This is a genomic window from Pseudomonas hydrolytica, from assembly GCF_021495345.1.
GTDB lineage: Bacteria > Pseudomonadota > Gammaproteobacteria > Pseudomonadales > Pseudomonadaceae > Aquipseudomonas > Aquipseudomonas hydrolytica.
The window spans coordinates 3,947,075-4,172,507 of record NZ_CP099397.1 but is presented as its reverse complement, the minus strand read 5'-3'; the positions used below and the strand labels follow the sequence as shown (position 1 = coordinate 4,172,507).

Annotated in this window: 199 protein-coding genes, 1 tRNA gene and 3 pseudogenes (2 of these 203 cut by a window edge); 122 read left to right on the top strand and 81 right to left on the bottom strand. The window is 64.1% G+C overall.

The features are described 5' to 3' along the window. Positions 1-537, top strand: partial view of a Bcr/CflA family efflux MFS transporter gene (locus L1F06_RS19535; protein ID WP_129481770.1) — the 3' end only. 663 nt of this gene lie to the left of the window's left edge; 537 of the gene's 1,200 nt are visible here — the last part of the coding sequence; its start codon lies beyond the left edge, outside the window; it ends in the stop codon at positions 535-537. After that, the gene (gene lpdA, locus L1F06_RS19530; RefSeq protein ID WP_129481769.1) at positions 534-1,934 is read left to right on the top strand and encodes a dihydrolipoyl dehydrogenase; all 1,401 of its coding nucleotides are present in this window, start codon (positions 534-536) and stop codon (positions 1,932-1,934) included. Before L1F06_RS19535 ends, lpdA begins: the two co-directional genes overlap by 4 nt. Positions 1,935-2,184: 250 nt before the next feature. Here lpdA and L1F06_RS19525 read toward each other — a convergent pair whose 3' ends face one another. The 6 genes from L1F06_RS19525 to putA form a co-directional block, all read right to left on the bottom strand. Then, the gene (locus L1F06_RS19525) at positions 2,185-2,550 is read right to left on the bottom strand and encodes a DUF5064 family protein (protein WP_003246306.1); all 366 of its coding nucleotides are present in this window, start codon (positions 2,548-2,550) and stop codon (positions 2,185-2,187) included. Positions 2,551-2,598: 48 nt separating this feature from the next. Further along, positions 2,599-3,525 (bottom strand): carbamate kinase, encoded by a 927-nt coding sequence (gene arcC / locus L1F06_RS19520; RefSeq protein ID WP_129481768.1) that lies wholly within the window; start codon positions 3,523-3,525, stop codon positions 2,599-2,601. A gap of 146 nt (positions 3,526-3,671) precedes the next feature. Beyond that, entirely contained in the window at positions 3,672-4,682 is a 1,011-nt protein-coding gene (locus tag L1F06_RS19515; protein WP_003246303.1) for an ornithine carbamoyltransferase, read from the bottom strand. A 66-nt stretch (positions 4,683-4,748) separates the two neighbouring features. Next, positions 4,749-5,999 (bottom strand): arginine deiminase, encoded by a 1,251-nt coding sequence (gene arcA / locus L1F06_RS19510; protein ID WP_012017788.1) that lies wholly within the window; start codon positions 5,997-5,999, stop codon positions 4,749-4,751. 16 nt (positions 6,000-6,015) lie between these two features. Continuing rightward, positions 6,016-7,443: an arginine-ornithine antiporter gene (gene arcD / locus L1F06_RS19505; protein WP_003246300.1), complete on the bottom strand. Its 1,428-nt coding sequence runs from the start codon at positions 7,441-7,443 to the stop codon at positions 6,016-6,018. 455 nt (positions 7,444-7,898) lie between these two features. Continuing rightward, positions 7,899-11,834, bottom strand: a complete 3,936-nt coding sequence (putA, locus tag L1F06_RS19500; protein ID WP_129481767.1) for a trifunctional transcriptional regulator/proline dehydrogenase/L-glutamate gamma-semialdehyde dehydrogenase — start codon at positions 11,832-11,834, stop codon at positions 7,899-7,901. Between the two features lie 458 nt (positions 11,835-12,292). Here putA and L1F06_RS19495 point away from each other — a divergent pair, with 458 nt between their 5' ends. Continuing rightward, complete coding sequence (locus L1F06_RS19495) at positions 12,293-12,619, top strand: lipocalin-like domain-containing protein (RefSeq protein ID WP_252576687.1); 327 nt, start codon at positions 12,293-12,295, stop codon at positions 12,617-12,619. Positions 12,620-12,646: 27 nt separating this feature from the next. On the opposite strand, the gene L1F06_RS19490 is transcribed toward L1F06_RS19495, so the two are convergent. From L1F06_RS19490 to L1F06_RS19470, 5 genes are all read right to left on the bottom strand, one after another. Beyond that, a complete protein-coding gene (locus tag L1F06_RS19490; RefSeq protein ID WP_036987329.1) occupies positions 12,647-12,874 on the bottom strand; it encodes a DUF2790 domain-containing protein in 228 nt (75 codons plus the stop codon). An 87-nt stretch (positions 12,875-12,961) separates the two neighbouring features. Continuing rightward, complete coding sequence (locus L1F06_RS19485; protein WP_129481766.1) at positions 12,962-13,144, bottom strand: hypothetical protein; 183 nt, start codon at positions 13,142-13,144, stop codon at positions 12,962-12,964. 89 nt (positions 13,145-13,233) lie between these two features. Next, positions 13,234-14,190, bottom strand: a complete 957-nt coding sequence (locus tag L1F06_RS19480; protein ID WP_129481765.1) for a LysR family transcriptional regulator — start codon at positions 14,188-14,190, stop codon at positions 13,234-13,236. 193 nt (positions 14,191-14,383) lie between these two features. Continuing rightward, positions 14,384-14,986, bottom strand: a complete 603-nt coding sequence (locus L1F06_RS19475) for a LysE/ArgO family amino acid transporter (protein ID WP_129481764.1) — start codon at positions 14,984-14,986, stop codon at positions 14,384-14,386. After that, a complete protein-coding gene (locus L1F06_RS19470; protein ID WP_129481763.1) occupies positions 14,986-15,399 on the bottom strand; it encodes an ACT domain-containing protein in 414 nt (137 codons plus the stop codon). Before L1F06_RS19470 ends, L1F06_RS19475 begins: the two co-directional genes overlap by 1 nt. A 95-nt stretch (positions 15,400-15,494) precedes the next feature. Between L1F06_RS19470 and L1F06_RS19465 the strand changes: the two genes are divergently transcribed. Continuing rightward, positions 15,495-16,388 (top strand): LysR family transcriptional regulator ArgP, encoded by an 894-nt coding sequence (locus L1F06_RS19465; RefSeq protein WP_129481762.1) that lies wholly within the window; start codon positions 15,495-15,497, stop codon positions 16,386-16,388. A gap of 242 nt (positions 16,389-16,630) precedes the next feature. Beyond that, entirely contained in the window at positions 16,631-17,629 is a 999-nt protein-coding gene (locus tag L1F06_RS19460) for an NAD-dependent epimerase/dehydratase family protein (RefSeq protein ID WP_129481761.1), read from the top strand. Here L1F06_RS19460 and L1F06_RS19455 read toward each other — a convergent pair. After that, positions 17,620-17,907, bottom strand: coding sequence for a hypothetical protein (locus tag L1F06_RS19455; protein WP_129481760.1), 288 nt, complete (start codon positions 17,905-17,907; stop codon positions 17,620-17,622). The genes L1F06_RS19460 and L1F06_RS19455 overlap by 10 nt on opposite strands. A gap of 348 nt (positions 17,908-18,255) precedes the next feature. On the opposite strand from L1F06_RS19455, the gene L1F06_RS19450 reads away from it, so the two are divergent. Beyond that, positions 18,256-19,104 (top strand): ATPase, encoded by an 849-nt coding sequence (locus tag L1F06_RS19450; protein WP_129481759.1) that lies wholly within the window; start codon positions 18,256-18,258, stop codon positions 19,102-19,104. Between the two features lie 190 nt (positions 19,105-19,294). Here the strand turns inward: L1F06_RS19450 and L1F06_RS19445 are convergent, their stop codons facing one another. Then, positions 19,295-20,344, bottom strand: coding sequence for an alkene reductase (locus L1F06_RS19445; protein WP_012017797.1), 1,050 nt, complete (start codon positions 20,342-20,344; stop codon positions 19,295-19,297). Positions 20,345-20,372: 28 nt separating this feature from the next. After that, on the bottom strand, positions 20,373-20,669 hold the full coding sequence (locus tag L1F06_RS19440; protein WP_177491034.1) for an ArsR/SmtB family transcription factor: 297 nt from the start codon (positions 20,667-20,669) through the stop codon (positions 20,373-20,375). 126 nt (positions 20,670-20,795) lie between these two features. Between L1F06_RS19440 and L1F06_RS19435 the strand changes: the two genes are divergently transcribed. Next, positions 20,796-21,371 (top strand): acyl carrier protein phosphodiesterase, encoded by a 576-nt coding sequence (locus L1F06_RS19435; protein ID WP_003246279.1) that lies wholly within the window; start codon positions 20,796-20,798, stop codon positions 21,369-21,371. Between the two features lie 73 nt (positions 21,372-21,444). Here the strand turns inward: L1F06_RS19435 and L1F06_RS19430 are convergent, their stop codons facing one another. Then, complete coding sequence (locus L1F06_RS19430; RefSeq protein ID WP_129481758.1) at positions 21,445-24,159, bottom strand: cation-transporting P-type ATPase; 2,715 nt, start codon at positions 24,157-24,159, stop codon at positions 21,445-21,447. Positions 24,160-24,290: 131 nt separating this feature from the next. Between L1F06_RS19430 and L1F06_RS19425 the strand changes: the two genes are divergently transcribed. Then, positions 24,291-25,139 (top strand): universal stress protein, encoded by an 849-nt coding sequence (locus L1F06_RS19425; RefSeq protein ID WP_003246275.1) that lies wholly within the window; start codon positions 24,291-24,293, stop codon positions 25,137-25,139. Between the two features lie 29 nt (positions 25,140-25,168). On the opposite strand, the gene L1F06_RS19420 is transcribed toward L1F06_RS19425, so the two are convergent. The 8 genes from L1F06_RS19420 to L1F06_RS19385 form a co-directional block, all read right to left on the bottom strand. Continuing rightward, positions 25,169-26,998: an SLC13 family permease gene (locus tag L1F06_RS19420; RefSeq protein ID WP_129481757.1), complete on the bottom strand. Its 1,830-nt coding sequence runs from the start codon at positions 26,996-26,998 to the stop codon at positions 25,169-25,171. A 32-nt stretch (positions 26,999-27,030) separates the two neighbouring features. Next, positions 27,031-27,327, bottom strand: coding sequence for a winged helix-turn-helix domain-containing protein (locus L1F06_RS19415; protein ID WP_096825725.1), 297 nt, complete (start codon positions 27,325-27,327; stop codon positions 27,031-27,033). Between the two features lie 37 nt (positions 27,328-27,364). Next, positions 27,365-28,741: a sodium:proton antiporter NhaD gene (gene nhaD, locus L1F06_RS19410; protein WP_003246271.1), complete on the bottom strand. Its 1,377-nt coding sequence runs from the start codon at positions 28,739-28,741 to the stop codon at positions 27,365-27,367. Positions 28,742-28,997: 256 nt separating this feature from the next. Further along, positions 28,998-30,431 (bottom strand): Na+/H+ antiporter NhaC, encoded by a 1,434-nt coding sequence (gene nhaC / locus L1F06_RS19405; RefSeq protein ID WP_129481756.1) that lies wholly within the window; start codon positions 30,429-30,431, stop codon positions 28,998-29,000. A 103-nt stretch (positions 30,432-30,534) separates the two neighbouring features. Beyond that, positions 30,535-33,366, bottom strand: coding sequence for a valine--tRNA ligase (locus L1F06_RS19400; RefSeq protein WP_129481755.1), 2,832 nt, complete (start codon positions 33,364-33,366; stop codon positions 30,535-30,537). Between the two features lie 162 nt (positions 33,367-33,528). Beyond that, positions 33,529-33,972: a DNA polymerase III subunit chi gene (locus L1F06_RS19395; RefSeq protein ID WP_129481754.1), complete on the bottom strand. Its 444-nt coding sequence runs from the start codon at positions 33,970-33,972 to the stop codon at positions 33,529-33,531. 60 nt (positions 33,973-34,032) lie between these two features. Then, complete coding sequence (locus L1F06_RS19390) at positions 34,033-34,452, bottom strand: DNA polymerase III subunit chi (RefSeq protein ID WP_003246264.1); 420 nt, start codon at positions 34,450-34,452, stop codon at positions 34,033-34,035. Between the two features lie 111 nt (positions 34,453-34,563). After that, complete coding sequence (locus L1F06_RS19385) at positions 34,564-36,051, bottom strand: leucyl aminopeptidase (protein WP_129481753.1); 1,488 nt, start codon at positions 36,049-36,051, stop codon at positions 34,564-34,566. 142 nt (positions 36,052-36,193) lie between these two features. On the opposite strand from L1F06_RS19385, the gene lptF (L1F06_RS19380) reads away from it, so the two are divergent. Next, positions 36,194-37,312 (top strand): LPS export ABC transporter permease LptF, encoded by a 1,119-nt coding sequence (gene lptF / locus L1F06_RS19380; RefSeq protein WP_003246260.1) that lies wholly within the window; start codon positions 36,194-36,196, stop codon positions 37,310-37,312. Beyond that, a complete protein-coding gene (gene lptG / locus L1F06_RS19375) occupies positions 37,305-38,369 on the top strand; it encodes an LPS export ABC transporter permease LptG (protein WP_003246259.1) in 1,065 nt (354 codons plus the stop codon). Before lptF (L1F06_RS19380) ends, lptG begins: the two co-directional genes overlap by 8 nt. Positions 38,370-38,429: 60 nt before the next feature. Here lptG and L1F06_RS19370 read toward each other — a convergent pair whose 3' ends face one another. The 3 genes from L1F06_RS19370 to L1F06_RS19360 form a co-directional block, all read right to left on the bottom strand. Beyond that, complete coding sequence (locus L1F06_RS19370; RefSeq protein ID WP_129481752.1) at positions 38,430-38,927, bottom strand: RDD family protein; 498 nt, start codon at positions 38,925-38,927, stop codon at positions 38,430-38,432. Between the two features lie 104 nt (positions 38,928-39,031). After that, a complete protein-coding gene (locus tag L1F06_RS19365; RefSeq protein WP_003246255.1) occupies positions 39,032-39,244 on the bottom strand; it encodes a cold-shock protein in 213 nt (70 codons plus the stop codon). Between the two features lie 339 nt (positions 39,245-39,583). Next, positions 39,584-39,668 (bottom strand) — tRNA-Leu (locus L1F06_RS19360). 203 nt (positions 39,669-39,871) lie between these two features. Here L1F06_RS19360 and L1F06_RS19355 point away from each other — a divergent pair. The 7 genes from L1F06_RS19355 to L1F06_RS19325 all read left to right on the top strand — a co-directional run bounded on the left by L1F06_RS19355 (position 39,872) and on the right by L1F06_RS19325 (position 46,783). Then, complete coding sequence (locus tag L1F06_RS19355) at positions 39,872-40,612, top strand: substrate-binding periplasmic protein (protein ID WP_129481751.1); 741 nt, start codon at positions 39,872-39,874, stop codon at positions 40,610-40,612. A gap of 91 nt (positions 40,613-40,703) precedes the next feature. Continuing rightward, entirely contained in the window at positions 40,704-41,747 is a 1,044-nt protein-coding gene (gene queA, locus L1F06_RS19350) for a tRNA preQ1(34) S-adenosylmethionine ribosyltransferase-isomerase QueA (RefSeq protein WP_129481750.1), read from the top strand. 20 nt (positions 41,748-41,767) lie between these two features. Beyond that, on the top strand, positions 41,768-42,883 hold the full coding sequence (tgt, locus tag L1F06_RS19345) for a tRNA guanosine(34) transglycosylase Tgt (protein ID WP_003246246.1): 1,116 nt from the start codon (positions 41,768-41,770) through the stop codon (positions 42,881-42,883). Positions 42,884-42,924: 41 nt separating this feature from the next. Next, positions 42,925-43,254 (top strand): preprotein translocase subunit YajC, encoded by a 330-nt coding sequence (gene yajC / locus L1F06_RS19340; protein WP_003246244.1) that lies wholly within the window; start codon positions 42,925-42,927, stop codon positions 43,252-43,254. A 71-nt stretch (positions 43,255-43,325) separates the two neighbouring features. Further along, positions 43,326-45,194, top strand: a complete 1,869-nt coding sequence (gene secD / locus L1F06_RS19335) for a protein translocase subunit SecD (protein WP_012019512.1) — start codon at positions 43,326-43,328, stop codon at positions 45,192-45,194. 12 nt (positions 45,195-45,206) lie between these two features. After that, positions 45,207-46,121: a protein translocase subunit SecF gene (gene secF / locus L1F06_RS19330; RefSeq protein ID WP_177491032.1), complete on the top strand. Its 915-nt coding sequence runs from the start codon at positions 45,207-45,209 to the stop codon at positions 46,119-46,121. A gap of 119 nt (positions 46,122-46,240) precedes the next feature. Continuing rightward, on the top strand, positions 46,241-46,783 hold the full coding sequence (locus tag L1F06_RS19325; protein ID WP_003246239.1) for a glycine zipper 2TM domain-containing protein: 543 nt from the start codon (positions 46,241-46,243) through the stop codon (positions 46,781-46,783). 132 nt (positions 46,784-46,915) lie between these two features. Here the strand turns inward: L1F06_RS19325 and suhB are convergent, their stop codons facing one another. Beyond that, positions 46,916-47,731 (bottom strand): type III secretion system regulator SuhB, encoded by an 816-nt coding sequence (gene suhB / locus L1F06_RS19320; RefSeq protein WP_003246238.1) that lies wholly within the window; start codon positions 47,729-47,731, stop codon positions 46,916-46,918. Positions 47,732-47,867: 136 nt separating this feature from the next. On the opposite strand from suhB, the gene trmJ reads away from it, so the two are divergent. The 22 genes from trmJ (at position 47,868) to L1F06_RS19210 (ending at position 66,999) form a co-directional block, all read left to right on the top strand. Next, positions 47,868-48,656, top strand: a complete 789-nt coding sequence (trmJ, locus tag L1F06_RS19315) for a tRNA (cytosine(32)/uridine(32)-2'-O)-methyltransferase TrmJ (protein WP_129481749.1) — start codon at positions 47,868-47,870, stop codon at positions 48,654-48,656. Continuing rightward, entirely contained in the window at positions 48,649-49,434 is a 786-nt protein-coding gene (gene cysE, locus L1F06_RS19310) for a serine O-acetyltransferase (RefSeq protein WP_129481748.1), read from the top strand. Before trmJ ends, cysE begins: the two co-directional genes overlap by 8 nt. Positions 49,435-49,570: 136 nt before the next feature. Further along, on the top strand, positions 49,571-50,068 hold the full coding sequence (gene iscR / locus L1F06_RS19305) for a Fe-S cluster assembly transcriptional regulator IscR (protein WP_003246235.1): 498 nt from the start codon (positions 49,571-49,573) through the stop codon (positions 50,066-50,068). 30 nt (positions 50,069-50,098) lie between these two features. Then, a complete protein-coding gene (locus L1F06_RS19300; protein ID WP_003246234.1) occupies positions 50,099-51,313 on the top strand; it encodes an IscS subfamily cysteine desulfurase in 1,215 nt (404 codons plus the stop codon). A 43-nt stretch (positions 51,314-51,356) separates the two neighbouring features. Beyond that, a complete protein-coding gene (gene iscU / locus L1F06_RS19295; protein ID WP_003246233.1) occupies positions 51,357-51,743 on the top strand; it encodes a Fe-S cluster assembly scaffold IscU in 387 nt (128 codons plus the stop codon). 13 nt (positions 51,744-51,756) lie between these two features. Next, positions 51,757-52,080: an iron-sulfur cluster assembly protein IscA gene (gene iscA, locus L1F06_RS19290; protein WP_003246232.1), complete on the top strand. Its 324-nt coding sequence runs from the start codon at positions 51,757-51,759 to the stop codon at positions 52,078-52,080. 9 nt (positions 52,081-52,089) lie between these two features. After that, positions 52,090-52,611, top strand: a complete 522-nt coding sequence (hscB, locus tag L1F06_RS19285; RefSeq protein WP_129481747.1) for a co-chaperone HscB — start codon at positions 52,090-52,092, stop codon at positions 52,609-52,611. Between the two features lie 45 nt (positions 52,612-52,656). Then, positions 52,657-54,522: a Fe-S protein assembly chaperone HscA gene (gene hscA / locus L1F06_RS19280; protein WP_129481746.1), complete on the top strand. Its 1,866-nt coding sequence runs from the start codon at positions 52,657-52,659 to the stop codon at positions 54,520-54,522. A gap of 3 nt (positions 54,523-54,525) precedes the next feature. Further along, positions 54,526-54,867 carry an ISC system 2Fe-2S type ferredoxin gene (gene fdx, locus L1F06_RS19275; protein ID WP_012019505.1) on the top strand — a complete coding sequence of 114 codons (342 nt, stop codon included), beginning with the start codon at positions 54,526-54,528 and terminating at the stop codon, positions 54,865-54,867. Positions 54,868-54,883: 16 nt separating this feature from the next. After that, on the top strand, positions 54,884-55,081 hold the full coding sequence (iscX, locus tag L1F06_RS19270) for a Fe-S cluster assembly protein IscX (RefSeq protein WP_003246226.1): 198 nt from the start codon (positions 54,884-54,886) through the stop codon (positions 55,079-55,081). Positions 55,082-55,238: 157 nt separating this feature from the next. Next, entirely contained in the window at positions 55,239-55,670 is a 432-nt protein-coding gene (gene ndk / locus L1F06_RS19265; protein WP_003246225.1) for a nucleoside-diphosphate kinase, read from the top strand. Between the two features lie 26 nt (positions 55,671-55,696). Then, positions 55,697-56,845 carry a dual-specificity RNA methyltransferase RlmN gene (gene rlmN / locus L1F06_RS19260; RefSeq protein ID WP_129481745.1) on the top strand — a complete coding sequence of 383 codons (1,149 nt, stop codon included), beginning with the start codon at positions 55,697-55,699 and terminating at the stop codon, positions 56,843-56,845. Positions 56,846-56,858: 13 nt separating this feature from the next. Next, positions 56,859-57,620, top strand: a complete 762-nt coding sequence (pilW, locus tag L1F06_RS19255) for a type IV pilus biogenesis/stability protein PilW (protein WP_129481744.1) — start codon at positions 56,859-56,861, stop codon at positions 57,618-57,620. After that, entirely contained in the window at positions 57,617-58,606 is a 990-nt protein-coding gene (locus L1F06_RS19250; protein ID WP_129481743.1) for a RodZ domain-containing protein, read from the top strand. The genes pilW and L1F06_RS19250 overlap by 4 nt, the downstream gene beginning before the upstream one ends. A 3-nt stretch (positions 58,607-58,609) precedes the next feature. Next, positions 58,610-59,722 (top strand): flavodoxin-dependent (E)-4-hydroxy-3-methylbut-2-enyl-diphosphate synthase, encoded by a 1,113-nt coding sequence (gene ispG, locus L1F06_RS19245; RefSeq protein WP_003246221.1) that lies wholly within the window; start codon positions 58,610-58,612, stop codon positions 59,720-59,722. A gap of 23 nt (positions 59,723-59,745) precedes the next feature. Next, positions 59,746-61,032: a histidine--tRNA ligase gene (gene hisS, locus L1F06_RS19240; RefSeq protein ID WP_129481742.1), complete on the top strand. Its 1,287-nt coding sequence runs from the start codon at positions 59,746-59,748 to the stop codon at positions 61,030-61,032. 32 nt (positions 61,033-61,064) lie between these two features. Beyond that, a complete protein-coding gene (locus L1F06_RS19235) occupies positions 61,065-61,703 on the top strand; it encodes a tetratricopeptide repeat protein (protein WP_003246219.1) in 639 nt (212 codons plus the stop codon). Beyond that, on the top strand, positions 61,696-62,847 hold the full coding sequence (bamB, locus tag L1F06_RS19230) for an outer membrane protein assembly factor BamB (RefSeq protein WP_129481741.1): 1,152 nt from the start codon (positions 61,696-61,698) through the stop codon (positions 62,845-62,847). The genes L1F06_RS19235 and bamB overlap by 8 nt, the downstream gene beginning before the upstream one ends. A gap of 98 nt (positions 62,848-62,945) precedes the next feature. Next, positions 62,946-64,424 carry a ribosome biogenesis GTPase Der gene (gene der, locus L1F06_RS19225; RefSeq protein WP_012019500.1) on the top strand — a complete coding sequence of 493 codons (1,479 nt, stop codon included), beginning with the start codon at positions 62,946-62,948 and terminating at the stop codon, positions 64,422-64,424. A 138-nt stretch (positions 64,425-64,562) separates the two neighbouring features. Next, positions 64,563-65,711 carry a pyridoxal phosphate-dependent aminotransferase gene (locus L1F06_RS19220; protein ID WP_129481740.1) on the top strand — a complete coding sequence of 383 codons (1,149 nt, stop codon included), beginning with the start codon at positions 64,563-64,565 and terminating at the stop codon, positions 65,709-65,711. A gap of 32 nt (positions 65,712-65,743) precedes the next feature. Further along, the gene (locus tag L1F06_RS19215; RefSeq protein ID WP_129481739.1) at positions 65,744-66,526 is read left to right on the top strand and encodes an amidohydrolase; all 783 of its coding nucleotides are present in this window, start codon (positions 65,744-65,746) and stop codon (positions 66,524-66,526) included. Positions 66,527-66,543: 17 nt separating this feature from the next. Next, positions 66,544-66,999: a hypothetical protein gene (locus tag L1F06_RS19210; protein ID WP_129481825.1), complete on the top strand. Its 456-nt coding sequence runs from the start codon at positions 66,544-66,546 to the stop codon at positions 66,997-66,999. Between the two features lie 238 nt (positions 67,000-67,237). Here L1F06_RS19210 and leuA read toward each other — a convergent pair whose 3' ends face one another. The 4 genes from leuA to L1F06_RS19190 all read right to left on the bottom strand — a co-directional run bounded on the left by leuA (position 67,238) and on the right by L1F06_RS19190 (position 72,340). Further along, entirely contained in the window at positions 67,238-68,908 is a 1,671-nt protein-coding gene (gene leuA / locus L1F06_RS19205; protein ID WP_129481738.1) for a 2-isopropylmalate synthase, read from the bottom strand. 284 nt (positions 68,909-69,192) lie between these two features. Beyond that, complete coding sequence (locus L1F06_RS19200; RefSeq protein WP_129481737.1) at positions 69,193-70,035, bottom strand: peptidoglycan DD-metalloendopeptidase family protein; 843 nt, start codon at positions 70,033-70,035, stop codon at positions 69,193-69,195. 6 nt (positions 70,036-70,041) lie between these two features. Beyond that, positions 70,042-71,421, bottom strand: coding sequence for an exodeoxyribonuclease VII large subunit (gene xseA, locus L1F06_RS19195; RefSeq protein WP_129481736.1), 1,380 nt, complete (start codon positions 71,419-71,421; stop codon positions 70,042-70,044). 43 nt (positions 71,422-71,464) lie between these two features. Beyond that, positions 71,465-72,340, bottom strand: coding sequence for a LysR family transcriptional regulator (locus L1F06_RS19190; protein ID WP_435301307.1), 876 nt, complete (start codon positions 72,338-72,340; stop codon positions 71,465-71,467). 88 nt (positions 72,341-72,428) lie between these two features. On the opposite strand from L1F06_RS19190, the gene L1F06_RS19185 reads away from it, so the two are divergent. From L1F06_RS19185 to L1F06_RS19155, 7 genes are all read left to right on the top strand, one after another. Beyond that, positions 72,429-72,896, top strand: a complete 468-nt coding sequence (locus L1F06_RS19185; protein WP_129481734.1) for a multidrug/biocide efflux PACE transporter — start codon at positions 72,429-72,431, stop codon at positions 72,894-72,896. Positions 72,897-72,952: 56 nt separating this feature from the next. After that, positions 72,953-73,507, top strand: a complete 555-nt coding sequence (locus L1F06_RS19180) for a sugar ABC transporter ATPase (protein WP_129481733.1) — start codon at positions 72,953-72,955, stop codon at positions 73,505-73,507. Between the two features lie 210 nt (positions 73,508-73,717). Continuing rightward, the gene (gene guaB, locus L1F06_RS19175; protein ID WP_003246196.1) at positions 73,718-75,187 is read left to right on the top strand and encodes an IMP dehydrogenase; all 1,470 of its coding nucleotides are present in this window, start codon (positions 73,718-73,720) and stop codon (positions 75,185-75,187) included. A gap of 75 nt (positions 75,188-75,262) precedes the next feature. Continuing rightward, complete coding sequence (guaA, locus tag L1F06_RS19170) at positions 75,263-76,840, top strand: glutamine-hydrolyzing GMP synthase (RefSeq protein ID WP_003246195.1); 1,578 nt, start codon at positions 75,263-75,265, stop codon at positions 76,838-76,840. Between the two features lie 301 nt (positions 76,841-77,141). Beyond that, the gene (locus L1F06_RS19165; protein ID WP_129481732.1) at positions 77,142-78,398 is read left to right on the top strand and encodes a tyrosine-type recombinase/integrase; all 1,257 of its coding nucleotides are present in this window, start codon (positions 77,142-77,144) and stop codon (positions 78,396-78,398) included. Positions 78,399-78,458: 60 nt separating this feature from the next. Beyond that, the gene (locus L1F06_RS19160; RefSeq protein WP_129481731.1) at positions 78,459-78,734 is read left to right on the top strand and encodes a hypothetical protein; all 276 of its coding nucleotides are present in this window, start codon (positions 78,459-78,461) and stop codon (positions 78,732-78,734) included. A gap of 4 nt (positions 78,735-78,738) precedes the next feature. Continuing rightward, a complete protein-coding gene (locus L1F06_RS19155) occupies positions 78,739-79,263 on the top strand; it encodes a helix-turn-helix transcriptional regulator (RefSeq protein WP_129481730.1) in 525 nt (174 codons plus the stop codon). A 12-nt stretch (positions 79,264-79,275) separates the two neighbouring features. Here L1F06_RS19155 and L1F06_RS19150 read toward each other — a convergent pair whose 3' ends face one another. Further along, positions 79,276-79,659, bottom strand: coding sequence for a helix-turn-helix transcriptional regulator (locus L1F06_RS19150; protein WP_129481729.1), 384 nt, complete (start codon positions 79,657-79,659; stop codon positions 79,276-79,278). Positions 79,660-79,836: 177 nt separating this feature from the next. Between L1F06_RS19150 and L1F06_RS19145 the strand changes: the two are divergent. Further along, positions 79,837-80,213, top strand: a pseudogene (locus tag L1F06_RS19145) (IS3 family transposase); the annotation flags it as partial. Positions 80,214-80,323: 110 nt separating this feature from the next. On the opposite strand, the gene L1F06_RS19140 reads toward L1F06_RS19145, so the two are convergent. The 6 genes and pseudogenes from L1F06_RS19140 to L1F06_RS19115 form a co-directional block, all read right to left on the bottom strand. Continuing rightward, entirely contained in the window at positions 80,324-87,676 is a 7,353-nt protein-coding gene (locus L1F06_RS19140) for a CHC2 zinc finger domain-containing protein (protein WP_177491008.1), read from the bottom strand. 500 nt (positions 87,677-88,176) lie between these two features. Next, positions 88,177-89,309, bottom strand: a pseudogene (locus tag L1F06_RS19135) (Fic family protein). A 709-nt stretch (positions 89,310-90,018) separates the two neighbouring features. Continuing rightward, positions 90,019-90,162 carry a hypothetical protein gene (locus tag L1F06_RS19130; RefSeq protein WP_252576686.1) on the bottom strand — a complete coding sequence of 48 codons (144 nt, stop codon included), beginning with the start codon at positions 90,160-90,162 and terminating at the stop codon, positions 90,019-90,021. Positions 90,163-90,528: 366 nt separating this feature from the next. Next, positions 90,529-90,762 (bottom strand): hypothetical protein, encoded by a 234-nt coding sequence (locus L1F06_RS19125; RefSeq protein ID WP_122108648.1) that lies wholly within the window; start codon positions 90,760-90,762, stop codon positions 90,529-90,531. Continuing rightward, a pseudogene (gene parA, locus L1F06_RS19120) lies at positions 90,759-91,396 on the bottom strand (ParA family partition ATPase). The gene L1F06_RS19125 and the pseudogene parA overlap by 4 nt, the downstream one beginning before the upstream one ends. Positions 91,397-92,391: 995 nt before the next feature. Then, positions 92,392-92,904 (bottom strand): antirestriction protein ArdA, encoded by a 513-nt coding sequence (locus L1F06_RS19115; protein WP_129481727.1) that lies wholly within the window; start codon positions 92,902-92,904, stop codon positions 92,392-92,394. A gap of 578 nt (positions 92,905-93,482) precedes the next feature. Between L1F06_RS19115 and L1F06_RS19110 the strand changes: the two genes are divergently transcribed. The 3 genes from L1F06_RS19110 to L1F06_RS19100 all read left to right on the top strand — a co-directional run bounded on the left by L1F06_RS19110 (position 93,483) and on the right by L1F06_RS19100 (position 100,242). Beyond that, complete coding sequence (locus L1F06_RS19110) at positions 93,483-94,868, top strand: AAA family ATPase (RefSeq protein ID WP_129481726.1); 1,386 nt, start codon at positions 93,483-93,485, stop codon at positions 94,866-94,868. Position 94,869: 1 nt separating this feature from the next. Then, the gene (locus tag L1F06_RS19105) at positions 94,870-95,598 is read left to right on the top strand and encodes a hypothetical protein (RefSeq protein WP_129481725.1); all 729 of its coding nucleotides are present in this window, start codon (positions 94,870-94,872) and stop codon (positions 95,596-95,598) included. A gap of 81 nt (positions 95,599-95,679) precedes the next feature. Beyond that, positions 95,680-100,242, top strand: a complete 4,563-nt coding sequence (locus tag L1F06_RS19100) for a hypothetical protein (protein WP_129481724.1) — start codon at positions 95,680-95,682, stop codon at positions 100,240-100,242. A 165-nt stretch (positions 100,243-100,407) separates the two neighbouring features. Here the strand turns inward: L1F06_RS19100 and L1F06_RS19095 are convergent, their stop codons facing one another. Together L1F06_RS19095 and L1F06_RS19090 are read right to left on the bottom strand one after the other, a co-directional pair. Then, a complete protein-coding gene (locus tag L1F06_RS19095; protein WP_129481723.1) occupies positions 100,408-100,704 on the bottom strand; it encodes a LasR-specific antiactivator QslA in 297 nt (98 codons plus the stop codon). Continuing rightward, positions 100,701-100,970, bottom strand: a complete 270-nt coding sequence (locus tag L1F06_RS19090) for a hypothetical protein (RefSeq protein ID WP_129481722.1) — start codon at positions 100,968-100,970, stop codon at positions 100,701-100,703. The genes L1F06_RS19095 and L1F06_RS19090 overlap by 4 nt, the downstream gene beginning before the upstream one ends. Before the next feature lie 772 nt (positions 100,971-101,742). Between L1F06_RS19090 and L1F06_RS19085 the strand changes: the two genes are divergently transcribed. Beyond that, a complete protein-coding gene (locus L1F06_RS19085) occupies positions 101,743-102,369 on the top strand; it encodes a hypothetical protein (RefSeq protein WP_129481721.1) in 627 nt (208 codons plus the stop codon). Positions 102,370-102,430: 61 nt separating this feature from the next. On the opposite strand, the gene L1F06_RS19080 is transcribed toward L1F06_RS19085, so the two are convergent. Next, a complete protein-coding gene (locus L1F06_RS19080; protein WP_129481720.1) occupies positions 102,431-102,946 on the bottom strand; it encodes a hypothetical protein in 516 nt (171 codons plus the stop codon). Positions 102,947-102,948: 2 nt separating this feature from the next. After that, entirely contained in the window at positions 102,949-103,419 is a 471-nt protein-coding gene (locus L1F06_RS19075) for a hypothetical protein (RefSeq protein ID WP_129481719.1), read from the bottom strand. Positions 103,420-103,598: 179 nt separating this feature from the next. On the opposite strand from L1F06_RS19075, the gene L1F06_RS19070 reads away from it, so the two are divergent. Genes L1F06_RS19070 through L1F06_RS19060 form a run of 3 tightly spaced genes read left to right on the top strand, consistent with a single transcriptional unit; the run spans position 103,599 to position 105,987 of the window. Then, positions 103,599-104,969, top strand: coding sequence for a multicopper oxidase family protein (locus L1F06_RS19070; protein ID WP_129481824.1), 1,371 nt, complete (start codon positions 103,599-103,601; stop codon positions 104,967-104,969). 53 nt (positions 104,970-105,022) lie between these two features. Continuing rightward, positions 105,023-105,499, top strand: coding sequence for a tRNA adenosine(34) deaminase TadA (gene tadA, locus L1F06_RS19065; RefSeq protein WP_096825748.1), 477 nt, complete (start codon positions 105,023-105,025; stop codon positions 105,497-105,499). Positions 105,500-105,519: 20 nt separating this feature from the next. Beyond that, on the top strand, positions 105,520-105,987 hold the full coding sequence (locus tag L1F06_RS19060; protein WP_129481718.1) for a hypothetical protein: 468 nt from the start codon (positions 105,520-105,522) through the stop codon (positions 105,985-105,987). A 2-nt stretch (positions 105,988-105,989) separates the two neighbouring features. Here L1F06_RS19060 and mltF read toward each other — a convergent pair whose 3' ends face one another. Then, entirely contained in the window at positions 105,990-107,456 is a 1,467-nt protein-coding gene (gene mltF, locus L1F06_RS19055; RefSeq protein ID WP_012019469.1) for a membrane-bound lytic murein transglycosylase MltF, read from the bottom strand. Positions 107,457-107,621: 165 nt separating this feature from the next. Here mltF and purL point away from each other — a divergent pair, with 165 nt between their 5' ends. The 3 genes from purL (at position 107,622) to L1F06_RS19040 (ending at position 112,647) form a co-directional block, all read left to right on the top strand. Further along, positions 107,622-111,518: a phosphoribosylformylglycinamidine synthase gene (gene purL / locus L1F06_RS19050; protein WP_129481717.1), complete on the top strand. Its 3,897-nt coding sequence runs from the start codon at positions 107,622-107,624 to the stop codon at positions 111,516-111,518. Between the two features lie 386 nt (positions 111,519-111,904). Then, complete coding sequence (locus tag L1F06_RS19045; RefSeq protein WP_177491006.1) at positions 111,905-112,174, top strand: CDGSH iron-sulfur domain-containing protein; 270 nt, start codon at positions 111,905-111,907, stop codon at positions 112,172-112,174. 155 nt (positions 112,175-112,329) lie between these two features. After that, the gene (locus L1F06_RS19040) at positions 112,330-112,647 is read left to right on the top strand and encodes a YqfO family protein (protein WP_003246179.1); all 318 of its coding nucleotides are present in this window, start codon (positions 112,330-112,332) and stop codon (positions 112,645-112,647) included. A 46-nt stretch (positions 112,648-112,693) separates the two neighbouring features. On the opposite strand, the gene L1F06_RS19035 is transcribed toward L1F06_RS19040, so the two are convergent. Both L1F06_RS19035 and L1F06_RS19030 read right to left on the bottom strand, forming a co-directional pair. Next, positions 112,694-113,197 carry a L,D-transpeptidase family protein gene (locus tag L1F06_RS19035; RefSeq protein WP_129481716.1) on the bottom strand — a complete coding sequence of 168 codons (504 nt, stop codon included), beginning with the start codon at positions 113,195-113,197 and terminating at the stop codon, positions 112,694-112,696. A gap of 21 nt (positions 113,198-113,218) precedes the next feature. After that, on the bottom strand, positions 113,219-113,773 hold the full coding sequence (locus tag L1F06_RS19030; protein WP_003246176.1) for an NUDIX hydrolase: 555 nt from the start codon (positions 113,771-113,773) through the stop codon (positions 113,219-113,221). Between the two features lie 151 nt (positions 113,774-113,924). On the opposite strand from L1F06_RS19030, the gene L1F06_RS19025 reads away from it, so the two are divergent. The 5 genes from L1F06_RS19025 to L1F06_RS19005 are packed head-to-tail and all read left to right on the top strand — an operon-like array spanning position 113,925 to position 117,193. After that, a complete protein-coding gene (locus L1F06_RS19025; protein ID WP_003246173.1) occupies positions 113,925-114,530 on the top strand; it encodes a CoA pyrophosphatase in 606 nt (201 codons plus the stop codon). An 11-nt stretch (positions 114,531-114,541) separates the two neighbouring features. After that, complete coding sequence (locus L1F06_RS19020; protein ID WP_012019464.1) at positions 114,542-115,066, top strand: gamma carbonic anhydrase family protein; 525 nt, start codon at positions 114,542-114,544, stop codon at positions 115,064-115,066. Continuing rightward, positions 115,059-115,259 (top strand): DUF1289 domain-containing protein, encoded by a 201-nt coding sequence (locus L1F06_RS19015; protein WP_003246171.1) that lies wholly within the window; start codon positions 115,059-115,061, stop codon positions 115,257-115,259. The genes L1F06_RS19020 and L1F06_RS19015 overlap by 8 nt, the downstream gene beginning before the upstream one ends. A gap of 21 nt (positions 115,260-115,280) precedes the next feature. Next, positions 115,281-116,462 (top strand): formate-dependent phosphoribosylglycinamide formyltransferase, encoded by a 1,182-nt coding sequence (gene purT, locus L1F06_RS19010; RefSeq protein ID WP_129481715.1) that lies wholly within the window; start codon positions 115,281-115,283, stop codon positions 116,460-116,462. Beyond that, entirely contained in the window at positions 116,459-117,193 is a 735-nt protein-coding gene (locus tag L1F06_RS19005) for an SGNH/GDSL hydrolase family protein (protein ID WP_129481714.1), read from the top strand. Before purT ends, L1F06_RS19005 begins: the two co-directional genes overlap by 4 nt. On the opposite strand, the gene L1F06_RS19000 is transcribed toward L1F06_RS19005, so the two are convergent. Both L1F06_RS19000 and L1F06_RS18995 read right to left on the bottom strand, forming a co-directional pair. After that, positions 117,165-118,451 carry an HlyC/CorC family transporter gene (locus L1F06_RS19000; protein ID WP_003246165.1) on the bottom strand — a complete coding sequence of 429 codons (1,287 nt, stop codon included), beginning with the start codon at positions 118,449-118,451 and terminating at the stop codon, positions 117,165-117,167. The genes L1F06_RS19005 and L1F06_RS19000 overlap by 29 nt on opposite strands. A gap of 10 nt (positions 118,452-118,461) precedes the next feature. Beyond that, positions 118,462-119,262, bottom strand: coding sequence for a cytochrome C assembly family protein (locus L1F06_RS18995; protein ID WP_003246164.1), 801 nt, complete (start codon positions 119,260-119,262; stop codon positions 118,462-118,464). Positions 119,263-119,419: 157 nt separating this feature from the next. On the opposite strand from L1F06_RS18995, the gene ffh reads away from it, so the two are divergent. The 5 genes from ffh to rplS all read left to right on the top strand — a co-directional run bounded on the left by ffh (position 119,420) and on the right by rplS (position 122,878). After that, the gene (gene ffh, locus L1F06_RS18990) at positions 119,420-120,796 is read left to right on the top strand and encodes a signal recognition particle protein (RefSeq protein ID WP_129481713.1); all 1,377 of its coding nucleotides are present in this window, start codon (positions 119,420-119,422) and stop codon (positions 120,794-120,796) included. A 142-nt stretch (positions 120,797-120,938) separates the two neighbouring features. Next, positions 120,939-121,190 carry a 30S ribosomal protein S16 gene (rpsP, locus tag L1F06_RS18985; RefSeq protein ID WP_003246162.1) on the top strand — a complete coding sequence of 84 codons (252 nt, stop codon included), beginning with the start codon at positions 120,939-120,941 and terminating at the stop codon, positions 121,188-121,190. A gap of 9 nt (positions 121,191-121,199) precedes the next feature. Next, positions 121,200-121,736 carry a ribosome maturation factor RimM gene (gene rimM / locus L1F06_RS18980; RefSeq protein ID WP_012019460.1) on the top strand — a complete coding sequence of 179 codons (537 nt, stop codon included), beginning with the start codon at positions 121,200-121,202 and terminating at the stop codon, positions 121,734-121,736. A gap of 5 nt (positions 121,737-121,741) precedes the next feature. Next, on the top strand, positions 121,742-122,485 hold the full coding sequence (gene trmD, locus L1F06_RS18975; RefSeq protein WP_129481712.1) for a tRNA (guanosine(37)-N1)-methyltransferase TrmD: 744 nt from the start codon (positions 121,742-121,744) through the stop codon (positions 122,483-122,485). Positions 122,486-122,527: 42 nt separating this feature from the next. Then, the gene (gene rplS, locus L1F06_RS18970) at positions 122,528-122,878 is read left to right on the top strand and encodes a 50S ribosomal protein L19 (protein ID WP_003246155.1); all 351 of its coding nucleotides are present in this window, start codon (positions 122,528-122,530) and stop codon (positions 122,876-122,878) included. Between the two features lie 100 nt (positions 122,879-122,978). Here the strand turns inward: rplS and L1F06_RS18965 are convergent, their stop codons facing one another. Beyond that, on the bottom strand, positions 122,979-123,659 hold the full coding sequence (locus L1F06_RS18965; protein ID WP_003246152.1) for a cyclic di-GMP-binding domain-containing protein, MshE-related: 681 nt from the start codon (positions 123,657-123,659) through the stop codon (positions 122,979-122,981). A gap of 217 nt (positions 123,660-123,876) precedes the next feature. On the opposite strand from L1F06_RS18965, the gene xerD reads away from it, so the two are divergent. The 4 genes from xerD to thrC all read left to right on the top strand — a co-directional run bounded on the left by xerD (position 123,877) and on the right by thrC (position 128,609). Further along, on the top strand, positions 123,877-124,773 hold the full coding sequence (gene xerD / locus L1F06_RS18960) for a site-specific tyrosine recombinase XerD (protein ID WP_003246150.1): 897 nt from the start codon (positions 123,877-123,879) through the stop codon (positions 124,771-124,773). Between the two features lie 90 nt (positions 124,774-124,863). After that, on the top strand, positions 124,864-125,589 hold the full coding sequence (locus L1F06_RS18955; protein ID WP_003246148.1) for a thioredoxin fold domain-containing protein: 726 nt from the start codon (positions 124,864-124,866) through the stop codon (positions 125,587-125,589). A 248-nt stretch (positions 125,590-125,837) separates the two neighbouring features. Continuing rightward, the gene (locus L1F06_RS18950) at positions 125,838-127,142 is read left to right on the top strand and encodes a homoserine dehydrogenase (protein ID WP_012019456.1); all 1,305 of its coding nucleotides are present in this window, start codon (positions 125,838-125,840) and stop codon (positions 127,140-127,142) included. 57 nt (positions 127,143-127,199) lie between these two features. Further along, positions 127,200-128,609, top strand: coding sequence for a threonine synthase (gene thrC, locus L1F06_RS18945; protein WP_129481711.1), 1,410 nt, complete (start codon positions 127,200-127,202; stop codon positions 128,607-128,609). Between the two features lie 49 nt (positions 128,610-128,658). Here the strand turns inward: thrC and L1F06_RS18940 are convergent, their stop codons facing one another. Beyond that, positions 128,659-128,910 carry a hypothetical protein gene (locus L1F06_RS18940; protein WP_012019454.1) on the bottom strand — a complete coding sequence of 84 codons (252 nt, stop codon included), beginning with the start codon at positions 128,908-128,910 and terminating at the stop codon, positions 128,659-128,661. A 1-nt stretch (position 128,911) separates the two neighbouring features. Next, positions 128,912-130,111: a CaiB/BaiF CoA transferase family protein gene (locus L1F06_RS18935; protein WP_129481710.1), complete on the bottom strand. Its 1,200-nt coding sequence runs from the start codon at positions 130,109-130,111 to the stop codon at positions 128,912-128,914. Between the two features lie 335 nt (positions 130,112-130,446). Between L1F06_RS18935 and bacA the strand changes: the two genes are divergently transcribed. The 9 genes from bacA (at position 130,447) to L1F06_RS18890 (ending at position 144,594) form a co-directional block, all read left to right on the top strand. Next, positions 130,447-131,067 (top strand): biofilm formation regulator BacA, encoded by a 621-nt coding sequence (gene bacA, locus L1F06_RS18930; RefSeq protein WP_129481709.1) that lies wholly within the window; start codon positions 130,447-130,449, stop codon positions 131,065-131,067. A 13-nt stretch (positions 131,068-131,080) separates the two neighbouring features. After that, on the top strand, positions 131,081-131,776 hold the full coding sequence (locus L1F06_RS18925) for a PspA/IM30 family protein (protein ID WP_003246139.1): 696 nt from the start codon (positions 131,081-131,083) through the stop codon (positions 131,774-131,776). 60 nt (positions 131,777-131,836) lie between these two features. Next, complete coding sequence (locus tag L1F06_RS18920; protein WP_129481708.1) at positions 131,837-132,478, top strand: OB-fold-containig protein; 642 nt, start codon at positions 131,837-131,839, stop codon at positions 132,476-132,478. A gap of 91 nt (positions 132,479-132,569) precedes the next feature. Further along, on the top strand, positions 132,570-134,615 hold the full coding sequence (locus L1F06_RS18915) for a flotillin family protein (RefSeq protein ID WP_003246135.1): 2,046 nt from the start codon (positions 132,570-132,572) through the stop codon (positions 134,613-134,615). A 178-nt stretch (positions 134,616-134,793) separates the two neighbouring features. Continuing rightward, positions 134,794-140,028, top strand: coding sequence for a DNA repair ATPase (locus tag L1F06_RS18910; RefSeq protein ID WP_129481707.1), 5,235 nt, complete (start codon positions 134,794-134,796; stop codon positions 140,026-140,028). Beyond that, positions 140,025-140,573 carry a rhomboid family intramembrane serine protease gene (locus L1F06_RS18905; RefSeq protein ID WP_129481706.1) on the top strand — a complete coding sequence of 183 codons (549 nt, stop codon included), beginning with the start codon at positions 140,025-140,027 and terminating at the stop codon, positions 140,571-140,573. The genes L1F06_RS18910 and L1F06_RS18905 overlap by 4 nt, the downstream gene beginning before the upstream one ends. A 16-nt stretch (positions 140,574-140,589) precedes the next feature. Then, complete coding sequence (locus L1F06_RS18900) at positions 140,590-141,279, top strand: phospholipase D-like domain-containing protein (protein ID WP_129481705.1); 690 nt, start codon at positions 140,590-140,592, stop codon at positions 141,277-141,279. Further along, positions 141,279-143,990, top strand: a complete 2,712-nt coding sequence (locus L1F06_RS18895; protein ID WP_252576685.1) for a DEAD/DEAH box helicase — start codon at positions 141,279-141,281, stop codon at positions 143,988-143,990. The genes L1F06_RS18900 and L1F06_RS18895 overlap by 1 nt, the downstream gene beginning before the upstream one ends. Before the next feature lie 61 nt (positions 143,991-144,051). Further along, positions 144,052-144,594: a YaeQ family protein gene (locus L1F06_RS18890; RefSeq protein WP_024309193.1), complete on the top strand. Its 543-nt coding sequence runs from the start codon at positions 144,052-144,054 to the stop codon at positions 144,592-144,594. A gap of 21 nt (positions 144,595-144,615) precedes the next feature. Here the strand turns inward: L1F06_RS18890 and L1F06_RS18885 are convergent, their stop codons facing one another. The 4 genes from L1F06_RS18885 to L1F06_RS18870 form a co-directional block, all read right to left on the bottom strand. Beyond that, a complete protein-coding gene (locus tag L1F06_RS18885) occupies positions 144,616-145,842 on the bottom strand; it encodes an NRAMP family divalent metal transporter (protein ID WP_129481703.1) in 1,227 nt (408 codons plus the stop codon). A gap of 128 nt (positions 145,843-145,970) precedes the next feature. Further along, a complete protein-coding gene (locus L1F06_RS18880; RefSeq protein WP_129481702.1) occupies positions 145,971-146,885 on the bottom strand; it encodes a 5-oxoprolinase subunit C family protein in 915 nt (304 codons plus the stop codon). Continuing rightward, positions 146,882-147,586: a 5-oxoprolinase subunit PxpB gene (gene pxpB / locus L1F06_RS18875; protein WP_129481701.1), complete on the bottom strand. Its 705-nt coding sequence runs from the start codon at positions 147,584-147,586 to the stop codon at positions 146,882-146,884. Before pxpB ends, L1F06_RS18880 begins: the two co-directional genes overlap by 4 nt. After that, entirely contained in the window at positions 147,583-148,332 is a 750-nt protein-coding gene (locus tag L1F06_RS18870; protein WP_129481700.1) for a 5-oxoprolinase subunit PxpA, read from the bottom strand. Before L1F06_RS18870 ends, pxpB begins: the two co-directional genes overlap by 4 nt. Before the next feature lie 209 nt (positions 148,333-148,541). Between L1F06_RS18870 and L1F06_RS18865 the strand changes: the two genes are divergently transcribed. From L1F06_RS18865 to L1F06_RS18855, 3 genes are all read left to right on the top strand, one after another. After that, complete coding sequence (locus tag L1F06_RS18865) at positions 148,542-149,069, top strand: winged helix DNA-binding protein (protein ID WP_129481699.1); 528 nt, start codon at positions 148,542-148,544, stop codon at positions 149,067-149,069. A gap of 47 nt (positions 149,070-149,116) precedes the next feature. Next, positions 149,117-150,826: a single-stranded-DNA-specific exonuclease RecJ gene (gene recJ, locus L1F06_RS18860; RefSeq protein WP_129481698.1), complete on the top strand. Its 1,710-nt coding sequence runs from the start codon at positions 149,117-149,119 to the stop codon at positions 150,824-150,826. A 165-nt stretch (positions 150,827-150,991) separates the two neighbouring features. Then, complete coding sequence (locus L1F06_RS18855) at positions 150,992-151,717, top strand: tellurite resistance TerB family protein (RefSeq protein WP_129481697.1); 726 nt, start codon at positions 150,992-150,994, stop codon at positions 151,715-151,717. 8 nt (positions 151,718-151,725) lie between these two features. Here the strand turns inward: L1F06_RS18855 and L1F06_RS18850 are convergent, their stop codons facing one another. Further along, positions 151,726-153,501, bottom strand: a complete 1,776-nt coding sequence (locus L1F06_RS18850; RefSeq protein ID WP_129481696.1) for a SulP family inorganic anion transporter — start codon at positions 153,499-153,501, stop codon at positions 151,726-151,728. 182 nt (positions 153,502-153,683) lie between these two features. On the opposite strand from L1F06_RS18850, the gene L1F06_RS18845 reads away from it, so the two are divergent. The 10 genes from L1F06_RS18845 (at position 153,684) to L1F06_RS18800 (ending at position 164,028) form a co-directional block, all read left to right on the top strand. Further along, positions 153,684-155,345: a GMC family oxidoreductase gene (locus L1F06_RS18845; RefSeq protein WP_129481695.1), complete on the top strand. Its 1,662-nt coding sequence runs from the start codon at positions 153,684-153,686 to the stop codon at positions 155,343-155,345. A 77-nt stretch (positions 155,346-155,422) separates the two neighbouring features. Beyond that, positions 155,423-156,358 carry an autotransporter outer membrane beta-barrel domain-containing protein gene (locus L1F06_RS18840; RefSeq protein ID WP_129481694.1) on the top strand — a complete coding sequence of 312 codons (936 nt, stop codon included), beginning with the start codon at positions 155,423-155,425 and terminating at the stop codon, positions 156,356-156,358. Between the two features lie 178 nt (positions 156,359-156,536). Beyond that, positions 156,537-157,632, top strand: a protein-coding gene (gene prfB / locus L1F06_RS18835) for a peptide chain release factor 2 (protein ID WP_096827723.1) whose coding sequence is annotated in 2 segments (ribosomal slippage) — positions 156,537-156,608 and positions 156,610-157,632 — 1,095 coding nt in all. Because the reading frame shifts where the segments join, the coding sequence is not laid out codon by codon here. A 72-nt stretch (positions 157,633-157,704) separates the two neighbouring features. Then, positions 157,705-159,222 (top strand): lysine--tRNA ligase, encoded by a 1,518-nt coding sequence (gene lysS / locus L1F06_RS18830; protein WP_003246102.1) that lies wholly within the window; start codon positions 157,705-157,707, stop codon positions 159,220-159,222. Between the two features lie 169 nt (positions 159,223-159,391). Next, entirely contained in the window at positions 159,392-160,105 is a 714-nt protein-coding gene (locus L1F06_RS18825; protein ID WP_003246101.1) for a TetR/AcrR family transcriptional regulator, read from the top strand. Between the two features lie 43 nt (positions 160,106-160,148). After that, the gene (locus L1F06_RS18820; protein ID WP_003246099.1) at positions 160,149-160,700 is read left to right on the top strand and encodes a hypothetical protein; all 552 of its coding nucleotides are present in this window, start codon (positions 160,149-160,151) and stop codon (positions 160,698-160,700) included. Positions 160,701-160,708: 8 nt separating this feature from the next. Beyond that, positions 160,709-161,998, top strand: a complete 1,290-nt coding sequence (locus tag L1F06_RS18815; RefSeq protein WP_003246097.1) for a flavohemoglobin expression-modulating QEGLA motif protein — start codon at positions 160,709-160,711, stop codon at positions 161,996-161,998. 80 nt (positions 161,999-162,078) lie between these two features. Further along, positions 162,079-162,825 (top strand): TIGR00266 family protein, encoded by a 747-nt coding sequence (locus tag L1F06_RS18810; RefSeq protein ID WP_003246096.1) that lies wholly within the window; start codon positions 162,079-162,081, stop codon positions 162,823-162,825. Then, a complete protein-coding gene (locus L1F06_RS18805; RefSeq protein WP_129481693.1) occupies positions 162,815-163,708 on the top strand; it encodes an alpha/beta fold hydrolase in 894 nt (297 codons plus the stop codon). The genes L1F06_RS18810 and L1F06_RS18805 overlap by 11 nt, the downstream gene beginning before the upstream one ends. After that, positions 163,705-164,028, top strand: a complete 324-nt coding sequence (locus tag L1F06_RS18800; RefSeq protein ID WP_003246093.1) for a PA3694 family proteiin — start codon at positions 163,705-163,707, stop codon at positions 164,026-164,028. Before L1F06_RS18805 ends, L1F06_RS18800 begins: the two co-directional genes overlap by 4 nt. Positions 164,029-164,103: 75 nt before the next feature. Here L1F06_RS18800 and lptF (L1F06_RS18795) read toward each other — a convergent pair whose 3' ends face one another. The 3 genes from lptF (L1F06_RS18795) to L1F06_RS18785 form a co-directional block, all read right to left on the bottom strand. Beyond that, entirely contained in the window at positions 164,104-164,889 is a 786-nt protein-coding gene (lptF, locus tag L1F06_RS18795; RefSeq protein ID WP_003246091.1) for a lipotoxin F family OmpA-related lipoprotein LptF, read from the bottom strand. Positions 164,890-164,935: 46 nt separating this feature from the next. Continuing rightward, positions 164,936-165,349 carry a DUF4398 domain-containing protein gene (locus L1F06_RS18790; protein ID WP_003246089.1) on the bottom strand — a complete coding sequence of 138 codons (414 nt, stop codon included), beginning with the start codon at positions 165,347-165,349 and terminating at the stop codon, positions 164,936-164,938. 431 nt (positions 165,350-165,780) lie between these two features. Continuing rightward, complete coding sequence (locus L1F06_RS18785) at positions 165,781-166,125, bottom strand: hypothetical protein (RefSeq protein WP_003246087.1); 345 nt, start codon at positions 166,123-166,125, stop codon at positions 165,781-165,783. 170 nt (positions 166,126-166,295) lie between these two features. On the opposite strand from L1F06_RS18785, the gene ppc reads away from it, so the two are divergent. The 8 genes from ppc (at position 166,296) to L1F06_RS18745 (ending at position 174,688) form a co-directional block, all read left to right on the top strand. After that, the gene (gene ppc / locus L1F06_RS18780) at positions 166,296-168,932 is read left to right on the top strand and encodes a phosphoenolpyruvate carboxylase (protein ID WP_003246086.1); all 2,637 of its coding nucleotides are present in this window, start codon (positions 166,296-166,298) and stop codon (positions 168,930-168,932) included. 221 nt (positions 168,933-169,153) lie between these two features. Beyond that, positions 169,154-169,801, top strand: a complete 648-nt coding sequence (gene adk, locus L1F06_RS18775; RefSeq protein ID WP_003246084.1) for an adenylate kinase — start codon at positions 169,154-169,156, stop codon at positions 169,799-169,801. 179 nt (positions 169,802-169,980) lie between these two features. Next, positions 169,981-170,754 (top strand): 5'-nucleotidase, lipoprotein e(P4) family, encoded by a 774-nt coding sequence (locus L1F06_RS18770; RefSeq protein WP_129481692.1) that lies wholly within the window; start codon positions 169,981-169,983, stop codon positions 170,752-170,754. 115 nt (positions 170,755-170,869) lie between these two features. Beyond that, positions 170,870-171,553 carry a tRNA (adenosine(37)-N6)-threonylcarbamoyltransferase complex dimerization subunit type 1 TsaB gene (tsaB, locus tag L1F06_RS18765; RefSeq protein ID WP_096825790.1) on the top strand — a complete coding sequence of 228 codons (684 nt, stop codon included), beginning with the start codon at positions 170,870-170,872 and terminating at the stop codon, positions 171,551-171,553. A gap of 113 nt (positions 171,554-171,666) precedes the next feature. Beyond that, positions 171,667-172,011 carry a hypothetical protein gene (locus tag L1F06_RS18760; protein ID WP_003246079.1) on the top strand — a complete coding sequence of 115 codons (345 nt, stop codon included), beginning with the start codon at positions 171,667-171,669 and terminating at the stop codon, positions 172,009-172,011. Between the two features lie 54 nt (positions 172,012-172,065). Next, complete coding sequence (locus tag L1F06_RS18755) at positions 172,066-172,935, top strand: DUF72 domain-containing protein (protein ID WP_129481691.1); 870 nt, start codon at positions 172,066-172,068, stop codon at positions 172,933-172,935. Between the two features lie 12 nt (positions 172,936-172,947). Further along, positions 172,948-173,649: an extensin-like domain-containing protein gene (locus L1F06_RS18750; RefSeq protein WP_012019428.1), complete on the top strand. Its 702-nt coding sequence runs from the start codon at positions 172,948-172,950 to the stop codon at positions 173,647-173,649. 256 nt (positions 173,650-173,905) lie between these two features. Further along, positions 173,906-174,688, top strand: a complete 783-nt coding sequence (locus tag L1F06_RS18745; RefSeq protein WP_129481690.1) for a class I SAM-dependent methyltransferase — start codon at positions 173,906-173,908, stop codon at positions 174,686-174,688. Between the two features lie 61 nt (positions 174,689-174,749). Here the strand turns inward: L1F06_RS18745 and L1F06_RS18740 are convergent, their stop codons facing one another. Next, entirely contained in the window at positions 174,750-175,385 is a 636-nt protein-coding gene (locus L1F06_RS18740; protein WP_003246073.1) for a TetR/AcrR family transcriptional regulator, read from the bottom strand. Positions 175,386-175,476: 91 nt separating this feature from the next. On the opposite strand from L1F06_RS18740, the gene L1F06_RS18735 reads away from it, so the two are divergent. Beyond that, complete coding sequence (locus L1F06_RS18735; RefSeq protein WP_012019425.1) at positions 175,477-176,580, top strand: efflux RND transporter periplasmic adaptor subunit; 1,104 nt, start codon at positions 175,477-175,479, stop codon at positions 176,578-176,580. A gap of 6 nt (positions 176,581-176,586) precedes the next feature. Further along, entirely contained in the window at positions 176,587-179,661 is a 3,075-nt protein-coding gene (locus tag L1F06_RS18730) for an efflux RND transporter permease subunit (RefSeq protein ID WP_003246069.1), read from the top strand. A gap of 57 nt (positions 179,662-179,718) precedes the next feature. On the opposite strand, the gene bfr is transcribed toward L1F06_RS18730, so the two are convergent. The 3 genes from bfr to L1F06_RS18715 all read right to left on the bottom strand — a co-directional run bounded on the left by bfr (position 179,719) and on the right by L1F06_RS18715 (position 182,942). Then, positions 179,719-180,189: a bacterioferritin gene (gene bfr / locus L1F06_RS18725; RefSeq protein ID WP_003246067.1), complete on the bottom strand. Its 471-nt coding sequence runs from the start codon at positions 180,187-180,189 to the stop codon at positions 179,719-179,721. A 269-nt stretch (positions 180,190-180,458) separates the two neighbouring features. Continuing rightward, on the bottom strand, positions 180,459-181,988 hold the full coding sequence (gene glpD, locus L1F06_RS18720; protein WP_129481689.1) for a glycerol-3-phosphate dehydrogenase: 1,530 nt from the start codon (positions 181,986-181,988) through the stop codon (positions 180,459-180,461). 195 nt (positions 181,989-182,183) lie between these two features. Further along, on the bottom strand, positions 182,184-182,942 hold the full coding sequence (locus L1F06_RS18715; RefSeq protein WP_003246065.1) for a DeoR/GlpR family DNA-binding transcription regulator: 759 nt from the start codon (positions 182,940-182,942) through the stop codon (positions 182,184-182,186). Positions 182,943-183,036: 94 nt separating this feature from the next. On the opposite strand from L1F06_RS18715, the gene ybaK reads away from it, so the two are divergent. From ybaK to L1F06_RS18700, 3 genes are all read left to right on the top strand, one after another. Further along, a complete protein-coding gene (gene ybaK / locus L1F06_RS18710; RefSeq protein ID WP_129481688.1) occupies positions 183,037-183,507 on the top strand; it encodes a Cys-tRNA(Pro) deacylase in 471 nt (156 codons plus the stop codon). Positions 183,508-183,563: 56 nt separating this feature from the next. Then, positions 183,564-185,051, top strand: a complete 1,488-nt coding sequence (glpK, locus tag L1F06_RS18705) for a glycerol kinase GlpK (protein WP_129481687.1) — start codon at positions 183,564-183,566, stop codon at positions 185,049-185,051. A gap of 168 nt (positions 185,052-185,219) precedes the next feature. Then, positions 185,220-186,026, top strand: a complete 807-nt coding sequence (locus L1F06_RS18700) for a PhzF family phenazine biosynthesis protein (RefSeq protein ID WP_129481686.1) — start codon at positions 185,220-185,222, stop codon at positions 186,024-186,026. A 1-nt stretch (position 186,027) separates the two neighbouring features. Here L1F06_RS18700 and L1F06_RS18695 read toward each other — a convergent pair whose 3' ends face one another. Both L1F06_RS18695 and argF read right to left on the bottom strand, forming a co-directional pair. Next, a complete protein-coding gene (locus L1F06_RS18695) occupies positions 186,028-187,134 on the bottom strand; it encodes an ABC transporter ATP-binding protein (protein ID WP_129481685.1) in 1,107 nt (368 codons plus the stop codon). Beyond that, entirely contained in the window at positions 187,131-188,051 is a 921-nt protein-coding gene (gene argF / locus L1F06_RS18690; RefSeq protein ID WP_129481684.1) for an ornithine carbamoyltransferase, read from the bottom strand. The genes L1F06_RS18695 and argF overlap by 4 nt, the downstream gene beginning before the upstream one ends. Positions 188,052-188,386: 335 nt before the next feature. Here argF and L1F06_RS18685 point away from each other — a divergent pair, with 335 nt between their 5' ends. The 3 genes from L1F06_RS18685 to grxD all read left to right on the top strand — a co-directional run bounded on the left by L1F06_RS18685 (position 188,387) and on the right by grxD (position 191,523). Then, positions 188,387-188,818 carry a hypothetical protein gene (locus L1F06_RS18685; protein WP_003246059.1) on the top strand — a complete coding sequence of 144 codons (432 nt, stop codon included), beginning with the start codon at positions 188,387-188,389 and terminating at the stop codon, positions 188,816-188,818. 145 nt (positions 188,819-188,963) lie between these two features. Further along, positions 188,964-191,072: a molybdopterin oxidoreductase family protein gene (locus L1F06_RS18680; protein WP_129481683.1), complete on the top strand. Its 2,109-nt coding sequence runs from the start codon at positions 188,964-188,966 to the stop codon at positions 191,070-191,072. A 124-nt stretch (positions 191,073-191,196) separates the two neighbouring features. After that, a complete protein-coding gene (gene grxD / locus L1F06_RS18675) occupies positions 191,197-191,523 on the top strand; it encodes a Grx4 family monothiol glutaredoxin (protein WP_003246056.1) in 327 nt (108 codons plus the stop codon). Between the two features lie 111 nt (positions 191,524-191,634). On the opposite strand, the gene L1F06_RS18670 is transcribed toward grxD, so the two are convergent. Genes L1F06_RS18670 through L1F06_RS18660 form a run of 3 tightly spaced genes read right to left on the bottom strand, consistent with a single transcriptional unit; the run spans position 191,635 to position 194,736 of the window. Further along, on the bottom strand, positions 191,635-191,973 hold the full coding sequence (locus tag L1F06_RS18670; RefSeq protein ID WP_003246055.1) for a YdbL family probable chaperone protein: 339 nt from the start codon (positions 191,971-191,973) through the stop codon (positions 191,635-191,637). A gap of 11 nt (positions 191,974-191,984) precedes the next feature. Continuing rightward, a complete protein-coding gene (locus L1F06_RS18665; protein ID WP_003246054.1) occupies positions 191,985-192,176 on the bottom strand; it encodes a YnbE family lipoprotein in 192 nt (63 codons plus the stop codon). A gap of 4 nt (positions 192,177-192,180) precedes the next feature. Then, positions 192,181-194,736, bottom strand: a complete 2,556-nt coding sequence (locus L1F06_RS18660) for an intermembrane phospholipid transport YdbH family protein (RefSeq protein ID WP_129481682.1) — start codon at positions 194,734-194,736, stop codon at positions 192,181-192,183. A gap of 132 nt (positions 194,737-194,868) precedes the next feature. Between L1F06_RS18660 and L1F06_RS18655 the strand changes: the two genes are divergently transcribed. From L1F06_RS18655 to L1F06_RS18640, 4 genes are all read left to right on the top strand, one after another. Then, the gene (locus L1F06_RS18655) at positions 194,869-195,240 is read left to right on the top strand and encodes an XRE family transcriptional regulator (protein WP_096825801.1); all 372 of its coding nucleotides are present in this window, start codon (positions 194,869-194,871) and stop codon (positions 195,238-195,240) included. A gap of 235 nt (positions 195,241-195,475) precedes the next feature. Then, positions 195,476-196,228, top strand: coding sequence for an RES family NAD+ phosphorylase (locus tag L1F06_RS18650; RefSeq protein ID WP_129481681.1), 753 nt, complete (start codon positions 195,476-195,478; stop codon positions 196,226-196,228). Positions 196,229-196,653: 425 nt separating this feature from the next. Further along, a complete protein-coding gene (locus tag L1F06_RS18645) occupies positions 196,654-196,905 on the top strand; it encodes an SEL1-like repeat protein (RefSeq protein ID WP_003246046.1) in 252 nt (83 codons plus the stop codon). A gap of 53 nt (positions 196,906-196,958) precedes the next feature. Then, a complete protein-coding gene (locus L1F06_RS18640) occupies positions 196,959-198,434 on the top strand; it encodes a DNA recombination protein RmuC (RefSeq protein ID WP_129481680.1) in 1,476 nt (491 codons plus the stop codon). 50 nt (positions 198,435-198,484) lie between these two features. Here the strand turns inward: L1F06_RS18640 and L1F06_RS18635 are convergent, their stop codons facing one another. Continuing rightward, positions 198,485-199,423, bottom strand: a complete 939-nt coding sequence (locus tag L1F06_RS18635) for an alpha/beta fold hydrolase (RefSeq protein ID WP_129481679.1) — start codon at positions 199,421-199,423, stop codon at positions 198,485-198,487. Between the two features lie 294 nt (positions 199,424-199,717). On the opposite strand from L1F06_RS18635, the gene L1F06_RS18630 reads away from it, so the two are divergent. After that, positions 199,718-200,536 (top strand): MerR family transcriptional regulator, encoded by an 819-nt coding sequence (locus L1F06_RS18630; protein WP_012019411.1) that lies wholly within the window; start codon positions 199,718-199,720, stop codon positions 200,534-200,536. A 42-nt stretch (positions 200,537-200,578) separates the two neighbouring features. Here L1F06_RS18630 and L1F06_RS18625 read toward each other — a convergent pair whose 3' ends face one another. After that, positions 200,579-204,067, bottom strand: coding sequence for a hybrid sensor histidine kinase/response regulator (locus tag L1F06_RS18625; protein WP_129481678.1), 3,489 nt, complete (start codon positions 204,065-204,067; stop codon positions 200,579-200,581). Between the two features lie 200 nt (positions 204,068-204,267). On the opposite strand from L1F06_RS18625, the gene L1F06_RS18620 reads away from it, so the two are divergent. Both L1F06_RS18620 and L1F06_RS18615 read left to right on the top strand, forming a co-directional pair. Beyond that, entirely contained in the window at positions 204,268-204,837 is a 570-nt protein-coding gene (locus L1F06_RS18620) for a GNAT family N-acetyltransferase (protein ID WP_129481677.1), read from the top strand. 2 nt (positions 204,838-204,839) lie between these two features. After that, a complete protein-coding gene (locus L1F06_RS18615; RefSeq protein WP_003246035.1) occupies positions 204,840-205,679 on the top strand; it encodes a helix-turn-helix transcriptional regulator in 840 nt (279 codons plus the stop codon). A 75-nt stretch (positions 205,680-205,754) separates the two neighbouring features. Here the strand turns inward: L1F06_RS18615 and L1F06_RS18610 are convergent, their stop codons facing one another. Continuing rightward, positions 205,755-207,092, bottom strand: a complete 1,338-nt coding sequence (locus tag L1F06_RS18610) for an imelysin family protein (RefSeq protein ID WP_129481676.1) — start codon at positions 207,090-207,092, stop codon at positions 205,755-205,757. Between the two features lie 190 nt (positions 207,093-207,282). Between L1F06_RS18610 and L1F06_RS18605 the strand changes: the two genes are divergently transcribed. Together L1F06_RS18605 and L1F06_RS18600 are read left to right on the top strand one after the other, a co-directional pair. Beyond that, positions 207,283-207,855 (top strand): LemA family protein, encoded by a 573-nt coding sequence (locus tag L1F06_RS18605; protein ID WP_129481675.1) that lies wholly within the window; start codon positions 207,283-207,285, stop codon positions 207,853-207,855. A gap of 1 nt (position 207,856) precedes the next feature. After that, positions 207,857-208,762 carry a GIDE domain-containing protein gene (locus L1F06_RS18600; protein WP_129481674.1) on the top strand — a complete coding sequence of 302 codons (906 nt, stop codon included), beginning with the start codon at positions 207,857-207,859 and terminating at the stop codon, positions 208,760-208,762. A 161-nt stretch (positions 208,763-208,923) separates the two neighbouring features. Here the strand turns inward: L1F06_RS18600 and L1F06_RS18595 are convergent, their stop codons facing one another. From L1F06_RS18595 to L1F06_RS18555, 9 genes are all read right to left on the bottom strand, one after another. Next, positions 208,924-210,987 carry a putative bifunctional diguanylate cyclase/phosphodiesterase gene (locus L1F06_RS18595; RefSeq protein ID WP_003246027.1) on the bottom strand — a complete coding sequence of 688 codons (2,064 nt, stop codon included), beginning with the start codon at positions 210,985-210,987 and terminating at the stop codon, positions 208,924-208,926. A 284-nt stretch (positions 210,988-211,271) separates the two neighbouring features. Beyond that, positions 211,272-211,853: a superoxide dismutase [Fe] gene (gene sodB / locus L1F06_RS18590; RefSeq protein WP_003246024.1), complete on the bottom strand. Its 582-nt coding sequence runs from the start codon at positions 211,851-211,853 to the stop codon at positions 211,272-211,274. Between the two features lie 207 nt (positions 211,854-212,060). Next, positions 212,061-213,392, bottom strand: coding sequence for a DUF58 domain-containing protein (locus L1F06_RS18585; RefSeq protein WP_129481673.1), 1,332 nt, complete (start codon positions 213,390-213,392; stop codon positions 212,061-212,063). Continuing rightward, positions 213,389-214,429 (bottom strand): AAA family ATPase, encoded by a 1,041-nt coding sequence (locus L1F06_RS18580; RefSeq protein ID WP_003246021.1) that lies wholly within the window; start codon positions 214,427-214,429, stop codon positions 213,389-213,391. The genes L1F06_RS18585 and L1F06_RS18580 overlap by 4 nt, the downstream gene beginning before the upstream one ends. Continuing rightward, positions 214,429-215,610 carry a DUF4350 domain-containing protein gene (locus L1F06_RS18575; RefSeq protein WP_129481672.1) on the bottom strand — a complete coding sequence of 394 codons (1,182 nt, stop codon included), beginning with the start codon at positions 215,608-215,610 and terminating at the stop codon, positions 214,429-214,431. The genes L1F06_RS18580 and L1F06_RS18575 overlap by 1 nt, the downstream gene beginning before the upstream one ends. Continuing rightward, complete coding sequence (locus tag L1F06_RS18570; RefSeq protein WP_129481671.1) at positions 215,607-217,184, bottom strand: DUF4129 domain-containing protein; 1,578 nt, start codon at positions 217,182-217,184, stop codon at positions 215,607-215,609. Before L1F06_RS18570 ends, L1F06_RS18575 begins: the two co-directional genes overlap by 4 nt. Further along, the gene (locus L1F06_RS18565) at positions 217,171-218,157 is read right to left on the bottom strand and encodes a stage II sporulation protein M (RefSeq protein WP_129481670.1); all 987 of its coding nucleotides are present in this window, start codon (positions 218,155-218,157) and stop codon (positions 217,171-217,173) included. The genes L1F06_RS18570 and L1F06_RS18565 overlap by 14 nt, the downstream gene beginning before the upstream one ends. Beyond that, complete coding sequence (locus L1F06_RS18560; protein WP_036987295.1) at positions 218,154-218,879, bottom strand: RDD family protein; 726 nt, start codon at positions 218,877-218,879, stop codon at positions 218,154-218,156. The genes L1F06_RS18565 and L1F06_RS18560 overlap by 4 nt, the downstream gene beginning before the upstream one ends. An 87-nt stretch (positions 218,880-218,966) precedes the next feature. Then, positions 218,967-219,725: a DUF975 family protein gene (locus L1F06_RS18555; protein WP_012019398.1), complete on the bottom strand. Its 759-nt coding sequence runs from the start codon at positions 219,723-219,725 to the stop codon at positions 218,967-218,969. A 176-nt stretch (positions 219,726-219,901) separates the two neighbouring features. On the opposite strand from L1F06_RS18555, the gene sbcB reads away from it, so the two are divergent. Next, entirely contained in the window at positions 219,902-221,347 is a 1,446-nt protein-coding gene (gene sbcB, locus L1F06_RS18550; protein WP_129481669.1) for an exodeoxyribonuclease I, read from the top strand. Positions 221,348-221,657: 310 nt separating this feature from the next. Here sbcB and mvaT read toward each other — a convergent pair whose 3' ends face one another. Beyond that, complete coding sequence (gene mvaT / locus L1F06_RS18545; protein WP_003246009.1) at positions 221,658-222,032, bottom strand: histone-like nucleoid-structuring protein MvaT; 375 nt, start codon at positions 222,030-222,032, stop codon at positions 221,658-221,660. A gap of 289 nt (positions 222,033-222,321) precedes the next feature. Here mvaT and purU point away from each other — a divergent pair, with 289 nt between their 5' ends. Genes purU through L1F06_RS18530 form a run of 3 tightly spaced genes read left to right on the top strand, consistent with a single transcriptional unit; the run spans position 222,322 to position 223,840 of the window. Further along, on the top strand, positions 222,322-223,173 hold the full coding sequence (gene purU, locus L1F06_RS18540; protein ID WP_003246008.1) for a formyltetrahydrofolate deformylase: 852 nt from the start codon (positions 222,322-222,324) through the stop codon (positions 223,171-223,173). Between the two features lie 45 nt (positions 223,174-223,218). Next, positions 223,219-223,644, top strand: coding sequence for a CBS domain-containing protein (locus L1F06_RS18535; RefSeq protein ID WP_003246004.1), 426 nt, complete (start codon positions 223,219-223,221; stop codon positions 223,642-223,644). 16 nt (positions 223,645-223,660) lie between these two features. Further along, on the top strand, positions 223,661-223,840 hold the full coding sequence (locus tag L1F06_RS18530; protein ID WP_003246002.1) for a hypothetical protein: 180 nt from the start codon (positions 223,661-223,663) through the stop codon (positions 223,838-223,840). Between the two features lie 41 nt (positions 223,841-223,881). On the opposite strand, the gene L1F06_RS18525 is transcribed toward L1F06_RS18530, so the two are convergent. Continuing rightward, on the bottom strand, positions 223,882-225,433 hold the 3' portion of the coding sequence (locus tag L1F06_RS18525; protein WP_012019395.1) for a methyl-accepting chemotaxis protein. 326 nt of this gene lie beyond the right edge of the window; the window shows 1,552 of its 1,878 coding nt (coding positions 327-1,878); the start codon falls outside the window, past its right edge — the gene reads right to left on this strand; the stop codon is at positions 223,882-223,884.

Here is a 225,433-nt window from a genome sequence, read left to right as displayed (position 1 = left end):
ATGTTCGTCGTGGTGGCCGGCTCCTCGGCGGTCTATATCGGCCTGCTCGGCCTGACGGCTGCGCAGTACGGCATGACTTTCGCGGCCATCGTTTCCGGCCTGCTCGGCGGCGCCCTGTTCACCCTGCGCAACGTGCAGCGGCTGGGGCCACGGCGGGTGGTGGCCATCGGTGTGGCGCTGGTGCTGACCGGCGCCTTCCTGACCCTGGCGATCTATCTGCTGTTTGGCCTGTCGCTGCTCGGCCTGTCGCTGCCGCAGATGCTGGTCACCCTAGGCGGCGGCATGGTCCTGCCGGCGGCGGTGGCCGGCGCGGTGATCCCCAACCCGCAGCGCGCCGGATTGGCGGCCGGGCTGATGGGCTTTGCGCAGATGGCCGGGGCGACCCTTGGCGGTTTGCTGCTGACCTGGCTGCAGGACGGTTCGGCCTGGCCTATGGTTGCCTTGCATGCCCTGTTCGCCGCGCTGGCGTTTGCCGGCTTCCATCTGCTGCGTGCGCGCCCGATTCCAATCCCCGAAGCGAGGAGAGTCTCTTCATGAGCAGCTACGACGTGGTCATCATTGGTGCCGGCCCCGGCGGCTACAACGCCGCCATCCGCGCCGGTCAACTGGGCCTGAAGGTGGCCTGCGTGGAGGGCCGCGAGACCCTTGGCGGCACCTGCCTGAACGTCGGCTGCATGCCGTCCAAGGCCCTGCTGCATGCCTCCGAACTGTACGAGGCGGCGGCCGGCGGCGAGCTCAGCGCGCTGGGCGTGGAGGTCACACCGTCGCTGAATCTGGCGCAGATGATGAAGCAGAAGGCCGCCAGCGTCGAAGCGCTGACCAAGGGTGTGGAGTTCCTGTTTCGCAAGAACAAGGTGGAGTGGGTCAAGGGCTGGGCGCGCATCGACGGGCCGGGGCGGGTGCAGGTCAAGCTGCACGAGGGCGGCGAGCGCCTGCTGGAGACGCAGAACATCGTCATCGCCAGCGGCTCGGAGCCGACCCCGCTGCCGGGTGTGGAGATCGACAACGTACGCGTTCTCGATTCCACTGGCGCGCTGTCGCTGCCCGAGGTGCCCAGGCATCTGGTGGTGATCGGTGCCGGGGTGATCGGCCTGGAGTTGGGCTCGGTGTGGCGCCGTCTGGGCAGCCAGGTCACCGTGGTGGAATACCTCGAGCGCATCTGTCCCGGTCTGGACGGCGAGACCGCCAAGACCCTGCAGCGCACCCTGGGCAAGCAGGGCATGAGCTTCAAGCTGGGCACCAAGGTCACCGGCGCCAAGACCGGCAAGTCCAGTGTGACCCTGACGCTGGAGCCGGCCGCAGGTGGGGCGAGCGAGACACTGGAGGCTGATTACGTGCTGGTGGCCATCGGTCGGCGTCCCTACACCAAAGGGCTCGGGTTGGAGAGCGTCGGTCTGAGCACCGACAAGCGCGGTATGCTCGGCAACGACAAGCACCAGAGCGGCGTGCCCGACGTGTGGGTGATCGGCGACGTCACCTCCGGGCCGATGCTGGCGCACAAGGCCGAGGACGAGGCGGTGGCCTGCATCGAACGCATCGCCGGGCACGCCGCCGAGGTCAACTACGGGGTGATCCCCGGAGTGATCTACACCCGCCCGGAGGTGGCCAGCGTCGGCAAGGGCGAGGAGGAGCTGAAGGCCGAAGGCCGCGCCTACAAGGTGGGCAAGTTCCCCTTCACGGCCAACAGCCGGGCGAAGATCAACCACGAGACCGATGGCTTCGTGAAGATTCTCGCCGACGCCAATACCGACCAGATTCTCGGCGTGCACATGATCGGCCCGAGCGTCGGCGAGCTGATCGGCGAATACTGCGTGGCCATGGAGTTCTCCGCTTCGGCCGAGGACATCGCGCTGACCTGCCATCCGCACCCGACCCGCTCGGAGGCCGGACGTCAGGCGGCCATGGGTGTGCATGGCTGGACCATGCAGGCCTGAGAGGACCCGTAGGGTGCGCCGTGCGCACCGGCATCTCCAGCGGTGCTTTTGGTATGGCTATGTCCCTGTTAGCTGTTGCTAGGGTTCCAAGGAAGGCTCGTGAGCCTTGCAGGGTGGGCCGGGCGGCGATCCGCTCTAGCCCACGCCAACCACCGCTGGTGGGCTGAAGCCCACCCTACGGGCCTTTGCACCCACTCCCAACACTTAACGCAGACAGAGCCTTTGGTATCGGTGCGCGGTGCACCCCTTGTCAGAGCACGTGGTCGAGATTGACCGGCTCGCCCGGTCTGGCGTGCAGCTTGCTGCGAATGTCGGCGAACACCTTGTCGTATTCATCGTGGCCGCGCATCACCGGGCTGGCATTGGGCGGCAGGCCATGGCGGGCGGCGACGCGGCTGGCCACGCTGGCGAAGTTGAAGGCGACGTCGCGGTGCAGCTCGAACTCCTCGTCGAAATGCCGACCGCTCACCTCGCCGACCAGACGCATGTGCAGCATGGGGCCCTGGACCGGGTCCTGGCGAATCTCGTAGTAGAAGTCGACGGAGAAGGGCGGCGCCAGGCGCAGGCCCTCCGGGCGGTCGAGGTTGTCGCGATGCAGATGGCCTGGGGTGAACATCGTCGGTGCTCCTGCGAGAAAACGGCGGGGCCGCGGCCCCGCCCCTGATCAGCGGTAAATAATGCCCTCGGTGTCCAGACCGATGCGGGTACCGGAGCTGCCTTGCACGATGGCCTCGATGTTCTCCAGCGAGCCGATCACCGCGGTGCTGCCGGTATTGCGCGCGAACTCGCAGGCGGCCTGTACCTTCGGTCCCATGGAGCCGGCGGCGAAGCCGAGCTTGTCCATCTCGTCCGGGTGGGCGGCGGCGATGGATTTCTGCCCGGGCTTGCCCCACTCGACATAGGCGGCATCCACATCGGTGGCGATTACCAGCAGGTCGGCGTTGAGCTGTTCGGCCAGCAGCGCCGAGCACAGGTCCTTGTCGATCACCGCTTCGACGCCGCGCAGCTTCTTGCCGTCGTACATGGTGGGTATACCGCCGCCACCGGCGCAGATCACCACGCTGCCCTTCTCCAGCAGCCACTTGATCGGGCGGATCTCGAAGATGCGCTGCGGCCTGGGGCTGGCCACCACACGGCGGAACTTGTCGCCGTCCGGAGCGATGTTCCAGCCCTTCTCGGCGGCCAGGCGCTCGGCTTCCTCCTTGGCATAGACCGGGCCGATGGGTTTGGTCGGTTTCTTGAACGCCGGGTCGCCGCTGTCCACTTCGACCTGGGTGAGGATGGTGGCGAACGGCACTTCGAACGGCAGCAGGTTGCCCAGCTCCTGTTCGATCATGTAGCCGATCATGCCTTCGGTCTCGGCACCGAGCACGTCCAGTGGGTAGGGGTTGGCCGCGTCATAGGCGTTGCCCTGCAGGGCCAGCAGGCCGACCTGCGGGCCGTTGCCGTGGGCAATCACCAGTTCGTTGCCGGGCGCCACCTTGGCGATCTGCTCGCAGGCGATGCGCACGTTCTCTCGTTGATTTTCCGCGGTCATGGCTTCGCCGCGGCGTAACAGGGCGTTGCCGCCCAGGGCAATGACGAGTCGCATGGTGTTCTCCTTGTCGCTCGGATTGAATCCGGGGGCTGTGGTCTGGGGCTGGCGTCGCCGGCCAGACCCTCTCCCCCCAGCCCCTCTCCCATGAATGGGAGAGGGGAGACAAGCCCATCCCCGGATGACATCCGGGCTACGTGAACCTAGATATCCGCCAGGGTCGAGACGAGGATCGCCTTGATCGTGTGCATGCGGTTTTCCGCCTGCTCGAAGGCGATGTTGTAGGGCGACTCGAACACGTCCTCGGTGACCTCGATACCGTTCTTCAGGTGCGGATACTGTTCGGCGATCTGCTTGCCGACCTTGGTCTCGCTGTTGTGGAAGGCCGGCAGGCAGTGCATGAACTTGGCTCGCGGGTTGCCGGTGGCCTTCATGATGTCCATGTTGACCTGATAGGGCAGCAGCTCCTTGATGCGCTCACCCCAGGCCTCCACCGGCTCGCCCATGGATACCCAGACGTCGGTGTGGACGAAGTCGACGCCCTTGACCGCTTCCTTGGCGTCCTCGGTGAGGGTGATGCGCGCACCGCTTTCCTCGGCGAACTTCTTGCAGGCGGCGACATGCTCGTCGCTCGGCCACAGTGCCTTGGGCGCGGCGATGCGCACGTCCATGCCGAGCTTGGCACCGATCAGCAGCAGCGAGTTGCCCATGTTGTTGCGCGCGTCGCCCAGGTAGGCGTAGCTGATCTCGTGCAGCGGCTTGTCGCTGTGCTCGCGCATGGTCAGCACGTCGGCGAGCATCTGCGTCGGGTGGTATTCGTCGGTCAGGCCGTTGAACACCGGCACGCCGGCGTAGGTGGCCAGTTCCTCGACGATCTCCTGCTTGAAGCCGCGGTATTCGATGGCGTCGTACATGCGTCCGAGCACGCGGGCGGTGTCCTTCATCGATTCCTTGTGGCCGATCTGCGAGGAGCCCGGGTCGATGTAGGTGACGTTGGCGCCCTGGTCATAGGCGGCGACCTCGAAGGCGCAGCGGGTGCGGGTGGAGGTCTTCTCGAAGATCAGCGCGATGTTCTTGCGCTTGAGGTGCTGCTGCTCGGTGCCGGTGTACTTGGCGCGCTTGAGGTCGCGCGAGAGGTCGAGCAGGTAACGCAGCTCACGGGTGCTGTGGTGCATCAGGCTGAGCAGGTTACGGTTGTGCATGTTGAAAGCCATGGTTCTCTCTCCTTGTGGGCAGCTTGAAACGGGCCCGGCGGCGGATCACCGCCGGGGCTGGCTTGTTCAGTAATCGATCGGGTCGCGGATGATCGGGCAGGTCATGCAGTGGCCGCCGCCACGGCCACGGCCCAGTTCGCTGGCGCTGATGGTGATGACTTCCACACCGGCCTTGCGCAGCAGCGTATTGGTGTAGGTGTTGCGGTCGTAACCGACCACCACGCCCGGCTCCAGGCAGACCACGTTGTTGCCGTCGTCCCATTGCTCGCGTTCGGCCTCGTAGGCATCGCCGCCGGTTTCCACCACGCGCAGCTTCGGCAGGTTGAGCGATTCGGCGACCACGTCGAGGAAGGACTTGTCCTCACGGCGCACGTCGATGCCGCCGGGACGGCTCTCGTCCGGGCGCAGGCTGAAGGGCACGATGGAGTTGGCCACTTCGGGGAAGATGGTGACCAGGTCGCGGTCGCAGAAGCTGAACACGGTGTCCAGGTGCATCGCCGCGCGCGATTTGCCCAGCCCGGCCACCACCACCCGCTGCGCCGCGCCCTTGGCGAACAGGGCGCGCGCCACCTGGCCGATGGCCTGGTGCGAGGTGCGCTCGCCCATGCCGATCAGCACGGTGCCGTTGCCGATGGGCATCACGTCGCCGCCTTCCAGCGTCGCTGCGCCATGGTCCTGGTCCGGGTCGCCGTACCAGATTTCGAACTGCTCGCCGGCGAAGTCCGGGTGGAACTTGTAGATGGCCGAGGTGAGCAGGGTCTCCTGACGGCGCGCCGGCCAGTACATCGGGTTGAGGGTGACGCCGCCGTAGATCCAGCAGGTGGTGTCACGGGTGAACTGGGTGTTGGGCAGCGGCGGGAAGATGAAGCTGGATTCACCCAGGTAGGCATTGAACATCTTCGCCGCCTCGGAATCCTTGTGTTTGGCCAGGTCGGCACCGGACACGCCGCCGATCAGGAATTCGGCGATACGTCGTGGCTCCAGGCCCTCGATGAAGGAGCGCACCTCGCCCTGCAGGCCGAGTCCCACGCTGTTGGGGGTGATCTTGCGGTCGAGAATCCACTTCAGCGCTTGCGGGTCGCGCACGGTCTCTTCCAGCAGGTTGTGCATCTCCACCACCTCGATACCGCGCTCGCGCATCTTGGTCATGAAGTCGAAATGGTCGCGCTTGGCCTGGGACACCCAGATCACGTCGTCGAACAGCAGTTCGTCGCAGTTGTTCGGGGTCAGGCGCAGGTGAGCCAGGCCTGGCGAACAGACCATCACCTTGTGCAGTTTGCCGGCTTCGGAATGAACGCCTAGGGCTTTCTTGGACATGTCGAACTCCTTCTCGCTAGAGAGTCAGGAAACCGTCATACAGCCCGTAGGCGGCAATGGCGGCACCTATCAGCACGGCGAGGAAAATGAGCTTTTCGACGCCGGTGAAGATGGGCTGGCCCAGCTCGCGCTTGGCCTTGGCGAACAGGATCGCGCCGGGGGCGTAGAGCAGAGCGGACAGCAGCAGGTACTGGATGCCAGCGGCGTAAACCAGCCAGATGGCATAGAGGGTGGAAACCAGGGCGATCAGCAGATCCTTGCTGCGTTCGCTGGCGGCGCTCTCATAGGTCTCGCCGCGCACCGCCAGCAGCAGCGCATAGGCGCTGGACCAGAAGTAGGGCACCAGGATCATCGAGGTGGCCAGGTACAGCAGGCTCAGGTAGGTGGAGGCGTTGAACAGGGTGATGATCAGAAACAGCTGGATCAGCCCGTTGGACAGCCACAGTGCATTGGCCGGCACCTGATTGGCGTTCTCCTTGCGCAGGAACTCCGGCATGGTGTGGTCGCGGGCGCTGGCGAAGAGGATCTCGGCGCACAGCAGGGTCCAGGACAGCAGGGCCCCGGCCAGCGAGACGATCAGGCCGATGGCGATCAGTTGCGCGCCCCAGGGGCCGACCACCTGTTCCAGCACCCCGGCCATCGACGGGTTCTTCAGCCCGGCCAGCTCGGCCTGGGCCATGATGCCCTGGCTCAGCACGTTGACCAGCACCAGCAGCAGGAGCACGCCGACGAAACCGATCACCGTGGCCTTGCCGACGTCGCTGCGTTTCTCGGCGCGGGCAGAGAAGATGCTCGCACCCTCAATGCCGATGAACACCCAGACGGTGACCAGCATCATATTGCGCACCTGATCCATCACGCTGCCCAGCTCGGGGTTGCCGCGGCCCCAGAAGTCCGAGGTGAACACGTCCAGCTTGAAGGCGATGGCGGCGATCACGATGAACAGTGCCAGCGGCAGCATCTTCGCCACCGTGGTCACCGTGTTGATAAAGGCCGCCTCCTTGATTCCGCGCAGCACCAGAAAGTGCAGCAGCCAGAGCAGCACCGAGGCGCAGATCACCGCCGGCAGGGTGTTGCCCTCGCCGAACACGGGGAAGAAGTAACCCAGGGTGGAGAACAGCAGCACCATGTAGCTGACGTTGCCGATCCAGGCGCTGATCCAGTAGCCCCAGGCCGAGGAGAAACCCATGTAGTCGCCGAAGCCGGCCTTGGCGTAGGCGTAGACCCCGCCGTCGAGTTCGGGCTTGCGGTTGGCCAGGGTCTGGAACACGAAGGCCAGGGTCAGCATGCCCACCCCGGTGATCAACCAGCCGATCAGCGTGGCGCCGGCGCTGGCGCTGGCGGCGATGTTCTGCGGCAGGGAGAAGATACCGCCGCCGACCATGGAGCCGACGACCAGGGCGACCAGTGCAGCCAGGCGCAGTTTTTGTGACGAGTCGGACATCTCAATTACCTCCATGTCGGGAAGTGACGATGGTATTGAGCGCGTTTGGAGCGGCAGCAGTCATGACCTACATCAATAGGCTGCTAATTGTTGCGCAAACGCACATTCCTACTGGCAATTTGCAATCAATCAGGCGCACCCGAGAAGCCAGGGAGCGGCTCTATGCCGGGCCTTTCAGAAGCACCGGAGTGTTGAAACGCTAGTCAGCGTTCCGCTGCTCTGCAAGGAAAGCGAAGCGAAAATTTCGAAGGGCGGGGGAGGAGGGCCAAGCGGGGCGGTTGACCCCGCTCGGAGCGTCTGCCGGGTAGGCTGACGCAGGCCATGAGGCCGGGAGATGGAAACACGGCGCCGGGCGGGTAGCCCCTGCAGGCAGTCGCGCCGTGTGGGTGCAGCATGCCGTGGAAAGCTTTCAGCCAGCTTTCCACGGCGTTTCCGACCTGTGACGGTCGAAAGTCTCAGCCGATGGTCATCAGACTGGCGTTACCGCCGGCGGCTGCGGTGTTGACGCTCAGGGCGTGTTCGATCAGCAGGCGCTCCAGCGGGATGTCGGTTTCGCCCTTGTTCAGCCCGTGCACGCCGACGATGGCGCCCTTGCGCTGCGCCGCCTGCTCGCTGACCGCGCGCAGCTGGTCGGAATCGCCGTGGTGCAGGATGGCGTCCAGCTCCACGTCGATGCTGTTCCAGTCGGCCACCAGCTGGATGTGCTTCTGCACCTCTTTCGGCAGTTCGGCATGCAGTGCGCGCTGGCTCTCCAGCCAGATCGCCTTGCTGCCCACCGCCAGGGTGGCGGCCAGTTGGGCCAGCAGGTCGCTGCGCTCGTCGGCCAGGTTGAGCACGCGCTCGCGCGGCAGCAGGCTGTAGCTGTTGCGCTCGCCGGTCGGGCCGGTCAGGGTGTGGCTGCTGTAGCTCTGCGACAGCGTGCGGTACTGCTCGAACAGCGCGGCGATGCCTGGCTCCTGCTTGCTCGCCCAGTCGGCGAAGGCACTGCGCACCTTGTCCAGCTCGCTCGGCACCGGCAGGGCTTGCACCTCGGCCTGTTGCAGGTACTGGGCGACGGCTTCCTGCGGGCGGGTCGACAGCAGACGGTAGAGGTACAGCGGGCCACCGGCTTTCGGGCCGGTGCCGGACAGACCTTCACCACCAAACGGCTGCACGCCGACCACGGCGCCGACCATGTTGCGGTTGACGTACAGGTTGCCGACCTTGGCGGTGCCGACCACCTGGGCGATGGTTTCGTCGATGCGGGTGTGCACGCCGAGGGTCAGGCCGTAGCCGCTGTCGTTGATCTGCTGCAGCAGCTTGCCCAGATCGGCACGGGCGTAGCGCACCACGTGCAGTACCGGACCGAAGATCTCGCGCTTCATCTCGTCGAAGCTGTCCAGCTCGATCAAGGTCGGCACGACGAAGGTACCGCGTTTGATCTCCTCGCCGTTGACGCGCGCCAGTTGGGTGATCTTGCGGCCTTTTTCGCGCAGCTTGGCGATGTGGGTTTCGATGCCGGCCTTGGCCTCGGCGTCGATCACCGGGCCGATGTCGGTGTTCAGGCGCTCCGGGTTGCCGAGGCTGTATTCGGCCATGGCGCCCTTGAGCATGGTCAGCACGCGATCGGCCACGTCGTCCTGCACGCACAGCACGCGCAGGGCCGAGCAGCGCTGGCCGGCGCTGTCGAAGGCAGAGGCGACCACGTCCATCACCACCTGCTCGGTCAGCGCCGAGGAGTCGACGATCATGGCGTTGAGTCCGCCGGTCTCGGCGATCAGCGGGATGGTGCGGCCCTGAGCATCCAGACGACCGGCGATGTTGCGCGCCAGGATGCCGGCCACTTCGGTGGAGCCGGTGAACATCACCCCGCGCACGCGCTCGTCACCCACCAGGCGCGCGCCGACGGTTTCGCCACGGCCCGGCAGCAGCTGCACGGCGCCGGCCGGCACGCCGGCCTCGCGCAGGATGCGCACGGCCTGGGCGGCGATCAGCGGGGTCTGCTCGGCCGGCTTGGCCAGCACGGTGTTGCCGGCGGCCAGCGCGGCGCAGACCTGGCCGGTGAAGATCGCCAGTGGGAAGTTCCACGGGCTGATGCACACCACCGGGCCCAGCGGGCGGTGGCTGTCGTTGCCGAAGCTGCGAGCCTGGATCGCGTAATAGCGCAGGAAGTCCACCGCCTCGCGCACTTCGGCGATGGCGTTGGCGAAGGTCTTGCCGGACTCGCGCACCAAGAGGCCCATCAGCTGCTGCAGCTCGGCTTCCATCAGGTCGGCGGCGCGCTCCAGTACGGCGGCGCGCTCGGCCGGTAGGGTGGACTGCCAGATCTGCCCGCTGGCCAGGGCGCAGAGCAGGGCGCTGTCGACATCGGCAACGCTGGCTTCGCGCACGTGGCCGACCAGGTCGCGATGGTCGGCCGGGTTGCGCACCGGCTCCGGCTCGCCCGGGTTGGCGCCATCGCAACCGAGCATCGGCTCGGCCAGGTAGCTGTGGTTGACGGTGGACAGCAGCGCCGAGGACAGCGAGCCGAGGCGGTGTTCGTTGGCCAGATCCAGGCCCGAAGAATTGACTCGATCCTTGCCGTACAGGTCGCGCGGCAGCGCGATGCGCGGGTGCGGCAGACCGACGGCGCCTTCCTGCGCGGCCATCTGCTCGACCTGCTGCACCGGGTCGAGGACCAGATCCTTGAGCGAGATGCTGTGGTCGGCGATGCGGTTGACGAAGCTGGTGTTGGCGCCGTTTTCCAGCAGGCGGCGTACCAGGTAGGCCAGCAGGGTTTCGTGGCTGCCCACCGGCGCGTAGATGCGGCACGGACGGTTCAGCTTGCCGTCGGCGACCTTGCCCACCACCTGCTCGTACAGCGGCTCGCCCATGCCGTGCAGGCACTGGAACTCGTACTGGCCCGGGTAGTAGTTCTGCCCGGCCAGGTGGTAGATGGCCGACAGCGAATGGGCGTTGTGGGTGGCGAACTGCGGGTAGATGGCTTCCGGCGCGGCCAGGAGCTTGCGTGCGCAGGCGATGTAGGACACGTCGGTGTACGGCTTGCGGGTGTACACCGGGTAGCCTTCCAGGCCGTTCACCTGAGCCAGCTTGATCTCGCTGTCCCAGTAGGCGCCCTTGACCAGGCGGATCATCAGGCGATGACGGCTGCGCTTGGCCAGGTCGATGACGTAGTCGATCACGTACGGGCAGCGCTTCTGGTAGGCCTGGATGACGAAACCGATGCCGTTCCAGCCGGCCAGGGAGGGCTCGAAGCACAGGCGCTCGAGCAGATCCAGCGACAGCTCCAGGCGGTCGGCTTCCTCGGCGTCGACGTTGATGCCGATGTCGTACTGCTTGGCCAGCTGGGTCAGGCCCAGCAGGGTCGGGTACAGCTCGTCCATCACTCGCTCGTACTGGGCGCGGCTGTAGCGCGGGTGCAGGGCGGAGAGCTTGATCGAGATGCCCGGGCCTTCGTAGATGCCACGACCGTGCGAGGCCTTGCCGATGGCGTGGATGGCCTGCTCGTAGGAGGCCAGGTAGCGCTTGGCATCTTCCTCGGTCAGCGCGGCTTCACCGAGCATGTCATAGGAGTAGCGGAAGCCCTTGGCTTCCAGGTTGGCGGCATTGGCCAGGGCTTCGGCGATGGTCTCGCCGGTGACGAACTGCTCGCCCATCAGGCGCATGGCCATGTCCACGCCCTTGCGGATCACCGGCTCGCCGCTCTTGCCGATGATGCGGTTGAGCGCCGAGGTCATGCCGGCCTCGTTGTGGGTGGACACCAGCTTGCCGGTGATCAGCAGGCCCCAGCTCGCCGCGTTGACGAACATCGACGGGCTCTGGCCGAGGTGCTGGCTCCAGTTGCCGTTGGCGATCTTGTCGCGGATCAGCGCGTCGCGGGTGGCCTTGTCGGGGATGCGCAGCAGGGCTTCGGCCAGGCACATCAGCGCCACGCCTTCCTGCGACGACAGCGAGAACTCCTGCAGCAGGCCCTGCACCAGGCCCTGACGGCCGCTGGCGTTCTTCTGGTTGCGCAGCTTCTCGGCGATGCCCAGGGCCAGCTTCTGCGAGGCCTCGGCCTGCTGCGGGTTCAGGCGCGCCTGCTCCAGCAGCATCGGCACCACTTCGGTTTCCGGGCGACGGTAGGCGCTGGTGATGGCGGCGCGCAGTACCGACTGCGGGAGGATGCTCTCGGCGAAGTCGAGGAACACCTGCAGACCCTGCTCGGTCAGCGACTCCAGGGCTTCCTCACCGGCGGCAGCGGCCAGGCCGGCATGCTCGGCGGGCGTCAGGCCGCTCTCGACCTGCTCCAGATAATTGAAGATCGCCTGCTTGATCATCCAGTGCGGCGTACGGTCGATCTGCGCAGCGGCCTTCTTCAGGCGCTCGCGGGTGGCATCGTCGAGTTTTACGCCGAGGGTGGTGGTAGCCATGGGGAGTCCTACTTACTTGTTAGTTATGCACGGTAAAACTGCCTGAAGCAGTTTCTGACGTCGCCTGCGACGGCCCGAAGCGTTGTCGCCTGGCGGGCGGGCAACGAAAAGCTGCGGGAGATTAAACCTGCTTTGCTCTTGGGTGCAACCAGGTGCAACCTAATTGCAGCGACGGCCCGACGGACGTAAGGTCAATTCTCGGGAGCCGCCGCTGCAACAAGGCTGCAAGCAGATGTGCGAGGCGTGCAGCAGCTTGGTGCAACCAGGGGTGCTACCGGCGTGGCGCTCAGTGCGACTGCTGCCGGGCTAACGTCAGGATAGACCGCGGCAGAGAGAAGGCTGCCGGTCGCCCCGTCATGCGATTTCGCGAATGATGCCGATGAGAGCCTGCAGCGGCGCCGGGGCATGGCGCATGGTCTCGGCACAGCAGGAAGCGGACGGCAAGATCGGGCGGCCGTATGGCGGAAACCCGCAAGGCATGCTGGCCTGACATGCACTTCGTCGAGGGTTTGACCGATGGCGATATGCCGCGGTTTGAATCCGAAGCGTGCGGTAGTGGCAGCGACCAGGAGAGTCGCCGCGCCATGGCGTCGAGCGCCGGCTTCTTTGGCAGTTACAGCGTCGACGAGCAGGAGCGTTTTGCTGGTAACCGGTTGGAGGGCGCCACCTTTCCCAACTGGGTTGGTGGTGTGCGCACGACACAGGAGCTGCAGTTGAGGGTCGAGGGCGAGCGGATGTACGAGACCTTCACGCACCCGGATGGTAAGTTCATGCGGGCCAGGTAAATCCAGGGTGTATGGTGCTTGAGGTGGTCAGTAGCGGCAGTCTTCGCCGATGCGCTGGTAGATCAGCGTGTGCTGCTCGCCCTTGGAGTCCAGGTAGACCATGCGGGCTTCACCTGCTTCGCAGCCTTGCGGCAGGGTCTGGCTGATGACCTTGGCGATGTCCAGGTGCATGCCGTAGTGGTAGTGCTCGGGCGTTTCGGCGTGCGCCAGGGTAGTCGCGCAGGCGAGCGCCAGGAGGTAGGCGACAGGTTTCATGATGGCCTCGATACGGGAAAAAAGGGCCGGACTGGCGGCCCGAGAGACGCCGGCCAGGAGCACGTCCGGCGCCAGGTAAGCCTGGGTTTAGCCGTGCTGACCGGAGCCCTGCGAGCTTGCGGTTTGCGCTTGCTGGGTAGCTTCGGCGTGCGGCTGTTGCTGGTGGGCCTGCTGATGGGCGACGAAAGCGGCCGATTCTTCGGCGAAGCAGGCCTGGGCCGCCAGCAGGGCGGAGAGGGACAGGGCGGCGGCAGTGGCGAGTTTTTTCATGGAGCGATCCTCCTGGGATTCTTCGTGGGTTCGAAGTCATCCTAGGGAGACATCGGGGCGCGAAAAAGCGCTATACGGGTGAATCACTCTTACCTTTCGCGCAACAATCCGTCGGGTGTCGCCCAATATCGCTCATCGTCCAGCACCGCTTCGTCCCCCCGTAACAGTGGCGGCAGTTCGGCCTTGAGAAACTCCACCCAGGTGCGCGTCTTGGCATCGAGAAAGCGCCGCGACGGATACATCGCATAGATGTTCAGCGCACGCAGGCGGTGCTGCGGCAGGATGCGCAGCAGGCGTCCTTCACGCAGCGGCTGGCTGGCGACGAACGAGGGCAGCAGGCAGAAGCCCATGCCTGCCTGCGCCGCCTTGACCAGCGCTTCGGCGACATTGACCTGAAAGCACTCGGCCGGCAGGGCGTCGAGCTGTTCGTCACCGAAATCCCACTGACCGCGGTACAGCGGGTCGGTCAGGCGCAGGTAGCGATGCTGCTGCAGGTCGCTGGGCCGTTGCGGAACGCCATGTCCGGCCAGATAGCTGGGAGCGGCGCAAAGCACGCTGTACACCGGGCCGAGACGCTGTGCGACGAGTTGCGAATCCGGCAGGTCGCGGGCGAAGGCGATGGTCACGTCATGGCCATCTTCGAGCAGATCCGGCGTGCGCTGCGCCAGGGTGAGTTCCACCACCACCTGTGGATAACGCTCGGCGTAGCGGGCGATCAGCGGGGTGATGTGCTGCAGGCCGAGGCCGGTCATGGTGTGCACGCGCAGGCGTCCACTGGGCGTGCGGTGAGCACCGCGCGCCTCGGCATCGGCTTCCTCGACCTGGCCGAGAATCTGCCGGCAGCGCTCCAGATAGCGCTCGCCGGTTTCGGTCAGGGCCAGGCGCCGCGTGGTGCGCTGCAGCAGGCGTGCCTCGAGATGTTGCTCCAGATCGGCAATCAGCCGTGACACCTGTGCGGTAGACAGATCCAGCGCCTGGGCTGCGGCGGTGAAGCTGCCGCGCTCGACCACCTGAACGAACACGCGCATGCCATGCAGGGTATCCATTGTTGCTCCTGGCGTAAGGGCACCTCTAACAACTACCTGCGTTGCCATCGCGGCGTTAAAAACAGGCTCAAAATGCTCATTTACAACTCGTAAACTGCGCTTTTTCGCCTGTTTTTGCCTTGCGCTGGCTGCCTCGCTTACGTTGCTAGAGGCGCCCGTAATGGGCCAGACGCATTATGCTCGACTGAGAACATTACAGCGCACCCAGAATCAGCTGCGCCGCCACCGCGAACATCATCGCCGCCACGCCCAGATCGATCAGCCGCCAGGTCACCGGCCTGGCCAGCCAGGGCGCTAGCCATGCCGCGCCGAGCGCCAGGGCGCTGAACCAGAGAAAGGAAGCGCTGGCGGCGCCGGCGGCATAGGCGCCGGGTTCGGCTTGCTGGGCGCCCAGCGAGCCGATCAGCAGCACGGTATCCAGGTAGACGTGCGGGTTGAGCAGGGTCACTGCCAGCGCTGCGAGCATCACTGCGCGCAAGGAGCGCGGTTCGCTGCCGGCCGCCTGCAGCGATTGCGGGCGCGCAGCGCGCAGCAGCGCCTGGCTGCCATACCAGAGCAGAAACGCAGCGCCGCCCCAGCGGGCGATGGCCAGCAGTGTCGGGCTCTGCGTCAGCAGGGTAGCCAGGCCGAACACGCCGGCCGCCACCAGCACGGCGTCGCAGAGAATGCACAGCGCCGCTACCGGGATGTGATGTTCGCGGCGCAGGCTCTGCGCCAGGACGAAGGCGTTCTGCGCGCCGATGGCCATGATCAGGCCGATGGCGACCAGCAGGCCGTTGCTGTAGCTCTGCCACATCACACGGGCTCCGGCAAGGCGGCGGCCGACAGGGCGCGCAGGGTGGAGAGCGCTCGTTCGGCGCGCTCGATGGGCACGAAGATATGGTCGTGGTGGAAGCCGGCAACCACGTTGCAACTCACCCCAGCCTGCGCGAGGGCGGCGGAGAAGGAGGCGGTCAGGCCCACGGCCGCCAGCGACGAATGCACCTGCAGGGTGATCCACGCGGCGACGTAGTCGTAGCGCAAGCCATGGGCGTCGGCGACCTCGCGCGGCAGCACCAGGCTCAGGCCCTCGGCTTCGCGCAGGCTGGCGATGGGGTGCAGGGCGCTGCAGTCAAGGTCTGCGGCGACGCAGCAGAACACGTACTGCCCGGGGTTGAGCTGCGGCGTCATGCTTTGCAGCAAGCGTGAGAGATCGGTTTCGCCGGCCATCTTGAGCTCCAGAGGTGAGGTGGATGCTGGCGAGTCTGCGGCGCACGGGTGTATAAGAGAAACAAATAATGCTGATCGCTCATTAGGAAAATCGATTGTTCGATTACAAATTGCTAGCCGCCCTGGCGGCAGTGGTGGAGCAGGCCGGTTTCGAGCGTGCGGCGCAGGTGCTGGGCCTGTCGCAGTCGGCGGTGTCGCAGCGCATCAAGCTGCTCGAAGCGCGGGTCGGCCAGCCGGTGCTGGTGCGCGCGACGCCGCCGGCGCCCACCGAAATCGGTCGGCGTCTGCTCAACCATGTGCAGCAGGTGCGCCTGCTCGAACGCGATCTGCAGGGACAGGTGCCGGGGCTGGATGAACAGGCGCTGCCCGAGCGTCTGCGCATCGCCATCAACGCCGACAGCCTGGCCACCTGGTGGGCGCTGGCGACGGCGGAGTTCTGCGCGACCCGGCAGGTGCTGATGGCGCTGGTGGTGGAGGACCAGGAGGTCGGCCTCAAGCGCATGCGCGCCGGCGAGGTGGCTGGCTGCGTGTGCGCCGCCGAGCGCCCGGTAGCCGGCGCGCGCAGCGTCGCCCTGGGGGCGATGCGCTACCGCGCACTGGCCAGCCCAAGCTTCGTCGCCCGACATTTTGCTGCCGGGGTCACGGCCGAGGCGCTGGCGCGGGCGCCGGCCATCGTCTTCGGCCCGGACGATCAGTTGCAGCATCGCTACCTGGCCGGCCTGGGGGTGACCGGTGGCTTCGCCTATCACCTGTGTCCTTCCTCCGAAGGCTTCGTGCGCCTGACCGAAGGCGGCCTGGGCTGGGGCCTGGTGCCGGAACTGCAGGTGCGTGACGCACTGGCCAGCGGCAGGTTGGTGGAGCTGGTGCCCGAGCGCTTTATCGACGTGCCTTTGTACTGGCATCACTGGCGCAATGGCGGTGAACTGCTGGCCGGGCTTACCGAGCACCTGCGCCGCGCAGCCGGCGGCGCGCTGGTGCAGGCGCCGTAGGGTGCGCCGTGCGCACCAACTGCAGGGTGATGTGACGCAAGAAACTGGCTTGGATTGATTACAGGCGCTGGATGAAGAGGGGTGTCCCGCGATGGGCTGGTGCGCACGGCGCACCCTACGAGTTCATGCACCCGGGCGGCTGAGGCTTGCCGGGTCGTCGTTCTGGCCGCCGCCGACAGCGCGCAGCCGGGGTGGCGCTGCTAAAGTGCGGCAATTACAAGAATCCATGCAGGGGATGGCGGATGAAGATTCTGGTCACCGGCGCGAGCGGTTTCATCGGTGGGCGTTTCGCCCGTTTCGCCCTCGAGCAAGGCCTGGCGGTGCGGGTCAACGGGCGACGTGCCGAGGGTGTGCAGCACCTGATCAAACGCGGCGCCGAGTTCGTCCAGGGCGATCTGGCCGATCCCGAACTGGTCCAGGCCCTGTGCCAGGATGTCGAGATGGTGGTGCACTGCGCTGGCGCGGTGGGTGTCTGGGGCGACTACGCGCATTTCCATCAGGGCAACGTGACGGTGACCGAGAACGTCATCGACGCCTGTCTGAAGCAGAAGGTGCGGCGCCTGGTGCACCTGTCGTCACCGTCGATCTACTTCGACGGCCGTTCCCACGTCGATATCCGCGAAGGGCAGGTGCCCAAACGCTTCTCCAATCATTACGGCAAGACCAAGTACCTGGCCGAGCAGCAGGTGTTCGCCGCGCAGGAGTTCGGCCTGGAGGTCATCGCCCTGCGCCCGCGCTTCGTCACCGGCGCCGGCGATACCAGCATCTTCCCGCGGCTGATCGCCATGCAGCGCAAGGGGCGCCTGGCGATCATCGGCAACGGTCTGAACAAGGTCGACTTCACCAGCGTGCACAACCTCAACGATGCGCTGTTCAGCGCGTTGCTGGCCGCCGGCCCGGCGCTGGGGCAGGTGTACAACATCAGCAACGGCGCTCCGGTGCCGCTGTGGGATGTGGTCAACTACGTGCTGCGGCGGCTGCAGTTGCCGCCGGTGACTCGCCATGTGCCGTATCCGCTGGCCTACGCGGCGGCCTGTGTCAACGAAGGCGTATGCCGGCTGCTGCCCGGGCGCCCGGAACCGAGCCTGCTGCGCCTGAGCGTGGCGGTGATGGCCAAGGATTTCTCGCTGAACATCGACCGCGCCCGCGAATTTCTCGACTACGAGCCCAGGGCCAGCCTGTGGGACGCACTGGATGAGTTCTGCACCTGGTGGCAGGCGCAGATGGGGGCTCAGGCGTAGATGCGCTGACCGCGATAGATGCGCACCGAGCCGGTCTGCGGGGCTACCGGCAGTTCCACCGCGGCCAGCGGGGTGGCGGTCAGGCGTTGTGGCTGGTCGGACAGTTCCGCCAGGCGCCGGCCGACGCGGCGGGTTTCCTCGTCATTGGACTTGAGGCTGCCATCGAGCATGGCGCTGACGGCGTCGGGCTGGCTCAGGCGGATATCCACCGCCAGTTCCTCGCGCAGGCGACGGCGCAGCGTTTTCATGCAATCCAGGACTTCTTTGTTCAGTTCCATTGCCACTTCCCCCCTGTTGGTTGAAGAGTCACGGGTTCGGGCGTCCTCGCCCTCCGTAACCGAGCCAGCCTGTTCCCGGGCTGGTACACCTGTCGGTGCGATGCAGAACTTTCAGGCCGCCTGCTGGCTTGTGGGCGACGCGCGATGAGCTGTCCACGACAGGGTAAAAAGCAAAGTGCGTACCAGTTCAAATTTCGCGGAACTGGCGGGCTGCAGGCGGGTCGATGGCCCTGTCGCGCCCTTCGTCGGTGCGCGGCGCACCTGCTTGGCGCGGCGCTGATCGGCTGATGGCGAATCGGTATACTGCGCGGCACCTTCGCTTATTCCGTTTCAACCATAGGTTCAACCATGCGCAATGATGCCAACGACGAGCTCGACAACCTGCCCAGCCTGACCCCCGAGCGCCGCGAGGATTTCGCCGAGCCGCGTGACGAGCCGGCGCCGCGCAGCTCCAGAGCCGCCAGTGGCAAGGCACCGGCCGCCCGAGCGCCGAGCACCGGGCCGCTGTGGGCGCTGGTGGGTGCGCTTGCCATCGCGCTGGGCGGCCTGGGTTGGTGGAGCCTGCAGCAGATCGGCCTGATGGAGCAGCGCCTGGTGGCAACCCAGGAAAGCTTCGCGCGCATCAGCGAAGAGGCGGCCGGACGTATTCAGGATATTTCCGGCAAGGTGGTGGCCACCGAGTCCAGCGTCACCAGCGGCAGCGAGGCGCTCAAGCTGCAGGTCAAGCAACTGGAGACGCGCCTGGCCGAGCTGGGCAAGCAGCTGCAGCAGAGCAGCACGGCGCAGGCCGCGCTGGACAAGCGTGTCGAGCAGCTGGGCACCGAACTCAAGAACGGTCTGGGCGCCAGCGCCGACTTCGACAAGCGTCTGCAGGCGCTGGCCAGCGAGCAGGCCGCACTGAAATCCGCGCAGGCGGATGCCAAGGCGACCCAGGCCGAGCTGGGCAAGCTCGATGGGCGGATCAAGACCCTCAGCGGCGATATCGAAACGTTGAAGAAGCAGGGCAACCCGAGCCAGGCCATCCGCAATCTGGAGCAGGATCTGCTGGTGCTGCGCAGCGAGCTGGACAACCGCCCGGCGGCCAGCGCCGGCCCCAACACCGCCGAGTTCGATGCCTTCCGCGCGCAGATGACGCGCAACATCAACACCCTGCAGAGCCAGGTGGTGAATCTGCAGCAGCAGATCAACCAGCGCTGAGGCACCGCGTTAAATGCACAAGACCCGCAATGCGGGTCTTGTGCGTTCTGGCCTGGGCGTAGGGGCGCTGTGCGCACCAGCTGTCGCAACGAGCAACTTGTGCGTTCAGGCCTGGGTGTAGGGTGCGCCGTGCGCACCAACCTCGCGACGAGCAGTCTCGGTGCGCGCAGCGCACCCTACGTAAGGCGCGTTACAGGCGCGGATAGTCGATGTAGCCGACCGGGCCCGAGCCGTAGAAGGTTTCCGGGTGCGGCTCGTTCAGCGGCGCGTCCTGCTGCAGGCGCTCCGGCAGGTCCGGGTTGGCGATGAAGGGGATGCCGAAGGCCACGGCATCGGCATTGCCTTGCGCCAGCCAGGCGTTGGCCTGCTCCTTGGTGAAGCGCTCGTTGGCGATGAACACGCCGCCGAATTCCTTCTTCAGTTGCGGCGTCAGGCTGTCGTCGTCTTCCTTCTCGCGGGCGCAGATGAAGGCGATGCCGCGCTTGCCCAGCTCGCGAGCGACATAGGCGAAGGTTTCGGCGCGGTTGGCGTCGCCCATGTCATGGGCATCGGCACGTGGCGCCAGGTGCACGCCGACGCGACCGGCGCCCCAGACGTCGATGGCGGCATCGGTGACTTCCAGCAGCAGGCGCGCACGGTTCTCCAGGCTGCCGCCATAGCGGTCGGTGCGCTGGTTGGTGCTGCTCTGCAGGAATTGGTCGAGCAGGTAGCCGTTGGCGCCGTGGATTTCCACGCCGTCGAAACCGGCGGCCTTGGCGTTTTCCGCACCCTGGCGGTAGGCCTCGACGATGTCGGCGATTTCCTCGGTTTCCAGCGCGCGCGGGGTGACGAATTCCTTGATCGGACGCACCAGGCTGACGTGGCCGGCCGGCTTGATCGCGCTCGGTGCCACCGGCAGCTCGCCGTTCAGGTAGATGGGGTCGGAGATGCGCCCGACGTGCCACAGTTGCAGGACGATCTTGCCGCCGTTGGCGTGTACCGCCTGGGTGATGTTGCTCCAGCCGCGGATCTGCGCATCCGACCAGATGCCGGGGGTGTTCGGATAGCCCACGCCCATCGGCGTGACGGCGGTGGCCTCGCTGATGATCAGGCCGGCCGAGGCGCGCTGCACGTAGTACTCGGCCATCAGGGCGTTGGGCACGCGGCCTTCGTCGGCGCGGCAGCGGGTCAGTGGCGCCATGATGATGCGGTTGTTCAGGTGCAGATCGCCGATCTGAATGGGGTCGAACAGGTTGGGCATGGTGAAACCTCCGGTTGGAGCTGCGGGTTCAGAGTTGCTGGCCGAGATGCGCGACGAAGGCCTGGATCAGCTCCTCGTTGCGCTTGAAGAAGTGCCACTGGCCGACCTTGCGGCTGGTCACCAGACCGGCGCGCTGCAGGGTGGTCAGATGGGCGGAAACGGTGGATTGCGACAGCCCGGTGCGCAGGAAGATCTTGCCGGCACACACGCCGATCTCCAGCGGATGATCCTGTTCGGCGAAGTGGCGCTCGGGCTCCTTGAGCCAGTCGAGGATGTCGCGGCGCACTGGGTGGGCGAGGGCCTTGATGATGGCGTCGATGTCCATGGCGGTGTCGGTGTGTATCGTCATGGGGCGAACCTTATATCGGCTGCAGACGATATACAGATCGATTGCCGCGATAGTCCTTATCACTGGCTTCGATTGTGCGGGCCGTGGCGGTAAGCTCGGGGCATGAACTACCTCGCTCACCTGCACCTGGGCGGCGACGCCCCGCCGCAGCTGCTCGGCAGCCTCTATGGCGATTTCGTCAAGGGGCCTTTGGCCGGGCGCTGGCCGGCGGAGATCGAAGCGGCCATCCGCCTGCACCGGCGCATCGATGCCTTTACCGACAGCCACCCGCTGCAGGCGCGCGCCCGTGCCCGCTTTCCCGCCGCGCGGCGGCGCATGGCCGGCATGCTGCTGGATCTGTTCTTCGACCATTGCCTGGCGCGCGATTGGGCCGAGTACGCCGCGCAGCCGCTGGATCACTTCACCCGCGAGGTGTACCGGGTGCTGGCCGCCGAGGCCGAGCTGCCGGGACGCCTGGCGCTGATGGCGCCGCGCATGGCCGCGCAGGACTGGCTGGGCAGCTATCGCGAGTTCGCGGTACTGGAGCAGGTGATCGCCGGCATGCAGCGACGGCTGTCGCGGCCGCAGTTGCTCGACGGCAGCCTGGCCGAACTCGAGCGTCTATACGAGCCGCTGAGCGAGGATTTTCGCGCCTTCTACCCCGAACTGATGGCCTTCGCCCGCGGCGAGCGGGCGTAGAACGGTTGGTGCGCACGGCCTGGGCGGCCCCGCGACACCCTGCGCTCCGTAGGGTGCGCCGTGCGCACCGCGGTCACCCGCTCGGCTGCAGGCGCAAACGACGAATCACCCACTTCTCCAGCTCGGCGATGCAGAACACCGCCAGCCCGGCCAGCACCACGCGCGCCCACTGCGCCGCATCCAGCGCGGTGGAATTGAACAGCCGCTGCATCGGCGGCGCGTAGGTGTACAGCGCCTGCAGCAGCAGGCAGGCGGCGATCGCCAGCAGCACCGCGCGGCTGCCCAGCAGGCCGTCGAGGCTGAGCACCGAGGCGAAGATGCGTCGGCTGTTGATCAGGTAGAACACCTCGCACATCACCACCGCGTTCAGCGCCATGGTCCTTGCGCTGTCCAGCCCGGTGCCCTGCTGCAGTTCCCAGAGGAACAGGCCGATGCCGGCACCGGCCATCAGCAGCGACACCAGCAGCACGCGCCAGACGAACAAGCCCGACAGCAAGGGCTCGTCCGGCGCTCGCGGCGGACGGTCCATCAGCCCGGCCTCGGCCGGTTCGAAGGCCAGCGCCAGGCCCAGGGTCACCGAGGTGACCATGTTGATCCACAGCACCTGCGCCGGGGTCAGCGGCAGGGTCAGCTGGAACAGGATGGCGGCGATCACGATCAGCGCCTGGCCGCCGTTGGTGGGCAGGGCGAAGAGGATGAACTTCTTCAGGTTGTCGTAGATCGCCCGGCCCTCGCGCACGGCGCCGGCGATGGTGGCGAAGTTGTCGTCGGTCAGCACCACTTCGGCTGCCTCCTTGGCCGCTTCGGTGCCCTTGTCGCCCATGGCCACGCCAACGTCGGCGCGCTTGAGGGCCGGGGCGTCGTTGACGCCGTCGCCGGTCATCGCCACCACCTCGCCGCTGGCCTGCATGGCCTGCACCAGGCGCAGCTTGTGCTCGGGGCTGGCGCGGGCGAATACCTCGACGCCGGGCAGCACCTCGCGCAGACGGCGCTCGTCGAGCAGTTCCAGCTCCGCGCCGGTCAGCGCCGGCAGGCCGACACCGATACCCAGCTGGGCGCCGATGGCGCGCGCGGTTTCGGCGTGGTCGCCGGTGATCATCTTCACCCGGATGCCGGCGCGCTGGCATTCGGCGACGGCGGCGATGGCTTCCTCGCGCGGTGGGTCGATGATGCCGACCAGGGCCAGCAGGCACATGTCCTGTTCCACGTCGGCGAAGCTCAGGCTGCGCTGCTCGGCGCTTACCGTGCGGCTGGCGATGGCCAGCAGGCGCAGGCCGCGGGCCGCCAGATCGGTGGCCTGGCGCCGCCAGTAGTCGGCGTCCAGCGGTTGCACGCCACCGTCGGCATCGCGCTGGCCGCTGCACATCTCCAGCAGGCGCTCAGGCGCGCCCTTGAGGTAGATCACGCCATGGCCCTGGTGGTCATGGTGCAGGCTGGCCATGAAGCGGTGCTCGGACTCGAAGGGGATGGTGTCGCTACGCGGCAACTGCAGGTTCAGCGTCGGGGTGTCCAGCCCGGCCTTCAACGCCAGGGTGTGCAGGGCGCCCTCGGTGGGGTCGCCCTGCAGGCGCCAGGTTCCGGCGGCGTCCTGCTGCAGCTGGGCGTCGTTGCACAGGGTGGCGGCGCGGGCGATTTCCAGCAGCGCGGCATCCGGCTCGACCAGCGCGCCGTCGAGATGGAAGGCGCCCTCCGGGGCATAGCCGACGCCGCTGACGTCGAGCACCCGGCTAGCGCTGACCAGGCGCTGCACGGTCATTTCGTTGCGCGTCAGGGTGCCGGTCTTGTCCGAGCAGATCACCGTTACCGAGCCGAGGGTTTCCACCGCCGGCAGACGCCGCACGATGGCGTTGCGCCCGGCCATGCGCTGCACGCCGAGGGCGAGGATCACCGTCATCAGTGCCGGCAGGCCTTCGGGGATGGCGGCGGCGGTCAGCGCCACCACCATCATGAACATCTCGGCCGGGTCCTGGCCGTGCCAGAAGGTGCCGAGGGCGAAGGTGGCCATGGCGAAGATCAGGATGGCCAGCGCCAGCCAGCGGCTGAACTGCTCGATCTGCCGCAGCAGCGGCGTGGTCATTGCCTGCACCTGCTGCAGCATGGCGCCGATGCGGCCCAGCTCGGTATCCGCACCGGTGGCCACCACCACCCCGCTGGCCTGACCGCTGGCCACCAGGGTGCCGGAATAGGCCATGCAGCGCCGGTCGCCCAGCGCTGCGTCCGCCTGGCAATGGGCCAGGGACTTTTCCACCGGCAGCGATTCGCCGGTCAGCGCCGCTTCTTCCACCAGCAGGTTCTTCACGCTGATCAGGCGCAGGTCGGCCGGCACCTTGTCGCCGGAGGCGAGCAGGACGATGTCGCCGGGCACCAGCTGTTCGGCGTCGATCTCCCGGCGTTCGCCGCCGCGCAGCACCAGGGCGTGCGGCGACAGCAGGCTGCGGATGGCGTCGAGGGCATTCTCCGCCTTGCCTTCCTGGATGAAGCCGATCACCACGTTGATCAGCACCGCGGCGAGGATCACCCCGGTATCGACCCAGTGGCCGAGCAGGGCGGTGACCAGGGCGGCGGCCATCATCATGTACAGCAGCACGTTGTGGAACTGGTACAGCAAACGCAACAAAGGGCCGCGTCGCTTGGGCGGCGGCAGGCGATTGGGGCCATGGCGTTGCAGGCGCGCGCTGGCCTCTGCGTCGCTGAGACCGGTCTGGCTGCTCTGTTGGGCGTCCAACGCTTGTTGCGGAGTCAGTTGGTGCCAGGCGCTGTCAGAGTTTTCAGGGAGCCGAGTGTCCATTCGGGAGCCTCCATCGATGTTCCGCTAGGACCATAGACGGTTTCTTTACGCTCGGCCTGATCTGCATCAAGCACTGAGGGCTTTGCCAGGTGCTCAATGGAACGGGCCAAGAGCCTGTCGAGGAGAACGCAATGATCAAGATTCTGGTAGCCACCGATCTGTCCGAGCGCTCGGCTCACGCCGTGCAGCGTGCCGTGCAACTGATCCGCCGCCAGGGTGGCGGCGAGTGGTGTCTGCTGCACGTGATCGACGACGATGCGCCGGCCGAACACGTCGCCAGTCAGGTGCAGCAGGCCGAGACGCTGCTGCATGCGCAGGCCGAGCGCCTGGCCGAGCAGGCCGGCAGCCGTCCGCACGTGGTGGTGGGCAGTGGCGAGCCTGCGGCGATCATCGTCGAGAGCGCCCAGGGCATGGGCGCCGACCTGCTGGTGGTGGGCGCGCATCGCAAATCGGCGCTGCGCGACTTCTTCGTCGGCACCACCCTGGAGCGCGTGGTGCGCAGCAGCCATCTGCCGGTGCTGCGGGTCAACGGCCCGGTCACCCGCGAGTACCGTCATGCCCTGCTGGCGATGGATCTGTCGCGCACCTCGCAGCAGGCCTTGCGCCAGGCTCGCCAACTGGGTCTGCTGGCTGCCGATGACTTCCATGTGGTCGGTGCAGTGGAGCCGGTGGCGCCGGGCGCGATGATGGAAGCTGGACTGAGCGTCGAGGTGCTGCAGAATCAGCGCGAACTGCTGCGTCAGCAGCTGGTCGAGCGCCTGAGCGAGGACGGAGTGAGCCTGGCGAACGAGCGTCTGCAAGTGCATGTGGGCTCGCCCGAGGGAGTGATCGGCGAGGCGCTGCGCCAATCCGGTGCCGACCTGCTGGTGCTCGGCACCCATGCCCGCGAAGGGTTGTCGCGCTTCTTTCTGGGCAGCGTGGCCAGTCGTCTGCTGGCCACGGTCGACAGCGATGCGCTGGTAGTGCCGCCGGCCGCGTGATTCGCTGAGGGGCCGAGTGTTCGTCGACCTCAGAGCGGAAAGATCAGTGGCACCAGCAGCACGCTGACCAGCATCACCAGCAGGGTGAAGGGTACGCCGATGCGCACGAAGTCGCCGAAGCGGTATTGCCCGGGGCCGAGCACCAGGGTGTTCACCGGCGAGGAGATCGGCGTCATGAAGGCGGCCGACGCCGCCAGCGCCACGGTCATGGCGAAGGGCAGCGGCGAGGCGCCCAGCGCCTGCGCCGTGGCGATGGCCACCGGGGCCATCAGCACCGCGGTGGCAGTGTTGGAGATGAACAGGCCGATCACCGCGGTGAGGGCGAACAGGCTGGCGAGTATCAAGCGTGGCCCGGCATCGCCCAGGCCACTTACCAGCCCCTGCACGGCCAGCTCGACGCCGCCGGTTTGCTGCAGCGCCTGGGCGAAGGGCAGCATGCCGACGATGAGGATCAGCGTCGGCCAGTGGATGGCGCGGTAGGCACTGTCCAGGTCGATGCAGCGAAACGCGCCCAGCAGCAGGCAGGCGATCAGCGCGGCCTGCACGTTGGGCACCAGGCCGCTGACCATCAGCCCCACCATCACCGCCAGGCTGAGCAGCGCGTAGGGCGCCTTGCGCGCGGCTGGCGCCACCTCGGCCACCTCCGCCGGCAGGCTGAGCACCAGAAAATCGCGGCTCAGCCCCTGCAGGCGGTGGATGTCGCGCCAGGCACCGGCCACCAGCAGGGTGTCGGAGGCCTTGAGCTTTTCGTCCACCAGCACGCCTTCCAGCGCCTGGCCCTGGCGGCGCAGGCCGACCACGTTGAGCTTGTGCCGCGAGCGAATGCCCAGTTCCTGAATGGTCTTGCCGGGTAGTTGCGACTCCGGTGGCAGCGCCACCTCGGCCAGGCCCAGCTCATGGGTATGCAGGCTGAAGTACGAATGCGGCAGCGGCATGGGTTCCAGGCCCAGCGCCTGGTAGCTGCCGAGCAGGCCGATGGTGGGGCTGGCGATGTCCACCAGCAGCACGTCGCCCGGCTCCAGCAGGGTATTGCCGCTGGCCATCAGCAGCAGGGTACGCAGGCGCTGGCGGCGCTCGATGGCGATGACATTGATGCCGTGATCGCGACGCAGGGCCAGCTCGTTGAGCACCTGGTTGGCCAGGGGCGAGTCGGCACGCACCTGCAGGCGTCGCTCGCGTTCGCCCAGGCGGTAGCGCTCGGCCAGGTCGGCCAGGGTCAGGCGCGGTGGCTCGGCAGCGTCACCGGCGCCCTTGCGCACCAGCCAGCGCCGCGCCAGCAGCATGTAACCGATACCCAGCACCAGGATGGCCAGGCCGATGGGGGTGAAATCGAAAAAACCGAAGCCGTCCAGACCGGCGCGGCGCAGTTCGGCGTGCACCACCAGGTTCGGCGGGGTGGCCACCAGGGTGAGCATGCCGCTGATCAGCCCGGCAAAGGCCAGCGGCATCATCAGCCGCGCCGGGGCGATGCGCAGGCGCGCAGCCACGCCGAGCACCACGGGGATGAAAATCGCCACCACCCCGGTGGAGCTCATCACCGAACCCAGCCCGGCCACCGCCAGCATCAGCAGTATCAGCAGGCGCGTCTCGCTGCTGCCGGCCCTGGCCACCAGCCAGTCGCCCAGACGGTAGGCGATGCCGGTGCGCACCAGGCCGTCGCCGATGACGAACAGCGCGGCAATCAGGATGACGTTGGCGTCGCTGAAGCCGGCCAGGGTCTGTTGCAGGTCGAGCACACCGGTCAGCGGCAGGGCGACCAGCACCAGCAGAGCGACCACGTCCATGCGTGGCCTGCCGATGACGAAGAGGGTGACGGCGCCGGCCAGCAAGGCCAGCACCCAGAGCAGATCAGGATTCATCGCAATTCCCATGACATACGGGCGCGATTATTTCAGGGATAACCCAGCGTGGTCTTGATCTGCTGCAGGTGGGCGGCGATCCAGCGCTTGTCGATCGGCCCCCAGTCGTGGATCAGGTAGTGGCCGGCGTTGTTGCGCTCGCCCTCGCCCTGCTCGAACCGGCAGTCGATATCCAGTTCCTCCAGCGCGGCGAGGGTGTCCTGCGCGGTGCGTCGCGGCATGCCGGTGGCGGCCATCAACGCCGGGACGCTGGTGGCCTGGCCGCTGTCGATCAGCCAGGCCAGGTAGAGGCGGCGGTAGAAGCTGGTGCGGGTCTTGCTCGTGTGCATGGCGACTTCCTGTTCGGGGCCGAGCGCCGCACCGGGATCAGGCGGCGAACATCAGCATATAGGTGACGGCACCGGCCAGGTAACCGATGAAGGCCAGGCCGGTGATCTTCTTCAGGTACCAGATGAAGTTGATCTTCTCCATGCCCATGGCCGCCACGCCGGCCGCCGAGCCGATGATCAGGCAGCTGCCGCCGGTGCCGGCGCAGTAGGCGAGCATTTCCCAGAAGTTGCCGTTGACCACGAAGTTGCTCAGCCATGGCAGCTCGTCCGCCGCGGCAGCCGCCAGGGCTTCCGGGCTGACCAGCGGATACATCTTCATGGCGCCGGCGACCATCGGCACGTTGTCCACCACGGCCGACAGCAGGCCGATGGAAATGGCGATGCTGTAGACGTTGCCGAGGCCGTCCTTGAGGTAGGTGGCGACCTGGATCAGGTGGCCGGCGCTGGACAGGGCCGACACTGCCAGCAGGATGCCGAGGAAGAACAGCACGCTGGTGATGTCGATGCGGCGCAGTACACCGACCACCGACAGCGGGTCCTTGTCTTCGCTGTTCTTGCTGCGGTGAATGATTTCGGTGGTCACCCACAGTACGCTCAGGCCGAAGAGGATGCCCATGTACGGCGGCAGATGGGTGATGGTCTTGAAGATCGGCACGAAGATCAGCGCGCCTAGCCCTAAGCAGAACACCAGGTTGCGCTCGAACGGGGTGGTCGGGTCGCGGCGGCTTTCGGCGCTTTCCTTCAGGCGCGGCGGGATGACCTCGCCCTTGAGGCGGAAGCTCATGATGATCAGCGGCACCAGCAGGCAGATCAGGCTGGGCACGATCAGCTTGACGACGATACCGGTGGCGGTGATCTGGTTGCCGATCCACAGCATGGTGGTGGTCACGTCGCCGATGGGCGACCAGGCGCCGCCGGAGTTGGCGGCGATCACCACGATACCGGCGTAGAACCAGCGCTCGTGCTTGTCGGCGATCAGTTTGCGCAGCAGCGAGATCATCACGATGGTGGTGGCCAGGTTGTCCAGCGCGGCGGACAGGAAGAAGGTGATCAGGCCCACCAGCCACAGCAGGTGCACGCGCTTGGTGGTGCGGATGCGGTCGGTGATCACCTTGAAGCCTTCGTGGGCGTCGATCAGCTCGACGATGGTCATGGCGCCCATGAGGAAGAACAGGATCTCGGAGATCTCGCCCAGGTGATGGCGCAGCTCCTCGATCACATGATGGCTGTTGGTGCTGGCGCCGGCGGTACCCGTACCGAGCAGCGGCAGGATGCTGTCCGCACCCAGGACCAGAAGAGTCCAGGCCACCACGGCGGTGAGCAGCGCTGAGGCCGCCTTGTCGATCTTCAACGGGTGCTCCAGTGCAATGCACAGGTAGCCGAGGACAAAGACGAGTGCCATCAACGCATACATGATCAGGGTTCCGATTTTTATAAGAGTGGAAGCCCCCGGCGTAAGGCCTCCGGGGGAGGCCGCAGAAGATGCCTGAAAAGTTCGGCAATTGGGAGTGGGCAGCGCTGAAAACACTGCTTTGGAGAAGTCAAACGATACTTTTTGGCGAGATTCTGTAAGAGCCTGGGGCTCCAGCCCTCGTAGATGGCGGGAGCGCGGCAGTTTCTGCTGCATGGCCAACGGCGCTGCGCCCAGCGCGCCGTTAGCCACGGCTCGCTCAGACTTCCTGCGCCTGGCGCTTGGGCGGCAGCACGTAGGCCAGGACGATGGCCAGCACCGGCATGATCAGGTTGAAGAAGCAGTACGGCAGGTAGCTCAGGGTGGCCACGCCGAGGGTGGCGGCCATGTAGGCGCCGCAGGTGTTCCAGGGCACCAGCACCGAAGTCAGGGTGCCGCCGTCTTCCAGGGCGCGCGACAGGCTGGTCGGCGCCAGGCTGCGTTTCTCGTACTCGGCGCGGTACATGCGTCCCGGCAGCACCAGGGCGATGTACTGGTCGGCGGTGATGACATTGGTGCCGATGCTGGTGGTGATGGTGCTGGCAACCAGGCCGCTGTCGCTGCGCACCAGGCGCAACGCGCTCTGCAGCAGGCGTTGCAGCAGGCCCAGGCGCTCCAGCACGCCGCCGAAGCACATGGCGCAGATGATCAGCCACACGGTGGTGAGCATGCTGCCCATGCCGCCCTTGGACAGCAGACCGTCCAGCTCGGCATTGCCGCTGGCTGACTCGTAGCCGGCGAACAGCGCGCTCCACACCGTTTTCAGCGGCGCCAGGACGCCGGCCGCCGGATCGGCCAGGCGGCTCATCACCTCCGGCTGAAACACCAGGGCGAACACCGCGCCGAGCAGCGCGGCGAGAAACACCGCCGGAAAGGCCGCCCACTGGCGCATGGCAAGAAACAGCAGGAAGGCCACCGGCAGCAGCAGATGCCAGCCCAGGCGGAACTGCGCCTCCAGCGCCGCCAGCACCTCGGCGATACGCCCGGTGTCGTGGCTGGCGCCGGCCTGCTGGCCGAGCACGAAGAAGATCGCCAGGGCGATCAGCAGCGCCGGCGTGGTGGTACGCAGCATGTTGCGGATGTGCGCGAACAGATCGGCGCCGGCGGCGGCCGGGGCCAGGTTGGTGGTGTCCGACAGCGGCGACAGCTTGTCGCCGAAGTAGGCGCCGGAAATGATCGCCCCGGCGGTGATCGCTGGATCCAGCCCCAGGCCCGCGGCCACGCCCATCAGGCCGATGCCGAGGGTGCCGGCCACCGTCCAGGAGCTGCCGATGGACAGCGCGGTGAGCGCGCAGATCAGGCAGCTGGTGACGTAGAAGTACTCGGCGCTGATCAGCTTCAGGCCCAGCCAGATCATGGTCGGCACGGTGCCGGCGAGAATCCAGGTGCCGATCAGGGCGCCGACCGCCAGCAGGATCAGGTTGGCCTTCATCGCCATATGGATGCCGGCGAGTATGCCTTCCTCGATATCGGCCCAGCGCAGGCCGTTCTTCAGTCCGACCAGGCCGGCGACGAAGGCGGCGCTCATCAGCGCGATCTGGTTCGGTCCGCTGGAGGAGCCGTCGCCGAACAGGTAGACGGAAAGGCCGAGCAGCACGACGAGCACGCCAATGGGCAGCAGCGCGTCGAGTAGGGAAGGGGAGCGGGCAGTCATGGGGGTACCGGTCAATCGATGAAACGGAGGCCGAGTGGGGCCTCTGCAGAAAAAACAAAACCCGCGCCGGTTAGGGCGCGGGCCTGTGGGTATTGCGCTGGGATCAGAGCGCGGCGATCTTGCCGCGCTGTTCCACCAGCTTGCTCAGCGCCTGCTCGGCCTCGGCCAGCTTGGCGCGTTCCTTGTCCAGCACTTCGGCCGGCGCCTTGGCGACGAAGCCTTCATTGGCCAGCTTGCCGCCGACGCGCTGCACTTCGCCCTGCAGGCGAGCGACTTCCTTGTCCAGGCGCGCCAGCTCGGCGTCCTTGTCGATCAGCCCGGCCATCGGCACCAGCACCTGCATCTCGCCGACCAGGGCAGTGGCGGACATCGGCGCTTCCTCGCCTGCGCCCAGCACGCGGACCGACTCCAGCTTGGCCAGCTTGCTCAGCAGCGGCTCGAAGTCGGCCAGGCGGCGCAGGTCGGAGTCCGAGGCGTTGGCGACGATGATGTCGATACGCTTGGCCATGGAAATCTTCATCTCGCCACGGATCTGCCGTACGCCGAGCATCAGCTGCTTGACCCACTCGATATCGGCCTCGGCGGCGGCGTCGATGCGCTCCTCGGCTGCCACCGGCCAGGGCTGCAGCATCAGGGTGGCGCCGTCCTTGCCGGCCAGTGCCTTGATGCGCTGCCAGATCTCTTCGGTGATGAAGGGCATGAACGGATGGGCCAGGCGCAGGATTACTTCCAGTACGCGTACCAGGGTGCGACGGGTGCCGCGCTGGCGCTCGGCGCTGGCGGTTTCGTCCCACAGCACCGGCTTCACCAGCTCCAGGTACCAGGCGCAGTACTCGTCCCAGACGAATTCGTACAGGGCCTGGGTGGCCAGGTCGAAGCGGAAGGCGTCGAGGTGGCGGGTGACGTCCTGCTCGCAGCGCTGCAGGGCGGAAATGATCCAGCGGTCGACGGCGGACAGCTCCACCGGCTCGCCATTGACGCCGCAGTCCTTGCCTTCGGTGTTTTCCAGGACGAAGTTGGTGGCGTTCCACAGCTTGTTGCAGAAGTTGCGGTAGCCCTCGACGCGGCCCATGTCGAACTTCACGTCACGGCCGGTGGTGGCCAGCGAGCAGAAGGTGAAGCGCAGGGCGTCGGTGCCGTAGCTGGCGATGCCCTCGGGGAACTCGGCGCGGGTCTGCTTGGCGATCTTCTCGGCCAGCTTGGGCTGCATCATGCCGCTGGTGCGTTTTTCCAGCAGCTCGTCCAGGGTGATGCCGTCGACGATGTCCAGCGGGTCGAGCACGTTGCCCTTGGACTTGGACATCTTCTGGCCCTGGCCGTCGCGCACCAGGCCGTGCACGTACACGGTCTTGAACGGGATCTGCCCGGTCAGGTGGGTCGACAGCATGATCATCCGCGCGACCCAGAAGAAGATGATGTCGAAGCCGGTGACCAGCACGTCGGTGGGGTGGAAGGTCTTGAGGAAATCGGTCTGCTCGGGCCAGCCGAGGGTGGAGAAGGTCCACAGGCCGGAGCTGAACCAGGTGTCCAGCACGTCTTCGTCCTGGCGCAGGGCGACGCCTTCGAGGTTGTGCTTGGCGCGCACTTCCGCCTCGTCGCGGCCGACATAGACGTTGCCGGCCTCGTCGTACCAGGCCGGGATGCGGTGGCCCCACCACAGCTGACGGCTGATGCACCAGTCCTGGATATCACGCATCCAGCTGAAGTACATGTTCTCGTACTGCTTGGGCACGAACTGGATCTCGCCGCTCTCGACCACGGCGATGGCCTTCTCGGCCAGCGGCTTGGTGGAGACGTACCACTGGTCGGTCAGCCACGGCTCGATCACGGTGCCGGAGCGGTCGCCCTTCGGTACTTTCAGCGCGTGGTCTTCGATCTTCTCCAAGAGGCCCGCGGCTTCGAAGGCGGCGACGATGCGCTTGCGCGCCTCGAAGCGGTCCAGGCCGGCGTATTCGGCCGGCAGGCTGCCGTCAACGATGCTGTTGACGCTGCCGTCGAGGTTGAACACCTGGGCGCGCGCCAGCACGGCGGCGTCGGCGTCGAAGATGTTGATCAGCGGCAGGTTGTGGCGCTTACCCACTTCGTAGTCGTTGAAGTCGTGCGCCGGGGTGATCTTCACGCAGCCGGTGCCGAACTCGGGGTCGCAATAGTCGTCGGCGACGATCGGAATGCGGCGGCCCACCAGCGGCAGTTCGACGAAGCTGCCGATCAGCGCCTTGTAGCGCTCGTCTTCCGGATGCACGGCCACGGCGCTGTCGCCGAGCATGGTTTCCGGGCGGGTGGTGGCGACGATCAGGTAGTCCTTGCCGTCGGCGGTCTTCTTGCCGTCGGCCAGCGGGTAGCGCAGGTTCCACAGCGAGCCTTTCTCGTCGTGGTTTTCCACTTCCAGGTCGGAAATGGCGGTGTGGAACTTGGTGTCCCAGTTGACCAGGCGCTTGCCGCGGTAGATCAGGCCATCCTCGTGCAGGCGCACGAAGGCTTCCTTGACCGCTTCGGACAGACCGTCGTCCATGGTGAAGCGCTCGCGCGACCAGTCCACCGAGCTGCCCAGGCGGCGGATCTGCCGGGTGATGGTGCCGCCGGACTGGTTCTTCCACTCCCAGACCTTCTCCAGGAACTTCTCGCGGCCCAGGTCGTGACGGCCGATGCCCTGCGCGGCGAGCTGGCGCTCCACCACCATCTGGGTGGCGATACCGGCGTGGTCGGTGCCCGGCTGCCACAGGGTGTTGCGGCCCTGCATGCGGCGGAAACGGATCAGCGCATCCATGATCGCGTTGTTGAAGCCGTGCCCCATGTGCAGGCTGCCGGTGACGTTCGGCGGCGGGATCATGATGGTGTACGGCTCACCGCTACCTTGTGGGGCGAAGTAGTTGTTCTGCTCCCAGGTCTGGTACCAGTTGGATTCGATGGCGTGCGGCTGGTAGGTCTTGTCCATGCGCGGCGGGACCCTTGTGACGGCTGATCGGAAAAGCCGGCAAGTATACCGCGTCTACAGGGCAAGCCATAAGTCTCGCGCTGCTGGGCGGTTGAAACCGCCATCTTTGGCGTGGCGGATGCGGTCGTCGGGTGCGCCGTGCGCACCAGCTATTGCCAGCTGTCAGGGCTTGCGCGGCGGCAGCAGGCGCGGCAGGCGCGCTTCCAGGCGACGCTTGAGCTCGGCTTCGATCTGCGGCACGAAATCGTCGATGACGTCCTGCAGGATCAGCTGGGCGGCGGCGCGCAGCTCGGCATTGAGGTGTTGTAGTTCGCGGGCACTGTCATGCAGGCGCGGCTCCAGGCGTTCGCGCAGCGGGCCAGCTGCCGGCGAGGCGGCCGCAGCAGTCTGCGTGGCTGGCGCCGGTTTGGGCGTCGGCGTGACATGAAAGGGCGGCGGCGGGCCGGGCGGCGCGCTGACGATATCGGACAGTACCGGAATGCTGTCCGGGTCGAGCGAGTCGATCAGCAGCGGCGGTTCCTGGCTTTCGTCGCCCAGCAGTTCGCGAATCGACTCCAGGTCGTGCAGCAACTGAGCGGGTTTTTGTGGAGGTTTGGGGGTGTCCATGGCGGTCGGCACAGCGGGCGAAAGGGCAGGGTGGCCTGTGTTGTGAGCGTCGAGCGAAGGTTAAAGTTCGACGCGTTTGGGATCATACCCGCGCTGGCGATAGTTACGGAAATTCTCGCGACAGGCGCTCAGCAGTTCCGGCTGCTGGTTGACGATCTCGATGATGCGGGAGAAGCGTTCGACATGCGGAGACAGGCTGCTGCCAAGGTTAATCAGCACGCCTTGCTCGTGGCTCGGCACTTCGTCCACGCCCAGTACCACCGGTGCCAGCGGCGCGTCGCGGTGCAGGTCGTGGGGCACGAAGCGCTCGGCCTTGAAGCGCCACAGCAGTTCGTCGAGCTCGATGCACTGCGCCTCGTCGCTGCCCCGGACGAACACCGGCAGGCCGGCGCCCCAGGCCTTGAGCGCCAGTTGGCAGGCCGCGCGCAGGCGACCTTCGGCGTCGCTGGAGGAGAGAACGTAGAACTCGATTCTGGGCATCTAGGAGGCTTTTGACGTTGAAGGGCGGCTGTAGGAGCGAGCGCCAGGTTCGCGAGTGGCGCTCGCTCCTACGGGGACCGTCGCCCGGACTGCATCCGGGCTGGCGGTGCATCAGACCTTGGCGCGATCCAGCAGGTACTGGGTCAGCAGCGGCACGGGGCGACCGCTGCCGCCCTTGTCCTTGCCGCCACTGATCCACGCGGTGCCGGCAACGTCCAGGTGCGCCCAGTGGAAATTCTTGGCGAAACGCGACAGGAAGCAGCCGGCGGTAATGGTGCCGGCCTTCGGCCCGCCGATATTGGCGATGTCGGCGAAGGGGCTGTCCAGCTGCTCCTGGTACTCGTCGTACAGCGGCAGTTGCCAGGCACGGTCGTCGGCGGTTTCGCCGGCCTTGAGGATCTGCTTGATCAGTGCGTCGTTGTTGCCCATCAGGCCGGAGACGTTGCTGCCCAGGGCGACGATGCAGGCACCGGTGAGGGTGGCCACGTCGATCACCGCCTGCGGCTTGAAGCGCTCGGCGTAGGTCAGGGTATCGCACAGCACCAGGCGGCCTTCGGCGTCGGTGTTGAGGATTTCCACGGTCTGCCCGCTCATGGTGGTGACGATGTCGCCGGGGCGGGTGGCGCGACCGCTGGGCATGTTCTCGGCGCAGGCCAGCAGGCACACAAGGTTGATCGGCAGTTGCAGCTCGAGCACGGCCTTGAGGGTGCCGAACACGCTGGCGGCGCCGCACATGTCGTACTTCATCTCGTCCATGCCGGCAGCCGGCTTGATGCTGATGCCGCCGGTGTCGAAGGTGATGCCCTTGCCGACCAGAGCGAAGGGTTTTTCATCCTTCTTGCCGCCCTGGTAGTGCATGACGATCATCCGCGGCGGCTGCTCGCTGCCCTGGGCCACGGCGAGGAAGGCACCGGCGCCGAGCTCCTTGAGCTTCTTCTCGTCGAGGATGTCCACCTTGAGGTTCTTGTGCGCCTTGCCCAGGGCCTTGGCCTCTTCGGCCAGGTAGCTGGGATGGCAGAGATTCGGCGGCAGGTTGCCGAGATCCTTGGTGAAGGCCACGCCAGTGGCGATGGCGCGGGCATGCTGTAGAGCGCGCTCGGCATCGGCCAGCTCGGCCTTGTCGGCGACCAGGGTGATTTTCTTCAAGGCGCGTGGATCGGTCTTCTTGCTCTTGAACTGCTCGAACAGATAGTCGCCGTCGGCCAGGGTCTCCACGATCAGACGGGTCTTGCCGTAGGCGTCGCGGCCCTTGACCTTGAGTTCGCCGAGGGCCAGCAGGGCGTCGCTGCCGCCCAGGCCCTTGAGCACGCCGTGCACGCTGGCAACCAATTTGCGCAGTTGGCGGTCGGATAGATCGCCCTTGCCGCAGCCCACCAGCAGCACACGCTCGGCCTTGAGCCCCGGCAGGCTGTGCAGCAGCAGGGTCTGACCCGGCTTGCCGGCGATGTCGCCGCGCTTGAGCACGGCAGAGAGGGCACCATTGCTGGCCTGGTCGACGGCCTTGGCGGCTTCTCCCAGTTTGCGGCCTTCGCCGATGGCGACGACCAGGGTGGCGGTCTTCAGGGTTTCCGGGCGTGTGCTTTTGACGAGGAATTCCATATGAGCTGTCCCCAAGACAAAGAGTCGGGTTTGACGGATAATGGCCGCCATTTTTCGAGGGTCCACCCTGCGGTGGGCCGGCAAGTAGGTGCGGCTAGTTTGAGCGCTCGCGCCTGAGCCTGACAACCCTGGAGCGTCCGGTTTGATCGTCTTCCGTTATCTGTCCCGCGAAGTGCTGGTGACCCTCAGCGCGGTGAGCGCCGTGTTGCTGGTGATCATCATGAGCGGCCGTTTCATCAAATACCTGGCGCAGGCCGCGCAGGGCGCGCTGGATCCAGGCGTGCTGTTTCTGATCATGGGTTACCGGATTCCCGGCTTCCTGCAGTTGATTCTGCCGCTGGGGCTGTTCCTCGGTTTCCTGCTGGCCTACGGGCGTCTGTATCTGGACAGCGAGATGACCGTGCTGTCGGCCACCGGCGTCAGCCAGCAGCGTCTGACCGCCTACAGCATGGCGCCGGCGCTGGTCGTCGCCCTGCTGGTCGGCTGGCTCAGCCTGGGTCTGGCACCGCAGGGGGTGGCCAGCGTGGCGCGTATCCTCAACGAGCAGGATGCCCTGACCGAACTCGATACCCTGGTGCCGGGGCGCTTCCAGTCGATGAAAGATGGCTCGCGGGTGACCTATTCACAGGAGCTGTCGGCCGATCGCAGCGAGCTGCGCGGGGTGTTCATGTCGGAGAAGCGTTTCTCCAGCGACGGCAGTTCCGAGCGCGGCATCACCGTGCTGCTGGCCGAGAGTGGGCGTCAGGAGATTCAGGCTGACGGCAGCCGTTACCTGATTCTGGAAAACGGCTACCGCTACGACGGCGAGCCAGGCGAGGCCGATTACCGCGTCATCCAGTACGACACCTATGGCGTACTGCTGCCCAAGCCGGAGGTGGCCATCGAGGCCAGCGAGCGTGAAGCGATGCCGACTCGCGAGCTGTTCGGCAGCGATGACCCGCGCGTTCAGGCCGAGCTGCAGTGGCGTCTGTCGATTCCGCTGCTGGTGTTCGTGGTCACCCTGCTGGCCGTGCCGCTTTCCAAGGTCAATCCGCGTCAGGGGCGCTTCCTCAAGCTGCTGCCGGCGATCTTCCTTTATATGGCATACCTGGGCCTGTTGATCGCCGCCCGTGGCGCCTTGGACAAGGGGCGGCTGCCGCCCGCGCTGGGGTTGTGGTGGGTACATGGCATCTTCCTGGGGATCGGCCTGTTGTTGCTCTATTGGGAGCGTCTGAGTCTGTGGTGGGCCAGCCGCCGCGCTGCGGAGGTGGCCCATGGCTAAGCTCGATCGCTACATCGGTGCCCAGGTCTTCTTCGCCATCCTCACGGTGCTGGGCATCATCCTGGGCCTGGCCCTGCTGTTCGCCTTCATCGACGAGCTGAGCGACCTGAACAAGGGCGACTATGGCCTCGGCCAGGCGCTCTGGTACGTGCTGTTGACCGCACCGCGCCGCGCCTACGAGATGTTGCCGATGGCGGCACTGATCGGCTGCCTGATCGGTCTCGGCACCCTGGCCAGCAACAGCGAGCTGACCATCATGCGCGCCGCGGGCGTGTCCATCGGTCGTATCGTCTGGGCGGTGATGAAACCCATGCTGGTGCTGATGCTGGCCGGCATCCTGATCGGCGAGTACGTTGCGCCGCTGACCGAGAACCAGGCCCAGGCCGACCGGGCCCTGGCCCAGGGCGGTGGCGCGGCGCAGAGTTCCAAGCGTGGCATGTGGCACCGTCAGGGGCAGGAATACGTGCATATCAACGCCGTGCAGCCGGGTGGCCTGCTGCTCGGGGTAACGCGCTATCGTTTCGACGATGAGCGTCGTCTGCAGTCGGCCAGTTTCGCCCGTCGTGCCGAGCACAGGGGCGATCACTGGGTGCTGCGCAACGTGCAGACCACCTTCCTGCATGACGATCGCTCGGAAGTGGTCAATCAGCGTGAAGAGCGTTGGGATATCGAGCTTAGCCCGCAACTGCTCAGCACCGTGGTGATGGAGCCCGAGTCGCTGTCCATCACCGGTCTGTGGCAGTACATCCACTATCTGGCCGAGCAGGGGCTGAACAACGCCCGTTACTGGCTGGCGTTCTGGACCAAGGTGCTGCAGCCGCTGGTGACGGGGGCGCTGGTGCTGATGGCGATTTCCTTCATTTTCGGCCCGCTGCGTTCGGTGACACTGGGCCAGCGCGTGTTCACCGGCGTGCTGGTGGGCTTCATCTTCCGTATCGCCCAGGACCTGCTCGGGCCGTCGAGCCTGGTGTTCGGTTTCTCGCCGCTACTGGCCGTGCTGGTACCGGCGGGCATCTGTGCACTGGCCGGAGTCTGGTTGCTGCGCAGGGCGGGCTGAGTACACAGCGCGCATGAAAAAGCCGGTTCAGTGAACCGGCTTTTTTGCATCTGCCGCGCGTTACTTCTTGTGGATGTTCTTGGGTAGTTGCACCACGCGGCTGTCGGAATAGATGTCATGCCAGGTGCGGCCCTGTTTGTCCCACAGCAGCCAGAGAAAGCCCAGGCCGGCGAACAGCCAGGAGCCGATGGCGACCACGAAGCGCAGCAGGGCCTGCCACAGGTCGATGGCGCTGCCGTCGGTGTTCTGGATGCGCAGCCCCCAGGCCTGCATGCCCAAGGTCTGGCCGTTATGGGTCCAGAACTTGGCGAAGAAGGCGAACAGCGCCAGCAGCACCAGGCTGGCGAGCACCGGGTCATGGTCCAGCGCGCCGGCCTCGGACATGGCCAGCAGCGTGTCGCCACCGTGGAGCAGGCGCAGAAAACCTTGCTGGTAGATCAGGGTGACGACCATGATCAGGGCTACGCAAAGCAGGAAGTCGTAGAAGATCGCCGCCAGGCGACGAATCAGCCCGGCTGTGGGGAAGTCTCCCTGCGGGCGTAGCTGGTGCTTCGGCATGATGGGCTCGCTGTGACGAAAGGGCGCGTCATTCTAACCGCGACTTTTCTGCGAGCATAAAAAAACCCCTGATCGAGATCAGGGGTTCTTCAAAGCAGCGGCAATCAGCCCAGGATCTGAACCTGGTCGGCCTGCATGCCTTTTTGACCTTGCACAGCGATGAAGCTGACTTTCTGGCCTTCTTTCAGGCTCTTGAAGCCGTTACCTTCGATCGCGCGGAAGTGCACGAACAGATCCGGACCGCTCTCGGGAGTGATAAAACCAAAACCTTTCTCGTCGTTAAACCACTTGACGGTACCGTTCTGACGATTCGACATGTCTTTTTCCTTGAAACTAGAGTTGATGACAGCCTCCAAGTATAGAGGGCTGAGACTGGTTGCAAGGAGTAATAGAAGTCGAGCGGGATGTAGCGGATCTAGATGATCTGCTGCACCAGAGTCACGATTCACAGCGACCCATGCAAACAGTTCGATCACTCTACGCTAACTTTTACGCAATTGCCAACCCCCGCCGGAAAGGTCGCCGGCCAGGTTTTACGGGGCTTGCCGAGGCACGGAGAGCGTGCGCCAGTAATGTCGTTGCAACAATCGCCGGCGTTGTTCGCACAGATATGAAAAAGCCCGCAGGACCTAAGTCTTGCGGGCTCTTGAAACGGTTGGTGCCCCGGGGGAGACTCGAACTCCCACTCCTTTCGAAAACGGATTTTGAATCCGCCGCGTCTACCGATTCCGCCACCGGGGCACAATGGCGGCGCAGTATAGGGACGCACCCTGCGCCGGTCAATCGGCGTCGGTATCGAGCCCCTCGGCAACGGTGCCATGCGTGTTCAGGGGCTGATGGGGTGGCGGTTTTTCATGGCGGCCTTGCGACTAAGATTGCGCCTGTCATCGAGAGCGCCGAGTTGGACGGGGTGGTCTGGGATCTGTAGTCGAGCGGGAGGGCGTGTGCTCAGAGTCTTGTGCCGGGCGATCATCGCCGGTCTGCTGATTTCTCCTGCGGCCTTGGCGGGCACGCTCACCTATGCCGTTACCGATGAAAGCTGGGAGCCGTACTGGATAGTGCGCGACGGCCAGGTCAGCGGCATCCTGCATGACTTCATGCTCGCCCTCGACGAGCGCCTGCCGGAGGAGTTGCAGGCGAGCCACCCGCTGCCGCCGCTGCGTACCCAGAAACTGTTTCGCGAAGGGCAACTGCAGCTTGAGTGTTGCGTGAGCCAGAGCTGGCGTGCCGAGCCCGAGCAGGCGGATGTATCGGTGTGGTCGGTGCCGGTGCTCGAGGCCGATGAGATGCTGCTGTTCGCCCCTGGTGCGGCCTTCCCCTACCGGCAGGTCGAGGACCTGCGCGGGCGCTCGATTGCCACGGTGCGTGGCTATGGCTATTTCGGCAGCGAGTACTTCCAGCGCAACGATGGCGCCGATGCGTTCGCACTGATCTACCGCGTCGCCCAGCGGCACAGCGAGGCCGGCATCATCGACCGCCTGGAGTGGCGTTACCTGACGCACAGCAATGCCCAGCTGCGATCACCTCGCTGGCAGGTCGAGGAGGGGCCGGTAATCCATCGTGTCCAACTGCGAATTCGCCTGCATCGTGCTCATGCCGATCGGCTGCAGGCGTTGAATGCGGCCATCAGGGAAATCCAGGCGGACGGCACCCTGGCGCGAATCGTCGTGCGCTACGCGCCGTAGCGTTGGCCCCCGGGGACAGCCCACGTGGCCGGCCAAGGGGAAATCCGGTAAGCTTTGCCACCCTGCAGAAATACCCCCTCCGAATCGAATCATGCGTGTTGCCGATTTCCACTTCGATCTTCCCGAGTCGCTGATCGCCCGTCATCCCCTGGCCGAGCGCCGGGCCAGTCGCCTGTTGCAGCTGGATGGGTCGAGCGGGGCGCTGCGTCATGGCCAGTTCACCGATCTGCTGGAGCAACTGCGCCCCGGTGACCTGATGGTGTTCAACAACACCCGGGTGATTCCGGCGCGGCTGTTCGGCCAGAAGGCGTCCGGCGGCAAGCTGGAAGTGCTGGTGGAGCGCGTGCTCGATCAGCATCGGGTGCTGGCGCACGTGCGCTCCAGCAAGTCGCCCAAGCCCGGTTCGCAGATTCTCATCGATGGTGGTGGCGAAGCCGAAATGGTCGCCCGTCACGATGCCCTGTTCGAACTGCGTTTCGCCGAACCGGTGCTGCCGTTGCTGGAGCGGGTCGGGCATATGCCGCTGCCGCCTTATATAGACAGACCGGATGACGAGGCCGACCGCGAGCGTTATCAGACCGTCTACGCCGAGAAGGCGGGCGCGGTGGCGGCGCCCACCGCGGGGCTGCACTTCGATGACGAACTGCTGGCGGCGATCCGCGACAAGGGTGTGGAAACAGCGTTCGTGACGCTGCATGTTGGTGCCGGTACCTTCCAGCCGGTGCGGGTCGAGCGCATCGAAGATCACCACATGCACAGCGAGTGGCTGGAGGTCAGCCAGGAGGTCGTCGATGCCGTGGCGGCCTGCCGCGCCCGTGGCGGTCGTGTGGTGGCCGTCGGCACCACCAGCGTGCGCTCCCTGGAAACCGCGGCGCAGAGCGGTGAGTTGAAACCGTTCAGCGGCGATACCGACATCTTCATCTATCCGGGCCGGCCCTTCCATGTGGTCGACGCCCTGGTCACCAACTTCCACCTGCCCGAGTCGACCCTGCTGATGCTGGTGTCGGCCTTCGCCGGCTACGCCGAGACCATGGCCGCCTACCGCGCGGCGGTGGAGCAGGGCTATCGCTTCTTCAGTTACGGTGATGCCATGTTCATCACCCGCAACCCCGCCGCGCGCGGGCCCGAGGTTTGAGTATGTCGCGCACCTGTCGCATGTCCTTCGAGTTGCTGGCTACCGACGGCAAGGCCCGTCGCGGCCGCCTGACCTTCCCGCGTGGCGTGGTGGAAACGCCCGCCTTCATGCCGGTGGGCACCTACGGCACGGTCAAGGGCATGCTGCCGCGTGACGTTGAAGACATCGGCGCGCAGATCATCCTCGGCAACACCTTCCACCTGTGGCTGCGCCCGGGCATGGAGGTGATCAGGAAACATGGCGACCTGCATGATTTCATGCAGTGGCAGGGGCCGATCCTCACCGACTCCGGCGGTTTCCAGGTGTTCAGTCTGGGGGCGATGCGCAAGATCAAGGAAGAGGGCGTTTACTTCGCCTCGCCGGTCGATGGCGCCAAAGTCTTCATGGGCCCGGAAGAGTCGATGCAGGTGCAGCGCGACCTGGGCTCGGACATCGTGATGATCTTCGACGAATGCACGCCGTACCCGGCGGAGTTCGATGTGGCCAAGCGCTCCATGGAGCTGTCGCTGCGTTGGGCCAAGCGCTCCAAGACCGCCCATGGCGAGAGCACGGCGGCGTTGTTCGGCATCGTCCAGGGCGGCATGCACGAAGAGCTGCGCATGCGCTCGCTGGAGGGCTTGTGCGAGATCGGTTTCGACGGCCTGGCCATCGGTGGGCTGTCGGTCGGCGAGCCGAAGGAAGAAATGATCCGCGTGCTGGACTTCCTGCCGCCGCACATGCCGGCCGACAAACCGCGCTATCTGATGGGTGTGGGCAAGCCGGAAGACCTGGTCGAGGGCGTGCGCCGTGGCGTGGACATGTTCGATTGCGTGATGCCGACGCGTAACGCGCGCAACGGCCACCTGTTCGTCGATACCGGCGTGGTGAAGATCCGCAATGCCGTGCACAAGCACGACGATTCGCCGCTGGACCCGACCTGCGACTGTTACACCTGCAAACACTTCTCGCGCGCTTATCTGCATCATCTGGACAAGTGCGGCGAAATGCTCGGTAGCATGCTCAATACCATCCATAACTTGCGGCATTATCAGCGTGTTATGGCTGGTTTGCGCGAGGCTATCGGACAGGGTACATTGGCCGCCTTTGTCGAAACCTTCTATGCCAAGCGCGGCCTGCCCGTGCCGCCGCTGGACTGATTTCCCGAACGTTTGAAGATCCTTTCCATTAGGAGTGTTACATGAGCTTTTTCATTCCCGCCGCCTACGCTGACACTGCGGCTGCTGGCCCTGCCGGCAGCGGTTTCGAGTGGGTATTCCTGATCGGTTTCCTGGTCATTTTCTACCTGATGATCTGGCGTCCGCAGGCCAAGCGCGCCAAGGAACACAAGAACCTGCTCAGCAGCCTGCAGAAGGGTGATGAGGTGGTGACCAGCGGCGGCATCGCCGGCAAGGTCTCCAAGGTTGCCGACGACTTCGTGGTGATCGAGGTGTCCGACACCGTCGAGCTGAAGTTCCAGAAGCAGGCCATCGCCGCCACTCTGCCCAAGGGCACGCTGAAAGCCATCTGACTTCGGTTCTTTCTAGTTTTCATTCGACGGGGCGCTTTTAGCGCCCCGCGTCATAAGCGGGCGGCTCGTTCATGCTCAATAAATATCCCCTTTGGAAGTACCTGCTGATTCTCGCCGTATTGGCGATCGGCCTGGTCTACTCCATCCCTAATCTCTATCCGGATGATCCGGCCGTGCAGATCAGTGGTGCCAGTTCGGCGCTGAGCATCGAGCAGGGCGACGTCGAGCGCGCCAGCAAGGCGCTGCAGGACGCCGGCATCCAGGTCAAGGCTGCCAGCCTCGATGAGCGCGGCCGTGGCGGTCTGATCCGTCTGACCAAGCAGGATGACCAGTTGCCGGCCAAGGACATCGTCCGCCGCGTGCTGGGCGACGACTACGTGGTGGCGCTGAACCTGGCACAAACCACTCCCGACTGGCTGCGCAGCCTGGGCGCCAGCCCGATGAAGCTTGGCCTGGACCTGTCCGGTGGTGTGCACTTCCTGCTGGAAGTGGACATGGACAAGGCGCTGGATGTGCGGCGCAAGGTCTACGAAGGCGAGATCAAGAGCCTGCTGCGCAAGGAGCGCATCCGCTACCGCAGCATGCCGGAGCAGGGCGGCCGTATTCAGCTCGGCTTCGCCGACAGCGATACGCTGGAAAAAGCCCAGCGTCTGATCCGCAAGGACTACAACGATTTCGAGCTGACCACCGTCGAGCGCGGCGGCCAGCAGGTGCTGCAGCTGGCGCTGACTCAGGCGAAGATTGCCGAGATTCGCGAATACTCCATTCGCCAGAACCTCACCACCGTGCGTAACCGCGTCAACGAGCTGGGTGTGGCCGAGCCGCTGGTGCAGCGTCAGGGTGCCAACCGCATCGTGGTCGAGCTGCCGGGTGTGCAGGATACCGCCGAAGCCAAGCGTATCCTCGGCAAGACCGCCAACCTGGAGTTCCGCCTGCAGGCCGATCTCGACGCGCCGCGCGGTGCAACCGAGACCTTCGGTTTCCGCGAGGAGGGGCGTCCGCCGGTGCAGCTCGAGCGTGAGCTGATCATCACCGGTGACCAGGTCACCGATGCCCAGGCCAGCTTCGACGAGAACGGCCGCCCGCAGGTGAACATCCGCCTCGACGGCCATGGCGGCGATCTGATGAACCGCGCCACGCGCAACAACGTTGGCCGCAGCATGGCGGTGATCTTCATCGAACAGAAGCCGGTCACCCGCTACGTGCGTCAGACCGTCGACGGTGTCGAGCAGGAAGTCGCCGTCTCTTCGTTCGTCGAAGAGAAGAAGATCATCAGCCTGGCCACCATCCAGTCGGCGCTGGGCAGCCAGTTCCGCATCACCGGCCTGAACGGCCAGGGAGAGTCCTCGGAACTGGCGCTGCTGCTGCGTGCCGGTGGCCTGGCCGCGCCGATGTACTTCGCTGAAGAGCGCACCATCGGCCCGAGCCTGGGTGCCGAAAACATCGCCAAGGGTATCGAGTCCACCGAGTGGGCGATGATCTTCGTGGCGCTGTTCATCATCGCCATCTACCGCTTCTTCGGCGTGCTGGCGACCGTGGCGCTGGCCTTCAACCTGGTACTGTTGGTGGGGCTGATGTCGGCCATTGGCGCGACGCTGACGCTGCCCGGTATCGCCGGTATCGTGCTGACCCTGGGTATGGCGGTGGATGCCAACGTGCTGATCTTCTCGCGCATACGCGAGGAACTGGCCAACGGGCTGCACGTGCAGCGTGCCATCCATGAGGGTTTCGACCGCGCCTACTCGGCGATTCTCGACAGTAACCTGACCACCCTGCTGGTCGGCGGCATCCTGTTCGCCATGGGGACCGGCCCGGTCAAGGGCTTCGCGGTGACCATGTCGTTGGGCATCATCACGTCGATGTTCACCGCCATCATGTTCACCCGTGGTCTGGTCAACCTGATCTTCGGTGGCCGTAACTTCAAGAAGCTGTGGATCTGAGGTGCAGCCATGATCAAATCAACCATTCGTTTCATGGCGGTACGCAATATCGCCTTCGCCATGACCCTGGTGCTTACCGTGGTCGGCCTGGGGGCTCTGTTCTCCAAGGGGCTGAACTTCGGCCTGGACTTCACCGGCGGTACCCTGATCGAGCTGCAATACGAGCAGGCCGCGGATCTCGAGGTGATCAAGCGCGAGCTGGGTCAGGCCGGTTATACCGATGCCGTGGTGCAGAGCTTCGGCGCCAGCACCGATGTGCTGGTGCGTCTGGCCGGGGATGACCCGGATCTGGGTAGTCGGGTTGCCGAGGCGCTGCGCAAGGTCGACAGCACCACCCGTTTCGAGGTCAAGCGGGTCGAGTTCGTCGGTCCGCAGGTTGGCGAAGAGCTGCGCGACCAGGGCGGCATCGCCATGCTCCTGGCGCTGGGCGGCATCATGCTGTACCTGGCATTCCGCTTTCAGTGGAAGTTCGGTGTTGGCGCCATCGCATCCCTGGTGCATGACGTGATCATCACCCTGGGCGTGCTGGCGTTCTTCCGGGTTCCGTTCGATCTGACCGTGCTGGCTGCCATCCTGGCGATGATCGGCTACTCGCTGAACGACACCATCATCATCTACGACCGCATCCGCGAGAACTTCCGCGTGCTGCGCAAGGCGTCGCTGATCGAGAACATCGATATCTCCATCACTCAGACGCTGATGCGCACCATCGCCACCTCGTTGTCCACTGCGCTGGCACTGCTGGCGCTGCTGTTCTTCGGTGGTGACGTGCTGGCCGCCTTCGCCCTGACTCTGCTGGTCGGTGTGGTGGTGGGTACCTACTCGTCGGTTTATATCGGCGCCACGGTGCTGGTGTGGCTGAAGCTCAGCGTGGAGGACCTGATCCCGCCGGTGGCTGACGCCGAGGTCGACGACGGTCGTCCCTGATGCTGTGACGCAGTTCATGTAAGGCAGACCAAGCCGCGAAAAGTCGAACTTTTCGCGGCTTTTTGCTGTCCTAGGCAAGGAGAAGGGCGCGAGGCGCCGAGCCTAGGAGACAACAAATCATGAACAAGTCGATGCTGGTAGGTGCCGTGCTGGGCGCGGTGGGTGTTACGGCAGGTGGCGCGGTCGCTACTTACAGTCTGGTGGATCGTGGTCCGTCCTATGCCGAGGTGCTGGCGGTGACCCCGGTCAAGGAAACCATCAAGACCCCGCGTGAAGTGTGCAAGGACGTCACCGTGACGCGTCAGCGACCGGTGCAGGATCAGCACCAGATCGCCGGTACCGCCATTGGTGCCATTGCCGGTGGTCTGCTGGGTAACCAGGTCGGTGGCGGCAGCGGCAAGAAGATCGCCACGGTGGCCGGCGCGGTCGGTGGCGGCTATGCCGGCAACAAGATTCAGGAAGGCATGCAGCAGCGCGATACCTATACCACCACGGAAACCCGCTGCAATACCGTGACCGATACCAGCGAGAAGCTGGTGGGTTACGACGTGAAGTATCAGGTGGGCGAGAAGATCGGCACGGTGCGTATGGATCGTGATCCGGGCAGCCAGATTCCGCTGAACAAGCAGGGTGAGCTGGTGCTGGTGCAGCAGACTCAGTAAGAACTGCGCTCAATAAAAAACGCCCCTCGGGGCGTTTTTTTGTGGCCTGCCATCCTTGGCGGCCACCCTACGGGCCGTCGCTGCGCGACGTCAAAAATCGCTCTGGGCGATTTTTTATTGCTCGATGGAGGCTCAGCGCTTCATCGACGGTGCCAGGTGCGGCTGAATCGCAGTCAGCACGGCCTTGAAGCACTTGGTGTTGCCGGCGACGATCTGACCCTTCTCGAGAAATTCATGGCCGCCGCTGAAGTCGCTGACCAGGCCGCCTGCTTCCTGAATCAGCAGTGCGCCTGCGGCCATGTCCCACTCGGACAGGCCGAATTCCCAGAATGCATCGAAGCGGCCGGCCGCAACGTAAGCCAGGTCCAGGCTTGCAGCGCCTGCGCGGCGGATGCCGGCGGTCTGGCCAGTCAGGCTGCGGAACATGTTCAGGTAGTTGTCCAGGTGGTCGAGCTGGCCGTCGCGGAACGGGAAGCCGGTGCCGAGCAGGGCGCCTTCGAGGCTCTTGCGATTGCTCACGCGCAGGCGGCGACCGTTAAGGGCTGCACCGCGGCCGCGGCTGGCGGTGAACTCTTCCTGGCGCACCGGGTCGAGGACGATGGCGTGCTCGAGGCGGCCGCGATACTTGCAGGCAATGCTGATGGCGAAATGCGGTACGCCGCGGACGAAGTTGGTGGTGCCGTCCAGCGGGTCGATGATCCACTGATAATCGGCGCCATCGCCGCTACCTTCCAGCACGCCGCCTTCTTCACCCAGAAAGCTGTGGGTCGGGTAGGCCTTGCGGATGGCCTGGACGATCATCAGCTCGGCGGCCTTGTCGACCTCGGTGACGTAATCCTTGGCATCCTTCTCGTCGACCGAGATGACATCCAGGCGCTCGATGGAGCGAAAGATCATTTCACCGGCGCTGCGAGCGGCGCGCAGGGCGATATTCAGCATGGGCTGCATGGGAGGTTCACCTGGGGCGTTAAAGAAAGCCGGCCATGTTAGCAGAAAACCGTTCTTGATGAAGCGCCGTCTGTACCTCGCATGGCAATCACGCAAGGGCTTGGGTAAGATCGTTGCCCCCTAATCGTTTCTGAGAGTGGCTGCGTTGCTGGACAAAATTCGCGTCGTTCTGGTGGGTACCAGTCATCCGGGCAATATCGGCGGTGCCGCGCGGGCAATGAAAAACATGGGCCTGTCGCGTCTGGTGCTGGTGGCGCCCGAGGATTTCCCGAGTGGCGATGCCGTTGCGCGGGCCTCCGGTGCGACCGATGTGCTGGACGCCGCGCAGGTGGTCGACACGCTGGAGGAGGCGCTGGTCGGTTGCACCCTGGTGGTCGGCACCAGTGCGCGTGATCGACGCATTCCCTGGCCCTTGCTCGATCCGCGTGAGTGCGGTGTGACCAGTTGCGAGCAGGCGGCCGCTGGGGGTGAGGTGGCGTTGGTGTTCGGCCGCGAGTACGCCGGCCTGACCAACGAGGAGCTGCAGCGATGTCAATACCACGTGCATATTCCGTCCAATCCGGAGTTCAGTTCGCTGAACCTGGCTGCGGCGGTGCAGGTGCTGGCCTATGAAGTGCGCATGGCCTGGCTGACCGCTTCGAGTCTGCCGACCAAGGTGGAGAAGCTGGAAACCACGGCGATGCTCAATTCCCAGGCGGCGACCGCGGATGAGCTGGAGTCCTTCTACGGCCATCTGCGTCGCGTGCTGGTGATGATCGGTTTTCTCGATCCGCAGAAGCCACGGCACCTGATGACTCGCCTGCGTCGTCTTTACGGGCGCAGTGCGGTGAGCAAGTTGGAAATGAACATCCTGCGCGGCATCCTTACCGAGACGGAGAAGGCCGTGCGTGGAGAGCCTCACAAGCAGGGGAAGTCTGATGTTTGAACGCATGCGAGAAGATATCCAGAGCGTTTTTCACCGTGATCCGGCGGCGCGTAATGCCTTCGAGGTGGTGACCTGCTATCCGGGGTTGCATGCGGTCTGGCTGCACCGGTTGGCCCATGCGCTGTGGCGCTCGGGCTGGAAGTGGCCGGCGCGGGTAGTCTCCAATTTCGGTCGCTGGATGACCGGTATCGAGATCCATCCGGGGGCGAAGATCGGTCGGCGTTTCTTCATCGATCACGGAATGGGCATCGTCATTGGCGAGACCGCCGAGATCGGTAACGACGTGACGCTGTACCAGGGGGTGACCCTGGGCGGCACCAGCTGGAACAAGGGCAAGCGCCACCCGACTCTGGAAGACGGTGTGGTGGTCGGCGCCGGGGCCAAGGTGCTGGGGCCGTTCACCGTCGGCGCCGGGGCCAAGATCGGCTCCAATGCCGTGGTGACCAAGGAGGTGCCGGCCGGTGCCACCGCGGTGGGGATTCCCGGCAAGATCATCGTCAAGTCCGATGACGAGCAGGAAGCCAAGCGCCAGGCGATGGCCGAGAAGATCGGCTTCGATGCCTACGGCGTCGGTCAGGACATGCCGGACCCGGTGGCGCGTGCCATCGGCCAGTTGCTCGATCACCTGCACGCGGTCGACGGACGCCTGGAGGGGATGTGCAAGGCGCTGACGGCGCTTGGCAGCGACTACTGCGCCAAGGACCTGCCGACACTGCGTGACGAAGACTTCGCCGATGTCTGCAAGGACCAGCAGCAGGGCGACAAGCCCGCTGCCTGATGCAGGGGGAGGCGGTTCTTGCTATAGTGCCGCCTCTTTTTGCGGTCAATCCTGAGTAAATCAATAGGTCTTATAGTTGACTTAAATACTCGGGAATCGCATACTTCGCCGCAATTCAGTGATTCGTGGTAGAGCCATGCGACTGACCACCAAAGGCCGTTACGCCGTTACCGCCATGCTCGATCTGGCGCTGCACGCGCAGCACGGTCCCGTTTCCCTGGCCGATATTTCCGAGCGGCAGGGCATCTCCCTGTCCTATCTCGAGCAACTGTTCGCCAAGCTGCGCCGTGGCAACCTGGTTTCCAGCGTGCGCGGGCCCGGTGGCGGCTACCAGCTGTCGCGTGACATGCGCGGTATCCAGGTGGCTCAGGTGATCGATGCGGTCAACGAATCCGTGGATGCCACGCGTTGCCAGGGGCAGGGCGATTGCCACTCTGGCGACACCTGTCTGACCCATCACCTGTGGTGCGATCTCAGTCAGCAGATTCATGAGTTCCTCAGTGGCATCAGTCTGGCTGATCTGGTCGCGCGCCGTGAGGTTCAAGAGGTCGCGTTGCGCCAGGATCAGCGTCGCTGCTCCGGCAGAGGCACTATGCCGCATTTGGATAAGATTGAAGCGTCTGCCATCGAGTGAGCAGGGCGTTTGCCTGATAGGAGAAACCCAATGAAATTGCCCATTTACCTCGATTATTCCGCCACCACGCCGGTCGATCCGCGTGTCGCGCAGAAGATGAGCGAATGCCTGCTGGTCGACGGTAACTTCGGCAACCCGGCTTCGCGCTCGCACGTATTCGGCTGGAAGGCCGAGGAAGCGGTGGAAAACGCTCGTCGTCAGGTCGCCGAGCTGGTCAATGCCGACCCGCGCGAGATCGTCTGGACCAGCGGTGCCACCGAGTCCGACAACCTCGCCATCAAGGGCGTGGCGCATTTCTACGCCAGCAAGGGCAAACACATCATCACCTCGAAGATCGAGCACAAGGCGGTGCTGGACACCACTCGCCAGCTCGAACGCGAAGGTTTCGAAGTCACCTATCTCGAGCCGGGCGAAGATGGTCTGATCACGCCGGCCATGGTCGAAGCAGCGCTGCGTGACGACACCACGCTGGTGTCGGTCATGCACGTCAACAACGAGATCGGCACCATCAACGACATCGCCGCCATCGGCGAGCTGACCCGCTCGCGCGGTGTGCTGCTGCATGTCGATGCCGCGCAGTCCACCGGCAAGGTGGAAATCGATCTGGAAAAGATGAAGGTCGACCTGATGTCCTTCTCCGCGCACAAGACCTACGGCCCGAAAGGCGTGGGCGCATTGTACGTGCGCCGCAAGCCGCGTGTGCGCCTGGAAGCGCAGACCCACGGTGGCGGCCATGAGCGCGGCATGCGCTCCGGCACCCTGGCCACCCACCAGTGCGTGGGTATGGGCGAGGCCTTCCGTATCGCCAAGGAAGAGATGGCTGCGGAAAACCAGCGCATCACCGCCTTGCGCGACCGCTTCTACCGCCAGCTCGAAGGCATGGAAGAGCTGTACGTCAACGGCAGCCTGACTGCCCGCGTGCCGCACAACCTCAACCTGAGCTTCAACTATGTCGAGGGCGAGTCGCTGATCATGGCGCTCAAGGACCTCGCCGTATCGTCCGGTTCGGCCTGTACCTCGGCCTCCCTGGAGCCGTCCTACGTACTGCGCGCGCTGGGCCGCAACGACGAACTGGCGCATAGCTCGATTCGCTTCACCTTCGGTCGTTTCACCACCGAAGAAGAGGTCGACTACGCTGCTGCCAAGGTCCGCGAGGCCGTGGACAAGCTGCGTGAACTGTCGCCCCTGTGGGATATGTTCAAAGAAGGTGTCGACCTTTCCTCCGTGGAATGGGCAGCACACTGATAGCTGCCTGAAGAGCGGCACCTGATGAGAGAGGAAGTACAGCATGGCTTACAGTGACAAGGTCATCGACCACTACGAAAACCCGCGCAACGTCGGCAAGCTGAACGCCGAAGATCCGGATGTCGGCACCGGCATGGTCGGCGCGCCGGCCTGCGGTGACGTGATGCGCCTGCAGATCAAGGTCAACGAAAGCGGCGTGATCGAAGACGCCAAGTTCAAGACCTACGGCTGCGGTTCGGCTATCGCCTCCAGCTCCCTCGCCACCGAGTGGATGAAGGGCAAGACTCTGGATGAGGCCGAGAGCATCAAGAACACCCAGCTCGCCGAAGAACTGGCGCTGCCGCCGGTGAAGATCCACTGCTCCGTGCTCGCCGAGGACGCCATCAAGGCGGCCGTGCGCGATTACAAGCAGAAGAAAGGCTTGCTCTGATACGAGGTTTGCAATGGCCATCACCATGTCTGAAGCTGCTGCCCGCCATGTGCAGCGCTCCCTCGAGGGGCGCGGCAAGGGTGAGGGCATTCGTCTCGGTGTGCGTACTACCGGCTGCTCCGGCCTGGCCTACGTGCTCGAATTCGTCGATGAGCTGGCGGCCGAGGATCAGGTTTTCGAGAGCCACGGCGTCAAGGTGATCATCGATCCCAAGAGCCTGGTCTATCTCGACGGCACCGAACTGGACTTCGTCAAGGAAGGCCTCAACGAGGGCTTCAAGTTCAACAACCCCAACGTGCGCGGTGAATGCGGCTGCGGCGAAAGCTTCAACGTTTGAGGCGCCTGCGTGGGTAATCCTTGCCATTTCGCCCTGTTCGATCTGCAGCCGAGTTTTCGTCTCGACCTCGAGCAGTTGGCCGCACGCTATCGCGAGCTGGCGCGCCAGGTTCATCCGGATCGCTTCGCCGATGCCGGTGAGCGCGAGCAGCGTCTGGCGCTGGAGCGCTCGGCCTGTCTCAACGAGGCTTATCAGGTCCTGAAGACGCCGTCGCAGCGAGCGCGTTATCTGCTGGCCCTGCGTGGGCCCGAGCTGCCGCTGGAAGTGACGGTCCAGGATCCGGATTTTCTGCTGCAGCAGATGCAGCTGCGCGAGGAGCTGGAAGAACTGCAGGATGACGCCGATCTCGCCGGCGTCGCGGCCTTCAAGCTGCGCCTGAAAACCGCACAAGAGCAGCTCAATGACAGTTTCGCCGCGTGCTGGGACGACGATACCCGGCGCGAGGAGGCCGAGCGCCTGATGCGTCGCATGCAGTTCCTCGACAAGCTGTCCCATGAAGTGCGCCAGTTAGAAGAGCGCCTCGACGATTAACCTGTAGGTTGCTTCGGCAGCCTGCCTGATGATTTCAAGAAGACCATGGCCTTATTGCAGATCGCCGAGCCTGGGCAGAGCCCGCAACCGCACCAGCGTCGGCTGGCGGTGGGAATCGACCTGGGTACCACCAATTCGCTGGTGGCTGCTGTACGCAGCGGCCTGGCCGAACCCCTGGCCGATGGCGATGGCAAGGTCATCCTGCCGTCGGCCGTGCGCTATCACCCGCAGCACGTGGAAGTTGGCGAGTCGGCCAAGCTGGCGGCGGCCAGCGATCCGTTCAACACCGTGCTGTCGGTCAAGCGCCTGATGGGCCGTGGTATCGCCGACGTGCATCAGCTGGGCGAGCAACTGCCCTATCGCTTCGCCGCGGGCGAGTCGCATATGCCGTTCATCGAGACCGTGCAGGGGGCGAAGAGCCCGGTCGAGGTCTCGGCGGAAATTCTCAAGACGCTGCGTCTGCGTGCCGAGCAGACCCTGGGCGGCGAGCTGGTCGGGGCGGTGATTACCGTGCCGGCCTATTTCGATGACGCCCAGCGCCAGGCCACCAAGGATGCCGCACGGTTGGCCGGGCTCAATGTATTGCGCCTGCTCAACGAGCCAACCGCTGCCGCTGTGGCCTATGGCCTGGATCAGAAGGCCGAGGGTGTGGTCGCGATCTACGATCTGGGTGGCGGTACCTTCGATATCTCCATCCTGCGCCTGACCGGTGGCGTGTTCGAAGTGCTGGCCACCGGTGGCGACAGTGCGCTGGGTGGTGATGACTTCGATCATGCCATTGCCGACTGGATCATCCAGCAAGCCGGCATTTCCAGCGATCTCGATCCGTCGGCGCAGCGCAGCCTGTTGCAGGCCGCTTGTGCGGCCAAGGAAGGGCTGACGAATGCTGATCACGTCGAGCTGAGCCATGGCGACTGGCGCGGTACGCTGTCGCGCGAGCAGTTCGAGGCGCTGATCGAGCCCATGGTCGCACGCAGCCTCAAGGCCTGCCGGCGCGCGCTGCGCGATTCGGGCGTCGAGCTGGAAGAAGTCAGCGCCGTGGTCATGGTCGGTGGCTCCACTCGCGTGCCGCGCGTGCGCGAGGCGGTGGTCGAGCTGTTCGGTCGCACGCCGCTGACCAATATCGATCCCGATCAGGTGGTGGCCATCGGCGCTGCGATCCAGGCTGACACCCTGGCGGGCAATCAGCGTGGCGAGGGCGAAGAGCTGCTGTTGCTGGATGTGATCCCGCTGTCGCTCGGCCTGGAAACCATGGGCGGGCTGATGGAGAAGCTGATTCCGCGCAATACCACCATTCCGGTAGCGCGTGCGCAGGACTTCACCACCTACAAGGATGGCCAGACGGCCATGATGATTCACGTGCTGCAGGGCGAGCGCGAGCTGATCGCCGACTGCCGCTCCCTGGCACGTTTCGAATTGCGCGGCATCCCGCCGATGGTGGCTGGTGCGGCGAAGATTCGAGTGACCTTCCAGGTCGATGCCGACGGCCTGCTCAGCGTCGCCGCGCGCGAGTTGGGCTCGGGCGTGGAGGCGAGCATTCAGGTCAAGCCTTCCTATGGCCTGACCGATGGCGAGATCGCGCGCATGCTGCAGGACTCCTTCCAGAACGCCGGCGACGACAAGGCTGCACGGGCTCTGCGTGAGCAGCAGGTCGATGCCCAGCGCCTGATCGAGGCGGTCGAGGCGGCCCTGCAAGCCGATGGCGAGCGCCTGCTCGATGCCGAGGAGCGTGAGGTCATCGAATTGCAGGTGCAGGAGCTGCGCGACCTGCTCGCCAGCAATGACGGCCTGGCCATCGAGCGGCAGAGCAAACGCCTGTCGCAGGTGACCGATGCTTTTGCTGCCCGTCGTCTTGATTCGACGGTGAAGGCCGCGCTGGCTGGGCGCAATCTCAACGAGATCGAGGAATAATTGATGCCGCAGGTGATTTTTCTGCCTCACGAGCGATTCTGCCCGGAAGGCCTGGTGGTAGAGGCCGAACCCGGGATCTCGATCCTCGAGCTGGCGCACCAGCACCATATCGAGATGGAGAGTGCCTGTGGCGGCGTGTGCGCCTGCACCACCTGCCACTGCATCGTGCGCGAGGGCTTCGACTCGCTTAACGAGGCGGACGAGCTGGAAGAGGACTATCTGGACAAGGCGTGGGGCCTGGAGGCCCAATCGCGTCTGGCCTGTCAGGCGATCGTCGGTGAGGAAGACCTCACCATCGAAATTCCCAAGTATTCGCTGAATCACGCGGCAGAAGCGCCGCACTGAGCCTGGAAACCTCATCATGAGTTTGAAATGGGTTGATGTGCTGGAGATCGCCATCCAGTTGAGCGAGAGCAAGCCTGATGTCGATCCGCGCTACGTGAACTTCGTCGATCTGCATCGCTGGGTCGTGGAGCTGCCGGAATTCGCCGATGACCCGCAACGCGGCGGCGAAAAAGTGCTCGAGGCCATTCAGGCGGCCTGGATCGAAGAGTTGTAGATCAGCACTCGCTGCAAGCCTCTGGCTACAACAGTCAGGGCGGCTCGTAGCTTTTACTTGCAGCTATAGGCTTGCCGCCTGTGGCTGCCATCCCGGAACCCGCGTATAATTCGCGGGTTTAATTTTTCGCTTTAACCCTAAGTTTCTGGAGCTTCACATGGCTGTTCAACGTACTTTCTCCATCATCAAGCCGGACGCCGTTGCCAAGAACGTCATCGGTGAGATCACCACCCGTTTCGAAAAGGCCGGTCTGCGCGTCGTCGCGTCGAAGATGGTGCAACTGTCCGAGCGCGAAGCTGCCGGTTTCTACGCTGAGCACAGCGAGCGCGGTTTCTTCAAGGATCTGGTTGCCTTCATGACCTCCGGTCCGGTCATCGTCCAGGTTCTGGAAGGTGAAGATGCCGTTCTGAAAAACCGCGAGCTGATGGGCGCTACCAACCCGAAAGAAGCTGCTCCGGGCACCATCCGCGCCGATTTCGCCGTTTCCATCGACGAGAACGCCGTTCACGGTTCGGACTCCGAAGCATCCGCTGCGCGCGAGATCGCTTACTTCTTCTCCGCCACCGAGCTGTGCGCGCGCATTCGCTGATTGGCGAATGAAGCGAGGGTGAAGCCATGACCAATACCACCGGCAAGATCAACCTGCTGGGCCTGACCCAGCCGGAAATGGAACAGTTCTTCGAGTCCATCGGCGAGAAGCGCTTCCGTGCCGGCCAGGTAATGAAGTGGATTCACCACTTTGGCGTCGATGATTTCGCCGCCATGACCAATGTCGGCAAGGCCTTGCGCGAGAAGCTCGAGGCCTCTGCCGAGATTCGCGGCCCGGAAGTGGTCAGCGAGAATATTTCCGCCGATGGCACGCGCAAGTGGGTGGTGCGTGTGGCGTCGGGCAGCTGCGTGGAAACCGTGTACATCCCGCAGAAAGGCCGCGGCACCCTGTGCGTGTCGTCGCAGGCCGGTTGTGCCCTGGACTGCAGCTTTTGCTCCACCGGCAAACAGGGTTTCAACAGCGACCTGACCAGCGCCGAGATCATCGGCCAGGTGTGGATCGCCAACAAATCCTTCGGCACCGTGCCGGCGAAGATCGACCGCGCCATCACCAACGTGGTGATGATGGGCATGGGCGAGCCGCTGCTGAACTTCGACAACGTCGTCTCTGCCATGCAGATCATGATGGACGATCTGGGTTATGGCATTTCCAAGCGCAAGGTGACCCTGTCCACCTCCGGCGTGGTGCCGATGATCGACAAGCTGGCCGAAGTCATTGACGTGTCTCTGGCCCTGTCGCTGCACGCGCCCAACGACGAGCTGCGCAACCAGCTGGTGCCGATCAACAAGAAGTACCCGCTGGACATGCTGCTGGCGGCCTGCAAGCGCTACGTCGCCAAGCTTGGCGAGAAACGTGTGCTGACCATCGAGTACACCCTGCTCAAGGGGGTCAACGATCAGCCCGAGCATGCTGAGCAGATGATCGCACTTCTCGCCGATGTGCCTTGCAAGATCAACCTGATTCCGTTTAATCCCTTCCCCTTCTCGGGGTACGAGCGGCCGAGTAATAACGCCATTCGCCGCTTCCAGGACCTGTTGCACAAGGCCGGTCATAACGTCACGGTACGCACTACGCGGGGTGACGATATCGATGCGGCCTGCGGCCAGTTGGTCGGCCAGGTGATGGATCGTACCCGGCGTAGTGAGCGCTACATTGCCGTGCGCCAGCTGGGCAGCGAGGCACAAGAGCCACGCGCTGCCGCTAACCGAAATTGAAGAGAGGATGTCTATGAGTTCGCGCCCCGCGCTGTTGTTGCTAGTTGTCAGTCTGCTCGGCGGCTGTGTGACTACCGGTGACGTTGACCCCATGCGTACGACTAAAGGGCGCGACGAGGCGCGCGATGCCTATGTGAAACTCGGCATCGCCTATATCCAGCAGGGCGATACCCAGCGCGCCAAGGTGCCGCTGAAGAGTGCGCTGGAGCTGGACGCCTCCAACGCCGATGCGCATGCGGCCCTGGCCATGGCGTTCCAGCTGGAGATGGAGCCGAAGCTGGCCGATGAGCATTTTCGCAAGGCGCTGTCCCTGCGCCCCAAGGATGCGCGCCTGCTGAACAACTACGCCGGCTTCCTGTTCGAGCAGAAGCGCTACCAGGACGCCATGAACACCTACCTCAAGGCCGCCGAGGACAACCTTTATCCCGAGCGCTCGCGGGTGTTCGAGAACCTCGGGCTCACCGCCCTGCAGCTGAAGCAGCGTGAGCAGGCCAAGGAGTACTTCCAGCGCTCGCTGCGCCTGAGCAGCCGCCAGCCGCGGGCGTTGCTGGAGATGGCCATGCTGTCCTACGAGGACAAGGAGTACGTGCCGGCTCGTCGTTACTATGACAGCTACAGCGAAATCGCCCCGCAGAACGCGCGCAGCCTGCTGCTCGGCGCACGTCTGGCCGAGGTGTTCGAGGATCGTGACAGGGCTGCCAGCCTCGGGCTGCAGCTACGCCGTCTGTATCCGGCTTCTCAGGAATATCAGCAATACGTTTCGGGGCAAAAATGAAAGCGGCACATAGCGAAGCAGTGACTCAGCCAATGCCGAGCAATCCGGGCGAAAGTCTGCGTCAGGCCCGTGAGATCAAGGGCTGGAGCGTCGCCGAAGTGGCCATGCAGCTCAACCTCACCCCGCAGCGTCTGGCCCAGATCGAAGCAGGTGCTTTCGACAAGCTGCCGGGCACCACCTTCGCTCGTGGCTACATCCGTGCCTATGCCAAGTTGCTGGAGCTGGATCAGAACCGCCTGGTGCTGGAGTTCGATCAGTTCACCGGCACCGATGCCACCGGCAGCAACGTGCATAGCCTGGGGCGTATCGAGGAGCCCGTGCGCTATTCGCAGAGCATCCTGCGTCTGGTCAGTTTCCTGCTGTTGCTGGCGCTGATCGGCGCCGGTTTCCTGTGGTGGCAGGAACAGGGGCGGTCGGTGACCAGTCTGGCTGACCTGGGGCTCGAGCATGTGGAAGTGGAGGGTGCCGATGGCACCACTCAGGTGCATTCGCTGGCCGAGCCGGAAGACCAGGCCGTGGTCGCGGCCCAGGGTAACGAGTCGGCCAGTCCGCTGTTGCTGCCGATCGAGCCGGGCGAAGCGCCGGAAGCCGTAACCGAAACCCAGCAGCCTGCCGCAGAAGGCACCGCCGCTGCGCCGACTCCCGCGCCTTCCGCTGCGCCCGAAGCCACCCAGCCGGATACCGCTGCAGCACCGCAGGCGCCGGCCGCGCCGGAGCCCACTGCACCCGTCGCGGTCGCGCCAGGGCAGGGCGCCCTGAGCGTACAGTTCACCGCCGATTGCTGGACGCAGGTGACCGATGCCGATGGCAAGGTGCTGCTCAGCGCGCTCAAGCGCAGTGGCGAGCGCATCGAATTGACTGGCAAGGCGCCCATGGAATTGCGTCTGGGCTTCGCGCGCGGCGCTCAGGTCCGCTTCAACGGCGAAAACGTGGATGTCGCGCCGTACATGACCGGCGAAACCGCGCGCCTGAAACTGGGGTTGTAAAGCATGCATTGCGAATCGCCGATCAAGCGTCGCCTGTCGCGCAAGATCTGGGTTGGCTCGGTACCGGTAGGCGGCGATGCGCCGATTGCCGTACAGAGCATGACCAACACCGACACCAACGATGTGGCGGCCACCGTGGCGCAGATCCGTCGCCTGGAAGATGCCGGCGCCGACATCGTGCGCGTTTCCGTGCCGGACATGGATGCCGCCGAGGCCTTCGGCCGCATCAAGCAGCAGGTACGCGTACCGCTGGTGGCGGATATTCATTTCGACTACCAGATCGCCCTGCGCGTGGCCGAGCTGGGCGTCGACTGCCTGCGCATCAATCCCGGCAACATCGGCCGTGAGGACCGCGTCAAGGCGGTGGTCGAGGCCGCACGCGACAAGGGCATTCCGATCCGCATCGGGGTCAACGCCGGGTCCCTGGAAAAGGACCTGCAGAAGAAGTACGGCGAGCCGACTCCCGCGGCGCTGGTGGAATCCGCGCTGCGTCATGTCGAGCATCTCGATCGCCTGAACTTCCCGGACTTCAAGGTCAGTGTGAAGGCTTCCGACGTGTTCATGGCCGTCGAGGCCTATCGCCTGCTGGCCAAGCAGATCGAGCAACCGCTGCACCTGGGCATCACCGAGGCCGGTGGCCTGCGCTCCGGTACCGTGAAGTCCGCAGTCGGCCTGGGCATGCTGCTGGCCGAGGGGATTGGCGATACCATCCGCATCTCGCTGGCCGCCGACCCGGTGGAAGAGATCAAGGTCGGTTTCGACATTCTCAAATCCCTGCGCCTGCGTTCGCGTGGCATCAACTTCATCGCCTGCCCGAGCTGCTCGCGGCAGAACTTCGATGTGGTCAAGACCATGAACGAACTGGAGAGCCGCGTCGAGGATCTGCTGGTGCCGCTGGACGTGGCCGTGATCGGCTGCGTGGTCAACGGCCCCGGCGAAGCCAAGGAGGCGCATATCGGCCTCACCGGTGGTAGCCCGAACAACCTGGTCTACATCGATGGCAAACCGGCCTCGAAGCTGACCAACGAAAACCTGGTGGACGAGCTGGAGAAGCTCATCCGCGACAAGGCGGCCGAAAAAGCCGCCGCCGATGCCGCCGTGATCGTGCGCAGCTGATCGCTGCGCTTTAAGGATTCTTTGTGAGCAAGTCCCTACAAGCCATTCGTGGCATGAACGATATCCTGCCGGAGCAGACGCCTGCCTGGCGCTACCTGGAAAGCACCCTGGTCAGCCTGCTCGACGGCTACGGCTACAAGGAAATCCGCCTGCCCATCGTCGAATACACCGAGCTGTTCGCCCGGGGCATCGGCGAGGGCACCGACGTGGTCGACAAGGAGATGTACACCTTCCTCGACCGCAACGAAGAATCCCTGACCCTGCGCCCCGAAGGCACCGCCGGTTGCGTGCGCGCCGTGCTCGAGCATGGCCTGGCCGGCGGCGGCCAGGTGCAGAAGCTGTGGTACGCCGGCCCCATGTTCCGCTACGAGAAGCCGCAGAAGGGCCGTTATCGCCAGTTCCATCAGGTGGGTGTGGAAGCCTTCAACCTGCCGGGCCCGGACGTCGATGCCGAGCTGATCGTGCTGACCTGGCGTCTGTGGAAGAAACTCGGCCTGGCCGATGCGGTGACCCTGCAGCTCAACAGCCTGGGTTCCAGCGAGGCGCGCGCTGCCTATCGCGACGCCCTGGTGGCCTACCTGCAGGAGCGCTTCGACCAGCTCGACGAGGACAGCCAGCGCCGTCTGAGCACCAACCCGCTGCGCATTCTCGACAGCAAGAACGAGGCGACCCAGGCCGTGCTGGTCGGTGCGCCGACCCTGGGCGACTACCTCGACGAGGAGTCGCGTCTGCACTTCGAGGGCGTCAAGGCGCGCCTGGATGCGGCCGGCATTCGCTATCAGATCAACCACAAGCTGGTGCGCGGTCTGGATTACTACAACCGCACCGTGTTCGAGTGGGTCACCGACAAGCTCGGCGCCCAGGGCACGGTGTGCGCTGGCGGTCGCTACGACGGCCTGGTGGCGCAACTGGGTGGCAAGGCCACGCCGGGTGTCGGCTTCGCCATGGGTGTCGAGCGCCTGGTGCTGCTGCTGGAAACCCTGGACCTGTTGCCGGCAGAGCTCAATCGCCCTGCCGACGTATACGTCTGCGCCTTTGGCGAGGCGGCGGAGCTGGCGGCGCTGGCGCTGACCGAGCGTCTGCGCGACGAGTTGCCGGGGCTGCGTCTGCTGCTCAATAGCGGTGGCGGCAGCTTCAAGAGCCAGTTCAAGAAGGCCGACAAGAGCGGCGCGCGTTATGCGCTGATTCTGGGGGACGACGAATTGGCAGGGCGCGTGGTAGGTTGCAAGCCGCTGCGCGACGACAGTGAACAACAAAGCGTTGCCTGGGATGCTCTGGCCGAGCATCTGGCCGCCTGCCAGCAGGCCTGAGCAGGCTCTCGATTAGGAGTACGGGGTTAGACATGCAGACCGAAGACGAACAGATCGCGCAACTCAAGGACTGGTGGGATCGCAACGGCAAGCCTTTGCTGGCCGGCGGGGTATTGGCGCTGGTGGCCGTATTCGGCTGGCAGGGCTGGCAGAAGTACCAGGTCAACCAGGCACAAAGCGCTTCTCTGATCTATCAGCAACTGCTGGAGACCGCACTGAACCCGGCCGGCACGCCCGATGCGGCCAAGGTCGCCGAGCTGGCCGGTAAACTCAACAGCGAGTTCGGCGGTAGCCATTACGCCCAGTACGGCAGTCTGTTCGTCGCCAAGGTGGCGGTCGAGGCGGACAGGCTGGACGATGCCGCGGCTGCGCTGCAGCGCGTGCTGGACAAGCCTGCCGATGCCACGCTCGGCGAGCTGGCGCGTCAGCGCCTGGCCCGCGTATTGGCAGCTCAGGACAAGGCCGACGAGGCGCTGAAGCTGCTCGATGCCAAGGTCGAGAACGCCTTCCTCGCCAGCCGTGAAGAACTCAAGGGCGACCTGCTGGTGAAGCTGGGTCGCAGTGACGACGCGCACGCTGCCTATCAGAAGGCCAAGGATGCGCTGGCCGAAGACGCCGCTGTCGGCGGCCTGCAGATGAAGCTGGACGACCTGGCAAAAGGGGATGCGTGACGTGATGCGTTGGAAGAATGCCGCACTGCTGGCTCTGGCCGTTCTGGCCGTGGGTTGCAGCAGCAATAGCAAGAAGGAACTGCCGCCGGCCGAGCTGACCAAGTTCGACGCCGAAGTCGAACTGCGCACCGAGTGGAGCCGCTCCGTTGGTGACGGTCAGGGCGAAACCTTCAACATGCTGGTACCGGCTATCGACGGCGAAGTGATCTACGCTGCCGACGTCGAAGGCCTGGTCATGGCCATGGACCGCACCACCGGCAAGGTCATCTGGCGCAAGAAGCTGGACATCCCGGTTTCTGGCGCCATCGGCGTTGGCTACGGCCAGGTGCTGCTGGGCACGCTCAAGGGTGAGGTGATCGCCCTGGACTCCAGCGATGGCGAAGAGCAGTGGCGCTCGCGCGTGACCAGCGAAGTGCTGGCGGCGCCGGCCAGCAACGGCGATATCGTCGTGGTGCAGACCCAGGACGACCGCCTGATCGCCTTCGACGCCAGCACCGGCAGCCAGCGCTGGATCGTCGAGAACACCCCGGCCGTGCTGACCCTGCGTGGTACCGGCGCGCCGCTGGTGACCAACCGTCTGGTGGTCGCCGGCCTGTCCAGTGGCAAGGTGATTGCAGTCGACGCCCAGCGTGGCCTGCCGGTGTGGGAACAGCGCGTCGCCATTCCGCAAGGTCGTTCCGAGCTGGAGCGCGTGGTGGACATTGACGGCGGTCTGCTGCTGTCCGGCGGCACCGTCTACGCGGTGAGCTACCAGGGCCGTGTCGCGGCCATGGATCTGGAGTCCGGTCGCGTGCTGTGGCAGCGCGAGGCGTCCAGCTCGGTAGGCGTCGCTCAGGGCTTCGGCAACGTCTACGTCAGCCATGCCAGCGGCACCGTCGAAGGTATCGACGAGCGCAGCGCCTCGGCGCTGTGGAGCAATGATTCGATGGCGCGTCGCCAGCTCTCGGGGCCGGCGGTGTTCTCTAGCTATGTCGCCGTGGGTGACTTCGAGGGCTATCTGCACCTGCTGAGCCAGGTTGATGGTCGCTTCGTCGGCCGTACCCGCATCGACAGCGACGGCCTGCGCGCCCAGCCGCTGGTGGTGGGTGACTGGCTGTACGTCTACGGCAACAGCGGCAAGCTGGTGGCTCTGACCATCAAGTAAGCCGACTATGCTGCCTTAACCTGGCAGCACGCAGTATCCCGGCCGCTGCCCCTGCAGCGGCCTTTGCATTTTCTGAATTAACTCAAGTGGAGAGCCTGATGGTTCCCGTAATTGCCCTGGTGGGCCGGCCGAACGTCGGCAAGTCCACACTCTTCAACCGCCTGACCCGCAGCCGCGACGCTATCGTTGGCGATCTGTCCGGTCTGACCCGCGACCGCCAGTACGGTGAGGCGAAGTGGCAGGGGCGCACCTATATCGTGATCGACACCGGGGGTATTTCCGGGGACGAGGAAGGCATCGACGCGAAGATGGCCGAGCAGTCGCTGCAGGCCATCGAGGAAGCCGATGCCGTGCTGTTCCTGGTGGACGCGCGCGCCGGCATGACCGCCTCGGACCAGATGATCGGCGAGCATCTGCGTCGACGCAACAAGCGCAGCTTCCTGGTGGTGAACAAGGTCGACAACCTCGACGTCGACCTGGCTCGCGCCGAATTCAGCCCCATGGGCCTGGGCGAGCCGCTGGCGATTGCCGGTGCCCATGGCCGTGGCATCACCCAGATGCTCGAGGCCGTGCTCGGCATCTTCCCCAAGGATGCCGGCGAGCCGGAAGAGGGTGCCGAAGCAGAGGAGGAGGTGCAGGAAGGCCAGGAGGCCAAGCGCATCCCCGGGCCGAGCGAGAAGGACGGCATCAAGCTGGCCATCATCGGCCGCCCCAACGTCGGCAAGTCGACGCTGGTCAACCGTATGCTCGGCGAAGAGCGGGTCATCGTGTATGACCAGGCCGGCACCACGCGCGACAGCATCTACATCCCCTTCGAGCGCGACGACGAGAAATACACCCTGATCGACACCGCCGGTGTGCGCCGCCGCGGCAAGATCTTCGAGGCGGTGGAAAAGTTCTCCGTGGTCAAGACGCTGCAGGCCATTCAGGACTCCAACGTCGTGGTGTTCGTCATGGACGCCCGCGAAGGGGTGGTCGACCACGATCTCAACCTGCTCGGCTTCGTGCTGGAAAGCGGTCGCGCCCTGGTCATCGCCCTGAACAAGTGGGACGGCATGGATCAGGGCCAGAAGGACTACGTGAAGACCGAGCTGGAGCGCCGGCTGTTCTTCGTGGACTTCGCCGATATCCACTTCATCTCCGCGTTGCACGGCACCGGCGTCGGTCATCTGTACAAGTCGGTGCAGGCCGCCTTCCACTCGGCCGTCACTCGCTGGCCGACCAGCCGCCTGACGCAGATCCTCGAGGATGCCGTCAGCGACCACGCGCCGCCGCTGGTCAACGGTCGCCGCATCAAGCTGCGCTACGCCCACCTGGGTGGCGCCAACCCGCCGCTGATCGTGATCCACGGCAATCAGGTCGACGCCGTACCGCGCGCCTACACCCGTTACCTGGAAAACACCTTCCGCCGTGTGCTGAAACTGGTGGGTACGCCGATCCGCATCGAGTACAAGGGCGGCGAGAACCCCTACGAGGGCAACAAGAACAAGCTCACCGACCGCCAGGTGAACAAGAAGCGTCGCCTGATGAGCCACCACAAGAAGGCCGAGAAGAAGCGCAAGGACAAGCGCAAGTAAGCACCCACCGTGCACGTCGGACGGCGTTCGGCGTGCACGGCATAAGCTTCCAGCCTCTTTTCATAAGCGCTGCGGCTGCCGCCTGCGGCGTCCTTCGGCTATCCTCGCGGCTTGCCTTGTTCTTCTTAGGAAGTCGCGATGCTTGTCAGCAAACTGCCCAACGTCGGCACCACCATCTTCACGCGGATGTCCCAGCTCGCCCTTGAGGCTGGCGCGATCAACCTGTCCCAAGGCTTCCCCGATTTTGACGGCCCGCAGGCATTGCGCGAAGCCGTGGCGCGCCATGTGCTGGAAGGGCGCAACCAGTACAGCCCGATGACCGGTCTGCCGAGTCTGCGCCAGCAGGTGGCGGCGAAGATCGCCCGCAGTTATGGCGTGCAGCGTGATGCCGACAGCGAGATTACCATCACCCCCGGCGCCACCGAGGCGATCTTCTGCGCGGTGCAGGCGCTGATCCGCGCTGGCGATGAAGCCATCGTGCTCGACCCTTGCTACGACAGTTACGAGCCCTCGGTGGAGCTGGCCGGTGGGCGCTGCGTACACGTGCCGCTGGCCCTGCCGGATTTTGCCGTGGACTGGCAGCGCCTCGCCGATGCGATCACGCCGCATACCCGGCTGATCTTCCTCAACTCGCCGCACAACCCCAGTGGCGCGCTGCTGACGCGCGCCGATCTGAACAAGCTGGCCGAGCTGATTCGCGGTCGCGATATCCATGTGATCAGCGACGAGGTCTACGAGCACCTGATCTACGATGGCGCCCGCCATGCCAGCGTGCTGGCCCACGAGGAGCTGTATCGGCGCGCCTTCGTGGTCAGCTCCTTCGGCAAGACCTATCACGTCACCGGCTGGAAGACCGGCTACGTGGTGGCGCCGTCGGCATTGACTGCCGAGCTGCGCAAGATTCACCAGTACGTCAATTTCTGCGGAGTGACACCGCTGCAGCACGGCCTGGCCGATTTCATGGCGGCCTGCCCTGAGCACGTGGAGGAGCTGCCGGCCTTCTACCAGGCCAAGCGCGATCTGTTCTGCGACCTGCTGGCCGGCTCGCGTTTCACCTTCACCCGCGCGCCGGGCACCTACTTCCAGCTGGCCGACTATTCGGCGATCCGCCCGGACCTGGACGATGTGGCCATGGCCGAGTGGCTGACCCGCGAGCATGGCGTGGCGGCGATTCCAGTCTCGGTGTTCTATCAGTCAGCACCCAAAGACATGCGCCTGGTGCGTTTCTGCTTCGCCAAGCGCGAGGAGACCCTGCGCCAGGCTGCGGAAAAACTCTGCGCGGTGTGAGCTCGCTTCTACCGCTTCTGTGAGACCTTGACATGAGCGACAAACCCGACCTAGAACTGGCGCTGGTCCAGACCGGCCTGGCCTGGCACGATCCGGCCGCCAACCGCGAGCACTTCCAGGCCTTGCTGCAGCAGGCGCGTGGCGCCGATCTGGTGATCCTGCCGGAGATGTTTTCCACCGGCTTTTCCATGGACTCGGCCGAACTGGCCGAGCCCGAGAACGGCCCGACCACGCTCTGGTTGCGCGAGCAGGCGCAGGCTATCGGCGCGGTGATCTGCGGCAGCCTGATCATCCAGGCGGCCGATGGCAGCTACCGCAACCGCCTGCTCTGGGCGCGCCCGGATGGTTCGCTGGCGCATTACGACAAGCGCCATCTGTTTCGCATGGCCGGCGAGCACAAGCATTACAGCGCCGGTGATCAGCAGGTGGTGCTGGAGCTGAACGGCTGGCGCGTGCGCCCGCTGATCTGCTACGACCTGCGCTTCCCGGTGTGGAGTCGCGATGCCGGCGGGACCGATCTGCTCATTTATACCGCCAACTGGCCCGGCGCTCGCCGCCAGCACTGGAATCGACTGCTGCCGGCGCGGGCCATCGAGAACCTGTGCTATGTCGCGGCTGTGAACCGCATCGGCGAGGACGGCAAGGGCCACGGGTATACTGGCGATTCCCAGGTGCTGGATTTCCAAGGCGAGGCGCTGCTGGCGGCGGGTGATGGTGATGGTGTGTTCCGCGCCCGGCTGTCGAGCGAGGCACTGGCTGCCTACCGCGAGCGCTTCCCGGCGCACCTGGATGCCGATACCTTCACCTTGAGCTGATCAGGAGCTACATGAACATGGACGTACAGCAGAGCAATCCCTTCCAGCCTCCGCAGGCCGACCTGCAGCAGGCCACCGCCAATCAGTTGCCGCTCTACAGCGTCGCGGGTGTTGGCCTGGCGACCTTCATCGGCACGCCGCTGGCTGGCGCCTGGTTGCTGGCGCATAACCTGCAACTGCTCGGCAAGGCGGATCGCGTGGCGATGGTCTGGGGCATTTCCGTCTTCCTGCTGGTGGTTACCTTGGTCCTGGCTTTCGTCTTGCCGGAAGAGGTGCCCGCAATGCCGTTCGCCATCGCACAGTTGATGGCAATGATCATGTTTGCCAAGAGCCTCATGGAAGCTGATCTCAAGCAGCATGCCGAGGCCGGTGGTGCGTTTCTGTCCAAGTGGCGGGCAGCGGGCATCGGCCTGTTATTCACCATCGGCCTGGCCGCGCTGATGTTCGCGGTGCTAATGATTTTTGATATCTAAACGTCTTGAGTCCTGGATTTGATCGGGCGATGAAACGCGCCGGCATGAGTCTGAGGGAGATGCTTCGTAGGGTGCGCCGTGCGCACCAGGACCGACGATGCCTGATCCTCGGTGCGCACGGCGCACCCTACGCCACTGATGATTTCGATATTTGAGTGTCATGTTCCCGGATTACATCCGGGCTACGCATAGCAAAACGCCGGGCAATGCCCGGCGTTGTCGTTTTAGCCTCGGCGGATCAGGCCGCCTGCGACTCGGCCTGGCTCAGGGCGCGGTTCAGCGCGCTGAACAGGGCGCGGAAGCTGGCGGTGGTCAGGTTCTCGTCGATGCCGATGCCGTGCAGGGCGCGGCCGCCGTTGACGCGCAGCTCGATGTACGCCGCGGCCTTGGCGTTGGTGCCGGCGCCGATGGCGTGCTCGCTGTAGTCCATGATCTCGACGGCCACTGGCAGGCCGGCCACCAGGGCTTCCAGCGGACCCTTGCCGATACCGCGCCAGTGATGGCTTTCGCCAGCGCTGATCACTTCAACGTCCACTGCGCTGGTGCCGTTCTCTTCCTGCAGGCGATGGCCTTTCAGGGCGTAGGGAGCGCTGGCCTGCAGGTACTCGCTTTCCAGCAACTGATAGATCTGCGCGGCGGTCATTTCCAGGCCCAGGCGATCGGTCTCGCGCTGCACCACCTGGCTGAACTCGATCTGCATGCGCCGCGGCAGGCTGATGCCGTACTCCTGCTCGAGCAGGAAGGTGATACCGCCCTTGCCGGACTGGCTGTTGACGCGAATCACCGCCTCGTAGTCGCGGCCGATGTCGGCCGGGTCGATCGGCAGGTAGGGCACTTCCCATACGGCGTCATCTTTCTGCTGGGCGAAGCCCTTGCGGATGGCGTCCTGGTGCGAGCCGGAGAAGGCGGTGTGGACCAGGTCGCCGGCATAGGGATGGCGCGGGTGCACGGGAATCTGGTTGCAGTCCTCGACCACCTTGCGCACCGCGTCGATGTCGGAGAAGTCCAGCTGCGGATCGACGCCCTGGGTGTAGAGGTTCAATGCCAGGGTCACCAGGCAGACGTTGCCGGTGCGCTCGCCGTTGCCGAACAGGCAGCCCTCGACGCGATCAGCGCCGGCCATCACCGCCAGCTCAGAGGCGGCCACGCCGGTGCCGCGGTCGTTATGGGTGTGCACGCTGATCAGCACGCTGTCGCGGCGGTCGACGTGGCGGCCGAACCATTCGATCTGGTCGGCGTAGTTGTTCGGCGTGGCGCATTCGACGGTGGCCGGCAGGTTGAGGATCAGCTTGTTCGCCGGGGTCGGCTGGAACACCTCGATCACCGCGTTGCACACCTCGACGGCGAAATCGGTCTCGGTCGAGCTGAACACCTCGGGCGAGTACTCGAAGCCCCATCGGGTATCCGGCTGTGCGGCGGCCAGGCGCTTGATGGTCTTGCCGGCAGCCACGGCGATGGCCTTGACGCCGGCCTTGTCCTGGTTGAAGACGATCTTGCGGAAGCTCGGCGCGCAGGCGTTGTAGTAGTGGACGATGGCGCGCTTGGCGCCCTTGAGCGATTCGAAGGTGCGCTCGATGAGATCGTCACGAGCCTGGGTCAGCACCTGGATGGTCACGTCGTCGGGAATATGGCCGCCCTCGATCAGCTCGCGAACGAAGTCGAAGTCGGTCTGCGAGGCGGACGGGAAACCCACTTCGATTTCCTTGAGGCCCACCGCGACCAGGCACTTGAAGAAGCGCATCTTCTTCTCGGCGTCCATCGGCTCGATCAGCGACTGGTTGCCGTCGCGCAGGTCGGTGGACAGCCAGATCGGTGCACGGTCGATGACCCTGTCCGGCCAGGTACGGTCGGGCAGGGCGATGGGCGTGAACGGACGGTACTTCTGCGAAGGGTCTTTGAGCATGGTCATGGTGCGATCCTGTATGCGGCGGCCAGCGATGGGCCAGGAATGGTCGAGGCGTAGGAGCGAGGCGTGCGATTCAGCTACGCAGTCGCTGGCTGACCAGGCATAGGTTGGCGTGTTGCCGCAGGAGAATGAGGGTTTGGCTGACGTTCATGGCGTCAACCCTACTCAGTGCGGTCAAAGCTGACAAGCATCGGCTGAAAATTGAAATTAATCGTCTTCAGGAAAAATTTCTTGCGATTTCTTGCTGTCAGGTTGGGGTGATGCGCTATTGCATTGCGCTGCTGTTTTTACGGCTTGAAGGCGCCGATAAAGATCGCCGGGTCGACCCGCGCGTCGTTGAGGCTGACGTTCCAGTGCAGGTGCGGGCCGGTGGCGCGGCCGGTGGCACCGACCTTGCCCACGTGCCCGCCGCGGGCGATCTCGTCGCCGAGCTTCACGTCGATCTCCGACAGGTGGCAGAACATGCTGATCAGGCCCTGGCCATGGTCGAGGAACACCGTCTTGCCGTTGAAGAAGTAGTCGCCGATCAGGATCACCTTGCCGGCCGCCGGTGCCTTGATCGGCGTGCCGCGGTTGGCGGCGAAATCCAGGCCCGAGTGCGGGTTGCGTTCCTCGCCATTGAAGAAGCGGCGCAGGCCGAAGGGGCTGGACAGCGGCCCGTTGACCGGCCTGTCGAATAGCAGGTTGCTCGGCTGGCGCGCGCTGAACTGCTGGTAGGCGCGGGTCTGCTCGGCCAGCTCGCGCTCGATGCGCTTGAGGTTCTCGGCGTTGGGCGTGACCTGCTGCTGGTTCTTGATGGTGATGCGCTGCTCGGCGTAGTGCTTGGCGCCGACCTGAAAGCTCAGCTTCTGGCCGCCCTCGACCTCCACCTGCTGGGTACCGGGCTTGACGCTCAGGGGGATGCCGACGATGGCGATCCAGCGCTGGCCGTCCTCGCGCACGGTCAGCACCGGCTTGCCCTGATAGCGCACCTTGGGTGCCTGCGCCGGGTTGCCCAGATCGACCACCGCCACGCCCCCCGGCACCGGCTTGTTCAGCAGGCGGGTGATAAAGCCTTCGGCATGGGCGGGCAGGGCGAGAACCAAGGCCAGCAGGCCCACGAACAGGTTAGTACGGCTAGGGGTGTGCATGGGGATTCAGTCCAGCAGCGACAGCGTCGCCGGTTGTATGTGGTTGTCCTCGACGCGCACGTCCAGCTCGCCCTCGCTCAGGCGCGCCTTGAGGCGCTGGCCCGGTTGGGTCTGGGCGGCGTTGCGCACGGCCTGGCCGCGCTCGTCGAGGAGGATGCTATAGCCGCGGCCGAGCGTGGCCAGGGGGCTGACGATCTGCAATTGCGCCGCCAGTGCGCCCAGTTGCTGGCGCTGGCTGCGCAGCTGTCCCTGCATGGCACGCGGCAGGCGCGCGGCCAGGCCATCGAGGCGCTGGCGCAGCAGGGCCAGGTTGCGCCCCGGATGCTGCGCGGCGAGGCGGGCGTCGAGGCGCGCCAGGCGTTCGTACTGGTTCGCCAGCCGCTGGGCGAAGGCGCGGCGCAGGCGCATGTCCAGATCGTCCAGGCGCTGGGCCTGCTGGCGCAGGCGTTCGCCGGGGTGGCGCAGGCGCCGGCTGACGCCTTCCAGACGCAGGCGCTCGCGGGCCAGGCGGCCCTGCATGTGCAACACCAGGCGGCGCTGCATGTTGTGCAGGCGCTGCACCAGCTCGCTGCTGTCCGGGGCCAGCAGTTCGGCGGCAGCCGACGGCGTCGGCGCGCGCACGTCGGCGACGAAGTCGGCGATGGACACGTCCGTCTCGTGGCCCACGGCGCTGACGATGGGCGTGACGCAGGCCGCCACGGCGCGCGCCACGCTTTCCTCGTTGAAGCACCAGAGGTCTTCCAGCGAACCGCCGCCGCGGGCCAGGATCAATGCATCGAAACCCAGCGCATCGGCCCGTTGCAGGGCGCGCACGATCTGCGCGGTGGCCTCGCGACCCTGCACGGCGGTGGGGATCAGATTCAGTTCCACCTGCGGCGCGCGGCGGCGGAACACGCTGATGATGTCGCGAATCACCGCGCCGGTGGGCGAGGTGACGATGCCGATGCGCCTGGGATGGGCGGGTAGGGCGATCTTGCGTTCGGTAGAGAACAATCCTTCGGCGCCGAGTTTTTCCTTCAGCGCCTCGAACGCCAGGCGCAAAGCGCCGTCACCGGCAGGTTCGACCGCATCTAGAATCAGCTGGTAGTCGCCGCGCCCTTCGAACAGCGAGACCTTGCCGCGTACTTTCACCGCCAGTCCATCGCGCAGCGCCTGGCGCACGCGGGCGGCGTTCTGCCGGAACAGCGCGCAGCGCACCTGAGCCTGGCTGTCTTTCAGGGTGAAGTAGACATGGCCGGACGCGGGACGGGCGAGGTTGGAGATTTCCCCCTCGACCCAGATGCCGGAGAACACGTCCTCCAGCAGCAGGCGGGCGCGGTTGTTGAGCTGGCTGACGCTGAGCACCTCGCGGTCGAGGTTCAGGCGAGCAAAGGGATCGTTGATCATGGGGGCGCATGATAAGTCGAGAGGGGCGTCGGCGCGACCATCATCAAGCCTGTAGCAGGCGTTCCAGCAGCCAGGCCGCCACCGGGCCGAGTTCCCGCTGGCGCGACCACACGGCGTCCACCGTTACCCGTCGCGGCCAGCCACTGCAGCGCAGCTCCTGCAGGCCATCGAAGCCGTAGGCGTCGACCAGTTGCCGCGGCAGCTCGGCCCAGCCGAAGCCCAGGCGCGCCATCTCCAGCAGCATCAGGTAGTCCGGCGCGGCCCAGCAGCGTCCACCGCTGCCAGGCAGAACATCGGCGCTGGCGTCGTCGTTGGCGACGCTGCTCAGGCGCAGCAGGCGCCAGTGCGACAAGTCTTCCGGGCGCACCTGGGCCAGTTCGCTCAGCGGATGACCCTTGGCCGCGAACAGGCCGAATTCACTGCTCATGTGCAGGCGGGCATGGGCGATATGCGGCGGGTAGGCCGGCTGTGCGGCGATCAGACCGAGTTGCGCGCGGCCCTGACTGACCAGGTCGAGCACGTCGGCCTGCTCCGCGATCAGGCTCTCGAACTGCAGATCGGGGAAGCGCTGATCCAGCTCCTGCAGGCGCGCCTCGTACTGCTTCGGCTGATAGGTATCGGACAGCGCCAGGGTCAGACGCGGCTCCTGCCCCCTGGCCAGAGCCGCGGCATGCCGCGCCAGGCGGTCGCTGGCGGTCAGCACTTCCTCGGCATGTGCCAGCAGGCTGGCGCCAGCCTCGGTCAGTTGCAGCTTGCGTGGGCCGCGTTCGAACAGCGCCACGCCCAGGTCAATCTCCAGGCGGGCGACCGCTTCGCTGACGGTCGACTGACTCTTGCCCAGACGCCTGGCGGCGGCGCTCAGTGAGCCGCAGTTGGCCGCGTGGGCGAACGCCTGGAGGGATTCCGGTGAAATATTCATATCGGTTTTGCCGATGGCAGCTGCCTTTGGGATGGCTGATATTCCGATGATCATAGCGCTCGTTGTCACTTATCACGAGGTTCGCTCCATGACTCAGCCCCTGCCGCGCTCGCTGCGTGAGCGCATCGGTCACGCCCTGGCCTTCGAGACCATCGCCGTGCTCATCTGCGCGCCGGCCATGGCCTGGTTCATGGGCAAGCCGCTGTTGCACCTCGGCGTATTGACGCTGATGTTCTCCACCGTGGCGATGCTGTGGAACATGCTGTTCAACTACCTGTTCGACCGTGCCCAGGGACGGCTGGGCTTCGAGCGCGGCCTGTGGGCGCGGGTCAGCCATGCGCTGCTGTTCGAGGCGGGCTTGATTCTGGTGCTGGTGCCGCTGGCCGCCTGGTGGCTGTCGATCGGCCTGCTCGAGGCACTGCTGCTGGATATCGTGCTGATCCTGTTCTTCCTGCCCTACACCCTGGCGTTCAACTGGATCTATGACGTGCTGCGCGCGCGTTGGCTGGCGCGGCGCGAAGCGCAGATGGACGATGCGGTGTGCCGAGGGGCTTGATTTGCGGGCGCTAGCACCTAAGCTGCCGCTCTTTCTTTGTCAGCCCTCCGAGCACCATGACCGCGCAATTGATCCTCGTCCCGCAGATTTCCACGCTTCCCGCTCATGAAGAGAAGGCGAGGGCCATGCTGCGCTGGCTGGTCAAGCGGGAGATCGTCGAGGCGCTGCCCACCACCTGCGGCCAGGGCGGCAACGGCATGGCCTACGCCATCGGCCCGGGCGCCCGACGTATCGCCCAGCACCCCGAGTTGCTGCCCTATGGTCAGCCGCTCAATGGCCTGGAGATCATCACCCATCGCTGCATCTATGTGCCGACGCGGAATTTTCTCGAGGAGGCGGGCTGCCCCGAATGCCGCCGGGAGGTGGGCGTGCCGCTGTTCGACAGCCTGGAAGTGTGGTGGCCCGGGGAAACCGACAACTTCACCTGCCCCGAATGCGGGCATGAGGACGACATCAACGGCTTCCTGTTCCTGCAGCCCTGCGGCTTTTCCAACCTGGGCTTCATCTTCAACGGCTGGATGGATGCCGGCCTGCGTCCGGCGTTCGTCGAGGAGTTCGGCGAACGTCTGGGCTTTGCGCTGAGGCAGGTGCGGGTGGACGATCCGGCCTGAAGCGTAACCCCATGGCGGGTCTAAGAGGCTGCCGCCGCTACCGCGAAGGCCGCCAAGTGACGCCCTGACCTGCTCCCGGCGTTCACGGCCCGACAAGCATTTCCGACGCTGCGTCAGCGATGACGGCACGGAGACACACTTTGCATTGAGGGAAATGAGGTCGCTGGGTATAATGCCGCGCTTCTTATTTTCCCGCTCGGGAGCCCGCCCATGCTGCGCATCAGCCAAGAAGCACTCACTTTCGACGACGTCCTGCTCATCCCCGGTTACTCCGAGGTACTGCCCAAGGACGTCAGCCTGAAGACCCGCCTGACCCGCGGCATCGAACTGAACATCCCGCTGCTGTCCGCTGCCATGGACACCGTCACCGAAGCGCGTCTGGCCATCGCCATGGCTCAGGAAGGCGGCATCGGCATCATCCACAAGAACATGACCATCGAGCAGCAGGCTGCCGAGGTGCGCAAGGTCAAGAAGTTCGAGGCCGGCGTGGTCAAGGACCCGATCACCATCGAGGCCGACGCCACCGTGCGCGATCTGTTCGAGCTGACCCGGCAGAACAACATCTCCGGCGTACCGGTGCTCTCCAACGGAGATCTGGTGGGCATCGTCACTTCCCGCGACGTGCGTTTCGAGAACCGTCTGGACGCCTTGGTGCGTGACGTGATGACGCCGAAAGAGCGCCTGGTCACCGTCAAGGAAGGCGCCGACAAGGAAACCGTGCGCGCGCTGCTGCACAAGCACCGCATCGAGAAGGTGCTGATCGTCGATGACGCCTTCAACCTCAAGGGCATGATGACCGTCAAGGACATCGAGAAGGCCAAGGCCTACCCGCTGGCCAGCAAGGACGATCAGGGTCGCCTGCGCGTCGGTGCTGCCGTGGGTACCGGTGCCGATACCGGTGACCGCGTCGCCGCGCTGGTCAATGCCGGCGTCGACGTGATCATCGTGGACACCGCCCACGGCCACTCCAAGGGCGTGATCGACCGCGTGCGCTGGGTCAAGCAGAACTTCCCCGAGGTGCAGGTGATCGGCGGCAATATCGCCACGGGCGACGCGGCCAAGGCACTGGTCGAAGCCGGCGCCGATGGCGTCAAGGTCGGTATCGGCCCGGGCTCGATCTGCACCACCCGTATCGTTGCCGGCGTCGGCGTACCGCAGATCAGCGCCGTGGCCAATGTTGCCGCTGCTCTGGCGGGTACCGGTGTACCGCTGATCGCCGACGGTGGCATCCGCTTCTCCGGCGACCTGTCCAAGGCCATCGTCGCTGGCGCTTCCGCCGTGATGATCGGCTCCATGCTGGCCGGTACCGAAGAGGCGCCGGGCGAGGTCGAGCTGTTCCAGGGCCGTTCCTACAAGGCTTACCGCGGCATGGGCTCGCTGGGCGCCATGGCGCAGGCGCAGGGTTCCTCTGACCGTTACTTCCAGGACTCCTCGGCCGGCGCCGAGAAGCTGGTGCCGGAAGGCATCGAAGGTCGTGTGCCGTACAAGGGCGCGATGAGTGCCATCGTTCACCAGCTGATGGGCGGCCTGCGTGCCTCCATGGGCTACACCGGCTGCGCCACCATCGAAGAGATGCGCACCAAGCCGGAGTTCGTGCGCATCACCGGCGCCGGCATGGCTGAGTCGCACGTCCACGACGTGCAGATCACCAAGGAAGCCCCGAACTATCGCGTGGGCTAAGGTCCATTGCATTGAATCAACACGGGGCTGGTTTAACAGCCCCGTGTCATTTGTGAATACCTACGAGAGACGGCCATGGCCCACGACATTCACGCCCACCGCATCCTCATTCTGGACTTCGGTTCCCAGTACACCCAGCTGATCGCCCGCCGTGTGCGCGAGATCGGCGTCTATTGCGAACTGCACCCCTGGGACATGAGCGACGAGGACATCCGCGCCTTCGCTCCGCGCGGCATCATCCTCGCCGGCGGCCCGGAGTCGGTGCATGAAGCCAATAGCCCGCGCGCGCCGCAAGCGGTGTTCGACCTGAACGTGCCGGTGCTGGGCATCTGCTACGGCATGCAGACCATGGCCGAGCAGCTCGGTGGCAAGGTGGAAGGCTCCGACCTGCGCGAGTTCGGCTACGCCCGTGTCGACGTGGTCGGCAAGAGCCAGCTGCTGGCCGGTATCGAAGACCATGTCGACGCCGATGGCGTATTCGGCCTCGACGTGTGGATGAGCCACGGCGACAAGGTCACCCGCCTGCCGGAAGGCTTCCACATCCTCGCCAGCACCCCGAGCTGCCCGATCGCCGCCATGAGCGACGACACCCGCCACTACTACGGCGTGCAGTTCCACCCGGAAGTGACCCACACCAAGCAGGGCGGCCGCATTCTGTCCCGCTTCGTGCTGGAGATCAGCGGCTGCGAGGCCCTGTGGACCCCGGCCAACATCGTCGAAGACGCCGTGGCCGCCGTGCGTGCCCAGGTCGGCGACGCCAACGTGCTGCTCGGCCTGTCCGGCGGTGTCGACTCTTCCGTGGTCGCGGCGCTGCTGCACAAGGCCATCGGCGATCAGCTCACCTGCGTGTTCGTCGACAACGGCCTGCTGCGCCTGCACGAGGGCGACCAGGTGATGGCCATGTTCGCCGAGAACATGGGCGTGAAGGTGATCCGTGCCAATGCCGAGGAGCAGTTCCTCTCCAACCTGGCCGGTGAGTCCGACCCGGAGAAGAAGCGCAAGATCATCGGCCGTACCTTCATCGACGTGTTCGATGCCGAGGCCAGCAAGCTGGACAACATCCAGTTCCTCGCCCAGGGCACCATCTACCCGGACGTGATCGAGTCGGCCGGCGCCAAGAGCGGCAAGGCCCACGTGATCAAGAGCCACCACAACGTCGGTGGCCTGCCCGAGGAGATGAACCTCAAGCTGGTCGAGCCGCTGCGTGAACTGTTCAAGGACGAAGTGCGCAAGATCGGCCTGGAGCTGGGCCTGCCCTACGACATGGTCTACCGCCACCCGTTCCCGGGCCCGGGCCTGGGCGTGCGTATCCTCGGCGAAGTGAAGAAGGAATACGCCGACCTGCTGCGCCGTGCCGACCATATCTTCATCGAAGAGCTGCGCAAGGCCGACTGGTACCACAAGACCAGCCAGGCGTTCGTGGTGTTCCAGCCGGTGAAATCGGTCGGCGTGGTCGGTGATGGCCGCCGCTACGCCTGGGTCGTCGCCCTGCGCGCCGTGGAAACCGTGGACTTCATGACCGCACGCTGGGCGCACCTGCCCTACGAGCTGCTGGAAACCGTCAGCGGCCGCATCATCAACGAGATCGAAGGCATCTCCCGCGTCACCTACGACGTGTCGAGCAAGCCGCCCGCGACCATCGAGTGGGAGTGAAGTCGGGTCCTTCTGGGCTCATTGAGATGTATCGATAGCAAATTGCAACGTGTTGATTTAAAAGAAAATTCGTTGCAATGGTTATCGAGGCCTATCGCCCATTGGCAGAACGAATTGGCGGTAGCGGTGACGGTAGTAAACAGCGGTCGGATTGAGACCGTTCTATTTACTATCCGGTCAAAACCGGTCTTTGACGGTAAATCGCTCCTTGGGAAAGCTTGCCCCGTGCGGCTTTCCCGGCATCAACAGGTCTCCTGACCCTTGACGGTAAAAGCCGTCATGAACAGGAGTAAAAACCTCGATGCTTACTGATACCAAACTGCGCAATCTTAAGCCCAAGTCCAAGCTGTACAAGGCTTCCGACCGCGATGGTATGTACGTGACGGTATCGCCTACCGGTACCGTCACCTTTCGCTACGACTACCGTCTCAATGGGCGCCGAGAAACGCTGACCATAGGGCGCTATGGGCCAACTGGCATCTCCTTGGCCATGGCTCGCGAGAAACTGCTCGATGCCAAGCGCATGGTCGCCCTGGGCAAGTCCCCCTCCTTGGAGAAGCAGCGCGCTAAGCGGCGCCTCAATGCTGCCAAGAATTTCGGTGAAACGCTGACGAAGTGGTTGGCCGGCGCGCGTATGGCCGACAGCACGCGCGCGATGCGCAAAAGCATCATCGACCGCGACATCCTGCCGCTCTTCGAGAATCGGCTTCTTACCGAAATCACCCCTGACGATCTGCGAGCACTGTGTGCCAAGGTAAAGGCTCGTGGGGCGCCGGCAACCGCGGTCCATATTCGCGACATCGTGAAACAGGTATATGCGTTCGCGATCCTGCATGGCGAGAGAGTCGAGAATCCGGCTGACGACGTTAAGGCGTCTTCCATCGCTATTTTCGCGCCGAAGGACCGGGCGCTGAGCCCGACCGAAATTCGACTGGCCTTCCATCAACTGGAGACAATCGCCGCGTATCCCACGATCAAGCTGGCCTTGCGGCTGGTGCTGCTCACCTTGGTTCGCAAGAGCGAGCTGATCGAGGCGACCTGGGACGAGGTGGACTTCGAGAACGCCACCTGGACGATCTCCAAGGAGCGGATGAAGGGGCGTAACCCGCACGTTGTCTACCTGTCGCGCCAGGCCTTGGACATCTTCGTGGCCCTGCACACCTGTGCGGCTGGTTCCCGCTATGTGTTGCCCTCGCGCTATGACATCTACCGCTGCATGTCGCACGCCACCCTGAACCGCATCACCCAGCTCATCGCCTCCCGTGCGAAGGAAGCAGGCCTGCCCTTGGAGCCGTTCACCGTCCACGACCTGCGCAGGACTGGTTCCACGCTGCTCAACGAGGTGGGCTTCAACGGCGACTGGATCGAGAAATGCCTGGCTCACGAAGATGGTCGCTCCTCGCGCTCGGTCTACAACAAGGCCGAGTACGCGGAGCAGCGCCGGCACATGCTGCAGGAGTGGGCGGACATGATCGACGCTTGGATCGATGGCCGCACTCATATTCCCCGACTTCTGCCGGACAGCGTCGTGGTGCCGGTGTTGAGTGCCACGGTTTAAGGAAAGTGCAAGGTTGTCAGTTGACAACCTTGCCGGTCATGCGAATACTGGAGATCACAGATGACCCGTCCTTCTCACTCGAAGAAAGAGGTCGAAGAAGCACTCAGGCATGCCGAAGAGCAGGGCTGGCGCATAGAGCTGGGTGGTAGCCACGCTTGGGGACGAATCTTCTGTCCCTACAACGATGAAGAGTGTCGCTGCGGCGAGTTCTGCATCACCAGCGTGTGGAGCACACCGAAGAACCCAGGCAACCATGCGCGTGCCCTTCGGCGCGTCGTCGACAACTGCACCACGCACCGTAAGCAGCGGCAGACCGCTGGGGGCGCAGAGGAGTAGCGCTATGGAATACACCTTCACACTGAAATACCAACTGGCCGACGATGACCGTGATCCGGAGGCGTTGGTCGAGCGCCTTGGCGAGGCCGGCTGCGACGATGCGTTGATCGGCATTGGTCAGCCCGGTCGTCTGGCGCTGGAGTTCACCCGTGAAGCGGAGAACGCTGAAGCGGCTGTGCGCAGCGCACTGGCCGACGTGCGCAGTGCCATACCGTCGGCCAGGCTGATCGAGGTGGCACCGGATCTGGTCGGCCTCACCGATGTGGCGGAGATCGTCGGCGTGTCGCGCCAGAACATGCGCAAGCTCATGTTGGCTTATCCGAGCAGTTTCCCGGCGCCGGTGCATGAGGGCAGTGCTTCGATCTGGCACCTGGCGGATGTGCTGACTTGGCTGCAAGCCAAAGGCAGCTATTTGCTGCCTGGCGGTGTCTTGGACGTGGCTCAGGTGGCCCTGCAGGTCAATCTAGCCAAGGAAGAACGGCGGCTAACGCGCCCCGCCTCCAAGGAACTGCAAGCCCTTGTCGGATGAGGGCGGCAGACTTCATGCTTGGCTGGAGCCCGCCCGGACAGGGCGGGTTTTCCTTAGATAAACATCCGGCTTGCTGATATTGAGCCGAGGTGCTCGCTTGCGCTCCTCAATCCAGGCTTCCACCTCGGCCAGATCCCAGACCACGCAACGTGGTGTCAGGTTGAAGCGCCGGGGGAACTCGCCACGACGTTCCATTTCGTAGATCGTTGATTCAGCCAGAGGGACTATCTGTCTCAGCTCATGCTTGCGAATTGTGCGCCGGAAGGGCAGGGGGCTGCCCTTGGGGAACTGCGGAAGCGACTCGTAGGCTTCCGTGCCCGGCAGCGGTAGGGATTGATCAGAGGCGGTATCGAGGACCTCGGTTGTACGCGAAGAAGTATCCATCTCTATCTCCATGATTACGCTCCATGGGGAGATGGTGGGTTTCAATACCAGGTGAGCCAACTTGCTGTGGCGTAGTCTGGTGTAGGAACTGTTTCCGGCCCAGGCTGTGTTGAAGCTCCTGCACAGCTCTGCGTGTAATATGTAAAATCTAGGCACTGTATCGTCAGCGTACAATTTTGGTCGATGTAACACCGCCAGGATCGACAGATGTTGATTCGAGCGGTGGAGATGGCGATCTGGCAACGCCAGGGTGACTGGTGAGTGAGCATTTGGATCGCGGTAGCCAATTCACCAGTGCTGACTACCAGCGCTTTCTAAATCGCAACACGCTAGTCTGCAGCATGAGTGCCGTCGGGCATTGCGCCGACAACGCTGCCTGTGAAGGCTTCTTCGGTCAGCTCAAACGGGAGCGCGTTGCCCATCAGTCGTATCGAACTCGTGATGAAGCACGCGCGAATATCTTCGACTACATCGAGCGGTTTCATAACCCACGAATGCGTCGTAGAGTCGACCGGCAAGATTTGAAGTTTTCAGCCCTTTTCAAACTGTCCGTGGGAATGGGGTAGAACCCCAATGACGTCTGTATTTGGATCATCCCGACTCAATCTCTCCCTATGCTTTGAGCATAGGGAGAGGTCTATGAGTTGTTAGCTGCTCGTACTCATGGGAGCGCAGATTATAGCTCGGGCGTCATATTTCCCGGGTGACCGGCATCTTCGGAGGTCCAGGACGGGACAGTCACATTGGCCAACTCACCGCCTACCGTTAAATCTGTGATTAGGTAATCAAGCCATGCAGGCTCTAGACCCAAAGGGTATGACAATGGAGCTGGTTGTTGGTGACGGTCATTTTGCCATGCAATCAGACGCTCGCGTACGGCGTAATCATCAGAGAAAAGTCTTGAGAAATTCTCAAGATCCTCTACGTCTAGGAGCGGACTATTTCTTCGGGCGAACAATTTTCTGAGAGCAGCGAAGAATTGATCCGGATTGTTCTTGGTTCGCTGGCTGGCATAGCGCATGAGTTCATCAAGCCGGTCGCGAAAGTTGCTATCCACTGTCTCGCTCAATAATTGTGCTAGTCCATGGCTGTTTTTGTCTCGATCCAGCACTTCTACCACAGGTAGGTAAGCCACCATCGACATTGGTTCGGCTAGTAACTGTGGACGTGGTTTTCCGCTGACGACGTGAATAGGGTCTAGATCCACCACAACTAATGCTTGGTCTGCTGTCGAAAGCGCGTCGGACGCACGCCCCAAATAGATACCTTTATGCCAGCCATGGTAGGGGGTTAAAGCACCTACTTGTCCCACGTGTCTCGTCGCTTGCGAAACTGCATCAATACCAATGAAGCAACTCCCGCCTACAAATGCTTTATCCAAAACCGCATTGCAGAATACTGTTGCTGTGCCAGACGCTAGTACGCTTGCTTGACCAGCATGCCAGTAGTCATTAGTCCGAGACGTAGCAGCTGGAACCAGGAGCACGGAGCGTCTGGGGCGATCAAGCTGGGCAACGTCGAGTAATTCGCCTAAAGCCTTGAAGTCCTCCCAAACTATTTCGCTTGCTTTGTCGGGGCGCGTATTGGGGAAACGCTCCATTAGAGCCAAAACTTCGTTTTGGAGTGGTCGAATATTGGCGGGGCTGGTCATTAAAAACAGCTCCGAGCAAATTAGCTCCATGCAGTACTGCATTGCAGGAGATTTTTCATCAAGTGCGGTCAAGAGTGCCTTTAGGTCCACTGGTGTTTTTTTATCTAGGTTGGCCCATCCTTGATCCTTGAGGACTTCTTCAAGCATCCGCTCTTTGGAGTAGAGCGGTTTTAGTGGGTCCCACTGTGGTTGGAAGAATTCCTTTGCCGCGACTGCGCGATACTTTTTTCCTCTGGAAAATTCGAAAGTTTTTACTTCGTCCAGTCCAAGTTTTTGTGCCATGGCCTCTGATGGGTGCCACAGCAGAGTGAGTGGTTCCATTAGGTGTTTATCTGAGTTGTTTGGCTCGAATCTTCTATAAGTGCCAGCCAAGACCCAGAGATTCTTATGGTTGGCTAATGCCTTGTCCCTTAACCACTCCACCGTATCGGCTCGAACTGATACTTCTGGGAGAACGAGGAGCTCAACGCCTAGATCGGTACAAGCTTCCAGAGCTTTCTTTAGCAGGGCCCTTCGTCGATGCTCTGGCCAACTTTCAACAAGCCGCTGTTCCTTCCACTTGGACTCCTGGCCTTGTTTGGACGCCTCACTCAACTCTTTGAAATCACCGACACATTTCTCTTCGATTTCATCGTTTACCCAACGGGGCAGATCGAGCCCAGATAAGCCCGCCTCTGCAAGAGGGTGGGAGTAAGTATCAACTATCTTCCATTGAAAAAGCGCTACTCGCATTTGCGCGCATGACTTGGCCTTGCCACGCCTTTTCCAAGAGGCTCTCTGTGATTCCCGGAACTCGCGATCGAAATAGTTTGAGTCAGAATCGCTGGTCTCACTATCCCTAGAAATATTTTCGGCAGAATTGTTTTGAGCTGAGTCGAGTTTTCTATTTGGCTCCGGGTGGCCCACAATAGGATCTATCTGCGCTTCAGGAGCAGGTCGGGGGAAAGTTGTGTTCTCAGCCGTAGCTGTAGTAGCAGATGGTACATCAAGCTTTTCATCGACTTCGCCAGCAGGGGTAGCCATTCCGTACCAATCGCCCAGCTTTCGATCCAGGGTATGAACGGATAGAAGCTCATTATCTCCTTTCCTTCGCACTTCGCTCCATGCGCTCAGGTTGCGAGCACCGCTACGGACCCGTGCCACCCGGTCTGCAGCACCTATACCGGTATATTGCGGTTTGCTGAGCGACCACTCCTCACTGAGGGCATCTGTGAAATCATCAGTGTGAGGGTTGCGACGATATTGAGGCGCTGTGGCACCCACAACTTGGACGCCCAACAGATCGTCCAACTTGTTCACCGCAACAGGTAAGGCCTCGAGCAGCTCGGTCCAGCTCTCTGTCGATAGTGCAGGCAGGCCGTCATATGGCCATATGGCCTGCTCTCCTACAGTTGCAGGGTCGCTCTGCCAGGCCAAGAGCACCGAATAGACTTTTTGCAAAGGCACTAAGTCAAAAGCCTGCGGGCAGGTACCTTCTAGTACGCCTAATAGCGCCAACATCCAATGCCACGGGCTGGCGATTGTTAGGGCTGCCCAATCGCCGTCATTTAACCATTTGCGTATCGCGGTGTAGTCGGGTTGAGGATCATGGTGAACCGCATCAGGAGGATTCCAGCCCGCGGGAATTGGTAGCCTATCCGGCATGCGTCGCGCGCCTTTCTCTCGTGATAATCCCCACAACGAGGCGACGCATCCCCTCAATCCTACGGCTGAAGCGGACAGAGCTAGCGACGCTCTCAAAGCGTGCGCCGCTCCCTGGGCCTGCTCGGTGGGCGATGCGTTTTTGCAATCGATGGCAGAGGCTAGAGCTAGCATCAGAGCCAGGTCTGGACGCAAATCTGGCTCCTGTTTGCATAGGCGGAGGTCTTGCAAGGCCCATAAGGGCAGGCGATTTAGTACGCGTAATGGTATTTCGTGCAGCTGGCGGCGGATCCCCACTCCGAACTGCTGGAGCCTCAGTGCCATGGCACGAGTTTCGGCTTCCATTTCGAATAATTGTTTAGTCTGTTGGGCTGGTGACGCCTTCGAGTCAAATGAGAGAAGTAAGTCCAGAGCGCGCTTTATCGTGTTTGGTATGCCGTCTTGATCTTTGGACCATATCTGGGACTCTGAGAGATAGACGCCCTGTAGCTTCCTCAGTTGCTGTCGCAAAACGTAGTGCTCAACAGAGGTCCTAGTATCGCCGAGGGTCTCATCCCGCACACCAGTTTCGCCTGCCATATCTTCGGCTAACCCAAGTGCGTCTGCTACCGCCCAGCCAACGCGCCAGAAGTCTGCGCCGGTATGAGGCACATTGACCACACGCAGGCGTCCGTCTGAATCACCATGCCAAGCGCTAACACCAAGCTCATCGTGTGGCACAAGGTCCGCTAGCAAGTGCAGTTTCTTCCGTTCGTTTTGCTCAGTGCTTACAAATAGATGCTGCACTACCGGTACAGCAACATTCCCATCTGGACTCTCGCTTTGTCGTTGCAGTGCTAGGAGAGATATAAATAGATTCGCGGCGAGATGCGTTCTACGGGTACGGTTCATTTGACCGGCGTCGAATGTTCTCCACGGAACGGTTTCGCTAGTAGTGCTGCGAGTGAGCAGTTCATTTAGTTTTTTGTGTTCTAGCTCCTGAGTTTGCTGCATCGAAGCAGGTTTCCCTTCCTCAGCAAGCTCCACGCAAAAAAAACTCGCTTGGTTCTTTGGGGTACCTCTTGAGAATCGATATAACCAGTATTTTTCGGGATGCCCCGAGTAGCCCCAAAATGCGTCCTGAGCGCTGAGCGGCAGGCTGGGCAAAATAGTGATGGGGTCTGTTTCGCCGTTAATTGTCAGTAGGTGTCCAAAATGCCTGATAACTTCGTTTAGCCTAATGCTCTGTACGTTGCGAATAACCATGTCCAAGGCAAGATCTCGGGCCTTGTCTAAATCTCCTGACGTGTCTTGGCCTTGATCCGGCAGCAGTAGATTGCAAATTTGCTGGGCAACTGAACTCCCGCGTCCTACAGGTTGTCTCTTTGCCAAGGGGTTAATCGGATGGCTATTTGCGTGGGGTTCGCGAAGCTGCTCCGCAGCAAAACAAAGCCATTCGATTTGAGTCAGCTGGCGAGACTCTTGAGGGGGGGACGCAGGCGGCATTTCTTGCGGTCGTGCCAGCCTTCGAGCCTTCATCGTTACCAGTCGCGAGCGATGGCGCACGTGAATATGATTTACCACGTGCAATGGCAACTTATCGAAGAAGTTCGTAGTACCCACGACATTTGCCAGTACCACTAGAGTTGCGCGATTTTTTGGAACCTGACTCTGGGATTGATCGTTCTCCATCCATGGGTTCGGGGCAAGGAGTTTGTCCAGCCCTTCAACTGCATACAGCCAGTCATAGCCTCTGGCTTCAAATTCGGACGTCCAATCATGTTCTCCACAAACATAACGCCATAGATGCCAATATCGCTCCCATATTTTCGTTGGGGTGGCATCTCGATCGGTTAGTTCAGTTGCTACCTCCCACCAGATCCATCGCGCACAAAGCCCAAGATCAGTCGGCCTCAGATCAGGGGCCAATATTGCCTCCTTGATCTTTTCGTGAATTTTTGAGGGGTTATCCATCAAGCCCGGATGGCGAAGTAGGCGTAGAGCGCATTGGCGATCTGTTTGCGGAAAGTCGCCACCAAGGCCCCATCCATATTCGCCGTCCCCAACCAATGGGGGCTCCCAGGCGGGCAAAGATGCAGCGAACCCACGCCCCTCGTTCAGTTGCTGCATAACTTCTTCGGGTGTGCCGGATTCAATTGAGTCACCCTTCAGCAACAAGGTGATGTCGAGTTTGGACGCTGCTACCTGTAGTGTATGGCGCAGTTCGCTCAACAGTTCCTCGCTATCGGAGAGCAAGACAATGTCGTCGACGTAGCGGGCATAACCTAGGCGAGGCTGGACGCTCTGATTTGACTCTTGGCGAACATGTTTGCGCATGAGTCGGCGTGCTGCCAAGTCCACTGGAAACAGCGCGATCGTGCCGATGTATGCCGATATAACTGGCCCCTGGGGTATGCCAATCGATTCTTGGCTAAACTTGGTTTCGCCAGAGTCTGGATCTGGGTAGCTGTAGGTAAACAAGCTGTCGCACAGCCTATCTACCAAGTGTTCGGCAACTAACTCGGGGCTTTCCGTCTGCGGCCTAGCCAGCAGCGTATGAAAGAAATCTGTACCGTTTCCAATCAGGGCCTGTTTGACAGGGTTTAGTAGTGCATCTCGCACGACATAGCGTTGGATTGAGTCGTAATACCGCTTCGCATCTAAGCGTAAGACATGTACGCGATTGCCAATGGCGTTGCTCTGTTTGTGCAGCGACTCCATAAACGCACGCCAGCACTGTCCATAAGGCCTGAACATGCCTTGATCGGAAGGAGGGCGCCGACCTTCTAAGACATCCATGTCTACTTGGTAACCGAAGCTGAGAGCAGGCACCTCCCCCTCCAGAGCTACGAGTTCGTCTTCGTGTCCAGTGACCTCAACTTTTTGCTGGGAAGAGTACCAGCGTACCGCCGGGACGTACTCCGAAAACATCTTGCCTGCAGCGGTCAATTGATCGTGCCGCTGGGTTAATAGCTCGTTTAGCAGAACCTGTTGCAAATGCAGGTCGGCTGGATGAGGCATGACCTTTAGGCGTGGGTCATCCAGCATTTTGGTATCCGCGCTTAGCTTGCGCGGTAAATGCACTGCATCATAGAGACCTGCTGATTCCCAACGTTGCTGCCACAAGCGTTCGGTTACTAATTGGTCAAATAGCCTCGCGCTGACGTCTAGCGTAAGCCAGGCTTCTTCGTCGCAAGGCAACTCTCCGCGTCGTGCACCGTGATACGCGAGCACTCGTGCTTGGCGCAGGCGTTCTGCCTGACCGTTCAGGAATACTTCGGATGCCTTAAATCTCTCTCTCGCATTCCCTTGATCTAGCAAAAGGTCATGGAGATCTTGCCACCATGTTCCTGCATGTCCTTTTAAATGGGCATCAAGCCATGCTTCCAGCTGATGTAAGGACTGACGTCCGGCCAGTTGACGAATACTTCGCGCAACCCGGAACAAGGCACGTTCTTTCCGGGAAAAGGTCATCGCTGTCCAGCTTTCGCCTTGTAGCTCGGTCGCATCGGTGCATTCGAGTTCCGCCACCAGCAGCACTGCAACCGCAGGCAAGGTGTATTTATCCAATAGCTCTTTGGCAGATGCTCCTGATGTTTGCTTCTGGAGGCAGGTGTCTGGATCCTTACCCAAACTATTTACTGCATTTTGATCGAATCCCACCCAGCGTAATCTCGCTCCACGCCAGCCCAATAGGCGGCGCACCAACCGATCTGCCCCAGTAAGACCAGCTCGGTCATTGTCCATCATGATGACAACGTCGAATTCAGCTTGCGCCTGCCCTGTGGGAAGGTTCTCCGCTAGCTGTTTAAGCTGTTCAAACTGAGGGTCGCTGAGGGAGGTTCCCATGAGTGCAACCGCATGCAGTCCCAAAGACTGAAAGCGCAATGCGTCAAGGAACCCCTCAACTATGTAGAGAGTGGTGGCTTGACCAGCTTTGAGCTCCTTAGTTGTCGCTGGGAGTGCTTGATGTGCATTAAACAATTGGTCTGCCTTGCGCAAACCTGGACTAAGGAGGTATTTGGCGACACCTTCGGCTGGCACTGCTTCAAGGCTTCGACCTGCATACCCTTCAATTTTTGATGTGACTCCTTGACCGCTTCGAATGGGGATGAGGACTCTTCCATCGTGGAAGTAATCCCGAAACTGATCTGGGAGAGTCAACTTTAGTTGGCTTGAATTGGTGGGCTTACGCAGTCGTACCAGAAGGCCAAGTGACAGCAACCCATCCACTATTTCTAGACGGGGACCATGCGACATCGTGTCCAGCTCTGAAACCAATACCGATTGGGTGATGCATCGCAGGCCCTCTCGATAAAGGAACTCAGGATCAAAGGAGCGCTCAATACACCATGCTTTGAATCGCACCGAATCGTGATGCTTATTGAAGGCTTTCTGAGCAAATGCAAGCGCGTGCTCTGTCAAACTCTTCTCAGTGGCACGGCCAGTCACGTTCTGCCGCTTGCTCTGGATTCCGAACGTTTTCGCCAGCCATTGAACAGCCGGGAGGAATTCAGTGCCTTGTACTTGTTTTACAAGATCAATTGCAAAGCCATGCGCTCCACATGCAAAGCAGTGGAAGTGGGCTGGTCCTTGAGCATCCGCTGGGAATAGATTGAGCGAGGGCTTACTGTCTTGATGAAATGGACAAACAGTCTTTAAGGTCGCTCCCCGCTGCTCCAACACCATGCCGAGAGACCGGGCCACATCGTGTAATGGGGCCTTGTCTAAGACTTCGTTGATGTCATATACGTCCACGCAACCTCCGAGCTGTCGCAAGCATTTTCGCTAATTGTTCATAATCGCAGAGGATGGCAGTCCTCCTAGATGAAGAGTTTTTGCCCGCAGGCGGCCTAGCAAGATCTAGTTCCAACAACGCATTCAGAAGCATGAGGAGTGTAATGTGGATAGATTTTTTTCCTCCTTGCTCATTCCTCATCAAAGTAGTCGCTTTGCAGCTTAAGTAGGCGTGAAATCACACCTACCTCGTAATCCACCATCAGGTTGACCAGCCGACTGCCATCAACAGTTCAGCATCCTGATCCCCAGGCGACTTTCGCAGTCCGATCAGTAGCACTGCGGGGATGAACCCCTCAGACTTGGGCGACTAACGGGGTGTAGTCCATTTTTTCCCTGAGCCGAGCTGCTTGGTGGGCGCCCGTGTCACGGGCGAGCAGGTGTGCCGATATCCAGATGCCTGGCTCATCTGGATAATGGCTAATTGCTTTTAATGACTCAAGGGGATCGCGACCGTTGTCCTATGGCGCGATGACGCAACAAGGGCTGATGAGTCCGACTCGTTGATAACGGAGGATGCGCCCGCCACCGGGTAGTCGCTCGATACAACCCTTTTCCAGCAGGTCACTCAGGTGGCGGGTGGCGGTGGCTTTGGATACCTTCGCTACCGCCTGATATTGCGCCGCGCTGATACCATTCTCAAAACCCCGTTTGCCGCCATCGAGCAAGTGTTTAAGCACTTTGTCCTGCTCTGCTGATAGTGTTTGTCTGCTGTGTGCCTGCCAGACGCGCGCCTTGACTAGCGCGGTCGATACGAGCGAGGGGCTGCTCCAGGCTGTTGAGTAAGGTTGCGAGAAACCACTGCAGCCAGCTGGTGATATGCAGTCCGCCTTTCTGACTGGCTTCGAGAATGCGGTAGTAACCGGCGCGGTCATCGAGGATGCTCGCGGACATGTCGTAGAAGCGGATGGCTTGCTGCTCACCCTGGGCCAATGCCAGATCGGTGATGGCGCGCGTCAAGCGGCCGTTCCCATCACCGAATGGGTGCAGGGTGACGAACCGGAAATGAGCGATGCCGGCACGCAGAAAGGGATCAAGGCTAGCATCTTTGCGGCTGCTTTCGAGCTAGGCGATAAAGTCCGCCAATTGCGCTTCCAGTCCTGCGCGGGGAGGGGCTTCGAAATGTACGGTCGGTTGGTCGACTCGACCGGAAACGACCTGCATGGGCTCTTCGCCACGCAGTGCGCCGATGTATTCGGTCTAGCCAGCAGTTGGTCATCGCTGGGAATAGCCAGCAGTGCCAGGTAAATAGTCGCAGTTCGTCTAACCACTGTTGGTGCGCTCGGATGGCATCGAGCAGCAGTTCTGCCAGGTCTTCGAAGCGGGACGTGGGGCGGCCTTCTTAGTGCAGCCCCAGGCGTCGCGCGAGCTGACATTCAACTGCTCTCTCCCTCAATGGCCGAAGAGGTGACGATGTTCTGCAGCATGGCATCCGGGTTACTCTGCACCTCTGTGTCACTCTCCACAGCACCGATCATTATCAACACCGCCCCTGAGCCCGACTGCAAGCGCGCAGCAACGAGGCAAGTGCTTTGGCTTGCCAACTGAAGTGTGGCCAGTCGGGCAGCTGCCAGATCCAGAGCGGGTCCTTCATAAGGATTGTTCATCTATGAGCCGATTAGTGAGCCTATTCGGCTCATTTGGCGAGCCGATAATGCCGCTATTCAGCTCACTGTCTAATGCTCAAGCTGAGATTTCTGGCTTGATGAGCGCACTTGATCAGGGTTGCTGACTCAGCTAACGCGCCTGTATCAGTACTTCAGAAACCTCTTAGAGAGAGGTCACCCGTACCCCTTGGGGGATCGATAAAATGTGATGCAAGGAGATATAGCTCTCGGGCTACAAAATGGCTGAGCCAGAGCTTTTTTGTGGCTCAAGGGCCAGAGACTGCCGGACATGAATCGTATCTGCATCGGTTTCCGGCTGTAGGTTCGGTTATCGAGGTCTGTTCCAAGCTGATCGCAATGGGGAGGGCTAAGCACGCGCCAAGGCCTGCACTGGCGGGCGTTTGCGCTGTGCACGGCACGCCTATGCATAATTGAGTGCCGTTTCCACCCCCCGTGCAGACTGCTTTTCAGGCGAACGAAGTGCCGCCTCCTTTTATCTTGCCCTCCGCTTTTTCCGTGCCTTGTGCGCCTGAGCAGGGTAATCAGGCTGGGGGATACCAAGGATCTCGCAGTCGCTGGGCGGTAGCCGAGGGCAGACGTATCTGCAGCTCCGCGCTGCTTGAATGCGCAGGCTGAGCACACGCTATCGACATCTAGATCGACGTGTTAATGGACAGCTCATCGACATGAGCTCGATCACAAGAGCTGCGCCAGAACGATCATCGCGCCGACAGACAGCGGACCGAAGTTGAGATTGTCGAATGACTTCGGGTTGGTGCTGCTGAGTTGGAGTAGTTCATGGTCAATCAGGAGCCGGTAGATGTGCCAGGTTTGCGGCACGCGACCCTATCGATCACTGCGCAAGCGCCTGGCGACCAGGGCGCCATTGATGCGCACCGCACCTGACTATCTTGCATGCACACGTGTTGCGGCACCATCGACACCATGGTCTTCAACAGCGGTGCGTTCGTCAGCAGGTAGTCGTGTTGCGCAGCCATTGCATTGCCTCCGGTGGTAGGTGAACCACCATCAGATTGCTAGGAGCCGGTGCATTGGCCGGCGAAGTGCGATACAAGCCGGCAGACACGCTGTCGGACGTGTTGTAGACCAGCTGCGGTGGCTGCGTTGTGAGCGTTGCCCAACCCATGGCGAATATGCTGCCTGCGGGCAGTGTCAGCGGTCGCCATGCCTGGTGAGTCCCCAGCGTCATGACGTGGCCTGCTGCTTTAGCACCTCGCGCAGTATTTTCGCCATGGTCACGCCGGGGGCGAAGGCCGCCAGCTTGAGGCGCGTGCGCAGTGCTGGCGTCACGTCTAGAGTCAGCCGAGTGCTGTAGCGTTCGACCTTTCCGTTGTCGATGATAGCGCCCTGGCGTACCCAGACTTCGGCCCGTGGATCGGCCAGCGGATGTGCACCGAGACCGATGCGTTTGCCGCTCATGGCGACCACTTCAGCAGCTCGTCGACCAGGCTGCTGACCTCGCGCGCGGCGACGCTGTCCGGTGCCAGTTCGCACGCCAGGCGACCGGCTGCCACGCTCCCGGCGAAAGCGATGCGCTGGCATACGTCGGCCTGCAGCGCTGGCAGCGGCTGGTCGGCCAGGGCGCTGCGTGGTTCTCGGCCGATCACCTTAGTGCTGACGCGGCGGTTGATGGCAAATACCGCGCGCAGCGTGGGCCTGAACACCTGCGCTTCGCGGATCAGGTTGACCATCTCCGCGCTGGCCCACAGGTCGTAGGGGCTGGGTTGCACCGGGATCAATACGCGATCCGCTGCCAGCAACGCCGAGCGGGCGAGGGCGGCGATGAGCGGTGGCCCGTCGATGATCACGTGATCGGCACGACGAGCCAGCTCCGGGGCTTCCTGGTGCAGCGTCTCACGCGCCAGGCCGACGGCGCTGAACAGCCTGGGCAAGCCCTGCTGGCTGCGCCACTGCGTCCAGTCCAGTGCCGAGCACTGTGGGCCGGCATCGAGCAGGATGACGTTCTGTCCACGCGGGCCAGTTCGCCAGCGATATGGGTGGCGAGGGTGGTCTTGCCCACTCCTCCTCTCTGGTTGAGCTGGGCGACGATCATGGCCGGGTCTCCCTGGCCAAACCGCCCCGATCAGCACCTGTCCACACACAGGCGCTGCCCCAATAACAAGTTAGAGCTTTTAAGTTAGTTAAGTTAAGGGAGGCTGGAAGCCCCGCTAGCCGTGGCCTGCAGCGGAGTTCGTGCGCCTGATAGCACGAGGGTGATGCGCCTGATAGCACGTGCCCGGTTGCGCCTGATAGCACGACTGCATTCACAGCTTTTCCCGAAGTTATCCCCGTGCCGTCTACGGCACGCGCCGGAGATCCAGTCGCCTGGGGGGCAAGCGCTGCGATGTTTCAGCGGTTTCCTAGGCTGGGGTTGGCGCCGATCCCGGAGCTGGGTAAGGGCAGGTTCGAGATAACTGCGCTCAGGAGAGGCGTCACGATCTGCGGCGCATCGTCCTCGTGCTGGAGTTAGCGCCGATGATCGCCCTCCGGGCCTGTGCGAGTTTGCCGGAAACGGTCCAGGAGCGCGTTGAGGCGCTTCAGGTGACTTGGGAAGGGGCGCAGATGGGGTAACGCGGCTGGAGCGTTCTAAGGGCCTCTGGAGGCGTTTCTGGTCGCTGTCGTTGAGCGTGGCTCAAGGGTGAACAGGCGGGCCTAACTGGTAGACCTTGGCCTGTTCGTGTGCGAGCTCGCGTCTCGCAGTCTCGCCCAACGGGCGGCATATGGCGTGTGTGGCTGCAGTCTCCGAAGGTGCGGTTCTACGGCTTTCTGCAAAACCGGACAACCGCATCGGTGGGTTTCCGTAAATCCGTAAAAACGTAAATCCGCTTCCCCACAGATCCGTAGATCCGTGGATACGGATCGACGGATTTGGGCAAAACCGTAAGGCCGTAACGGTCTCAATCAACTGGCAACACAACGCGGTTGCTCCGGGCTGATCACCGTATGTTCGCACCCTCGCATCAGCCTTGCGGGTGGGGCGCGCGGGTGGCCGGCAGGACAGGGGCGCAAAAAACAGGGCACCGGGTCACCCCGGCGCCTTCTGCTGGTTTAGCGATTCCAGAACACATGCACCTGCTCGAAGCCGGTCTCCAGGGTGAACAGGTCGCCGCTGTACTCCATGTCGCGGGCCATGGCGCGGTAGTCGATGTACATGGCAAGGTGCTGCGGAATGCGGGTGGTTTCCTCGGTCAGCTCCTGGGCGTAGTCAGCCAGCGAGCTGTAGCAGCCACAGTAATCTTCCTCGGCTGCCTTGCGCGCCTGCTCCAGGTCGTTGAAATGGGCGAGCAGGGCGCCGCCGAACTCTGGGTACTCCTCGATGAAGCACGCAATCTCATGGGCGTTTTCGAGGCCCTCGTACTCGCCGAGGCGATAGCCGTTGAAGCCCTCGAAGTCATGGATGGCGTATTCCTCCGCCCCCTCGATCGGCGAGGCCGCCAGCATGGCGTCGACCTGTTCCTGGATGTCGTCCAGCTCCAGGGTGGCGTCGATCCAGACGCCATGCAGGTGACCGGCGTTGTAGGCGGCCAGGTCGGCAACGTAGATCCTGATTTCTTCGCTCATGGCTTTCGCTCCTTCGTCTTCAGGGTTCTGCGCTTGCGCTGCGCATGAACCCCTGCCGACTAGGGCGACTAAGGCGGTCGTGAAAAAATCAGGAAAAATCGCGGAGGATCCACCCAGCGCAGCGGCCGGGTGGAAACCGTCTATTTTTCTTGATTTTGAGGGGGCAAGAACCCCTGCTTTGGAAAGGGGGACCGTTACCATGGGTGGTGACAGCAACATGCTCGTCAGTTGGCAACTGGCCGGAGGCAGCCAAGAACAGGCACTTGACTCGTCTGCCGACCCTTATCGGCCCATTGCCCTAGTTCAGCGCACTGACCTATTTCAATGCTTTTCTACTTTCACATGGTGCAGCGGTGATGACCGAGACGACGCGACCACCTAGCATAAGCGCCTCTAACTCGCACCAGAATAACTGGCTAAAGAGGTCGCCGGGAAGATTCATCAGTGAGCTCGCTGAGTGCGGCTATAGGTTGATTCCGTTGAGAGCGTCTTAGTACTTGATATATCTCGCCAAAAAAATACAAAATCTCATGCCACCTACCCAGGTAGTATCTGGGGCAAGCTAAGAGAGCGCTGAAATGGAAATATTTGGTCTTTCAATCAATGGGCAAAAAATCGCCTTCCCAAGTAGCAATAAATATAGCGCCAATAAAGTTGACTTGTTAACTGGCCCCAATGGATCGGGGAAAACACGAGCTCTGAGTATTTTAGCTGAAGAGTTCAGCGGGAAGGTGTTTTCCTCGCAGCGCAGAGGGCAGGCTCCTAATGATATACACATATATCTAAAGGATAATGCTCCCCCCAGTAAAATTATCGCGCAAACGTACAGTCCATTTTCACGCTTCCCTCCATCGATCTCCGACGTCGCCAGGAGCTCTCTCACAAGCGTTTACGCCGAAGGAAATCGCCGCGGGAAGTATTACACCTGTCTTGGCTTATGGCGCACTCGTCGGCCCAATATAAATGATGTATCAAAGCGTGCGCTAGAGGAGTCAATCTTCAATCTCAGTGAATCACCTGAGTGCGCCGCATTGATCGCCAGGGTAATGCAAAACATAGGGTTTGAAGATAAATTTGTCCTTATTTACAAGCTGGAAAGACAAATAGATAGGCTGATTCTCGCCAATAGATCTGGAGGAGCAGGTGCCATTCTCAACGAGCTTGATTTCCTAACGCCCTACGGCACTTTCTCCCCTCTGCGAAGAGAACTCGATAGATCTGATCCAATACAGCTTTCCGAGCTTCTGGCAGTCGCTTTCAATGTTCTTGGTGATCTGCAAGTAGGAGATCGGCACTATCAGGCTGAATTTGGATCCCGCAGTAGGAAAAGCACCTATGACTACGCAATCATTCAAGCTCTATCTCTACTTCGTCAACTTGGTATGTTGAGATTGGTTTCATGCGACTTGACAAGCGTTAACGGTTATAGCTTTGACGTAGTTCAAGCAAGTTCAGGTCAGCAGCAAATGATTTGCTCCATCATGGAATTGGCGTCCTCTTTAGAAAATGACACGCTCGTCCTCATTGATGAACCGGAGCTTAGCCTTCACCCTCAGTGGCAACAGATGTATCTTGACAACTTGCATGCAGCTCTTGAGCCTTTCAGAGGCTGCCATGTTTTGGTTGCGACACACTCACCACTAGTTGTGCAGCGCGGTCTGCAGTCTGGTGTCGGTGTGATTCAGCTCGGAACGGATGATCACATTGTTCCAGCACCATCTACATCCGTAGAAGGAGCGCTCCTGAACGTATTCGATACTCCCGTATCCGACAGCGTATATCTAGCCAATCAGATATTTTCCGCAGTTACTAAAGCCGAGGAGGGTGGAGAAAGAGAAAAAATAAACTCTCGTCAAGAGCTACAGCGGTTAGCAAATATTTATTCCAATTCGCCAATAGATAGCAGTAAGACACTTCGCCTTATTCGCCAGGCCATAGACCTCCTTGAGTCGGAGGGAAGATAAAGTGCTTCATCCATTGAGTCGGCGAAAAGCGGAAGTTCTGACGGTATTAAATAGCGTCAGCCAAGAAGATCATTTAAAACTCAAGCAGCTTGGTGCTGCAGATAATAAGTTTTGGAGTACTGATGATGAGGCCCATGCGCCGTTAGTAGCTGCCTTCAGGACCGAGGTAAAAGATTACTACTGGGGGAGACAAGCACGTAGATGCTGCTATTGCAGCAAAGAGCTCGATGAAAGCAAAGCCGCCTACGATGCCGAACACATCATTCACAAAGATGAGTTCCCTCAGTTCATGTTTGAGTTAGCAAATCTGTCGGTGGCTTGCAGAACGTGCAATGGGGTGAAGAAAAATAAGCTAGTACTCGCGCTGAACGTGACGCTAGCGGAAGTGCCGAGACAGTCTAGCGACTATACAATTGTTCATCCTCACTTAGATGAGTGGAGTGATCACTTCAGGCACGACGAGATAAGCCGAATTGTTCCTGCCAACGAAAGCATGAAGGGCGCAAAAACGATAGAAGTATGCGGAATTCATTATCTAAACGCCGCCCGTCTAGCTGACTACTTCCTTCCGGCTGATCACAAAACTGTTCAGCAAGCACTTGAGGGGCTATTTCGGGTAAAAAGTCGCGGATGGAAAATCAAGTACCTAGAGGTTCTTAATGGGTTGGTAGATGAACACAACTTTCAACCGGCGAGGGAAATATTAGGCGCACTAAAGGACGAAGTTTAAGCGCTCTGGGCGTCCTTAGCAGGGCATGTCGTGCGGGATCTGAAGGTTTCAAAGGCTAGATTTAACTATGCCGAGGACGTGATGAGTGACTCACTAACAAATCTTAAGAGCACCCTTTGGGCTCTCAAAGCTGCAGGTGCCGATGGTTTTGAGGGGTTCCTTAGAGTTGTTCTTACTCGCTTGACGGGCATTCCTTTTCGGCTAGCTGTAAGTGGCTTGCAGGGGGGGATGGATGGTGACTCAGCGTTGCGAGGCGACGCCGTGAGTTTCGAGGCCAAGCGATACTCAGGGACGATTCCCCGCAATGAAGTACTGACAAAGATCGTAGATCTTGCTCGAAAAAGCGGTGCCGCTGATCGACTTTGGATTCTTGGTGCAACAGTTGAGGTAGGCGCACAATTGGTGACTGCCGTGGAAGAGGTCGGTGATCAAAACGCGATCTCGACCCTGATACTCGATTGGACTGCTGAACCCATACCACTTTTGGCTGTCGCTACCGCTGCCGCTGGTGAGTCTGCGATAGATTTTATGCTAACGCATTGCGTTCCCCAGCCTGACCGTCACGAGCTCGCTAAATCGATCAAAGAAATATCGGAGCACCCCGAGTTTGGCTGTCTGCTGCAGAAGCTCCGGTCGGACTTGAACGTTTCGACCCTGGCTACTGCGCGCTCAACTGAGGCGAACAAGGAGTGGAGAAGAAGCTCTTTCAGCTCCGGGCACACTGCCAGGGAGCGTTTGGGGCAGGCACTTGCAGTGACCGCCCAACCAACGCTTCTGCCATTGCGTGCAACCCAGCGGAATCAGGTGAAAGAGTATTTGCAATGCGGTCAGAGCGTCATTCTTTCTGGGGGAGAGGGGCATGGCAAATCGTGGCTTGCTGCGCAAATTTGCTGTGACCATGAGGGGCTAGCTATCTTTGCGAGCGCGGAGCAGTTTGAGGGCATTGCGCCCAATGAACTCGACAAGAGTCTCATTGAACTCTTGATCCAACAGACCGGTGGTATGTCTGATGAGGCAGTCCGCCGTAGATGGCGCCACCGGCTTGTTGCTTGGAAGAGCCAGCCCCCCTCATCTCCTGTGCTTGTCATTGTCGATGGCATAAACCAACGAGACAGATTGCGGTGGGATAGAATTCTCAACAGTTTACAGGAGCGGCTACAGGCTATTGGTGGACGCTTAATCGTCTCTGTACGGCCCCAGTTTTGGCATAAGATCGTTGCTCCCGGATTGGCCTTCCGACCTAAGTTAATTGATGTGCCGGTGTGGTCGCCGGATGAGCGCGACCAATTGCTAGGCCATTACGGCATCAGCCTTGATTGGCTTGATGAGGCTACGTTAGAAACTCTTCTCAACCCCCGCCTACTTGGGGTTGCGGTAGCGACCCTGCCTCATCATAGTTCTACTGCATGGAAAGGTCTCACTCCCGACAGGATTCTCATGGAGCACCTTCGGGCTTCGCAGCGAGAAAACTTCGAACCAGAGACGCTATCTGAGCTAACCAAGCGCCTCAGTAACCATGCCAAGGAAGTACTGGAGCGAGTCAGAGCATCACCAAGCGAGCCACCGCTGAGATTTGAGGTGGACTCGACTGCGGTAATCGAAACACGGTTCTTTAGAAGTCTTCCAGGTCCAGGTGACACATACGAGCTCCGCATGGAAGGGTTGACTCTCGCTCTCGGTTACACATTGATTGATCAGCTGTGGAAGGCACAGGGCTCTGGTTTAGCCCTTAGTGAGCGTATGACTCACCTAATTGATCCAATACATGCGATGGATCGAACCGTGGATGTCATGTTCGCTGCACTGATGGTCTGCGCCCTAGACCCGATTCGTTTCGATGAAGCCATATTCTCCGTACTCCTCGACGCATTTTCCCATCTCCAGAACGTTAGCGATCAACGCTTCGAGGAGTTTGTCGAGATCTCCAAAAACCAGCCAGCGGAGTTCTTTAAAACACTGGGCGTGATTACCCTCGAGCGAGGGCGGCGCCTGAACCAAGACTGGTTTACTCATGCCGCATTTGAGATTGCCAGCTCAGATGACGGCTGGCCAGTAACGGAGCTATTCATTCACCGCTGGATGCATTGCTATAACAAGGACGCTGTCGAGCAGACGAACCGTTACCCAAATCAAAATAATGATAAGGATTTGGAACGTCTCCAAAAGACACAGGGAGAAATTCAAAGCGTACTATTAACCTTGTCACCGTTCGAAAGTACCCTGTTAGAGAAGATGACTGAGGTTTCTGGTGAGGTGAATAATCTTTTCACCCTTGCGATTCATCTTCTTGCTGGACGACCGCTTGCTGGGTTTTCAAACAGCTTTATAGCGCTAGGCCTCGGTTTTGCTCTTGATAGAGATGTTGCATCCGCCCGCAAGGCTTTTCAACAGTTGACTATTTTTAATAGCGTAGATCGAGACGCAGCTAAGTCAGCGTACATCAAAGCAATTGAGCCGCTTCGAACGCCAGAAACCTCCAGGTCTGGTCAATGGACGGTTGTACGCATGCTCTATGCAACTGGAGATGAAGCAGCTGCAATAGAGGCCAGCACCATTGTAGAAAAACTACGTAAGGAGAGTCCCCACTGGATTTGGCCTGAGCTTGATGGGTGGCGTAAACTGCACGTAGCTAATCCTGGCGCTAACAAGCCAACAGATATGAATGCGGGCTTAGAGCTTTTTCGCGCTATTAGTCCCGAAAAGGTCATGCTGTCGATGGGGCAAAGCTCGGAAGACTACGATCTACGAGAGTTGCTCCCAGTGGTATGCCGGTTTGAGCCAAGAATTGCTACCGACAAAGCACGTGAAATTCTATCTGGGCTGCTCACTAGGGCTGCATTTCCACTTCGTCAATTGATCTTAAATGGCACCAGGTTTTCCCCTTTGATGACCCGCGACTTAGCACTTCGGGTAGTTTCAAGAGTGACCGAAGTTGGTGCTGACATTTTTGAAGAGCTCCCAGAGAGGGAGCGAGATTTTATGCGGATGTGCCTATTCTGCTATGCCGCACCCCAGCTCATATCATCAGAGCAACTTGATTGTATGACTGACCCTGCATTCGGGACAGACTACCTTCTCAAAATTATTCCCAGCCTAAAGCCGCAGCCGGCTGAAGCAATTTGCAATGTATTGCAGGCGGCGTTAGATACACATGATGATGCCGCTATTTACGGCACTCTGGCTGCAGCGCGCCACGGTAATACACCAATCACACCGAAACTAGAGTCTCTTTTACTTTGCTGCGAAAGATCAGAGTCATCAGTGATTCGGGCGCTTTCTTTTGAAATGACAATTGAGTACAACCTCAAGAAGCTTAGAGATTTCCATGCTCAAAGTGGTTGGTCCGCGCTTGAAGCCGACATTACGAAGTATGAGAGTTGGTTCGGTTCTGTCCTGCTTGTGGAAGCCGCCGCCAGAAAGGAGTTGCCTTATAATGCACTACTGAAGCGCATAAGCCCGGAAACGTGGTTCATTGCTGCCGAGCGGGTAGGTGATGAGATGCTTAAGCCCCTGGTTGAATCATTCTTAAATCGTCTACGAGGAGCAGTGAGGGCAGCCCAGAGCCTTGAACCTCCTGCTGTTGACTTTATTGTCTCGGTTGATTCTGGTATGTTTCCTTTACTTTCTATCGATGAAACAGAGCGTCTCAACAGTCGATTTCCACGTCAGAAAGAGCCTTCAGGGATGCTAGGGATTGAGAGCTTCGAAAAGGACCGAGCTCGGCTTCGTGCAATCGCCAATACTTTTTTGGAGAAGCTGAACAATACGGATGCTCAGCTCATTATCCAGAACTTGACCATTAACGACATAAATTTGCTAATCCGAGCAGATCCGACGGTCTTGTTTCGTATGCTCGATATCTTTGAGTGTGCGAGCGCCACTGAGCTTTCATGGCTAAGAGGCGTCGCGCTCATCGTTGCTAACATAGCTTCGACAATCGCCTCCGAAAGGGCTATCGCTCTTTTCCAGCGAGCTTTAGCTGTTCAGGGCGTTGTGGCCCATGACCGTGGAGACGATTTGACACTTGAGCATGAAGCGATCTGGTCAAGCGCACCGTCACAAAAAATAGAGTTGCTATGGCGTGATCGTCTTCTTCAATGTGGCAACGACAAGATTCTTGCCCAAGAGGTACTCGCAGCTGAGCGGTTTGGTGCTATGAATTTCATTAGGTCTTTTGTTGAACAGCATTCGCGTAGCGCATCGACGCTTGATCAGGCATACGCGATTACCGTTGCCGGGTTCTCTCTACAATCTGAGCAGCTACTTGGCGTTATCGAGAGCCATATGGGTGACAGCGGTATTACCGGCGAGGCTGCAAAAAAAGCAAAGGCAGCACACGAAGCAGATCAATGGGGACGAAAGTGGGTGAAAGATATGTGCGGTGCACATTCTCCCGAGGAGTTCTGGCGTTGTCTCATAATTGCTCAAACTTGCATGGATGCACGGACAACCACTGAACTGATACAGGGCACTAGGTGGGTGCCTTACGCGCCTCTTCTAAGAAGTGTTAGAAGTGAGGCCATTAAGGCGCAGGGCAAAAACAGAGAGAAGACTCTTCTGGGGCAAGAGACTCCGGAAGGGATTTTTATCACGGGATATGGAGATAAAAAGAAACTTTCTTTGGGCAAACACCTCATGATCTAACAGTGCGTGATATAGATTAAGTCTTCTTACGGCATTTGTTAAGGATGGACTGCTATTGGCCGTTCTCGGCCTGTATCTGGCCCCCGTACAGTGGGGCTCTCCCTGTAGTTTGCTGGCATATTATTGTTAGCGTAAGCCGGCAAGGCCGGCTTACGTACGTCTGCTTTACAGCTCCAGGGAAAGGGGGTTGGCCGACGGGCCACAGCATCTGTGTGAGCATATGCGCTGGTGGACGCGGCTGAGGAAGCCCACTTCGAAGGCTCTCCGTTCTATCGCGCATGGCAGTAAGTCGCGCTCGGCGATCATCACTGCCCAGAGCCATCCACTGCGGGCGTTGTCGAGCCAGGTCTGGGCCAGCTTCACACCCTGGTTGAACGCCTCCCTACAGTCGGCAGCCCAGATGATTTCTACACCTGGGTGGCCATCGTGAGGTGGCAGGCACGTCATGACGCCCTTGCTCATCTGGCACCTCCTCGTACTTCGGAGAGGGCTCGGCGATAGAGCACCACCATCTCATCGAGCAGATCCAAGGCTGAATATGCAGCGATCCGTACACGTAGATCTGCCGGCTGCAGCCCGTCAGGTTCAGCCAGTTGATCGAGCAGATTGCCGAGCATTACGCCGCGTAGTTCAGCCGCAGCTTCAGAGGCTAGGTGAGATCGTTCGGATTCATGCAGCGGGCTTCGCTGCAGTGGAAAAGGTACAACGCAGGATTCGAACTCAGCCATGGCACACCTCCAGATTAGAGGTGGACAGCAAGACCAGCAGCCCAAGGCGGAGCTCTCGGGTAAAAAGTGGGTAGCGCATTCCTTATGCTCCTTGGTTCGATTAAGGAGCCACTACCAACCGTTGTCACGCGGATTGGTGGTGGACCGCACGGGGGTGACAACCGGGAACCAAGGGAACCGGCCAGGCAAAAGCCTGCCCCGCACGGCCCACCATAGAAAAGCGTTAGCCCAGCACTTGCGTGCCTGCTAATCACCTTTGGCGTTGCCGCGCCCTTGCTCCACGAGTTGTCACGCTCGGTCGTGGGACTTACCACGACGGGCGCACTCTAGCCCGAGGGTTTCACGATGGCAACCTACTGTGGCGTAGTTGAGATTGAAGACGGGTAACGCCTCGGCCTCTGATTCGGCGACGGCATGTTCGGGCTCGTCTCGGTGGCAGGGTACGGATAATATGAGGGCTGATTGATGATGGTGTCGTAGAGCCGTCGCCCCGCAAATCGATCTGTCTCCCGCGCCAGTAAAAGCTCTGCGCGATTGACGGTAGAAGTGGCGGTAAGGCCCATTTCAATTTCAGCCAATCCCTTTAGCCAAGCGGGTTCGGGCGGCTTGTTGATGATCGAGTGGGAATGATGACCCTCCGAGCCTAGCTCGTGTGACGAAACCCCGGCCATGCTGCCGGGGTTTTGTTTTTCGGGGTATGTGGCGCGTTTTCTGTCGTCCGCCGAGCGCTTTGGCTAGGGTTAGGCTTTTACTTGGCAAAAAGGAAGCGCTCATGTCCGTCAACTCGCCATCTGCCTCGTGCTCGCGCACTTTCCTGGCCGCTCTGCTGCTGGCCGTGGCTCCCTGCAGCTTGGCTCAGGATGTAATTGAGCTTTTCGGCGAGCGCCCTTACACCGGTCGAGTCGACTTCAAGGTGGCACCTCCCTCCGGCAAACCGGACAGCCACTACGGGAAGGGAAGCGTATTGCTGGAGCGCAGTGCGCCGGGTAAGGCGAGTCTGCAGCTGCGGGGCAAGGTTCCGGACAGCACCACGCAGACCGAGCTCACTATTCCAGGTCTTTATGACGATGCAGGTTGGCGCAGCGAGCCGGGTGACGTGCAGGTGAGCATCAGTGCCGACGGGCGTGTCAGCGGTGGCGGTATCAGCGACGGACGTACCTTCCTCTTTTCCGGCACTTTCAGCCCGACTGAGGTACGACTGGAGGTGCGTGTCACGTCGGCGCGCGAGGAAGGCGGTGTGCCTGCCGGCACTACCCTGACTTTCGATTATCGGGTCAAGCGCGAATCCCTTGCGGCGCAAGGCGTTCAGGAGGCAGAGGGCGGTTGTCGTCTGGTCATGCGGCCCATTGCCAATTTCGGTGGCGGCATGACCATGGCTCAGGTACCTGAGTGCGATTGAACGGAGAACTCTGCCGGGGTGGATGGCGGGCCGCGAATACCTTGAGTAGCTCCGTGGACAGTCAGCTCTGCAGCAATGACAGCGTCACCAGGAGGGCGAACATGCTCAGGCTCAGAAAACCGATCAGCAGCATGCGTCTGTCTTCTCGAATCTGGCTGGTGAGTATCGCTTTGCGCTGCTGCCAGTCGCAGGCGATGGTGATCCAGCGATTTTCCAGCATCTGGCGCCAATCCTCATCGCTCAGCCAGCAGGCGACATGATGTGCGGGCAGATCCAGTGCGGGGAACAACTCCTCGCACGTCAGCGGGCCGAGGGATATCTGAAAGCGCTGACCATGTCGCTCGCAGTCCAACTCGAGGCGGACTTGCGGGCGGCTGTCCTGGAAGTGAATGTCTTCCAGGTCGGGTGTGAAAACTTCATAGGATGTGATTTGCGCCGTGCCTGGACGCAGCAAGGCTCTGCGGATTTTTTCCCAGAGCAGCTGCGCCAGCTTGTAAAAGGCCCAGGCGGCAAAGGCGAATAGCAGCAGGCTGATCAGCCACAGCAGGCCGCCGAGCAGGATGAAGAGCACGATCATGATCAGTACCCTGTAAGCAGCGTCGGTGCAGCTTCCCAGATGAGGTAGCTCATGAGCATCAGCGCCATTGCGGCGAAGGGCGATGCGGCGTTTGGGGATTCGGGAGTGGCATCGGCAGGGTTCGCTTTGGGAACGTAAAGCAGAAAGGTGCCGGCCTGTTCGTTGAGCTCGACATGTTCTTTGTCGGACACGAGATGCTCAACTTCGTAGGTGCGTTGTTCGTACTCGTAACGCAGGCGATAGACGTACTTGAGGCTTACCATCGTGGTTTTGCCAGCGCTGATACGTGCTTCTACGAGTTTTTGATCGATGATCGACGCTTTCACGATGTCGTGCGGCCGGCCAAGCCTGTAGCAGTCGGACCAGATCGCCTCGCCGAACGCGGCCATTAGCCCAATCCACATAAGCAGGATCAGTGGCGTGATCGCCACGATCATGATGCCCAAGGGGGCGTCGAAGAAGAAACTGTCCATGTCCTGATGAGTGCTTCCTGTTGATTCCTTGGCAATCTTACCCTGTTGAACCCCGCCGTTTATCGGCGCTATCTCGCAGTATCTGCCGCGGCAATTTGTCTTTGTCAGGGTGCTCGTCTGGCTATCCATGAAAATGAGAAGATACCGCAATTGAGTATGCTCACGAGTTGAGGATGAAGATGTCGTTTACCCGCAGGCAGGTGCTCGCCGGGCTGGCTGGCCTGGGTGTAGCCGGGTTGGGCGTCGGTGGTGTGCGTTATTGGCTGGGGCGTCCGGAGAATATTGCCACGCACGATTACGAGCTGATCGCCGCGCCGCTGGATCTGGAACTGGTGCCGGGGCAGAAGACGCCGGCCTGGGCCTATGGCGGCCAGGCGCCGGGGTTGGAGCTGCGTTGCCGTCAGGGCGAGCGACTGCGGGTGCGCTTCATCAACAAGCTGGACGTGCAGAGCACCATCCACTGGCACGGCATTCGTCTGCCGCTGGAGATGGACGGCGTGCCCTACGTCTCCCAGGCGCCGGTACTGCCGGGCGAATACTTCGACTACGACTTCATCTGCCATGACGCCGGCAGCTTCTGGTACCACCCGCATACCGCCAGCGCCGAGCAGCTGGGGCGTGGCCTGGTGGGGCCGCTGATCGTCGAGGAGCGCGAGCCGACCGGCTTCCGCCATGAGCGCACGCTGAGCCTGAAGACCTGGCATATCGATGAGCAGGGCGCCTTCAGCGAGTTTCTGGTGCCGCGCCAGGCGGCGCGCGAAGGTACGCGCGGACGGCTGAACACCATCAACGGCCAGCCCAATCCGACTCTCGAATTGCCAGCAGGGCAGGTGGTGCGCCTGCGCCTGATCAATGTCGACAACACCATCACCTACCGTCTCAACCTGCCGGGCGGCGAGGCGCGCATCTATGCCCTGGATGGCAATCCGGTGCAGCCGCGGCCGCTGGGCAAGGAGTACTGGCTGGGGCCGGGCATGCGCATCGATCTGGCGCTCAGGGTCCCGGCGCCTGGGCAGGAGTTGCCCCTGCGCAATGGTCCGCTGCGCCTCGCCACGTTTAGGAGCGTTGCCAGCGCGGAGGGCGCGGCTGACTGGCCGCCGCCGCTACCGGCCAATCCCGTCGCCGAGCCGGATCTGGCACGCGCCGAGACCCTGCGTTTCAACTTCGAGTGGGCGGCGACGCCGTCCGGCGATGTCGAGCGTGGTGGCAGCTACAGGTACTGGCAGATCAACGGCCAGGCCTGGGACATCAATGACAAGACCTGTGCAGATCGCCCCATCGCCACGCTGAAGAAGAACGGGCACTACATCTTCGTGCTGCGCAACATGGCGCAGTACCAGCACCCGATCCACCTGCACGGCATGACCTTCAAGGTGCTGGGTTCGGATCGGCGCAAGATCATTCCGTATTTCACCGACACCTACCTGCTGGGCAAGAACGAAACGGCGCGCATCGCCCTGGTCGCCGATAATCCCGGGGTGTGGATGTTCCATTGCCATGTGGTCGACCATATGGAGACGGGGCTGATGGCGGCCATCGAAGTGGTGTAGGGTGTGCGCCGTTTTCCGGCCCGCTTCGCCTGGCCGCCCTACGGATTGATGCCATGAAAAGACCGCAGATCATCGACCGCTCGCGTGACGAGCACTTCATGCGCCTGGCGCTGGCGCAGGCGCGCCTGGGCGCGGAGCAGGGCGAGGTGCCGGTCGGTGCGGTGCTGGTGCAGGACGGCGAGGTGGTGGGGCAGGGCTTCAATTGCCCGATTCTGCGTCACGATCCCAGTGCCCATGCCGAGATGGTGGCGATCCGCGCTGCGGCGCAGAGCGTGCAGAACTATCGGCTGCCCGGCAGCACGCTGTATGTCACCCTGGAACCCTGCAGCATGTGCGCCGGCCTCATCGTGCATGCGCGCATCGCCCGTGTGGTGTACGCCGCCAGCGAGCCGCGGGCCGGGGTGGCGATCAGTCAGGGGCAGTTCTTCGACCAGGGCTTTCTCAACCACCGGGTGCTGGTGGAGGGGGGGCTGCTGGCCGAGGAAAGCGGGGCGCTGCTCAAGGATTTCTTCAAGGCTCGGCGGGGCTGAGCGCCGCAAAGGAAAGGAACATGATGAAACGGATGATGGGCCTGCTGGCCATGGTCGCGGCGTCGGCGGTGGCGGATGAGGCGGATGTGTATCTCTTGGCCACCGTGCAGCTGGGTGGCTCCAACCTGGCGCAGAGCATTTTCCTGCATGAGCCGCAGATCACCACGCTGGAGGATTGCCAGGAAGCGGTGCGCGTGGGGCAGCGAGATCGCGATTGGCAGCGTTATCACCATATCTTCATGCGCGATCGCTTCCAGGGCTTTGCCGGCCACCTGGACTATCGCTGCGTATTCAGCACGCAGCGCTTCAGTGGCTGGAATGATCGTGCGCGCTACTCGCACCCCTATCTGATCGGGATCGACGAGAACGCCAAGCTCAAGGTCGAGCGCATGCCCAGTCAGGCGCAGTGCGCCTCGACCCTGGCCCGCTTGCCGGCGGCCAGGCGTGCGCAGAGTCGCTGCGCGGTGGGTAATCAGAACCTGCTGTAGGTTCAGAGCGGCGGGGTCTGTTCGTCCAGCGTGCGCTTGTCGATGCCGGGCAGGTGGATGCCGTTCTCGGCGACCTGGGTGCCTTCCAGCTGCGGCTGGGTCACCCAGGTGAGGATGTCGTAGTAGCGCCGTACGTTGCGCACGAAATGCACCGGTTCGCCGCCGCGGGCATAGCCGTAACGCGTCTTGCTGTACCACTGCTTCTGCGCCAGGCGTGGCAGGATCTTCTGCACATCCATCCACTTGTTGGGGTCCAGCCCCTCGGCTTCGGTCAGCTTGCGCGCATCTTCGAGGTGGCCGCCGCCGACGTTGTAGGCCGCCAGGGCGAACCAGGTGCGGTCCGGCTCTTGGATGCTTTCCGGCAATTGCTGGTGAATCTGCACGAAGTAGCGGGCGCCGCCGTCGATGCTCTGCTTGGGGTCCAGTCGATTGGAAACCCCCACCGATTGCGCGGTGCGCTGGGTCAGCATCATCAGGCCGCGTACGCCGGTCTTGGAGGTGGCGTTGGGTTGCCACAGCGATTCCTGATAGCCCATGGCGGCCAGCAGACGCCAGTCAATCTGATTGGCGTGGCCGGCCTGGCGGAACATCTTCTCGTAGCGCGGCAGGCGCTGCTGCAGGTGCTGGGCGAAGGTGTAGGCACCGACATAACCGAGTACGTCGACATGGCCGTAGTAACGCTCCTTCAGGCGTTGCAGGGTGCCGTTGGCCTGGGAGCGCTCGAGAAAGGCATCGATTTCCAGCAGCAGGCTGTCGTCTTCGCCGGGGGCCACCGCCCAGCGCATGGTGTTGGTGTCACCCAGGTCGAAGGCCACGCGCACGTTGGGGAAGTAGACCTGGTTCATCGCCAGTTCGTTGGAGTCCACCAGGGTCAGGTCGATCTGTCCTTCGTCGACCATGCGCAGCAGGTCGACCACCTCCACGGCATCGGAGACCTCGAACGTCAGCTCGGGCAGCTCCAGCTTCAGGGCTTCCAGCTGTTCGGCATGGCTGCTGCCGGCCAGCACCAGGATGCGCTTGCCGAGCAGATCCTCCGCCTTGGTCGGGCGCGTCTCGCCCTGGCGATAGATGATCTGCGGGGTGACTTCCAGATAGGGTACGGAGAAACGGGCCTGGCGCTGGCGCTGCGGTGTCTCGACCAGCCCGGCAGCGGCCAGCACCGGGCCGTCGACGTGGCCCAGGCTGGCAAACAGGCTGTCGAGGTTGTCGGCGGTTTCGATCTTCAGCTCCAGGCCGAGGTCGGTGGCGAAACGCTTGGCCAGTTCGTACTCGAAACCGGTGGCACCGTTGCGGTCCTGGAAGTAGGTGGCGGGGCTGTTACGAGTGACCACGCGCAGCTCACCCTCCGCCTTTACCTGCTCGAGTACGCTGGGCTTGGGTTCTTCGCCACAGCCAGCGAGCATCAGGAGGGTTCCAATCGCCAACAGCCCTGTGGCGCAACGCATGCGTATCGCAGGTCGTGCAAACATCGGCGCAGTATACGCAAAGCGCCAGCAGTGCCATATCTCGACAGCGCTTCGCTTCTCTGCTAGCGCTCGCCCATCTCGAAAGCACCCGGCACAGGTGCCGCAGACGCGGCTTTAGGCTAGAATGCACGGCCTCCTAGCATCTCCTTCCCAGAGGCTGTTCCGACGATGTTGATTCTGCGCGGCGCTCCCGCCCTTTCCGCTTTCCGCCATGGCAAATTGCTTGAGCAACTGACCAGCAAGGTGCCGGCCGTGACCGGGCTGTACGCCGAGTTCGCGCATTTCGCCGACGTCACCGGCGTGCTCAACGCCGATGAGGAACAAGTGCTGGCGCGGCTGCTCAAGTACGGCCCGAGCGTGCCGGTGCAGGAGCCCAGCGGCAAACTGTTTCTGACCATTCCGCGCTTCGGCACCATCTCGCCCTGGTCGAGCAAGGCCAGCGACATTGCCCGCAACTGCGGCCTGGGCAAGATCCAGCGTCTGGAGCGCGGCATCGCCTATTACGTCAGCGGCGAGCTGAGCGAAGCCGACAGCGCCGCCGTCGCCGCTCTGCTGCATGACCGCATGACTCAGCTGGTGCTGAGTGCCCTCGAGGATGCTGCCGCGCTGTTCAGCCACGCCGAGCCCAAGCCGCTGACCGCCGTGGACGTGCTCGGCGGTGGCCGCGCCGCGCTGGAGCAGGCCAACCAGGACTTGGGCCTGGCCCTGGCCGAGGACGAAATCGACTACCTGGTCAAGAGCTTCAATGACCTGGGGCGCAACCCGCACGACATCGAACTGATGATGTTTGCCCAGGCCAACTCCGAGCACTGCCGCCACAAGATCTTCAATGCCAGCTGGGACATCGATGGCGAAAGCCAGGACAAGTCGCTGTTCGGCATGATCAAGAACACCTACCAGATGCACAGCGAAGGCGTGCTGTCCGCCTACAAGGACAACGCCTCGGTCATCGAAGGCTTCACCGCCGGGCGTTTCTTCCCCAATCCGGAAACCCGCCAGTACGGCGCGGTGCAGGAGCCGGTGCATATCCTGATGAAGGTGGAGACGCACAACCACCCGACTGCCATCGCGCCGTTCCCGGGCGCCTCCACCGGCTCCGGCGGTGAGATTCGCGACGAAGGCGCCACCGGTCGTGGCGCCAAGCCCAAGGCCGGTCTGACCGGTTTCTCGGTTTCCAACCTGAATATCCCCGATTTCCTCCAGCCCTGGGAAAAGCCCTACGGCAAGCCCGAGCGCATCGTCAGCGCGCTGGACATCATGATCGAAGGCCCGCTGGGCGGCGCCGCGTTCAATAACGAGTTCGGTCGTCCGGCACTCAACGGCTACTTCCGTACCTTCGAGCAGGCGGTCAACAGCCCGCGTGGCGAAGAAGTGCGCGGCTACCACAAGCCGATCATGCTCGCCGGCGGCCTCGGCAACATCCGCGAAAACCATGTGCAGAAGGGCGAGATCTCGGTTGGCGCCAAGCTGATCGTGCTCGGCGGCCCGGCCATGCTCATCGGTCTGGGCGGCGGCGCTGCTTCCTCGATGGCCACCGGCGCCAGCTCGGCCGACCTGGACTTCGCCTCGGTGCAGCGCGAGAACCCGGAAATGGAACGTCGCTGCCAGGAGGTCATCGACCGCTGCTGGCAGCTGGGCGAAGCCAACCCGATCAAGTTCATCCACGACGTTGGCGCCGGCGGCATCTCCAACGCCCTGCCGGAGCTGATCAACGACGGCGGTCGTGGCGGTCGCTTCGAGCTGCGCAAGGTACCCAACGACGAGCCGGGCATGGCCCCGCACGAGATCTGGTGCAACGAGTCGCAGGAGCGTTACGTGCTGTCCGTCGATGCGGCCGACTTCGAGCGCTTCCAGGCCATCTGCGAACGCGAGCGTTGCCCCTTCGCCGTGGTCGGTGAGGCCACCGCCGAACCGCACCTGACCGTCACCGACAGTCACTTCAATAACACTCCGGTGGACATGCCGCTGGAGGTGCTGCTGGGCAAACCACCGCGCATGCATCGCAGCGTCAGCCGCGAAGCCGAGCAGGGCGATGACTTCAACGCCGCCAGCGTCGACATCGAAGAAGCGCTGGGCCGTGTGCTGCGTCACCCGGCCGTGGCCAGCAAGAGCTTTTTGATCACCATCGGCGACCGCACCATCACCGGTCTGGTGGCGCGCGACCAGATGGTCGGCCCCTGGCAGGTGCCGGTGGCCGACTGCGCCGTCACCGCCACCAGCTTCGACGTCTATACCGGCGAAGCCATGGCCATGGGCGAGCGCACGCCGCTGGCGCTGCTGGATGCGCCTGCGTCGGGCCGTATGGCCGTCGGTGAGACCATCACCAACCTGGCCGCGGCGCGTATCGGCAAGCTGTCCGACATCAAGTTGTCGGCCAACTGGATGGCTGCCGCCGGCCACCCGGGCGAAGACGCCCGCCTGTACGACACCGTCAAGGCCGTGGGTATGGAGCTGTGCCCGCAGCTTGGCATCACCATTCCGGTGGGCAAGGACTCCATGTCCATGAAGACCCGCTGGCAGGAAGAGGGCGTCGACAAGAGCGTGACCGCGCCGCTGTCGCTGGTGATCTCCGGCTTCGCTCCGGTGCAGGACATCCGCCAGACCCTGACCCCGCAACTGCGCATGGACAAGGGCGAGACCGATCTGATCCTGATCGACTTGGGCCGCGGCCAGAACCGCATGGGTGCTTCGATCCTGGCGCAGGTCTATGCGCAGATCGGCCAGCAGGTGCCGGACCTCGACGACGCCGAAGACCTCAAGGCCTTCTTCGCCGTGATCCAGGGCCTCAACGCCGACGGCCACCTGCTGGCCTACCACGACCGTTCCGATGGCGGCCTGCTGACCACCGTGCTGGAAATGGCCTTTGCCGGCCACTGCGGCCTATCGCTGAATCTCGATGCGCTGGCTGATAACGCTTCCGAGCTGCCGGCCGTGCTGTTCAACGAAGAGCTGGGCGCGGTGATCCAGGTGCGCCAGGATGCCACCCCGGAAGTGCTGGCGCAGTTCAGCGCCGCCGGTCTGGACGACTGCGTCGCCGTGATCGGCCAGGCGGTGAACAACAGCGAGGTCAGCATCAGCTTCAATGGCGAGCCGGTGTTCGCCGGCGAGCGCCGCCTGCTGCAGCGTCAGTGGGCCGAAACCAGCTACCGCATCCAGCGCCTGCGCGACAACGCCCAGGGCGCCGACCAGGAATTCGACCTGCTGCTGGAGGAGGACAACCCCGGTCTGTCGGTCAAGCTCGGCTTCGACGTCAACCAGGACATCGCCGCCCCCTACATCAAGAAGGGCGTGCGTCCGCAGGTGGCGATCCTGCGTGAGCAGGGCGTCAACGGTCAGGTGGAAATGGCTGCCGCGTTCGACCGCGCCGGTTTCGCCGCCATCGACGTGCATATGAGCGACATCCTGGCTGGCCGCGTCAGCCTGGAAGAATTCAAGGGCCTGGTGGCCTGCGGCGGCTTCTCCTACGGCGACGTGCTCGGCGCCGGTGAGGGCTGGGCCAAGTCGATTCTGTTCAACGCCCGTGCCCGCGACGGCTTCCAGGCCTTCTTCGAGCGCAAGGACAGCTTCGCCCTCGGTGTGTGCAACGGCTGCCAGATGATGAGCAACCTGCACGAGCTGATTCCGGGCACCGAGTTCTGGCCGCACTTCGTGCGCAACCGCTCCGAGCAGTTCGAAGCGCGCGTGGCCATGGTGCAGATCCAGGAGTCGGCGTCGATCTTCCTGCAGGGCATGGCCGGTTCGCGCCTGCCGATCGCCATCGCCCACGGCGAAGGCCATGCCGAGTTCGAAAGCGAGGAAGCGCTGCTGGAGGCCGATCTGTCCGGCACCGTGGCCCTGCGCTACGTGGACAACCACGGCAAGGTCACCGAAGCCTACCCGGCCAACCCCAACGGGTCGCCGCGCGGGATCACCGGCCTGACCAGCCGCGACGGCCGCGTGACCATCATGATGCCGCACCCGGAGCGGGTGTTCCGCGCCGTGCAGAACTCCTGGCGCCCGGACGAGTGGCAGGAAGACGGCGGCTGGATGCGCATGTTCCGCAACGCCCGCGTCTGGGTGGATTAACAACGGCCGCGTAGCGGCCTTCTGCTGACCCTCTCCCATTTATGAGGCGAAGAGGCGCGCTTTGGAAGCACTGCTTCCTGCGCCGATGAGCGCCTGATCGCGAAGCGATCAGGCCGGGGCGCGGAGCGGGGTGCCCGAAGGGCGGGAGAGGGCAAAAGCCGCGCTCCGATTCAGCTTGAGCTTGCAGATATAACACCGGAGATATCGGTAGGGCGGGAGAGGGCGTTATGGCCAATATCGAACCCTCTCCCCAGCCCTCTCCACTAGGCGTGCCCCCAATAAATGGGAGAGGGAGCCGATCGTGGAGTCCGTAGCCCGGAAACAATCCGGGGCAGTTTCCCTCACACCACTAACCCGGATTCCATCCAAGCTACATAGGCCCAGCCATGGCCGATGATCCTCTCCCCATCCTTCCCGAAGTCCGCCTGGTGAAACCCGGTGAGACCCATCGCCTATGCCGCTGCGGGCATTCGCCCGAGATGCCGAACTGCACACCCGACTGCCAGCAATCTCTGGGGCTGCGCCCCGAGCGCGAGCAGCGTCTGCTGCTATGCCGCTGCAGCCGTTCCGCGAACCTGCCCTACTGCGACGGTAGCCACAGCCCGCCGGCCCCCGGCCTGGCCGACAAATGGCGACGCTTTTTCTCTGGCCGCTGAGAACGCCACGCCTGTCGCCCGAGTCGAAAGCAGCGAATCCTTGAATGCTGCGTGCAGTTTTGTGCGGGCGATCTCAAGACAATCCCATGTCAAAGTGACATCATGTTGCCGTCATGGCTTGTCTGTTGTTCGGTTGCCCCGTTGCGGAGAACTTGATGTACAAACTGTGTTTCTATGTACCGGAAGCCCACCTGGAGCCGGTGAAAAAGGCGGTTTTCGCCGCAGGTGGTGGCCGCATCGGTCGTTATGACAACTGCTGCTGGCAGGTGCTCGGACAGGGCCAGTTCCGCGCTCTGGAAGGTAGCCAGCCGTTTATCGGCCAGGTCGACAGCATCGAGCAGGTTGCCGAATGGAAAGTGGAGATGGTCGTCGCCGACGAGTTGATCCACGACGCAGTCAAGGCCCTGAAGAAGAGCCACCCTTATGAAACGCCGGCTTTCGACGTCTGGCGTTTGTCCGATCTGCAGTTCTGAATCGATATGAAAAAGGCGCCCTCGGCGCCTTTTTCGATGCAGCGGCTCAAGGCCTGATTTCGATCAGCGTGCCATCCTTGACCAGGCTCCACACCTCGCGCATGTCGTCGTTCTTCATGGCGATACAGCCCTCGGTCCAGTCCAGGGTATGGAAGAACCACTCCGGGTATTCCTCGTCCAGCGGCGTGCCGTGGATCATGATCATGCTGCCCGGCGGTACGCCGGCTTCCTTGGCCCGAGCCAGATCGCGTGCGTTGGGGTAGGAGATGTGCAGAGACAGCTGGTACTTGTCGCTCGGCTTGCGCCAGTCGATCCAGTAGAAACCTTCCGGTGTGCGCAGGTCGCCCTCGCGTTGCTTGGCGCCGTTGGGTTGCTTGCCCAGGGAGATGCGGTACGACTTGATGGTCTCGCCGCGTCGTTGCAGATGCAGTTTGCGTTCCGACTTGAGGACCAGCACCTTGTCCACTGCATGGCTGCTGGTCACCGGCGTGGTGCTGGCCAGGACATCGAGGCTGAAGATCAGGCAGAGCAGGGGCAACAACCAGCGCATCGGGTACTTCTCGGCAAGGGGTCAACGGGGTCGGTAGTGAGCGCGCAGGGCTTGCAGCGGTTCGTTGCGTACCGGGAACAGGTTCTGCCGACGGTCGGCGAAGAAACATTCTAAGGTACGGCCTATGGTGGGGAAAGCCAGCTCCGACCAGGGGATTTCGCTCTCCGTGAACAGCCGCACCTCCAGGCTCTCTTCGCCCACGGCAAAATCGAGGTCGACCAGCTCGGCGCGAAACATCATGTACACCTGGCTGATATGCGGCAGATCGAACAGGGTATAGAGGCTGAGATCGCGTACCCGCGCGCAGGCCTCCTCCAGGGTTTCGCGGGCGGCGGCCTGCTCGACGGTTTCGCCGTTTTCCATGAAGCCGGCCGGCAGCGTCCAGTAACCCCGGCGCGGCTCGATGGCGCGACGACACAACAGCACCTGCTCGCCCCATACCGGCAGACAGCCGGCGACGATGCGCGGATTCTCGTAATGCACGGTGGCGCAGTGGCCGCACACGTGGCGCAGGCGGTTGTCCCCCGCCGGGATCATGCGGCTGACCGGATTGCCGCACTGGCTGCAGAATTTCATGCCCTGTCCTCTGTCGCTGCGTCTAATCTTGCAAGGCCGGCATTCTGGCCGGCAAGCCCGCCATCGAGGCCGGACCGTCCTGTCTTCGGGGTTGGGCGCCCAGGCGCTTTCATGCCATGATGCCCGGCAGAACAATATTCCGAGTATGCCCATGCTGGATGAGTTGCTCCATCGCGTGCGTGGCCATCGACCACGCCCTCTGGAGACCGAGCGCAGCTTTCCCGAGGCGGCGGTGCTGGTCCCCATCACCCGCAGTGACGAGCCTGAACTGGTGCTGACCCTGCGCGCCAGCGGTTTGTCGACGCATGGCGGCGAAGTCGCTTTCCCGGGCGGGCGCCGCGATCCCGAAGACCGCGACCTGATCCACACCGCATTGCGTGAGGCCGAGGAGGAAATCGGTCTGCCGCCAGGGCTGGTGGAGATGGTCGGACCGCTCAGCAGCCTGGTGTCGCGGCATGGCATCCACGTGACGCCCTATGTCGGGCTGGTGCCCGACTATGTGGAATACAAGGCCAATGACGCCGAGATCGCCGCGGTGTTTTCCGTGCCGCTGGAATTCTTTCGCAGCGACCCACGCGAGCTGACCCATCGCATCGACTACCTCGGGCGCAGCTGGTACGTGCCGTCCTACACCTATGGCGAGTTCCGCATCTGGGGGCTGACCGCGATCATGGTGGTGGAGCTGGTCAATCTACTCTATGACGATGCGCAGATTGCCCTGCACCAGCCGCCCGAACATTTCATTCACCTGCGTTGAGAGTCCGTGTCATGAAATACCGTCTGGGATCGTCCCGCGTCGAACTGCACGCCGACAGCTGGGTCGCGCCAAGCGCCGACCTGATCGGCAAGGTGCGCCTGGAGGCCGGTGCCAGCGTCTGGTTCGGCGCCGTGCTGCGTGGCGACAATGAGCTGATCCATATCGGTGAGAACAGCAACGTGCAGGACGGCAGCGTCATGCACACCGACATGGGCTTTCCGCTGACCCTGGGCAAGGGCGTCACCGTCGGTCACAAGGTGATGATGCATGGCTGCACGGTGGACGATTACAGCCTGATCGGCATCAATGCCGTGATCCTCAACGGCGCGAAGATCGGCAAGTACTGCATCATCGGCGCCAACAGCCTGATTCCCGAAGGCAAGGTGATTCCCGATGGCAGCCTGGTCATGGGCAGCCCCGGCAAGGTGGTGCGCGAACTGACCGAGCAGCAGAAGAAGATGCTCGAGGCCAGCGCCGCCCACTACGTTCATAATGCCCAGCGCTATGCCCGCGAACTGGTGCCTGACGATGAGTGATGTGGAAAAGCCGGTGCGTTCGCCCTGCGTCCACGTTTGTGCGCTGGACGAGCAGGACATCTGCATCGGGTGTCAGCGCACGGCCGACGAAATCACCCGCTGGGGCCGCATGGACAATGCCGAGCGCCGCGCGGTACTGCAGTTCTGCCTGGAGCGCGCCCGTGCTTGCGGCCATCTGCTGACGCCTTCCTGATTCTCTGTTCGAGGAAAACTCATGCCCCGTATTGGAACCCCTCTGTCGCCCTCGGCGACCCGTGTGCTGCTGTGCGGTTGCGGCGAGCTCGGCAAGGAAGTGGTGATCGAGCTGCAGCGCCTGGGCTGCGAGGTGATTGGCGTGGATCGCTATGCCAATGCGCCGGCCATGCAGGTGGCGCACCGCAGCCACGTCATCGACATGCTCGACGGCGCGGCGCTGCGCGCGGTGATTGAGCAGGAGCAGCCGCACTATATCGTCCCGGAGATCGAGGCCATCGCCACCGCGACCCTGGTGGAGCTGGAAGCCGAAGGCTTCAACGTGGTGCCGACCGCGCGCGCCGCGCAACTGACCATGAACCGCGAAGGCATTCGTCGCCTGGCGGCCGAGACGCTGGGCCTGCCCACTTCGCCATACCATTTCTCCGACACCTTCGAGGATTACGCCGCCGCGGTGAAGTCCGTCGGCTATCCCTGCGTGGTCAAGCCGATCATGAGCTCCTCCGGCAAGGGCCAGAGCGTGCTGAAGAGTGATGCCGATCTGCAGCGCGCCTGGGACTACGCCCAGGAAGGCGGCCGTGCCGGCAAGGGGCGGGTGATCGTCGAGGGCTTCATCGACTTCGACTACGAAATCACCCTGCTGACCGTGCGCCACGCTGGGGGCACCAGCTTCTGCGCGCCGATCGGCCACCGGCAGGAGAACGGCGACTATCAGGAGTCCTGGCAGCCGCAGCCGATGAGCGCAAAGGCTTTGGCCGAATCCGAGCGCGTGGCGCTGACGGTGACCGAGGCCCTGGGTGGGCGTGGCCTGTTCGGTGTCGAGCTGTTCGTCAGGGGCGATCAGGTATGGTTCAGCGAGGTCTCGCCGCGTCCGCACGACACCGGCCTGGTGACGCTGATTTCCCAGGAACTGTCCGAATTTGCCCTGCATGCGCGGGCCATTCTCGGCCTGCCGATTCCGCTGATCCGCCAGATGGGCCCGTCGGCTTCGGCAGTGATACTGGTCGAGGGCAATTCGCAGCAGACCAGCTTCGCCAACCTCGGCGCAGCACTGAGCGAGGCGGACACCGCGTTGCGTCTGTTCGGCAAGCCCGAGGTCAAGGGCCAGCGGCGCATGGGGGTGGCGCTGGCACGTGACGAATCCATCGAGGCGGCGCGGGCCAAGGCGCTGCGCAGCGCGCAAGCGGTGCGCGTGCAGCTGTGAGCCGGCACGCGCTGTGGTGGCTGGCGACTGTGCCACTGCTGCCATTGGCGCTGCCGCTGGCGGTGCATACCCGGCGTACTGCACTGCGTCTGCCAATCGCCCAGGGCGAGCCTGTCGGCGTTGCCGGAGCGGACTTGCCGGGTGAGCCGCTGCGCCTGCTGCTGATTGGCGAGTCGACCGTGGCCGGCGTTGGTGTGGAAAGTGTCGATCTGGCGCTGGCCAGCTGTCTGGCCGGCGCACTGGCCGAGCGCCTCCGGCGTCCGGTGCGCTGGCGCGCCTGTGGCGAGAACGGCATCACCGCGGCCCAGGCGCACGAGCGCCTGTTGCCACTGGGGCTGGCCGAGCCGGCCGATCTGGCGCTGCTGGTGTTTGGCGTCAACGACACCACTCACCTCACCACGAGCAGGCGCTGGGTGCAGTCGCTGGCCGGAATGGCAGAGGCACTGGAGGGGCAGGGCTGCCGTGTGGCGTTCAGCGCCGTGCCTCCGTTGCAGCACTTCAGCGCCTTGCCCTGGCTGTTGCGGCAGTTGATGGGGTGGCGAGCCAGCCTGCTGGATCGCGAACTGCAGGGCCTGGCGCAACGCCTGGGTGCGCTGCACTGCGTGCTGGATCTGCCGTTCGAGCCGGCTTATCTGGCCGAGGATGGTTACCACCCGTCGGCATTGGGCTATCGGCAGTGGGCCGATGGCCTGGCCGAACGCCTCATTCCGTCGCTGCAGCGTCCGGTTTGACCTTCTCCACCTGCCAGACACGCACGCTCTTCACGCGGTTTTCCGCAGCCTGGAGAATTTCCAGGCGGTAGGGGCCGATCTTCAGGCACACGCTGCTGTCGGGAATGCTTTCCAGCGCTTCGGTGATCAGGCCGTTGAGGGTCTTGGGGCCGTCGCTGGGCAGGTGCCAGCCGAGGATCTTGTTCACTTCGCGAATGTAGGCGGCGCCGTCGATGACCAGGGTGCCGTCTTCCTGCGGGTGGATATCGGGGCTGCGCAGGCTGTCCTGATTGCTGAAGTCGCCGACGATCTCTTCGAGGATGTCTTCCAGGGTGACGATGCCGATCACCTCGCCATATTCGTCGACGACGATGCCGATACGCCGCTTCTGCTTCTGGAAGTTGATCAGCTGGGTCGACAGCGGGGTGTTCTCCGGCACGAAGTAGGGCTCGTGGCAGGCGGCCAGCAGCGCTTCCTTGGTCAGCTGGTTGTGCGTCAGCAGGCGGGCGATCTGGCGCATGTGCACCACGCCCTCGATCTGGTTGATGTCGCCGCGAAACACCGGTAGGCGCGTGTGCGGGGTGCTGCGCAGCTGGCCGACGATGCTTTCCAGGTCGTCATCGAGGTCGATGCCGGCCACCTCGTTGCGCGGGATCATGATGTCGTCCACCGTGACCCGCTCCAGGTCGAGAATGCCCAGCAGCATGTTCTGGCGGTTCTTCGGCAGCTCCGAACCCGATTCACGCACCACGCTGCGCAGTTCCTCGGTGGACAGGCTGTCGCTGGTGCGCTGCGCGGGGTCGACGCCGATCAGGCGCAGCAGGCCATTGCTGATCGCGCCGGTAAGCCACACCACCGGATAGAGCAGGCGCTGCAGCAGGCTCAGTACGCGGCTGGCGGGGAAGGCCACCAGCTCCGGGCGCAGCGCCGCGAGGGTCTTGGGCGTGATCTCGCCGAAGATCAGCACGACGATGGTCAGGCCGGCGGTGGCGATGGCGATGCCGGCCTCGCCCCACAGGTCCACCGCCAGCACCGTGGCGATGGAGGCGGCAAGAATGTTGACCACGTTGTTGCCGACCAGAATGGTGCCCAGCAGGCGGTCCGGGCGGTCCAGCAGGCGGGTCACGCGCTTGGCGCCGCTGTGTCCTTCCTTGGCCAGATGCTTGAGCCGATAGCGGTTGAGGCTGAGCATGCCGGTCTCGGAGCTGGAGAAGAACGCCGAGCAGAGAATCAGGAAGATCAGCAGGCCGAGCAGGTAGCTCGAATGAAGGTCGTCCACGAGGGCTGCCTCAGATGTGCAGAATGAATTCGCGTACCAGCTTGCTGCCGAAGTAGGCCAGCATCAGCAGGCAGAACCCGGCCAGGGTCCAGCGAATGGCCTTGTGACCGCGCCAGCCGAGCTGGTGGCGACCCCACAGCAGCACGGCGAACACCACCCAGGCAAAGCAGGAGAGGATGGTCTTGTGCGCCAGGTGCTGGGCGAACAGATCATCGATGTACAGCGCGCCGGACAGCAGCGACAGCGACAGCAGCGCCCAGCCGGCGAAGAGGAAGCCGAACAGCAGGCTTTCCATGGTCTGCAGCGGTGGGAAGTTGCGAATCAGCCCGGACGGATGCTTGTGCTTGAGCTGATGGTCCTGCAGCAGCAACAGGATCGACTGGAACACGGCGATGGTGAGCATGCCGTAGGCCAGGATCGAGAACAGGATGTGGGCGAGGATGCCGGGGTGCTCGTTGATCGGGTTGATGGTGCCGCTGGGCATGAACTCGGCTGCCAGTACGGTCAGCGTGCCGAGTGGGAACAGCAGCAGCAGCAGGTTTTCCACCGGTATGCGCAGGCAGGCCAGAAGGATCAGCGCGATCACCGCGCCGGCGATCAGGCTGGCGGCGTTGAAGAAGTCCAGATAAAGGCCATGGGCACCGTACAGCTGGTAGAACAGGCTGACGCCGTGCAGGCAGAGCGCGGCCACGCCGAGCAGCGTGAGCAGACGTTTGTCGGGAATGCTGCGCTGAGTCAGGCGCAGACCCTGGTAAGCGGCGGCGCCGGCATAGAGGAGGGCGGCGGCGAGGCTGGGCAGCAAAGGGTGCATAAATCCGTGTAAGGCGAGCCCGAAAGGCGCTGAGTGTGGCACAGAAGGGCGTCTGCACGAAAGACTGCCGGCGGTGTCGGCCGCTCGGCGACTTCGCTATAATCCGCCGCCTGTCGCACACCCGGCGCGCCGGGTCGCCCCTATCGAAGGAACGCGCATGTTCGAAAATCTTACCGATCGCCTGTCCCAGACGCTGCGTAACGTCACGGGCAAGGCCAAGCTGACCGAAGACAACATCAAGGATACGCTGCGCGAAGTGCGCATGGCCCTGCTCGAGGCCGACGTGGCTCTGCCGGTGGTCAAGGACTTCGTCGGCAAGGTCAAGGAGCGTGCCGTTGGCACCGAGGTGTCCAAGAGCCTGACCCCGGGCCAGGCCTTCGTGAAGATCGTCCGCGCCGAGCTCGAAGAGCTGATGGGCGCCGCCAACGAAGACCTGTCGCTCAATGCGGCGCCGCCCGCCGTGGTGCTGATGGCCGGCCTGCAGGGGGCGGGCAAGACCACCACCGCCGGCAAGCTGGCCAAGTTCCTCAAGGAGCGCAAGAAGAAGTCGGTGCTGCTGGTGTCCGCCGACGTCTACCGCCCGGCGGCGATCAAGCAGCTGGAAACCCTGGCCGGCGACCTGGGCGTCAACTTCTTTCCCTCCGATGCCAGCCAGAAGCCGGTGGACATCGCCAACGCAGCGATCCGCGAAGCCAAGCTGAAGTTCATCGACGTGGTCATCCTCGATACCGCCGGTCGCCTGGCCGTGGATGCCGAGATGATGGCCGAGATCCAGGCCCTGCATGCGGCGGTCAAGCCGGTCGAGACGCTGTTCGTGGTCGACGCCATGACCGGTCAGGACGCCGCCAACACCGCCAAGGCGTTCAGCGACGCGCTGCCGCTGACCGGTGTGGTGCTGACCAAGGTCGACGGCGATGCCCGTGGCGGTGCTGCGCTGTCGGTGCGCCATATCACCGGCAAGCCGATCAAGTTCATCGGTATGGGCGAGAAGAGCGATGCGCTCGAGCCCTTCCATCCGGATCGTATCGCCTCGCGCATCCTCGGCATGGGCGATGTGCTCAGCCTGATCGAGCAGGCCGAGCAGACCCTCGATCGCGAAAAGGCCGAGAAACTCACCAAGAAGCTGAAGAAGGGCAAGGGCTTCGATCTCGAAGACTTCCGTGATCAGCTGCAGCAGATGAAGAACATGGGCGGTCTCGGCGGCCTGATGGACAAGCTGCCGTCCATCGGTGGCGTCAACCTGTCGCAGATGGGCAACGCCCAGGGCGCGGCCGAGAAGCAGTTCAAGCAGATGGAGGCGATCATCAACTCGATGACGCCGGCCGAGCGCCGCGACCCGGACATCATCAGCGGCTCGCGCAAGCGACGCATCGCCCTGGGCTCCGGCACTCAGGTGCAGGACATCGGCAGGCTGATCAAGCAGCACAAGCAGATGCAGAAGATGATGAAGAAATTCACCGCCAAGGGTGGCATGGCCAAGATGATGCGCGGCATGGGTGGCATGTTCCCCGGCGGCGGAATGCCGAAATTCTGAAGGCCTGCGCCCCGGTCGATGGCCGGGCGGAAAAAGAGATTTGCAAACCGCCGCATAATCCTTAAAATATGCGGCCTTTCGGGCCTAGGCCCATTTTTAATGTGTGCCTCAAGTTAGCACCGACTACAGGAACGATGTTCACATGGTAACCATCCGTCTTGCTCGTGGCGGCTCCAAAAAGCGCCCCTTCTACCACCTGACCGTGACCAACAGCCGCAACGCGCGCGACGGTCGTTTCGTTGAGCGTATCGGTTTCTTCAACCCGATCGCTGCCGGTGGCGAAGTGCGTCTGTCTGTTGACCAAGAGCGTGCGACCTACTGGCTGGGCCAGGGCGCTCAGCCGTCTGAGCGTGTTGCTCAGCTGCTCAAGGAAGCTGCCAAGGCTGCTGCCTAAGCATCTTTTATGAGTACGACGCCGGCCGTCGCCGAGGATTTGATCGTTCTCGGCAAGATTGTTTCGGTGCACGGCGTCAGGGGTGAAGTGAAGGTGTATTCCTTTACCGACCCCATCGATAACGTGCTCGACTACCGCCACTGGACGCTCAGGCGTGACGGTGAGGTAAAGAAAGTGGAACTGGCCAGCGGCCGCCTGCAAGGCAAGGTGCTGGTAGCCAAGTTGAAAGGTCTGGATGATCGCGAAATTGCGCGTACCTACGCCGGTTTCGAGATCTGCGTGCCGCGCAGCGAGCTGCCGGACCTGGAAGAGGGCGAGTTCTACTGGTACCAGTTGCAGGGCTTGAAGGTCATCGATCAGGCGGGGCAGTTGCTCGGTGTGGTCGACCATCTGTTCGAGACCGGTGCCAACGATGTGATGGTGGTCAAGGCTTGCGCAGGCAGCCTGGATGATCGCGAGCGTTTGCTGCCCTACACGGATCAGTGCGTGCTTTCGATCGATCTGGCAGCTGGCGAGATGCGGGTCGACTGGGATGCGGATTTCTAAGGCTCATGCGCGTAGAAGTCATCACCCTGTTCCCGGAAATGTTTGCCGCCATCGGCGAGTACGGCATCACCAGTCGTGCGGTCAAGCAGGAGCTGCTCAAGCTCAATTGCTGGAACCCGCGGGACTACACGACGGATCGTCACCACACGGTGGATGACCGCCCCTTTGGCGGTGGTCCGGGAATGGTGATGAAGATCAAGCCTCTCGAGGATGCCCTGGCCAGCGCCAGGCAGGCCGCGGGGGAGACGGCGAAGGTGATCTACCTGTCGCCGCAGGGACGCCGCCTGAATCAGGCTGCGGTCCGCGAGCTGGCGCAGGAGCATGCACTGATCCTGATCGCCGGTCGTTATGAAGGCATCGACGAGCGTTTCATCGAGACGCATGTCGATGAGGAATGGTCGATTGGCGACTACGTCCTGTCCGGCGGTGAGCTGCCGGCCATGGTGCTGATCGATGCGGTAACGCGCCTTTTGCCTGGTGCATTGGGTCATGCCGATTCGGCCGAGGAGGATTCCTTTACGGATGGCCTGCTCGACTGCCCGCACTACACCCGCCCGGAGGTGTATGCGGATAAACGTGTTCCCGAAGTGTTGCTTAGTGGCAACCACGAACACATCCGGCGCTGGCGTTTGCAGCAGTCCCTTGGTCGGACCTGGGAACGTCGCGCTGATCTTCTGGATAGCCGCTCGCTTTCTGGAGAAGAGAAGAAGCTGCTGGAGGAATACATCCGCCAGCGGGACGATAGTTAACGTATCGATGGCAGGCCGGGAGGCTTGTCTTAGGAGCGCAGCATGACCAACAAGATTATCCAGATGCTCGAAGCCGAGCAGATGAACAAAGAAATCCCGACTTTCGCCCCGGGCGACACCGTTGTCGTGCAAGTGAAAGTGAAGGAAGGCGACCGTCAGCGTCTGCAGGCCTTCGAAGGCGTCGTGATCGCCAAGCGTAACCGCGGCCTGAACAGCGCTTTCACCGTGCGCAAGATCTCCAGCGGTGTTGGCGTCGAGCGTACCTTCCAGACCTACTCGCCGCTGGTCGACAGCCTGAGCGTCAAGCGTCGCGGTGACGTACGCAAGGCCAAGCTGTACTACCTGCGCGACCTGTCCGGCAAAGCCGCGCGCATCAAGGAAAAGCTGTCCTAAGTTCGGACGCTTCTCGCAAAAAAAGCAGCCTACGGGCTGCTTTTTTTATGCCTGTGGCGTTCTTCTGCGGCGTCCCTTTCTTGGCGCGCCATGCCCGGGATCAGGGGCGCAGGCTGACTTTCAGGCTGGCCTGCGACAGATCGATGTTGTGCAGGCTCAGGCTGCCGAAGCTCTGGCCGGGCGGCGCGTCTTTGACGCGAATATTGTCGAAGCGCAGTTCGCCGATGGAGCTGGGCAGGTTGACGTTGAACGAGCCGTCGGCGTTCAGCGTAGAGCGCAGCTTGCCGGTGTCATAGCGCACGTCGCGCAGGCCGGTTTCGGCGTCCAGGTTGTCCAGTACCGGCATCACCAGCTTGGCTAGTTGCTTGACCGTACCCAGGCCGTCGCCATTTTCCGCGCGCAGCAGCAAGCCTTGCAAAGCGTCATCCAGGCCCTGGGCGCTGACCGAGCTCATTTCGCTGTCGCTGAGCGACTGCATGCCGCGTGGCGTCTCATTCCGGCTGACGCTGCTGGGCGGCTGCAGGCGCTGGATGTCGGCGCTGGCCATCTGGAATGGGCTCATCAGGGCGGCGACCAGAGTGGCGGCCAGGCGCAGGTTGCTCTGTTTCTTCAGCGCCCTGCTCAGTTGTTTCTCGGTCAGCAGGCCCTGCTCCAGCAGCACTTCGCCCAGGCGCTTGCGGCTGATCAGCTGGACTTTGATCGCGGCGTCCAGCTGTGCGGAGGTGATCAGGCCCTTGCTGATCAGGATCTGGCCGAGGCGTGAGTGGTTGTGCTGGGTCATGGCGGGGCTACCGATGAGTGATGGCAGGTTGAAATCATGGGCCTCTTCTCATGGGGTGTCACCCAACCAAGGATAGGCTTGCCTGGCCGTCCGTCGCATGAGTCGAGGTGGCAGTCGGCGGCCTGTTTCGATTGGTGGCAACAGTCGGCGATGGTGACTGGAGCCTCTGCCCGAGCCTGTGAAACACTAGCGCCCCTGCCGTATGTGAAGTGTCCGCATGTCCACTCTGTCCCATCCCATGATCGAGCGATTTCTCGAGACGCTCTGGCTCGAGAAGGGCCTGTCCGCTCATACCCGTGCCGCCTATCGCAGCGATCTGGAGCACTTCAACCATTGGCTCGATGGTCGCGGTCTGCAGCTGCAGTGCATCGGGCGTGATGCCATTCTCGATCACCTGGCCTGGCGCCTGGAGCAGGGCTATCAGGCGCGCTCCACGGCAAGGTTTCTCTCTGGCGTGCGCGGCTTCTATCGCTTTCTGCTGCGCGAAGGGGTTGTCGAAGAGGATCCCAGTCTGCAGGTGGAGCTGCCGCAGATCGGCAGGCCGCTGCCCAAATCGCTGTCCGAGGCGGATGTCGAGGCGCTACTGCAGGCTCCGGATCTGGACGATCCCATAGGCCTGCGCGATCGCGCCATGCTCGAGGTGCTCTATGCCTGCGGGCTGCGCGTCAGCGAACTGGTCGGCTTGACTCTGGAGCAGGTCAACCTGCGCCAGGGCGTCCTGCGTGTGTTTGGCAAGGGCAGCAAGGAGCGGCTGGTGCCGCTGGGCGAGGAGGCCATCGCCTGGATCGAGCGCTACAGTCGCGAGGCGCGGCCGCTGCTGCTGGGTGGCAAGCCGAGCGACGTCCTGTTTCCCAGCCTGCGTGGCGAGCAGATGACCCGGCAGACCTTCTGGCATCGGATCAAGCATCAGGCGAAAGTGGCCGGCATCAGCAAGTCCCTGTCGCCGCATACCCTGCGTCATGCCTTCGCTACCCATCTGCTCAACCATGGCGCCGACCTGCGCGTGGTGCAGATGCTGCTGGGCCACAGCGACCTGTCCACCACGCAGATCTACACCCATATCGCTCGGGCGAGGTTGCAGGAGCTGCATGCCAAGCACCATCCGCGCGGTTGACTGCGCCGTCCGGTCGCCTGCCGGCTGCCTGGCGGTCATCTGTGGTAGGCTGTGCCGATATTTGCCGTCCCTCGTTCGACAGGAGTGTTCATGTCCCTGACCCGTATTCCCGTTGCCCTGGCCCTGCTGCTGGGCAGCGGTATCACCCTGGCTGCCGATCCCGATCAGGCCATCCGCCAGAGCCTGACTTCGCTGGATGCCAGCCTGCCGATCGAGGCCATCGCCGAGAGCCCGATGCCGGGCATCTATCAGGTTCAGCTCAAGGGTGGGCGCCAGCTCTACACCAGCGCCGACGGCCAGTTCCTGATCCAGGGTTACCTGTTCCAGGTCAAGGATGGCCAGGCGGTCAATCTCACCGAGATCGAAGAGAGCCGTGCGGTGGCCAAGCAGATCAATTCCATTCCGGCCAAGGAGATGGTGGTGTTCGCGCCCAAGGCGCCGAAAACCCATATCACCGTCTTCACCGACACCGACTGCGGTTATTGCCAGAAGCTGCACAGCGAAGTGCCGGAGCTCAATCGCCTGGGCGTCGAGGTGCGTTATCTCGCCTTCCCGCGCCAGGGTCTGAACAGCCCGGCAGCCAAGGAACTGGTCAACGTCTGGTGCGCCAAGGATCAGCAGGACGCCATGAACCGCGCCAAGACTCGCCAGAGCGTAGCCGATGCGACCTGTGACAATCCGGTGGCCAAGCAGTACCAGCTGGGCCAGATGATCGGGGTCAACGGCACGCCGGCCATCGTGCTGGCCAACGGCAAGATGATTCCGGGTTATCAGCCGGCGCCGCAGCTGGCCAAAATTGCGCTGGAGTCGAACTAAGAACCTGCCCACGAGCTGCTGTGCGTCGGCTCTGCTGCGTTAAAAACAGGCTCGGAATGCTCATTTACAACTCGTAAACTGCGCTTCCTCGCCTGTTTTTGCCTTGCATAGCTCTAGCTCGCGAGCTCGTGATCAGGTTCTGTGAGCGGTGGATTGACTAACAAACAGCCGCTTCGTAAGGTGCGGCTCTTTATCCGCGGCCGGGGCATGCTCCGGCCGTTTCGTGCAGTGCTGATGGGGAATTGAGTGTGAAGCCGGTCAAAGTGGGCATCTGTGGATTGGGCACCGTCGGTGGCGGTACTTTGAATGTACTCAAGCGCAATGCCGAGGAGATTACTCGGCGCGCCGGTCGCGGCATCGAGATTGCCCAGATCGCCATTCGCTCGCCCAAGCCGCAGTACGACATTACCGGCATCGCCACGACCAATGACGTGTTCGCCGTCGCGAGCAATCCCGAGATCGATATCGTCATCGAGCTGATCGGTGGCTACACCCTGGCCCGCGATCTGGTGCTCAAGGCCATCGACAACGGCAAGCACGTGGTCACCGCCAACAAGGCGCTGATCGCCGTGCACGGCAACGAGATCTTCGCCAAGGCGCGCGAGAAGGGCGTGATCGTCGCCTTCGAGGCCGCCGTGGCCGGGGGTATCCCGGTGATCAAGGCGATCCGCGAAGGCCTTGCGGCTAATCGCATCAACTGGCTGGCCGGCATCATCAACGGCACCGGCAACTTCATCCTGACCGAAATGCGCGAGAAGGGGCGTGCCTTCGACGACGTGCTCAAGGAAGCGCAGGCGCTGGGCTATGCCGAGGCCGACCCGACCTTCGACGTCGAGGGCATCGACGCCGCGCACAAGCTGACCATCCTCGCCTCCATCGCCTTCGGCATCCCGCTGCAGTTCGACAAGGCCTACACCGAAGGCATCACCCGCCTGACCACGGCCGACGTCAACTACGCCGAGGCGCTGGGCTATCGCATCAAGCACCTGGGCGTGGCCCGGCGCACCGAGGCCGGGTTCGAACTGCGCGTGCACCCGACGCTGATCCCGGCCGACCGCCTGATCGCCAACGTCAACGGCGTGATGAACGCGGTGATGGTCAATGGCGATGCCGTCGGCAGCACCCTGTACTACGGTGCCGGCGCCGGCATGGAGCCGACTGCCTCGGCGGTGGTGGCCGACCTGGTTGACGTGGTGCGTGCGCTGACCACCGACCCGACCAACCGTGTGCCGCACCTGGCCTTCCAGCCGGATTCGCTGTCCGATCACCCGATCCTGCCCATCGAACAGTGCGAAAGCGCCTACTACCTGCGCATCCAGGCCAAGGACCACCCGGGCGTGCTGGCACAGGTGGCGAGCATCCTCTCCGAACGCGGCATCAACATCGAGTCGATCATGCAGAAGGAAGCCGAGGAGCAGGACGGCCTGGTGCCGATGATCCTGGTTACCCACCGGGTGGTCGAGGCGCGTATCCTCGATGCCATCTCCGCCATGGAAACGCTGGATGGCGTGGCTGCGCCCATCGTCCGTATCCGCGTGGAACAGCTCAATTAATCATGTGTCCGCCCGCAGGTCTTGGCCTGCGGGTGCAGCAGAACGAAGGTTTATCCCATGCGCTATATCAGTACCCGCGGCCAGGCGCCGGCCCTGAATTTCGAAGACGTGCTGCTGGCTGGTCTGGCCAGCGACGGCGGCCTCTACGTGCCGGAGAATCTGCCGCGTTTCACCGTCGAGGAAATCGCTTCCTGGGCCGGCCTGCCCTATCACGAGCTGGCCTTCCGGGTGATGCGCCCGTTCGTTGCCGGCTCCATCGCTGACGCCGACTTCAAGAAGATTCTCGAGGAAACCTACGGCGTGTTCGCCCACAACGCCGTGGCGCCGCTGCGTCAGCTCAACGGCAACGAGTGGGTGCTGGAGCTGTTCCACGGCCCGACCCTGGCGTTCAAGGACTTCGCCCTGCAGCTGCTCGGTCGTCTGCTCGACCATGTGCTGGCCAAGCGCGGCGAGCGCGTGGTGATCATGGGCGCCACCAGCGGCGACACCGGCTCGGCGGCCATCGAAGGCTGCAAGGCCTGCGACAACGTCGACATCTTCATCATGCACCCGCACAACCGCGTGTCCGAGGTGCAGCGCCGGCAGATGACCACCATCCTCGGCGACAACATCCACAACATCGCCATCGAAGGCAACTTCGACGACTGCCAGGAGATGGTCAAGGCCAGCTTCGCCGACCAGGGCTTCCTCAAGGGCACGCGTCTGGTGGCGGTCAACTCGATCAACTGGGCGCGGATCATGGCCCAGATCGTCTACTACTTCCACGCTGCACTGCAGCTCGGCGCGCCGGCTCGCTCCGTCGCCTTCTCGGTGCCGACCGGCAACTTCGGCGACATCTTCGCCGGGTACCTGGCGCGCAACATGGGCCTGCCGGTCAGCCAGCTGATCGTCGCCACCAACCGCAACGACATCCTGCACCGCTTCATGAGCGGCAATCAGTACGTCAAGGACACCCTGCACCCGACCCTGTCGCCGTCGATGGACATCATGGTCTCGTCCAACTTCGAGCGCCTGCTGTTCGACCTGCATGGCCGCAATGGCGCCGCCATTGCCAGCCTGATGGACAGCTTCAAGCAGGGCGGCGGTTTCAGTGTCGAGGAAGATCGCTGGACCGAGGCGCGCAAGCTGTTCGATTCGCTGGCGGTGAACGACGAGCAGACCTGCGAGACCATCACCGATGTGTATCAGGAGTGCGGCGAGCTGCTCGACCCGCACACTGCCATCGGCGTGCGCGCTGCGCGCGAATGCCGCCGCAGCCTGGCGACCCCCATGGTGGTGCTGGGTACGGCGCATCCGGTCAAGTTCCCCGAGGCGGTGGAGAAGGCTGGTATCGATGCGGCTCCGGCCTTGCCGGCGCACCTGGCCGATCTGTTCCAGCGCGAGGAGCGTTGCACGGTATTGGCCAACGACCTGCGCACCGTGCAGCAGTTCGTCGCCGCTCACGGCAATCGCGGCAAGCCGCTCTGAATTCCGGTCTGTGAATGCAAGCCGGCGCCCTTGTGGCGCCGGTTTCGTTTCAGCGGCTGAGGAACAAGGCGACCAGGACCATCAGGCCGATCAGGATCAGCCAGACCAGGAAATTGAGTTTGCTGGCGAGCAGAACCGCGGCGCCGCGTGGGCGAAGTGGCGGGTTGTCCTCGAGGTGCTGATCGATGCGTCGAGTCGCCTCCTCCTCGCTCAGCCTCTGATGCAGACAAAGCAGCTCGATGGCGGCCCGGCGCTGACCTTGCTGCAGCAGGCGGCGCACCTCCTGCGGTAACTCGTTCATGTCAGATCGCTCCCTGGTTGCGCAGCTCTTCAATCTGCTGGGCGTCATAGCCGAGGCTGCTCAATACCTCGGCGTTGTGTTCGCCCAGGGCCGGCCCCGTCCAGTGCACCGCGCCGGGGGTGTCGGAGAGCTTGGGCACTATGCCTGGCATCTTGAACGCCTTGCCGTCCGGAAGTTGCGCGGAAAGAAACATCTCGCGGGCGAGAAACTGCGGATCCTTGAGCATGTCTTCGGCCGAGTAGATGCGACTGGCCGGCACCTCGGCGCCTCTGAGTGTCGCTTCCACCTCGCTCAGGGGCAGGCTGGCGGTCCAGCGGTCGATCACCTCGTACAGTTCGCCGCGTCGTGCGTCGCGGCCATCGTTGCTGGCCAGATCAGGGTCGTTCGCCAGATCCTCGCGCCCGATGGCCAGCATGAAGCGCCTGAAGATGGCGTCGCCGTTGGCGCCGATCTGGATGTGCTTGTTGTCCGCGGTGGTGTGGATGGAGGAGGGGGTGATGCCCGGCATGATGTTGCCACTGCGCTCGCGGATAAAGCCGAACACGTCGAACTCCGGCACCATCGACTCCATCATGGCGAACACCGCCTCGTACAGCGCCACGTCCACCACCTGGCCGCTGCCGCCGTTGACTTCGCGTTGGCGCAGCGCCATCAGCGCGCCGATCACGCCCCATAGCGCGGCGATGGAGTCGCCGATGCTGATGCCGGTGCGCACTGGCGGGCGATCCTCGAAACCGGTGATGTAGCGCAGCCCGCCCATGGATTCGCCGACTGCGCCGAACCCCGGCTGATCCTTCATCGGGCCGCTCTGGCCGAAGCCGGACAGGCGCACCATCACCAGTCTGGGGTTCAGTGCGTGGAGGGCGTCCCAGCCCAGGCCAAGCTTTTCCAGCACGCCGGGGCGAAAGTTCTCGATCAGGATGTCGGCCTCCGCCAACAGCTTGCGCAGCACGTCGCGGCCGGCCTCGTGCTTGAGGTTGAGGGTGATCGAGCGCTTGTTGCGTGCCTGAACGAACCACCACAGCGAAGTGCCTTCGTACAGCTTGCGCCACTTGCGCAGCGGGTCGCCGCCATCGGGCGACTCGACCTTGATCACCTCGGCGCCGAACTCGGCGCAGATGCGCGCGGCGAACGGTCCTGCGATCAGGCTGCCGAGTTCGATCACTTTCAGGCCGGCAAGAGGTTGGCTGGGGGCGCTCATGGTGGCTCCTGTGGTTGCTCAGGTGCGCAAGCCTATTGCATTGCCGCCGGCGTGACCATGTGCGAGCTTGCTGGCCAATTGCCGCAAGTGCGAAGAGGTTGGCGCTTTTGCGCGTGCATCCTGATAGGGGCTGCGGTTTAATTCCCGCTGGCGAATGGAAGCGCTTGGCAAGTTCTCATGGATGTTTTCCCCTTCCTGATCTTTCCTTGAAGTCTCTCGTGTCGCCGGCCGTATCTGGTCGTTGACGGCGTCCGCCTGTCCGCTCGACGAGCGGTGCGAAAAGTATCACATGTGATGTATTGCGATATCACATGTGAAGGTCTAGGCTAGTTTCCATGGACAACAAATCATCAGCCCACTACCAGCGTCTTTACCGTCAGCGCCTGCGCGAGCAGGGTCTGGTCAAGAAGGAAGTCTGGATACTGCCCGAGCACGCGCCGCTGCTGGTCGCGTTCGAACGCAAACTGCGCCAGCCTCAGTCGACGCTGGCTTCGATGGAGAAGGAGGAAGGTATGAGCATGCCGCAGGTTTGGACCGCCCAGGCGCTGTATGACGCGCTGGCGGCGACGGAGCTGTTCCACAGCGGGCAGGCCGGCATCGAGCTGATCCAGGGCGCCGACGCCAGCTTGCACGTGACCATGCGCGAATACGGTGACCTGCCGCTATTCATCGCCGTGTTCGGCGAGCAGATCATCGTCGAGGCGCTGCTATGGCCCGCAACGGACGTCAAGGACGCCAACGCCTTCAACGAAGAAGTGCTGCGCACCCACAAGCTGTTCCCGCTGTCGTCCATCGGCCTGGAGAAGATGGTCGACGGGCGCGATTGTTACACCATGTTCGGCGCGCTCAGCTCATCCTCGACCCTGTCCGATGTGGTGTTCGAGATCGAGCTGCTGGCGGACAACGTGATCAAGGCCACCGAAGCCTACGAGGGCTTCCTCACGGCCAGTGCCTGAAAGGAGAAGTGCGATGAACGTCTGGAGCAAACTGCTGACGGCGCTGCGCGGCGGCGCCAATGAAGTGGGCGAGGCCGTGGTGGACAGCCAGGCCCTGCGCATTCTCGATCAGGAAATCCGCGACGCCGACACCGAGCTGCGTCGCTCCAAGGAAGCGCTGGCCGAGATCATGGCCAAGCACAAGCTGGCCAGCGACAAGGTGAGCAAGAGTGCGGCGAGCATCGCCGAATACGAGCAGTACGCACTCAAGGCGCTGGAAGCCGGCAACGAGACCTTAGCCAAGGAAGTGGCCGAGAAGATCGCCAACCTGGAGATCGAACTGGCCAGCGAGCGCGAGCAGGCCGAAGGTTTCGCCGCCAGCGTGGCGCAGCTGCGCAAGGCCGTGACCCAGGCCGAAGGCAACATCAAGCGCCTCAAGCAGCAGGTGGACACGGTCAAGGCCACCGAGAGCGTGCAGAAGGCGCAGATGGCCGTGGCTCAGCGTTACGGCGGCTCGCAAGCCAAGCTGCAGACCGCGGTCGAGTCGCTCGAGCGCATCAAACAGAAGCAGGCCGAGCGTGCTGCGAAGATGGAAGCCTCGGCCGAGCTGGCCGCTACCAGTGCGCCGGACGATTCGCTGGAAGCCAAGCTGCGCGCCGCCGGCATCAAGGCCGACAGCGCCAGTGCCGACAGCGTGCTGGCCAGGCTGAAGGACAAGGCCAAGTCCTGAGCGATGCGTAAACAACGGGGCGCTGGCGCCCCGTTTCCCTAACCCAGGGAAAAGGAAAAAATGGAACTCTTCCTGCAGACAGCGCTGTCATTTCCCACCGCCATCTACAGCTTCCTGCTGTGCGTGGCGGTCATCTATTGGCTGGTCGTCGCCGCCGGCTTGCTCGAGGTCGACCTGCTCGACGTCGAGGCCGATTCGGTAATGGATGGCGCCGGCCAGACCGAAGGCCTTGCCGGCCTGCTCTACAAACTCAAGCTCGACGGCGTGCCGGTCACTCTGGTGCTGACGCTGCTGTTCTTCTTTGGCTGGTTCATCTGCTACTTCATCGAGCTGTGGCTGCTGCGCCACCTGCCGCTGGGCATTTTGCGCTACCCGTTGGGGCTGGTGGTGATCGCCGGTGTCTTGGTCGTGGCCGCACCGCTGTGCGCGGCGATCTGTCGGCCGCTGCGTCCGCTGTTTCACAAGGTCGAGGCGATCAGCAGCAAATCCGTGCTGGGGCAGGTAGCGGTGGTGCGCAGCGGCCGAGTCACCGCCAGCCATGGCGAAGCGGTGCTGGAAGATGGCGGCGCCGGGCTGATCCTGCGCGTGCGTGCCGACGAGGCGCTGGGCTTCAAGCGCGGCGACCGTGTGGTGCTGCTCGAATACCTGGCGGCCGAACACGCCTACCGGGTGATTACAGAAGAAGAATTTCGAGGCGTATAGCCTCTGCCGACAATCCGTACGTCACAGATGGCCGGCAGGCTGGGGCATCGCCGAGCCGGTCTGGAACACTTAGCAAAGGAGTACAGCTGTAATGGAAAACGTCATTCCCTTCCTCGTCGGAGCAGGGCTGGTCGTCCTCTTCGTGATCGCCCTGATCGCACTGTTCAAGGCTTTCTATATCAAGGTTCCGCAGGGCACTGCGCTGATCGTCAACGACATGAGTTCGACGCCCAAGGTGCATTTCACCGGCTCCCTGGTGTATCCGGTCATCCACCTCAAGGAGTTCATGAAGATCTCCCTGATCACCCTGGAAGTCGACCGCCGCGGCAAGGACGGCCTGATCTGCCGTGACAACCTGCGCGCCGACATCACCGTGGCCTTCTACCTGCGCGTCAACGAGACCCAGGAAGACGTGCTCAAGGTGGCCAAGGCCATCGGCGTGGAGCGCGCCTCCGACCGCGGTGCGGTCAACGAGCTGTTCAACGCCAAGTTCTCCGAGGCGCTGAAGACCGTCGGCAAGCAGTTCGACTTCGTCCAGCTGTTCGAGAACCGTCAGGAATTTCGCGACCGCATCGTCGAGGTGATCGGCAACGACCTCAACGGCTATGTGCTGGAAGACGTGGCCATCGACTACCTGGAGCAGACCTCCAAGGTGTCGCTGGACCCGAGCAACATCCTCGACGCCGAGGGTATCCGCAAGATCACCGAGCTGACCGCCGCGCAGAACGTCATCACCAACGAACTGGAGCGCAACGAGGAGCTGGCGATCAAGAAGAAGAACGTCGAGACCCGCGAGGCGACCCTGGCCCTGGAGCGCCAGCAGGCCGATGCCGAGGCGCGGCAGAAGCGCGAGATCGAGACCATCCGTGCCCGCGAGGAAGCCGAGACCCTCAAGGTGCGCGAGGAAGAGCGGCTGAAGGCCGAGCAGGCGCGCATCCAGACCCAGCAGGAGCTGGACATCCGCGCCGAGAACCACCAGCGCGAGGTGGAGGTTGCGCAGCAGAACCGCCAGCGCGCCGTGGTCATCGAGGTGGAGAAGGTTACCCGGGCCAAGGACCTGGAAGTGGTCGCCCGCGAGCGCGAGGTCGAGCTGCAGCGCATCGAGAAGGAAAAGGCGCTGGAAGAAGAGCGCAAGAACATCGCCGGAGTGATCCGCGAGCGCGTGGCGGTGGAGAAAACCGTCGCCCAGGAAGAGGAGCGCATCAAGGAAGTGCGCGAGGTGTCCGAGGCCGAGCGCATGAAGCAGGTGGTAGTGCTCAACGCCCAGGCCGAAGCCGAGCAGGAGCTGGTGCGCCAGGTCAAGCAGGCCGAAGCCGACGAGGCGCGTTCCAAGCACAAGGCCGTGGAAATCAACACCCTGGCCCAGGCCGAACTGGAAGCGGCTGCCAAGAGCGCCGAGGCCAAGAAGAAGCTGGCCGAAGGGATCGAGGCCGAGCGTGCTGCACCGGGTCTGGCCGACGCCAAGGTGCGTGAAGTCACCGCCGCGGCGAAGGAGAAGGAAGGTCTGGCCGAGGCTCGCGTGCAGGCCGAGCGTCTGATCGCCGAAGCCAAGGGCGAGCAGGAGAAAGGCCTGGCCGAGGCGCGTATTCTCGAAGCCCAGGCCTCCGCCAAGGAGAAAGACGGCCTGGCCGAGGCTAAGGTGCTGGAAGAGAAACTCACCGCCCAGGCACGTGGCGAGGAGCAGCTGGGCTTGGCCAAGGCCAAGGCGACCAAGGAGCAGGGCTCGGCCGAAGCGTCGATCCTGCTGGAGCGCCTGAGCGCCGAAGCCGAAGGTCTGGGCAAGAAGTTCGGCGCGCTGGATTCGCTCAGCGACGCGGCCCGAGCTCACGAAGAGTTCCGCATGCAGCTGGAGAAGAGCTTCGAGGAAGCCATGGCCGCCATCGCCGCGAACAAGGACATCGCCAAGGACCAGGCCGAAGTGCTGGCCGCGGCCATGGCCAAGGCGAAGATCGAGATCGTCGGCGGCGAAGGCGACTTCTTCAACTCCTTCGCCAAGTCGCTGTCGGTGGGCAAGGCCATCGAAGGCGTGGTGGGCAAGAGCCCGGTGGTGCAGGACGTGATTTCCCGTCTGCTGGCTGGCAAGGCGGCCGCGCCTCAGGCGCCTGTCAGCACGGGTAATGGCGTGGGCGAGGCCTGACCTTGACTCCCCCGGTATTGCCGGGGGAGGCACGAACCATTCGAACCGCGCTCAATGCTTGTGTAGGAGCCAGCTTGCTGGCGATCGGAGGGTGAGGATCGCCAGCGAGCTGGCTCCTGCAGGCATATTGACCATGGGCTAATGACTGCCCTGATGCCGCCTATCCAGGAAGAACACGATGTCGGACGCACAAACACAGGACGTATTGGACAAGGCCGTTGCCGAAGGTGGCGCCTACGAGGTGCTGCACCGGCGCCTGCAGGAGCAGGGCCAGCGCCTGCGCGCTCTGACCGAGGCGCTCAATGGCCAGCGCCTGGCCGAATTCGGCAGCAGCGCGATGGAGGCCATCGGCCGGGTGCGCATCCGCACCGAGCACAACTGCATCGCCCGCGATATCGTCCAGGTCGGCGAGTGCCTGCTGTTCGGCTACAACGTGTTTATCGGCCTGAAGAAGGAAACCGGCGTCGCCGACGTGTTTTCCCTCTATCGCCTGGTGGAAACCCCCGAAGGCTATGACGCCGAACCGGTGCCGCTGGAGGGCAGTTTCCTGGCCCAGGCCAGTTTCGCCGCCGATTTCAACGAGCTCTACACCTACTACAAGAACACCCGTCTGCTGCAGCTGGCCATCCGCGATGGCAAGCTGCTGGCGAGTTTCCAGATCGGCGAGCGGGTCAGCGACATCCGCGTGTTCCGCTGGTCGATCTCGGTCGATGGGCGCGAAGTGCGCTATATCGACAACCGCGGCGAGCGCGATATCGCGCTGCCGGCGCCGTTCGATTTCGAATGGCAGAAAACCTCCCGCGAAATGGTGGTCATGGGCCGCCATCCGCATCTGAACATCCTCGACACGGTGTTCGTCGAAACCGTCGGCGGCGACCTGACCATCAAGGTCGAGAACAATACCCAGGACGGCCAGGGCATCTACCGCGAGCCGGTGGTGGACAAGACCCAGTCGCTGGACGACGCGCAGGTCGAGTACGCCCGCCTGGGCAGCCTGATCCTGCTCAAGATCCTGCCGTACCGCGAGGAGCAGTGGCGCTACCTGGTGTTCAACAGCCTGACCAACAAGGTCGAGCGCATCGACGCCATCGGCCTGGCCTGCGTGCAGCTGCCGGAAGACCACGGCATCATCTTCCCCGGCGGCTACTACCTGCAGAGCGGCGAGTACAAGACCTTCGAGCAGCCCATGGGCGGCATGCGCTTCAAGCGCTCGGTGCGCTCGCCCAACGGCGAGGACGTGCAGTACATCTTCTACCACCCGGAAGAAGGCCGTTCGGCGCTGTTCACCTACAACATGATCAACCGCCAGTTGCACAACCCGATCTTCGGCCACGGCTATGCGCGCCTGGAGGACGGGCGCATGGTGATCTTCGCCGCCGAGGGTAGCGAGCCGACGCGCATCCACCCCATGCAGATCTGGCAGACGCCGTTCGAGAGCGACGACTACGCTGCCCGCCAGCCGGCGCGCAGCGGCTTCTTCGGCCGTATCGGCAATGCCGAGCTGGTGCGCGGCGTGTCTGATCTGCTCAATCTCAGTCGCGAGATCGACAGCCGCGAAGTGTCGGTGACGCGCTACACCCAGCTGTGCCAGAACACCCGCCGTCTGTTCGACGTCTATCACTGGCTGGGCGATGCCCAGTGCGCCGAGCTGGCGCCGCTGCTGCGCGAGATCGCCGCCACGGGCGAGCTGGTGCTCGACGAGTTCGAGAAGGTCGAAAGCATCCGCCAGCAGTCGGCCCGTGCCATGGCCGAGGCCGAGACGCGGCAGAAGGGCCTGCTGTCGAGCCTGCTGGTGGACAGCTGGGACGAAGTGCGCCTGTTCGTCGACGCCCTCAATGCCATCACCGCCCAGCGCGGCCAGCTGCTGACCATCCGCGACTATCGTTACATCGACGTGGCGCGCATCGACGCCATGGAGACCGAGCTGCTCGAGGCGCAGGAACGTGTGGCGGCTGCCACCTCCGCCTTCCTCGCCAGCGACGCCGCGCTGCAGCCCTACGTGCAGCGCCTGGGCGAGCTGGACGGCCTGGCGCAGAAGGCCGAGACCGTCACCCAGTTGAACGAGCCGCTGGTCGAGATGCAGGACATGGCCGGCAACCTCGACATGCTCTCCAGCCTGATGGCCTCGCTGGCCATCGACGACGCCACCCAGCGCACCCGTATCGTCGAGTCGATCTCCGAGGTCTATGCCCGTCTCAACCAGGCCAAGGCCCGTGCCGAGCAGCGGCGCAAGGGCCTGGGCTCGGCCGAGACCGTGGCGCAATTCGGCGCCCAGTTCAAACTGTTCAGCCAGGGCATCACCAACGCCCTGGCGCTGGTCCAGGACCCGGAGAAGTGCGACGAGCAGCTGTCGCGCCTGCTGGTGCAGCTCGAAGAGCTGGAAAGCCAGTTCGGCGATCATGAAGCGTTTCTCGGCGACATCCTGAGCAAGCGCGAGGAGCTGCTGGAGACCTTCGAGGCGCACAAGCAGAGCCTGCTCGACGAGCGCCAGCGCCGCGCCCAGGGCCTGTTCGACGCCGCCCTGCGCATTCTCGAAAGCCTGGGGCGGCGCACCGCGCGGCTGAACCAGATGGAGGAACTCAACGCCTTCTTCGCCGCCGACCCGCTGATCCTCAAGCTGCGCGAGATGGCCGAGCGCCTGCGCGAGCTCAAGGACAGCGTCAAGGCCGACGACATCGAGGCGCGTTTGAAGGGCGCCCGTGATCAGGCGGTGCGTGCCCAGCGCGACAAGAGCGAGCTGTTCGAAGACGGCGGCAACGTCATCAAGCTCGGCCCGCGCCATCGCTTCAGCGTCAACACCCAGGAACTGGATCTGACCCTGCTGCCGCGCGGCGATCAGCTCTACCTGCACCTGACCGGCACGGATTTCCTCGAACCGCTGGCCAATGCCGAGCTGGAAAGCCTGCGCGACTACTGGCAGGTGTCGCTGGAGTCGGAGTCTGCGCAGCTCTACCGCGCCGAATACCTGGCCGGTGAAGTACTGGCGGCCGCCGAAGCCGGTCGCGACGAACTGAGCCTGGATGGCCTCAAGCAACTGCTGGCCGACCCCGAGGCGCTGACCCGGCGCATTCGCGATTTCGCCGCGCCGCGCTACAAGGAAGGTTACGAGAAGGGCATCCACGACCATGACGCGGCGCTGATCCTCGCCCGCCTGCTGCCCCTGCGCGAAAGTGCCGGCCTGCTTTACCACCGCCCGCAGGCACGTGGCTTCGCCTGCTTCTTCTGGGGCCAGGTGCACGCCCTGGATGCGGCAGCGCAGTGGCCGGAGCGCGCGCGTACCAGCCTGCATATCCAGCAGCTGTTCGGCCGTCGTGAAGGCCTGGAGCAGCTGCAGGCGGAAATCGCAGCGGCCATGGCCAGCTTCGCCGAGGCCCAGCAGCTGGCGCAGCAGGGCGACACCCTGAACGAGGCCGCCGAGTACCTGGTGCAGGAACTGGCCGCCGAGCGCATCGAATTCACCTTCAGCAAATACGCCCGCGAGCTGCTCGCAGCGCTGCAGACGCGTCTGGAAACGGCGCGGGTGTGGGATGGCTACCAGCAGACCCTGGCGCGCCTGCAGGATCGCCCCGCGGCGCAGTGGGCGCTGGTGGACAACTGGCTGCAGGGCCTGTGCAGCCAGGGCGAGCAGGTCGAACTGAGTGGCTACATCGCCGAGGCCGTGGCCCTGGCGCTGTTGCCCGAAGCGGTGAAGCACCGCGTCACCGAGGTCGACCTGCGCTTTGCCGTCGAGGGGCTGATGGGCGATCACCCGCGCATCGCCGAGCAGCGTCTGCAGCTGGCTCTGGACGACTACTTCGCTCGCCTGGGGCTGCATCGCCGGCACTTCCTGCCCAACCTGGCCCGCTACCAGGCGCTGCGCCAGGAAGTGATCAACCGCGAGCGCGAGGCGCTGCGCCTGGCCGAATTCAAGCCGCGGCCGCTGTCGTCCTTTGTGCGCAACAAGCTGATCAACGACGTCTACCTGGGCTTTATCGGCGACAACCTGGCCAAGCAGATGGGCACCGCCGGGGAGAACAAGCGTACCGACCTGATGGGCCTGTTGATGCTCATCTCGCCGCCCGGCTACGGCAAGACGACGTTGATGGAATATGTGGCGCATCGTCTGGGGCTGATCTTCATGAAGATCAACGGCCCGGCGCTGGGCCACGAGGTGCGCTCGGTGGACCCGGCGCAGGCCCCCGACGCCACCTCGCGCCAGGAGCTGGAAAAGCTCAACCTGGCGCTGGAGATGGGCAACAACGTGATGCTCTATGTCGACGACATCCAGCACACCCACCCCGAGTTCCTGCAGAAGTTCATCTCGCTCTGCGATGGAACGCGGCGCATCGAGGGCGTGTGGAAGGGCCGCACCAAGACCTACGACATGCGCGGCAAGAAGTTCTGCGTGATCATGTCCGGCAACCCCTATACCGAGTCCGGTGAGCTGTTCAAGATCCCCGACATGCTGGCCAACCGTGCCGACATCTACAACCTGGGCGACACCCTGGGCGGCATGCAGGAGGCTTTCGCCCTGTCCTATATCGAGAACAGCCTGACCTCCAACCCGGTGCTGGCGCCGCTGGCCACCCGCGACATGGCCGACGTCTACCGCTTCGTCGCCAAGGCCGAGGGCAAGCCGTTCTCGGCCAACGAACTGAGCCACACCTACAGCGCCGCGGAGATCAACGAGATCACCGCGACCCTGCAGCGCCTGATGCAGATTCGCGACGTGGTCGGGCGGGTCAACCAGCAGTACATCGTCAGCGCTGCGCAGGCCGACCAGTACCGCACCGAGCCGCCGTTCAAGCTGCAGGGCAGCTACCGCAACATGAACAAGATGGCGGAAAAGATCAGTTCGGTGATGAACGACGCCGAGCTGATGCAACTGATCGCCGACCATTACCAGGGCGAATCGCAACTGCTTACCAGCGGCGCCGAGGAAAACCTGCTCAAGCTCGCCGAGCTGCGCGGCAATATGACCGAAGAACAGCGTGCCCGCTGGGCGCAGATCAAGCGCGATTTCATGCGCAACAAGGCCATGGGCGGCAGCGACAGCGATGTCGGCGGTCGCGTGGTGGCCCAGCTCAACGACCTGGTGGAGAGCGTGCGCGGCCTGGCCGTGGGCAAGCCGGCCAGCGAGGCGCCGAGCGTACCCTGGGAGCAGTTGCTGGCCGGCCTGGACAATCTCGGCAGGCTGCGCCCGCAGGTGGAGGTGGTCGCACCGCCGCAGCCGGGTACGCAGAAACTGCTGGAAAGCCTGGCCGACAGTCTGGAAAACAGCTTCCTGCCGTTGATCAGGGCGATGGACAAGAAGATCGACATCGATCTGCGTACGCACAACCGCATGCTGGAAATTTCCACCCAGCTGCGCGATCTCAGCGCGCACCTGGGGCAACAGCAGCGTACTGACGTTGCGGACGATGAGGCGCCGTGAGACGAGGTCGGCTGGCGGAGCTGCAGCCGCTGGCGCTGATCGCCGGCGGCATGCTGCTGGTGCAGCTGGTCAATGGCATCTTCGCTGGTGCCCTCAACGTCTGGGGCCTGGTGCCCCGGCACGTCGAGGCGCTGCCCGGCATTCTCCTCGCGCCCTGGCTGCATGGCAGCTGGGCGCATCTGCTGAGCAATCTCAGTGGCCTGCTGGTGCTTGGCAGCCTGTTGCTGCTGCGCTCGCGCCGCGACTTCTGGTTCGCCAGCGCCTTCATCATCCTCGGCAGCGGGGCGCTGGTCTGGCTGTTCGGCCGCACCGGCCTCCATATCGGCGCCAGCGGCTGGCTGTTCGGCTTCTGGGGGCTGCTCCTGGCGCGCGCCTGGTTCGAGCGCAGCCTGCTCGACCTGCTGCTGGCCGCGCTGGTGTTCTTCCTCTACGGCGGCTGGTTCTTCGGCCTGCTGCCGAGCGCCGGCGTCTCCTTCGAGTACCATCTGGCTGGAGCTTTCTGCGGTGTTCTGTATGCCGCGCTAAGCCGTCGCCGCATTCAATGACGAAAAGGGATTTCATATGGACTTCAACCGCCTCGACCAGCAACTGCGCGACAGCCTGGCCGACCTGCGCCTGAGCAACGAGGAGCGCGACGAGCTGCGCCAGCTGGGCAGCGAGCTGAATCAGGATCAGGTGCGCTTTATGCGCAACCGCGCCTTCGGGCTTGCCCGCGAGCTGATGCGCGAGCCGGAGAACGTCGAGCCGGCGCTGAAGTGGCTGGAGCAGGTGATCAAGACCCTCGACAGCGTCGGCAGCGCGCCGCGCGTGGAGCATGCCAGCGCCCATTTCAGCCCGGGCGAGAGCTGTCGGCGCAAGATTCGCGAGCTGTGCCGCCAGGCGCGCAAGAGCGTGGATATCTGCGTCTACACCATCTCCGACGATCAGCTCAGCGAGGAAGTCCTCGCCTGCCATCAGCGCGGCATCGCCGTGCGGGTGATCACCGACAACGAAAAGCAGTTCGACGAGGGCAGCGATATCCAGTGGCTGCGCGACAAGGGCGTGCCGCTGCGCATCGACGCCGGGCCTTTCCACATGCACCACAAGTTCGCCCTGTTCGACGGCCGCCTGCTGCTCAACGGCAGCTTCAACTGGACGCGCAGCGCCACCACCAGCAACGAGGAAAACCTGCTGGTGATCGACCATACGCAGCTGGTGGCCGCCTATACGCGCGAGTTCGACAAGCTCTGGGCCCGCTACGCAGGTAACTGATGAATCACCCTCACGCTCGCCAGCTCCTCGGCTTCTATCGCAGCTGCTACCTGGCCGACAGTCGCGACCTGGATCTGGACAACCTCGGCAAGCTGCCCGCTAATCGCTGGGCCTGGCTCGACGGGCGCGAGGAGCTGGCCAGCGGTGCGCTGACGCTGCTGCCGCTGGCGACCGACCTGGGGCGGGTACTGGCCGAGGCGCAGAATCTGTACCAGCGCGAACTGCAACTGGTCTACGGCGTGCTGCCGATCTGTGGCCCGCTGCAGCTGGAAAGCGGTGGCGCGCAAACGGTCTGCGGGCCGTTGTTCTACTACGAGGCCAGCCTGCAACCGACGGCGGACGGGCAGAGCCAGTTGCTTGCCATCGATCTGCAGCGGGCACACGGCAACTGGCGCCTGCTGCGCCGTCTGTTCGACGAGAGTGGCGCAGGCAGTCTCGATGGCTTGCCGCTGCCGGAGGCCGCACTGGATGCCGTCACGTTGGGCCAGCTGCTGGCATGGGTGCAGCGCAACACCCAGGTTCGCGAAGTCGGCGAGGCGGCGGCCTTCCCGCTATTGGCCGAGGCCGAGGAGCTGGCCAGGGCACAGCGCCGCCGCAGCCTGTCGCTGATGCCCGGGGCCTGCGTGGCGCTGGTGCCGCGCGGCAGCGGCAGCCGGGGTATCGCCCATGAGCTGCAGCTGCTGCAGGACGCCGAGCGGCTGTCGCCCGCCTTGCTGCAATTGCTCGGCGAGAGGCCGGCCACGCAGAAGGCAGGCTCGACCAGTACGCCGCAGCGCCTGCCGGCGCAGCTCAGCGCGGCCCAGTGCCAGGCGCTGGCCAATGCCGCGCGCTATCCGCTGAGCCAGATTTCCGGGCCGCCCGGTACCGGCAAGAGCTACAGCCTGGCGGCCCTGGCCCTGGATCGCTACCTGCAGGGCGAGAGCGTGCTGCTGGTCAGCCGCAGCGCCCAGGCGGTGCGAGTGATCGCGCACAAGCTGCGCGAAGATTTCGGCCTGCGCGACGGCGTGCTCGAGGGCGATGGCCAGAGCCTGCGCCAGGTCCTGCGCGAACGCCTGGAGCGGTTGCTGCAGGGCGAATTCGAGTGGGTGTCGGAGCAGGCCGAAGAGCGCCAGCGCAGCGAGCTCCAGGTGCTGACCCAGGCCGAACGGCGGCTGTCGGTGGATTTTCGCCAACGCTGCGAGCAGGCCGTGCGCTGGAGTCGTGTGCTGCTGCGGGCCGAGCGCGGCAGCCTGGCCTTCTGGCAGCGCTGGCTGCAGGTGCCCTGGGTGCGCAAGCGTATCGGCACCAGCGTGCGCCCCTGGGCATTGCTGGACGAACTGCGCGATTGTCAGCGGCGCCGGCAGCAGCTCAGTCGCGAGCACCTCAACAGTCATCGCGCGCTGAACCTCAAGCGTCTGCTGGTCAGTGACCGTGCGCTGTTCGTGCGTTACAACCAGGCCATCCGCGCGCGCAATTCACAGCGCCAACTGGCCCTGTTCGAGGATATCGACCCGGCGCGCCTGCTGGCCGCCTTCCCAATCTGGGTGGTGACCCTTGACGAGCTGCACCGGCTGCTGCCGCTGCGCCCGGAGCTGTTCGACGTGATGGTGATGGACGAGGCGACCCAGTGCGACATCGCCTCGGCGCTGCCGGCCTTCCAGCGCTGCAAACGTGCCGTGGTCACCGGTGATGCGCGTCAGCTGCGGCATATCTCCTTCCTTTCCCGCGTGCGCGAGACGCAGCTGTTGCAACGTGCCGGCCTGCAGGCCGAAGAGCGCGAGGCCTGGAGCTACCGCGACAACAGCGTACTGGATCTGGTCGGCCTGCAACTGGCCAGCCAGGAGGCGGTGGTCTTTCTCGACGAGCATTTCCGCAGCCGTCCGGCGCTGATTCGCTTCAGCAACGAGCTGTTCTACGACCAGCGCCTGCGGGTGATGAAGGAGCGGCCCGGCGGTGAGGCCTGCGACAGCCTGCAGCTGCTGCGCCTCGAGGGCCAGCGTGGGCGCAACGGTGCCAACGAGGCGGAAGTGGAGCGGGTACTGGAACTGATCGCGGCGCATCTGGCCGAGTATCGCGGCAGCCCGCTCAAGCCCAGCATCGGCGTACTGTCGCCGTTTCGCGATCAGGTCGAGCGCATCCGCCTGCGCATCGGCGAAACCCTGCCGCTGGAGCAGCTGCGCGAGTTCCGTCTGCTGGTGGATACGCCTTACGGCTTCCAGGGCGAGGAGCGCGACCTGATGATTCTCAGCTTCGCCATCGATGGCGAGGCCAGCCAGGCTGCGGCCTATCTGAATCGCGCCGATCTGTTCAACGTCGCCATCACCCGCGCCCGCGAGCGCCAGGTGCTGCTGTTCAGCGGCGACGAACGCCAGTTGCCGGCCACGCACCTGCTACGCCGTTATCTGGAATACCTCGAGAAGCCCGGCGCCGTCTGGCAGCCCGGCGCCACCGATGCGGCGCGGCAGAGCCTGTGCCAAACGCTGCAGGAGCAGGGCGTCAGCGTATGGAACCACTATCCGCTGGCCGGCCAGGTGCTGGATCTGTTCTGCCGCCGCGGCGACAAATGCCTGGCCATCGACCTGATCGGTTTTCCGGGGGAGGGCGAGGGCTTTCTCGAGCTGGAGCGCTACCTGGTGCTGGCGCGCGCCGGCCTGGAAACCCTGCCGCTGAGCTACGGCCTGTGGCGCGAGGCGCCGGAGCAGGCGCTGCAGGCGGTGCTGCAACGTTTGTAACTGGGGTGGGCGGGTTTCGGGTTAGACTTGCCGCCTCCCCCGAACAGCCAAGAAGCCCGCCATGGCCCTGCCATCGACCACCTACAAGATCGAACTGAACCTCACCGACATGGACCGCAGCGTTTATGAAAACCTGCGTTTCACCGTCGCCCGTCATCCGTCGGAGACCGAGGAGCGTCTGGCGGCGCGGCTGATCGCCTATGCGCTGTTCTATCACGAGCAACTGGCGTTCGGCCGCGGCCTGTCGGATGTCGACGAGCCGGCGCTGTGGGAGAAGAGCCTGGACGATCGCGTGCTGCACTGGATCGAAGTGGGCCAGCCGGACAGCGAGCGCATCACCTGGTGCTCGCGGCGCACCGAGAAGTTCAGCCTGGTGGCCTACGGCAACCTGCGCGTCTGGCAGGGCAAGTGCCTGGACCCGGTGCGCAGCCTGAAGAACATCAACGTGGTCGCCCTCGGCCAGGAAGCGCTGGCCGACCTGGCCCTGGACCTGCCGCGCTCGCTGACCTGGAGCGTGATGATCAGCGACGGCGAGCTGTTCGTCACCGACGAGCGCGGCCAGCACGAGATTCCCCTGGAGTGGCTGGCCGGCGAGCGCGGCTGAGGCGGCTCGCCGGGGCGATTCTCAGGATTGCCAGAACTGCAGCAGCGCGTTGAACGACAGGCCCACGCCCACCGCCGTGGCGACGATGGCCAGTACGCCGAAGGCCAGCATCCAGTCCGGGTGGCGGTAGTCGTTGCCGACGATGCTCGGCTTCTTCGCGGCCCACAGGATGCAGCCCAGCGCCAGCGGTAGCACTAGGGCATTGAGCGCGCCCGCCACCACCAGCACCTTCACCGGCTGTCCGACCAGGCTGTAGATCAGCGTGGAGCAGGCGATGAAGGCGATCACCACGCGCTGATTGTGCGTGCGGATGCTCGGGTGCAGTGAATACATGAAGCTGACACTGGTATAGGCGGCGCCGATCACCGAGGACAGCGACGCCGCCAGCAGCACCACGCCGAACACCTTGTAGCCGACCGTTCCCATGGCGTGGGCGAACACCGATGCCGCCGGGTTGCTCGGGTCCAGCGTCAGGCCCTGGCTGACCACGCCTAGCGCGGCGAGGAACAGGCAGATGCGCACCACGCCGGTGGTCAGGATGCCGGTGACGGCGGCGCGGGTGACCACACCGACGTTCTCCACGCCGGTGATGCCGGCCTCGACCAGGCGATGACCGCCGGAGAAGGAGATGTAGCCGCCGACGGTACCGCCGACCAGGGTGACGATCGGCAGCAGCAGGATCAGCGGGTCGTCCGGCTGAATGCTGCGCAGCAGCACGTCCTGCAGTGGCGGATTGGACTGCAGCATGGCGTAGCCGATCATGCACAGCATCACCAGACCGAACAGCTGCATCAGCCCGTCCATGATCCGCTTGGCGTTGCGCAGCATGAAGATAGCGATGATCAGCACAGCGGCGATCAGCGAGCCGAGAATCGGCGGTATGCCGAAGATCACGTTCATGGCCAGGCCGGCGCCACCGATGTTGCCGATGTTGAAGGCGATGCCGCCGAGCACGATGAAGGCCGAGATCAGATGGCCGATACCCGGCAGCACGCGGTTGGCGACGTCCTGGCCGCGCAGGTTGGCGACGGTGATTACCCGCCAGATATTGAGCTGGGCGCCGATATCGATCAGCAGTGAGATGAGGATGGCGAAGGCGAAGCTGGCCAGGTACTTCTCGGTGAACAGCGATGTCTGGGTCAGAAAGGCCGGGCCGATGGACGAGGTGGCCATGATGAATATGGCGCCGCGAAGGACGTTGCGTTGGCTGCCCGGCGTATGGCCGGCAAGGGACTGGGTGGGTTGCATGAAATTACCTTCTCGCTGTTGTTCTTGATGTAGGGCAGGTAGGTGGAGCGCCCGCATCACGGGCGTGAGTGGTGTTTCTTGTCGTTGTTGTGCCGGCCCGTGGTCGGGCCGGATGTTTTCTCGGTGAATCAGGGCGTCTGCCACTGTGCGAGCAGTTCGCGTTGCCGGCGCTGCGCCGCTTCCAGGGCAACAGGGCGCAGCTGTACTCGGTCGCCTGGCAGGCACTGCGCCAGAAGCGCCACGGCCAGTGGGGTGAGCGCGCCGAGGCGCGGGTAGCCGCCGATGGTCTGACGATCGTTGAGCAGCACGATGGGCTGGCCATCGCTGGGTACCTGGATGGCGCCCAGCGGCACGCCTTCGGAGACCATCGACTGGCGTGCGCACTGCAGCACCGGGCCGCACAGACGAATGCCCATGCGGTCGGCGCGCTGGTCGACCCGCCACTCGCGGTTGAAGGCATCGAACAGGCTCTGCCCGCTGAAGTCGCCGATCTGCGCGCCCAGCACCACGGTCAGCTCGGTGTTGCCCCCTGTCTCCGGAATCGGCGCGGTGCGGCGGATGTGTGGCTCGGCCCGTTGCGCGTCCAGACGATCACCCACCGCCAGCGGGCGACCGTCGCCCTGCAGGCCGCCGAGCGCTTCGCGCGGCACCGTGGCGCAGCTGCCGAGTGTGGCCGGGGCACGAAAACCGCCAGGTGCCGCCAGATAGGCTCGCACCCCCCGACGCGGCTGGGCAAAGCGCAGGCGCTGCCCCTTGGCGATGGGGAAGCTGCAGCCCGGCGCCAGCGCCTGTCCGTCGAGGTTGGCGCCGAGGTCGGCCCCGGTCAGGGCGAGATAGCCGTCATGCTCGGCGAGCAGCTCGAAGTTGCCCAGAACGATTTCGATCACCGGCGCCGTCAGCGGGTTGCCCAGCAGCCAGTTGGCCCAGTAGTGCGAGCACCAGTCGGCGCTGCCGCCCTGGGTCACACCGAGGTGGCGTACGCCGAAGCGACCGCCGTCCTGCAGGCTGGCGAGGGCGCCGCTGCGTTCCACCAGAAGGCTCATGGCGTCACCTCGAAGGGCGTGTCGTCGCCACCCAGACGCACGAACTCGTCGCGCTCGATGGGCACGAAGCGCACCCGGTCGCCTGGCCGCAGCAGGCTGTAGCCATCCAGCTGGCGGTCGAAGAGTTGGCTGGGGCTGCGTCCGATGAGGTTCCAGCCGCCGGGGGAGACCAGCGGGTAGATGGCGGTCTGGCGGTCGGCGATGCCGAGGCTGCCGGCGGCGACGCGTTGCCGAGGCGTGCTCAGGCGCGGGCTGGCCAGGCACTCGTCGACCAGGCCCATGAAGGCGAAGCCGGGCGCGAAGCCGAGGGCGAAGACCTGATAGCTGCGTGCGCTGTGGCGCTCGATCACGCCGTCGCTGCCCAGCCCGCTGCGCTGGCCGAGCAGCGCCAGCTCGGGACCGACGCTGGGGTGATACCACACCGGTATCTGCAGCTCGCGGCCGCTGCTGTCGGTCTGCGGAGAAAGGTTGTCGAAGGCCTGGGCGATCAGCGCGCGGGCCTCGCGGTCGTCCAGCTGCTGCAGGTCATAGTGCAGCAGCAGGGTGGTGTAGGACGGCACCAGATCGACCAGCGCCGGGCCGAAGACGATTCGCAGGCGCTCGCTGGCTGCCAGCAGCCAGGGCATGTTGCTTTCCTCGATCTGCTCGAACAGGCGCAGGATCAGGCTGTCGATGCCCACCACCTCGATGCGCGGGGTCATGTCGGCAGGCTCTGCAGGGCGGCGCGGATACGCTGCACCGCCGCCACCGAGGCGGCGTTGTCGCCGTGTACGCAGAGGGTATCGGCGCGCAGGTAGAGGGCGCTGCCGTCGCTGGCGCTCAACGCCTCGCCGCGTGCCAGGGCCACTGCCTGGGCGACGATGGTTTCCGCGCCATGGTGCACCGCGCCGGGCAGGCTGCGCGCCAGCAGCATGCCATTGGCGTCGTAGGCGCGGTCGGCGAACACCTCGAACCACAGCTGCAGGCCCAACTCGTCCGCCATCGCCTGCGGCGCCCGATCGTCGCGGGTGGCCATCAGCATCAGCGGCAGGCCGCGGTCATAGGCGGCAACGGCGCGCATCACCGCACGCAGCTTGGCCGGCTCGCGCATCATGTCGTTGTACAGCGCGCCGTGCGGTTTGACGTAGCTGACCCGCGTGCCGTGGGCGCGGCAGATGCCGTCGAGCGCGCCGATCTGATAGAGCAGCATGGCTTCTATCTCGTCCGGGCTGCAGGCCATCGAGCGGCGGCCGAAACCGGCCAGGTCCGGGTAGGCGGGGTGGGCACCGATGCGCACGCCATGCTCGACCGCCAGCGCCACGGTGCGGCGCATGGTCAGCGGCTCCGAGGCGTGAAAGCCGCAGGCGATGTTGGCGCAGTCGATGAAGGGCATCACTTCGGCATCCAGACCCATGGTCCAGGCGCCATAGCTTTCGCCGATATCGCAGTTCAGGAGCAGGCGGCTCATCGGGATCCTCTGGTTGTTTTTGACGTGGCCCGAAGGTTCGGGTTGGGAATCTCGTTGGTATAACGATGATAAAATATCGATAAAACATCAATATGTTTTTGAAAAATTCCCCGAGCGGTCCTGGCCCGTGGTCCCTGTGCTTTGCTGTATGCTTGCCAGCCAACTTTCACCTGCGGCCCGCGCGGCCGTTCGCAGTCATGGATCGCACGATGGTTGATGCCAAATCCACCCGCTCTCCGCGTTCGCCTATCGTGGCGTCGGCCCACCTGGCCGAGCAGTCGCAGGAGCTCTCCGAACTCGAGTTCGCCATCATCATCTCCAGCAACGCCTTTCTGCGCTGGATGGAGCGCTGCATGCGCGCGGCCGGCGAAGTGGAGATGAACGCCCTCGACGTGATGGTCCTGCACAGCCTGACCAGCCGCGATCGCGCCAAGCGCCAGGCGGACATCTGCCTGCTGCTGAACATCGAAGACACCCATACCGTGACCTACGCGCTGAAGAAACTGGCCAAGCTGGCGCTGGTGGAGGGCGAGAAGCAGGGCAAGGAGATGTTCTACCGCACCACCGAAAAGGGCCGTGTCCTGTGCCAGGAGTACGCCGACATCCGCCGCGAATGCCTGATCGCCTCGTTCGAGAACCTCAACATCGACCCCGAGGAAATCCATCGCCTGGCCGGCATGCTCAGGGCCATGTCCGGCCTCTACGACCAGGCCGCCCGCGCCGCCACCTCGCTTTGACTCAAGCGCTGCGCGTCGGCTGACGCGCAGCGCCATACGGAATACCCATGCGCATCGATCTACGCCCCCTACCCGCAAGCCTGCCCGACCTGGGCAACCTGCCGCCGCTGCTCACCCGCCTCTACGCCGCCCGTGGCGTGCAGCGTGCCGAAGAATTGGACAAGGGCCTGGCGCGGTTGATCCCCTTTCAGCAGCTCAAGGGCATCGATGCGGCGGTCGAACTGCTGGTCGAGGCGCTGCAGCGGCGCCAGCGCCTCCTCATCGTCGGCGACTTCGATGCCGATGGCGCCACCGCCAGCTCGGTCGGCGTGCTCGGCCTGCGCCAGCTCGGCGCGGCGCATGTCGACTATCTGGTGCCGAACCGCTTCGAGTACGGCTATGGCCTGACGCCGGAAATCGTCGCCGTGGCGCTGCAGCGCCAGCCCGATCTGCTGCTGACCGTGGACAACGGCATCTCCAGCGTCGATGGCGTGGCCGCGGCCAAGGCCGCCGGGCTCAAGGTGCTGGTCACCGACCACCACCTGCCGGGCCCGGAACTGCCGGCGGCCGATGCCATCGTCAACCCCAACCAGCCGGGCTGCGACTTCCCGAGCAAGGCCATGGCCGGTGTCGGGGTGATGTTCTACGTGCTGCTGGCGCTGCGCGCGCGTCTGCGCGAGCTGGGCTGGTTCACCAGCCGCCAGGAGCCGAACCTGGGCGAGCTGCTCGATCTGGTGGCCCTCGGCAGCGTCGCCGACGTGGTGCCGCTGGATGCCAACAACCGCATCCTGGTGCACCAGGGCCTGGCGCGCATTCGTGCCGGGCGCGCGCGGCCCGGGCTGCGCGCGATACTCGAAGTGGCCGGGCGCGACCACCGGCGCATCACTTCCACCGATCTCGGTTTCATCCTCGGCCCGCGACTGAATGCGGCCGGGCGTCTGGACGACATGAGCCTGGGCATCGAATGTCTGCTCTGCGACGACGAAGCGCTGGCCCGCGACATGGCGGTGCAGCTCGATCAGCTCAACCAGGACCGCAAGGCCATCGAACAGGGCATGCAGCGCGAGGCGCTGGCCCAGCTCAAGGACCTGCCGCTGCAGGACATGCCGTTCGGCCTGTGCCTGTTCGAACCGGACTGGCACCAAGGGGTGATCGGCATCCTCGCCTCGCGCCTGAAGGAACGCTATCACCGCCCGGCCATCGCCTTTGCCGATGCCGGTGAGGGCATGCTCAAGGGCTCGGCACGCTCGGTGCCGGGGCTGCATATCCGCGATGCGCTGGACGTCGTGGCGGCCAGGCATCCGGGGCTGATCAGCAAGTTCGGCGGGCACGCCATGGCCGCCGGCCTGTCGCTGCCGCAGGAGCACTTCGGCGCCTTCGCGGCTGCCTTCGACGCCGAGGTGCGCCGCCAGCTGTGCGAGGACGATTTGACCGGCCGCCTGCTGTCCGACGGCCAGCTCGACGCCACCGAATTCCACCTGGAACTGGCTCGCGCCCTGCGCAACGCCGGGCCCTGGGGCCAGCATTTCCCCGAGCCGCTGTTCCATGGCGTGTTCCAGATCGTGGGCCAGCGCATCGTCGGCGAACGGCACCTGAAGCTGGTGCTCAAGACCGAATGCGGCAGCGTGCAGCTCGACGGCATCGCCTTCAACATCGACCGCGAGGTCTGGCCCAACCCGACGCTGCGCTGGGCCGAAGTGGCCTACAAGCTCGATCTCAACGAGTTTCGCGGCAACGAGAGCGTGCAACTGATGGTGGCGCATATCGCGCCGCGCTGAGCGCGTGCGATGAAATCCGGCGTTACCAATATGCCCGGCTGGCAGGGGGCGAACTCTGCTAGAAACTCTCGTCAGTTCAACCGATGTCGGTTGGCGGGCATCCGGAATTTCCCTGGGTTATCCAGGGTCGGATGCTGCGGTGCCCACTTCTCAGGAGAGTTCGCGATGAACACCAGCAATCTGCTCGATCAACTGCTCAAGGCCGGCCAGCAGGCCATGCAAAAGCCTGCCGGCAAGGCTGGCCAGGGGCAGCAGGCCGGCGGCCTCGGCGGGCTGCTGTCCGGTGGCGGCCTGGGCAGCCTGCTCTCCGGGGCCGGCGGCGGGGCGTTGGCGGCGGGCGCGGTGGGCCTGCTGCTGGGCAGCAAGAAGGCGCGCAAGATGGGCGGCAAGGCGCTGACCTATGGCGGCCTGGCTGCGCTCGGCGTGATGGCCTACAAGGCCTACGGCAACTGGCAGGCGCAGCAGGCCCTGCAGGGCGGCGCGCAGCCGGTGGAACCGCAGACCCTGGACCGTCTGCCGGCGCCGCAGGCCGAGCAGCACAGCCGCGCCATTCTCAAGGCACTGGTGGCGGCGGCCAAGGCCGATGGCCATGTCGATGATCGTGAGCGCCAGTTGATCGAGGAGGAGCTGGGCAAGCTGGCGCAGGACGCCGAGCTGCAAGCCTGGCTGCACGCCGAGCTGAACAAGCCATTGGACCCGGCCGACGTGGCGCGTGCCGCCAGCACGCCGGAAATGGCTGCGGAAATGTACCTGGCCAGCGTGCTGATGGTGGACGAGGAGCACTTCATGGAGCGCGCCTACCTCGAAGAGCTGGCGCGGCAGCTGCAGCTGGCGCCGGCGCTGAAGAGCGAGCTGGAGGCCCAGGTGCGTCTGGAGGCGGCGCGCGTCTGAGCCCGTCCTCAGTCGGCGTGCCAGCTCCGGCCTTGTGGTGGCGCCTCGCCGGACCAGTCGATGCCGTGGTCGGCCAGGTAGGCATCGACGGCGGCACCCACCGTGGGCTGGATGCGTTGCTCGCCGTGCTCGCGCAGCAGGCCGAAGCGGCGCAGCTTGTCCTTGACCGGGCCCTTGACCTCGGCGAAATGCAGCTCGATCCCAGCATCGGCCAGCATCTGCTCCAGCTCGGCGAGCATGTCGGCGGAGGTCACGTCGATGCTGGTCACCGGTTCGGCCGTCACCACCAGGCGGCGCACCGGCGTCGGTGACTGGGCGATGGCCTTGAGCACGCACTGCTGAAACTGTTCGGCATTGGCGAAGAACAGCGGTGCGTCCCAGCGAAACAGCACCAGGCCGGGCACCAGGCGGGCCTCGGGGTGACGCTCGATATCGTGGAAGCCGCGAATGCCGTCGACCTGGCCAAGCACCGCATAGTAGGGGCGCCAGCCGTCCCAGAGAAATTCGATCACCGCCAGCAGCACGGCGATGCCGATGCCGGGGATGGCGCCGAAGGTGGCCACGCCGGCGAAACAGGCCATCGACAGCCAGAACTCCCACTGCTGCACGCGGAAGATGCGCTTGAGGTCGGCGATCTCGAACAGGCCGATCACCGCGGCGATCACCACGGCTGCCAGGGCGCTGGCCGGCAGGTACTGCATCAGGTTCGGGGCGGCGATCAGCAGTCCGGCCACTGCCAGGGCACCGACCACGCCGGTCAGCTGCGTCTGCGCCCCGGCGGCCTCGGCCACCGGTGTACGCGAGGCGCTGCTGCTGACGGGAAAACCCTGAAAGAAGCCGCCAATCAGATTGGCTGCGCCCAGGCCGACCATTTCCTGGTTGGGGTCGACGTAGCGCCCGCTGCGCGCGGCATAGGTGCGCGACAGCACGCTGGTGTCGGCGAAGGCCACCAGCGCCGCCGCCACGCCGCCCAGCACCACGCTGGCCAGATCGACGCCGCTGAGCCAGGGCAGGGTGAAGCTCGGCAGGCCCTGAGGCAGCTCGCCCAGTGTCGCGACGCCGTGCTGGCTCAGGTCCAGCAGGTCCACCGCCAGGGTCGCGAGCGTGACCGCGATGAGGATGCCGGGCAGTCGCCGGAAGCGCCTGAGTGCGAGGATCAGCGCCAGGGTACCGCCACCGACGATGAAGCTGGGCCAGTTGACCAGGCCAGCCAGCAGGGCGTTGGCGATGGCCCAGATGTCCTGCACCGACCCCTGGCTGTCGATGGAAAAGCCGAACAGCTTGGGCGTCTGGCTGATCACCACGCTCAGGGCGATGCCGTTCATGTAGCCGTAGCGGATCGGCTTGGACAGCAGTTCGGTGATGAAGCCCAGGCGCAGCAGGCCCGCGACGATGCAGGTGAGCCCGGCCACCACCGCCATCATGCTGGCCAGGATCACTGCGCGCATCGGCTCGCCGCCCGACAGGGGCAGCACCACGGCGAGAATCACGGCGGTGAGCGCCGAGTCCGGGCCGAGCACCAGAATCCGGCTGGGGCCGAACAGGGCGTAGGCCAGCAGCGGCACCATGGTCGCGTACAGGCCGTAGATGCCCGGTACCCCCGAGGCTTCCGCGTAGGCGATGCCCACCGGCACCAGCATGGCGGTCAGCACCAGCCCGGCGGCGAGATCCTTGGGCAGCCAGGCCATCTGGTAGTGCCTGAGCACCAGCAGGCCGGGCAGCCAGCGCTGCCAGCCGCGAGGCTGTTCGACGACGGGGAGCGGCTTGGGTGGCGTGGACGGCATCGCAGCGGGCTCTGGGGGGACATCGCTAGTGTAACGACAAGGCCGAGCGGTTGGATCGCCCGCGCCGCAGCGATCATGCACGCATCATTCAGGGCCCTTATGTCCGACCAAAAGATCATTCTGCCTTCGCATGTCGCCGGCTAGTCTCTGAGTCTGGATACCCGAGCCTTGCGAGGACGCTCATGGCGCAGACGCCCCTGGACAGTTATGACTACCTGATCGTCGGAGCAGGCCCGGCCGGTTGCCTGTTGGCCAATCGCCTGTCTGCCGACCCCGGCGTCAGCGTACTGCTGATCGAGGCCGGTGGGCGCGACAACTACCCCTGGATCCATATTCCCGTCGGTTACCTCTATTGCATCGGCAACCCGCGTACCGACTGGTGCTACAACACCGAGGCCGACCCCGGCCTGCACGGGCGCGCGCTGAAGTACCCGCGCGGCAGGGTGCTCGGCGGCTGCTCGTCGATCAACGGCATGATCTACATGCGTGGCCAGGCGGCCGATTACGACGGTTGGGCGGCGGCCGGCAATCCCGGTTGGGCCTGGCGTGACGTGCTGCCGCTGTTCAAGCGATCGGAAAATCACTTTGCCGGCGCCAGCGACCTGCATGGCGGCGATGGCGAGTGGCGGGTCGAGCGCCAGCGCCTGTCCTGGGACATTCTCGAAGCCTTCCGTGAGGCGGCGGCGCAGAGCGGCATCGCCCGCATCGATGACTTCAATGGCGGCGACAACGAGGGCTGCAGCTACTTTCAGGTCAACCAGAAGCGCGGCGTGCGCTGGAACGCCTCCAAGGCCTTTCTCCGCGATATTCGCCAGCGTCCTAACCTGCGGGTGCTGACCGGCGCCGAAGCCGAGCGCCTGGAGCTGGAGGGCGGCCGCGCCAGTGCGCTGTGGCTGCGCTGGCAGGGGCGGGCGCTACGGGTGGCGGCGCGCCGCGAGATCGTTCTCTGCGCCGGGGCCATCGGCTCGCCGGCCTTGCTGCAGCGTTCCGGTATCGGCCCGCGGCCGCTGCTCGAACGCCTCGGCATCGGGGTGAAGCACGAGCTGCCAGGCGTCGGCGAGAACCTGCAGGATCACCTGCAATTGCGCCTGATCTACCGCGTCGAGGGGGTGAAGACGCTCAATCGCATCGTCGCCACGCCCTGGGGCAAGCTGGGCATGGGCCTGGAATACCTGCTCAAGCGCAGTGGGCCGCTGTCCATGGCGCCCAGTCAGTTGGGCGCCTTCGCCAAGTCCGACCCCGGCCAGGCGCGTGCCAACCTGCAGTATCACGTGCAGCCGCTGTCGCTGGAGCGCTTTGGCGAGCCCCTGCACGATTTCCCGGCCTTTACCGCCTCGGTGTGCAACCTGCGCCCGCACAGTCGTGGTCGTGTCGCGATCACCTCTGTGGACGCAGCAGTCGCGCCTTCGATCCAGCCCAACTACCTGAGCGACGAGCGCGACCTGCAGGTGGCCGCCGATGCCATCCGCCTGACCCGGCGCATCGTCGCCGCACCTGCGCTGGCCGGCTACCGGCCGCAGGAGTACAAGCCCGGGCCGGATTACCAGAGCGAGGCCGATCTGCAGCGCGCTGCGGGGGAGATCGGCACCACCATCTTCCATCCGGTCGGCACCTGCGCCATGGGACAGGGGCAGGGCGCGGTGGTCGATGCCCGCCTGCGCGTGCAAGGCATCGCCGGGTTGCGGGTGGTCGATGCCTCCATCATGCCGACCATCACCTCCGGCAATACCTGCTCGCCGGTACTGATGATCGCGGAGAAGGCGGCGCAGATGATCGCCGCCGATGCACGCGCGGCGATAAGCAGGGTGTCGCAGCGCGAGCCTGGTTGCGCGGTGAGCGCGTGACCGGTCGAGCCGAGCCTTGGCGGGCGAGGCGACAGCTGTGCTCTGGTAGCATTGGGCGTCGATGACTGGAGACGAACATGGCTCTGCGTGTAGCGCTGATCGGGTTGGGCTTGCTGCAGGTCGCTACGGGCATCGTAGCTGGCGACCTGGCGCTGGACCAGCGCGCCTTGCTCCTGGAGGACAGCCGCTTGCCGCGTGAGGCGGCCCTGGATCGTCTGCAGCAGGTGCGCTTCGCCTTTCGCGAGGCGGCGCCTGAGGCCGGCGAGTGGCCGCTGTGGTCGCGTACCTACGGTATCCAGGGGAGCTGGGACGACGCCGGCCTCGAGCGCCGCGGCGAGGGGCTGCTGATGGGGATGGATCGTGCGCTGGGTGGGCAGTGGATCGGCGGTGTGCTGGGTGGAGTGGCGCGTGCCCGGCTGGATCATGATCAGGGTCATGGCCGCACCGACAGTCATTACCTTGGGGTCTACGCCGCGACGCGGGTATACAACCAGTTGGGGTTTCGGCTCGGGGTGCTGCACGGCTGGCATGAGCTGGAACGGCGCGATGGCGCGCGCAGTTGGCAGCTGTTTGGCGAAAGCAGTTACGCCCTGGACTATCGCGATTTCACCTTGGAGCCATTTGCCGGCCTGGCGTTCGTGCATCTGGATGCCGACGCCCGGCGTTTCGACGGACTGCGCCTGGCGGCAGCGCACGAGCAGGCCGGTTACCTGACGCTTGGCTGGCGTCTGGCCGCGCCCTGGTACTGGCAGCAGCGCAAGTGGGTAGGGCGTGCCAGTCTGGCGCTGCGGCAGAACCTGGGCAGCGACCGCTTGCGTGACGAGGCGATCGACGGCCAGGGCGCACCCCAGCAGTTGCACAGTCGTGAGTTCGAGCGCAGCAGCCTGCGTCTCGACCTGAGCCTGGATCATGAACTCAGCCGCAGTCTCTACCTAGGCCTGACCTATGCGGGCCATTACGCCGAAGACGCGCGCGACAACGCCCTGGCAGCACGCCTGAGCCTGAAGTTCTGAGCGCGCCCCGCCGGTCATCCAGCGGGCTGCCAGGGGGCTTCGAGTCGGGTATACTCGCCGGCTTTTCAGAAACTTTGCGGTCACGGCTCTTGCCGTGCTCGGCCAGGGCAGCGCATCAGCCGCTCGGGCGAGCCGGATTGGGCTGTTTCGCGTCTATTGCCCGAGAGTGCTGCCCACCATGGAAATCAATCCGATCCTCAACAGCATCAAGGACCTGTCCGAACGTACCCAGTCAATTCGGGGGTATCTTTGACTACGATCACAAGCATGATCGTTTGGTCGAAGTAAACCGCGAGCTGGAAGACGCCAGCGTCTGGAACAAGCCCGAGTATGCCCAAGCCCTGGGCCGCGAGCGCGCCATGCTGGCGCAGATCGTCGAAACCATCGACGACCTCACCGGCAGCCTGGCCGATTCCAGGGACCTGCTGGAAATGGCCGCCGAAGAGAACGACGAAGGTGCGGTGAACGACATCGTCGCCGAAGTCGAGCGCCTGCGCGAGATCCTCGAGAAGCTGGAGTTCCGCCGCATGTTCAGCGGCGAGATGGACCCGAACAACTGCTACTTGGACATCCAGGCCGGCTCCGGTGGTACCGAAGCGCAGGACTGGGCCAACATCCTGCTGCGCATGTACCTGCGCTGGGCCGACAAGCGTGGCTTCGACGCCACCATTATCGAGCTGTCCGAAGGTGAAGTCGCCGGCATCAAGGGCGCCACCGTGCACATCAAGGGCGAGTACGCCTTCGGCTGGCTGCGCACCGAGATCGGCGTGCACCGCCTGGTGCGCAAGAGTCCGTTCGACTCCGGCGCCCGTCGCCACACCTCGTTCTCGGCGGTGTTCGTGTCCCCCGAGATCGACGACAAGGTGGAGATCGAGATCAACCCGGCCGACCTGCGCATCGACACCTACCGCTCCTCCGGCGCCGGTGGTCAGCACGTCAACACCACCGATTCGGCGGTGCGTATCACCCACGTGCCGACCAACACCGTGGTCGCCTGCCAGAACGAACGTTCCCAGCACGCCAACAAGGACACCGCGATGAAGATGCTGCGGGCCAAGTTGTACGAGCTGGAAATGCAGAAGCGCAACGCCGCCTCGCAGGCGCTGGAAGACTCCAAGTCGGATATCGGCTGGGGGCATCAGATCCGCTCCTACGTGCTCGATGACTCGCGCATCAAGGACCTGCGTACCGGTGTCGAGCGTAGCGACTGCCAGAAGGTCCTCGATGGCGACCTCGACGGCTACCTCGAGGCTAGCCTGAAACAGGGCCTGTAACCCTTACCCTGTAGGAGTCCGCCGGCTCCTACCAAACCCCATTTGCATTTACGCGTCAGGCAGATAACGACCATGAGCGACCAACAACTCGACCAGCCCAGCCTCAGCCACGAAGAGCGTCAGCACGAAGAAAACAAGCTGATCGCCCAGCGCAAGGAAAAGCTTGCCGCCGTGCGTGAGCAGGGCATTGCCTTCCCCAACGATTTCCGTCGCGACAGCCTGTGCGGCGAGCTGCAGAAACAGTACGAGGGCAAGAGCAAGGAAGAGCTGGAGGCCGCTGCCATCCCGGTCAAGATCGCCGGACGCATCATGCTCAACCGCGGCGCCTTCATGGTCCTGCAGGACACCTCCGGGCGCCTGCAGGTGTACGTTGACCGCAAGGGCCTGCCGGCCGAAACCCTGGAAGCGATCAAGACCTGGGACCTGGGCGACATCATCGCCGCCGAAGGCACCCTGGCGCGTTCCGGCAAGGGCGACCTGTACGTGAACATGACCAGCGTGCGCCTGCTGACCAAGTCGCTGCGCCCGCTGCCGGACAAGCACCACGGCCTGACCGACACCGAGCAGCGCTACCGTCAGCGTTACGTCGACCTGATCGTCAACGAGGAAACCCGCCACACCTTCCGCGTACGTTCGCAGGTGATCGCGCACATCCGCCGTTTCCTCAACGAGCGCGGCTTCCTCGAAGTGGAAACCCCGATGCTGCAGACCATTCCCGGCGGCGCGGCGGCCAAGCCCTTCGAGACCCATCACAACGCCCTGGACATGCAGATGTTCCTGCGCATCGCCCCGGAGCTGTACCTCAAGCGGCTTGTTGTTGGTGGTTTTGAAAAAGTGTTCGAGATCAACCGCAACTTCCGTAACGAAGGCGTCTCGACCCGGCACAACCCCGAGTTCACCATGCTCGAGTTCTACCAGGCCTACGCCGACTACCGCGACAACATGGACCTGACCGAGGAGCTGTTCCGCGAGCTGGCCCTGGCGGTGCTGGGCACCACCGACGTGCCCTACGGCGACAAGGTGTTCCATTTCGGCGAGCCCTTCGTGCGCCTGTCGGTGTACGACTCCATCCTCAAGTACAACCCGGACATCAGCGAAGCCGACCTCAATGACGTCGACAAGGCCCGCGCCATCGCCAAGAAGGCCGGCGCCAAGGTGCTTGGCCACGAAGGCCTGGGCAAGCTGCAGGTGATGATTTTCGAGGAGCTGGTGGAGAGCAAGCTGGAGCAGCCGCACTTCATCACCGAGTACCCCTTCGAGGTCTCGCCGCTGGCGCGTCGCAACGACCAGAACCCGGCCGTCACCGACCGCTTCGAGCTGTTCATCGGCGGCCGCGAGATCGCCAACGCCTATTCCGAGCTCAATGACGCCGAGGATCAGGCCGAGCGTTTCCACGCCCAGGTGGCCGAGAAGGACGCCGGCGACGACGAGGCCATGCACTTCGACGCCGACTTCGTGCGCGCCCTGGAATACGGCATGCCGCCCACCGCCGGTGAGGGCATCGGCATCGACCGTCTGGTGATGCTGCTGACCAACTCGCCGTCGATCCGCGACGTCATCCTGTTCCCGCACATGCGTCCGCAGGCCTGATGCCAGACAGAAAAGCCGCCCTCGGGCGGCTTTTTGCTGACTGGGCGCAGGATGCCCAAGCGCGCCGGCAGCCTTCGCTGCGCAACATTCATGGTGCTGGACGCTTTTGGTGGAGCGGTGAACCCATTACTCTCCCTGCCATGACCCGAACGTAGAGGATCGACCTGCCGTGACTTCCGTGCCTGCCTCTCCGAATGCCACCCAGGCGGCCACCGCCGTCGCCGAAAGCGTCCAGTATCAGGGCCGCAAGGCCAGCCGTCAGGGCAGCGAGCAGCGTCGCCAGGCGATCCTCGACGCCGCCATGCGCATCATCGTGCGTGAGGGCGTGCGCGCCGTGCGCCATCGCGCCGTGGCAGCCGAGGCGCAGGTGCCGCTGTCGGCCACCACCTACTACTTCAAGGATATCGATGACCTGATCACCGATACCTTCGCCCAGTTCGTCGAGCGCAGCGCCGCGCACATGGCGGCCTTCTGGGCCAGCACCCAGGGCCTGCTGGAAGAACTGGTGGGGCGTCTCGACGGCAGCGAGGCCGCGCGCCGGCAACTGGCCGACGAGATCGCCGGGCTGGCGGTGCAGTACGTGCAGCGGCAGTTGCGCGAGCGCCGCGATCACCTGATCGCCGAGCAGGCCTTCCAGCAGGAGGCGCTGCTCAATCCGCGTCTGCGCGACCTGGTACGCGCCCATCGGCAGATCCTGCAGCAGGGCGTCACCCACTTCTTCGAGGTGCTCGGCTCACGCCAACCGGAGCAGGATGCCGTGCTGTTGACGGCCGCCATCGTGCGGATGGAGTATCAGGGCCTGCTGGACGGTGTCGAGCACCTGGACAGCGAGGGAATGCTGGCCATCCTTAAACGCTACATGAACCTGGTTCTGGGGTTGTAAACCGCCGGCTACGCCGCCGAGCGGTCTTCACAAGGAGAGCGAAATGAAAGCCTGGCGCGTACTGGTCGCCTTGTCCTTCCTGCTGTTGAGTGGTTGTCTGGTTACTTTCAAGGACCCGATCCCGGCCAACGAAGCCGCGCCGATTCCGCTGCTGGGCGAATGGACCCGCCAGGACGAGTGGGGCGATCAGCTCTATCTGGAAATCACCCGTGCCGGCTCCAACCTGTACCAGGCGCGCGTCTACGAAGGCAGCCCGGACAACCTCGACAGCCTCGAGGAGTTCGGTTTCACCGTGGCCCATCATGGCCGCCGCTGGTACCTGTCGGCCGGTCTGCCGAAGAGCCTGGGCGCCAACTTCGCCATCGCCGGTTTCGAGCTGACCAAGAGCAACGAACTGGTGCTGTACAACCTCGACAGCGAGCGCATCCTGCAGGACATGGAAAAGGGCCTGCTGGAGGGCGAAACCGTCGACATGCCCGAAGGTGACGGCGCACTCATCACCAGCCCGCTGGACAAGGTATTCGCCTATCTTGACGACCCGGCCAACGCCGACCTGTTCGTCGAGGTGGCGCGCTATCAGCGGGCCGCCGAGTAGGAACTGCCATGAACAGCCAGCAGAAACTGGACGACTATCAGCTCTGTATCCGTGCCCTGAGCGACCGCATCGTCGAGGCGCAGAACCCCATTCGCGTGCTCGATGCGGTGAAGTGGGACGACGGCATCCGCGACGCCTTTCTCAAGGCCAAGGGCAAGCAGCCGCCGGCGGTGGACCGCGACTACTACCTGAGCCGGCCGCTGGCCTTCGACGCGCAAGCGAAGAAGCTCGAGTTCCAGAACATCGAGCGCGACATCACCCGCCAGCTCGGCCAGTTCAACCCGGTCGGGCAGATCATGCGGCGCATGTGCAAGGAATACCGCATGGTCATCCGCATGCTCGAGGCGCGCGGCACCGAGGACTTCGGCCTGATCAGCCAGGAGCTCTACGGCGCGGCCTCCGATGCCTTCCATGCCGGTGACCCGACCCTGGCCGATCTCGGCCTGATGCTCTCGGACTACCTCAACAACATCGCCGCCCGCGGCGATCTGGAAGACGAGCCCAAGATCCTCGGCGCCAGTGATGCGGTGAACATCCTGCAGCAGCGTCTGGCCGGGGTGTTCGGCGATGACACCATCCGCGTGTTCGAGTCCGACGGCATCCTCGCCGACGCCGCGGCGGGCGCCGACTACATCAAGATTCGCAGCGACGCGCGCTTCAACGAGCGCGACGTCAAGGCGCTGGAAGTGCACGAGGGCCTGGTGCATGTGGGCACCACGCTCAACGGGCTGAACCAGCCGATCTGCACCTTCCTGGCCAAGGGCCCACCCTCGTCCACCGTGACCCAGGAAGGCCTGGCGATCCTGATGGAAGTGATCGCCTTCGCCTCCTATCCGACCCGTCTGCGCAAGCTGACCAACCGCACCCGCGCCATCCACATGGCTGAGGAGGGGGCGGATTTCCTCGAGGTGTTCGAGTTCTTCCGCGAGCAGGGCTATGGCCTGGAAGGCGGCTACAGCAACGCCAGCCGGGTGTTTCGCGGCTCGCTGCCCAATGGCCTGCCATTCACCAAGGACCTGTCGTACCTCAAGGGTTTCATCCTCATCTACAACTACATCCAGCTGGCGGTGCGCAAGGGCAAGCTGGAGCAGATCCCGCTGCTGTTCTGCGGCAAGACCACCCTGGAAGACATGCGCACCCTGCGCAAGCTGGTGGACGAGGGCCTGGTGCTGCCGCCCAAGTACCTGCCGCCGCAGTTCCAGGACATGAACGCGCTGTCGGCCTGGATGTGCTTCTCCAACTTCCTCAACCATCTGAGCCTGGACCGCATCGAAGCCGACTACGCCAATATCCTCTAGAGCCGCCGTAGGGTGCGCCGTGCGCACCACTGGTTCAGCGCCAGGCCTACCCCGCCGTGGCCCATCCCGGAGACCAGCCCGTGCCCAGCCATCAACTCGACTACGAAATCCTCGGCGCCTCGGCGCAATCGGTAGAGATCGTCCTCGACCCCGGCGAGACGGTGATCGCCGAGGCTGGGGCGATGAACTACATGACCGACGGCGTGCGTTTCGAAACGCGCATGGGCGACGGCTCCTCCAGCGGTCTGCTGGGCAAGCTGTGGAGCGCCGGCAAGCGCATGCTTACCGGCGAATCGCTGTTCATGACCCATTTCAGCAATGGCGGGAAGACCCAGGCGCGGGTCGCCTTCGCCGCGCCCTATCCCGGCACCGTGGTGCCCATCGACCTGGCGCAGGTCGGCGGACGGCTGATCTGCCAGAAGGATGCCTTTCTCTGCGCCGCTCATGGCACCAGCATCGGCATCAGCTTCGCCAAGCGCATCGGTGCCGGCTTCTTCGGTGGCGAGGGTTTCATCCTGCAGAAACTCGAAGGCGACGGCCTGGCCTTCGTGCATGCCGGCGGCACGGTGATCCGCAAGGAGCTGAACAACGAGACCCTGCGCCTGGACACCGGTTGCCTGGTGGCCTTCAGCAGCGGTATCGACTACGACATCGCCCTGGCTGGCGGCCTCAAGAGCATGCTGTTCGGCGGTGAGGGGCTGCTGCTGACCACGCTCAAGGGCACCGGCACGGTATGGATCCAGAGCCTGCCGTTCTCGCGCCTGGCCGAGCGGGTGTATGCCGCGACCGTCCAGGCCCGCGAAGAGGTGCGTGCCGGTGGCAAGTAAGCTGCGCGCCGTCACGTTGCTGATCGTCAGCCTGTGGCTGGGCGGCTGCAGCGGCCTGCTGTTCTACCCCGAGCCGGGCTTGCCCTTCACCCCCGAGCGGGCCGGGCTGGAGTACCGCGACATCGACCTGCGGGCCGCCGATGGCACCCGTCTGCATGCCTGGTGGTTGCCGGCCAAGCCGGGGGTGGAGCTGAAAGGCACGGTGCTGCACCTGCATGGCAACGGCGGCAACCTGGCCTGGCACCTGGGCGGCGCCTACTGGTTGCCGGAACAGGGTTATCAGGTGCTGATGCTGGACTACCGCGGTTATGGGTTGTCCGAGGGCAAGCCCAGTCTGCCGGCGGTGTACCAGGACATCGATGCCGCCTTCGCCTGGCTCGAGCAGGCCCCCGAGGTGCAGGGCAAACCGCTGATCCTGCTCGGCCAGAGCCTCGGCGGTGCGCTGGCGGTGCACTACCTGGCGCAGCACCCGCAGCGTCGCGAGGCCTTGCAGTCCATGGTGCTCGATGGCGTGCCGGCCAGCTATCGCAGCGTCGCCCGGCATGCCCTGAGCAGCTCCTGGCTGACCTGGCCGCTGCAGGTGCCGCTGTCCTGGCTGGTGCCGGACGGCGACAGCGCCATCCACGGCATCGCCGGGCTCGAGGGGCTGCCGCTGCTGATCTACCACAGTGTTGACGACGCCGTGGTACCCCTGTCCAATGGCCGCCGTTTGTATCAAGCTGCGCGCCCGCCGCGAGCCTTTAAGGCGACCCGTGGCGGGCACGTGCAAACCTTCGCCGAGCCAGCCTGGCGCCAGCTTATGCTGGAGTTCGTCAGTGCGCCCCTGGCCTTCGTCCAGCGCCAGGGGGCGGCCAACGAATCCGCAACTGAGAGTCCGCAATGACCGAACGTGACCCCATTCCCCTGATCCTCACCGGCATCGCCAGCATCGTCGGCACCATCGGTGTGCTCTGGTATTACGGCTACCTGCACTTCGCCAAACCGGAAGATGCCTTGCTGCTGTCCGATTTCACCATGCTCAAGACCATTCCCGGCGAGGACTACAAGGTTTCGCTGAAACCGGCCAACCAGGTGGCGCAATGCATCGATGGCGTGCTGGTGCTGTTCGACATGCAGCAGAAAGGGCTGACCGGCGTGCTGGTGGACAACAAGAAACAGGCCGTGCGCTGCCTGGGTCAGGAAACGCCGCAGCTGGAGCAGTAAGGCCACGCGCTTGCGTCGTGCGCACCTAAAAAAGAAACCCGCCATCAGGCGGGTTTCTTCATTGCAGCGCTGCGATCAGGCGCCGGCCGAGGAGCGCGGTGCCACCGGCTGGTTGTCGTTGGAGATGGTCACCTCCACCCGACGGTTCTGCGCGCGGCCCGAGTCGCTGGAGTTGTCCGCTACCGGATACTCCTTGCCGTAGCCCTGGGCGACGATACGAGTCGGCTCGACACCGGCACGGATCAGTGCGCGGCGTACGGACTCGGCGCGGCGCTCGGACAGGCCCTGGTTGTAGCTGGCCGAGCCGACGCTGTCGGTGTAGCCCTCGACGATCACCTGACGCTCGGGATTTTCCTGGAGGAAGCGCGCCAGTTGCGTGACGTTGGGCAGCGCGCTGCTCTTGAGTTCGGCCTTGTTGAAGTCGAACAGCACGTCACCGAAGGTCACCAGGGTGCCGCGCTCGGTCTGCTTGGCGTTGAGGCTGTCCTGCAGCTTGCGGATCTGCGCGTCGCGGGCATCGAGCAGTGCCTTGGCGCGTTGCGCCGAGGTGTTCTTCAGCTCGTTCTCGGCGGCGCGCAGGGCGATGGTCTGCTTGGCCACCTCGACGCGCTGGTTGGTCAGGTAGGCCAGCTGGTCGACCTTCTTCTCGTCGTCACGCTCCATGTAGGCCTTGTCGGCCTTGTTCAGCCATTCCTGGGCTTCCTTGGTTTCCAGCGCCGCCAGCTTGTTCGACTGCGGGTCGCTTTGCAGCGTGGAGAAGTTGTTGCGAGCCGATTCCAGATTGGCATTGGGCTGGTGCGAGCAGGCGGCCAGGCCGACGCTCAGGGCCAGAAGGGCGGGGATCATCACGTGTTTACGCATGGCGATTCATCCTTATCTGTCAGCGAATGAGTAGGTGACATGACGCTCACTGAGCGTTGCGCATGCCTTCCTCGCGCAGGTCCTGGACACCCTGGCGGGCGTCCTGCAGAGCCTGCTCGGCTTTCGCCGCCTGGGCCTTGCGTTCGGCGACCCGGGCGTCCCACTCGGCCTGTTCGGCCAGGCGGCGAGCCTTGTCATACTCTTTCTCGTGCATGGCCAGTTCGGCCTGCTTGAGCTTGTCCTGCGCCGCTTTCATCTCCACGGCGGCGAACTCGGTGCCACCGGCGCTGATCGCCGAATTCACGGCGGACTGGGTGACGGCGTACTGCTCGCTGGGTGGATTACCGGCACAGCCTGCCAGCACCAGGCTGCTGCCCAAGACCAGGGCGGCCAGTTTCATCCCGTGGCGGGAGGTGTTCGGGGTTTTCTCGGTATGAGTCTTCATGGTGGCTAACTCCATTTGAAACACTCCTATGAACGACGATATCCGTGGCTGGCGCATCGCGACGAGCGTCTATCCGGGGCCTGGACGGCGCCGGCGTTGCTCGATGGCCTAGAAGTGGGACCGAAACATTTTTTGAAAGGTTCAGAAAAAAAGACAGCTAGCTCATGATTGCAACAGTGACCTGTTGGTCAGTTTTCTGCTCGCATACCTGGTGTGGCGGGGCGGATTGCAGCGGCAGGAGGGCCGCCTGGAAGGATGCGCAAAGGCAAGCGAAACGGCGATCCATGGGCGTTCGCTTGAGGTTATGGGCAGCGCCGGCCCCGCCGGATGGGGGCCGCTAACGGATGGCCGCCGACGCCCCGCAGCGCTTCTGGTTGCGCTGCAGCGCCCGGCGGTGTAAGGCGATATGCGCGATATATCGAACAGGCGAGCCGGCTGAAGCGGTTTCAGTGCGTCTGTTCCGAGCCTTGTTCGGTGAGTTCGCGCAGATACTTGCGTGACAGGGCGAGAAAGCGTGGCGTCGGGCCGATGTCTTCGTACAGCGGGTCGCCCTGTTCATCCAGCGCCACCACCTTGCTGCCGCGCACGTAGGGCAGGCTGGCTTCCAGCTCCTCCAGTGCCGCCCCGATCAGTTCGCCGAGCAGTTCTTCGCTGTGATGCTTGGGGTACATCTCGGCCAGCGCGGCCAGGCGCGCCGCTGCCTCTACATCCAGATGGATGTGGTAGCGGGTCGTGGTCAGGCGGCCTTTGGCGTTCTGCTCCCAATGTTTGGCCAGTTCTCGAATTCTCATGTCTCAGCTCCTCAAGGGCAGCGCGGACGGGACAGCCCGGCGCATGCCGGGAATGCCTGTAGGTAAGCCTAGACCCAGCGCATGGACACCGCCGCGGTGTGCGTCGCACCCTTGTAAGAAGTTGGCGCGCTGGGCACTCTGTTGACATTGATCAGGACAAGGAGTGCGACATGGCGGAAATCGATGCGCGCCTGCGAGAGGAAGTCCACCTGCTCGGTGAGCTGCTCGGGCAGACCATACGAACCCAGCTCGGCGACGACTTTCTCGACAAGATCGAACGCATTCGCAAGGGCGCCAAGGCCGGCCGCCGCGGCTCGGCGGCCGGAGCCGAACAGCTGACCAGCACCCTCGGCGACCTCGGCGACGACGAGCTGTTGCCCGTTGCGCGGGCCTTCAACCAGTTTCTCAATCTGGCCAATATCGCCGAGCAGCAACACCGTGTGCGCCGACGCCGCCCGGACGAGCCCGAGCCCTTCGAGCTGCGGGTGCTCGACGAGCTGCTCGAACGCCTGCTCGCCGCCGGTCAGAAACCCGACGAGTTGGCCCGTCAGCTCGGGCGCCTGGACATCGAACTGGTGCTGACCGCTCACCCCACCGAAGTGGCGCGGCGTACCCTGATCCAGAAATACGATGCCATCGCCGCGCAGCTGACGGCGCTGGACCACAGTGACCTGCTGCCGGCCGAGCGTGAGCGTATCGCCCTGCGTCTGCAGCGGCTGATCGCCGAGGCCTGGCATACCGAAGAGATTCGACGCAGCCGGCCCAGCCCGGTGGACGAAGCCAAATGGGGCTTCGCCGTGATCGAGCATTCGCTGTGGCAGGCCGTGCCGCAGTTCCTGCGCCGCGCCGACCGCAGCCTGCAGGCCGCCACCGGTTTGCGTTTGCCGCTGGAGGCGGCGCCGATTCGCTTTGCGTCCTGGATGGGCGGCGACCGCGACGGCAATCCCAATGTCACCGCTCGCGTCACCCGCGAGGTGCTGCTGCTGGCGCGCTGGATGGCCGCCGACCTGTACTTGCGCGATGTCGATCAACTGGCCGCCGAGCTGTCCATGCAGCAGGCCAGTGCCGAGCTGCGCGCCCAGGTCGGTGACAGCGCCGAGCCTTATCGGGCGTTGCTCAAGCAGTTGCGCGAGCGCCTGCGCGAGACGCGCAGCTGGGCGCAGCAGGCGCTGACGGCCGACATCGCGCCCGGCGCTGCGGTGTTGCAGGACAATCATGATCTGCTGGCGCCGCTGCAGCTCTGCTATCAGTCGCTGCATGCCTGCGGCATGGGCGTGATCGCCGATGGGCCGCTGCTCGACTGCCTGCGCCGGGCAGCGACCTTCGGCCTGTTCCTGGTGCGTCTCGATGTGCGTCAGGATTCCACCCGGCACGCCGCCGCGTTGTCGGAGATCACCGATTACCTGGGCCTCGGGCGTTACGCCGAGTGGGACGAGGAGCAGCGCCTGGCCTTCCTGCAGCGCGAACTGGACAGCCGTCGGCCGCTGCTGCCGAGCGACTACCGGCCCTCGGCCGATACCGCCGAAGTGCTCGCCACCTGCCGCGAGGTGGCCGCTGCGCCCGCGGCAGCGCTGGGCTCGTACGTGATCTCCATGGCCGGTGCAGCCTCCGACGTGCTGGCGGTGCAACTGCTGCTCAAGGAGGCCGGGTTGCGCCGGCCGATGCGCGTGGTGCCACTGTTCGAAACCCTGGCCGATCTGGACAACGCCGGCCCGGTGATCGATCGCCTGCTGGGGTTGCCCGGTTATCGGGTGCGGTTGCACGGGCCGCAGGAAGTGATGATCGGCTATTCCGATTCGGCCAAGGATGCCGGCACCACCGCGGCCGCCTGGGCGCAGTACCGCGCCCAGGAGGAGCTGGTGCGCCTGTGTGGCGAACATCAGGTGGAGCTGCTGCTGTTCCATGGCCGCGGTGGCACCGTGGGCCGGGGCGGTGGCCCGGCTCATGCCGCGATCCTGTCGCAACCGCCGGGTTCGGTGGCGGGGCGTTTCCGCACCACCGAGCAGGGCGAGATGATCCGCTTCAAGTTCGGCCTGCCGGACATCGCCGAGCAGAACCTCAATCTGTATCTCGCTGCGGTGCTGGAGGCCACCTTGCTGCCGCCACCTGCGCCCGAGCCGAGCTGGCGGGCGATGATGGATCGTCTCGCCGACGTCGGGGTCAAGGCCTACCGCGGCGTAGTGCGCGAGCATCCGCAGTTCGTCGCCTACTTCCGCCAGGCGACCCCGGAGCAGGAGCTGGGCAGGCTGCCACTCGGCAGTCGTCCGGCCAAGCGCCGCGAAGGTGGGGTCGAGAGCCTGCGGGCGATTCCGTGGATCTTCGCCTGGACCCAGACCCGCCTGATGCTGCCGGCCTGGCTCGGTTGGGAACAGGCGCTGGGTCAGGCACTGGCAGGTGGCGAAGGCGAGCTGCTGAAGAACATGCGCGAGCAGTGGCCGTTCTTCCGCACGCGCATCGACATGCTGGAGATGGTGCTGGCCAAGGCCGACGCCAGCATTGCAGCACTGTATGACCAGCGTCTGGTGGAGCCGGCGCTGCAGCCACTGGGTGCGCAGTTACGCGACCTATTGTCGCAGGCCTGTGCCGCGGTGCTGGAACTGACCGGTCAGTCGCGCCTGCTCGCGCACAGCCCGGAGACGCTGGAATCGATCAGCGTGCGCAACACCTATCTCGATCCGCTGCATCTGCTGCAGGCCGAGCTGCTGGCACGGTGCCGGCTACGCCAGCAGGCGCCGGAGAGCCCTCTGGAGCAGGCGCTGCTGGTCAGCGTGGCGGGCATTGCGGCCGGTCTGCGCAACACCGGTTGAGGGGCGCAGAGGCCGGCAAGGCATGTGCCAGGCCGGCCTCGCCGAGCCTGTTCACCGGGTCGGGCGAAGGGGTTTTATCCGACTTTTGGCGGCTTGTGCGCCTGGGGTGCGCTGTGTATCTTGAGCAGCCTTTTGGCCGCTGCGGCTGCCGCACCATTTAAGAGATTGGCCCCACGAGGCGAGTCCGACCGATTACTAGATAACTCTTGAGGAGCACATCGATGCGCGTGATTCTGCTGGGGGCGCCCGGTGCCGGCAAAGGTACCCAGGCTCGCTACATCACCGAGAAATTCGGTATTCCGCAAATCTCCACCGGCGACATGCTGCGTGCTGCGGTCAAGGCGGGCACCGAACTGGGCCTGAAGGCCAAGAGCGTGATGGATGCCGGTGGCCTGGTTTCCGATGACCTGATCATCAACCTGGTCAAGGAGCGCATCGCCCAGCCCGACTGCGCCAATGGCTTCCTGTTCGATGGCTTCCCGCGCACTATTCCGCAGGCCGAAGCCCTGCGTGACGCCGGCGTGACCCTGGATCACGTGGTGGAAATCGCCGTCGACGACGAGGAAATCGTCAAGCGTCTGTCCGGCCGTCGTGTGCACCCGGCTTCCGGTCGCGTCTACCACACCGAGTACAACCCGCCGAAGGTCGCCGGCAAGGACGACGTCAGCGGTGAGGAACTGGTTCAGCGTGAAGACGACAAGGAAGAGACCGTGCGTCATCGCCTGTCCGTTTACCACTCGCAGACCAAGCCGCTGGTGGATTTCTACCAGAAGCTGTCCGCCGAGACCGGCACCCCGAAGTACAGCCACATTCCGGGCGTCGGCAGCGTCGAAGACATCACCGCCAAGACCCTGGCCGCGCTGGACTGAGTCCACCGCCAGCTGTCTCCGACAAAGGCCCCGCAAGGGGCCTTTGTCGTATATGGAACATGGATACGTTCTGGTCGCTCTCAAGCATGGCCGCGCAAGGCGGGCCGACTAGTATCGACGATGCAAGCCTCCGGCCTGCGTCGGGGCGCGTCGACAACCTATAAGGAAGAGGGCATTCAATGATCGAGAAACGCATCTGGCTGGGCCTTGCGGCAGCACTGCTGGCCACTCCGCCGGTATTCGCCGAGACCGCCGCACCGGGCAAGGCCGACTGTTCCGTTGCCGAGTTCGCCATGGGCCTGCGCTTTCAGCAGCAATCGGCGGAAATCCAGGCGCTGCAGCTGCAGGCCTACAACATCGCCACGGAGAAACTCGACAAGGCCGTGGCCGCAGCGAAGGATCCGTCGAAGCTGGCCATCGTCACCGACCTCGACGAAACCGTGATCGACAACAGCGCCCTGCTGGCGCGTGATCTGGCCAACTGTCACCAGTACGACGCCTGGGATACCTGGCTGCCCTGGGAGCGCGACGGCGTGCCCAGGCTGATTCCCGGCGCGAAGCAGTTTCTCGACCGCGCCGACAAGCTGGGCGTGACCATCCGCTACATCTCCGACCGCGCCGACGAGCAAAAGAAATACACCCTGGCCACCCTGAGCAAGCTGGGCCTGCCGCAGGTCTCGGAGCAGAGCGTGCTGCTGCTCGGCCCGCCCAAGGTCGAGCGGCGCGCCATCGTCAGCGCCGATCATCAGATCATCATGCTGCTGGGCGACACGCTGCATGACTTCGATGCGCGCTTTCGCAAGACGCCGCTCGACGCGCAGCGCAACACCGTTGCCGAAGAGGCCGGCAAGTGGGGCGTGGAGTGGATCGTGTTCCCCAACGCCAGCTACGGCACCTGGTCCAAGGCGCCGCTGCAAGGCTGGGAGGCCGAGACGGTCGTCGAGCCCTGGTAGGGCGTTGCGGCCGCCACCGGTCGTGCGCCGGTGGCGTCTGGCCGTCAGGGTGCTGGAAAAAAACTCCTCGAGCCGGTCTAATGCCGGCTCTTTTTTCTGCAGCTGTCCGAATGCAATGACCACTCTCCTGGCCCTGGATACCGCCACCGAAGCCTGCTCCGTCGCGCTGCTGCATGACGGTCGCGTGCTCAGCCACTACGAGGTTGCCCCGCGCCTGCATGCGCAACGCCTGTTGCCGATGATTCAGCAACTGCTGGGCGACGCCGGCATCGCCGCCTCGGCGCTGGATGCCATCGCCTTTGGCCGTGGCCCGGGCGCCTTCACGGGCGTACGCATCGCCATCGGCGTGGTTCAGGGCCTGGCGTTTGCCCTGGACCGGCCGGTGTTGCCGGTATCCAATCTGGCCGTGCTGGCCCAGCGCGCGCTGCGTGAGCGGGGCGCGACCCAGGTGGCGGCAGCCATCGACGCGCGCATGGATGAGGTGTACTGGGGCTGCTACCGCGCCGATGCCGGCGAGATGCGTCTGCTCGGCGAGGAGGCGGTGTTGCCGCCGGAGCAGGCCGAGGCGCCGCGTGGCTGCAGCGGCGACTGGTTCGGCGCCGGTACCGGTTGGGGCACCTATGCCGCGCGTATCGCGCTCAAGCCCACTCATATGGATGGCAGCCTGCTGCCGCACGCCGAAGACCTGCTCGCTCTGGCCCGTTTTGCCTGGGCGCGTGGCGAGGCGTTGCCGGCCGATCAGGCCCAGCCGGTGTACCTGCGCGATCAGGTCGCGACACCCAAGGCGCCGTCGGCATGACAATTGGTCGGATGTTTGGCGTCAAGAACCCCTTGGCATTTGCCAAGTCCGGTGGCCGCCGCTACATTGCCAGCACTGTCCTTCGTTCAGCCGAGCCCACCGAGCAGTCCTAGATGCGGATCGACGCTTACCTACCTTCCTACTCGCCCGATCGCGGCCCCCGTTCGGGCACTGCGGTCACGCCCTATCGCGAGGCGCAGCGGGAGATCGAGGTTCGGCGTGAGCAACCGACCGCACCGGCCAGCAGCCAGGGGCTGGAGCAGGCTCCGCAGATTCGTCGGGTGCAGGCCAGCAGCGCCAACACCGACAGCCTGCCGGCCCGTTCCCAGGACCTGGCGTTTCAGCAGCCGGCCATGAGCAACCGCGCCGCCCAGGCGCTGGCCAGCTACAGCACCACCGCCGCCTATGCCAACGAATCCGACGCGCAGGAAGTGCTCGGTCTCGACCTCTACGCCTAACATCGTCCCACGGCGTGTTCCGCGCGCCTCTGTCAGGTCCGCCACAATCGATCGATGAGCGCTGCGCTTCCCTATCATCTTGGCTGTCCCTCCTGGAGCGAAGCCGCCTGGCGCGCCACGCTCTACCCCGATGACACCCGGCCCGCCGATTTTCTCGGCCGCTACGTTCAGGTGTTCAACGCCGTCGAGGGCAACACCACCTTCTACGCTCGCCCCAGCGAGCAGACCGTTGCGCGTTGGGCCCAGCAGATGCCGGCGGATTTCCGTTTCTGCGCCAAGCTGCCGCGCGATGTCAGCCACAGTGACGACCTGTGCCAGCAGTTGGAGGAGGTCGAGCGTTTTCGCCAGTTGCTTGCGCCCCTGGGCGCCAGGGTTGCGCCGTACTGGCTGCAACTGCCGGCCAGCTTCGGCCCGACGCGCCTGGCCGAGCTGGCGGCGTTCATCGAGCACTGGGGCGATTGGCCGCTGGCCATCGAGGTGCGGCACCCGGAGTTCTTCGCCAAGGGTGATGCCGAGCGCGTGCTCAATCGCCTGTTGCATGAGCGCGGTGTCGAGCGCATCTGCCTGGATTCCCGTGCCCTGTTCAGCTGTGATTCACAGGAAGCGGCCGTGCTCCACGCGCAGGCCAAGAAGCCGCGCCTGCCGACTCGGCCCACCACGTTCAGCCAGAGCCCGCAGCTGCGCTTCATCGGTCATCCCGAGTTGCTGGCGAACGACCCCTTCATGGCGCCCTGGCTGGACAAGGTCGCCGCCTGGATCGAGCAGGGATTGCGCCCCTACGTCTTCGCCCACACCTCGGACAACCGCCTGGCGCCCGAGTTGGCGCGACGCTTTCACCAGCAACTGAGCCTGCGTCTGCCCGGCTTGCCGGAGTTGCCGACGCTGCATAGAGAGCCGGAACTGGAGCAGCTCGGCCTGCTCTGATAGGACATGGACATGCTGATACGGATATTCGGCCGATTGCTCTTGCTCGCCGTGCTGCTCGGCGCGGCTCTGCTGGTTGCGCTGTGGCGCGGCTGGGTGGATGTGGCGCCACGTTTCAATCCCTGGGCGCCGCTGGACGTGCGCGAGCAGCCGAACCTGCTGACCGGCTTCAAGCTCTGGCGCCTGAGCGAGGATCGCGAGTTGTGCGACCTGGCCCTGGCGACTTCCGAGCTGCGTTTCACCCGTCTTCCCGACAGCACGCCGCATCCCGGCTGCCCGATAGAAAATGCCGTGCGTATCCAGGGCGCCAACGTCGGCCTGAGCAGCAGCTTCATGGCCACCTGTCCGCTGGCGGTAAGTTTCGCCCTGTTCGAACGGCATGGGCTGCAGCCCGCTGCGCAGGCGGTGTTCGGCCAGCCGGTCAGCCGCATCGAGCACGTCGGCAGCTTCGCCTGCCGCAGCATCGCCGGCAGCCAGCGACCCAGCCAGCATTCCTATGCCAATGCCCTGGATATGGTCGGCTTCCGGCTGCGCGACGGACGGCGCATCAGCGTGCTGCACGACTGGCCGGGAGAGGGCGACAAGGCGCGCTTCCTGCGCCTGGTGCAGGAGGCGGCCTGCGACAGTTTCAACGTGACCCTGGGGCCGGACTACAACGCCGCCCACCGCGACCACTTTCACGTGGACATGGGTATGTGGCGCATGTGCCGTTAAGGCGGCGCTGGTAGGGGCGGACGGTTTCTTGTCGGGTGTACCGGTGCGCACGGCGCACCCTATGGAGCATGCGGGGAGGTGACTCTGAAGCTGGCACCTGGCCAAAAAGCCCGGCCGGGCGTCTCGGGGCTGGCGCAAGGAGCATCCACCAGGGTGACACTCGATGCGGCTGTCGGCGGCCGGCTCTGGCAGAATGCCGCTTCTTCGATAGCGGCCGTGAGGCCGAGTGTGAATGTTTCCTGAGCAGACAGAGCCCATGACCGACGAGCCTCGCAACGCCAGCATCCGCATGGATGCCCTGCAAGCCCATCACGCCGAGGCAGCAGCCCGTTGGGCGGCGCGCCTTGGCCTGCCGCGGGTTGGCGAGACCGATTTTGCCCTGCAACTGGGTGATCAGGGCCTGCAACTGGTGGAGTTGGGCGACAAGGCGCCGGGGCCGGTGCGGGTGGATTTCGTCGAGGGCGCGGCAGCCCATCGACGCCAGTTCGGCGGTGGCAGCGGGCAGATGATCGCCAAGGCGGTAGGGGTGCAGTCGGGTATCCGTCCACGGATTCTCGATGCAACCGCGGGTCTGGGGCGCGACGCCTTCGTCCTGGCCAGCCTGGGCTGTGAAATGACTCTGATCGAACGCCAGCCGCTGATCGCCGCGCTGCTCGAGGACGGCCTGCAACGCGCCGAGCTCGACCTCGAGGTGGCGCCCATCGTTGCACGCATGCGCTTGCTGACAGGCAATGCCATCGACCTGATGCAGAACTGGCAGGGCGAGGCGCCTCAGGTGATTTACCTCGATCCGATGTTCCCGCACCGCGACAAGAGCGCCCTGGTGAAGAAGGAAATGCGCCTGTTCAGGCCGTTCGTGGGCGACGATCTGGACGCGCCGGCGCTGCTGGCGGCGGCGCTGGCGCTGGCCAGTCACCGGGTGGTGGTCAAGCGCCCGCGCAAGGCGCCGGCCATCGAGGGGGCGAAACCCGGCTACGTGCTGGAAGGCAAGTCCAGCCGTTACGACGTCTACCCGAAGAAGAAGCTGGAAGGCGCGTAGGGTGCGCCGACTGAGGGTTCGCCGCGATTGCAGCGGTGCGCACGGCTCACCCTGCGGTGGTTCAGCATCGATAGGCGCGTAGAAACAGTTCCACTGCCTCGTGCACGTGTCGTTCGGCGGCCGCGCCTTCGAGCGGGGCGCAGCAACCGATCAGCAGGCGGAAGTGCGCGCCGCCCTTGACCAGGCTGAAGAACTGGTCGGCGGCCATCAGCGGGTCGTCGATCCGCAGCAGGCCGCCCTGATCTGCCCTGCGCAGCAGCGCTTCCATCTCCTGCAGCACGCGCTGCGGCCCGGCCTGATAGAACATCAGCGCCAGCTTGGGATCCTGGCTGGCCAGGCTGACCATCATCCGATGCAACTCCACCGACTCGCGGCTGCTGATCAGCGCGTGGAAGCCGCGGCCGATATTCAGCAGCACGGTCTCGATCGGCGCCCCGGCCGGCAGCTCGAACAGCAGCTCCGGCAGCTGTTCCTCGCACTTGGCCTTCACCGCCGCGGAGAACAGCGTCTCCTTGTCGGTGAAATGGCTGTACACCGTGAGCTTGGAAACCCCGGCCTCGGCGGCGATGGCGTCCATGCTGCTGCCGTCGTAGCCGTGGCGCAGGAACAGGGTCTTGGCCGCGTCGAGGATGGCGCGGCGTTTGGCGAGGTCCTTCGGTCGGCCGGGGCCGGAAGGCTGTAACAACTTGTCAGGCATTGGCGAATTTTAATACTGGACTGGCGAGTTTGCTATTTTTACTATACCCGCCAGTACAAATATTCCAAACCTTCTCCGAAAGGTCGCCATCATGTCCCGCCATGTGCTTCCCCTAGTTGCGTCTCTGGGTCTTGTCTTTCTCCTGTCTGCCTGCGGTAACGGCGAGCCGATGCAGCAGCCGATCCGACCTGCCATGGTGGTGCAGCCGCAACCGGCTGCGGCCCTGGTCGACAGTTATCCGGGCGAGGTTCGCGCACGTTACGAGCCGGAGCTGGCTTTCCGCATCACCGGCAAGGTGAGCAAGCGCATGGTGGATGTCGGCGATCGAGTGAAGAAGGATCAGGCGCTGGCGGAGCTGGACCCGCAGGACGTACGCCTGCAACTGGAGGCGACCCGTGCGCAGGTGGCGGCCGCAGAGGCCAATCTGCAGACCGTGCGTGCCGAGCGCGACCGTTACAAGACTTTGCTCGAGCGCAACCTGGTCAGCCGCTCGCAGTATGACAATGCCGAGAACCTCTACCGTTCCGGCGAAGCGCGCCTGAAGCAGATCAGGGCCGAGTACGACGTGGCCAGCAATCAGGCCGGTTACGCCGTGCTGCGCGCTTCCCAGGACGGCGTGATTGCGCGTCGCGCCGTCGAGGTGGGGCAGGTGGTGGCCGCCGGACAGACCGTCTTCACCCTGGCCGCCGATGGCGAGCGCGAGGTCTCCATCAGCCTGCCGGAGCAGAGCTTCGGTCGCTTCGCAATCGGTCAGCCGGTGGAGGTGGAACTCTGGTCGCAGCCTGATCAGCGCTTCCCCGGTCGCATCCGCGAGATGGCGCCGGCGGCCGATCCGCAGTCGCGCACCTTCGCCGCCCGGGTTGCCTTCAGCGAAGGCAAGGTGCCGGCCGAACTGGGACAAAGCGCGCGCGTATTCATCGCCAGCAACGGCGAGGTGCCGCTGGCGGTACCACTGTCGGCGCTCAGCGCCGAACAGGGCCAGCCCTTCGTCTGGGTGGTCGATCCCCGGGAGCACACCGTGCAGCGCCGTCTGGTGCGGGTCGGCGCCTATGGCGACGATCGCGTGCCGGTGCTCGAAGGCCTGTCGGCAACCGACTGGGTGGTAGCGGCGGGTGTCCAGGTGTTGCGCGAGGGGTTGCAGGTACGCCCGGTGGACCGCGACAACCGCAACGTCGAACTGGCCGCCAAGGAGTAAGCCGGCATGAGCTTCAACCTGTCTGCCTGGGCGCTGCGCCATCGCCAGATCGTGCTCTACATCATGCTGCTGCTGGCCGTGGTGGGGGCGCTTTCCTATACCAAGCTCGGCCAGAGCGAAGATCCTCCCTTCACCTTCAAGGCCATGGTGATCCGCACCAACTGGCCGGGCGCCAGCGCCGAGGAGGTGTCGCGCCAGGTCACCGAACGCATCGAGAAGAAGCTGATGGAGACCGGCGAGTACGACCGCATCACCAGCTTCTCGCGGCCGGGCGAGTCGCAGGTCACCTTCATGGCGCGTGACTCGATGCGCAGCTCGGAGATTCCCGAGCTGTGGTACCAGGTGCGCAAGAAGGTCAGCGACATTCGCCATACGCTGCCACCGGGCATTCAGGGCCCGTTCTTCAACGACGAGTTCGGCACCACCTTCGGCAACATCTACGCCCTGACTGGCAACGGTTTCGACTACGCAGTGCTCAAGGACTACGCCGACCGCATCCAGCTGCAGCTGCAGCGCGTCAAGGACGTCGGCAAGGTGGAGCTGGTCGGCCTGCAGGACGAGAAGATCTGGATCGAGCTGTCCAACACCAAGCTGGCCACCCTCGGCTTGCCGCTGGCGGCGGTGCAGCAGGCGCTGGAGGCGCAGAACGCGGTGGCTGCCGCGGGCTTTTTCGAGACCGCCAGCGAGCGCATTCAGCTACGCGTGACCGGGCGTTTCGAGTCGGTGGAGGAGATTCGCGACTTTCCCATTCGCGTCGGTGATCGCACCTTCCGCATCGCCGACGTGGCCGAGGTCAAGCGCGGCTTCAACGATCCACCCGCGCCGCGTATGCGCTTCATGGGCGAGGATGCCATCGGTCTGGCCGTGTCGATGAAGGCCGGCGGCGACATTCTGGTGCTGGGCAAGGCGCTGGAGGGCGAGTTCGCCCGCCTGCAACAGACGCTCCCGCTGGGCATGGAGCTGCGCAAGGTGTCGGATCAGCCGGCGGCGGTGAAGACCGGCGTGGGCGAGTTCGTCAAGGTGCTGGTCGAGGCGCTGGTGATCGTGCTGGCGGTCAGCTTCTTCTCCCTCGGCCTGCGCACCGGCCTGGTGGTGGCGCTGGTGATTCCGCTGGTGCTGGCGATGACCTTCGCCACCATGTACTACCTCGGCATCGGCCTGCACAAGATTTCCCTCGGCGCCCTGGTACTTGGCCTCGGCCTGCTGGTGGACGACGCGATCATCGCGGTGGAGATGATGGCGATCAAGATGGAGCAGGGCTACGACCGCTTCAAGGCGGCTAGCTTCGCCTGGACCAGCACGGCGTTCCCCATGCTCACCGGTACCCTGATCACCGCCGCGGGCTTTCTGCCCATCGCCACCGCGCAGTCCGGCACGGGCGAATACACCCGTTCGATCTTCCAGGTGGTGGCCATCGCCCTGATCGCCTCGTGGATCGCCGCCGTGATGTTCGTGCCCTATCTCGGCGACAAGCTGCTGCCCGACCTGGCCAAGCTGCATGCCGCCAAGCATGGCGGCAGCGACGCCGGCCATGACCCCTACGCGACCCCCTTCTACCGTCGCGTGCGGGCTGCCGTGGAGTGGTGCGTGCGCTACCGGGGCACGGTGATCATGCTGACCATCGGCCTGTTCGTCGCGTCGGTGCTGCTGTTCCGTTTCGTACCGCAGCAGTTCTTCCCGGCGTCCGGGCGTCTGGAGCTGATGGTGGACATCAAGCTGGAAGAGGGCGCGTCGCTCAGTGCCACCGAGGCCGAGGTACGTCGCCTGGAACAGCTGCTCAAGGAGCAGCCGGGCATCGACAACTACGTGGCCTATGTCGGCACCGGTTCGCCGCGTTTCTACCTGCCGCTGGACCAGCAGTTGCCGGCAGCCAGCTTTGCCCAGTTCGTGGTGCTGGCCTCGAGCATCGAGGAGCGCGAGCGTCTGCGCACCTGGCTGATCCAGGTGATGAACGATGAGTTCCCAGCCCTGCGCAGTCGCGTCAGCCGCCTGGAAAACGGCCCGCCCGTGGGCTATCCGATCCAGTTCCGCGTCAGCGGCGAGCATATCGACGAGGTGCGCGCCCTGGCTCGCCAGGTGGCGGACAAAGTGCGTGAGAACCCGCATGTGGTCAACGTGCACCTGGATTGGGAGGAGCCGAGCAAGGTGGTGATCCTCAATATCGATCAGGACCGCGCCCGTGCACTGGGAGTCAACACCGCCGAGCTGTCGCGTTTCCTGCAGGGCTCGCTGTCCGGCACCAGTGTCAGCCAGTATCGCGAGGGCAATGAGCTGATCGAGATCCTGCAGCGCGGTACCGCGCAGGAGCGCAAGGCCCTGAGCCTGCTGCCCAGCCTGGCGGTCCCGACCGACAGCGGCCGCAGCGTGGCCCTGTCGCAGGTGGCGACCTTGGAATACGGTTTCGAGGAGGGCATCATCTGGCACCGCAATCGCCTGCCCAACGTCACGGTGCGCGCCGATGTCTACGGCCAGCAGCAGCCGGCCAGCCTGACCCAGCAGATCCTGCCGACCCTGGAGCCTATTCGCGCCGAACTGCCCGATGGCTACCTGCTGGAAGTCGGCGGTACGGTGGAGGATTCCGCCCGCGGGCAGAAGTCGGTGAACGCCGGCGTGCCGCTGTTCATCGTCGTGGTGCTGACGCTGCTGATGCTGCAGCTCAAGAGTTTCTCGCGGTCGGCGATGGTGTTTCTCACCGCGCCGCTGGGGCTGATCGGGGTGACCCTGTTCCTGCTAATCTTCCGTCAACCGTTCGGCTTCGTCGCCATGCTCGGCACCATTGCCCTGGCCGGCATGATCATGCGCAACTCGGTGATTCTGGTCGACCAGATCGAGCAGGACATCGAGGCCGGACTGGACCGCTGGCACGCCATCATCGAAGCCACGGTGCGCCGCTTCCGGCCCATCGTGCTGACGGCGCTGGCCTCGGTGCTGGCGATGATCCCGCTGTCGCGCAGCGTGTTCTTCGGGCCGATGGCGGTGGCCATCATGGGCGGCCTGGTGGTGGCCACGGCCTTGACCCTGCTGTTCCTGCCGGCGCTGTATGCGGCCTGGTTCCGGGTCAAGGAGCAGGAGGCGCGCTGATTGCCTGGCGCAATAAAAAACGGGAGCCATTGGCTCCCGTTTTTTGTTGCGGCTGACTTATTCGTCCATCTGCGACTGCAGGTAATTCTGCAGGCCTACCGCCTCGATCAGGCCCAGTTGGGTTTCCAGCCAGTCGATGTGGTCTTCCTCGGAGCAGAGGATTTCTTCCATCAGCTCACGACTGGCGTAGTCGCCGATGCTTTCGCAGTAGGCGATGCCGGCCTTGAGATCGGCATGGGCCTTGTGCTCGAGCTTCAGGTCGCATTCGAGCATTTCCTTGGTGTTCTCGCCGATCAGCAGCTTGCCCAGATCCTGCACATTGGGAATGCCTTCGAGAAACAGGATGCGCTTGATCAGCTTGTCGGCGTGCTTCATCTCGTCGATGGACTCGTGATACTCGTGCTCGCCAAGCTTTTTCAGGCCCCAGTCTTCGTACATGCGCGCATGCAGGAAGTACTGGTTGATGGCGACCAGTTCGTTACCGAGAATCTTGTTCAGGTGCTGAATGACCTTCTTGTCGCCTTTCATGATCGCTCCTGCTGTTTCGATGAAGGTGGATGACTACGAATTTTCTGCCCCGTTTTCTTCTCTGTCAAACCTAAGTTATTGAAAGATAAGTAAAAATAAAACTGAATACGAATGTTTCGATTCCGCATCAAAGTGCCAAGTTATTGAATTGACGCAATAAAAAACTTGCCCGGGAATTCAACTGGCTGAATGGTCCGGAAAGCGGATCGACAAATTTTTTTTCGCGCCATAAAAAAGCCCCGCAGAGCGGGGCATTGAGCACGCGGAATTCAGGCGGCGTGAGCGGAATGCGGGTCGTGACTGCGCAGGTAGTCCTGCAGGCGGGCCTGCTGGCTCGGCGTCATGAACAGGCCCAGCTTGCTGCGCCGCCAGAGCAGGTCGGCGCTGCCGCGCACCCATTCCTCACGGCGCAGGTAGTCGACTTCGCGGGTGTAGAGCCCGGCGCCGAGATGTTCGCCAAGATCGGTCAGGTTGTGTACGCCCTCGAGCAGGCGCCAGGTGCGGCTGCCATAGCTGACGGCCCAGCGCCTGGCCAGGCTGGTGGGTAACCAGCCATGGCGCTCGCAGAGGGCTTCGATCAGCGCGCTCAGGCTCTCCAGATTCTCGCCCCCGGGCAAGGGGGCGCTGGCGGTCCAGGCCGGTCCCAGGTTCGCAAAGTAGGGCTGCAGCTGCGCCATGGCGGATTCGGCCAGCTTGCGGTAGGTGGTCAGCTTGCCGCCGAATACCGAGAGCAGCGGCGCTTCGCCAGGTGCACCGGACAACGACAGGGTGTAGTCGCGGGTAATGGCCGAAGGCTCGTCCGACTCGTCGTCGCACAGCGGGCGGACCCCGGAGAAGCTGTACAGCACGTCGGCGCGGCTCAGCTGCTGCTTGAAATGGTCGTTGACCACCTTGAGCAGGTAGTCGGTTTCCTCGGCGCTGACGGCCACCTGCGCCGGGTCGCCCTGGTATTCACGGTCGGTGGTGCCGATCAGGGTGAAGCGTTCCAGATAGGGAATGGCGAAGACGATGCGTCGGTCCTCGTTCTGCAGGATGTAGGCCTGCTCGCCCTCGTACAGGCGCGGTACCACGATATGGCTGCCCTGGATCAGGCGGATGCCGTAGGGCGACTGCTGTTTGAGGTCTTCGCGGATGAAGCGGGCAACCCAGGGGCCGGCGGCGTTGACCAGCCCGCGGGCGCGGATGGAGAACAGGCTGCCATCGTTGCGTTCGAGGTGGATGTGCCACAGGCCCTTGCTGCGTCGCGCGCTGACGCAGCGGGTGCGGGTATGGATATGAGCGCCTTTCTCGCGGGCGGCCATGGCATTGAGTACCACCAGGCGGGCGTCGTCCACCCAGCAGTCGGAGTACTCGAAGCCGCGGCTGATCTCCGCCTTGAGCGGGCTGCCGGCGCCGAAGCGCAGGCCGCGCGAGGGGGGCAGACGTTCGCGCTTGCCGAGGTGGTCGTAGAGAAACAGGCCGGCGCGAATCATCCAGGCCGGACGCAGGTGCGGGCGGTGCGGCAGAACGAAGCGCATGGGTTTGACGATATGCGGCGCCTTGGCCAGCAACACCTCACGCTCGGCCAGGGCCTCGCGCACCAGGCGGAACTCGTGATGCTCCAGATAGCGCAGGCCGCCATGGATCAGCTTGCTGCTGGCCGAGGACGTGTGGCTGGCCAGGTCATCCTTTTCGCAAAGGAATACGGACAGGCCGCGGCCGGCCGCGTCAGCGGCGATGCCCACGCCATTGATGCCGCCGCCAACGACGGCGAGGTCATAGACTTCCGCAACGGGACTGGCGAACGGATCGTGAGGCATGGGGCACGCTCGGCTATTGGATTCGAATGTGTTGATGTTCACTTTCGAAAATATGCTAGACGAAGATGCGCGACTTCGCTAGCCCGCTGCGCGATTGTGCGCCGAGTGGTCGTGGAGCGAGGGGAGGGCGGGTGCAGCCGGCCAGCGCGGGGCTGGCGATGGGCACCCGCGCTGCAGCAGCCGGCTTCGGCCTGATCAGACCAGGTCGAGCTGGACCTTGTGGCTGTGCAGCAGGCGGGCGATGGCGGGCGACGGTGCGCAGTCGGTGAACACGCGGTCGACCAGGGCGATGGAGCCCAGGCGGACCACGGCATTGCGACCGAACTTGCTGGAGTCGGCGGCGAGAAACACCTGGCGGGCGTTGTCGATGATGGCCTGGGAAACCCGCACTTCCTGATAGTCGAAGTCGAGCAGGCTGCCGTCCTCGTCGATGCCGCTGATGCCGACGATGGCGTAGTCGACCTTGAACTGCTGGATGAAATCCACCGCCGCCTGGCCGACGATGCCGCCGTCGCTGCGCACCGTGCCGCCGGCCACCAGCACCTCGAAGTCGGCCTTGGCGCTGAGCTGGGCGGCCACGTGCAGGTTGTTGGTGATGATCTTCAGACCCTTGTGGTTCTGCAGCTCGCGGGCGATGGCTTCGGTGGTGGTGCCGATGTTGATGAACAGCGAGGCATGATCGGGAATTTGCGCGGCCACGGCTTCGGCGATGCGCTGTTTTTCCTCGCGCATCTGCCCGGCCCGCATGCCGTAGGCGGTGTTCTGAATGCTCGAGGCCTCGCAGGCGGCGCCACCGTGGGTACGGCGCAGCAGGCCGTGCTCGGCCAGCTGATTGATGTCGCGACGTATGGTCTGTGGAGTGACGGCGAAGGCCTGGGCCAGTTCGTCGATGCTGACGTAGCCGCGCTCACGGGCGAGATTGAGGATGTCGTGTTGGCGAGGGGCCAGATTCATGATGGCTTCCTTTGGTGACGGACCATTATAGGCTGCCCAACCGGACGATTTCGGCTAATGTACGCTTTCTTTCAGCTTGTTTTCACATTCGAACATGACCCCAGCCATCGACCTGTTGAAGAAAGCCAAGGCCGTGCACCGGGTGCATAGCTATCAGCACGATCCCAAGGCCCCGTCCTATGGGCTGGAGGCGGCGGAGAAACTCGGCCTGGCACCTGCGCAGGTGTTCAAGACCCTGCTCGCCGCGACCGAGAAGGGCGAGCTGCTGGTGGCGGTGGTTCCGGTTGCCGGCAGTCTCGACCTCAAGGCGCTGGCGCTGGCCGCCGGAGCGAAGAAGGCGGACATGGCCGACCCGGCCGCGGCCCAGCGCGCCACCGGTTACCTGCTGGGCGGCATCAGCCCGCTGGGGCAGAAGAAGCGTCTGCGTACCTTCATCGACAGCTCGGCCCGCAACCATTCCAGCATCTACGTCAGCGCCGGGCGGCGCGGCCTGGAGGTGGAACTGGCGGCCGAGGTGCTGGCGAAGCTCACCCAGGCCGGTTTCGCCGAAATCGGTCGCCCATGACTTGAATCGCCTGCGTTCGCGCAGCGAACAGACGACATAACAACAAGGAAACGCGCATGTCCAAATACCTGCTAGCCATCGATCAGGGCACCACCAGTTCCCGTGCCATCATCTTCAGTGCCCAGGGCTTGCCGGTGGCGCGTGCCCAGCAGGAGTTCAAGCAGTACTTTCCGCAGGACGGCTGGGTCGAGCACGATGGCCAGGAAATCTGGCTGTCCACCCTCAAGGTCTGTCGCGAGGCCATCGCCAGCAGCGGCCTGCAGGCGGAGGCGATCGCTGCCATCGGCATCACCAATCAGCGTGAGACCACCCTGGTGTGGGATGCCGCCAGCGGCACCCCCATTCACCCGGCCATCGTCTGGCAGGACCGCCGTACCGCCGATTATTGCGCCGGCCTCAAGGATGCAGGGCACGAGGCCATGGTGTCGGCCAAGACCGGTCTGCTGATCGACCCCTATTTCTCCGCCACCAAGCTGCGCTGGATCCTGGAAAACGTACCCGGCGCCCGCGAGCGTGCGCAGCGCGGCGAGCTGCGCTTCGGTACGGTGGACAGCTTCCTGTTGTGGCGCCTGACCGGTGGCAAGGTGCATCGTACCGATGCCAGCAATGCCTCGCGCACGCTGATGTTCAACATCCACACCCAGCAATGGGATCAGGACTTGCTCGAGCTGTTCGACATCCCTGCCAGCCTGTTGCCCGAGGTGCTCGATTGCGCGGCCGAGTTCGGTCATGCCGAAGCCGAGCTGCTCGGTGCCAGTATTCCGGTGCTGGGCATGGCCGGCGATCAGCAGGCGGCGCTGATCGGTCAGGCCTGCTTCGAGCCCGGCATGGTCAAGAGCACCTATGGCACCGGCTGTTTCATGATCCAGAACACCGGCGATCAGCCGGTGAGCTCGAAGAATCGCCTGCTGACCACCGTCGGCTATCGCCTGGGTGGCAAGGTCACCTACGCCGTGGAGGGCAGCATCTTCGTCGCCGGGGCGGCGGTGCAGTGGCTGCGCGACGGCATCAAGCTGATCAGCCATGCGCGTGACAGCGAGGCGCTGGCCGAGGCCACCGGCGAGGCCTGTGGCGTCTACCTGGTACCGGCCTTCACCGGCCTGGGCGCGCCGTACTGGGACCCCAAGGCGCGCGGCGCGATCTTCGGCCTGACCCGCGATACCGGGATCAAGGAGATCGTCACCGCCGGCCTGCAGTCGGTGTGCTACCAGACCCGCGACCTGCTCGAGGCCATGCGTCAGGACGGCGCCGCGGCGCCCAGCGCGCTGCGGGTGGACGGCGGCATGGTGGAGAACAACTGGGTCATGCAGTTTCTCGCCGACATCCTCGGGGTCAGCGTCGAGCGCCCCGAGGTCACCGAGACCACGGCGCTGGGGGTTGCCTATCTGGCCGGCCTGCAACTGGGGCTCTATCCCGATCTGAAGGCCATTGCCAGTCACTGGCATCGCCAGCATCGCTTCGAGCCGCGGATGAGCGAGACGCACCGTGAGCGCCTCTATGCCGGTTGGCTGGATGCGGTGAAGCGGGTGCGCAGCGAGGGCTGAGCGGCGTCGCAAGAGCGTGGGAGCGGCTGCAGATATGGAGCCTGGGCCGGCGCTGAGCAAGCCGCTTGTGCGGATGGCGCCCAGGGCATCTGGAAAACGGCAACTGTATCTGTTGCCGCTTACCTGGCGCAGGCATGCTGGCCGCTCTTGTCTGGTCAGGAACGCATCATGCCGCTCGAATTTCATCAAGTTGACGCCTTTACCGACCGTCCTTTCGCGGGCAACCCCGCCATGGTCTATCGCCTCGATGCCTGGCTCGACGATGCGCTGATGCAGCGCATCGCCGCCGAGCACAACCTGGCCGAGACGGCATTCGTGGTGAAGGAGGGCGAAGCCTGGCATATCCGCTGGTTCACGCCGGCCAGCGAGGTGCCGCTGTGTGGCCATGCGACGCTGGCCAGCGCCAAGGTACTGTTCGATCTCTATCAGGAAGCGGGTGAGGTGCTGCTGTTCACCTGCCTGTCCGGCGAGCTGCGTGTGACCCGCCAGGGCGAGCGGCTGGAGCTGGATTTCCCGCTGCGCCCGGTGGTGCCGGCGCCGGCATCGCTGCATGCCCAGGTCGACCGTGCGCTAGGTCTGGCGGCGCAGGACGTGCTGACCTTGCTCAACGCCGATGGCAGCGTGCAGGAGTTGATGGTGGTGCTCGCCAGCGAGGCGCAGGTGCGGGGCTTCGCTCCCCATCTGCCGGCGCTGGCCGAGCTGCCGGGGCTGGGCGTGCTGATCACGGCGCCCGGCGAGCGGCATGATTTCGTCTCGCGCTACTTTGCGCCGAGCATCGGCATCGATGAGGACCCGGTCACCGGCTCCACCCACTGCATGCTCATGCCTTACTGGGCAGAACGCCTGGAGCGCAGCGAACTGAGCGCCTTTCAGTGCTCGGCGCGCGGTGGCGAGCTGCTCTGTCGCCTGGAGGGGGAGCGGGTCAAGATCGCCGGCCATGCGCGGCACATCGCCTCTGGCCGGCTGATGCTCTGATTCAGTTGCTGCTGACCCGGCGCACGCCGCCGGAGTCGGTCAGCTGCAACTGCGCCGCCACGCTGCCCAGAGCCGGGAAGGCCACCAGGTGATCGGCGGCGATGCGGATGCCCACTTCGTCACCCGGCAGGTGGTCGGCATGGCTGGGGAAGATCGATTCCAGCTGGCTGCCGGTGGGCAGCTGCAGGCGATAGAGAGTGGCGGCGCCGAGGAAGGTCTTGCCGACGATGCGCGCCTTCAGCCCGCTGCTCTCATCCGGGACGATGTCGTCCGGGCGCAACAGCACGTCCACCGCGCTGCCCTGTGCCCAGGTATAGGCACGGTTGCCGCGAATCACCCCCAGCTCGGTCTGCACCGTATCCGGGCTGAGCAACTGGCCGCGAATGAAGTAGCCCTGGCCGATGAAACTGGCGACGAAGGGGGTGAGCGGCTCGTGGTACAGATTGAACGGCGTATCCCACTGCTCCAGGCGGCCCTGATTGAAGACGCCGACGTGATCGCTGACGGCGAAAGCCTCTTCCTGATCGTGGGTGACCAGAATGGCGCTGGTGCCGCGCGCCTTGAGAATCTCGCGCACCTCATGACTGAGGCGTCGACGCAACTCGCCATCGAGGTTGGAAAAGGGCTCGTCGAGCAGCAGCAGCTGTGGTTCCGGCGCCAGGGCGCGGGCCAGGGCGACACGCTGTTGCTGCCCGCCGGACAGCTCGTGCGGATAGCGTTTGGCCAGGTGACCGAGCTTGACCAGCTCCAGCAGCTCCTGGGTTACGCGCTCGGCGTCGGGTTGTTTGCGAATGCCGAAGGCGATGTTCTCGGCCACGCTCAGGTGGGGAAACAGGGCGTAGTCCTGAAACACCATGCCGATGTGGCGTTTCTCCGGAGCCAGGGTAAAACCGGCGCGGGAAATCACTTCGCCTGCCAGTTCGATCTCGCCTTCGAGCACCGGCTCGAAACCGGCGATGGCGCGCAGCGTGGTGGTCTTGCCGCAGCCGGAGGGGCCGAGCAGGCAGCCGATGTCACCTGCGTTCAGATGCAGATCGAGGTCCTGCACCACCTTGTGCGCGTGGTAGCCGCAATTCAGCCCGCGCAGTTGCAGCAACGGTTCGCTCATGCGTGGTGATACGCCGGTTCGACCAGCATTTCCAGCAGCGCCTTCTGCGCGTGCAGGCGATTTTCGGCCTGATCCCAGGCTACCGAGCGTGGGTCGTCGAGCAGATCGACGCTGATTTCCTCTCCGCGGTGGGCCGGCAGGCAGTGCATGAACAGCACGTCCTCGGCCGCGCGGTCGAGCAGTTGCGGGGTTACCTGGTAGGGGCGGAACAGCGCCATGCGCTGTGCGGCCTCGTCTTCCTGGCCCATTGAGGCCCAGACGTCGGTGCTCACCAGGTGGGCGCCGGCCACCGCCTCGCGCGGGTCGCGCAGCACCTGCACGCGCTCGCCGGCCTGGGCGAGGAAACGTGCGTCCGGCTCGTAGCCTGCGGGGCAGGCGACCTTGAGCTGGAAGTCGAACTGCATCGCCGCTTCGATGTAGGAGTTGCACATGTTGTTGCCGTCGCCGATCCAGGCCACGGTCTTGCCGGCGATGCTGCCACGGTGTTCGAGGAAGGTCTGCATGTCGGCCAGCAACTGGCAGGGGTGCAGGTCGTCGGACAGGCCGTTGATCACCGGCACTCGGGACTTGGCGGCGAATTCGGTGAGGTTGCTGTGGGCGAAGGTACGGATCATCACGGCGTCGAGCATGCTCGACATGACGATGGCGGCGTCGCCGATCGGCTCGCCGCGGCCCAGCTGGGTATCGCGCGGCGAGAGGAAGATGGCCTGGCCGCCGAGCTGGATCATGCCGGCTTCGAACGACAGGCGGGTGCGGGTCGAGGCCTTCTCGAAGATCATGCCCAGCACGCGGTTCTTCAGCGGTTCGAACAGCACACCGCGATTGCGCAGGTCCTTCAGCTCGATGCCTCGGCGGATCAGCCCCACCAGTTCGTCCGGTGTGTAATCCATCATCGAGAGAAAGTGTCTGACGCTCATCGTTAACTACCTTTATCACTACAGTTCGCAAGCCCGAGGCGAATGCAAAAAAACGGGAAAACGGCAGGGCTTGCGGCAGAGGCCGCAGGGTGCGACGAAACAGGGGAAGGCGCGATCTTATAAGGAAATGACGAGAAGGCGCAAATTGCCGCCCTCGAACCGGCAAATGGATGTTTTGTAAGTCTTTTCGCAAAGCTGCGTGCGAAATGTCACAAAACTGACATCATTGCTTGCGCCGCTCTGGAACGGGCCTCTAGGATGCCGCCGCCTTTCCTAGGCAATGCATTGCCCCGCAACGGGGACATCCATGGAATATATGTGCAAAGGAGTTTTGCATGAAACACGTAGCCTACGCCGCCGCTTTCTCCGCTCTCGCCCTGCTGACTGGCTGTGCCAGCCAGAACGTTAGCCAGCCGACCGTTCCGCTGAACGGCACCGTGCAGACCAACCTGAAGGCCGACGTGAAAGTGGGCGAGCCCATCTCCGGTCAATCTTCGGTGAACATCCTGTTCGGTGTGTTCAAGCTGGGCGGTGATACCCAGTTCGCCGATGGCGTGACCTACGGTGGTGGCGAGGGTGGTTTCGCGCTGGGTCTCGACCCGGTTGCTTCCGCCAAGTCCGCAGCTGCCTACAAGGCAGTCAAGGCCTCGGGTGCCGACGTGATCGTCGCCCCGCGTTACGAAGTGAACGTTCAGGATTACTTCGTGTACAAGACCGTGAGCGTCAGCGTTACCGGCAACAAGGGCACCGTGACCTCCATCCGTTAATTCGGATCGTTGCGACCCTGAATCGGCAGGCATGATGCCTGCCGATTCATGAGACGAACGCTGCTGGCGTCGTCCCCTTGCCCGGCCCATAGTTCGAAGTCTGCGACCTGACCGGTCGTCTCGCATCAGAACAAGAGGCCAGGCCATGACCAAGTCCCTCCATTACCGTGCATGCCATCTGTGCGAAGCCATCTGCGGCCTCGCCATCGAAACCGAGCTCCAGCCTGACGGCAGCACGCAGATCCGCTCGATCAAGGGCGACCCCCAGGACAGCTTCAGCCGCGGCCATATCTGCCCCAAGGCGGTGGCGCTGCAGGACATCCAGAACGACCCCGACCGCATTCGCCAGCCCATGCGCCGCAGCGGCGAGCAGTGGCAGGCCATCGCCTGGGACGAGGCCTTCGAGCTGGTCGCCGAGCGCCTCAGCGCGATCCGCGCCGAGCACGGGCAGAACGCCGTGGCCGTGTACCAGGGCAACCCCAGCGTGCACAACTACGGGCTGATGACCCACAGCAACTACTTCCTCGGCCTGCTGAAGACGCGCAACCGTTTCTCGGCCACCTCGGTCGACCAGCTGCCGCATCACCTGACCAGCCATTTGATGTACGGCCACGGCCTGCTGATCCCGATTCCGGACATCGACCACACCGACTTCATGCTGATTCTCGGCGGCAACCCGCTGGCCTCCAACGGCAGCATCATGACCGTGCCGGATGTGGAGAAGCGCCTGAAGGCCATCCAGGCCCGTGGCGGCAAGCTGGTGGTGGTCGACCCGCGGCGCAGCGAGACTGCCGCCATCGCCGATCAGCACCTGTTCGTGCGTCCCGGCAGCGATGCCGCGCTGCTGCTGGCGCTGCTCAATACCCTGTTCGAGGAAGGCCTGACCCGTGGCAGCCATCTGCCGGTGGAGGGGCTTGAGCAGGTGCGCGCGGCCATCGCCGAATTTACGGCCGAAGCCATGAGCGCTCGCTGTGGCGTACCGGCTGCCACCATTCGCCAGCTGGCGCGGGACTTCGCCGCGGCGGACAAGGCGGTCTGCTATGGGCGCATGGGCGTTTCCACCCAGACCTTCGGTACCCTCTGCCAATGGCTGGTGCAGCTGATCAACCTGGTTACCGGCAACCTCGATCGGGTCGGCGGGGCACTCTGCACCATGCCCGCGGTGGACCTGGTGGCGAGCACCTCGGGCGGGCATTTCAATCGCTGGCAGAGCCGGGTGTCCGGGTTGCCGGAATACGGCGGTGAGCTGCCGGTCTCGGCGTTGGCCGAAGAGATGCTCACCCCCGGCGAGGGGCAGATCCGCGCGCTGGTCACGGTGGCCGGCAATCCGGTGCTGTCCACCCCCAATGGTCGCCAGCTGGAGCAGGCGCTGCAGGGGCTGGACTTCATGCTCTCGGTGGATTTCTACATCAACGAGACCACCCGTTACGCCGACCTGATCCTGCCGCCGACCGCGCCGCTGGAACACGATCACTACGACACCACCTTCAACGTCTTCGCGGTGCGCAACGTCACCCGCTTCAACGAGGCGATCCTGGCCAAGCCGGAAGGTGCGCTGCACGACTGGGAAATCTTCGTCGGCCTGGCCCAGGCCTTTGCCGCGCGCAATGGCCTGGAGCTGAAGCCGACCCTGGCACCGGAGCAGATGATCGACATGGGGCTGCGCTTCGGCCCCTATGGGGATCGCAGCGAGCGCAAGCTCAGCCTGGCAGCGCTGCGCGATCACCCGCACGGGCTCGACCTAGGGCCCTTGCAGGCGAACCTGGCGGCGCGGCTGAAGACCGCTTCGAAGGCCGTCGAGGCGGCTCCCGAACTGCTGCTGGGCGACCTCGCACGCTTCGCCGCGCAGGTGCCGCCAGCGGCGGACGAACTGCTGCTGATTGGCCGACGCCACGTGCGCAGCAACAATTCCTGGATGCACAACTACCACCGCCTGGTGAAGGGCAAGCCGCGTCACCAGCTGCTGATGAATCCGTCCGACCTGGCCAGTCGTGGCCTGGTCGACGGCCAGCGCGTGCAGGTGCGCTCGCGGGTTGGCAGCATCGAGGTGGAGGTGGCGGCCAGCGACGAGGTGATGGCCGGCGTGGTCAGCCTGCCGCACGGCTGGGGGCATGCGCGCCCCGGCGTGCAGATGGCTATTGCCAGCGAGCAGCCGGGCGCCAGTGCCAACGACCTGACCGACGAGCGCCGCCTCGATGCGTTGTCCGGCAATGCGGTGCTCAATGGCGTGCCGGTCGAGGTGGTGGCCGCATAGCTGCGATCCGGGGTCGTATCAAGGCAAGGGAGCGACGGCAAGGCCGAGCATTGTGCTCGGCTTTTCGCTACAATCGCGCCACCGTGGCGACCGTCGGGTCGCGAAGTCTATGCTGAGGTGCCCAATGGATATCATCGAAACCATCAAAGAGCAGATCGCCAACAACACCGTTCTGCTGTACATGAAAGGCTCGCCCAACGCGCCGCAGTGTGGCTTCTCCGCCCGTGCCGCCCAGGTGGTGATGGGTTGTGGCGAGAAGTTCGCCTATGTCGACATCCTGCAGAATCCGGAAATCCGCGCCAACCTGCCGAAGTACGCCAACTGGCCGACTTTCCCGCAGCTGTGGGTGGCCGGCGAGCTGGTCGGCGGCAGCGACATCCTCACCGAGATGTACGAGAAGGGCGAGCTGCAGACCCTGATCAAGGATGCCGTGAGCAAAGCCGGCGCCTGATCGCTGCCTTCGCAAAAAAGAACCCGCCTAGGCGGGTTCTTTCGTTTCTGCGCCTAATAAAGCCGACGGGCGCCGGTGCGCACGGCCTGGGCGGCACCGCGATACCCTAAGTCACTTCTGCAGCCACTGGCCATTGAGCTGGATGAACTGTCCCTTCGGCGTGCGCTCGATGGCCTTCTTGCCGGCGATGGCTTCGACATCGCTCAGGCTGATTCCGTTGTCCTGCGCCACCTTCTGATACTCGGCACGGCGCGCCTGGTTGATCAGGCGGGCGATTTCCTCGGCCTGGCCACCGGGCTTGACCACGCCGAGGTAGCCGTTGGGTTGCTCGCCCAGCTGCCCGCTGCTCTTGGCCTCGCCGAGTGCGCTCATGGCCTGGTTGAGGTTCAGTGCGTAGGCCGGCAGGCTCAGGCTCAATGCCAGCAACAGGGTCGAAATGTAACGGATCATCGCCTTTCTCCTTAGAACAGACCGCTGCCTTCGCTAAATACGCTGTCCAGAGCCTTGTCCACTTTGATGTAGATTTCGTGCTCGACCTTGACGTTCAGGTTGATGTTGATCGGCTCGTTGGGCATGGCCAGTTGTACCGTCGGGGTACAGGCCAGGCACAGCAGCCCCAGGCTCAGGACTGCGAGGAGGCGGTACGTGCGCATGGCGCTACTCCTTTGATTCTTGGGGGACACGCTGGCGCATCCATTGCTGAATCCGTTGCTGGATGATGCCACTGACCTTGTCGGTCAGCTGCAGACTGGCCAGCAGGGCCGGAACGTCTTCTTCCAGGTTGATGTTGAAGTGGATGGGCCGGCCCTTCTCGATGGCCGGGTTCTGTCCATGCAGACGCATGCCCAAGCGCAGTGTGCCGGACTGATCATAGTCGACGCTACTGCTGAGCAGATCGTAGTGGAAGTCCTCCAGTGCGTCGGTGACCAGTTTCATGCCGGGGTTGGCCTGGCCCATGGCGCGAATGCGCGGCGACTGAAAGCGCAGTCGCCCTCCCGGCGGCCTGGCTTCGATCAGGCCCTGCTCGATGCTGATGGCGTCGCCCAGGCGCAGCGGCAGGGTGCCGTCGATCAGCCCATTGCCGGACAGGCCTTCGGCCGGGTAGACGCGAAACAGCTCTTGCAGATCCAGGCCGCTGAGGCGCAGGGGCAGCAACTGGCTGGGCTGTGCCAGTGCCCAGGTTGCCGGTGCCAGGCTCAGGCTGCCGCCGAGCACGCCCAGCTCGGCGCGCTGGTGTGTCAGGTTGCCGGCCAGCGGCCGCTGCAGGCTGGCTTGGTAGCTGGCCTGCAGTTGCAGGGGGCCGAGTTCGATGCCGGGATCGAGCTGGCGGGCACTCAGTTGCGGCAGGTCGAGGCGCAGTCGATCGCCGGCCAGTTGCAGGCGCAGTTCGGCATCGACACCGTTCAGGGTGGTGCGGTCATAGACGCCGGCCAGACCCTTGCCGGTCAGACTGGCCTTGAGCTGCAGGGGCTTGCCGCTGGGCAGTTGCAACTGCGCCTCGGCCTGCACGCGGCCATTGTCCAGCGACAGCAATGGCGGCCAGGCGGCCAGGGTCTGTGCCAACGGGTTGCCGGCACGCAGGAACAGCTCGTCGAGGGTGGCATTGAGCTTCAGTGCATTGGTCGTGTTGTTCAGGCGCAGGGCCGCGCTCAGGCCCGAATCGGCCAGCAGGGCGCCGTCGAGGGACTGACGGGCGCTGTTCGCGTCGATCCGTCCCTGCCATTGCCAGCCCTGTGTCTGCAATTGCGGGTGCTGCAGGCGTTGGATGCGGATGCCCAGCGGGCCGGAGAGAGTCGGTGCGCTCGGGGTGCCGCCCAGTTCAGTGCCGGCCAGTGTCGCCTGAGCCTGCTGCAGGTCCAGCTCGGCGCTGCGCAGGCGCTGGACGTCGAGGCGGGACTTGCCTGTTAGGCCAAGCTGCCACTGCTGCGCCGTGACGCTGCCCTTGAGGGCGAGATTCAGGCGCAGGTCATCGAGACGACTGTCGGTCAGGTCCAGGCGTTTGCTGCGGGCTTGCAACTGCAGCTGTCGAACTTCCACCGCCCAGGCGGGGGATTGGCGCAGGCCAAGCTCGGCATCGGCCTGCAGTTCCAGCGGACCTTGCCCGCTGACTTTCAGTCGCAGGGCCAGCTCCTCGTCGGTAGCGTCGTCCAGTGGGGCGAAGTGCAACTGCAATCGCTGCGGTCGCAGGCCGCTCGGCAGCGACGCCAGCCAGGGTGCATCCTGAGCGTCGAGCTGCAGCTGGCCGTCCAGGCGGCGGGCCTGCCACTGGCCCATGGCGTTGCGCAGGTCGAGCGCCAGCTCGCCGCTGACCAGGCCGACGCCGGGAAGCGGCCAGGGCTGCGGCAGCTGCGCATCGACTCGCAGCCATCCGGGCGTGGCGAGCAGCGCGCTGAATGCCAGGGTTTCCTGCGGCACCTGCAGCTGCCACTGGGCGTTCACGCCTGCCTGCCGGGGCGTGTCAGGCAGGGCGGCGGTGTCGAGCTGCGTCCATTCGCTCAGCCAGTCGACGAGCCAGGCCGTATCCGGTAATGCAGCGATCTCCAGGTTGCCGCTCCATTGCAGGGCAGCGGCCTGAGGCTGCAGGTCGCTGTGCAGGGTGATCTGCGGTTGGTCGTCGAGCAGCAGGTTCAGCTGCGCCTGGCGCGGGCTGTCCGGCGCACTGCCGAGCCCCTGCAACTGCGCACTCAACTGCGCCTGGTGCGTGTCGCGCAGGAGCAGGGCGCGCAGCTGCAGCTCATCGTCCAGCAGCTGCAATTCGAGGTCGCCCTGCAGTGTGCAGCGGCCGCTGTGACAGGGCAGCTGCGCCTGGGCGTCGTGCACCTCGATTCGTCGCGGTAGCCATGGCAGGGTCTGGGTCAGACTCTGGAGGACACCGGCCGGATCGTTTGCGCTCAGGCTTTCGGGTTCTGTCTGCTCAGGCCGCCAGAACAGCCGCACATCCTGCGCAGTCAGGCGGTAGCGAGGCGCTTCGCTGGCCAGCCAGTAGAGGCGCACCTGCCCGGCCTGCATCTGCAGCTCACCGCTACGGCGCTGCACCAGGCTCACGCCTTGTAGCTGCAGGCCGCGCCAGGACAGGCTCAGGTGCTGCCAGTCCAGTTCGATGTGCTGCTCCTCGAGCAGTTGCTGCATGCGGTAGCCGGCATAGCAGACCAGTAGCGACAGCAGCGCCAGTGTCGCGACGCAGATGCTCAGCCAGAAACGCTGGCGGCTCATGAGTTTTCCTTGCTCGATGCGGTCCATCGGACGGTACCCCATGCCCGAGTGAGTGCCAAGCGACTTTCCGTGCTATTGTGTGTTTACAGCTTTTGATGTTTATTTTGTTGTGAACAAGCGAAGGAGGAAGTGATGAGCGCGGTGACTCACTGTCAACCCGACGCCGATGCGGTGCTGGCCAAGGCGCTGCTCAATACCCGCGAGCAACTGGGGTTGACCCAACAGGAACTGGCGGACATCGTCGGCGTCCATCGCAGTGCCATCGGGCGCTGGGGCGAGCAGGGCGGTTTGCGTCCGCAGAGCAAGACCGGTGAACTGGCGTTGTTGCTGATCCGGGTCTACCGAGCCCTGTTCGCCCTGTTCGGCGGCAATCAGCAGGACATGCGCCATTTTCTGCGTACCGAGAACCGCCATCTGGCTGGCGTGCCGCTGCAGCAGATGACTCAGGTGCAGGGCTTGGTGCGCGTCGTCGAGTATCTCGACGCCATTCGCGGCAAGGTCTGAAAGCCAACAAGTCCTGCGGCATCGAGAACGGGCTCGGTAGGCTGCGTACGACCAGCGCAGTTCGTCCGAAGGGGTGATTGCCGTGGGTCAAGATGCTGTATAAAAATACAGTTTTTCGCGGCTCTGAGCATTGCTTGCCTGCTGTGATCAGCCGGAGGCTGTCACTAACCCAGCGCCTTGTACGGCTCCAGCGTCGCGATGCCTTGAGCAGGCTCTACCCTTGGGAGGTATCGCCATGGACATCTGGCAACTATGCGAAGGCGAACGGCAGGTTCGACCGTTGCGCGGCAAGCTGCTGCGCATGGTGGAGAGCCAGGCGCAAGTCGCCACCCTGCAACTGGTCGATACCCTGGCCGAGCAGGCTCTGCTGGAAGAGTTGCTCGAAGCCAGCAAGCCGCCGCTGCCGCAGGGCAGCGAGCCGCTGCACTATCTGCTGAAGACGCCGTTTCGCTATCCGCCGCTGCGCTGGGGCTCGCGCTTTGGCACGGTGCACGAACCCAGCCTGTTCTACGCGGCCTTGCGGTTGGAAACGGCGATGGCCGAGGCGGCCTACTATCGCTTCGTGCTGTGGAACGGCATGGTCAGTCCGCCGCCCAGCGGGCGCATCCTTTCCGAACATTCCACCTTCGAGGCGCGCTATCGGGTCGAGCGCGGCATTCAGCTGCAGCAGCCGCCATTCGACCTGCATCGCCAGTTGCTGGCCCATCCCAGCGATTACAGCGTGCCGCAAGGTTTGGGGGCGGCGATGCGAGCGGCCGGCATCGAGGCCTTCGAGTACCGCTCGGCGCGCTGCCCGGCCGGTGGCAGCAATGTTGCGCTGTACGTTCCCGGTGCGTTTGCGGAAAAGCGACCACGCAACCTGACCGCCTGGCTGTGCGAAACCACCGGCGAATACGTGGCCTTCAAGCATGCCCAGACCCCCGATCAGCCGCGGCTGTTTCGCTGGGAGCAGTTCCTGGTTCAAGGGCAGTTGCCGCAGCCCGCATGACCGCGTCGATGCCCCGAAACAGAGCGCTGCGCGGATCTGTCGCAGGGAGTTGTGCACAATGCTGATGCAGGCTGTCACATCACTGTCAGAAACAACGCTAAACGCTTGATTTTTCGTGGCTGATTTTTAAGTCAATGAAAAATATGCATTTTTTTCGTTGGTGAAAAAATCGACAGTTTGACTGAGAGCCCCGAAGCATCGGGGCTCACGTCCCTTTCGCCCAAGTTGTGCACGGAGTTATCCACAGCTTCTGTGGATTGTGCCGAGCGCTTGCTCTGGAACGCCAATGGTGGGTTTTGGCAAGTCTTTACCTCGGCAAAAAAAGGAGTAGAGTGGCGCGCCCCGGCAGTCACCCCTTCTTTTTTATGCCACGCGTTACACCCGCTACCACCTCGGCCCCCGACTCCAATGCCTCGCGTTTGCCCATGCGTGTCGCCCTCTGGCTGCTCGACAGCCCGCGCCTGGGGCAGACCCCCAGTGTCAAACGCATCGCCGGCAACCTGCTCAAGCAGCCCGCGCGCAAGGGCTGCGTGCAGGCGCAGAGCCGCCTGGGGCAATTGCTGTGCCGCGACTGCGGCAATCCGCGCGACCGCCGCATGGGCTTCGAACTGCTGCGCCAGGCGGCCAGGGCCGGTGACCGCGGCGCACAGCTGGAGCTGGAGCGTCTGGCGCGCTGACCCCACGGACGGGCTGGCTGGGTATACTGCCAGCGGTTCAACATGGAGTGTCTATGCCCGTCGACCCCCTATCCCTCGCCATTGGTGCCGCCGCGGCCCTTGTTCCGCTGCTGGCTGGTCTCTGGTCGCTGCAACGACGCGTCGCCCAGGCGCAGAGCGAGCAGGCGCTGCTGCAGGAGCGCCTGGAACACGCCCAACTGAGCCAGACAGGCTTGCTCGCTCAGCTCGACGCCTGCCGTGCCGAGCTGGCCGAGGTCAGCGAGATCAAGGTGGAGCAGCAGAGCGAACTGGCCGGCCTGCGGCGCGAGAACGAGCTGCTGCAGCAGGAGCGACAGATCGCCCGTGAGGCGGCGCAATCCTGGCATCAGCAGCGCGAACGCAACGAGGCCGAACTGCGCCGGCTGACCGCCGAATGCGCAGCGCTGGCCGCCGAGCTGCAGGAGCATCGCGATAATCAGCAGCAGCGCCTCGATGATCTGCAGGGCGCGCGCGACGAGTTGCGCGCGCAGTTCGCCGAGCTGGCGACGAAGATCTTCGACGAGCGCGAGCAGCGTTTCGCCGAAACCAGCCAGCAGCGTCTCGGCCAGTTGCTCGATCCGCTCAAGGAGCGCATCCAGGCCTTCGAGAAGCGCGTCGACGAGAGTTACCAGCAGGAGGCGCGCGAGCGTTTCTCCCTGGGCAAGGAGCTGGAGCGTCTGCAGCAGCTCAACCAGCGCCTGGGCGATGAAGCGACCAACCTGACCCGTGCGCTCAAGGGCCAGAAGACCCAGGGCAACTGGGGCGAGCTGGTGCTCGAAAGGGTGCTGGAGCATGCCGGCCTGGAAAAGGGTCGCGAGTATCACACCCAGGTCAGCCTCAAGGGGGAGGGCGGCGAGCGCTTCCAGCCCGATGTGCTGATCCGCCTGCCAGGCGAGAGACAGGTGATAGTCGATGCCAAGGTCAGCCTCAGCGCCTATCAGCAGTACGTCGCCGCCGTGGACGAGCCGCTCCGCCAGCAGGCGCTGAAGCAGCACCTGCTATCGCTGCGCAGTCACCTCAAGGGCCTGTCCGGCAAGGATTACCAGCGCCTGGAAGGCCTGCACAGCTTGGATTTCGTCCTGCTCTTCGTGCCCATCGAAGCGGCCTTCGCCGCAGCGCTGCAGGCCGAGCCCGACCTGTTTCAGGAAGCCTTCGAGCAGCAGGTGGTGATCGTCAGCCCGACCACCCTGCTGGCGACCCTGCGGGTGATCGACAGCCTCTGGCGTCAGGAGCGCCAGGGGCAGAACGCACGCGAAATCGCCGAGCGGGCCGGCCAGCTGTATGACAAGTTCGTCGCCTTCATCGCCGACCTCGATGAAATGGGCAGCCGCTTGCAGCAGCTGGACAAGGCGTACGCCAGCGCGCGCAACAAGCTGGTGGAGGGGCGCGGCAACCTGATCGGTCGTGCGGAGAATCTCAAGCTGCTTGGCGCCCGTGCCAGCAAGAGCCTGCCGACCGAGCTGCTCGAGCGCGCCGCCGACCTGCCGGCGCTGGACGAGCTGGGCGAGTAGCCGGCATCGCAGCTGCGCGTCTGTCCTGAGGGCGTTTCTCTCCGCCGTAGTTAACCTGCGGGCGGTTTCGATACGCCCTGATCTTCCTCCATCCGAGTGACATGCTCGCGTATCCAGCCGGCCAGGGCTTTCGGCTCCGCCAGCACGCGCCAATGCCCGCCGCGAACGTCACGGCGCGTCAGTGAAGGCGCCCAATGCGGCAGGTCGTCGAACAGTTGCGGACGTACGAAACGGTCGGCCAGAGGCACGATCAGCTGCACCGGCACGCGGGTACTGCGCGCCCGCGGGCTGAACAGGCTGCGGACGAAGTTGGCGCGATACAGCTGCACCCCGCGCATGCCGTCGCTGCGTTGCGTGCTGCTGGGCGGCAGGCCGTGCACGCCCTCCACGCGGCGCAGCAGCCAGGGCCAGGCGCGGTCCAGACCCAGGCGCCAGCACAGCTCCGGCAGCAGCGGGATGTGGAACAGGGCGATGTACCAGGAACTGAGCAGCTGGCCGAGCACCTGCCGCAGAGCGCCTGGACTGCGCAGGCTGATGCGCTGGCGCATCCAGTGGCCAACGTGGTCCAGGCAGGGTCCGGAAATGCTGGTATAGGAAGCCAGTAACGGCTGGATGCGCGGCTCGGTCACCGCTTCCCAGCTCTGGATCGACCCCCAGTCGTGGGCCACCAGGTGCACCGGCTGCTGCGGGCTGAGTGCGCGGATCACCGCTTCCAGATCGTTCGCCAGCCGCTCCAGGCGATAATCGCGCAGCCGTCGCGGCGCCTGCGAGGCGCCATGGCCGCGCACGTCGTAGGCGAGGATGCGGTAGTCGGCAGCCAGCTCGCTCACCAGCGGCAGCCAGATCTCGTGGCTGTCCGGGTAACCATGGACCAGCAGCAGGGTCGGTCCGTCGGCCTTGCCCCAGACATAGGCCTGCAGGCGTACGCCGTCCCCCTGCACGTGGCAGCGCTGCGCTGGCAGCTCGCGGCGGTGCAGCGGGGCGTTCACAGGTCGGCACCGAACGGGGCGGGTGGCAGGACTGTTGCAGGCATGGCGGGCTCCGCTGATCAGGATGACATCGTCTGATGTCATTGTTTGCCCTGCGCCTGCCCTTGCCTAGCCGGTCCGGCGTCGTGTGGGCATCGGCACTTTCCTGTCACTTGGAGGCAGCAGCCGCTCTACTGCCGGGATCGCGCGGCTTTCGTGGCCGTTATCGGGCCTGGCGCGAAGGGCAAGTCCAGCCCTTGGTTGGGGGGATGCGCGCGGTTGTTGGCCGGCGAAGCGCGACGCTATGATCGCGCCATGACTCCGACTTCTCTGTTTCTCCAGCGCCTGCTCGGCAGCGCCGCCCCCGTGGCCGCGGCGGCTGTCGCCGAATACACGGTCGACGAGCTGGCCCAGGCCGCGCAGACCACGGTGCGCAACGTGCGCGCGTACCAGGATCGCGGTCTGCTGCCGCCGCCCGAGCGGCGCGGGCGAGTCGGCATCTACAGTGGCGAGCATCTGGCGCGCCTGCGCCTGATCGGCCAGTTGCTCGAGCGCGGCTACAGCATCGCCAATATTCGCGAGCTGTTCGAGGCCTGGTCGCAGGGGCGCGATCTGGCGCATGTGCTGGGCCTGGAACAGGCCATCCGCGGCCCCGGAGAGCCCGAACAGCCCGGACGGCTGGAGTTCGCCGAGCTGCAGGCGATCTTCGCGGACGATCTGGACGACGAGCTGATCGATCGCGCCCAGGCCATGGGCCTGCTGCAGTTCGCCGGCGACCACCTCAGCGTGCCCAGCCCGCGTCTGTTTGCCGCGGGTGTCGAGCTGTACCGCGCCGGTATTCCGCTGCCGGCGCTGCTGGATGAGCTGGAGTCGATTCGCCGGCATGTCGAGCAGGTATCCACCGGCATCGTGCAGATGATCGTCGGGCATCTGGTCAATCCATTGCTGCAGAGTGCGCTGCCCCGTGCCGACCAGCTGGAAGACCTCAGCACGCAATTGCTGCGTCTGCGGCCACTGGTCGAGCAAGTGGTCGAGGCCGAGCTGGCGCGCGGCCTGCCGGTGGCGGCCAACCGCGAGCTGAGCGAACGGGTGCACCGGCTGCTGCAGGGGTTTCTGCAGCGCAGCCAGGGTTAGGCTGCCACCAGCGGCGAACCCTCGCGGAAAGCAGCCGCTCGATTAACCGCGCAATGCCAGATGGCGGCTGAGCAGGGCACGCAGGGCCGCCGGCTTGACCGGTTTGGGCAGGTAGTCGAGCCCCGCCGCATGTACCTCGGCCACCAGTTCCGGGCGGCCGTCGGCGCTGATCACCACGCCAGGTACCGGTTCGCCCAGACGGGTGCGCAGCCAGGCCATCAGTTCGGTGCCGGTCTCGCCTTCGTCCAGGTGATAGTCGATCAGGGCCAGTTGCGGACGCACGTCCTCGCTGAGCAGATGCTCGCATTCCAGGCGGTTGCGCGCCGTCCACACCTGGCAGCCCCAGCGTGACAGCAGGCTGTGCATGCCGGTGAGAATGCTGTCCTCGTTGTCGATGCAGATCACCTGGGTGCCGTGCAGCGGCTGGCCGTCTGCGGCCTGCGAGGCGGGCCCCTGCGGCTTGGGTGCGGGTTTTCTCGCCAGCGGCACGCTGACGCTGAACACGCTGCCCTTGCCCGGCCAGGAGCGAACCTCCAGACGGTGTGAGAGAACGCGGCACAGCCCGTCGGCAATCGCCAGGCCCAGGCCGAGCCCCTTTTCCGCTCGGGTCTGGTGGCTGTCCAGACGCTTGAACTCTTCGAAGATCACCTTGCGCTTGTCCTCGGGAATGCCCGCACCGCGGTCCCAGACTTCCAGGCGCAGGTGCTCGCCCTCGCGGCGCACGCCCAGCACCACACGCCCCTTGGCGTAGCGGAAGGCGTTGGTGAGGAAGTTCTGCAGAATGCGCCGCAGCAGCTTGATGTCGCTGTCGACCCACTGCCTGCTGCCCCGCACGCGCAGATCGATGCCCTGCTCGGCGGCCAGCACGCCAAACTCGGCGGCGAGGGTGTCGAACAGGCTGGCCAGGGCGAAGGGATGTCGGTCCGGGGCGATGCGGCCGTTTTCCAGGCGCGAGATGTCCAGCAGGTCGGTGATCAGATCCTCGGCCGAGCGCAGCGAGCTGTCCAGGTGGCGCACCAGTTCCTGGGCCTCCACCGGCAGGGCTTCGTCCTGGTGGGCCAGGGCCGCGGAGAACAGGCGTGCGGCATTGAGCGGCTGCATCAGGTCATGGCTGACCGCGGCGAGAAAGCGCGTCTTCGACTGGTTGGCCGCTTCGGCGTGGGCCTTGGCCTCGGTCAGCGCCTGGTTGAGTTTCGACAGTTCCTGGGTCCGCTCGGCGACGCGCCGTTCCAGGCTCTCGTTGGCTTCCTTGAGGGCGCGCTCGGCCTCGCGGAACTCGGTGATGTCGGTGAAGCTCATGACGAAGCCGCCGCCGGGCATGGGGTTGCCGATCAGCTCGATCACCCGGCCGTTGGGGAACACCCGTTCGTAGCTGTGCGCGGTGCCCTGACGCATCCAGTACAGGCGCTTGGCGACGTTCTCTTCGACGTCGCCGCTGCCGAGCATGCCGCGCTCGGCGTTGAAGCGGATGATCTCGGCAATGGGGCGGCCGACGTAGATCAGCCCGTCGGGGTAGTCGAACAGCTCCAGGTAGCGGTGGTTCCAGGCCACCAGGCGCAGGTTCTGGTCGACCACGCTGATGCCTTGGGTGATGTTCTCGATCGCCCCCTGCAGCAGGGCGCGGTTGAACTGCAGGACTTCCGAGGCCTCGTCGACGATGCGCACCACGTCTTCGACCTGCATCTCGCGGCCTTCGATGGCGGCCTTGACCACCGCACGGGTCGAGGAGGCGCCGAGCACGCCGGCCAGCAGGCGCTCGGTATGGGCGATCCATTCGCTGTTGGCCGGCTGGTTGGGGTCGAAGTCCTTGCCCTTGCCCTGACGCAGGGCGAAGCGGGCGAAGCTCTGCCGGGCACGTTCCTCGCCGACGAAGCGGCTGGCGAGCGCCAGCAGGTCCTCCACCTGCACCGCCAGCAGGCTACGGTTGCTGGGCTTGGTACCCAGGTCATGACCGATGAAACGCCCGGCCTGCCAGTGCTCGGACACCCGGGTGCGCGAGAACCACGAGACCCAGGCAAACAACAGTAGGTTGCCGGCCAGCGACAGCACCACGCCTCGGGTCAGCGGATCCACCTGCAGGCCGAGGGGCGCGTAGAGCAGGGTGGTCAGGCCGGGGAAACTTTCCAGCGACCAGCCCATGCCGCGTGCCGCCAGCGGCAGGACCAGGGTGTAGAACCACAGTATGGCGCCGAAGATCAGCCCGGCGAACACGCCGCGGCGGTTGGCCTGTTTCCACACCAGGGCGCCGAACATGGCCGGCGCCAGCTGGCCGATGGCGGCGAACGACACCTGACCGATGGTGGCCAGGCTGGTGCCCTCGCCGAGCAGGCGATAGCAGACGTAGGCCAGCAACAGGATCAGCACGATGCTGACCCGGCGGGCGGTGAGCATCCAGTGGCGGAAGGCCTCGAACGGTCGCTCGGTGCTCTGCCGGCGCAGCAGCCAGGGCAGCAGCATGTCGTTGGAAATCATGGTCGACAGGGCCACGGACGCGACGATCACCATGCCGGTGGCCGCCGAGGCACCGCCGATGAAGGCCAGCACCGCCAGGCTCGGATGGGCCTCGGCCAGGGGCAGGCTGATAACGAAGGAGTCCGGGGTGATGCCCGCCGGCAGCAGCATCTGCCCGGCCAGGGCGATGGGCACGACGAACAGTGCGGCCAGCATCAGGTAGGCGGGGAATACCCAGCGCGCCAGACGCAGGTCCTTGGGTTCGATGTTCTCCACCACGGTGACGTGGAACTGCCGTGGCAGGCAGACGATGGCGATCATCGCCATGCCGGTCTGTACCAGCATCGCCGGCCAGTTGACCGGCTTGGCCCAGAAGTCGTCCAGTTCGGCGGTGACCCGGGCCTGGGCGAGCAGATCGCCCACGCCGTTGTACAGGCCGAAGGTGACGAAGGCACCGACGGCGAGGAAGGCCAGCAGCTTGACCAGCGACTCGAATGCGATGGCCAGCACCATGCCGCGATGGTGCTCGGTAACGTCCAGGTTGCGCGTACCGAACAGGATGGTGAACAGCGCCAGGGCCAGCGACACGATCAGCGCCGTGTCCTGGGCGCTGGTGCCGATGGTCTGCGGATCGATGCCGATCAGCAGGTTGACGCCGAGCACGATGCCCTTGAGCTGCAGGGCGATGTACGGCAGTACGCCGACCAGACAGATCAGCGCCACCACCACGGCCAGGGACTGGGACTTGCCATAGCGCGCGGCGATGAAGTCGGCGATGGAGGTGATGTTCTCCTGCTTGCTGATCATCACCATCTTCTGTAGCACCCAGGGCATGGTCAGCAGCAGAATGGTCGGGCCGAGGTAGATCGGCAGGAACGACCACAGTTGCTCGGCGGCCTGACCCACCGCGCCGAAGAAGGTCCAGCTGGTGCAGTAGACCGCCAGGGACAGCGAGTAGACCCAGGCGCGAACCTTCGGCGGCATGGGCGTGCCGCGGCGATCGCCATAGAACGCGATGGCGAAGAGAATGGCCATGTAGATCAGGGCGACCGCGGCGATCAGCCCGGGGGACAGCGACATGCGAACTCCGGAACGCAGAGTGGAACGAAGAAGCCTGCGCTGCTGGGCGAGGCGGATAATCATCAGTGTTGCACAAAGCCGCGGCCTGTCGGCTGCGACCAAGGTCGCAGGGTGTCGACCGCGCTTTGCGAAACGGTCCGATTGTGCCGCAGGCGATGGGCTGATAGCGTGGTCGGCTTGCAACCGCGCCAGGAGGAAGCATGTTCAAACCGCAATTGGTCACGCTGCAGCGAGGAGCCTTGCGCCTGGAGCCACTGGCCGATGCCGATATCCCGGCCCTGGTCGCGTTGGCCGAGGCCAATCGTGACGAGCTGCTGTACATGAGCGGTACCCAGCCTCTGGACTGGTATCGCAGCGCACTGGCCGAACTGCGCGAGCAACGCGCGCTGCCATTCGCCATCCGTCTCGGCGAGCAGCTGGTCGGCACCACTCGCTTCGGCGATTTCATGAACAGCCTGCCGGCCTGCGAGATCGGCTGGACCTGGCTCGATCGCGCCCAGCATGGCAGCGGGCTGAACGCCAGCATCAAGTACCTGATGCTCAAGCATGCCTTCGACAACTGGGGCATGGTCCGTGTGCAGCTGAAAACCGCCGCCAGCAACCTGCGCTCGCAACGCGCCATCGAGAAGCTGGGCGCCGCCCGCGAGGGCCTGCTGCGTAACCATCGCCGCCTGGCCGACGGCCGTCTCGACGACACGGTGCTGTACAGCATCACCGATCAGGAATGGCCGCAGGTGCGCGCCGCCCTGGAAGCGCGCTTCGGCGGCTGAACATGCAGCCACTGACGGGAAGCGAACGCGCGCGGTTCAGCGCCAGCGACGATCTGCACGGCTTGGAGCTGTTGTCCGCACGCTTTGTCGAACATCGTTTCGCCCCGCACGTGCACGACGGTCATGTGATCGCCGTGCTCGAAGCCGGTGCTGAGCGCTATCGCTATCGCGGTGTCGATCACCTGGCGGGCGCCGGCAGCATCGCCTTGCTCAATCCGGACGAGGTGCATACCGGTTCCAAAGGGGTCGAGCAAGGCTGGCAGTACCGGGTGTTCTACCCGCAGCCCGGTACTTTCGAGGCGCTGCTGGCCGAACTCGAGTCGCCACCGGCTGCACCGCCCATGTTCCACGACAGCGTGCACCATGATCCGCTCCTGGCGTCGCGGCTGAGTGCGCTGCACCGTCTGCTGGAGGATCCGCACAGCGAGGCGCTGCAACGTCAGACCCTGTGGCGCGAGGCGATGCTCGAGCTGCTGCAGCGTTACGCGCGCCTGCCGGCGCCGCGTGGCGTCGGCCAGGAACCGCGGGCGGTGGCTTTGGCCAAGGAGCTGCTTGCCAGCCAGCTGAGCGAGCCGCCATCGCTGGAAGAGCTGGCGGCGGCGGTCAATCTCTCACCCTTTCACTTCGCCCGGGTATTCCGCCGGGCCACCGGTCTGCCACCGCATGCCTGGCTCAGGCAGCGTCGTCTGGAGCAGGCGCGGACGCTGCTCAGAAGTGGCTGCTCGGCGCTCAGCGTCGCCATGCAGCTGGGGTTCGCCGACCAGAGCCATCTGTCGCGGCAGTTCAAGCAGACCTATGGCGTCAGCCCCGGCGAATACCGCAGCGCGGTGGCGCGAGGCTGAGCGGACCGAGGCACGAGGCACAAAAAAGCCGGCGCTCCTTATCGGGACGCCGGCTTCTTCAGCCCGCTACGTCGATCAGAACTCGTGATCGGCAGTGTCCGGGTTCAGGTCGCTGATGCCCAGCTTGGCCGCGGCCTGCTCGATGGCGCCGGTCTGCTTGACCAGGGCGGCGATGGCGTCGCGTACCAGTTGCTGGCCTTCGGCGTTGTCCTCGGCGATCAGCTGGTCGAAGTGCACGTTGTTCTTCTCGGCGCTGTCGACCAGAGCCTGCAGCTTGGCCTCGGTCGCTTGCAGATCGGCCTTGAGGCTGGCATCGGCCTGGGCATCGACCTTGGCCACCAGTTCCGACAGGCTCGGGCCGCTCAGGGTGCTGCCGTCGACCTTCTTGTACTCGCCCAGGTAGACGTTGCGAATGCCCTTGCCGTTATAGAAGTGCGAGTTGTGGGTGTTGTCGCTGAAGCAGTCGTGCTCGTCTTCCGTGGAGTTGGCTTCGAGGGCGACCTTCATGCGCTCGCCGGCCAGCTCGCCGAGGGACAGGCTGCCCATGCCGAACAGCATCTTGCGCAGACCGTTCTCGCCCGAGTCGGCGACCAGCTCGCTGCGATAGTTGCCTTCGACGCCATCCTTCCACTGCTCGACCATGTCGTTGAGGTCGCTGACCAAGAGGTCGGTAGCGACTTTCAGGTAGGTGCGACGGCGCTCGTTGTGGCCGCCGGTGGCGCCTTCGCCAACCAGGTAATCGGTGTAGGGACGTTCGCCGGCGCCCGGGTTGGTGCCGTTGAGGTCCTGGCCCCAGAGCAGGAACTCGATGGCGTGGTAACCGGTGGCGACGTTGGCTTCGGAGCCGCCCAGCTCGTTGAGGCTGGCCAGCAGCTCGCCGGTGATCTCGGCAACGTCGATCTTGTCTTCACCGACCTGGATCTCGGTGTTGGCGATGATGTTGGCCTGGGCGCCGGGGTTGCCCAGTGCGTGCTGATAGTCGTCGGCGACGTAGTCGATCAGGCCTTCGTCCAGCGGCCAGGCGTTGAGCTGGCCTTCCCACTCGTCCACCACCGGGTTGCCGAAACGGAACACTTCGGTCTGCATGTAAGGCACGCGAGCAGCCAGCCAGGCTTCGCGGGCGGCCTTCAGAGTGGCCTCGCTGGGGTCGGCGAGCAGGGCGTCGACCGCGCTCTGCAGGGCCTTGCCGGTGCTGGCAGCGTCGCTGAACACGGCCAGCGCCAGGTCGGCGTAATGATTGACCACCGCCTTGGCCGCTGCCTCGTCGACCTGCGCCGCGCCGGCCGCTGCAGTGCTCTCGCTGCTGGCCGCCGGAGCTGCGGCTTGAGTGGCGGGAGCTTTGTCGTCGCCGCAACCGGCGAGAGAAATGGCAATAGCCAGCAGGCTGGCCGAAGCCAGGGGCATACGAATCATGGCGGGGTCCTTTGCATGTACTGAATATGAGTGGTACGCGGGTGTACCTGGTAAACCGCGACATAATGCAAATGTTTCGCATTATGTGTAAAGGCCATTATTCGCCGCTGTGCGGGATATCGCTGCCCGGCCGCTTCGTTGCCGCTAGAATGCCAGCACCCGATTCGCAGTTCTGTATGGAGAAAACTGCATGAGCCTGACCGCTGTGATTCTCATCGTCGTCCTCGTCCTGCTGGGCGCCTATGCGGTGTCGCTGTACAACGGCCTGGTGCGCCTCAAGCACGGCGTGAGCAAGGCCTGGTCGAACATCGACGTGCTGCTCAAGCAGCGCCACGATGAGCTGCCCAAGCTGGTGGAGACCTGCAAGCAGTACATGCAGCATGAGCGCACCACGCTGGATAGGGTGATCGCCGCCCGCAGCGCCGTGGCCAATGCCCGTGAGCAGCATGACGTGGGCGCTCTCGGCAAGGCCGAAAGCGGTCTGCGTGCCGGTCTGGGGCAGCTGTTCGCGCTGGCCGAGAACTATCCCGAGCTCAAGGCCAACGACAGTTTCCAGCACCTGCAGCAGCGCATCAGCGGCCTGGAGAACGGCATCGCCGATCGACGCGAGCTGTACAACGAGGCGGTCAATCTCAACAACGTGCGCATCGAGCAATTCCCTGATGTGATCCTCGCGCGCATGTTCAACTTCCAGGCCGCCGAGCTGCTGGTGTTCAGCGATGCGGAGAAGTCGGATGTCGACCTGAAGTCGCTGTTCAACTGAAATGATGCAAAGCGACCCCATCGGCTTCTTCTTGACGCTGGCGTTCGCCCTCGGCGCATTTCTGGGCGGCGGTTGGTGGTGTCTGCGACGCTGGTCGCAGGCGCGCCACCTGCTGGATACGCCGACCTCGAAGATCCGCTCGGCAGCACAGGGCTATGTCGAGCTCTACGGCATGATCGAAGAACTCCCTGGCAGTTCCTTGCGCGGCCCGCTGACCAACACGCCCTGCGTGTGGTGGCGCTTTCGCATCGAGGAATACCGCTCCAGCGGCAAGAAGCGCTCCTGGCGGGTGATCGAAAGCGGCAGCAGCGATGCCTTGCTGCGCCTCTCCGATGGCACCGGGGATTGCCTGATCGACCCGCGCGGCGCGGAGGTTCGACCCGCGATACGCGAAATCTGGCAGGGCACTCTGCGTCATCCGCTGGGTATGGAGAAGACCGGGCTGCTGAGCTTTCTGACCAGCAGCACGCGTTATCGCTACACCGAGGAGCGCTTTCATGTCGGCCAGCCGCTCTATGCCATCGGCGACTTTCGCACTTCCGGTAGCAGTCATCAGGGGCTGGACCTGCCCAGTGCCCAGGGTCAGGTGATTCGGGAGTGGAAAAGCGACTATGCCGGGTTGCTGCGGCGTTTCGACAGCGACGGCAACGGTGAGCTGGATGATCGGGAATGGAATCGTGTACGCCTGGCTGCCCAGCTCGAGGCCGAGCACCGGCACCGGCGCAGCAGTGCGGAGCCCGCGCAGCACAAGATGAGCAAACCGGGGGAGTCGCGCCCGTTCATTCTTTCCAATGCCGGGGAGGACGAGTTGGCGCGGGGGTTCTACTGGCAGGCGGCAGGCGCTGCGCTGTTGTGCCTGGTCGGCGCGCTGGCCACTGCCTGGCTACTCGGGATTCGGCATTTCTGAAAGTGGGGCGTGGTGGAAAACGCTTCGCGGTTTTCCACCCTGCAGGCTGTCGCGCAGCGGTGACGGTTTGTTTTCCGGGGTATCGCTGCACCCAATCCAGGCTGCGAGGTGGGTGCGCACGGCGCACCCTACGGCGCCGAGCCCGCCAGGCGGGCTTGCGTTCAGAGCGTGGCGGGGTTGGCCGCGGCACTGAGGCGGCGGGCCTGCTTGAGGAACAAGGTCAGCTCGCGCGCCGGTAGCGGCTTGCTGTACAGGTAGCCCTGACCCTCATGACAGCCCTGGGCGATGATGTAGGCTTCCTGCTCGACGGTCTCCACGCCTTCGGCGATGACCTGCATACCCAGGCTCTTGCCCAGCTGAATGATGGCGCGAACGATGGTGGCATCGTCCTCGTCCTCCAGCAGGTCCTGCACGAAGCTCTTGTCGATCTTGATCTTGTCCAGCGGCAGGCTCTTGAGATAGCTCAGCGACGAGTAGCCGGTACCGAAGTCATCGATGGCGATCAGGGCCCCGGAGCGGCGTAGGCTCAGCAGGTGCTGGGCGGCGGTGCTGATGTCTTCCATCAGGCCGGTTTCGGTGACCTCCAGCTCCAGGCTTCTGGGCGGCAGACGGTAGACCTGCATCAGGTTGTTGACCACCCGCGGCAGCTCGGCGTGGTGCAGCTGCACGGTGGACAGGTTGATGGCCATGCGCAGGTCGGTGAATCCCTGATCGTGCCATTCGCGCAGCTGGCGGCAGGTCTGATCGAGAATCCACTCGCCGATGGGGATGATGGTGCCGTTCTGTTCCGCCAGCGGGATGAACAGGTCGGGCGCGACGAAACCGTGCTGCGGGTGCTGCCAGCGCAGCAGGGCCTCGACGCCGACCACGCGGTGATCGCGGTAGTCCACCTGCGGCTGATAGACCAGATGCAGCTGATTCAGGGCCAGGGCGTCGCGCAGGTCCTTCTCCAGTTCGCGGCGACGACGCATCTCGCTGTCGACGCTGGCGATATAGAACTGGTAACGGTTGCGCGAGCGGCTCTTGGCCAGGGTCATGGTCTGTTCGGCTTTCTGCAGCAGCTTTTCGGTGCTGTCGCCATCCTCGGGGAACAGGGTGATGCCGATGGTCGCGCGCAGGCGCACTTCCTGATGATCGAGCAGGAACGGCAGCTCCAGATCGTCCAGCACGCTCTGCGCCAGTTCGGCCGCTTCGTAAGGCTGCTCGATATCGGCCTGGACCAGGGCGAACTGGTCGCCGCCCAGGCGGGCCAGGGCGCCGAGGCGGCCGCTGTGGCTGCGCAGGCGGTCGGACAGCGCCAGCAACAACTGATCGCCGCTCTGGTAGCTGAACTGTTCGTTGATGCCCTTGAAGTCGTCCAGGCCAACGCAGAGCACGGCGACGCGGCGCTGCAGGCGGCCGGCGTCTTCAAGAATCTGGTCGAGTTGCTGCTGCAGCTGCTGGCGGTTGGGCAGGCCGGTGAGGAAGTCGTACTGGGCCATGCGCAGCAGGCTGTTCTCCGCTTCGCGGCGCAGGTGGGTGTTACGCTCGATGGAGGCGAGAAGCTGGTTGGCGGTGTTGATCCACAGGCCCAGCTCGTTCTTCTCGTTGCCCTTGAGCATGGGCAGCTTGTGTTCGCTGGGGCGGTCCGGGTTGATGCTGGTCAGGTGCTCGATGATCTTCGACAGCGGCTTGGTCAGCAGCCAGTGGTAGACCAGGTACAGCACCAGGGCCATGGCCATGGCGCGCAGCACGCCGGAGACGAAGATGATCACCGAGTTGGTGACGAAACTCTCGCCGTAGGGCGCGGTGTCCAGGGTGATGTTGAGGTCGCCGTAATACTCGCTGTAGGGACCACGGCCAACCAGTTTGGTGGAAAACTGCTGCTCCTGGCCGAGAATCGGATCGGTCAGCCAGCGGGTCGCGATCTGTACCAGTTCGCGCGATTTTTCCGCCAGCATCGGCTCGTTGGGATGGCCGATGGCCGCATAGCGCACCGACTCGTGCTGGAACAACCCCTCGATGACCTGCATGCCCATTTCGCGATCCAGGCTGTATACCGCCTGGGTCGAGGGGTCGCGGAACATGCCGAGGATGCGCTGGGCATCGTTGGCTACCGCCTGCCGCGTCTTGTAGGCATCGAAGACGATCTGTGCGCAGCTCAGTACTACCCCGACCACCAGCGCCGACAGCAGCACCACGCGGAGTAACTTGAGCGACAAGCTGTTTTTCAATTCCAGCTTCAAAGGCAGTTCCTTGTATCGGTGCTTACAGCGGCAGTCAGACGAGAGTATTGGCAATCTCGCTCTAGCCGTCAAAGGGCCATCATGGTTGCTGGCACTTTTTCATTGCCATTGACGCGCTCATGTTGCGGATCGATCTATTTTGGCGAAAGCCATGCTCTGTATCGGTGCGCTCTTGCCGGACTTGAATACCGTTCGGCGCCCCGGCGCGCGTGCCTCGATCGGCAAGGGCCGAAAACGAAAAACCCGGCCGCAGGGGCCGGGTTCTCGGGTTACGCAGCCTGGAATCAGGCGGCGTAGTTCTGGGCGACGAAGTCCCAGTTGACCAGGTTCCAGAACGCCTCGACGTACTTCGGACGCAGGTTGCGGTAGTCGATGTAGTAGGCGTGTTCCCAGACGTCGCAGGTCAGCAGCGGGGTGTCGCCGGAGGTCAGCGGGCAGCCGGCACCGATGGTGCTGGCCAGGGCCAGGGAGCCGTCGGCCTTCTTCACCAGCCAGCCCCAGCCGGAGCCGAAGGTGCCGATGGAGACCTTGCTGAACTCTTCCTTGAACTTGTCGAAGGAGCCGAAGGCTGCGTTGATGGCGTCAGCCAGGGCGCCGGTGGGCTGGCCACCGCCGTTGGGCGACAGGCAGTTCCAGTAGAAGGTGTGGTTCCACACCTGAGCGGCGTTGTTGAAGATGCCGCCCGAGGAAGTCTTGACGATTTCTTCCAGGCTCTTGCCTTCGAACTCGGTGCCCGGCACCAGGTTGTTCAGGTTCACCACGTAGGTGTTGTGGTGCTTGTCGTGGTGGTATTCCAGGGTCTCGGCGGAAATGTGCGGCTCGAGGGCGTTCTTTTCGTAAGGCAGCGGCGGCAGTTCGAAAGCCATGGTCTATCTCCTACTCAGGTCGTGTGCGGTATGCGCGAGGCCGATCACGGGCGGCCTGTGGGCGGCGTGGAGTTTGTACTCTTTGCGCCGCGAGTTCCGGATCATAGCACCCGGCCTCGGCCATAACCACGCAACGTCTGTGTGGGAAAGCCGATGCCAGGGCCTTTGCTTCCGTTGCTTCGACAACCTGCCGCGGCGCCAGTTGCCTCAGAGTGCTCCGGCTTTCTTCCAGGCGAGGTAGCTGCTGACCAGCTCCGGCCCCAGCTCGCCGGGGCGTGCGTCGAGTACCGGAACGCTCTGCGCGGCAAGGCGTTCGTGCAGTTCGGCGCGGGCATTGAGGTAGTCCAGCGTGCCGCAATAGGCCAGGGCCTGGTCGAACTGCTCCACCGGCGTATGGCGCAGGCGGTCCAGCGCTTCCTCGCGCAGGCTGGCGATCAGCACCCGGTGCTGGCGCGACAGGCGCCGCACCGCGGTGAGCAGATCCTGATCGTCTTCGTCGCGCAGATTGGTCACCAGCACCACCAGCGAACGGCGGCGCTGACGGGCCAGCAGCAGGTCGGCGGCGGCGCTGAAGTCGGCCGGTTGCTGGCTTGTCTCGAGGTCGTAGACGGCATTGAGCAGCACGTTGAGCTGAGCGGGGCCCTTGACCGGCGCCAGATAGCGCGACTGGTTGCCGGCGAAGGTGGCCAGGCCCACCGCGTCGCCCTGGCGCAGCGCGACGTAACTGAGCAGCAGGCAGGCGTTGAGGGCGTGGTCGAAGTGCGACAGCTCGTCGTCCTGGCTGCGCATGCGCCGACCGCAGTCGAGCAGGAAGACGATCTGCTGATCGCGTTCGTCCTGATATTCGCGGGCGATGGGGGTGCGCTTGCGCGCCGTGGCCTTCCAGTCGATCTGGCGCAGGGTGTCGCCATCACGGAATTCGCGCAGCTGATGAAACTCCAGGCCCAGGCCGCGGCGTGGGCGCTGGCGTACGCCCAGCTGGCTGAGCCAGTCGTCCACTGCCTTGAGCTGGGCTCCGTAGAGACGGGCGAAATCGGGGTATACGCGGCTCTCGTCGGCCAGCTCCAGCAGGCGCCTGGCCTGCCATAGGCGCAGCGGGCTGGGCAGCAGCAGTTCGCAGCGCTCGAAGAGAAAATGTCCGCGCACCAGTGGCTTGAGGCGATAGGTGATGCGCGTCTGCTGGCCGGGGCGCAGGGCGATACGCTGCGGCAGGAGCTCGAACTCCATGCCTTCCGGCACATGGTCGAAGACCTCGATATGCAGGGCCTGGGCGTATTCGTGATGCGCGGTCAGCTGCACCTCGCTCCAGCGGCCCAGCGGCAGGTTACCGGGCAGCGTGCGCTCGAGGCGTGGCGAGGGCAGGCGGCGCAACCACAGGGCATCCACCGTTGCCACCAGCAGCACGGCCAGCAACAGCCCCCAGGCCATCGGCATCAGGCTGTCGGCCAGGCGCACGCCGAGCAGGGGCAGGGCGCCGAGCAGTACGGCGGCGGCGAACAGGCCGCTCAGCAGCCCGAGGAGCAGGCGCGAGGGTTTCATAGACGCGGAGCCGGCACCTGATCGAGCAGCTGTTGCAGTACCTGATCCACCGACAGGCCTTCGATGTCCAGCTCCGGTGCCAGGCGCACGCGGTGGCGCAGCACGGCCAGGGCACAGCCCTTGATGTCGTCGGGCAGAACGAAGTCGCCGCCGCGCAGCAGGGCGCGAGCGCGGGCGCCGCGTACCAGGGCGATGGAGGCACGCGGCCCCGCCCCCATGGCCAGGCCCGGCCAGCTGCGGGTGGCACGGGCCAGGCGCACGGCGTAGTCGAGCACCTGGTCGTCCAGCGCCAGGTCGCTGGCGATCTTCTGCAGGGCGAGCACGTCCTTGGCCTGCAGCAGGGTGCGCAGCGGGCTGACTTCGAGCATGTCGGCCTTGGCCGAGCGGGTCACCTGGCGCACCATGCTCAGCTCTTCGTCCTGCGCCGGATAGTCCATGCGCAGCTTGAGCATGAAGCGGTCAAGCTCGGCTTCCGGCAGCGGGTAGGTGCCTTCCTGTTCGATGGGGTTCATGGTGGCCAGCACCATGAAGGGCAGCGGCACGGCCAGAGCGCGACCTTCCAGGGTCACCTGGCGCTCCTGCATCACTTCCAGCAGGGCGGCCTGGGTCTTGGCCGGGGCACGGTTGATTTCGTCGGCCAGCAGCAGGTTGGTGAACACCGGCCCCTTGCGCAGCTTGAACTGCTCGCTCTGCATGTCGTACACGGCGTGGCCGGTGACGTCGCTGGGCATCAGGTCCGGGGTGAACTGGATGCGTGCGAACTCGCCGCCGAAGCAGCGGGCCAGGGCACGTACCAGCAGGGTCTTGCCGAGGCCCGGCACGCCCTCGACCAGCACATGGCCGCCGGCGATCAGGGCGGTCAGCACGTCATCGATGACCGCGCTCTGACCGACCACCGCCTTGCGCAGCTCGGCCCGCAGGGCCTGGGCCAGGGCGCTGGCGCGCTGACGTTGTTGCGCCTGCGGGTTGCTTGGGGGCACCGCCGCCGGGGCGTCGCTGACCGGGGTGTTTTCGCTATCGGGCGTCTGTTCGCTCATCATAGGGCGTTCCTGAGGGTTTGCAGGTGGGCGACCTGGCGGGTGAAGTCGCTGGCGGATAGGCGCTGCGGCGGCAGTGGGCGCATGGCCTGGCTGATGTCCTTGGCGGGAAGACGGGTGAGGCGGCCGAGCACCTGCCACTGTTCGGCCACCGCGAGCTTCTCGAAGCCGGGATAGCGGCGCCGCGCGCGGCGGGCGATGTCCTGTTGCAAGCCCTTGAGCAGGCTGTGCTGACCGCTGCGGCGCAGCAGGAAGTCGGCGCTGCCGCGCAGGTGTTCTTCCAGTTGCCGGCGCGCGCGGCTGGCCGGTGCCTGCAACGGGCCGTGGCGCATGCCGACGTGCCAGAGCAGGGCGACGAGCAACAGGGCCAGCAGCACCAGCGCCAGTGGGAAATGGCGCAGCAGCAGGCTAGCCAGGGCGTCGCGTTCGGCGTGGTAGAGCAGGGTGACGGCACTGTCCTGGCCGAGATACCAGAGCAGCCAGGCGTGGTCGTATTCATCGATGTTGCGGTTCTGCCAGATCCACGGGTCGCTGAGCACGGTGATCAGACCGTCGCCATGGTACAGCTGCAGCAGGTGGGTGGCGGCGTCGCTGTTGGCCCAGGCATGGGCGCGGTTCTGCGAGTCGAACAGGTGGAAGTCGGTATCGAAGGCGATATAGGCGGGCGCGTCTTCGTTTTCCAGGTAGAGCTTGGTCAGCTGGGGATAGGCCTCGCCTTCTTCATGCCCTTCCTCCGTTTCGCCGCCATCCTCCTCATCCAGCTCGTCGCTCATGTACTGCTGGATGCCGAGCAGATCGAGCAGCAGGTCGCCGCTCTTGCCCTCTTCCTCGTCCCACAGGCGCTCGGCGATGAACAGCAGATGGCCGCCATTGGCCGTCCATTGCAGGACGCGCTCCACCTGGCGCGGCGTCATGTTGCTGCGATCGGCCAGCAGCATGAGGGTCTGGCCCTGGCTGGGCAGGCCGTCCAGCACCTCGAGGCCCTCGGCGCGCTGGGCCTTGAGGCCCTGCTTGCGCAAAAAATGTTCGGCGGCCAGATAGGGGCTGCTGGCGACCTCGGGGGCGGGGCCGTGCTCGACCACATCTTCGTAGGGCTCCAGCTTGCCCAGCAGGTAGCTGGCGAGCAGGCCCAGCATCAGCAGCAGGACCAGACTGAGGATGAATCCGGCGCGCCGACTCATGCTGCGCGCTCCTGGCCGAACAGTTCGCGCCAGCCCTGGCACAGGCCCTGGCGCAGGGCCTCGGCGGGCAGACGGTGGCCGTAAGCCAGGGCCTGCCAGTGGCCGGTGAGCTGACGGCTGTAAGCTTCCAGCTCCTGCTGCTGCAGGGCTTCGACCAGATGCAGCACCTCGCCTTCGGTGTGCGACTGCTTCAGCGGCAGGCGATGCTCATGCAGCAGGCGGCTGAGCAGGGCACGATAGAGCAGGCCGAGCGCAGCCCGCGGTTGTTCGGGCCACAGGCGTTCGGCTTCGCTGGCGACATCCTCGGGCAGGCTTTCCGGCGCCAGTTCGAGGCCGAACAGCTGCTCCGGCGCGGCCAGCTTGCGCCGGCTCGGCAGGCCCAGGCGCTCGCCGAAGGTCTGCAACCATTCCCGATAGCGCCACAGGACGAAGGCCAGCAGGGCGGCGAGTGCGGCCCACAGCAGGACCTCGAAGACCTGCGCGACGATATCCAGGCTTTTCCACCATTCGCCGAGCTTGAGCAGGTTCTTGATCATCTCGAGGAAGGCTTCGACATCTTCCGGTTTGGGTTCCTCGGCAGGCTTCTCTTCGCCCAGGCGCCAGCGGGTGACGGTTTCGCGGTGCTGGAACGGCGGCTCGTCGAGCAGCGCCTCGATGCTGGCGCGTGCGGCCTGGCTGGTCAGCGGTTGCTTGAGCAGGCGCGGCGCATCCGGGCCCTGTGGGTCCGCCTGCTCGCTGGTCGCAGGCTGCGGCTCGGCCCAGGCGGTGTTCGGTAGTTGCGTCAGCAGCAGGGCGGCGCCGAGCAGCACGGCGTAGGCGCTGCCGGTCAGGCGCTGGCGCAGGCGGCGGAAGATCAGCTCGATGTCCCAGGCTTCCAGCGCGGTGCGGCGATTGAGGTAGAGGGTGAAGCCGCAGGCCACGTAGACCGGCTCCCAGACGATCAGCAGCAGCACGTAGAGCAGGTTGGACAGGTGCTCCAGCCATAGCCACTGGCCGCTGCTGGCGGCGATCAGGGTTTCCCAGCTCCAGTCCAGTTCCACCTGCTGCGGCAGCATCAGGTAGAACAGCGCGACCAGCCCCAGCCACAGGGCGATTTCCAGGTGCACACCGACCAGGGTCAGCCAGGTGGCGGCGCCGCTATCGCGCTGGCCCAGGACGATCAGGCGCTGGCTGCGCGCCTGGCCCGCCAGCCCTTCGAGTTGCAGCACCGGCAGATCGAAGCTGCGTGTCGGGCTCAGACGGCGCCAGGTCAGGCTGGCCAGCAGTTGCGGTTTGAGCAGGCGCGGCAGGGCGCGCAAGGCCTGCTTCAGCGAGGGGGTGTTGCCGAACAGCGCCTGCGACAGGATATACAGCGGCAGGCGTTCGTAAGCCGGCTTGAGCCACCAGAACAGGAAGATGGCCCAGCCCGGATACTGCCAGAGCAGGGCGCAGAGCAGGGCGAACAGCGGCACTGTGACCAGCGTCCAGCTGGCCATCAGCAGGCCGGCATGACGCCGGGCGAGCAGTACGCCGAGGTCGATGGCTTCCCAGGCGGTGCGCGGGCGGATGGCCACGCTGGCTTCAGTCAGGCGCATGCTGCCTCCGTCCGGCCAGCAGCAGATAGCTCAGCACCAGTGCCCACAGCCCGCTGCCGACTGCATATTTGACGGTCGGGCTGGCGAAGGTGGTAGACGACCAGAAGGCCTCGATGAAGGCGGCCAGCAGCAGGAACAGGATCACCCCGGCCACCAGCTGGATCGCCTTGCCGGCCGCCAGGCGCAGGGCCTCACCGCGCGGCAGGCGACCCGGTGCCAGCAAGGCCCAGCCGAGCTTGAAGCCGGCGGCGCCGGCCAGGGCGATGGCGGTTAGTTCGAAGGCGCCGTGGCCGATGACGAAGGACCAGAAGGGCTCGCCATAGCCGATGCGGGTCAGATGGCCGGCTACCGAGCCGATCATCAGGCCGTTGAACAGCAGGAAGAACAGGCTGCCGAGACCCAGCAGCAGGCCGCTGGCGAAGGTCTGAAAGGCGATGCCGATGTTGTTCATGATGTAGAAGCCGAACATCACCCAGTCTTCGCCGGAGCCGCGCTCGCTGAACCGACCGAGGCGGCGCGCGTCAGGGTCGTACATGCGCTCCATTTCGCTGACCTGGTCGGGGTCGATCAGGCTGTAGATCAGTTCGGGATACAGGTAGGTCAGCAGGCCCATCGCTGCCAGGCTGCCGAAGAACAGCAGGCTGGCCACGCAGACGCTGCGCCATTCGGCGCGTACCAGACGCGGAAAGCCGCCGAGCAGAAAGCGAATCAGCTGGGCACCGAGGTGGCTGCGGTGGCGGTAGAACTGCTGATGGCCGCGCATCGCCAGTTGCTGCAGTTGATCGATCAGGTGGCTGCTGTAGCCACGTGCCTGTGCCAGCGCCAGGTGCTGGCAGAGTTGCCGGTAATTGGCGGCGAAGCGGGTGCAGGCCTGCTGCTGGTTCTTGTCCTTGCCCCGCTCGAGTGCTTCGAGTTGTGCGGAGAAGGCGTTCCAGTCGGCCTGATGACGGCTTTCGAACAGGCTCTGTTTCATGGCGCCGTTCCCAGCAGGCCACGGGCGATGCCGTTCAGGCGCACTTCCGCCTGTTCGGCGGGCACCTGCAGCGGCTCGGCCAGCAGGGCGGCCAGTTCGGCGCGGCGCGCCGCGGACAATTGCGCGCCGCGTTCGGCGAAACCGAGCAGGGCGCGTTGTTCGCCGAGGGTCAGCGCAAAGGGCGTCGGCAGCGGTTCGGCCTCCGGCAGTTGCGGGCGCGTCAGGGGAGCGTCGCGATAGACCACCAGGGTGCCGGCGGCGATATCGCCGAGGCGCTTGAAGGCGGGATGGTTCAGGCAGCTGAGAATGCCCAGGGTGTAACCGAACGGCAGGATGTCGACGAAGCGCAGCAGGTTGCGGGTCAGTGAAGCGGCCCAGCCGATTGGCGTGCCGTCATCATGTACCACGCGCAGGCCGAGCATCTGTTTGCCGGGCGAGCGCCCCTGGTTGAGTACCTCGAACAGCACCATGTACCACCAGGTGACCAGAAACAGCAGGATGGTGCCCAGGCCCATGCCGAACTGTCCGAGCAGGCCAAGCACGATGAACATCACCAGCAGAAGCAGGCCGCGGATGGCCAGGTCGATGGCGAATGCCAGGGCACGCGGCACCAGACCGGCCGGCCGCAGATGCAGATCGATGCCTTCCGGCGTTTCGACCTGATAGCGCGTATCCAAGGGGGGCTGGCTAAGCGAAAGCTTGGCGCTTGAGCGTGAGGGCATCGGCGGACTGCATCAGAGAAAGCCCGATGCTAGCGAGCAGCGGGACACGAACGCAACCGGGCCAGCGAACTGGCCCGGAACGTCGGCTTATTGAGCGGCGGGCAGTACGCCGAAGATGGTGCGATAGAGCACACCCATGGCGATGACCATCAGCGGAATGGTCCAGACCAGGCCGATACCCAGGGGAATGGCGCTGACCATGACGATCAGGCCGAGCAGCAGGAACAGGCCGAAGACCTTGAACCAGTGCTGGGTGATGGCCTTGCGCGAGGCTTCCAGCGCCTGCCAGGGGCTCAGGCCGCGCTCGACCACCAGGGGGATCGCCAGCAGGTAGGCCACGCCCAGGTAGATGCCGGGAATCAGCAGCAGGAACATGCCCAGGTAGATCAGCAGCATCATCACCACCGCGGTGATGACCAGCGGCACGGTGCGGCCAAAGTGGCTGAAGATCTCGTTGAAGCTGATCGGTTGGTCGGCGGCGCGGCGGATGCCCACCATGTTGATACCGGCCATGAAGGGATAGGCCAGCGCCGAAGCCAGCAGCGAAATCACAATCTCGCCGACGAACGTCAGGAACAGGTTTTCGCTGAGGGCACCGAAGATGCCGATGACGCCGCCAAGAATCAGGGTGGCCAGCATCAGCACGACGTAGAACACCAGAAAACCGCCGATGATGATGCCCTTGGTGCCTTTTACCCTGTTCCAGGACTCGCTGATCAGCTCGCCGATGCTGAAGTCGTAACCGCGTGCCAGCGCTTCTTCGATGCTCGGAACCTGGTCGCCAGTGGTCTGCTGCAGGTTGCTGGCGGGGGCTGCGTAGGGATTGGGGGTGATTGCGTCACTCATGGCGGCGTCCTTGTACATAGAGTGGAGGGGTGGCCATGCTAGTGCTACTGGCATTTGGCCTACAAGCGGCGCGTCGCGGGGCATGCAGCCGATGTGCACTGGTTCAAGCTTTGCCCGCAGCGAAGCGCTCGGACTTGAATGATAGACTGCCTGGCCACCGTGCACAGGGGAACCGCGTGACTTCCAGCATTTTCTGGTACGACTACGAGACCACCGGCATCAATCCGCGCTGCGACCGTCCGTTGCAGGTGGCCGGCATCCGCACCGACGAGGCGCTCAACGAGATCGGCGAGCCGCTGAACATCTACTGTCGGCCCAGCGACGATATTCTGCCGCACCCGGCTGCCTGCCTGGTGACCGGCATCGATCCGCAGCGGTTGCAGCAGTTGGGGCTGGACGAAGGCGAGTTCGTCACCCGGGTGCACGCCGAGCTGTCCGCACCGGGCACCTGCGGCGCCGGCTACAACAGCCTGCGCTTCGATGACGAGGTGACGCGCTACAGCCTCTACCGCAACTTCTTCGACCCCTATGCCCGTGAATGGCAGGGCGGCAACAGCCGCTGGGATCTGATCGACCTGGTGCGCACTGCCTACGCGCTGCGTCCCGAGGGCATCGAGTGGCCGCAGGAGGAGGGGCGTGTCAGCCTCAAGCTGGAGCGGCTGACCCAGGCCAACGGCATCGATCACGGTCAGGCGCACGATGCATTGTCCGATGTGCGCGCCACCATCGGTCTGGCGCGCCTGTTGCGCGAACGCCAGCCGCGGCTATACGACTTTCTTTACCAGTTGCGCAGCAAGCAGCGGGTGATGGACCAGATCCGTCTGCTGCAGCCGCTGCTGCATGTATCCGGGCGCTTCTCCGCGGCCCGTCACTATCTGGCGCCGGTGCTGCCGCTGGCCTGGCATCCGCGCAATCGCAATGCCCTGATCGTCTGCGATCTGCAGGCCGACCCCGCACCCCTGCTGGAACTGGACGCCGACACCTTGCGCGCCCGCCTGTACACCCGCCGCGAGGATCTGGCCGAACACGAGGCGCCGGTGCCGCTGAAGTTGCTGCATATCAACCGTTGCCCGGTAGTTGCGCCGCTGTCCGTGCTGCGTGATGCCGACAGGCAGCGTCTGCAGCTGGACTGGTCGGTATGCGAGCGCAACGTCGAGAGGCTCAAGGCGGCGCAGACGCTGTGGCAGGACAAGTTGCCGGCCATCTATCGCGAGGAGGCCTTCGCTGCCAGCGCCGACCCCGAACAGCAGCTCTATGACGGATTCATCGGCGACCGCGACCGGCGCCTGTGCGAGCAGGTGCGTAATGCCCAGCCGCAGGCTCTGGCCTCGCAGAGCTGGCCGTTCGACGATGCGCGCCTGCCGGAATTGCTGTTTCGCTACCGCGCACGCAACTTTCCCGAGAGTCTGTCGCCGACCGAGCAGCAGCGCTGGATGGAGTTTTGCCGTCTGCGTCTGAATGACGCGCAATACGGCGCGCCCAATACCCTGGCGCAGTTTCGGGCGGCGCTCGATGAACTCGCCGCTAGTTGTACGCCAAGCCAACTGCAACTTCTTCAGCAGTGGCAGGCGCATGCCCGGACACTACAGCAGCGCTATGGCCTGGAGTGGCCCGGCGAATAAAGTCAGAAAAGCTTCACACTGATGGAAAGATCGCTGCGGATGACGCGGCGGTCAGACCCGGGCAGCTCTCCGGCAACGCGCAGAAGAACAATCGCTGGCGAAAAAGTTTCCATGGCTGGGAACTTTTTCTACAGAACCCACGCTATTTACCGGCGGCCGGATGTGTATGGCTGTCCGCGTGATCAGGTAATTTTGCGATGGTCGCCGTGCGCCGATGAGTTGCCTGAAACTGCGCGGCATTGAGCATTCGAAAAGAGCGAGCCAATAAAAAACGCCAGCATGGCTGGCGTTTTTGGGTGTTGCGCAGGAATTAGCCCAGCAGGGTGGCCCAACCTTCGACCACGTCGGCGCCCCACTTGGCTTTCCACTCTTTCAGCGTCTTGTGGTTGCCGCCTTTGGTTTCGATCACTTCGCCGCTGTGCGGGTTCTTGTATTGCTTGACCTTGCGTGCGCGCTTGGTCGCAGCAGGCTTGGCGGCGCGAGCGCCCTTGCCGGTTTTGGCTTCAGGATCGAGCAGGGCAATGATGTCGCGCAGCGACTTCTGATATTCGCCCATCAGGGTGCGCAGCTTGCCTTCGAACTCCAGTTCTTTTTTCAGCTTGTCGTCTTGCGACAGGTTCTTCAGGCGCTCTTGCAGTTCCTTGATGGCTTCTTCTGTAGCGCGGTATTCGTTGATCAGCGACATGGGCAGTACCTTGGCGTGAATAAATTTCATAGGAGCAGTGGGGGCAATAATAGTCACGCGCAAATAACAAGTAAACACTCAAGCAAAAAATGCTGGCGCGCTAGTGCAACGCTTTGTGTCGGCAATTTCAAGTTAAGTTTGCCAAATATCATCCTGCGCAAAGTTCCCTATCGCTGTGCTCCCTGGCTTTTTCTGCGCCCTGCAGGCTCTTTCCAGATGCCTGCACTACTGCGGTTTCTCAGGCTTGTCGTTAGAATGGCGGACTTTTGCGCCGTCATTGGAGTTTTATATGCGCACCTTCAGATTGGTCATCGCCTGCCCGGACCGGGTCGGCATCGTTGCCAAAGTCAGTAATTTCCTGGCGACCTACAACGGCTGGATTACCGAAGCGAGCCATCATTCCGATACGCAAAGCGGTTGGTTCTTCATGCGTCATGAAATTCGTGCCGATTCGCTGCCATTCGACCTGGAAGGTTTCAAGCAGGCGTTCGCGCCGATCGCTCGCGAGTTCTCCATGGAGTGGCGCGTTACCGACTCGGCGCAGAAGAAACGCGTGGTGCTGATGGCCAGCCGCGAATCGCACTGCCTGGCCGACCTGCTGCACCGCTGGCACAGCAACGAACTCGATTGCGACATCCCCTGCGTGATTTCCAACCACGATGACCTGCGCAGCATGGTCGAGTGGCACGGCATTCCTTACTTCCACGTGCCGGTCAATCCGCAGGACAAGGCACCGGCCTTCGCCGAGGTGGAACGCCTGGTCAAGGAACATGGCGCCGACGTAATCGTCCTGGCGCGGTACATGCAGATTCTGCCGCCGGCGCTGTGCAGCGAATACGCGCAGCGGGTGATCAACATCCATCACAGCTTCCTGCCGTCGTTCGTGGGGGCCAAGCCTTATCACCAGGCCTCGCTGCGCGGGGTCAAGCTGATCGGTGCCACCTCGCATTACGTCACCGAGGAGCTGGACGCCGGCCCGATCATCGAGCAGGACGTGGTGCGCATCACCCACCGCGACGATATCGAGGAAATGGTGCGCCTCGGCAAGGACGTGGAGAAGATGGTGCTGGCGCGTGGGCTACGCTATCACTTGGAAGATCGGGTTTTGGTCCACGACAACAAGACGGTCGTCTTCGACTGAGCTTGCCGCCCGGGCCGATCCGATGCACGTCAGAGGAGAATGCCCATGCTCAAATCCATCAAGGTGCGGGACTACATGACTCGCCATCTGGTGACCTTCAGATCGGATACCGATCTGTTCACCGCCATCAACCGACTGCTGGAGCACCGCATTTCCGGTGCGCCGGTGGTCGATTCCCAGGGCCATCTGATTGGTCTGCTGTCGGAGGGCGATTGTCTGCGAGGCATTCTCTCCGGGGCCTATTACGAGGCGACCGGCGGAACGGTCAGCACCTACATGACCACCGAGGTGGAGACGGTGACGCCGGAGGCCGACATCATCGAGTTGTCCGAGCGTTTTCTGCGGGGACGGCGGCGGCGTTTGCCGGTGATCGAGCACGGTCGTCTGGTGGGGCAGATCAGTCGCTGTGACGTGCTGCGCGCCGTCAAGGAATTCGCCCAGCACGAGCAGGGCACTCTGGAGGTAGGCTGATGGAGGTGCGCACGGCATGACCGATCCACTGGACAAGGCCACTTCCAAGGCGCCGCCGACTCTGGGCGAGGGCTGCGTGCGGCGATACGACCCCGATGCGCTGAGCGAACAGGACGGGACCGATTTCGCCGATGCGGCCGAACTGTGGCGCCAGTTGCAGGAACAGGCCGAAGACAAACCTGAGCATGAGCGATAACGAAGAAGGGCGCCGCGGCGCCCTTCTCGTTGTATGGAGGCTCAGATTCGGAAGCTGTCGACCAGCTGCTTGAGGCGCGCGGCCTGCTGTTCCAGATCGCCGCAGGCGCGCAGGGTGGCCTGCAGGTTTTCCACTCCCTCCTGGTTGAGGGTGTTGATCTCGATGATGTCCATGTTCAGCGACTCGATCACCGAGGTCTGCTCCTCGGTGGCAGTGGCCACCGACTGGTTCATCCCGTCGATCTCGCCGATACGGGCAGTCACCGTGCCCAGACGCTCGCCGGCCTGGTTGGCGATCTCCACGCTTTCCTCGCTGTAGCGCTGGCTTTCGGTCATGGTCGTGACCGATTCTCGCGAGCCGATCTGCAGTTCCTCGATCATCTTCTCGATTTCCTGCGCCGACTCCTGGGTACGGTGCGCCAGGTTGCGCACTTCGTCGGCCACCACGGCGAAACCACGCCCGGCCTCGCCGGCACGGGCCGCCTCGATGGCGGCGTTGAGCGCGAGCAGGTTGGTCTGCTGGGAGATGCTCTTGATCACTTCGAGGATCTGGCCGATGTCCACGGTCTTGCTGTTGAGCATCTCAATCTTGGCGCAGGCGTCGCTGATCTTGTGCGACAGCTCGCTCATGGAGTGAATCGCCTGCTGTACCACCTTGCCGCCGTCTTCGGCCTGGTGGCGGGCATCGGAGGCCTGGTTCGAGGCGTCGGCGGCGTTGCGCGCGATCTCCTGGGCGGCGGCGCCGAGCTGGTTGATCGCCGCGGCGACGCTGTTGGTGCGGCTGGCCTGCTCGTCGGAGTTGGCCATCGAGGAGTTGGAGGCGCCCAGCACCAGCTTGGCCACTTCGTTGACCTGGACCGTGGCCGACGACACCTCGCGGATCGAGCTGTGGATACGTTCGACGAACTGGTTGAACGAGCGCGCCAGGGCGCCGAATTCGTCGTTGGACTGAATCGCCAGGCGCTTGGTCAGGTCGCCCTCACCCTTGGCGATATCCTCCATGGCCTTGCCCATGGTGGTAAGCGGCTGCATCAGCACGCGGATCAGCAGGCCGAGCAGGGCGATGATCAGCACCACGGCGATCACCGTGGCGATGATGGCCGAGGCGCGGAACTCGGTGAGCATGGCGTAGGCCTTGTCCTTGTCGATCGACAGGCCGATATGCCAGTTGACCGAGGGCAGACCCTTGACCGGGGTGAAGGTGAGGATGCGGGTGTCGCCGTCGAGCTGCGCTTCGCTGAATTCGCTGCTGATGCGCGGGGTGTTCTGCGGATAGATGTCCTTGAGGTTCTTCATCACCAGGTTCTTGTCCGGGTGCACCAGAACCTTGCCGTCGGCGCTGACCAGGAAGGCGTAGCCGATGCCGTCGAAATCCAGCGCGTTGATGATGTTCACCAGCGTCTGCAGGCTGAGGTCGCCGCCCACCACGCCGGCCGGTCTGGCCGGCGTGGCGATGGTGATGATCAGCTCGCCGGTGGCCGCATCCACGTACGGCTCGGTGAGCGTGGTGCCGCCCGCCGCCATGGCGTCCTTGTACCAGGGGCGCACGCGCGGGTCGTAATCGGCGGGCATTTCCTCGTCCGGGCGCATGGTG

What these genes read in the sequence shown, in the direction of transcription:
- lpdA (WP_129481769.1), top strand. Translation starts at nt 534, where the DNA reads ATGAGCAGCTACGACGTGGTCATCATTGGTGCCGGCCCCGGCGGCTAC.
- L1F06_RS19525 (WP_003246306.1), bottom strand. Translation starts at nt 2,550, where the DNA reads ATGTTCACCCCAGGCCATCTGCATCGCGACAACCTCGACCGCCCGGAG.
- arcC (WP_129481768.1), bottom strand. Translation starts at nt 3,525, where the DNA reads ATGCGACTCGTCATTGCCCTGGGCGGCAACGCCCTGTTACGCCGCGGC.
- L1F06_RS19515 (WP_003246303.1), bottom strand. Translation starts at nt 4,682, where the DNA reads ATGGCTTTCAACATGCACAACCGTAACCTGCTCAGCCTGATGCACCAC.
- arcA (WP_012017788.1), bottom strand. Translation starts at nt 5,999, where the DNA reads ATGTCCAAGAAAGCCCTAGGCGTTCATTCCGAAGCCGGCAAACTGCAC.
- arcD (WP_003246300.1), bottom strand. Translation starts at nt 7,443, where the DNA reads ATGTCCGACTCGTCACAAAAACTGCGCCTGGCTGCACTGGTCGCCCTG.
- putA (WP_129481767.1), bottom strand. Translation starts at nt 11,834, where the DNA reads ATGGCTACCACCACCCTCGGCGTAAAACTCGACGATGCCACCCGCGAG.
- L1F06_RS19495 (WP_252576687.1), top strand. Translation starts at nt 12,293, where the DNA reads ATGGCGGAAACCCGCAAGGCATGCTGGCCTGACATGCACTTCGTCGAG.
- L1F06_RS19490 (WP_036987329.1), bottom strand. Translation starts at nt 12,874, where the DNA reads ATGAAACCTGTCGCCTACCTCCTGGCGCTCGCCTGCGCGACTACCCTG.
- L1F06_RS19485 (WP_129481766.1), bottom strand. Translation starts at nt 13,144, where the DNA reads ATGAAAAAACTCGCCACTGCCGCCGCCCTGTCCCTCTCCGCCCTGCTG.
- L1F06_RS19480 (WP_129481765.1), bottom strand. Translation starts at nt 14,190, where the DNA reads ATGGATACCCTGCATGGCATGCGCGTGTTCGTTCAGGTGGTCGAGCGC.
- L1F06_RS19475 (WP_129481764.1), bottom strand. Translation starts at nt 14,986, where the DNA reads ATGTGGCAGAGCTACAGCAACGGCCTGCTGGTCGCCATCGGCCTGATC.
- L1F06_RS19470 (WP_129481763.1), bottom strand. Translation starts at nt 15,399, where the DNA reads ATGGCCGGCGAAACCGATCTCTCACGCTTGCTGCAAAGCATGACGCCG.
- L1F06_RS19460 (WP_129481761.1), top strand. Translation starts at nt 16,631, where the DNA reads ATGAAGATTCTGGTCACCGGCGCGAGCGGTTTCATCGGTGGGCGTTTC.
- L1F06_RS19455 (WP_129481760.1), bottom strand. Translation starts at nt 17,907, where the DNA reads ATGGAACTGAACAAAGAAGTCCTGGATTGCATGAAAACGCTGCGCCGT.
- L1F06_RS19450 (WP_129481759.1), top strand. Translation starts at nt 18,256, where the DNA reads ATGCGCAATGATGCCAACGACGAGCTCGACAACCTGCCCAGCCTGACC.
- L1F06_RS19445 (WP_012017797.1), bottom strand. Translation starts at nt 20,344, where the DNA reads ATGCCCAACCTGTTCGACCCCATTCAGATCGGCGATCTGCACCTGAAC.
- L1F06_RS19440 (WP_177491034.1), bottom strand. Translation starts at nt 20,669, where the DNA reads ATGGACATCGACGCCATCATCAAGGCCCTCGCCCACCCAGTGCGCCGC.
- L1F06_RS19435 (WP_003246279.1), top strand. Translation starts at nt 20,796, where the DNA reads ATGAACTACCTCGCTCACCTGCACCTGGGCGGCGACGCCCCGCCGCAG.
- L1F06_RS19430 (WP_129481758.1), bottom strand. Translation starts at nt 24,159, where the DNA reads ATGGACACTCGGCTCCCTGAAAACTCTGACAGCGCCTGGCACCAACTG.
- L1F06_RS19425 (WP_003246275.1), top strand. Translation starts at nt 24,291, where the DNA reads ATGATCAAGATTCTGGTAGCCACCGATCTGTCCGAGCGCTCGGCTCAC.
- L1F06_RS19420 (WP_129481757.1), bottom strand. Translation starts at nt 26,998, where the DNA reads ATGAATCCTGATCTGCTCTGGGTGCTGGCCTTGCTGGCCGGCGCCGTC.
- L1F06_RS19415 (WP_096825725.1), bottom strand. Translation starts at nt 27,327, where the DNA reads ATGCACACGAGCAAGACCCGCACCAGCTTCTACCGCCGCCTCTACCTG.
- nhaD (WP_003246271.1), bottom strand. Translation starts at nt 28,741, where the DNA reads ATGTATGCGTTGATGGCACTCGTCTTTGTCCTCGGCTACCTGTGCATT.
- nhaC (WP_129481756.1), bottom strand. Translation starts at nt 30,431, where the DNA reads ATGACTGCCCGCTCCCCTTCCCTACTCGACGCGCTGCTGCCCATTGGC.
- L1F06_RS19400 (WP_129481755.1), bottom strand. Translation starts at nt 33,366, where the DNA reads ATGGACAAGACCTACCAGCCGCACGCCATCGAATCCAACTGGTACCAG.
- L1F06_RS19395 (WP_129481754.1), bottom strand. Translation starts at nt 33,972, where the DNA reads ATGGACACCCCCAAACCTCCACAAAAACCCGCTCAGTTGCTGCACGAC.
- L1F06_RS19390 (WP_003246264.1), bottom strand. Translation starts at nt 34,452, where the DNA reads ATGCCCAGAATCGAGTTCTACGTTCTCTCCTCCAGCGACGCCGAAGGT.
- L1F06_RS19385 (WP_129481753.1), bottom strand. Translation starts at nt 36,051, where the DNA reads ATGGAATTCCTCGTCAAAAGCACACGCCCGGAAACCCTGAAGACCGCC.
- lptG (WP_003246259.1), top strand. Translation starts at nt 37,305, where the DNA reads ATGGCTAAGCTCGATCGCTACATCGGTGCCCAGGTCTTCTTCGCCATC.
- L1F06_RS19370 (WP_129481752.1), bottom strand. Translation starts at nt 38,927, where the DNA reads ATGCCGAAGCACCAGCTACGCCCGCAGGGAGACTTCCCCACAGCCGGG.
- L1F06_RS19365 (WP_003246255.1), bottom strand. Translation starts at nt 39,244, where the DNA reads ATGTCGAATCGTCAGAACGGTACCGTCAAGTGGTTTAACGACGAGAAA.
- queA (WP_129481750.1), top strand. Translation starts at nt 40,704, where the DNA reads ATGCGTGTTGCCGATTTCCACTTCGATCTTCCCGAGTCGCTGATCGCC.
- tgt (WP_003246246.1), top strand. Translation starts at nt 41,768, where the DNA reads ATGTCCTTCGAGTTGCTGGCTACCGACGGCAAGGCCCGTCGCGGCCGC.
- yajC (WP_003246244.1), top strand. Translation starts at nt 42,925, where the DNA reads ATGAGCTTTTTCATTCCCGCCGCCTACGCTGACACTGCGGCTGCTGGC.
- secD (WP_012019512.1), top strand. Translation starts at nt 43,326, where the DNA reads ATGCTCAATAAATATCCCCTTTGGAAGTACCTGCTGATTCTCGCCGTA.
- L1F06_RS19325 (WP_003246239.1), top strand. Translation starts at nt 46,241, where the DNA reads ATGAACAAGTCGATGCTGGTAGGTGCCGTGCTGGGCGCGGTGGGTGTT.
- suhB (WP_003246238.1), bottom strand. Translation starts at nt 47,731, where the DNA reads ATGCAGCCCATGCTGAATATCGCCCTGCGCGCCGCTCGCAGCGCCGGT.
- cysE (WP_129481748.1), top strand. Translation starts at nt 48,649, where the DNA reads ATGTTTGAACGCATGCGAGAAGATATCCAGAGCGTTTTTCACCGTGAT.
- iscR (WP_003246235.1), top strand. Translation starts at nt 49,571, where the DNA reads ATGCGACTGACCACCAAAGGCCGTTACGCCGTTACCGCCATGCTCGAT.
- L1F06_RS19300 (WP_003246234.1), top strand. Translation starts at nt 50,099, where the DNA reads ATGAAATTGCCCATTTACCTCGATTATTCCGCCACCACGCCGGTCGAT.
- iscU (WP_003246233.1), top strand. Translation starts at nt 51,357, where the DNA reads ATGGCTTACAGTGACAAGGTCATCGACCACTACGAAAACCCGCGCAAC.
- iscA (WP_003246232.1), top strand. Translation starts at nt 51,757, where the DNA reads ATGGCCATCACCATGTCTGAAGCTGCTGCCCGCCATGTGCAGCGCTCC.
- hscA (WP_129481746.1), top strand. Translation starts at nt 52,657, where the DNA reads ATGGCCTTATTGCAGATCGCCGAGCCTGGGCAGAGCCCGCAACCGCAC.
- fdx (WP_012019505.1), top strand. Translation starts at nt 54,526, where the DNA reads ATGCCGCAGGTGATTTTTCTGCCTCACGAGCGATTCTGCCCGGAAGGC.
- iscX (WP_003246226.1), top strand. Translation starts at nt 54,884, where the DNA reads ATGAGTTTGAAATGGGTTGATGTGCTGGAGATCGCCATCCAGTTGAGC.
- ndk (WP_003246225.1), top strand. Translation starts at nt 55,239, where the DNA reads ATGGCTGTTCAACGTACTTTCTCCATCATCAAGCCGGACGCCGTTGCC.
- rlmN (WP_129481745.1), top strand. Translation starts at nt 55,697, where the DNA reads ATGACCAATACCACCGGCAAGATCAACCTGCTGGGCCTGACCCAGCCG.
- pilW (WP_129481744.1), top strand. Translation starts at nt 56,859, where the DNA reads ATGAGTTCGCGCCCCGCGCTGTTGTTGCTAGTTGTCAGTCTGCTCGGC.
- L1F06_RS19250 (WP_129481743.1), top strand. Translation starts at nt 57,617, where the DNA reads ATGAAAGCGGCACATAGCGAAGCAGTGACTCAGCCAATGCCGAGCAAT.
- ispG (WP_003246221.1), top strand. Translation starts at nt 58,610, where the DNA reads ATGCATTGCGAATCGCCGATCAAGCGTCGCCTGTCGCGCAAGATCTGG.
- L1F06_RS19235 (WP_003246219.1), top strand. Translation starts at nt 61,065, where the DNA reads ATGCAGACCGAAGACGAACAGATCGCGCAACTCAAGGACTGGTGGGAT.
- bamB (WP_129481741.1), top strand. Translation starts at nt 61,696, where the DNA reads ATGCGTGACGTGATGCGTTGGAAGAATGCCGCACTGCTGGCTCTGGCC.
- der (WP_012019500.1), top strand. Translation starts at nt 62,946, where the DNA reads ATGGTTCCCGTAATTGCCCTGGTGGGCCGGCCGAACGTCGGCAAGTCC.
- L1F06_RS19220 (WP_129481740.1), top strand. Translation starts at nt 64,563, where the DNA reads ATGCTTGTCAGCAAACTGCCCAACGTCGGCACCACCATCTTCACGCGG.
- L1F06_RS19215 (WP_129481739.1), top strand. Translation starts at nt 65,744, where the DNA reads ATGAGCGACAAACCCGACCTAGAACTGGCGCTGGTCCAGACCGGCCTG.
- L1F06_RS19210 (WP_129481825.1), top strand. Translation starts at nt 66,544, where the DNA reads ATGGACGTACAGCAGAGCAATCCCTTCCAGCCTCCGCAGGCCGACCTG.
- leuA (WP_129481738.1), bottom strand. Translation starts at nt 68,908, where the DNA reads ATGACCATGCTCAAAGACCCTTCGCAGAAGTACCGTCCGTTCACGCCC.
- L1F06_RS19200 (WP_129481737.1), bottom strand. Translation starts at nt 70,035, where the DNA reads ATGCACACCCCTAGCCGTACTAACCTGTTCGTGGGCCTGCTGGCCTTG.
- xseA (WP_129481736.1), bottom strand. Translation starts at nt 71,421, where the DNA reads ATGATCAACGATCCCTTTGCTCGCCTGAACCTCGACCGCGAGGTGCTC.
- L1F06_RS19190 (WP_435301307.1), bottom strand. Translation starts at nt 72,340, where the DNA reads ATGAATATTTCACCGGAATCCCTCCAGGCGTTCGCCCACGCGGCCAAC.
- L1F06_RS19185 (WP_129481734.1), top strand. Translation starts at nt 72,429, where the DNA reads ATGACTCAGCCCCTGCCGCGCTCGCTGCGTGAGCGCATCGGTCACGCC.
- L1F06_RS19180 (WP_129481733.1), top strand. Translation starts at nt 72,953, where the DNA reads ATGACCGCGCAATTGATCCTCGTCCCGCAGATTTCCACGCTTCCCGCT.
- guaB (WP_003246196.1), top strand. Translation starts at nt 73,718, where the DNA reads ATGCTGCGCATCAGCCAAGAAGCACTCACTTTCGACGACGTCCTGCTC.
- guaA (WP_003246195.1), top strand. Translation starts at nt 75,263, where the DNA reads ATGGCCCACGACATTCACGCCCACCGCATCCTCATTCTGGACTTCGGT.
- L1F06_RS19165 (WP_129481732.1), top strand. Translation starts at nt 77,142, where the DNA reads ATGCTTACTGATACCAAACTGCGCAATCTTAAGCCCAAGTCCAAGCTG.
- L1F06_RS19160 (WP_129481731.1), top strand. Translation starts at nt 78,459, where the DNA reads ATGACCCGTCCTTCTCACTCGAAGAAAGAGGTCGAAGAAGCACTCAGG.
- L1F06_RS19155 (WP_129481730.1), top strand. Translation starts at nt 78,739, where the DNA reads ATGGAATACACCTTCACACTGAAATACCAACTGGCCGACGATGACCGT.
- L1F06_RS19150 (WP_129481729.1), bottom strand. Translation starts at nt 79,659, where the DNA reads ATGGAGATAGAGATGGATACTTCTTCGCGTACAACCGAGGTCCTCGAT.
- L1F06_RS19125 (WP_122108648.1), bottom strand. Translation starts at nt 90,762, where the DNA reads ATGAGCGGCAAACGCATCGGTCTCGGTGCACATCCGCTGGCCGATCCA.
- L1F06_RS19115 (WP_129481727.1), bottom strand. Translation starts at nt 92,904, where the DNA reads ATGAGCGAAGAAATCAGGATCTACGTTGCCGACCTGGCCGCCTACAAC.
- L1F06_RS19110 (WP_129481726.1), top strand. Translation starts at nt 93,483, where the DNA reads ATGGAAATATTTGGTCTTTCAATCAATGGGCAAAAAATCGCCTTCCCA.
- L1F06_RS19100 (WP_129481724.1), top strand. Translation starts at nt 95,680, where the DNA reads ATGAGTGACTCACTAACAAATCTTAAGAGCACCCTTTGGGCTCTCAAA.
- L1F06_RS19095 (WP_129481723.1), bottom strand. Translation starts at nt 100,704, where the DNA reads ATGAGCAAGGGCGTCATGACGTGCCTGCCACCTCACGATGGCCACCCA.
- L1F06_RS19090 (WP_129481722.1), bottom strand. Translation starts at nt 100,970, where the DNA reads ATGGCTGAGTTCGAATCCTGCGTTGTACCTTTTCCACTGCAGCGAAGC.
- L1F06_RS19085 (WP_129481721.1), top strand. Translation starts at nt 101,743, where the DNA reads ATGTCCGTCAACTCGCCATCTGCCTCGTGCTCGCGCACTTTCCTGGCC.
- L1F06_RS19080 (WP_129481720.1), bottom strand. Translation starts at nt 102,946, where the DNA reads ATGATCGTGCTCTTCATCCTGCTCGGCGGCCTGCTGTGGCTGATCAGC.
- L1F06_RS19075 (WP_129481719.1), bottom strand. Translation starts at nt 103,419, where the DNA reads ATGGACAGTTTCTTCTTCGACGCCCCCTTGGGCATCATGATCGTGGCG.
- L1F06_RS19070 (WP_129481824.1), top strand. Translation starts at nt 103,599, where the DNA reads ATGTCGTTTACCCGCAGGCAGGTGCTCGCCGGGCTGGCTGGCCTGGGT.
- tadA (WP_096825748.1), top strand. Translation starts at nt 105,023, where the DNA reads ATGAAAAGACCGCAGATCATCGACCGCTCGCGTGACGAGCACTTCATG.
- L1F06_RS19060 (WP_129481718.1), top strand. Translation starts at nt 105,520, where the DNA reads ATGATGAAACGGATGATGGGCCTGCTGGCCATGGTCGCGGCGTCGGCG.
- mltF (WP_012019469.1), bottom strand. Translation starts at nt 107,456, where the DNA reads ATGTTTGCACGACCTGCGATACGCATGCGTTGCGCCACAGGGCTGTTG.
- purL (WP_129481717.1), top strand. Translation starts at nt 107,622, where the DNA reads ATGTTGATTCTGCGCGGCGCTCCCGCCCTTTCCGCTTTCCGCCATGGC.
- L1F06_RS19045 (WP_177491006.1), top strand. Translation starts at nt 111,905, where the DNA reads ATGGCCGATGATCCTCTCCCCATCCTTCCCGAAGTCCGCCTGGTGAAA.
- L1F06_RS19040 (WP_003246179.1), top strand. Translation starts at nt 112,330, where the DNA reads ATGTACAAACTGTGTTTCTATGTACCGGAAGCCCACCTGGAGCCGGTG.
- L1F06_RS19035 (WP_129481716.1), bottom strand. Translation starts at nt 113,197, where the DNA reads ATGCGCTGGTTGTTGCCCCTGCTCTGCCTGATCTTCAGCCTCGATGTC.
- L1F06_RS19030 (WP_003246176.1), bottom strand. Translation starts at nt 113,773, where the DNA reads ATGAAATTCTGCAGCCAGTGCGGCAATCCGGTCAGCCGCATGATCCCG.
- L1F06_RS19025 (WP_003246173.1), top strand. Translation starts at nt 113,925, where the DNA reads ATGCTGGATGAGTTGCTCCATCGCGTGCGTGGCCATCGACCACGCCCT.
- L1F06_RS19020 (WP_012019464.1), top strand. Translation starts at nt 114,542, where the DNA reads ATGAAATACCGTCTGGGATCGTCCCGCGTCGAACTGCACGCCGACAGC.
- L1F06_RS19015 (WP_003246171.1), top strand. Translation starts at nt 115,059, where the DNA reads ATGAGTGATGTGGAAAAGCCGGTGCGTTCGCCCTGCGTCCACGTTTGT.
- purT (WP_129481715.1), top strand. Translation starts at nt 115,281, where the DNA reads ATGCCCCGTATTGGAACCCCTCTGTCGCCCTCGGCGACCCGTGTGCTG.
- L1F06_RS18995 (WP_003246164.1), bottom strand. Translation starts at nt 119,262, where the DNA reads ATGCACCCTTTGCTGCCCAGCCTCGCCGCCGCCCTCCTCTATGCCGGC.
- ffh (WP_129481713.1), top strand. Translation starts at nt 119,420, where the DNA reads ATGTTCGAAAATCTTACCGATCGCCTGTCCCAGACGCTGCGTAACGTC.
- rpsP (WP_003246162.1), top strand. Translation starts at nt 120,939, where the DNA reads ATGGTAACCATCCGTCTTGCTCGTGGCGGCTCCAAAAAGCGCCCCTTC.
- rimM (WP_012019460.1), top strand. Translation starts at nt 121,200, where the DNA reads ATGAGTACGACGCCGGCCGTCGCCGAGGATTTGATCGTTCTCGGCAAG.
- trmD (WP_129481712.1), top strand. Translation starts at nt 121,742, where the DNA reads ATGCGCGTAGAAGTCATCACCCTGTTCCCGGAAATGTTTGCCGCCATC.
- rplS (WP_003246155.1), top strand. Translation starts at nt 122,528, where the DNA reads ATGACCAACAAGATTATCCAGATGCTCGAAGCCGAGCAGATGAACAAA.
- L1F06_RS18965 (WP_003246152.1), bottom strand. Translation starts at nt 123,659, where the DNA reads ATGACCCAGCACAACCACTCACGCCTCGGCCAGATCCTGATCAGCAAG.
- xerD (WP_003246150.1), top strand. Translation starts at nt 123,877, where the DNA reads ATGTCCACTCTGTCCCATCCCATGATCGAGCGATTTCTCGAGACGCTC.
- L1F06_RS18955 (WP_003246148.1), top strand. Translation starts at nt 124,864, where the DNA reads ATGTCCCTGACCCGTATTCCCGTTGCCCTGGCCCTGCTGCTGGGCAGC.
- thrC (WP_129481711.1), top strand. Translation starts at nt 127,200, where the DNA reads ATGCGCTATATCAGTACCCGCGGCCAGGCGCCGGCCCTGAATTTCGAA.
- L1F06_RS18940 (WP_012019454.1), bottom strand. Translation starts at nt 128,910, where the DNA reads ATGAACGAGTTACCGCAGGAGGTGCGCCGCCTGCTGCAGCAAGGTCAG.
- L1F06_RS18935 (WP_129481710.1), bottom strand. Translation starts at nt 130,111, where the DNA reads ATGAGCGCCCCCAGCCAACCTCTTGCCGGCCTGAAAGTGATCGAACTC.
- bacA (WP_129481709.1), top strand. Translation starts at nt 130,447, where the DNA reads ATGGACAACAAATCATCAGCCCACTACCAGCGTCTTTACCGTCAGCGC.
- L1F06_RS18925 (WP_003246139.1), top strand. Translation starts at nt 131,081, where the DNA reads ATGAACGTCTGGAGCAAACTGCTGACGGCGCTGCGCGGCGGCGCCAAT.
- L1F06_RS18920 (WP_129481708.1), top strand. Translation starts at nt 131,837, where the DNA reads ATGGAACTCTTCCTGCAGACAGCGCTGTCATTTCCCACCGCCATCTAC.
- L1F06_RS18915 (WP_003246135.1), top strand. Translation starts at nt 132,570, where the DNA reads ATGGAAAACGTCATTCCCTTCCTCGTCGGAGCAGGGCTGGTCGTCCTC.
- L1F06_RS18910 (WP_129481707.1), top strand. Translation starts at nt 134,794, where the DNA reads ATGTCGGACGCACAAACACAGGACGTATTGGACAAGGCCGTTGCCGAA.
- L1F06_RS18900 (WP_129481705.1), top strand. Translation starts at nt 140,590, where the DNA reads ATGGACTTCAACCGCCTCGACCAGCAACTGCGCGACAGCCTGGCCGAC.
- L1F06_RS18895 (WP_252576685.1), top strand. Translation starts at nt 141,279, where the DNA reads ATGAATCACCCTCACGCTCGCCAGCTCCTCGGCTTCTATCGCAGCTGC.
- L1F06_RS18890 (WP_024309193.1), top strand. Translation starts at nt 144,052, where the DNA reads ATGGCCCTGCCATCGACCACCTACAAGATCGAACTGAACCTCACCGAC.
- L1F06_RS18885 (WP_129481703.1), bottom strand. Translation starts at nt 145,842, where the DNA reads ATGCAACCCACCCAGTCCCTTGCCGGCCATACGCCGGGCAGCCAACGC.
- L1F06_RS18880 (WP_129481702.1), bottom strand. Translation starts at nt 146,885, where the DNA reads ATGAGCCTTCTGGTGGAACGCAGCGGCGCCCTCGCCAGCCTGCAGGAC.
- pxpB (WP_129481701.1), bottom strand. Translation starts at nt 147,586, where the DNA reads ATGACCCCGCGCATCGAGGTGGTGGGCATCGACAGCCTGATCCTGCGC.
- L1F06_RS18870 (WP_129481700.1), bottom strand. Translation starts at nt 148,332, where the DNA reads ATGAGCCGCCTGCTCCTGAACTGCGATATCGGCGAAAGCTATGGCGCC.
- L1F06_RS18865 (WP_129481699.1), top strand. Translation starts at nt 148,542, where the DNA reads ATGGTTGATGCCAAATCCACCCGCTCTCCGCGTTCGCCTATCGTGGCG.
- recJ (WP_129481698.1), top strand. Translation starts at nt 149,117, where the DNA reads ATGCGCATCGATCTACGCCCCCTACCCGCAAGCCTGCCCGACCTGGGC.
- L1F06_RS18855 (WP_129481697.1), top strand. Translation starts at nt 150,992, where the DNA reads ATGAACACCAGCAATCTGCTCGATCAACTGCTCAAGGCCGGCCAGCAG.
- L1F06_RS18850 (WP_129481696.1), bottom strand. Translation starts at nt 153,501, where the DNA reads ATGCCGTCCACGCCACCCAAGCCGCTCCCCGTCGTCGAACAGCCTCGC.
- L1F06_RS18845 (WP_129481695.1), top strand. Translation starts at nt 153,684, where the DNA reads ATGGCGCAGACGCCCCTGGACAGTTATGACTACCTGATCGTCGGAGCA.
- L1F06_RS18840 (WP_129481694.1), top strand. Translation starts at nt 155,423, where the DNA reads ATGGCTCTGCGTGTAGCGCTGATCGGGTTGGGCTTGCTGCAGGTCGCT.
- lysS (WP_003246102.1), top strand. Translation starts at nt 157,705, where the DNA reads ATGAGCGACCAACAACTCGACCAGCCCAGCCTCAGCCACGAAGAGCGT.
- L1F06_RS18820 (WP_003246099.1), top strand. Translation starts at nt 160,149, where the DNA reads ATGAAAGCCTGGCGCGTACTGGTCGCCTTGTCCTTCCTGCTGTTGAGT.
- L1F06_RS18815 (WP_003246097.1), top strand. Translation starts at nt 160,709, where the DNA reads ATGAACAGCCAGCAGAAACTGGACGACTATCAGCTCTGTATCCGTGCC.
- L1F06_RS18800 (WP_003246093.1), top strand. Translation starts at nt 163,705, where the DNA reads ATGACCGAACGTGACCCCATTCCCCTGATCCTCACCGGCATCGCCAGC.
- lptF (WP_003246091.1), bottom strand. Translation starts at nt 164,889, where the DNA reads ATGCGTAAACACGTGATGATCCCCGCCCTTCTGGCCCTGAGCGTCGGC.
- L1F06_RS18790 (WP_003246089.1), bottom strand. Translation starts at nt 165,349, where the DNA reads ATGGAGTTAGCCACCATGAAGACTCATACCGAGAAAACCCCGAACACC.
- L1F06_RS18785 (WP_003246087.1), bottom strand. Translation starts at nt 166,125, where the DNA reads ATGAGAATTCGAGAACTGGCCAAACATTGGGAGCAGAACGCCAAAGGC.
- ppc (WP_003246086.1), top strand. Translation starts at nt 166,296, where the DNA reads ATGGCGGAAATCGATGCGCGCCTGCGAGAGGAAGTCCACCTGCTCGGT.
- adk (WP_003246084.1), top strand. Translation starts at nt 169,154, where the DNA reads ATGCGCGTGATTCTGCTGGGGGCGCCCGGTGCCGGCAAAGGTACCCAG.
- L1F06_RS18770 (WP_129481692.1), top strand. Translation starts at nt 169,981, where the DNA reads ATGATCGAGAAACGCATCTGGCTGGGCCTTGCGGCAGCACTGCTGGCC.
- tsaB (WP_096825790.1), top strand. Translation starts at nt 170,870, where the DNA reads ATGACCACTCTCCTGGCCCTGGATACCGCCACCGAAGCCTGCTCCGTC.
- L1F06_RS18760 (WP_003246079.1), top strand. Translation starts at nt 171,667, where the DNA reads ATGCGGATCGACGCTTACCTACCTTCCTACTCGCCCGATCGCGGCCCC.
- L1F06_RS18755 (WP_129481691.1), top strand. Translation starts at nt 172,066, where the DNA reads ATGAGCGCTGCGCTTCCCTATCATCTTGGCTGTCCCTCCTGGAGCGAA.
- L1F06_RS18750 (WP_012019428.1), top strand. Translation starts at nt 172,948, where the DNA reads ATGCTGATACGGATATTCGGCCGATTGCTCTTGCTCGCCGTGCTGCTC.
- L1F06_RS18745 (WP_129481690.1), top strand. Translation starts at nt 173,906, where the DNA reads ATGACCGACGAGCCTCGCAACGCCAGCATCCGCATGGATGCCCTGCAA.
- L1F06_RS18740 (WP_003246073.1), bottom strand. Translation starts at nt 175,385, where the DNA reads ATGCCTGACAAGTTGTTACAGCCTTCCGGCCCCGGCCGACCGAAGGAC.
- L1F06_RS18735 (WP_012019425.1), top strand. Translation starts at nt 175,477, where the DNA reads ATGTCCCGCCATGTGCTTCCCCTAGTTGCGTCTCTGGGTCTTGTCTTT.
- L1F06_RS18730 (WP_003246069.1), top strand. Translation starts at nt 176,587, where the DNA reads ATGAGCTTCAACCTGTCTGCCTGGGCGCTGCGCCATCGCCAGATCGTG.
- bfr (WP_003246067.1), bottom strand. Translation starts at nt 180,189, where the DNA reads ATGAAAGGCGACAAGAAGGTCATTCAGCACCTGAACAAGATTCTCGGT.
- glpD (WP_129481689.1), bottom strand. Translation starts at nt 181,988, where the DNA reads ATGCCTCACGATCCGTTCGCCAGTCCCGTTGCGGAAGTCTATGACCTC.
- L1F06_RS18715 (WP_003246065.1), bottom strand. Translation starts at nt 182,942, where the DNA reads ATGAATCTGGCCCCTCGCCAACACGACATCCTCAATCTCGCCCGTGAG.
- ybaK (WP_129481688.1), top strand. Translation starts at nt 183,037, where the DNA reads ATGACCCCAGCCATCGACCTGTTGAAGAAAGCCAAGGCCGTGCACCGG.
- glpK (WP_129481687.1), top strand. Translation starts at nt 183,564, where the DNA reads ATGTCCAAATACCTGCTAGCCATCGATCAGGGCACCACCAGTTCCCGT.
- L1F06_RS18700 (WP_129481686.1), top strand. Translation starts at nt 185,220, where the DNA reads ATGCCGCTCGAATTTCATCAAGTTGACGCCTTTACCGACCGTCCTTTC.
- L1F06_RS18695 (WP_129481685.1), bottom strand. Translation starts at nt 187,134, where the DNA reads ATGAGCGAACCGTTGCTGCAACTGCGCGGGCTGAATTGCGGCTACCAC.
- argF (WP_129481684.1), bottom strand. Translation starts at nt 188,051, where the DNA reads ATGAGCGTCAGACACTTTCTCTCGATGATGGATTACACACCGGACGAA.
- L1F06_RS18685 (WP_003246059.1), top strand. Translation starts at nt 188,387, where the DNA reads ATGAAACACGTAGCCTACGCCGCCGCTTTCTCCGCTCTCGCCCTGCTG.
- L1F06_RS18680 (WP_129481683.1), top strand. Translation starts at nt 188,964, where the DNA reads ATGACCAAGTCCCTCCATTACCGTGCATGCCATCTGTGCGAAGCCATC.
- grxD (WP_003246056.1), top strand. Translation starts at nt 191,197, where the DNA reads ATGGATATCATCGAAACCATCAAAGAGCAGATCGCCAACAACACCGTT.
- L1F06_RS18670 (WP_003246055.1), bottom strand. Translation starts at nt 191,973, where the DNA reads ATGATCCGTTACATTTCGACCCTGTTGCTGGCATTGAGCCTGAGCCTG.
- L1F06_RS18665 (WP_003246054.1), bottom strand. Translation starts at nt 192,176, where the DNA reads ATGCGCACGTACCGCCTCCTCGCAGTCCTGAGCCTGGGGCTGCTGTGC.
- L1F06_RS18660 (WP_129481682.1), bottom strand. Translation starts at nt 194,736, where the DNA reads ATGAGCCGCCAGCGTTTCTGGCTGAGCATCTGCGTCGCGACACTGGCG.
- L1F06_RS18655 (WP_096825801.1), top strand. Translation starts at nt 194,869, where the DNA reads ATGAGCGCGGTGACTCACTGTCAACCCGACGCCGATGCGGTGCTGGCC.
- L1F06_RS18650 (WP_129481681.1), top strand. Translation starts at nt 195,476, where the DNA reads ATGGACATCTGGCAACTATGCGAAGGCGAACGGCAGGTTCGACCGTTG.
- L1F06_RS18645 (WP_003246046.1), top strand. Translation starts at nt 196,654, where the DNA reads ATGCGTGTCGCCCTCTGGCTGCTCGACAGCCCGCGCCTGGGGCAGACC.
- L1F06_RS18640 (WP_129481680.1), top strand. Translation starts at nt 196,959, where the DNA reads ATGCCCGTCGACCCCCTATCCCTCGCCATTGGTGCCGCCGCGGCCCTT.
- L1F06_RS18630 (WP_012019411.1), top strand. Translation starts at nt 199,718, where the DNA reads ATGACTCCGACTTCTCTGTTTCTCCAGCGCCTGCTCGGCAGCGCCGCC.
- L1F06_RS18625 (WP_129481678.1), bottom strand. Translation starts at nt 204,067, where the DNA reads ATGTCGCTGTCCCCCGGGCTGATCGCCGCGGTCGCCCTGATCTACATG.
- L1F06_RS18620 (WP_129481677.1), top strand. Translation starts at nt 204,268, where the DNA reads ATGTTCAAACCGCAATTGGTCACGCTGCAGCGAGGAGCCTTGCGCCTG.
- L1F06_RS18615 (WP_003246035.1), top strand. Translation starts at nt 204,840, where the DNA reads ATGCAGCCACTGACGGGAAGCGAACGCGCGCGGTTCAGCGCCAGCGAC.
- L1F06_RS18610 (WP_129481676.1), bottom strand. Translation starts at nt 207,092, where the DNA reads ATGATTCGTATGCCCCTGGCTTCGGCCAGCCTGCTGGCTATTGCCATT.
- L1F06_RS18605 (WP_129481675.1), top strand. Translation starts at nt 207,283, where the DNA reads ATGAGCCTGACCGCTGTGATTCTCATCGTCGTCCTCGTCCTGCTGGGC.
- L1F06_RS18600 (WP_129481674.1), top strand. Translation starts at nt 207,857, where the DNA reads ATGATGCAAAGCGACCCCATCGGCTTCTTCTTGACGCTGGCGTTCGCC.
- sodB (WP_003246024.1), bottom strand. Translation starts at nt 211,853, where the DNA reads ATGGCTTTCGAACTGCCGCCGCTGCCTTACGAAAAGAACGCCCTCGAG.
- L1F06_RS18585 (WP_129481673.1), bottom strand. Translation starts at nt 213,392, where the DNA reads ATGAAACCCTCGCGCCTGCTCCTCGGGCTGCTGAGCGGCCTGTTCGCC.
- L1F06_RS18580 (WP_003246021.1), bottom strand. Translation starts at nt 214,429, where the DNA reads ATGAGCGAACAGACGCCCGATAGCGAAAACACCCCGGTCAGCGACGCC.
- L1F06_RS18575 (WP_129481672.1), bottom strand. Translation starts at nt 215,610, where the DNA reads ATGAGTCGGCGCGCCGGATTCATCCTCAGTCTGGTCCTGCTGCTGATG.
- L1F06_RS18570 (WP_129481671.1), bottom strand. Translation starts at nt 217,184, where the DNA reads ATGCGCCTGACTGAAGCCAGCGTGGCCATCCGCCCGCGCACCGCCTGG.
- L1F06_RS18565 (WP_129481670.1), bottom strand. Translation starts at nt 218,157, where the DNA reads ATGAAACAGAGCCTGTTCGAAAGCCGTCATCAGGCCGACTGGAACGCC.
- L1F06_RS18560 (WP_036987295.1), bottom strand. Translation starts at nt 218,879, where the DNA reads ATGCCCTCACGCTCAAGCGCCAAGCTTTCGCTTAGCCAGCCCCCCTTG.
- L1F06_RS18555 (WP_012019398.1), bottom strand. Translation starts at nt 219,725, where the DNA reads ATGAGTGACGCAATCACCCCCAATCCCTACGCAGCCCCCGCCAGCAAC.
- mvaT (WP_003246009.1), bottom strand. Translation starts at nt 222,032, where the DNA reads ATGTCGCTGATCAACGAATACCGCGCTACAGAAGAAGCCATCAAGGAA.
- purU (WP_003246008.1), top strand. Translation starts at nt 222,322, where the DNA reads ATGCGCACCTTCAGATTGGTCATCGCCTGCCCGGACCGGGTCGGCATC.
- L1F06_RS18535 (WP_003246004.1), top strand. Translation starts at nt 223,219, where the DNA reads ATGCTCAAATCCATCAAGGTGCGGGACTACATGACTCGCCATCTGGTG.
- L1F06_RS18530 (WP_003246002.1), top strand. Translation starts at nt 223,661, where the DNA reads ATGACCGATCCACTGGACAAGGCCACTTCCAAGGCGCCGCCGACTCTG.